Origin of the sequence: Streptococcus sp. FSL L8-0526 (assembly GCF_038007145.1) — a bacterium.
GTDB lineage: Bacteria > Bacillota > Bacilli > Lactobacillales > Streptococcaceae > Streptococcus > Streptococcus thermophilus.
Genome location: NZ_JBBOWP010000001.1, coordinates 865,071 through 1,095,756, shown reverse-complemented (window position 1 = coordinate 1,095,756; position 230,686 = coordinate 865,071). Strand labels below are relative to the sequence as shown.

Here is a 230,686-nt window from a genome sequence, read left to right as displayed (position 1 = left end):
TACGTGTTGGTTTCTTTTTAGACTCCTTACGACGCTTGCCTTGGTGAAGGCTAGGCATATTTTGAGAAATCGTTTGACGTAATTCCACAGTAGCCTTATCAACCTTATCTTTAACCTTGACCAATTCTTGTGAGGCCTTGATTGCACTCTTCGAAGGTTTGTTTTTCTTAGTTTTGGTCTTAGACACTGCCTTTACTTTACTAGTTCCAGATGCACGCATACGACGAGACATAGCCAGAAGAATTTTATTTTCTTCGTTGAGGTTGGTATGGTAGGCCATGGAAAGCACTAAGCCAACACCAATCAAGTTTGAGATGAGTGAAGATCCACCTTGAGAAATAAAAGGCAAAGGAATACCTGTCAGAGGAAGAATTCCTACTGCCGCCCCAATATTTTCAAAAATATGGAAGACAATCATCATAATAAGACCAGTAGAAATAAAGGTATAGAAGCGGTTATTAGACTTGAAAGTCACTCGCAACATGCGATAAATGAGGAAGAGATAGGTCAACAGAACAAATCCACAGCCTACTAAACCAAAGTCTTCTGCAATAACCGTGAAAATCATATCACTCTCACGAACTGGTACATTCAAATCAAGGTGATTAAAACCTTTTCCATAGATACCACCAGTACCTATCGATGTCATCCCTTGTGTCTGTTGAAAGGCGATACCATCCGCATAAGTGAAGGGGTCCAACCAAGCTGAGATACGGTTAATCTGATAAGTCTGAACCCCTAACTTGAGCAAGATTTCCTTTCCCCAATCTGTGATAAACACCATTATAAACAGAGCTATACTTGCTGCAAAGACTAGCACTACCGGTAAGATGATACGCCAGGATATTCCCGAAACCACTATTATACCCGCTAAAATAGCGAGGAAGACTAAGGCCGTTCCCATATCACCTTGAAGAACCAGTAAGCCTAAGACAGGAAGCGTGACCGCTACATATTGGACAAGTAACAACCAGTCATCTTGAAGCTCAGTTACTTCTTTTCCTTGTTTAGCCCGAACACCTATTCTCGAAAGAAAAAGGATGTAGGATATCTTCATAAATTCTGATGGTTGAAAAAGGGTGACTGATCCAATACTGACCCAGTTTTTTGCTCCTGTCGAGGCAACCAAAGAGGGTGAATAAAAAATAAGAGGCAAAACCATAAGTCCCAAGCCAAAAATATAAAGCCAGGGAGTGACCTTCCAAAGAAACTCTGTATTAAATAACATGACAACAAAAGCAAGTACTGAACCAAGAAAAATCCATAGTAATTGCTGAGACATGACATGAACGAGATTCTTTGGATAATCAAAATTTGTCGCGATAAAAATTGAGACCATACCAACCAGCAGTAAGATAAGGACTGGCAAGAGAATCGAGTAATCTATCCGACTTTCAATAGTATTTTTTGACTTAGCCATATGTACTCCAAAATAAAGATTTAGCAAGAGTTATTATACCACTTTTTCGGCCAGACAAATGAGCTGAATGTGTAAAAAGTTGTTAATTTTAACAAAAAAAGCAACCACAAAAGTGATTGACTTCTTTCATCAGTCTTAATTTGACATGTATCCTTTTCCTTAAGCATTGAAGCATACACGTTGCGCTGAAGGAATTTGGACCTAGCGATCAACAGTCCTGTCACATAGCAACCCCTATCGTTTCTGTAAAACAAAAAGGTATCTCCGACTGATTTTCGGAGATGTTTTTGTGTATTTTGAAGTTTTCGTTTTCACTGAGTTGTAACCCACACTTCTAATATCCTAATATGACACGCTAGATTACAGAGGAAGAAAACAGCTAAGCTAGAAAGCATTGAGATATTAGGAGTATTTTTCTTCATGGGATTTCTCTAGCAAAAAACTGAGGCGTCACTTCAAACTTTTATTCTTAGTCTCAATCTGTTGAGATAATCCTCAATAATCTGTTACTTCTTTTCGGTCATGAACATTGCTTTGCTTGCCTTGTCGTGCCTTAAGTACGGCTTTAACGTCTTCAGGGCTAACCCCTGTTTCAACTAGCATGACGGCTAAATGATAGAGGACGTCTGCTGTCTCGTTGGCAATTTCTGTTTTATCAGCATTCTTAGCTCCAATTACAACTTCTGTCGCTTCTTCGCCAACCTTTTTAAGAATCTTGTCTAGACCCTTGTCAAAAAGGTAATTGGTATAAGACCCTTCTTTAGGATTCTTTTTACGATCCAAGGCTTCCTTATAAAGTGTTTCTAACATAGCTACTCCTATCTATCTTGATTGTCATCATATATATCCGTAAAGAAACAGCTGTAAGCTCCTGTATGACAGGCTGCTCCTTCTTGTTCAACGGCAATAAGTAGGGTATCCCAATCACAGTCAGTCTTGATGCTTTTGACATGTTGGAAATGACCAGATGTGGCGCCCTTATGCCAAAGCTCATTTCTGGAACGACTCCAGTAATGCATTTGTTTGGTCTCAAGGGTCAACTGATAGGACACCTCATTCATATAGGCCAACATAAGCACCTGTCCTGTCTTGTAATCGGTCACAATGACTGGTACCAGTCCTCCTTGTTTGTCAAAATCAAGTTTAACCTCTGTCATTGTCTCACCTCAATTCCTGTTTTTGCCAAGACTTGTTTTGTTTCACCTATATTTACCTCACCGAAGTGGAAGATAGAGGCTGCCAGTGCACCAGTCGCTGTTGTCTTTTCAAAGACTTCTACAATGTCCTCAATATTTCCTGCACCACCAGACGCAATGATTGGGACATCGACGACTTCTGCCACACGATTAAGCATTTCCAAATCAAAACCAGACTTGGTGCCGTCCTTGTCCATACTGGTTAAGAGAATTTCTCCAGCCCCCAAGGCGACGACTTCTTGAGCCCATTGGATGAGATTCCTACCGGTATCCTTACGGCCACCTGCTACAAAAACATGCCAGCTCCCATCAGCCATCTTTTTAGCATCAATCGCAGCCACGACACACTGATTGCCAAATTTTTGGGCACAATCAGCGATTAGTTGCGGGTTAGCAAGGGCTGAGGAATTAACAGCAACCTTATCTGCACCGGCTTTGAGCATCTTGTTCATGTCTTCAACCGAACGGATACCACCACCAACTGTGAAAGGGATAAAGACCTGATTGGCAACACGTCGCACCATGTCAACCATTGTTTCACGTTTATCTGAAGTCGCTGTGATGTCCAAAAAAACAAGTTCGTCACAACCAGCCTCATAATAGGCACGGGCAGAACCAACAGGATCACCAACATCTGTTAGATTCACAAAATTAACCCCCTTGACGACACGACCATCCTTGACATCCAGACAAGGAATAATACGTTTTTTAAGCATATTAACCTCCGAAAGACTTGAGCTGGTCTAAAGTGATATTGCCGTTATAGTAGGCCTTACCAACAATGGTTCCTGCTACACCAATCTCTTGTAAGTGATTTAAGTCGGCTAGCTCTGCAACCCCACCTGAAGCGATGACTTTAGCGGTTGTGAGTTCAGATACCAAACATTTGTAGTGATCAAGATTGGGTCCTGTCAGTGTGCCATCTCGATCAACGTCTGTATAAATAAAGAGGGTTACGCCCATTTTTTCCATTTCCTTGGCCAAGGTGATGTAGTCCACATTACTGGTTTCCAACCAACCTTCTGTAGCGACAAGACCTGCCTTGGCATCTATACCCACGACAATCCTATCGGCACCAAATTCCTCCAAAGCTGCTCTAACGAAGTCAGGATCTTTGACGGCCATTGAACCGATAATGATACGGTCGATGCCAACTGCCAAATAGTCACGAATCTGCTCCAAGGTGCGGATACCGCCACCAACTTCGATGCCAAGTCCAGAAATCTTCTTGACCTCTGTAATCAAGTCACGGTTAGTGGCACGACCATCAAGAGTACCATCCAAGTCAACAAGGTGAATGAATTGGATGCCCGCATTCTTAAAAGTCTTTGCTTGCTCAATAATATCTGGATTGACGACGGTTTTTTGGTTGAAATCTCCTTTGAAGAGACGAACTGCCTGTCCATCCTTAATATCAATTGCTGGTAGAATTTGCATCTCCCCTACCATCCTTTCTAACTAAAAAATCTTTGTTCTCACGAGATTCTAGGCTTTACATAAACCCACAAACCGTTCAATAATACCTAAACCAATATCACCTGATTTTTCGGGATGGAATTGGGCACCATAAACATTGTCTTTATGGATCATGGCTGGCACCTCGATACTATAATCTGCAGTAACATCAATATATTGGATAGGTACATCCGTAAAATAACTGTGAACGAAGTAGACAGCTTGGCCATCTAAACCATCTGTCAAAGGGCTAGCTTGCTTAACAGTCAAATCATTCCATCCTATATGTGGGACAGGCCGCTCCTTATTAGCAGGAATGGCACGGCAAACACCAGGAATAAAGCCAAGACCATCTGTTTCTTCATGCTCCAGTCCTTTTTCTGTTAATATCTGCATACCTAAGCAAATTCCTAAAAGTGGAACTCCCTTTGTTACGGCCTCTTTGATTACAGCTACCAAACCTCTTCGCTCCAACTCTGCCATGGCTGTTGGATAGGCACCTACACCAGGTAAAATCAAACCATCTGCAGCTAGAATTTTCTCTTTGTCAGCAGACAATTCTGCAGGCACACCGATTTTTTCAAGGGCACGCAGAACATTTGCGGTATTCCCCGAATCATAATCAATGACGATAATCATAGAATCCCCTTTGTCGAGTTTATGCCGTGAATGTTAGGATTGACTGTGATGGCTTCACGCAAGGCACGACCTGTTGCCTTGAAAAGACTTTCTGACTTGTGGTGATTGTTTTTTCCGTGGAGAATCTTGAGATGAAGATTCATTTGAACATTAAAGGCTAAAGCTTGGAAAAACTCTTCAATCAATTCTGTGTCAAAATTACCCAATTTGGGATTATCAAAACTAGCATCAAAGACCAAGAAGCTACGTCCAGACAAATCTAAGCTTGCCATTCCGAGGGTTTCATCCATGGGTACGAAAGACGTTCCATAACGGTTGATACCTGCTTTATCACCCAAAGCCTCTTTAAGAGCTTGACCAAGTACGATACCGACATCTTCAACAGTGTGGTGACTATCAACCCAAAGGTCACCATCAGCCTTTACCACCAAAGACATACGACCGTGACGGGCAAACAAGGTCAACATATGGTCAAAAAATCCGACACCTGTTTGAATATCTACTGGTTCTTGAGCATCCAAATTGAGGCTTAACTTAATTTTGGTTTCAAAGGTATTACGTTCAATTTCTGCTTGTCTCATAACTTCTTCCTCTACTCTCTCAATTATTGTCGTTTCTGACTTCAATAGCCTTGGCGTGGGCCTGCAAGCCTTCCGCATAAGCCAAGGTTGTAATATCGTGTTTTGCCTTATTGACTGCTGCCTTGTCGTATTGCGTATATTGGATACGTTTGACAAAATCATGTACACCTAAAGCTGATGAAAAGCGGCTGGTTGCTGTCGTTGGAAGAATGTGATTAGCACCGGCATAGTAGTCACCAATTGGTTCACTCGTAAAGTGACCAAGAAAGACGGAACCAGCATTTTCCACTTTTTCTAGATAATCATAGGCCTTTTCCATAGCAATTTCCAAATGCTCTGGCGCAACCGAGTTCATGAGTTCAAACATGGCATCTGTGTCCTTAGTGATAATAATACGGCCGTTATTTTCAATGGAAGGACGAGCAATCGCTTCTCGTGGTAAAAGCTTGAGTTGACGTTCAATCTCGCTTTCAACCGCATCGGCCAAGGCTTCAGAATCTGTTACCAAAATGGCGCGTGCTCGCTTGTCGTGCTCCGCTTGAGACAAAAGATCAGCTGCTACATAGCTTGGATTAGCGCTACTATCAGCAATGACACCAATCTCTGATGGCCCTGCAATCATATCAATACCGACAATACCGTAAACCTGTTTCTTAGCAGTAGCTACGAAAATATTACCAGGACCTGTAATCTTATCCACCTTTGGAAGAGTTTCTGTCCCAAATGCCAAGGCCGCAATTCCTTGAGATCCACCGACTTGGTAAATGGTGTCCACACCAGCCAGTTTTGCAGCTACCAGGATAGCAGGAACAAAGTGTTCCTGAGGTGGTGTAATCATAATAATCTCTTTAACCCCAGCAATTTTGGCAGGGATAACATTCATAAGGACTGAGGACGGATAGGCCGCAGTTCCCCCAGGAACATAAACACCTACACGATTAATGGGACGAATCATTTGACCACGAATAACTCCCTCACTTGGTTGGTCCTCAAAACCAGCCTCCAACTGATGTTTGTGGTAAGATTCAATGTTTTCTTTAGCATTGACTAGGGCTTGATAAACCTCTGGATCAATTTCCTTAAAGGCTTTATCAATAAGATCTTGTCCAACTTCAATATCAGTCAAATCAACCTTATCGAACTTCGCTGAATAATCACGAAGGGCCTCGTCTCCACGTTCTTTAACGTCTTCGATAATAGCTTGAACCGTTCTTTCAACGTCTCTATTTTCTTTTGAAAGTTCCAATTGCTCCTGATAAAGAAGCTCAGCAATTTCTTTATTAGTTCCAGTTAATCGTTTCATTCGAACGGTACCTCCTCGTTTCCAACAAGTGATTCAATCTTACGAATGAATTGCAGGACTTCCTTATTATTTTTCAAAGAAGCCTTATTAACAATCATTCGTGCTGAAATCCGACAAATATCTTCATAAACTTTTAAACCATTGGCAACAAGAGTACTCCCTGTTTCCACAATATCGACAATGGCATCCGCCAGACCAATAACAGGGGCAATCTCAACGCTCCCTTGAATCGAAATAATCTCGACATCCTCACCCTTTTGATTAAAATAATCAGTTGCAATGGTTGGATACTTGGTAGCAATACGTTTACGTTTATGGTCATTAGGATTATAGTCTTCTGTTGAAGCCACGCAGAATTTACAAAGGCCAAAATTAAGGTCTAACATTTCCAAATAGCCTGTCGGATGTTCAACCAGAACATCCTTCCCAACAATTCCAATATCTGCGACACCGTGTCTAACATAGGTTGTCACATCTGGAGCTTTAACCAAGAGAAAACGGAAACGGTTATCAGGACTCTCGAAAATCAAATTACGTCCCTTATCAGCCATGAAAGATATATTAAAGCCAGCTTTTTCCAGCAATGTAACCGCATCTTTTTCAATACGCCCCTTGGTCAAGGCAATTGTGATTTGATTGCTAGTCATCCATGTCACCTCCAAATTCCACATCGTCATGTACTGCTTGATAAACTGAGTCGATATCAATGGCCCAACCAACCGCTGTTAACTCGGTAGCCCCAAAACGTTCAAATAGTTTATCATAGCGGCCACCTGATACAAAAGCATCCGGTACCTTGTCACCGAAGACCTTAAACATTATGCCCGTGTAGTAAGGCACTGCTGGCAATTGAGCCAAATCAAGCGTCGTCTCTGGGAGATTATCAGCTAGGCGACTGGTTAAGACTTCCAAACTATCCAAAGCTGTCAAAAAGGCTTCATTGTCGGTTAACTGTCTCGCCTCGGTCAAGACAGCAGTTGTTTCACCAAAGAGGAATGGCAACTGCTCCAAGACCTTGTCATATTGACTTGGATTTTCTTTAGTGAACTCCTTGAGACCTGTGATTGATTTATCACGGATATAGGTGGCCAACTCTGCTTCTTTTACTGCTGGAAGGTTTAATTCTTCAAAAATGAGTTGCAGGAGGCGGGCATGTGAAAATTCAAACTTGTAATTTCTGACACCTGCCACATCCAAGGCCTCTTTAGCAGATATCACAGCTTCTTCCAATGCCTGATGAACTGGAAAACCAATGATTTCCACACCAGCCTGCGTATGCTCATTGGACAAGCCACGCATCTCTTCGTTGTAGTTAAAGACCTTTCCAGAGTAGGAAAATTTAATCGGTGTATGAACTTGTGTGGAAGCAATTACGCGCCCGATTTGACTGGTAATATCAGGACGTAGGCTAATAAGATCTCCATTTTTATCAAAGAAATTATAGTTACCATTGTCCACCACATCACTGAAGACTTCAAAATGCTCTAAGGTGGGTGTCTCAATCCGAAGAAAACCCTTTGTCATCAACAAATCACAAATGCAATGCTCAATCTGATACATGGTACGGGCACGTTTGAAAAGTTTATCGTGCATTCCTAAGGCTAAGGTCGTTTTTTTCATGCTTGTAACTCCTGTATGGTCATTAATACACGCTCCATCTCATCCTGAGTTCCAATAGAAATGCGTAGTCTGTCAGAAATACGCTCCACTTTTGGAAAATAACGGACATAAATTTTCTTACTTTGGAGATAGGCAAACAATTGGCCTGCAGTCACTCCGTATGGCTTGACCAAAACAAAATTAGTTTTTGAAGGAAGGACATCAAAGCCAATCGCCTGCAATTCTTGGCTAAACCAGTCACGTGTTGCCATAATCTTAGCGCAAATGTCCTCATAATAGTCCCAAGATCTAACCGCTGCAGTCCCCAAGGCTTCAGCAATGCTATCCACATTATAGGGGTTAACCGAATTCTTAACGGCATTGATGACAGCCATTAGTTTTGGACTTCCTATGCCGTAACCGACACGCAGACCAGCAAGGGAGGCATCCTTAGAAAAGGTCCTGGTGATAAACACATTGTCATATTTTTCTAGGAGTGGTAAGGCCGTCTCCCCACCAAAGTTGATATAGGATTCGTCAATAATCACAATTACCGACTGGTTGGCCTTTACAATCTCCTCGACTTGATCTAAAGGTTTATAAATACCTGTTGGAGCGTTCGGATTAGTAAGGATAATTCCACCATTTTCGACCAAATAATCTTGAGTATCAATCTCAAATGAGGAGGTCAAAGACACTTCTCTAAAGGGGATGCGATACAAATCTGCCCATACCTTGTAAAAACCATAAGTCAAATCTGGAAATATGATTTTTTCCTCACTGTTAAAGAAAGCTAGAAAAGCCATTGATAAGATGTCGTCTGACCCATTTCCAATAATAAACTGATCGGCAGGCACACCCAATTGATCAGACAAAGCTTGACGCAAAGCCGTTTGATCCAAAGTCGAATACTTTCGTAACTGATGGGCATCAAAGGATGCTAAAGCTTGATGAACTGCTGGACTTGGTCCATAGGCATTTTCATTAGTATTCAACTTAATGATATTTTTCTCAGCAGGCTGACTACCCGCTACATAGGGTTCAATCTTTCGTAATCCTTTGATTTCCATAGTTTATCCTTTCTCTTTGACTCTAATCAAGTGTACTTCTCGCTACACACTCTAAAAAAAGTGTAACAAAAAACGTCCTCGCAAAAATAACTTTTGCAAGGACGTTGGCACGTGGTTCCACCTTGATTCGAACAGGGGTCACCCCCTCTTCCTCATGAAGTCACAAAGACTCACTTGTAACTCCTAGTCGCTAACGGAACCACCCGTCGTACACTACTGTCGTCCAGAGTTCGCATACGCTCTCAAGAATGTGTCGTCTTTGATCTCATGCGTTCTCAGCTTCCCGCATTCTCTGTAAAACGATCTGACTTTTTTCTCTCAACGATTTAATTTGAAATTATTCTACATGAAAATTAAAAGCAATGCAAGCCTTTTTTGTATATTTAATAAAAAATACATAGTCTTTTTGAGATTTCCTAAGGAGATAACGGTCGTCAGGTGATATTTCCCTGTGGATAATTTCAGCAATGCATGCAGTTTCAGCTCTTCCATCGCTAGAAAAAGTCTCCTTTTATTTATATTGCTGTCACAAAAATCAATCTCTGTTATTTTCATAAAAACCTCTTTAGTCTATTTCCTGATTCAAAATAATTTTTCCACTTATAAGGTGTATATTTATCCTAAATAAATTTTCAAAGCAAGATAAAAAGCCTGAAGTGTGTGTACTGATCCCAAAAAGTTAGACAACTAATTTATACAAAGGATTTAGTTCTGTATTGCACAGGACTAAGTCCTTTTAGTTTTACTTTAATTCGTTTGTTGTTGTAATAATCAATATAGTCTACAATAGCTTGTTCCAATTGCTCAAGTGAGTGAAACGTCTTCTCATAACCATAAAACATCTCAGACTTAAGAATGCCAAAGAAGGATCCCATCATACCATTATCTGGACTATTTCCCTTACGTGACATGGACGGTTGGATTCCTTTACCCTCTAAAAAATGATGATAGTACTGATGTTGGTATTGCTATCCCTGGTCACTATGGAGAATTGTATTTTCATAATGCTCCTCTGTGAAGGACTGGTCTAACATAGATTTCACTTGTTCTAAGTTTGGTGAAGTTGAGAGATTATAAGCGATAATTTCGCTGTTGAAACCATCTAAAACAGGCGATAAATACAATTTATGTGTGCTATTTGGAATGGCAAACTCTATCACATCTGTGTAGCACTTTTCCATTGGGTTGGCTGCTTCAAACTGCCGTTGAATAAGGGTTATCTGCTTTCTTGCCAACTTCTCTTTGGTATGAAGAATACTTTCGTTTACGACGAATTTGGGAACTTAAACCAAGGAGCTTCATCAGACGTTAGACCTTCTTCTGGTTCACTACAAAACCACGATTCCTCAATTCAAGAGTTATTCGGCGACAGCCATAATTTCCTTTATGCTCATAATAAATTTCTTGAATTTCGCCTTTAGTCTCTTTATCTTTGTCGTGCCCATCTAGTTGTTTCAACTGATAATAGTAAGTCGAGCGAGCTAAACGTGCAGTTTTAAGAAGTAAATCGAGTCGAAATCCTCCTGAAACCATTTCTCTAGCTGTTTCTGCCTTTCTCGCTGTAAGGCTTCGTCCCTTTCCTCTAACTCTTTTAACTTTTTTAGGTAGGCCACCTCGGTACGTAAGCGTTCATTCTCCTCTTGAAGTCGCTCTAGTTCTGTCATTTCTTCCCAAGTTTTCTTACGTTTACGCCCCATTTTAGGTACTCTCCCTATTCTTTTCTCAAGAAGAGTACACCCATTTTTCTTGTATTGTACTATCCAATTAGGCAACATTCCATCACTTGGAAGACAATAATCAAGACTTACACTTTTTTTGTGAACGACCTTCAAGTAGCACTTTATCAATCATTTCTCGTTTTAATTTAGGAGAATAATAACGATTCTTTCCTTTTTTGATGATGTTTATTCCATAACGGTCAATTAATTTCACCATATATTTTAGACCAGAAATGTTCACCCCAAATTGATTTGAAAGTCGTATAAAGCTTTCTCCTTGCTTTCTCAATTCATATATTTGAACTTTATCTTCATAAGTTAATTTCATAATAAAAACACCCCAAAAGTTAGATTTTTCTGTCTAACTTTTGGGGTGCAGCTCACTTAGCCAGGCTTTCATTTTAAGCCAGTTTTCTAGATCTGATAAATCCTATTAGAAGACTCAAACAAAGTAGTCCAGCTTCTACATACCAATAGGGCATATCCACACTAGTTGTACGTCCTGAAACTTCAACAATGCCTTTAACTAAACAGGCACTTGATACAACCGCGATTGCTGAATTTAATAAGAATTTCGAGGCACGATTTCTCACCCAAGACATTTCCAGTCGTCCTGTTAGCAGATAAATCATAGCCCCAGCCAATGGTTCAAAGAACATCATGCGCATAAACGTGGATGATTCACCATAAGAAAAGCGTTCATAGACAAAGGTAAAGACCAGGCTAAAAATAGTTAAACCAATATAGGTGAAAAAGTGCTCGCTAGCAGATTTTTTAGTAACCGATGTAAACAATATCGCTCACCGCCCTTTCTGAGATTTTGTTTCCGTTTGTGGTTGGCTTATCAATGACTTGACCATTAGAATACATGGTTGATGAGTCACCACTATCAAGGTTGTAACCAGTCATCACACCATAAGATTTCATCAACTCTGCCATTTCATAAAGAGTCAATCCTGACGACTCACTGGTACGACCATCAGAGACTATGACAATGTAGTGTACACTTCCATCACTTTCTTTAATAACTACGATAGCTGTACGTGGATTGTCAGCCATGTCTTGACAAACCTTTTCATTTTCTGAGACAGCTACCTTACCATTTTTAACCAGGGTTGGACCGAAGGCAAAGGTATTCACCACACCTGAATCGACCAGTTTTTGAACAGTTGTCTCGCTCTCGTTAAAGGTCTTGAAGCTACCGTCTGAGTAGACTGCAGGGTCTTCGTAGTCACTGTTTCGATCAGTATCACGATAGACTTGACCATTTTTAATAACATAGACTGACTAGTTATCCCAATAATAGTCATCATTGATGGCAAAGATAGCCATTATGTTGCTGGGCAATACATGGAGAGACGTCAGTTATATTGGTACTATAGATGTTTTGTCCAAAGCCATTTTAAGGTAGTCCGCACTTGAAATCTTGATATCAGCAACATAGTAAGTGGAATCACTAGCTTTACCCGTCGTGATTTCAATTTCCATATTGTCATCTTTATAAGTCGTATCCGTCTTAGTGACCTTACCAGTGTTGGTAGATGCTGTCGAGGAATTGCTTGAAATTAGCATAACAAGCAAATCTTAAAATCTTCTATAAATCCCATAACGGCATCTTTCCTTTAAGTTTCCCTTAAGAAAAGACAGCCTCAACCGAAGCTGTCTACTCTATATAATCATATCTTCTGTAATGTCGAATTCTCTCAAGAGCTCCTGAATCTTATCAAAGTTCAGACGGAAATGCTCCAATTTATGCCCATCAGAGCCAATAGAATACTTGCGACATCCCAAATCCTTGACAAGGGCCAAGACATAACGATAAAGAACTTCATGATGATAAAGGTACATGCTCTTTGAATTCAGCTCAAAAGCCAAATCATTAGCAATCATTTTCTTAAAAATACGTTTAAGCTGATTCTCATAAGCTTTTAGCTCATCAACAGTCACATCAAAAAGGCGGAAACCATAGTCAAAATGGGCCAGAACATCTGCGTCCACACGACCAACAGCATACTCCAACTTATCCAGATATTCTTGAATAATGTTAGCCTTGTCCATGTCAGCCACCTCATCATCAAGATAATCATTAACTCCATTATGGTGAACAGAAAGCAGTTTGAGATCATAGTCCTTACCATCCAAAAAGTCTAAAATATCGCTTTCTCTAGGCTGGTAATAACCAATCTCGATGCCTAGTTTAATACGATTGCCATACTTGAGGTTGAGTTTTTCAACCTCATGACTATAAGACTCGTAATCTGGCACATCGTCCTGTTTTGTATAGGGATTAGAAAGATCATAATGCTCAGTTGTTACAATCTCGCCATCAAAATGGGTTAAATAATCAGTAAAATTCGCATCCGAATCATAGGAATGATGGGTATGCAAATGGTTATCACGAATAAACATCATTACTCCTTATTTTTTAAATAGCTTCTCACCTGTTTATGGGCTAGCCAGGTCAATCCCATCATGATTCCCTCGTACATTATAAAGAAAATCACAAAACATTGAAGGAAATACTCTTCTGGCAAAACATTAATAATCGGGTCAAGCATTGGATTAAAAAGCCAACTACTATCTCCAGGAAAGAGAGCCTCATGAAAGAGAATGAAGAACTGATCAAATCCTAGGAAAAATCCCACTACTCCAATAAGGATTGGTAAAACAGCTAGACTCAGATAAAGTCTACGATAGAGACCAAAAGTCCCCTTCTTCACATTTCGCCAAAGAAAGCTCACAGCTGGATAAGCCAGTAGGACAACAAGGATCTGAACCAGATGAAAGAGCCACTTGACATCATGAAAATGCTTAAGACCACTCTCCGACGACGGAAAATCAGGCATGGCCAAACGGCCCACCCAAGGAAAGGTCAGATACCGCATGAGGACATTGAAGTTATGCCAAAGCTCAGTTTTGCCGATAACGACATAGTTCAAAAGATGCATCCAGTCAATATCAAAATAATAGAAGCCCCATGCTAGGTAAATCGTGACCAGAATAGACAAGGCCAGGAGCCAAATAGGAGTCAACACTGCTTCAATATTAGTTCGCATCAAAATCCCACTCCGCTAGACTAGTAAGTACATGGTCTGGTTTTACTGGTAAATCCACGACTTCTTCCGCCTTGGTGAAACCAGTCGTGACAAGAAGTGTTGGAAAGTCATTTTTAATGCCAGCTGTAATATCAGTCAAGTAATTATCACCAACCACAATAGTTTGGCTACGTTCTGTTCCAAGGATTTCAAGAGCTTTGTTCATAATAATAGCTTTAGGCTTACCAATAATGATTGGTCTCACACGCGTCGCTGCCTCAATAAGGGCCAAGAGGGAACCAGCACCTGGAAGCAGACCTCGTTCTGTTGGGATATTCAAATCTGGGTTTGTCCCAATAAACATAGCCCCTTTATGGATAGCAAGGGTTGCTTTAACCAGCATTTCATAAGTGACGTCACGGTCCAATCCCACTACCACATAATCAGGATTTTCCTCATCTACCGTATAACCCGCATCCGCAATAGCAGATTTAAGCCCAGTCTCACCAATAACATAAACTGTCTTACCACGATTCATATCATTCATGTAGTCAACTGTCGCCAGGGTTGCTGTATAAATAGTTTCAAGAGGCGTTTTCAACTCGCACTGATTACACAAAAGCTCTTGGACCATCTCTGGTGTACGCATACTGTTATTAGTCACAAAAAGATAGGGAATCTGACGCTTCTGTAATTCCTTAACAAAGGCCTCCCCTTCAGGAATACGATCCTTCCCCTTATAAACGGTTCCATCTAAATCAATCAAATAACCTTTATATGTCATCTTACTCGTCTCCTATTTCTTTCCATTGGATAATGGCCTGGGCATGAACATTACCATCAACACAAATCTGGTGTTGACTGTTCAAACTGCCTTGGTCAAACTCATAGCCAGAATAAATTTCTGAGCCATAATGGATTTCTTTAACGTACTTGAGATCAATATGGGCTGGTGTGTACTTGGTCAAAAAGTCCAAATTGAAAACGTCCAACATCCACTCTAAGTACTTACTATTATTAACGTGTCCATTCATGTCCAGGTCAAAATAGCGTACACGGTATAAGTTCTCAAGCGGATTTTCCAAAGTCTTATAGCGAGGACCTCGAAGCAACTTTTTAATCTTATCTGCTCCATAAGGTGCTACCACCTCATCTGGCACCTCCGCTACCTTACGCGTTTCATAATTCATGAGGGCAAAGGTAGTCTTAAAGAGCATGATTTGATGACCAGCCTCATCTGTGATATAAAAATTACGATAACAGAAAATCTTATTATAGGAAATGGCTTCCGTTGTAATGGTTACTTTTTCATTGTAGCGAGGCAAACGGTCAATCTCAATAGCATAGTCTGTCACAATCCAAACAAGACCGTAATTATCAAAAATATCCTTATCCGTATTACCCAGAGACTCTGACTGCATGCCAGAGACTTGCAGTGAAAAAGCCAATAAGTGTGGCAATTTCACATGATGTGTGATGTCCGTCTCATAAAACGGAATCTGATAAGGAATACTAAATTTTAATCCCATCTAATCCTCCAAGATAAAATGCTCAGCGACACTATCCCCCAGAAAGAGTCCACGTTTCGTCATACGAATAACCTCTGGATCCTTGACCAAGAGACCATCTGCCTGTAGTTTTTCCACAATGTCTCCATAAGTATCCGCAAATGACATACCAAACTTCTCTTCAAACCGTTTGATAGACACACCCGACTTTTTACGTAAACCAAGGAAAAACTCCTCCTCCATCATCTCCACCTTAGTCAGATGTTCTTCATTGAGTCTAGCATGACCATCCTCAGCTATAGCCTTTAGATAATGTTGGATCGGTCCTCGATTACGGTAACGAACACCATTCACATAACCAGAGGCCCCAGCACCAACTCCATAGTACTCATCATTATTCCAATACATGAGATTATGTCGGCTCTCCATCCCGGGTTTGGTAAAGTTAGAAATCTCGTAGTGCTCAAAACCATTTTTTTTCAACTCTTGGATAATATAGTCAAACATCTCTGCTTCCAAGTCCTCAGTGGGTAGATTAAGCTTACCCCGACGCATCTTATTCATAAAGACCGTGTGATGTTCCAATATCAAACTGTAGAGACTTAGATGTGGAATATCCAGTTCCAGTGCCTTTCTCACATTTTCCTTGACTTGATCCATGGTTTGACCAGGCAGAGCATAAATGAGGTCAATGGAAATATTATGGAAACCAGCAGACTTCAAGCTATCAATGCTTTCATAAATCTGTGCTTGATTGTGACTGCGACCAATTTGACGCAAGTGTTTGTTATCAAAAGTCTGAACCCCTAGAGATACCCGATTAACAGCAGATTTTTTGAGTACTTCAATTTTATCAACCGTCAAATCACCAGGATTGGCCTCAATGGTAAACTCCTCCAGCTTTGATAAATCCAAGTTCTTCTGAAGATGACTTAAAAGGTAGTCCAATTGCTCAGCAGAAATAGCTGTGGGTGTCCCCCCACCAATATAAAGGGTACGAAGCTCCTTGATATCTGAAAGCTCCCACTCACGAATCAAAGCCCGTAGGTAGTCATCAACGGGCTGATTTTTAATAAATACCTTGGAAAAGTCACAATAATAACAAATTTGTGTGCAAAATGGGATGTGCACATAAGCTGATGTTGGTTTTGTTTGCATGTAACTATTCTACCATTTTTTAGCAAAAATGAGACCTTGAAAAAGAAGAGTTTGACGCAAAAAAGAAGCCATCTCTCCAGATAGCATCTTTACTTCATTTTGTTAATGAAAATGGAAAAGCATTTTAGTGGCTATAATCAAAGGTTGGTCCCAAATCAGAGATAACTTGAACTGGTGTGTATGTGACATTTTCAAGAATAAAACTAGACTTAACTTGGAAACCAGACCCCCTATTCCAGTAATGTCAGAGAATAATTGCCACCTTACTAAACGTAGAAATTACCAGAAATTTGTACAGCTTTTGCAGTTATAAAACTTTGACGATAGGGTTCGTAAGCGACATTAAAATTTCCCTTTGAAGTAACGTTTCCATCAGCATCAACTGTAAAACTAATATCTGTTGCTTGAGAACTCATACCAGTCCAGGTTCCAATCAAGGATGCTGGAACAGGAGAGTCACTTTGGGTATCAGGTGTTACTTGGCCAGACTTATTTGACTCAGTAGCAACTACTACTTGTTCCTGATTGAGTATTAGTTACAGCTGTAGCTTGATTTCTTTTAAGGAGCTAGATTCAGAATCACTTGCTAGATCTTGGCCTTTTTAGCAGATTTCCTTTCAGTAGTTTTTGTCTTTGCTGATGACTTTACTACTTTAGAAGTTGAAGTTGTAGATGATGATGTGGTGCCTTTTTCTGACTTGAAGCCACATCCGATAGGAGCCCCAGAAAAAGATACAGATAACAAAAAATAACAAAACAAGTGAACAAACACGGATAACTATACTTTTTATTTTCATAAACCTTTTTCTATATGCATATTATATTAAAAAATTCAAGTGTTGTTTGTAATTTTGTAACTTTTTGTAATTATTTGTCCTTCTGTTATAAGTTAATAGGTCCTTTAAACCAAAAAAGCCTATCACTCCCACAGGAATGATAGACTCTTGACTATTATTTAAGTACTCCTTATCTGATATTAGCGAGTACCTTCTTTGTCAAGATAACCTGAATAGGGATGATCGTAGCATCTTTCAAGACAATAATGCGCTTTCTACCATTCACAACTACAAAATAGTATAAACCTTTCTCGTCGTGGTAGATATCGTTAACACTCTTAGCCTGATAACCGTGTGACTTAAGGGACTTCTGTATTTCAGCAAACTCTTTTTGCACCTTACTATTAATCTCCTCTGCCTGATTGATCCATCAGATATTCTTTTAAAGGTGTAAGAATTAAGATATCTATATCATCAGAATCTGTAGTCATTAAACCATTTTCAGAGATAGTCACTTATCCTTTTGATTCATCCTCATAATTAAATGTCTTCCATTTTCCAACAAAAAATTTTGGAACCTCTTCCTTGTGAAAAAGACATTTCTTTTTGAAATTTTTGGTGCTGGAACCGTAGCAATCAATGTCTGATAAGGTTAAATCTAGAACAAAGTTTGCCCCATCCTTCTGAATCAGATTATAGTAGCCAACCCCTGTCCGTCTTTACCAATACAACCTCTTTTGTCTGTAATTGGTATTTCTTGTCAAAATCAGCAATCGTTTTTAGTTTTGGATCACTGACGTCTTCTAAGCTTGTTTCAAACTTCTGTCTAACTTTCTGACCAATAGAGATTTCTTTGATTTCTTCTTCCCTATAGCCTAACAACGAGTTTTGACTTCTTCCCATTTAAGTCATAAACCAAACCAGTATTATTACTATTTACCCACAAACCACCCAAGTTTGTTTCTTTGGAAGAAAATAAAAAAATCCAAGACTTGTTGTTAGAACAAGAAGTAAAGCAATAGCAAGACCTATAAACGTCTTCTTTCCAAACTTTTTCTGTTTAACAAAGACAAGCTACTTTGCAGAGGGGTGATTGACCATTTGACCACTCATTTGATTTGATAAAGGCATGGCTTCTTCAGTCATAGTCTTACCGTTGTTGGTTAAAATTATCTTGTCTTCCTTCCATAACAAATTCACCATTTAAAAGGGCCTGCTGGCACTCCTGAATAGTGGCTTACGATTATTAATCACTTCAAAATATTCAATCAATTCTTTTCTATTCAACATCTCTCCTAACAATTCTTAATAGAAAAATCTATCACTAGTTTATAAGTGATAGATTTTTCTATTATTTAAGTACTTCTTGTGTCTTAGCATAGTTAGCTTCAACAGCTTCTTTTTCAGCTTTCCACCAGTCTTGGTGATCTGTGTACCACTTAATTGTTTCTTCCAAACCTGATTCGAAGTTTGTGAATTGTGGTTCCCAACCAAGTTCTTTACGCAATTTTGTTGAATCAATAGCGTAACGCAAATCGTGACCAGCACGGTCTGTCACACGGTCGTAAGCATCTTTTGGTTGACCCATTTTTTCAAGGATAAGCTCAAGAACTTCCTTGTTGTTCTTTTCACCATCAGCACCAATCAAGTAAGTTTCACCGATACGCCCTTTAGTAAGAATGGCCCAAACACCGGTTGAATGGTCATTAGTGTGAATCCAGTCACGGACGTTTTTACCTTCACCATACAGTTTTGGTTTAATTCCTGACAAGATATTGGTAATTTGACGTGGGATGAATTTTTCAATATGTTGGTATGGTCCATAGTTATTTGAGCAGTTTGAGATTGTTGCTTTAACACCAAATGAACGAACCCATGCTTTAACAATAAGGTCTGAAGCAGCCTTAGTTGATGAGTAAGGTGATGATGGGTTGTATTTCGTTTCTGCTGTGAATTTTTCTCCAGGACCTTCACCATGTCCAGGGAGATCTTCACGCAATGGAAGGTCACCATAGACTTCGTCTGTTGATACATGGTGGAAACGAATATCGTATTTACGAACAGCCTCCAAGAGTGTGTATGTACCAATGAAGTTAGTGTGGATAAATGGCGATGGGTCGTTCAATGAATTGTCATTGTGGCTTTCAGCCGCATAGTGAACGATGGCATCCGCTTTAGCAGCCAATTTGTCTACCAATTTAGCATCAGCAATATCACCAACAACTAATTCAACACGGTCACCAAGGATTTCTTCAATGTTGGCACGGTTACCAGCGTATGTGAGTTTGTCAAGGACAGTCACATGAACATCCGGATGATTATTGTAGACATAGTGTACGAAGTTTGAACCAATGAAACCTGCGCCACCAGTTACGACGATGTTTTTATATTCAGTCATTTTTTCTCCAAATAGTTTTTAATTTTGATTGTTCCTTAAATCAATTTTTTAGCTTTCCTTAGGTGAGTACGGACGTAAACGAACTTCTGCGAAGTTCCATGACTAAATCAAGATATAAAGGGCGTCTGCGGATAAAGTCAAAATAGGAAATTTAACGCTGAATCTTTCGATTCTAGGAGAACTTATCTTTTTGACACGATCCTCAGCCCATGTTCAATTAGTTTTGAGCCCTTTCGCCTTTTAATTTCCGGGTTCAGGCTAAAACAGTTCCCCAAACTGTTTTACTCTCAAAACTTCCGAACACCTGAAACAAAATAGTTCAGGTGCTTTTCTCACGGCGGGAAGCTAAGCATATAGCTCGATTCGCTCGTTTATAGCAAGGCTTAAAACTGTATAATAATTTTCTTGATTGTTTTAACAGCTATATTTTACAAATCTTCTGATTTTAGTGGTTTGACGTCTTTGAGAAATGGGTGATTTTTATCTGCTTCTGAGACTTCTGCTTCCTCCAAGTTTTCCCACTCGATATCAAGGCTTGGGTCTGCGTAGTTGACAAAGGCATATTTTGGTTTGAGTTCAAGTGCCCAGTAGTCGTTCACAAGATAGCTGTATGCAACCTTATCAGACAAAACTTGGAAACCGTTAGCAACACCACGAGGAACAAAGATTCCTTTTGAGGCATCAATAACTGTTTGGTAAGTATTCCCAAAAGTTTCGCCTTCACGAAGGTCAACCCATGCTCCAAGAACCTTTCCTTCATCTGCTACTGAGATGTATTTATCCCAAGGCTCAGCGTGCAAACCACGCAAAACATTTTTACGTGAAAAAGAAACGTTGTTTTGCAATTTTCCTTCTGTAAAGAATGATTCTGGAAAACCAAGTGGCAACATTTTTTCTTTTTGGAAGTTTTCCTTAAACCAACCTCGGTTGTCTCCATGTACTGGAATATCAAATTCAAGCAAGCCTGGAATGGCTTCACTCTTACGTACAGCTAGTTCTTTTCCAAAAAATTGTTCAGTCATTATGCTTCTCCAATCAAACGGAGCAAATATTGTCCGTATTCATTCTTCTTAAACGGTTGTGCCAATTCGAGGACCTTTTCTTTAGTTATGTAGCCCATACGATAGGCAATTTCCTCAAGGTTAGCCACTTGGACATTTTGCAAACGTTGAACCGTTTCAATGTATTGAGCAGCTTGCAGGAGGCTTTCGTGAGTGCCTGTATCCAACCAAGCAAAGCCACGCCCCATCAACTCAACAGAAAGATCTCCACGATCTAAGTAAGCCTTGTTAACATCAGTGATTTCAAACTCTCCACGAGGGCTTGGTTTGATGTTTTTAGCAATTTCCACGACATCATTATCATAAAAATAAAGGCCTGTTACAGCAAAGTTTGATTTTGGATGTTCTGGTTTTTCTTCGATTGAGATGGCATTCATATCATCATCAAACTCAACAACACCAAAACGTTCTGGGTCTTTAACTTGGTAGCCAAAGACTGTTGCGCCTTTTTCCTTAGCTTCAGCACGTTGAAGCATTGCAGAAAGACCATTGCCATGGAAAATGTTGTCCCCGAGCACAAGAGCAACACTGTCATCACCGATGAAGTCTTCGCCTATGATAAAGGCTTGAGCCAAGCCATCTGGACTTGGTTGTACAGCGTAGGAAAGGGAAATACCAAACTCTGAACCATTGCCAAGGAGTTCTTCAAAACGTGGAAGATCCTGTGATGTTGAAATGATGAGGATTTCCTTGATTCCAGCCAACATAAGCGTTGACAATGGGTAGTAAATCATTGGTTTATCGTAAATCGGCATCAGTTGTTTGGATGCAGCACGTGTCAGTGGATACAAACGTGTCCCTGAACCGCCTGCAAGAATAATACCTTTCATAGGAAGGCTCCTTTTTTTCCTTAATATATTACTATTATTTTAGCATTTTTTAGGCTCCTTGTCACGATAAATCCTATCCTCTTAAGCTTTCATTAAGAAAATCAAGGCTGTTCATTTTCTTAATCAAATGGAATAAGAATTTCGAATGAAATCCTTTTTTTGCACTATTTCTATTGAAAATAGTGATTGTCATCCTTTTCTTAAATTTTAATATGTTGAGGGGCTTTACAACTATTGATCTTTCTTCTTAACGTACTGAGTCACTGGATAATCAGTACTGTCCAAGCTACCAGAGCGATTCATAACCAAATCAACTAGATTTTTTCCAATAAGTGGGCCAGTTGTAAGACCAGAGGAGCCTAGACCTGAAGCAACGAAGACATTTTTAAGCTCTGAAACTTCTCCAAAGAAAGGAGAAAAGTCACTGGTATATGCTCTAGTTCCCACACGTTCAGAGAAGGACTTAGCAGTACTTAAGTCAGGAAAATAGATCTTAGCCTCCTCCTCCAGACCTTCTAAAACAGCTTCATCAACCGTCAAATCAAAGCCTTTATCATTTTCGTGACTGGCCCCTACTGAGATCTTTCCACCCGCAAAAGGTATGATATCTAACTCACCCTCTGGCATCAGAACAGGCAACTTACCAGTATCTAAACCCTCAAAGAAGTAATCTCGTAATTGACCCTTTTGGGGTTGAACATCCACTTCAAAACCAAGGGGTTCAAGCGTTTGACCTAGCCAGGCACCACAAGCAAGAATGACTTTATCAAAAGTTTGAGCATTAATCTCATAAGTCTCATTATCAAGAGAAGAGAGTGTAACTAGCCCCTCTAGCTTCTCAAAACCAGAGGCCTCAATCAAAGTAGCTGTCAGTTCTGCCCCTTCAACTCTGGCTCCACCAGAAGCATAGAGACAACGGTCAAATCCAGTGAATTTAGGGAGTTTATCGGCATTTTTTATAGAGAGTTCACCAATAATAGGTGACACTTCTAACCTAGTTTTAGCATACTGATACAAACCGTCCAATTTACCATCGTCTTTCCTGAGAAGGACCACACCAGACTGATCATAAAAACTCGTGTCATAACCATCATTTTCAAGATTTGAAGTTAACTCTTGGTAAAAATCAGCTCCCAAACGAGCCATGCGATACCAAGCTTTATTTCGGCGTTTAGAAAACCAGGGGCTGATGATCCCCGCAGCTGCCTTGGTTGCTTGTCCAGGACCATGGTCAAAAACAGTAACCTCTATGTCTTTTTCTTTTGATAAGTAATAGGCAGCCGTTGAACCGACAATACCTGCTCCAACAATTGCAATTTTCATCTCTAACTCCATCTATTTGAAAAGAGCTGAGACCTATATATACAGGAACAGCTCATCATTAATCATTTATCCCAAGGCCACATCCATAACCATCATGACTACAAAACCAACCATAAGTCCCAAAGTTGCCATGTCAGTATTACCATTTGTCTGTGATTCAGGAATCAATTCCTCTGTTACCACAAAAATCATGGCACCTGCTGCAAAGGCCAAGGCATAAGGAATAATAGCCATCATCCACATAACAAGAGCAGCTCCCATGATAGCTCCGATAGGCTCCACGATAGCTGACATAGAACCCACATAGAAAGCCTTGATTCGAGATTTAGCATCTGCTCTAATAGGAATAGAAAGGGCTGCACCTTCAGGAACATTTTACAAACCAATCCCGATAGCTAGACCAATAGCTCCCATAAGACCAGCGAGTGTCATATTACCACCTGCCAAGGCACCAAAGGTAACCCCGACTGCCAATCCTTCTGGAAAGTTATGAATGGTAATAGCCAAAAAAGTAGGGCAGTTTTTGATAATTTTTTTCTTACGAGGCTGAATTCCTTCCGCTTTTGAAATATCATTTTCCAAATGCAAGTGAGGGACGACAGCATCAATCAAACGAAGGGCAACACCACCAAGTAAGAATCCAGCTGCTGCGGGAAACCATGACAATTTACCATATCCATTTTGACTAGCATAAGCCAAAGAAGGAGCCAGTAGCGGACCAAAAAGAGGCTGCAATCATGAACACCAACCGCAAAGCCCATCATGATGTCTTGCAATTTACGGCTAATATTCTTGAAGAAGAAAACTATGGCTGAGCCAACAATAGTACATCCTCAGGTAAAGAGACCGGCAAGAAAAGCTAAGAAAACAACATTTTGATGTAAAAACCAAGTCATAAACAAATCCACCTACAAATGATCAAAAGGATTTGTTGACGACTGACTTTCAAGTATCGTCACATGCCAATCATGCTCACGTTTCCAGACCTCAAGTTTCTCAGCAATCTTTGAGATAAAGAGGGCTTCGATATGATGACCGGGGTCAATAGCCAAGAGGCCGTTAGTAATCATCTCTTGACCTGTATGGTAATAAATATCTCCCGTGATAAAAACCTGTGCTCCCTTTTTCAGAGCATCCTTGTAAAATCCTTGACCACTACCACCGCAAATAGCCACACGGTTAACAAGAGGATTGTAATGATTATAACGAACCAGTCGAACACTATCTAAACCAAAAGCAGACTTGACTTTAAGAGCAAGATCTTCAATGGTCTGTGGCACAATATCACCCACTCTACCGATTCCTTGATTTTCAGCAGTCTCTGTTAAATAAGTGGTATCCTTAATGTCAAGTAACTCGCAGAACCAATCATTAAGGCCTTCATCAACGACATCAATATTGGTATGGCTGATATAGACAGCAATGTCGTGCTTAACTAGGTCAAGCAAAATATCACGGTCCGGTGACGACACCAAATCCTTTACAGGACGGAAAATAGGTGCATGCTTAGCAATGATAAGATCCACACCTTTTTCAATGACTTCAGCTACTGTATTCTCGCGAACATCCAAAGTAACCATGACCTTCTGAATCTCCTTATCCAGACTGCCAATTTGTAAGCCAACCACATCACCTTCCATGGAAAGTTCCGGTGGACAAAAGCCTTCATAAGACTTGATAAGATCACTAGCTAACATGGTCCAAAACCTCCTTAATGGTTTGAATTTTTTCTTCAAGAACTGCACGGTCATCCTGATTGGCAAGAGGAATAGACCCCAAGGCAATCTCTAATTTATTAATTTCACGTTGCCATTTGAGCTGGAAAACCTGAGACTGCTCTTTCATAAGATGAGGGCCAAAGCGAATCTCCCTCTCTGAAAGGTTCATTTGACCAGCTTCTGCCACTATGATTTCGTAATATTTGCCATTTTCAGTCATAATGGCTTCTGTAACAATAGTAAAACCATTTTCCATCAACCAGATACGGAGATCATCTTCCCGATTATTTGGTTGCAAAATCAGACGGTCTACGTCCTTAAGTTTGTCCTTTCCAGCATCAAGAATATCCGCAATAAGACGTCCCCCCATACCACAAATCGTGATAGTTGTAACGGCATCAGAAGGCTCAAAGGCAGCTAAGCCATTCGCCAAACGCACATCGATTTTATCATTGAAACCAGAAGCTGAGACATTTGCGAGAGCAGATTCATAAGGACCCTTTACCACTTCGCCAGCAATGGCTGAAGTAATCAAGCCCTTTTCAAGTAGATAAATTGGAAGATAGGCATGATCACTTCCTACATCCAAAAGTTTTGCGCCTTTAGGAACGTAGGTTGCTACGTCCTTGAGGCGTTGAGATAATTGTACGTACATGTTTCATCTTTCTATTTTTTAAGTCTCTTCAATTATATCAAAAAAGGAGGTTGGTAAGAAACGCTTTTAACACATTTCCTAACAACTTCCTTTTTGTTTATACTTTTTCGTCTGTAAAGACGAAGAATTTTGAAATAATATAGTTCAACACAATGACAAGGACCTGAGCAAATAGGCTCTCGATACCATTTACCCATGCCTGACTATGGCCAACGAATTGACCAATAATCTCTGGATAAGTATCTACCAAGAGGTAGGCTAATGCCAAATCCAAGACCAAGGTCAAAAGGCGGGCTCCTACGAACCTAACAAAGCGCGTGGCCACACCTGTCGTTTCCTGATTAAAGACAAAGATGTCATTTGTAAAAAAGGCAAAGATAATGGCAATAGCATTGGCCAGGACAGCCGATAGGGCCCCTTGTTTGGTCAACTGAAAAATCAAGGTACGACTAACCATGTAAACCAAAGTTGCCAAAACCCCAAAGAAGAGATATTTGAAAACTTCGGTAGCCATAAAGCCTCTGAGTTTGGCTAGCATACTTAGTCCAAACCAATTTCTGCACGAACAACATCGGCAATAGTATCGACATAGTAGTTCACTTCATCATCTGTTGGTGCTTCTGCCATAACACGAAGGAGAGGCTCTGTACCACTTGGACGAACCAAGATACGTCCATTACCAGCCATCTCAGCTTCCATTTTTTCAATGATAGCGGCAATTGCAGGAACGTCCATAGCTTTATCTTTCATGCTATTTTCCACACGGATATTAACTAATTTTTGAGGGTAAATGGTTACTTCTGCTGCCAATTCAGACAAGCTCTTACCTGTTTCAACCATTACTTTAGTCAATTGGATAGCTGTCAATTGACCATCACCAGTTGTATTGTAATCCATGATAATAACGTGACCAGACTGTTCGCCACCAAGATTATAACCGTTTTTACGCATTTCTTCAACAACGTAACGGTCACCAACAGCAGTCACAGCCTTGTTAATACCTTCACGGTCGAGAGCCTTGTGGAAACCAAGGTTTGACATAACTGTTGTAACAATGGTGTTTTTAGCTAACTCACCTTTTTGAGACAAGTATTTACCAATGATATACATCACCTTGTCACCATCGACAATATCGCCATTTTCATCAACGGCAATGAGACGGTCACTGTCACCATCAAAGGCAAGACCGATTGCTGAACCAGATTCTCTAACTAAGGCCTGCAATTGCTCTGGATGTGTAGAACCTACACCAGCATTGATATTAAGGCCATCAGGTTGATCACCAATAACAGCGATTTCTGCATTCAAGTCAAGGAAAATATTACGAGCAGATACCGCAGCCGCACCATTAGCAGCATCCAAGGCAACCTTCATACCACCGAGGTCAAGACCAGTAGTCACCAAGAATTTTTCGTATTTACGAAGACCTTCTGGATAATCGACAAGCGTTCCAAGTCCTTCAGCTGATGGGCGTGGCAGAGTATCTTCTGCGGCATCTAGAAGAGCTTCAATTTCCGCTTCACGTGCATCATCTAATTTAAAGCCATCTCCACCAAAGAACTTGATTCCATTATCAAGTGCTGGATTGTGACTAGCTGAAATCATTACACCAGCACTAGCATTTTCTGTACGTACCAAGTATGATACACCTGGTGTCGCAAGTACCCCAAGTTTATAGACTTCGATACCTACTGAGAGAAGTCCCGCTACCAAAGCAGATTCTAACATCTCACCAGAAATACGTGTATCACGAGCCACAAAAACTTTAGGACGGCCAGTTTCATGTTGACTAAGCACATAACCACCAAAACGACCTAATTTATAAGCCAATTCAGGCGTAAGCTCAACGTTTGCTTCTCCACGAACACCATCTGTTCCAAAATATTTACCCATAAATTTACTATTAGTGCCTTTGCACTAAATCCTCCTTAAACTTTGATGCCATTTAGCAAGAGTCAATCTAATCTAGTGAACCTATCTAGATAATCTAACTGTATAAGATTGCACCAATATGTTCAACCCTTGTTTTAAAATATTATTAATTGGTTACATTATTATGAGACTATTTCTCTCAATCCAATCTATTATATCTGAATTTGATGAAAATGTAACTCCCTCACTTTTGCGTGACTTTCAAGTTAACCTTCACAGTACTTGGCTGCACTGTGACACCTTCTGCTTTAAGCTCTAAGGTTTTCGATGTATCCTTAGTTACTTGGCTAATGTCTACAGGGACTGTGATGCTGTTAATTTTATCCATGTCTTCTTGACTACCAACAATGGTCACATGACCACGATCAAAACTATAACTGATACTAGACACATTGCTAGCCTTATCACCAGTCAACTCTAGCTTAACTGGAACTGATTTACTCAATTTTCTCAAACTAATTTTGGCATGAACCTTAGCTGGGGAAATTGAACTAGCTAAAATCGTCCCATTAGACGAAACTGCTTGAAGAACCAAGTTACCATCATAATCATCAAACAAGTTGTCATCGCCTTCCAAGACTGCTTGAACGTGATCAATTTGATTGATGATATCCTCACTTGAGGTCACCTCTACCTTGGTTTCATCCAAGCTAACCTTTTTCACTTCATAGCCATTAGCCAACTTATCCGGTGTGATATTTGCAACTACATCAAATGTCTTACTAGCTTTTTTACCTATGGTTGCTGTCAAGATCGATGGTGATACTTGGGCAGACATTCCATCCGGTAAATTCTTAACCTGAATAGGAACATGACTTGTCCCTGGGCCAAGATTTGATAAATCTGCAACCAACTTAAAATGACGTGTGTCACTTTTTGTTTCAGTTGTCAAGGCTAATTGTGTCGTCGCTGTCAGATAGACCTCAGCATCATAGGAATGGCCACTGATAAAGTACTTATCACTATCGTATTTGATATCCACAGGTACCGACTCAACGGTTTGCGTGAAAGTATTGGATGCAATTGAGCTATTATTTTTATTTTGCGCATTCCCCGACCATGCTGTGAAAAAGAGTGTGACAGCAAAGAAGAGAGCAACTACCATCTGCCACAAGCGATCATTTGTGAAAAATCTTACTAGACGCTTCATTTTTTACCACCTCCCATCCAACGTTGAAAGAATAACTGACGTGGTTCCTGCTCTTTCAACAAGATAAGACTTAACTCTTGTTCAAATTCTTGAACTGAGAGACCGTGCAAAAAATTGCCCTTGTACGCAATGGAAATCGCACCTGTTTCCTCAGAGACAACAAAGGTAAGTGCATCTGTTTGTTCCGAAAGACCAATAGCAGCCCTGTGTCTTGTCCCAAATTCTTTGGAAATCTTATTAGACTCTGATAATGGCAGATAAGAACAAGCTGTTGTAACTTTATTATCTCTTATGATTACTGCACCATCATGAAGCGGCGTATTTGGTATGAAGATATTTATTAAAAGTTCCCCAGTCACCACTGCATCTAGCGGAATCCCTGTCGCAATCTGTTCTTGTAAAGTCTGAGTTTGTTCAATAGACACCAAGGCTCCAATCTTACGCGGGCTCATATACTTGACGGCCTTGACAAATGCCTGAACCAATTTCTCATCTGAACTGATCTCTTTATTTTGCAAAAAATGCTGAGGTGTCCGTCCAAATGTCTCAAGTGCCGAACGAAGCTCTGGCGCAAAAATAACGACTGCTGCAATAGCACCATAATTGATGACTTGATTCATCAAATAAGAAATCGTCGTGAATCCAATAAAATCAGAGATAATCTTTACGAAAATAAATAAGACTACCCCTTGGACTAGGGTCATGATTTTTGTTCCTCTCAGAGCCCTAATAAACCGATAAATTAAAAAAGCAACAATCAATATGTCCAAACTATTGATAAGAACCCTCAGCGGACTATCAAAAAGTGACCGCCAAAAATCAAAGTCAATGGACGAAAGTAATCCCATACTTATCACACTTTCTTTTAATTTTTTAACAGTTTCTATTATAACATGAATTCAAACTATTTTGAGGCTACGATCACTACTTTTTATGATAAAATAAAACCATGACTATAAAAACTACTATGGGTATCTTGGCAGGTAAAGCTAGTCACTTTGTTCTCTCAAAATTGGGACGTGGCTCAACCCTCCCAGGAAAAATCGCCCTTAAATTTGATAAAAATATTTTAGACACACTAGCTAAAGATTATGAAATCGTCGTTGTCACTGGTACCAATGGTAAAACTCTGACAACCGCTTTGACAGTTGGTATTCTAAAAGAAGCTTACGGTGAAATTGTAACTAACCCTAGTGGAGCCAACATGATCACTGGGATTACTTCCACCTTTCTAACTGCTAAAAGAGCTAAATCTGGTAGGAAAATCGCTGTCTTGGAGATTGATGAAGCCAGCCTTCCAAAAATCACTGAGTATATCACTCCAAGTCTTTTTGTCTTCACAAATATTTTCCGTGACCAAATGGACCGTTACGGTGAAATTTACACCACTTATCAGATGATTTTAGATGGTACTGCTAAGGCGCCAGCGGCAACTATTTTGGCTAACGGGGACAGTCCTCTTTTTAATTCTAAAGAGCTAGTCAATCCCGTGCGTTTCTACGGTTTTGATACTGAAAAACATGCGCCAGAGCTTACACACTATAATACTGAAGGAATTGTGTGTCCTAAGTGCGAGAGTATTCTTCAGTATCGCCTTAATACTTACGCTAACTTGGGTGACTATATGTGCCTTAACTGTGACTTCCACCGTCCAGAATTAGATTATAAGCTAACGCAGCTGACAAAAATCACCAACACCACTTCTGAATTTATCATTGACGGTCAAGATTACAAGATTAACGTTGGGGGGCTCTACAACATCTATAATGCCCTTGCTGCCGTTTCTGTCGCTGAATTCTTCGGCGTTGCGCCAGAGCAAATCAAAGCTGGTTTTGATAAGAGTCGTGCTGTCTTTGGACGCCAAGAAACCTTTAAAATTGGTGATAAATCATGTACTCTCGTACTGATTAAGAATCCAGTTGGAGCTAGCCAAGCTCTGGATATGATTAAACTTGCAGACTATCCATTTAGCTTGTCAGTCCTTCTTAATGCCAACTATGCTGATGGTATTGACACCAGCTGGATTTGGGATGCCAACTTCGAAAGCATTCTCGATATGGATATTCCTGAAATTAATGCTGGTGGTGTCCGTCACTCTGAACTTGCCCGTCGTCTGCGTGTAACTGGCTATCCAGAGGACAAAATTACACAAGCAGAAAAACTCGAAGATATTATGACCCTAATTGAAAAGCAAGACTGCGACCATGCCTATATCTTAGCGACCTATACTGCCATGCTTGAATTCCGTGATATTCTGGCCCAACGTCATGCTGTCAGAAAGGGGATGAACTAATGACTTACACTTCTCTCAAATCGCCAGAAAATCGTGACTACACCTATATCCTAAATGTTGCCCACCTTTACGGTAATCTTCTCAATACTTATGGTGACAATGGTAATGTCCTTATGATGAAATACGTGGGGGAAAAGCTTGGCGCTAAGATGACCTTCGATATCGTTTCAGTTGGTGACGACTTCGACAAGGAGCTCTACGACATAGTCTTCTTTGGAGGTGGTCAAGACTACGAACAATCCATCGTTGCCAAAGATCTCCCGTCAAAACGTGACGCTATTGATCAATACATTCAAGATAACAAAGTCATCTTAGCGATTTGTGGTGGTTTCCAACTTCTCGGACAATATTACACCCAAGCCAATGGTGTCCGCATTGATGGTATCGGTGTTATGGGCCACTATACCCTTAATCAGGAAAATAACCGCTACATCGGTGACATCAAGATTCATAACGAAGAATTCAATGAAACCTATTATGGTTTTGAAAATCACCAAGGTCGCACCTTCCTTTCCGATGATCAAAAACCACTTGGTAAAGTGGTCTACGGTAATGGTAACAACAAGGAAGATGGTACTGAAGGTGTCCACTATAAAAACGTTTATGGTAGCTACTTCCATGGTCCGATTCTTTCTCGTAATGCTAACCTTGCTTACCGCTTGGTAACAACTGCCCTTCGTAACAAATATGGTCAGGATATTCAATTACCAAGTTATGATGACATACTCTCAAGCGAGATAGCTGAAGAGTATGCAGATACTAAATCAAAAGCTGAATTCGAGAAATAATTCTTTTAAACAAAATAAATCAAAAGCTGAATTCGAGAAATAATTCTTTTAAACAAAAAAAATCAAAAGCTGAATTCGAGAAATAATTCTTTTAAACAAAAAAAGTGAACCCTGGAGGGTCACTTTTTTTGTCGTATTTACTTCCAAAGACGTCTTTTCTTCATTTTATCTTCAATTTTACGATTATCAATCCTGAAAATAGCAATCATATCAAACAAGAGCCAGGTTCTTTTTGGATAGACAATGTATTTTGGAGACCAAATTGGAGAGAATTTTTCTTTGTAACGGTGCAGTCCACTAAAAGAGTAAAAACGCTGAGCAAAAACATAAACTAAATTGGCAACCTTTTCCTCTATAAAACTATCTTCTTCAGTACCTACGTTAGCTAGGGGAGCCATCCCCATATCAAAGTATTGCTTACCTTCTGCTTTGAAGTATTGGAAGAGTTTGACAAAAAGGTAGTCCATGATGCCTTCAGGAGCCTTTTTAAAGTCATAACGCATAAGATCAATGGTTGCCACCCGTTTATTTTGGGTTGGCATGATATTAGCGAAGGCCACAATTTCTCCTTCTTTACTCTCAACGATAGCAATCGGTGCTTGTTGTAAATAGGCTTCATCAAAAAAACCAAGAGAGAAACCTTTCTCCTTACGACCGTTAAGCCATATATCTGAGACTGCCTTCATTTCCTGCATTTGAGTCTCCGAAAATGGAGGATTAAGTAATTTAAACCGGAAGCCTGCTTTTTCCACACGATTGGTTGATTTACGGAACTTCTTACCATGCTTACCATCAACAGAAAATGTCGTCAAATCAACCATGGCATTTTCTCCAAATTTCATGAAGTCAAAGCCATAATCATGAAGCATAAGGGTCACTCTCTCATTCGCCTCATAAAATAAAGCCTGTAAATTCCAATCAGATAAGTTTTTCAAGAAAGCTTCCCAAGCCGGACGATAATATTTTTCATTACCAATAGGATTGCCCATAATCACACACTTGTTACTGGTTTGTGCAAATTGAAAAACTACCTGATCTTGTCCATCGACACGATACCAAAAGAGGCGTTTATCATGTAAATAAGCTAGAGCACTTTCTGATGCCCCCCTATATTTCTCAAGAAGTGCTGTAAAACGCTCATTATCCATGCTTTGACCAAAATGCTTACGAGGTGCCAAGATTCTCAGTACAAGCCAAACAATGGTTGCAATGATCACCGATGCCAGTAAAATATCAAACCAAATATGAACAAAATGTCCAAGAATATCTTGGTTCCTAGGTGGTAACAACTGAGACCAAAAACCACTACCACCCAAAACAAGGAGAACCAAAATAGTAAAGGCTAAAAAAAGGAAATCCTTGGTTTTGTCTTCCCAGCTATAAACAAAATAGTGATGATTCAATCTTTTCCTTATAAGTAACATAAGTATCGTAGAAAGCACAATCATGAAAGATATGGTCCAGGAAGTACCATTGAGATTGACGTAAATCAAAGTCAAGACGAAGGTAAGCAAGGATACAATAAAAGCTCCCTTAACGCGTCGCCTGATGAGGCGAGCCATGAAAACAAAGAGGGTTCCAAATAAAATACTTGGAAACTGCCAGATCAACTGTTCCTGAATAGGATCGAAATGGTTAATAAAGTAAACATTTGCCAAGCTTTCTGGGATTAGGGCAGATAAAATCAAGAAGATCCCTAAAAAACGTAACAAATAAACAAGGATAAGATGGAAACTTCCACCAAATACTCGTGAAGGGATATTGAAGTATTTATCATTGATGTGACCTCCCATGTGTTTGAAAAAAAAGACAACACCTAATAAAAATGGAATGATATAGTAGGTTAGACGAAAGAGCAATAGTAGACTGACCGCAAGAGCATTGCTGACACCCATAGACGTTAGACCACTAATCACAATCAAATCAAAACTACCAATCCCACCTGGAATCATGGAAGAGATACCAATGATAACCGCTAGAAAATATAGGGGAATCAGATTATAAAGAGGAACATGTAGACCCATTAAATAAGCCACACTCAGAAAACTCACAAGAGCTGTGAGCCATTCAGCAGTCGATGCTAAAAGAAGGCTTAGTCTCGTTTTCAAAGGGACTTGCCCAAAATAAGGCAATTTTTCGCGGCTTGAGACAAAGAAAATAAAAGGTAGGTATAAAAAGCTTCCTAGTAAAAGTAACCAATATTTTCTCAAGTCAGGACTTAGAGGGAAAAACCAAAAGGTAGCAAACACCAAGCCACTTAGGAGCGACAAGCCCGACATGAAGTAAGGCAATAAACGTGATAGTGCCTTAACACTAGACTTTTCATGCCCATCTTCAGAATAAAAGGAATACCTCAATCCCACGTCAACTAAACCGGCAAAACCAGCCAAGTTATTAATGGTATTGACAGCCCAACTCGTTTCGAGTATATAGGATTTGGAATAATCCGTCTCTAGCTCCTTATTCAAGATAAGGTCATAAAAGAGCATGGGTAACACAGCAACTAAGCCTATCACTACCATTAAAGCAAGATGCCAAATTGATAGACCTGATAAAGCTAACTCCAGCGATTCTAAAGTGATCGTTCGTTTTAAACGAATCAACTCTACAACAACAAGAACCGCAATAGAAATAAAGAAGACAGATTTAATGGCAGTTTTTAAAGGTTGAAGTCTCTCTATAAGTCGCTTCATGCCATCACCTCTTTTCGACTAATTCTAACTAACTCACGGATCATTTGATTAAAAACCTTGTATTTTTGTTGGGCTAAACGGTGTCCTTGTCGACGCACGACATAGAGCTTATGAATTGGAAAGAGGTCCGAAATCTCCCTTAAATGACTAATACTAATGACATCTCTTTGTCCCATAACTACCCAAACAGGATAGGATGCCTGATGTAGTCGTTCCCTATCCAGCGGTAAATCATGTAGCATGAGCTCCGTTACCTGAGCCAAGATGTCCATTTTAGATGAAAATGGTGATAAGGCTTTTAGGCAATAATACTGTATATAAACCAGACATCTTGAACGTCTGGTCAACCCTTTAAAAGTCATATTCCCCGCACTAAGCAAGAGCCCTGCAATCCGGCCAGGAAAGTAACTGGCATAAACCATAGCTAGATTAGCCCCATCACTGTGACCAACAAACAGAGCCTTTTTGATATTTAAAAATTGCAAAATCTCCTCCAAATCGGCAGCCATCTGTTCAAAGGTCATCTTAGCACTCTGACGACTGGATCTGCCCTGATTACGACTATCAATGAAAATTAAACGATAGTCTCGATATAGAATTTCTTGCTTACCAAAGTAGTTTCCTGATGAATTATTGCCATGCAAGAAGACAATTGGAAAGCCTTTACCGAGGTCACGATAATAGATGATTTGACCATCTTTCACTTTGAATTCCATAATATTACCTACCTTTTCACTAACGTATTCTTATACGATGATTAGTCTTATAAGGCATTGCATTGGGTCCGATACCATAAAACAAAGTGCTCAGACCATCTCATTCCATTATAACACTTCTATTTAGCAAAACTCAGAATATTAGTACATTTTCTGCAAAAAAGAAAAAGCCTTTTCAGACTTCTCCTATTATTAATAGGTTTTTAGGGCAATGAGTTTGTTATGGTTTCCTCATCTTTTGGTTATCACGGACAAGCTTAGATACCATAAATGAAGATAAAATCAAACCAACACATCCCATAATATAAATGCCCCTTAACCATTAACGGCTCTTTAATAGTATAGAGGCTTACCAACATCAAGATTACAAAGAAGGCAAATGATCCCCTTGTCATCATCTTGAAAAGATCTCGTATTACGATACACTTTGTTCATAAATCTAGTCTCCTTTTATATACTAAGACTAGTATGACAACAATGAAATCCTTTTACAAATTAAAATACGAAAAGGTTTCCATGTTTGTTTAACTTTCCAACTGTTCCGAAAGATCACTCCACTCTTCCATCAGAGCCACTTGATTGACTGATAAGTCGTCTAGTTCTTTCTGCAAGTCAGACAATTCCACCACATCATTGGTTTCAAGCATGGCAATAGAGATTTTTCCCAAGCGTTCTTCGACGGTTTCTAATTCATTTTCGATTTGCTCAATTCGTCGTCTCAGTTTACGGATCTCTTTTTGACTAGCTTTTTGAGCTTGATAATTACTAGCACCCGCTGAAGCTACTTGGGTTTCCTCTGGATCTTGATTTTCTTCCGCTTCAAGTCGTGCTAATTCTTCAATCTCCGCCTTCTTCTCAAGATAGTAATCGTAATCTCCAAGATAAATAGTTGCTCCATCCTCAGAGATTTCCATCACTTTTGTTGCCACACGGTTGATAAAGTAACGATCGTGGCTGACAAAGAGAAGTGTTCCATCAAAGTCAATAAGAGCATTTTCCAATACTTCCTTACTATCAATATCCAAGTGGTTGGTTGGCTCATCCAGAATTAGAAAGTTATTATTTTCCATTGATAATTTGGCTAGGAGCAGACGAGCTTTCTCACCACCAGAAAGCATGGAAACTGACTTTTTGACATCATCACCTGAGAAGAGGAAAGCTCCCAGACGGTTACGAATCTTAACTTCAGGAGTTGTCGGAAAATCATTCCACAACTCATCAAGTACAGTGTTTGATGGTGTCAAGGTTGATTGTGTTTGGTCATAATAACCCACTTCAACATTCGCACCGTAGGTTGATGATCCCTTGATAAATGGCAATTTACCTACTACCGACTTAATAAAGGTCGTTTTCCCGATTCCATTTGGACCCACAATGGCAATAGCATCCATTTTTTTAACATCCAGAGAAATAGGCTCCGAGAGAATCTCATCACCGTAACCAATAGCAGCATTCCTAACTGTCAAGACCACATTCCCAGATACCTTGTCCACATGAAAAGTCATATTAGCAGACTTCTGGCCTTCTTTTGGCTTATCCAGGCGTTCAATTTTCTCCAGCTGTTTGCGACGGGCCTGAGCACGTTTCGTGGTAGAGGCACGAACAATATTACGATTAACAAAGTCCTCCAGCTTAGCAATTTCCTTTTGTTGCTTTTCGAAATTCTTGGCTTCGGTGGCCAACTTCTCAGCTTTTAAGTCCATGAATTTTGAATAGTTCCCGACATAACGATCTAAACTATGTTTGGTCAAATCTAGGGTTACTGTCGCCACCTTATCCAAGAAATAACGGTCATGACTGACAATGATTAGAGCTCCCTGATAATTGACTAAGTAATTCTCCAACCAAGTGATAGTCTCAATATCTAAGTGGTTCGTCGGTTCGTCCAGTACCAAAAGCTCAGGCTTTTCTAGAAGAATTTTAGCCAAGGCCAAACGGGTATTTTGGCCGCCAGAGAGATCTGAAATAGGCATCCCCCACATGCTTTCATTAAACTTAAAAGCATTGAGAATAGCTCTGATGTCAGATTCATAAGTAAAACCACCGCGCTGTCTGAAATCCTCGGAAAGTCTATCATAGTCTGTCATTAGCTTGTTCAAGTCTTCCCCAGTTAACTCAGCCATCTTCATTTCCATGTCACGCAGACGTTTTTCATCTGCACGTAGGTCTGAAAAGACATTCAACATTTCCTCATAGATGGTATTACTAGACTCAAAATGGCTGTCCTGAGCTAAGTAAGAAAGGTTCAAATCACGTTTTGTGTTGATTTCACCACTTGTCGGTGCTTCCTCTCCAACCAAAATTTTCAACAAGGTTGATTTTCCAGCACCGTTGCGCCCAACCAAAGCAATACGATCACGTTCATCCACCTGAATATTAATATTATCAAAGAGCACATCTCCTGAGAAAGAGCGCTCAATTTTATTTCCTTGTAAAATAATCATAACGCTTTAATTATACCAAAAAAGCCAAGCTCCTGCTTAGGCTTTCTGACTTTCTTCTAAAATGCTAGCTACCTTAGTATTAATCAAATCGATAGCAACAGTATTTGTAACACCTTCAGGAATCACCACATCCGCATAGCGTTTGGTTGGCTCAATAAACTGATGATACATAGGTTTGACTACACTGATATACTGCTCGATAATACTATCTAAACTACGACCACGTTCTTCCATATCACGCTTAATACGGCGGATAATACGGATGTCATCATCAGTATCTACAAAGAGCTTGATATCCATCAAATCACGCAAACGTTTATCTTCAAGTACCAAAATCCCTTCAACGATAAAAACATCCTGAGGTTCCTGACGATAGGTCTTGTTACTACGAGTGTGTTGCGTGTAATCATAAATCGGAATATCTACTGGACGCCCAGCAATCAGCTCATTGATATGCTCAATCATAAGATCTGTATCAAAGGCAAAAGGATGGTCATAGTTAGTTGATACACGCTCTTCAAAAGTCAAATGTGACTGATCCTTATAATAAGAATCATGCTCAATCATGGCAATTTTCTCATCTGGAAAATTGGATAGAATGGCACGAGAAACACTGGTCTTACCACCACCAGAGCCACCCGTAACCCCAATAATAATCGGTTTTTTAGGCATGGTAAATTCCTATCTAATATAGTCTTTCATATCTATTCTACACTAATTCATGATATAATAAAAGCAAATCCGTATAGAAAATGAGACTTTTATATTTATGTTTAAAAACTTTCCTGAACAATGGCAAAACCTCCTTAAAGAAAAAGGAATCTCGACAGAAACTGCCATACAAAAAGAACTATTTACACCAATTACTAAAGGGGAGAATATCTTAGGTATCAGTCCAACTGGGACAGGTAAGACCCTAGCCTACCTTTTCCCACTTCTTCTCTCTCTTAAGCCCAAAAAAGCTCAGCAACTGCTTATCCTAGCACCTAACTCTGAACTTGCTGGACAAATTTTTGATGTAACCAAACAATGGGCTGAACCTCTAGAAATCACTGCCCAACTCTTCCTTTCTGGCTCTAGTCAAAAACGACAAATTGAACGTCTGAAAAAAGGACCAGAGATTCTTATTGGAACTCCAGGTCGTGTCTTTGAATTGATTAAACTCAAAAAAATCAAAATGATGAACGTCAATACCATTGTTCTCGATGAATTTGACGAGCTTCTCAGTGATAGTCAATATCACTTCGTAACAAAAATCAGCCACCATGTCCCTCGTAACCACCAAATGATTTACATTTCAGCAACCAACAAAATTGATAGTCAAGATCTTGTCGAAAGTACTATCGTTTATGACCTATCTAATCAGGAACTAGACACCATCAAACATTATTACATCAGCATTGATAAACGTAATCGTGTCGAACTTCTTCGTAAGTTCTCCAATATTCCTGATTTCCGTGGTCTTGTCTTTTTCAATAGCCTTTCTGATCTTGGTGCTACTGAAGAACGTCTCCAATTTAACGGAGCTTCAGCTGTATCACTAGCTAGTGACATTAACGTCAAATTCCGTAAGGTTATTCTAGAAAAATTTAAAAATCACGAGATTTCACTCTTATTAGGGACTGATCTCTTAGCACGAGGTATTGATATTGAAAACCTTGAAGTAGTCATCAACTTTGATATTCCTCGAGACCGTGAAGCCTATACTCACCGTTCAGGACGTACTGGCCGTATGGGAAATGAAGGTAGGGTGATTAGCTTAGTATCACATCCAGAAGATCTCAAAAAGCTTAAAAAATTCGCTAAAGTTTCAGAGATAGTTCTTAAAAATCAAGAAATTCACGAAAAATAAAATATGTTAAAAGCACTTCAGTTGATTCTGAAGTGCTTTTAACATATACAAATTAATCTTTTTTACCAAAGTCCTCAATCATTTGTTCCATTTCCTCACGACTTGGTGTTTTCAACATATAGAGGAAGTCAACTTGCAACTCTGCAAAGGTAGCTAGCATGATTTTCTTATCTTTGAGTTATTTACGATACTTGTCGAAAAGTTCTTCCTATGAATAAGCATAATGAGAACTTGCACGACGTGAAGTCACCAAACAATAAAGTGGTTCAAAGTGAGATCCGGGGAATGGATCACCAGCAACGATATCTGCATAGCCCTTGTACAAATCGATAGAGTGTGTATAGTTATATACATCAATCGTGAAACCACCTGCTAGACGATTGTTGTACTCAATAGCAATATAATCATCACCATCACGGAAAATTTCAATATGGAAGAAACGTTCCTTCATACCAAATTCTTTGACAATGGCTTCACCATACTTATGCAATTTAGGATCCATTTCCTTAAGAACATAGTAAAAATTATCCATCTTGTAAATCATCAAGTCAAGTGGAGTGTGAGCATAATCAAAGGTAGTTGAAAATACGATATTACCATCTCTATCAACCAAACCATCGAAAGTACATATTTCACTTGAATTTACTTTTTCAAAGAAATAAACGATTTCACGGTCCCAATCAGCTTTGAAGTGATTGATATCATCTTCTGTTTCGAGTTTTAAGGTTGCAGCTGCACTAACCCCATTAACCGGCTTAGCAATCATTGGAAGACCGATTTCTTTTACGGCTTTATCCACATCTTCATCAGTTGCAATAACAGCACCAGGTACAACTGGCACTCCAGCTTTTGGAAAAGTTTCATCATTTCAGACTTGAATTTGGTCTTCTAAAGATCTTCTGGCTTAGCACCAAAAACATTAAACTGTTCATGAAGAGCTTCATCCAATTCCAACCAGTATTCATTATGGGATTCGATACGATCTATTGATCCATGCTTATATAAGAGAAAAGCTACCGCACGTTTCACTTCTTCCAAGTTTTCCAAATTTTCCACACGGAAATACTCAGTCAAAGCATCTTTCAAAGGTTGATCCAACTGTTCATATGGATTTTGACCAATACTAAGAACTGTGATTCCCTTATTAGCAAGTTCGACTGTAAACAGTTGGAAGTTTTGTGGATAGTATGGTGAAATAACAAGATAATTCATTATTGCTTCCTCTTTGATAGTTATTTAGATAGCTTAGATACGATATTATAGGTTCATGTTATCAAGGAAACAAGGCATTTGTTTGCACCACCATCCCAATCGTAAGCAACATCGTGGCTCCACTCAGAGAACCAAGCTGGAATATTCTTTTGTTCAAAATCTTTCTTAAGTTTGTAATAAGAAGGAAGACCATATTGTTCCCAGGCACCAAGACCTGTACACACAACAATTTCAGCTTGACGATAACGATCAATAAACCAACCATCATTTTGGTTCCAAATATAATCTGATGGTGAATTTTGGTAAATAGCCTCATCTCCTCCAAACTCTCCAACAAAAAACCAGCATCATAAACACCACTAAGTGCTACTACTTTATTGAAAATATCAGGGCGTTGCAAAAAGAAATTAAGAGCATGGTAATCTCCCATTGATCAACCTGTTGTCATCATCGGATCGAACCAACCACTCTTATGTTAGATAAATGGAATGACCTCTTCGATAACATAACGTTCATAAGCATGATGCATTTCAGCACGATCGTGTGGATTTTTCCAATTGCAAAGCCAACTTTCACTATCTACACTTGAAAGTGTAAAGAATTGTACACGTCCTTCTTCAATAAAACGTGCACAAGCATCAATCATACCAAAGTCATAGTATTCGTTACGGCTACCACCTGATGAAGCAAAAACCATGACAGGGATAACCAGCGTGCCCATAACGATGAACATACATTTCACGATTAAGATGACCACTCCAGTGGCTAAGATGTTCGGTATTCATATTTTAATTCATTTCCTTTATTACAATTTAAATAGTTATGGCAAGTATGACTATTCCTAGTTTTCAGTGAAAAAGCGAAGACAGTCAGGTAGATTCTCGGCCCAGGCCCCCTCATTATGTTCAGCTCCAGATTGAATGTGAATCTTGATATTCTCCAAATCAACCCCACGATCAATCAAATCATGATAAAATCATAGAGACGAATCAATATAAGCCTGCTTAAAATTACCAGCCATCAGAGTTTTGTCTATATCATCGGCTTCTTCTGTCCCTACATAGATATAGACACGTTGATTAGCATTTAGATCTTGACGGGATATATATCAATCAAAGGCCTCCTGATGCAACCAGTTGGCTGAAGAAAATACCCCTCTAAACAGCCAATTTGATTCTTGTAATCAAGTCCCATAAACTGAGTGATATTACCACCAAGAGAAGATCCAATCATAGCAGTATGTTGTCGGTCTGGAAGTGTGCGGTATTCCTTATCAATAAAGGGTTTTACCACATCCATAATGAACTCGGCATACTCTACGCCCTTACCGCCAAACTGCACACCTGGGATATTCGATTCTTGATACTCCATGCAGAATCCTCGTTCATACGAGCAGGACCATCATTATCAATGGCTACAACAATCATACGAGAAATATCAGGGTTACGCTTGAATGTTGGAATAATCTTCCAAGAATAGCCAGAAAATGACTCCTTACTATAAAGAACATTCTGACCATCATGAAAATACACGACAGGGTAGGATCTATCTCTATCTGTTTCATAGTTTTTAGGCAGAAGAACACGCACACGACGAAGTTTACCAGTGTAAGGCACTTCTAACTCATGTATCTTCATCACCAAATAAAAATAAGATTTATTTATTATCAGAAAATTCACTCTATTCAAAATTTAATTCTATTATACCAGATTCTTACAGAAAAAGAGCCTTATAACTAAGGCCCTCTTTACTTTTTATAATTATTGACTGGCTTAACACTTAGTAGTTTGAAATATCAAATACTGTTGATTTCACACGAGTCATAGCTTCGATAGAGTACTTCACACCCTGAGTTCCGGCACCAGATCCTTTAACACCAAGGAATGGGAAGTTATCTGTACCACGTTGTGTTTTGTTGTTGATGTGAACTGTACCAACTTCAAGTTGCTCAGCAATTGCGAATGCACGTGGGTAATCTTGTGTGAAGACAGCACCTTGAAGTCCAAATTCAGATTCGTTAGAAATCTTGATTGCTTCTTCAACTGAAGATACACGGATGAATGGCAACACTGGACCAAATGGCTCTTCCCAAGCAAGACGCATGTCAGTAGTTACATGGTCAAAGACAGCTGGGTAAATAAGGTTTCCTTCACGTTTCAATTCAGTTTTAGCAATAGCACCTTGCTCAACTGCGTCATCAATTAAACCTTGAACAAAGTCAGCAGCTTTCGTATCGATAAGTGGTGTAACACTTGCACTTTCTTCAGGCATACCAACAGTGATATTACCGACCAAAGCTATTACTTTTTCTACCAATTCATCTGCAACACTATCCATTACAAGAACACGTTTGATAGCTGTACAACGTTGTCCTGAATAGTCAAAGGCACCAGCCACAATGTTTTTAGCAGTCAAGTCAAGATCAGCATCTTCAAGAACGATAGCAGCATCTTTACCACCAAGTTCAAGCATTATTGGACGCATTGCTGCCAAACGACCGATATTTTCACCCACTGGAGTCGAACCTGTAAAGTTGATAAAGTCAACTGCTTTGTGTTCAACGATGTAGTCACCAATAACTGAACCACGTCCTGTGATAGAGTTCAAGACACCAGCAGGGATACCAGCTTCAACAAACGCTTCTACCAAAAGAAGCCCTGAGATAGAACCTTGTGTTGGTGGTTTGAAGGCAACAACGTTACCAGCGATCAAGGCAGGGGCAATTTTAGAACCAGCCAAGTTTACTGGGTAGTTAAATGGTGAGATAGCAAGGACAAGACCTACTGGTTCCCGACGAACAACAGCAATTTTTTTCTTGCTACCAGCATCAAAAGCACCACCTTCAAGTACTTCACCTTCCAAACGCAAGCCTTCTTCAGCTGCATAGTGAATAATTTCAGCAGTACGAACAACTTCACCAATTGCAGATTTCAAACCTTTTGAAATTTCTTTAGAAAGAACTTGTCCGATTTTTTCTGCATCACGTTCCAAGATATCAGCTGCTTTATGAAGATAAGCTGCTCGTTCAGCATATGAAAGTTCACGCCATGCTGGCAGTGCTGCTTTAGCTGCTGCGTAGACTTCATCTACTTCAGCTTGGCTCATAGCTGGAACAGACCCAAGTTCCTCACCGTTTGCAGGTGCGTAAATAGTAATGAAATTTTCAGATGTTTTCCACTCACCATTGACATAGTTTTTGTATTGTTTAGCCAAGATAGTAACTCCTTTTATCTATTATAAAATCTATTCTATCACTTTTTTAGCAATATTCCAACATTTAAATGAGGAGTATTCAGAAAATTTTGACAAAAAAATACTAAAAATTATTAACCTAGGTTAGACGTATTTTACTCCTAACCAAAGGACGAGTTAAATCCTTTCTCTCTGCTTAGATATAAAAAAAGTGAAAGCTCAAGCCTCCACTTTTTTGATTAATCTACGTTAACATATTTTTTTGAAAGTTCAAGAACTTCTTCCATTGTTGAACATTCAGTAAGTGCACGGTTAGCGTATTCTTCCATTTTAGCTGTGTCAAGTTTCTTCATTAAGCTACGTGTACGAAGTATTGATGTAGCTGACATTGAGAACTCATCCAAGCCCATTCCGACAAGGAGTGGAACAGCAGTTTGATCACCGGCCATTTCACCACACATACCAGCCCATTTACCTTCAGCGTGAGCTGCCTTAATAACGTTGTTAATCAAGCGAAGGATTGATGGGTTATATGGTTGGTAAAGGTATGAAACTTGTTCGTTCATACGGTCAGCAGCCATTGTGTATTGGATAAGGTCGTTTGTACCAATTGAGAAGAAATCAACTTCTTTAGCAAATTGGTCAGCAAGTATTGCTGCAGCTGGGATTTCAATCATGATACCTACTTCGATGTCGTCTGCAACGGCAACACCTTCAGCAACCAATTTAGCTTTTTCTTCTTCAAGAATACTTTTAGCAGTACGGAACTCAGTCAACAAAGCAACCATTGGGAACATGATACGCAATTTACCGTGAACAGATGCACGAAGCAAGGCACGTAATTGAGTACGGAACATTTGGTTACCAGTTTCAGAGATAGAAATACGTAATGCACGGTAACCCAAGAATGGATTCATTTCTTTAGGAAGGTCAAAGTAAGGAAGTTCCTTATCCCCACCGATATCCATTGTACGAACAACAACAGGTTTACCGTTCATACCTTCAAGAACCGCTTTGTATGCTTCATATTGGTCTTCTTCGGTTGGGAAATCTTGAGAATCCATATACAAGAATTCTGTACGATAAAGACCAACTGCTTCTGCACCATTATCGTTAGCAGCTTCAACGTCTTTGGGTGTACCGATATTTGCTGCTAACTCGAAGTGTTTTCCATCAGCAGTAACTGTTGGAGCATCTTTAAGTTGAGCCCATTCTGCCTTTTGTTTAGCGTAAGCTTCACCAGCTGCTTTAAACTCAGCAATTTGTTCTTCAGTTGGATTAATAACAACTTCACCGGTAATACCTGAAACCGCTAAAATGTCGCCATCTTTAACAAGTTCAGTTATGTTGTTTGTTCCAAGGACTGCTGGGATTTCAAGTGTACGAGCCATAATTGCAGAGTGACTAGTACGTCCACCGATATCAGTAACAAAGGCTTTTACAAATTTTTTATTCAACTGAGCTGTATCAGATGGAGTCAAGTCATGAGCGACAACGATTGATTCTTCATTGATTGTTGCTGGGTTTGGCAATTTCTTACCAAGCAAGTGTGCAAGCACACGTTTAGTAACGTCACGAATATCTGCTGCACGTTCTTGCATGTACGGGTTATCATCCATACCTTCAAAGATCGCGATAAACATGTTAGTTACTTCTGTCAAAGCAGCTTCGGCATTAACTTGTTTAGCACGGATAGTTTCTTTGATTTGACCAGTCATTTCTGGATCAGCAAGAACCATCAAATGAGCATCAAAAACGGCTGCTGCTTCTTCACCAAGGTTTTCAACTGCTTTTTCACGGATAACAGAAAGCTCGTCTTGCGATGCCGCTAGAGCAGCATCTAGACGAGCCTCTTCTGCACTTGTATCTTCAACTGTAACAGTTTCAAATGACAAGTCTGGTTGAACAAGTAGATATGCCTTAGCAACTGCAACACCATCAGATGCCGCGATTCCTTTAAGCACTTTTGTCATATTTTTATGCCAATCCTTCTTTTGTCATTGTTTCTGCGATTGCTGCAATTGCATCATCAGCGTCAGGACCTTCTGCAGTAATAGTTACGTCAGCACCCTGACCAACACCAAGACTCATAACACCCATGATAGATTTAAGGTTAACTTTTTTACCTTTGTATTCAAGAGTGATATCTGAAGCAAATTTACTTGCTGTTTGAACAAGCAAAGTAGCTGGTCGTGCGTGAATACCAGTTTCTGCAACAATGTGGAAATTTTTAGAAGCCATAATGGACTCTCCTTCTTAATTTGGAATATTTGAGTTATCAATGATAACCCTTACAGTCTAGAATTATAACATAGCTGTTTGATTTTATCAAGGTTAAAACGCACTTTGTAAAAGTTTTTCATAAGCTAATCTCTCATTTAATTTCCTATTTTCATTTTTCAAACCATAATCAAACACCAGTCTTTACCTATTCACAATATTTTCAGAAAATTTCTTTCATATTGTTTTCAATCACTAATTTTCGTTTTTGAGCAAAAACAATCATATAATTGAGAGGATTTGATTGCTGAAACCACTGGTTGAATAGGCTCGTTTTCCAAAGGCTAGGTCAGCTGTAAAAATTCCTGATTTAAAGTTTTTTTCAATAGAACTTATAATGAGTTCAGCTGCTTCAGACCAACCGATATATTCTAAAAGCATACAGCCAGATAAGAGAATAGAGCAAGGATTAGCCCTATCTTGATCCGCAATATCTGGAGCCGTTCCATGAGTAGCTTCAAAGATAGCATGGCCTGTTTGATAGTTAATATTAGCTCCAGGGGAGATTCCGATACCACCAACCTGAGCAGCTAGAGCATCACTTGCATAATCACCATTCAAGTTGGTTAATGCAACAACATCAAATTTTTCGGGATTCAAAAGAATCTGTTGTAGAAAATTATCAGCGATTATATCATTAACTTCTAGACGGCCAGCAAGCATTTCTTCCTTATATTCTTCCTCAGCCACTTCATAGCCCCATTTACGAAAGCCACCTTCTGTGAATTTTTGAATATTCCCTTTATGCACCAATGTCACTTTCTTTAGATTGTTCTTAAGAGCGTAGTCAATAGCTGAACGAATCAATCGTTTACTTCCTTCTATTGAAATTGGCTTAATTCCAATACTACTTGACTTGGGAAAGCGAATTTTATCGACATTCATTTCTGTTTGAAAAAAAGTAATAACGCGCTCTACATCGACCGTTCCTGCTTCCCATTCAATTCCTGCATAAATATCCTCAGTATTCTCACGGAAAATAGTAATGTCTGTTTTTTCTGGTTCCTTAAGTGGACTTGCTACTCCTTCGAAATACCGAACTGGTCGAACACAAGCGTAGAGATCAAGTTCTTGACGTAAAGCTACATTTAAAGAGCGAATTCCTCCTCCGACAGGTGTTTCAAGTGGCCCCTTAATAGCTACCAGGCTTTCTCGAATAGCCTCTAAAGTTTCTTGCGGCAGCCACTCACCTGTTTTATCAAAAGCCTTTTTACCTGCCAAAAACTCTTGCCACTCAATACGACGCTGTCCTCCATAGGCTACTTCTACCGCTTTATCAAAAATTGCTTGAGCATTCTTCCAAATATCACGTCCAACACCATCTCCTTCAATAAAAGGAATAATCGGATTATCAGTAACTTTGAGCTTGCCATTAGTCATAAGGATTCTTTCTGCCATATATTTTTTTCCTCCCTAACGTTTTTCTAAAGCAATATAAGTCATATTTTCTTGTCCAATATACTGTGAACGTGGACGAATCAATTTGTTATTTTTTTGTTGCTCGTGAATATGTGCAATCCAACCGGCAACTCGACTCATAGCAAAGATGAGTGTAAAGATATCGCTGTCAATTCCTAGAGTATGATATACAGTGGCTGAATAGAAGTCCACATTAGGAATCAACCCTTTCTTATCTCTCATGAACTCTTCAATTTCTTGAGACTTATTAAAGAATTCTTCATTCTCTGTACCCTCTGTCAACTTCTTGGCCATATCTCTTAAGAAAATCTCACGAGGATCTTTCTTCTTGTAAACACGGTGCCCAAATCCCATGATTTTTTCTTTAGAATCAAGTTTTTCCTGCAAGTATGCATTGACATCACCAGATTCACGAACTTCTTTTAGCATATCAAAGACACGTTCATTAGCCCCACCGTGAAGTGGACCTTTCAGGGCACCAATAGCTGTCGTAATACAAGAATAGATATCTGTTAGGGTTGAAGCACAAACTCGCGCCGCAAATGTTGAGGCATTCAATTCATGGTCAGCATGAAGAATTAAAGCCTTATTCATAGCTTCGATTTCAATTTCAGAAGGTTCAGCACCATTCAACATGTAAAGAAAATTCGCTGCAAATCCTAAATCCTTCCGTGGTTTAAGAGGCATTTTACCAGTACGTAAACGTGCAAAAGTCGTGATGATAGTTGGCAATTTAGCCATTAATTCGATGCTTTGCTGATAAACAGCTTCCATGGATCTTTCCTCAGCATCCACATTATATACACCAAGTAGGGAAACTGTTGAACGAAGAACACTCATCGGGTGTAAATGGGGGCGAGATTGGATGAGAATACATTGTTCTACAGCATCTGAAATATCATAGTTCTTACGTAACTCGGCCTCAAAATACTTGAGTTCCATTTGCGTTGGAAGATGACCATTCCACAGCAGATAAATTACTTCCTCAAAAGACGCCTTATTATTCATAAACTCGGAAATATCATATCCTGCATAGGATAAATGGTCATCAATAATAGATGAAATCCTAGTATTACAGGCAATCATATCCTTAAGTCCATTAATTTCAACTGTTGTCATTTTAGGCTCCCTTTAATTTTTTTCTTACAACCATTGGCAAGATACCACCATTTTTATAGTAGCGAATATCAGCATCTGCATCAAAACGAACCAGTACTTTGAAAGTTTTGGTTTGTTCAGGTGTTGAAGCTGTAACAGTAATAACATCATGAACACCTGGATTTTCTGAAAGATCAAAGCTAAAAATCTCATGTCCTGTCAATCCAAGAGTTCCAGCATTTTCTCCTTCCATAAATTGTACCGGCAAAATTCCCATCATGACTAGATTTGAACGGTGAATACGCTCAAAACTCTCAGCAAGTACTACTTTCACACCAAGGAGATTTGCCCCTTTAGCTGCCCAGTCACGACTTGAGCCCATACCATAATCCTTACCAGCAATTACAAGTGTATCTCGATTAGCTTCTTTATATTTCATAGCAGCATCATATATAGGTAGAATGTCACCTTCATATTTAGTATATCCACCAATTTTTCCTTCTGCCAACTCATTTTTGATACGAATATTAGCAAAAGTTCCTCGCATCATGACTTCATGATTTCCACGACGACTGCCATAAGAATTAAATTCTTGATAATCTACACCATTTCCAGACAAATAGCGTGCTGCTGGACTGTTTCTAGCAATATTACCTGCTGGAGAAATATGGTCTGTTGTAACCGTATCTCCAAATTTAGCCAATACCTTTAAATTATTCAATGGTTTAATGGTCAAATCATCTCCTAAAGCATCAAAGTAAGGTGGATTTTGAATATAGGTAGACTTCTCATTCCATTTATAATTTTGGCTCTGTTCAGTAGGAATGGCATTCCACTTCTCACTGTCAGAGAAGACACTAGCATATTTGTCTCGAAAAAGTTGACGGGTTACGTATTTATCAACATAAGCTTCAATTTCATCACGTGATGGCATAATATCTTCTAGATAGACAGCTTGCCCATTGTCGTCAAAACCTAAAGGCTCCCTTGTCAAATCAATATTAGTGTTACCAGCCAAAGCGTAGGCAACAACCAATGGTGGGCTAGCTAAGAAATTTGCTTTTACGAGAGGATTAATACGCCCTTCAAAGTTACGATTTCCTGACAGAACGGCACTCGCTAGTAAGTCCTTGTCTACAATAGCTTTAGCTACCTCAGGACGTAGATCTCCCGAGTTACCAATACACGTCGTACAACCGTAACCTACCAAATTGAAGCCAAGCTTGTCTAAGTAGCTTTGCAAGCCTGAAGCTTTAAGATAACCAGTAACAACTTTAGAACCTGGTGCCAAAGATGTCTTCACCGTTGGAGATACCTTTAACCCTTTCTCAACTGCTTTTTTAGCTAAAAGACCAGCCGCCATAAGAACGTAAGGATTTGAGGTATTGGTACATGATGTGATCGCTGCAATGGCCACATGTCCCGTTTGAATTGTTTCAGAATGATCCTCAAATTCAACTTTTGCCGTTTTTTCTAACTCTTTCTTATCCAATCCAAAGCCACGCACACCTGCTTCTCGTACCACTGCATCCTGAAATTCTTGCTTAGCATCGGATAAGAGAATCAAATCCTGAGGACGTTTAGGACCCGAGATAGAAGGTTTAATGGTTGACAAATCAATTTCAACAACCTTGGTATACTTGGCTTCTTTACTTGGGTCATAAAACAGATGATTGGCTTTTGTGTAGGCTTCAGTGACCTGGATATGTTCCTCATCACGATTAGTTAAACGCATGTAGTTAAGAGTTTCGTCATCAATAGGGAAATAACCACAAGTTGCCCCATACTCTGGTGCCATATTAGCGATTGTAGCACGATCAGCTAGAGATAGGCTCTTTAAGCCAGAACCAAAATACTCTACAAATTTACCAACAACATTTTCAGAACGAAGTACTTGAGTAATCTTGAGAGCCAAGTCTGTTGCCGTAGCAATTTTAGGAAGTTCACCTGTTAAATGTACACCAATAACCTCTGGAATTGGGAAATAGGAAGCTTCACCTAGCATAGCTGCTTCAGCTTCGATTCCTCCGACACCCCAACCCAGAACACCAATACCATTAATCATCGTTGTGTGACTATCTGTACCAAACATAGAGTCAGGATATAGTAGCCCATCTTTTTCAATAATAACATCACTTAGAAATTCAATATTAACCTGATGGATAATACCTGTAGCTGGTGGAACCGCACGGTAATTTTCAAAAGACTGTTCGGCCCATTTAAGAAATTCGTAGCGCTCATTGTTACGTTTAAATTCTAGATTGATATTATCTTCAAGCGCTGTGTCACATCCATATGAATCGACTTGAACAGAGTGATCAATGACTAAATCTACTGGAATCTCTGGATTAATAAGTTCTGCTTTACCACCATTAGCCACTATAGCATCCCGCATTGAGGCCAAGTCAACGACAACAGGAACCCCTGTGAAATCTTGTAAAATGACGCGACTTGGTTTAAATGGTACTTCAGAAATTGTTGGAAAATTCGGAAATTTCATCAGATCAGAAATGTGAGATTCCTTAACGTCAATGCCATCTTTTTTTCGGAGGAGACTTTCAAGTAGTATTCGAATGCTATAAGGTAGTTCTTCGACCTTAACATCATAGGATTTTGCTACTTTTTCGAGATCATAAAAAGAGAATATCTTACCATTTACAGTTAGATTTGAACAGTATTCTTGCATACTTGAACCTCCATTAGTTAAAAATTTCCTTTATTCTACACTGTTTTTGTTAAAAAAACAAATAAAATTGGCAATCTGGTGTGATGTTTTATTACATCTTCAGTCAGTTGTTGGAATTTTATCCATTTCCATAAATAAATTCTATTTAATTTAAGAAACTTAAAAAGCCTTCAAAACACAATATATAGGGTTGTGTTTCAATACTAAACACAAAATATTGTATTTCCTTAAGTAATTTAGCTTGATTTTTCCCAATATTTTGGGTATCCTATTAAAGTCGAAAAAGTGACACCTAGTCACTGAAAATCTTTTAAAAAGGAGTATTTGCAATGGCAAAGATTACATTGTTTTCAAAAAACGACTGCATGCAATGCAAAATGACAAAAAAATTCTTGGAAAAGGAAGGTGCTGATTTCGAAGAAATCAACATCGATGAACAACCAGAAAAAATTGATTACGTCAAAAGTCTAGGTTTTACCGCTGCTCCAGTCATTGAAGCAGGTGATATCGTCTTTTCAGGTTTTCAACCGGCTAAACTTAAAGAAATCCTTTAATTATCAAATTTATTATCAAATTTTTATATAGAAAGGAACTTGTTTGCTTAGTTTAATATGTTAACTTTAACCTTTAAACTAGGCCTGGTATCTGTATTATGTCTTTAAAAAATCTTGGCGATGTTTCTTACTTCCGCCTCAACAACGAAATTAACCGTCCCGTAAACGGTCAGATTCCTTTGGATAAGGATAAAGAAGCGCTTCGTGCCTTTTTCCTTGAAAATGTTAAGCCAAATTCAATGGCATTCAACAGCATCACAGATAAAATTAATTATTTGATTGAAAACGACTATATTGAGTCTGAATTCATCAGTAAATATGAACCTGCTTTCATCGAAAAATTGTCTGCAGAAATTCATGCTCAAAAATTCCGCTTCCAATCTTTCATGGCAGCCTACAAGTTCTACCAACAGTATGCTCTCAAAACAAACGATGGCGAGACATACCTTGAAAGTTTTGAAGATCGTGTTCTTTTTAATGCTCTTTACTTTGCTGACGGTGATGAAAACCTGGCTAGTGACCTTGCTAACGAAATGATTCACCAACGTTATCAACCTGCTACTCCTTCATTTTTAAATGCTGGACGTAGTCGTCGTGGAGAACTCGTTTCATGTTTCCTTATCCAAGTAACGGACGACATGAATTCCATCGGTCGTTCTATTAACTCAGCTCTCCAATTATCACGTATTGGTGGAGGGGTTGGTATTAGCCTCTCTAACCTACGTGAAGCTGGTGCTCCTATCAAGGGATATGCTGGTGCTGCTTCTGGAGTTGTCCCAGTTATGAAGCTTTTTGAAGACAGCTTCTCTTACTCAAACCAACTCGGTCAACGTCAAGGTGCTGGTGTTGTTTATCTGGATGTTTTCCACCCAGATATCCTTGCCTTCCTTTCAACTAAGAAAGAGAACGCTGATGAAAAGGTACGTGTTAAGACATTGTCACTAGGTGTTACAGTACCAGATAAATTCTACGAGTTAGCACGTAATAATGAGGATATGTATCTCTTCAGCCCCTACTCTATCGAAAAAGAATACGGTAAACCATATAACTACATTGATATTACAGCTATGTATGATGAATTGGTTGCCAATCCTAATATCACCAAAACTAAGATTAATGCGCGTGAGTTAGAAACTGAAATTTCTAAACTCCAACAAGAATCTGGTTACCCATATATCATCAACGTTGATACAGCTAACAGACATAACCCAATTGATGGTAAAATTGTTATGTCCAACCTCTGTTCTGAGATTCTCCAAGTTCAAACACCAAGTGAACTTAACGATTCTCAAGAATTTGTTAAACTCGGTACAGATATCTCATGTAACCTTGGATCTACTAATATCATGAACATGATGACTTCACCTGACTTTGGTCGTTCCATTAAGGCTATGACACGTGCGCTTACCTTTGTTACAGACAACTCAAGTATCGATGCCGTTCCATCAATAAAAAATGGGAACCAACAAGCTCATACCTTCGGTTTAGGAGCTATGGGGCTTCACTCTTACCTTGCTAAACACCATATCGAGTATGGTAGCCCAGAATCTGTTGAATTCACTAATATCTACTTCATGCTTATGAACTACTGGACTTTAGTTGAGTCTAACAATATCGCCCGTGAACGTCAAGAAACCTTTGTCGGCTTTGAGAATTCAAAATATGCTGACGGTTCTTACTTTGATAAATACGTTACAGGGCAATACGTTCCTAAATCTGACCGTGTTAAAGAACTTTTCGAAGGCCACTTCATCCCACAAGCCAAGGATTGGGAGGAACTACGTGAACTCGTTAAAAAAGATGGTCTCTACCATCAAAACCGTTTGGCTGTTGCGCCAAATGGCTCAATCTCTTACATTAACGACTGTTCTGCTTCTATTCATCCAATCACACAACGTATTGAAGAACGTCAAGAGAAGAAAATCGGAAAAATTTACTATCCAGCCAACGGTCTTTCAACAGACACTATTCCTTTCTACACTTCAGCCTACGACATGGACATGCGTAAAGTTATCGACGTTTATGCCGCTGCGACTGAACACGTTGATCAAGGTTTGTCATTAACCCTATTTTTGCGTAGTGAGTTGCCTAAAGAAATTTACGAATGGAAAACAGAAAATAAACTAACAACTCGTGATCTTTCTATCCTTCGCAACTACGCCTTTAACAAAGGAATCAAGTCAATCTACTACATCCGTACTTACACAGATGACGGCGAAGAGGTTGGCTCTAACCAGTGTGAAAGCTGTGTCATCTAAGATAGTGATTTGAGGCTAACAACTTCACTACTCTTATTTATAAAATGCATAAAAAGGTCGGTTAGCCGACTTTTTTAATAGATAAACTCAAAAAACTATATCATGATTTTTAATTATGATAAAATAGAAATGATATCAATAAAGAAAGAGGTTTCTAATGGAAACTTACTATAAAGCCATTAACTGGAATGAAATCGAAGATGTAATTGATAAATCTACCTGGGAAAAATTAACTGAACAATTTTGGTTAGATACTCGAATTCCCCTTTCAAATGACCTTGATGACTGGCGTAAACTTTCAGCTGAAGAAAAAGATTTAGTTGGAAAAGTTTTCGGCGGCTTGACCTTGCTAGATACCATGCAATCTCAAACGGGTGTTGAAGCCATTCGAGCAGACGTTCGTACACCTCATGAAGAAGCTGTCTTGAACAACATTCAGTTTATGGAATCTGTTCACGCAAAATCTTACTCTTCTATTTTCTCAACTTTGAATACTAAATCAGAAATTGAGGAAATTTTTGAGTGGACAAACAGTAACAAGTACTTGCAAACTAAAGCAAAAATCATTAATGATATCTATGAAAACGGAACGGCACTTCAGAAAAAAGTTGCTTCAACTTATCTTGAAACCTTCCTTTTCTATTCAGGCTTCTTCACTCCACTCTATTATCTTGGTAATAATAAGCTAGCTAACGTCGCTGAAATTATCAAACTCATTATCCGTGACGAATCTGTTCACGGTACCTATATTGGCTATAAGTTCCAACTAGGATTCAACGAATTATCTGAAAAAGAGCAAGAGAGTTTCCGTGAATGGATGTATGATCTCCTCTATCAATTATATGAAAATGAAGAACTCTACACTAAATCTCTTTATGACGGTGTTGGATGGACCGAAGAAGTAATGACCTTCCTTCGCTATAACGCCAACAAAGCATTGATGAATTTAGGACAAGATCCTCTTTTCCCAGATTCTGCTAACGATGTTAATCCAATCGTTATGAATGGTATTTCTACAGGAACGTCAAACCACGATTTCTTCTCTCAAGTCGGTAATGGTTACCTTCTAGGTACTGTTGAAGCTATGCAAGATGATGATTATAACTACGGACTAAAATAAAAACTAGGCTAGCTTTAATGGCTCTATAATTTCTGTAGTGGGTAAAACCACTGTAGAGATTATAGAGCTTTTTGAATGCAGACAAAAAGTCCCATAAAAACTATAATGAAAAGTAACCAAACCATCATTAGGAAGAACTCATGAAATCTATTAAGAATACCACAGGATTAATCGAAATTAAAGATCCTAACATCATTACTCTTGTTTTTGAAATTGATACTCATATCGAGGTTCAAGCAAAACTAGAACTCCAACACTACTACGTCTGAAGAAACGTCGCTTCCAGTGTAAAGATTGTAGAAAAGTCACGGTTGCTGAGACATTAATCGTTGAGAAAAACTGCCAAACCTCAAATCTAGTCCGTCAAAAGGTCTCACAACTCCTAACTGAGAAGATGTCACTAACGGATATTGCCAGAAGACTTCGTGTGTCGACATCTACTGTCTATCGTAAGCTTGATCAGTTTTCTTTCAAGGAACATTTTGATAAACTCCAAAGGGTTATGTTCTGTGATTAGTTTGGGTTCAAGAAAGGGGAATTACTTTTGTCGCTCAGAACTATGAGACTAACAAATCTTTAATATATTCTCAGACTCAGAGCTCAATCTGATATTAGCTAACGCTCAACATATTAAGAATGTACCTGGTCGAAAAACAGACATGAAAGATGCCGAATGGATTGCACAGCTCGGACGTTGTGGACTTATTGAGCAATCTTATATTCCTAACCCTGAAGTAATGCAGTTACGTTTACTCACTGGTAGGTTACGTTCTTACAAACAACGTCAAACTCAAATAAAGAATAAGATTTATAACCTCTTACAACGTACTAATATCAAACTAACCAGCTATCTTTCCGTTATCTTCTCTAAGACAGGACAATCTCTTTTAATGCTCTTTATCAATGGGGAACTCATTGATTATGACAATGTGACAGCTTGTATTCACAAGCATGTCAAAACAAGTCCGAAGAATTTAATGGAGGCCATGAATGGGAAGTTGTCTCTGGAGGATCGATTTCTCTTGGACCAAAGCCTAGAAAGAATATCAATTTTATCAAAAACTCATGAATAAATTAACGAGTGAAATAATAGCTTATATCAAAAAGGAGTTTCCCTGAAGAAAATAGATTACTTCAAACGATTCCTGGTGTGAGTGAAACTTGTGCAGCCACTATTTTAGCTGAGATTGGACCAGATGTGAAGGCTTTTCAATCGGATGCAGACTTAGCTTCTTGGGCTGGGCTCTGCCCAGGATCTTATGAAAGTGCTGACATTAAAAAATCCTCACACGTCATACAAGGAAATTGATATATCAAGGCAGGCTTTGACCATGTCGGTATTGATTGAGTCTCACTCTAAAGATAATGCGTTTTTATCTTTTTATATCAAAATTTCCCAAAGAGGAAGTAAGATGAAAGTCGTCATTGCTTGTGCACATAAGCTGCTGCATATCATTTACAAAATTCTCGCAACACATCAAGAATATGACAAAGAAAAAGTGCTAGAACTGAGGCAACAGTTCTAACTCTAAACTAAAAAAATTTCAATTACCGTATAGCACACGAAGTGATTTTTGCACTTTTTACTGTCTTTTTCAAATCATGACTCCCCCCGTTAGACAGGAGGTCATGATTTGTCTCACACCTAACGGAAAGAGACGGACTGAAAGTCACATAATAAAAAGAAAGGACGAAATTTGTCCTTTCTCGATCTTAGCTTTTCTTCATCACACTACAGTTGACAAAGAGCCAAAAAATAAGAAAAGCCATCCAAATGGACAGCTCTTTCACTACCTAGAAAGTCCAGTAAAGAAATTTACGATAGCTTGCCAGATTTGTGCGAAAATATTTTTGCTATTCTCAAGTGTTTGGTTAGCATCAAAGTTTAAGTTGATGCCAGAGAAAGTATTACCCGCTTTTGAAATGATAGAAGCTTTAAGTGAACTCAGACTTGACTTGAAGCTAGCACTATCAATGATTGATGACTTAGATAAATTTAAAGCAAAGTTCACCAAAAGATTGATTTGTGTATCAGAAAGATTCAGGTTGTAGTTATTGATGGTTCGCTGAACAATCGTTTTAGCTTGATCATCAGTCAACTTATTTCCTTTATCAGCAACTGCCGTCTTGATATCAGTCATGGCTACATTAAGCTTATCCGCATCATAGTTACTCTTACCAGAATTCTCATCATTGATTTGGGAAAGGGTTTTAAGCTCCTCCTGAGCAAGCTCTTTGCTTTCATCTGAGACTTTTGCTCCATTCTGCTCCAGAGAATAATAAATACCAGCCAAGGCACTTTCCCCAGTTACTGGAATAGGTGCTGCTACTGTAATCTTAGCATGTTCAATACCAAGTGTCGTTGCAGCATTACGATACATATCTGGAGTGATTTTTGTGATATTTTGTGGTGTCACAATTTCTACACTCAAGGTTTCCTTAGCACCTAGTTTAGCAATCTTAACTGAAGAATATAACTGAAGACTAGAATCATCTGCAACATTCATGATATTTGCATAGTCCGTAGTCGTTAATATCTTAACATTGGTATCCTTGCTACTATCATAACTTAGCAAGTTCAGGGTCTGATTACGCTCTTCCTCTGACAAAGAATAACCCATAACATAGTCAGGTTGAACGTAAGATTCATCAATAACCTTTTGGACATCTGACGATGTGGCTGCTTGAGCAGCTGAGGCAAAGGTTGTCACCAAAGTTAGGAAAGCCATCCCAGCAACGAAAAGCTTTTTCAATTTCATGTATGTTTCCTTTCGAAAATAGAATAGTATCCATAATCTCCTAAAAGATGACCGAGTGCGAGCTCAGCCGTGAATTCATTATACCATGACTTAAAAAAATAGGGTCAAAAAAACTACTCATGTAATTCCAAAGGGAGCCCGTCTGGATCAGCAAAGAAAGTCATCTTTTCCCCAGTAAAACTGTCCTTGCGAATAGGTTGGCATGAAATACCTTTTTGTTCCAAAGACTCGACAACCTCTTCAATATTAGCCACTTTAAAAGCTAAATGACGTAGTCCACACGCCTCAGGATAAGACAGACGCTTTGGTGGCTCCACATAGGCTAGATCACTAGTCTTATTTCCAAAGATTTCCAGTTCTATATCACCACAACGTAGATCTAATTTATAATCGTTACGTTCCGGACGGTGATTTTCACGTATGATTTCAAAACCTAATTTATTAACATAAAAATCTCGAGATAAATCATAATCAGAAACAATGATAGCGACATGATGTATTGTTTTCAAAAACATTTTTTTCCTCCATAGAAAAAGACCTTACGGCCTTCTCTTAACTTTGAAATTGATTGTATGACTTATTGAAGGCTTCAAGAATATCTGAACTTGCCTTGTCAAAGTCTACCTGCGATTCTAAGTTCCCTTTGACAATTGTACGCTGAGTTGCTTCAGCATCTGTACAAGTTACCAAAGTCACTTCAGATTTACCAGGAGTGTCATCAACCACTGCTACTTCAGTTGGTTGGACAATTTTTACCTCACTGATAACATAGGTGTAGATCTTATTTTTATCCGTAAGATAAATCTTCATGCCATTTTTTGCTCTGTCTAATGGTGAGAAGAGCATATCAGAAGCCCCAGCGATACCGAAAATATGGTGACTAGCCAATGAATAATTATTTTCTCCACCCATGACTTGATTTTCCTTCATAGTTCCAGCACCATAGGTAAGCTCTGTATTACCAAGTCCTTTGAAAATAGGGAGATTAATACCAACCTCAGGGATAGCAATTCCACCAACAACTGGAAGTTTTTGAGAACCCATCTGGGCTTGCAAGACTGACTCTGTACTAACAGATTTAACCGTATCAAAGTCATAACTTGCCTTAGCTTCCTTGTTTTTCTTTATGGTCTTTTTAGAGACCTTACTTACTTGATATTTATTAGTATTCCAAGCAATTATAGTGTTTCGAATTGATTTATTAAAAATTAAAGCTAAACCAACAACCAAGAGAACAACAATCAAGATCCAACGAAGGACCTCAAGCCATTTACGATGCTTTTTAGGAGTCTTATTTTTGTTATCTTTTCTCATTAGTTATCACCACTTTATTGATCTTCAGTAACTTGATCAATTTCTTCAGGTTCAACCAAAGCAAAGGTGACAATACGAGCAGTATCATCTAAACGCATGACCTTAACCCCTTGAGTTGCACGACCAGTTTGAGAGATATTAGCAACTGCAGTACGGATAACAACACCCGTATCAGTTATGACTATAATATCCTCATCACCAGAAACTGTTACAATGCCTGCAAGGTTACCATTTTTATCTGTGATATTAGCTGTCTTAATACCTTTACCACCACGCCCCTTAGTTGGGTATTCAGTAGCTGAAGTACGCTTACCGTAACCTTTTTCCGTGATAATCAAGACTTCTTGATCTTCAGTAATAGCTGCTGCACCAACTACTTGGTCACCGTCACGAAGGGTTATCCCTTTAACACCAGCAGCCATACGACTCATACTGCGAATAGTATCCTCTTTGAAACGCACACTGTAACCAAATTTAGTACCAATAATAATTTCTTCATTACCAGTAGTCAAGAAGACATTGATAAGTTCATCACCTTCTCTAAGTTTCAAGGCAATCAAACCATTTTGACGGATATTTTTGAATTCTGCTTCTTTAGTTCGTTTCACTAAACCTTGGCGAGTTACAAAGACAAGGTGATTGTTATCTGATGCTTCGTCGCTCTTAGCATTAATCACTGTTTGAATTGTCTCACCTTCATCCAACTTCAAGAGATTAACAATTGGTAATCCCTTAGCTGTACGGCCATACTCAGGAATTTCGTAACCCTTGAGGCGGTATACACGCCCTTTGTTGGTCATAAAGTAAAGGTAATCATGAGTGCTTGTTGAAACGATATCACGAACAAAGTCGTCATCGTTCACACCTGTCCCTTGAACTCCACGACCTCCACGTTTCTGAGAACGGAATTCGTCTTGAGCCAAACGTTTGATATATCCCTTGTTAGAAAGAGTGATAACGACATCTTCTTCTTCGATTAGGTCTTCATCTTCAAGTGAAACAACTTCGCCGACCATCAGCTCTGTACGACGGGCGTCCGCGAATTTACGCTTACTTTCATCCAACTCTTCCTTGATGATAGCATTAACACGTTCTGGTTTTGCCAAAATATCAGCCAAATCAGCAATCAAGGCAAGGAGATCATTGTATTCATTTTGAATCTTATCACGTTCCAAACCGGTCAAACGACGCAAACGCATATCAAGGATGGCTTGGCTTTGACGTTCAGTGAGTTCAAAGCGAGCCATCAACTCGGCTTGAGCCTCAGCATCAGTTTGACTGTTACGAATAATCGTAATCACTTCATCCAGATGATCAAGTGCAATTAATAAGCCTTCTAAAATGTGGGCACGTGCTTCAGCCTTATCCTTATCAAACTGTGTACGACGGACCACAACCTCTTGTTGGTGAGCAATATAGTCAGCCAAAATTTGACGCAAGGAAAGGATTTTGGGCACACCCTTTTCAATGGCCAACATATTGAAGCTGAAGTTTATCTGAAGTTGAGTTAATTTGAACAAATTGTTCAAGATTACATTGGCAGATGCATCACGACGCACTTCGATGACAAAACGTACCCCCTCACGAGAAGACTCGTCACGAACTGCTGTAATCCCCTCAATACGTTTTTCCTGAGCCAAACGAACGATGTGTTCATGGACCTTAGTCTTATTGACCATATAAGGAAACTCAGTAACTACAATGCGCTCACGACCTGATTTGGTCGTTTCAATTTCGGTACGCGAACGAAGAACAATAGAGCCTTTACCAGTTTCGTAAGCACGGTGAATACCAGATTTTCCCATGACCAAACCACCAGTTGGAAAGTCTGGACCAGGAAGAACTTCCATCAGTTCACGGGTTGTGACTTCAGGATTGTCCATCATCAATTTAACAGCATCTATAGTTTCAGCCAAATTGTGTGGTGGAATGTTGGTCGCCATACCAACCGCAATACCTGTAGCACCATTAACAAGAAGATTTGGAATACGGGATGGAAGAACAATTGGCTCACGTTCAGAACCATCGTAGTTACCTTGAAAATCTACGGTATTCTTATTGAGATCACGGAGCATCTCCAGGGCGATTTTAGACATACGAGCCTCAGTGTAACGTTGAGCGGCTGCGCCATCACCATCCATAGAACCAAAGTTTCCGTGGCCGTCAACCAACATGTAACGGTAACTCCACCATTGAGCCATACGAACCATGGCTTCATAGATAGATGAGTCACCGTGTGGGTGATATTTACCCATAACATCTCCGGTAATACGGGCAGATTTTTTATGAGACTTATCAGGTGTCACCCCAAGCTCATTCATTCCATAAAGAATACGACGTTGTACCGGTTTTAAACCGTCACGAACATCTGGGAGTGCACGAGATACGATAACACTCATGGCATAATCGATAAAACTCGTTTTCATCTCAGACGTCAAATTAACGTCAATTAAATTATTATTTTGCACTCTAAAAATGCCTCTTTTCTTTCAATCAAATTATTCCGAATTCTCATAAAAGAATGGAAAATTTCTATAATATTATACCATAAAAAGCTTTATATTTCAGTTGTATAAAACGCTTTCACTCAATAATTCCTTATTATTTCGTGACATTCATCACTTAAAATGGTAGAATAAGCAATGTATGGGGTAACCCAATAAAAAATTAAGGAGATGTTTAGACTATGACTGCAACTAAACAACACAAAAAAGTCATCCTTGTTGGTGACGGTGCCGTAGGTTCATCTTACGCTTTCGCACTTGTAAACCAAGGTATCGCTCAAGAACTAGGTATCATCGAAATTCCACAATTATTTGAAAAAGCCGTTGGTGATGCGCTTGACCTTAGCCACGCACTTCCTTTCACTTCACCTAAAAAAATCTATGCAGCTAAATATGAAGACTGTGCGGATGCTGACCTAGTAGTTATCACTGCTGGTGCTCCTCAAAAACCAGGTGAAACTCGTCTTGATCTTGTTGGTAAAAATCTTGCAATCAACAAATCAATCGTTACTCAAGTTGTTGAGTCAGGATTCAACGGTATTTTCCTTGTAGCTGCTAACCCAGTAGACGTATTGACTTACTCTACATGGAAATTCTCAGGATTCCCTAAAGAACGTGTTATCGGTTCAGGTACTTCACTTGACTCAGCTCGTTTCCGTCAAGCACTTGCTGAAAAACTTAATGTCGATGCTCGTTCAGTTCACGCTTACATCATGGGTGAACACGGCGACTCAGAGTTTGCGGTTTGGTCACACGCTAACATCGCCGGTGTAAACCTTGAAGAGTTCCTTAAAAACGAAGAAAACGTTCAAGAAGCTGAATTAGTTGAATTGTTTGAAGGTGTTCGTGATGCAGCTTACACAATTATCAACAAAAAAGGTGCTACATACTACGGTATCGCAGTAGCCCTTGCTCGTATCACTAAAGCTATCCTTGACGATGAAAATGCAGTACTTCCATTGTCTGTATTCCAAGAAGGTCAATATGGTGTAAACAACATCTTTATCGGTCAACCTGCTATCGTAGGCGCACACGGTATCGTACGTCCAGTAAACATCCCATTGAACGATGCTGAACAACAAAAGATGAAAGCTTCTGCCGATGAATTGAAAGCTGTCATTGATGAAGCATGGAAAAACCCTGAATTCCAAGAAGCTTCAAAAAACTAATCTTACTTTAGTTAAATAAAAGCCTCCAGTTGGAGGTTTTTTAGTATTTTAAAAAGAAAAACAGCTAATTCATATGAATTAGCTGTTTAATATTATTCAGCGGAGATAGCTGCTTTAGCAATATAGCTAAGTGGTTGGTTAAAGTGTGGCAAGAAGAACAAATCAAGCAGTTTTAGACGGTCAATTGTTACTTCTTCTTGAATTGCCAATGAGAACATGTGGATTCCCATTGAGATATCCATGAGTGAAACCATTTGAGCACCCAAAACTTTACGAGTATCTTTATCATAAACAATCTTGATAGTTACATATTCATTTTCATCCTTCATGAAGGGAGGTTTTTGAAGATCTGTTGATTCGACTACTGCTGGATTGAAACCAAAGCGTTTTGCTTTCTCTTCAGTCAGACCAGTAGAAACCATGTTCAAACCATAGATAGAGATACCATTTGATCCTTGAACACCGTTTGATTCAACATCACCACCACCGGCATTGTGTCCAGCGACGATACCTGAACGAATAGCATTTGAAGCTAAGGCAATGTAGTTGACATCGTCAAGAGAATTGTCATAAACCGTAGCACAATCACCAACGGCGTAAACATCTTTAACTGATGTTTCTTGTTTCTTATTAACAAGGTAAGCACCATTTCGGAATGTTTCCAATTTACCAGCTCCAAGGGCTGTATTAGGACGGAAACCAACAGCAAGAACAACCATATCTACATCGTACGCATTTTTATCTGTTACTATGCGTTCTACCTTAGTTTCACCTTCTACTGCTTTAACAGTTTCGCCAAAGGCCAATTGGATACCATGGTCTTCCATATTTTTAGCCATACGGTCTGTAATATCACGGTCATAGTATCCAGCCAAACATGTGTCAACAACATCAATAAGGATAACTTCTTTACCACGACGTTGGAAGGCTTCAGCCAATTCAACACCAATGTAACCTGCACCAACGACTGCTACACGTTTGATGTCTTGTGACTTATCGTTCAACTTATCAATAACTTCTTGAGCGTTTTGGAAAAGTTTAACGAATTGAAGGTTTTCAAGAGTCGCTTCGAAAGTACGGCTACCTTCTTTAATCTCAGCACCATCGATTGGAGGTAAGATTGGTTGTGAACCAGTAGCTAAAATCAATTTGTCATATGATTCAACATGTTTTTTACCATCAACAAGAGCTGTAACAGTTTTACCGTCAAAGTCAATAGACTCAACTGGTGAGTTTATATAAACTTTTGCACCCTTGCTTTCAAGTCCTTCTTTGTTGGCATAGAAAAGGCCATCAGGACCTGAGATTTGATTACCAATCCAAAGAGCCATACCACAACCCAAGAATGAAATGTTAGAGTTTTGATCGAAAACAACTACTTCATTTTGGTCTCCGTAATTATCAAGAATAGTATTAATACTATAAGTACCAGCATGGTTAGCACCAACAACTACGATTTTTGACATAAATTTATCCAACTTTCTTTTGATAATAATTTACTATACCATTTTACCACAATTAGAAAACGGTTACACATTTTATGCTCAAACTTTGTTACTTTTTGAACAAAATAAGATATTTTGATTTAAAATCGTCATTCTATTAGCTCAATACATATTAACTAGTGTGCCATGTTAAATATTCTTATCACTGACTGACCCTAGAGTCTCTATCATTAAGCTATTATCAAATCATAATGACTACTACTTGGCTCTTTGCCCACTCAAAAATAGAGTGAGTGATACTCCAACTCATTGAGAAGATGTCAACACTCTTTTTTATTATACTAACTCATTAAAATCCCAAACATCTGTCCAACCTTCATAAAATTCAGGTTCGTGACACACCATTAGGACACTACCTTTAAAGGCCTGAAGGGCACGCTTCAATTCGTCCTTTGCATCAACATCCAAGTGATTGGTTGGCTCGTCCAGAACAAGAACATTATTTTCACGATTCATAAGGAGACAGAAACGAACTTTTGCCTGCTCTCCTCCTGACAAGACCTGAATTTGACTTTCAATATGTTTAGAAGTTAAACCACATTTAGCTAGGGCTGCACGAACCTCAGCTTGATTTAGAGCTGGGAAAGCATCCCAAACCGCTTCAAGTGGGGTCTGACGTGAACCTTCTGCTTCTTGCTCAAAATAACCTAGGTCAATAAAATCACCTGTTTCAACTTCTCCTTCAAGAGGTTGAATAATCCCAAGTAAACTTTTCAGCAAAGTGGTCTTACCAATACCATTGGCACCGACGATAGCTACCTTTTGATTACGTTCGAAAGTGAGATTCAAAGGCGACTTAGTCAAAGGACTGTCGTATCCAATTACGAGATCCTTAGTTTGGAATATAAAACGTCCAGGCGTACGGCTTTCCTTGAAATGGAATTCAGGTTTTGGTTTTTCTGCTTGCAACTCGATAATTTCCATCTTATCTAATTTTTTCTGGCGAGACATGGCCATATTTCGAGTAGCAACACGAGCTTTATTGCGGTTAACAAAATCTTGAAGATCGGCAATTTCCTTTTGCTGACGTTCATAGGCAGCTCCTAATTGTGCTTTTTTCATAGCATAGACAGATTGGAAATTATCATAATCACCTGCATAGCGAACCAAATCTTGATTTTCAACATGGTAGACAATATTAATAACATCGTTTAAGAATGGAATATCATGTGAAATGAGAACAAAAGCTTTCTCATACTCTTGGAGATAGCGCTTTAGCCAGGCGATGTGTTCAGCATCCAAATAGTTGGTTGGCTCATCAAGGAGCAAGATATCGGGTTTTTCAAGCAATAACTTAGCTAAGAGAATTTTGGTACGTTGACCGCCTGAAAGATCCGTCACATCGGTATCCATACCAAAATCCATGACACCCAAGGCACGAGCAACCTCATCTATCTTGGCATCAAGAGTATAGAAATCACGAGTTTCCAACCGATCCTGAAGCTCACCTACTTCTTCCATCAAAGCATCAACATCGGCACCTTCTTCTGCCATAGACATATAAATCTCGTTGATACGTTCCTCAGTTTTAAAAAGATCATCGAAAGCCGTACGAAGGACATCGCGTACGGTCATACCCTTTTCAAGGACAGCGTGCTGATCTAAATAACCCGCTGTCACATACTTAGACCACTCTACCTTACCTTCATCTGGCTGCAATCTCCCAGTAACGATAGACATAAAGGTTGACTTTCCTTCACCGTTAGCACCGACAAGACCGATATGCTCACCTTTGAGCAAACGGAATGAGACATTTTCAAAAATGGCACGGTCCCCAAATCCGTGACTAAGATTTTTGACTTCTAAAATAGACATAACATATCTGGGCTAAAACAGTCTTTAGCCCTTTCCTTTCTTGACATTAACTTAATTATTTTACCATTTTTTAGTGTAAATTTGGGCCTTTGCTTATGTAAAATCGAAAAGAAAAAGCAGTACCCGCCTGCTCAATCTTTAGTCTTTTTTCAAAATGCGTTTGAAGATAGGATATAAAAGAGGAACCGCAATGATTGTAACAACTGATGTTCCAAAAGTTCCACCAATCTTGACCACTGAAGCTAGCATGGCAGCTTTTAAGGAGAGAGACGCAACGATGGTATTAATAATCGTATACTTAAGGAAATTCAAAATAATTTTGGTCACTGCAGCTATCACTCCAACGATAATGACGTTAGCTATTTTATCATTTGATTTTAGGAGCTTTTCAAAAACAAGATAGAGCACCAAACAGACAATCAAAGATTCTAAAATAGTAATCCAAACCTCAGCAGCATAGCCATTAAAAATATCAAATAACCCTAATGCTACCGTTGCAACTAACGCACCTTTTCTAGCACCAAAAATTAAGACAGCAATTACAACCAAGGCATTTCCCAAATGGACAAATTGTGGTCCAAAAGGAATACGAATAAACTGTACACTAACAATAATCAAGGTTGCATACAAACTCAATTCAACTAATTCACGAGTATTATCATTTTTCATTTTTCTCCTCCAATAGCTCATTAATTCCATTAAATAAATAATCGATATAGGGCTCATAACAAAGACCATATTTTAAAGGGCGACCACTTGAAAGTGTAAACAATAGGACTTTATTCAGGAAATCCAAAGCCAAATCACAAACCTTAATAAAATCAAGGTTATGAAAATATCCGGCTGATAAAATGGCCGTCAGTAAGTCCCCGCTCCCATAAAAATGTGATTGATACCGTTTCCTCATTCGATAAATTACTTGATTGGTCTCCTTATTGAAATAAGCCAATCCGATCTTTTCAGTCTCAAATGAAATACCTGTTAAAATAACTTTTCGAGGTCCAAGCCTGCTCAAATTTCTCAGAAGATTCTCAATAGTAGCCATATCATAGGAACCTTCCTCAAGATAAGGAGAACCCGTCAATAAGGCAGCTTCTGTCAGATTGGGAATTATGACATCAGCCTGTTGACAGAAATCCTTCATAGCTTCTACATAGTCTCTATCAAAACCTTGATAGAGACGGCCATTATCACCCATAATGGGATCAACAAAAATGGGAATCTTTTTTTCGTAAGACAATTGACTGACAAGGCCTAGTTCTTCTTCTGACTTGAAATAACCACTAACTAAGCCATCCACTCTAAAATCCAATCGCTTCCACTGCTCACAAAAACCTTGCATATCAACTGTAAGGTCTCGTACATAGATATTGTCAAACTCACCAGTATGAGAAGACAAAAGAACCGTTGGTAAGGGAAGAACTTCAGTCTGACAAGCTGACATGATAGGAAGACTACTGGTCAAAGCAACCTTCCCCAAACCAACGAGATCATTGGCAACAATCACTGTGGTCATTTATTTTCCTTCCCAAACTTTTTCAAACTGTTTAATAAATCCTGTATGAAAGTAAATATAGTAGGCGAAAGCTGAACCAAGAATTGCGGCAACTAGATCAAAAGGAATTTTCATCATAGCATAGGATGGTGTGCCATAGATAAAGGCTCTTCCAAAACCATAACCAAGTAGGTTGATAATTGCCCCAAGCAAGAGACCTAAAACAGCCCTAGGTTTACTCAATTTTCCTAATCGCCCACCTACAACAAGTGAGATAGCAAGAACTTGAAGGCTGTGTGTTGCTAGTGTTACCCACATAGGAAGAGGATAAAAAAGAAAATCTCCAATAAATGAGCCCACCCCAGCAATTATGACTGCTTCCATAGGTGGAAATATCAAACCAACCAAGAAAATGATAAGACCGTTAAAATAGAAGTGACCTCCTGGAACAGGAATTGACAAGAGACTTGAACTCAAAATGACAACAAGTGCCATGAAAAATGCAGAGAGGGTTAAACGTTTTGCTGACATATCTAAAACTCCTTAGAAATAAATATAGTACAAGTTTATGAAAATTCTGACGATTAAACAAGTAGAAATTTCTCTATCTGACCGGGTACAGATGTGAGGCTATAAAAAATCACCACACATCCATGTGGCGATAAAGCTTATTGAGATTTATTATCAAAGTATTTGACAGGTGCATTTTCAAGATTTTTCAATGAAATATGAGCAGTCGCATCTGCTTCTGTACCATAGTCTGAGAATTCAATTATCAAGTCATGATCAAAATCAGACACGGCATAGTCAACAACAATTTCCTTAACTTCCTTAGGGCCAATCTTTGTCTTATTAGCAATCTTGTCTCTGTCATCGTCTTTAGAGAAGACCATTGTCGCAACCTTTAATTTTTCTTTCTCCTGTTTAACATCGAGAACCACCTTCATCAAAAGAGTGTAGGCATTCATGGTTTCTTAACTTGTGTTGCTAAGTTTATAGTGAACACGAATAGCTTTTTGACCTTCAGGGGATTCGATTTTAGTGGCAGAAAGAACTTGTACGCTAGCATCTTGTACCACAAATTGCATTTTGTTTTTATCGTATGTCCAAGTAGGCTCTTTATTCGGTTTACAGGCTGACAAACTAATAATGGTTAAGCAAGCAAGAGCGATAAGTCCTAAGACTTTCTTAAATGTCATTATTACAATCTCCTTAAACTTGTTTAAAATAGGAATTTAGTATTTCCTAATAACCTTTTTATTATGTCGAAATCTAATAATATTGTCAAATGTCTCCAGACATCTTGCTCTCAGAGAATAAATAGGGTAGAATAAAAAAATCTGTAAGGGGGTAATTATGAGCATCTATCAAGAAATTGTTAAGACTATCGCAAAAGATATCCAAAATGGTAATTTGGAGAAAGGAAGTAAATTACCATCTATTCGTCAGATTAGTCAGACTTATGGTTGCAGTAAAGATACTGCTCAAAGAGCGCTCTTGGAACTTAAGTATCAAAACTATATTTATGCCGTCCCCAAAAGTGGCTATTATGTTCTAGAGGGCCCCTCTAAATCCAATGATACGGTTCTACTCAACCTTAATGACTATAATCAATTAGCTTACGAGGATTTTCGTCTTTGCTTAGATGAAAGTTTGGCAGACCACCAAGACTACCTCTTCAACTATTATCATGAGCAAGCTGGACTAAAAGAACTGGTTGAAGCATTAAAAAATCGCCTTGCATCTAACGACATTTATGTCAATTCAAATCAAATTGTCATTACTTCAGGAAGCCAACAGGCTCTCTATATCCTATCACAGATGGATTTCGGTAATGGTGCTCACAAAATTCTTTTGGAACAACCTACGTACCACCGTATGAACCATTTAGTCAAGCGTCAAAATCTATCCTATGAAACTATCAATCGCAATCTTGAAGGTATTGACTTTAATCTATTAGAGGAGCACTTTAAGACTGGTCAGATTAAGTTTTTCTATACCATTAGTCGTTACTCAAATCCTCTTGGATTGAGCTACACTGCTAGTGAAAAAGAAAAGATGGCTCAACTTGCCAAACAGTATAATGTCTATATCGTCGAGGACGATTATATGGGTGACTTTAGCGATAGTAAAAATCTACCAATTCACTACTACGATACCCAAAATCAGACTATCTATATCAAATCTTTTTCCATGGCACTTTTTCCAGGTTTACGACTAGGTAGCCTCGTCTTACCACCAAACCTTAAGACTACCTTTTTGTCCCACAAAGGACTTATTGACTATGATACCAACCTCATCATGCAAAAAGCACTTTCAATTTATCTTGATAATGGTATGTTCAAAAAAAATATTAAAAAACTTAAAGACCTTTTTCAACAAAATATGGCTAAAAGTCAGGAAACTATCGCGAAAGCTAAGGTTTCCATTCCCTATCAGATTTCTCCTAGACACATTACCTGGAAGCTTCCAAAAGGGGTCTCATTAGAGAATTTCAAAGCTCAGAAACAGATTCACTTTTTAGAAACATCCTTTATAAGACCAACTTCTGAGAGTTATATGCAAATAGGACATGGAAAAGAACTGAAGTCTTTTTTAAAACTTTTGAAAATGATAGACTAAAAACTCAAACATACAAAAAAGTCATCAAAGCAATGGCTTTTTATTATTTAGTCTGTTCAAAGCGTAGGTGTACGATTACTTTGTCACCATAACCGTTACGCTCCAAATCTCGTTGTAAACGGTATGAAATATAATGCTCAGCGATATTGATGAAACCAGCTTCCATAAGACGATTTTCAACCAATGATTGAATCATGTTAATGGTTGGACGTTCCACTTGAGCATCTTGTAGATCAAGTGCTACTTTTTTAGTGACTTGAGCAATGTTTTGTCGCCAAGAATCATCAAGAACATACACAGTCTGTGCTGCTTTTAAGATAGCTTGGTAGATTTTATCAGGATCAAATTCAGCAACTTGGCCATTACGTTTAATAATTTGCATGGTTAGCCTCTTTTCAAGTTTTTTCTTTCATTATGCAGAGAATTTACATAATTGTCAAGTGCCATGTACTGAAAGAGCTATTCGGACTGCTTATTCCAAGAATTTAGAAATGTAAAGTGGTTTGCCATGTTTATCAAAGGATAGAGTTGAGGAATAGGACATTGACTGATTATGTCGAATATGATTAGCAATTCTCTTGTCACCGTTTATCAGATGCATGTCATAAATCTGTCCGTCAGAATCAATAAAGACAGCATCAATTCTAGTACTACTCGATTTTGACCCAAGATAACGAATATCTATTTTGTCCACTTAACTATAAATAGTTTTAAGTCCTCTATAATCTTTGTAAACAGTGACGGTAGCCAAAACATTCCCACCCAAAACATAGGTCATTCCGAAAACAAAGAGATAAACTATTGGTAGAACTAGTAAAGATAATTTACTTTTTCGAAATGTTTCTTTATGCCAATTACATATATACTGAGGTACATGGTTAAAAACCTCTTAATATATTGATGAACGAGTAACCTATAGACTAGTATTAAAAATACCAGTTGACCCAAAGGATAAGCAAAACTGGGTAAGGCATCAATAAGTGTATTGACTTTATCAGATTCAAAGGTGTAATGTCCCCAAATCCCATCAAAAAACTCTAAAAACAAGTTATCTCCTTTTAGCCTTATATCTACTATCTTAAAAATCCATCTTATCAGATGGATTTTTAACTATTAACGTACTTCTGCTTCGACCTTTTCAGTGAGAGCTTTGGTAATTTTTTCCATGTATTTGGCAACTTCTTCGTCTGTGAGGTTGTCATTTGGATTTTGGAAGGTGAGGCTATAGGCCATTGATTTCATACCAGCACCAAGTTTTTCACCTGCATAAACGTCAAAGAGTTTAACAGCAATCAAGCGTTTCACTCCTGCTGAATAGATGGCATCAAGAACTTCTTGATGAGTGATGTCTGCCTTAAGAAGAAGGGCGATATCACGTGATACTGCAGGGAATTTTGTGATTTCAACAAATGGTTGAGCTGGTTTCAAGGCGTCTTCGACAGCACTAAGATTAATTTCAGCCACATAAGTTTCTGGAATACCGTAGTTTTTAGCTGTTTGTGGGTGAACTTGACCAAGGAATCCAATAGTTTGACCATCAAGCACAATAGCAGCAGTACGACCTGGGTGCATGCTTGCTAGGTCTTTTGTCGCTACATAGTCAACCGAAACTTCAAGTTTATTGAAGAGAGCCTCAATGATACCTTTAGCATAGAAGAAATCAACTGGCGTTGCTTTGGTTTGGAAATCTTTTTCCGCTACAAGACCAGAAATTGCGAAGGCAAAGGTATTGATTTCGTTTGGTAACTCTTCTTTCGGATTACCATTTTGCTCAAAGACCTTACCAATTTCGTAGATAGCTACGTTGCTATTCTTACGGTTGACATTGTAAGCAACGGTATCAAGCATACCAGAAACCAAGTTTTGACGGAGGACTGAGCGATCAACAGTCATTGGCCACATTAACTCAGTCAAGTTACTTGGTGTCGCAGCAAATTCTACGGCTTTTTCAGGTGTTGTCAAAGTGTATGAAATAATCTCAGTCAATCCAGCACCTTCAGCAATGGTGCAAACCTTACGGCGAAGTGTTTGTGTTTTAGTCAATTCACCGGATGTTCCTGCTGCCTCTGGAAGTGTAGTAGGTAATTTCTCATAGCCATAGATACGTGCAATTTCCTCTACCAAGTCTGCTTGGATACTGATATCCCAACGACGACGTGGTACAGATACAGTGAATCTATCAGCATCACCTGTCAAACCGAAACCAAGTTTTGCAAACACATCTTCAATATCCGCAAAAGTCAGTTCTGTACCTAGACGGACATTCACATAGTCAAGACTTGTAGAAACTTGGACTGGTTCTGTGTCGACTGAACCTGCTTGAACACGGCCTGCAAGGACAGATCCATTTGCCAATTCTTGCAACATTGCTGCTGCAAAATCAAGAGCTTCAAGGACAGTCTCGTTATTAACACCTTTTTCAAAGCGTGATGACGATTCTGAACGAAGGTTAAGACGGCTACTTGTCTTACGAACAGATTTTCCATCAAAAACAGCAGCTTCGAGGACAACATTTTTAGAGTTGTTATCAATTTCAGTTGATGCACCACCCATGACACCACCAAGAGCAACAGGTTTGTCAGCAACTGTAATAACAATATCTTCAGCAGTCAATTCACGCTCTTCACCATCAAGGGTAACCAGTTTTTCACCCTCGCGTGCATCACGGGCAACAATGTGTGATTCTTCAAACTTATCCAAATCGAAGGCATGCATTGGTTGTCCAAAGTATAGAAGAACATAGTTTGTCACATCTACTACGTTGTTAATTGGACGAATACCAGCATTCATGAGAAGGTTTTGTAGCCATTGTGGACTTGGTTGAACCGTGACATTCTCAACCACTCGACTAGCATAAGTAGTCACTTTATCACTTTCGATAGCTACTGAAATTTTATCAGAAGCTGGTTTGCTGTCTTCAGTAACTGTTTTTTCTGGGAAATGAACGGATTTACCATAGATTGCAGCAACTTCATGAGCCACACCACGCATAGAAAGGGCATCAGCACGGTTAGGTGTGATTGACAATTCGATAATTTCGTCATCAAGGTCTAGATATGGGAAAATGCTATCTCCAGGAACAGCATCTTCTGGCAAAATTTGGATACCATCTGCAAATTCTTTAGGAATAACGCTATCTGGAAGACCAAGTTCAGCCAAAGAACAGATCATACCAAGAGATTCCATACCACGAATCTTACCTTTTTTGATCTTGTAATTATCTGCAATTCGGGCACCAGGAATGGCAACAATTACCTTGATTCCAGCAGTGATATTTGGAGCGCCACATACAATTTGACGTGGACCTTCAGCATCTCCTGTATCTACTTGACACAAGTGCAAGTGTGTTTCAGGCACATCTTCACATGACAAGACATGACCAACAACCAATTTTGACAAGCCCTCAGCAGGTGTCTTAACACCTTCTACTTCAATACCTGTCGTCGACATTTTTTCAGCAAGTTCGGCCGTGGTAACATCCACATCAACCAACTCTTTTAACCATTTATAACTAACTAGCATAATAATGATATTAAGACCGTGTCCTTGCTCTGCAAGGACCAAAGTCACAAGATTTTAGGAAGTCGCCTGAAATCCTGATTTCAGTAGCGACTTATCTAAATCTCGAACTTTGAGGTCGTATTCAAATCCTTTCTGTAAAACTATCAGTTCAACTGATAAATGTAAGAAGAACTTCAACCACTCTTAAGACGGGTTCAAATCCTTTCTGTAATTTAGGAATATCTGTATTTGATATATGAGGAAGACAAATTTATGCGTTTTATCGTCTTCTTAAAACCTCTCTATCAACTTCATTTAGGTTTATAGTTTCAATTTTAACAACCAATCGCGATCCACTTTACCATCACCGACAAGAAAATCGTGTTCTGCGAATTTTTCAAAGCCATATTTATCGTAAAAAATCTGTGCCTTGAAATTCCTTTCCCAAACACCTAACCAAGCCTAATCGCAACCCAGGTCACGAGCTTCTTGCAAAGCAAACTCAAACAATTGCTTATCCAAGCCCATGCCTTGAAAGGCCTGACTGATATAAATACGCTGGATTTCAAAGGCATTGTCTAGGTACTGCTCTGTTTGGGCAGATCCGACATTAGTTTTTAGAAAACCTGCCTTTACATCATCAACTATAATGAAAAAGTAACGCGATTCTTCATGAGTAATTTCATCGAGCAGAACTTCTTCAGACAGTGCTGTGTCAAAGTAAGCTTGCAACTGGGACTCTGTATTATCATGAGCAAATGTCTCCCTAAAAGTATCTTCCGAGATAACTTTTAATTCTTCAACTTCTTCGGGAAGAACCTTTCGAATAACAATCGTCATGACAACCTCCTAAACCTTATTTAAACTGTTCTGAGAATCGAACGTCTCCTTGGTAGAAACCACGAATATCGTTTATTCCATAACGGAGCATGGCAATACGTTCTTGACCAAGACCGAAAGCGAAACCTGAGTATTCTTCAGAATCAACCCCTGACATCTCAAGTACTTGTGGGTGAACCATACCAGCACCGAGGATCTCAATCCAACCTGTCTTCTTGCATACATTACATCCTTTACCACCACACTTGAAACATGATACATCAACTTCAACTGAAGGCTCTGTGAATGGGAAATATGAAGGGCGCAAACGGATTTGACGCTCTGCACCAAACATTTTTTGAATAATCATTTCAAGTGTTCCTTTAAGATCACCCATTGAAATGTTCTTACCAACAACCAAACCTTCGATTTGGTGGAACTGGTGACTGTGAGTCGCATCATCTGTGTCACGACGGAAAACACGTCCTGGTGAGATCATCTTAAGAGGACCTTTAGAAAAATCATGTTTATCAAGTGTACGAGCTTGGACAGGACTTGTATGAGTGCGAAGCAAGATTTCTTCGGTAATGTAGAAAGTATCTTGCATGTCACGTGCTGGGTGATCCTTAGGCAAATTCATACGTTCAAAGTTATAGTAGTCTGTTTCAACTTCAAAACCATCAACAATTTGGAAGCCCATCCCCAAGAAAATATCTTCGATTTCTTCAGCTGTTTGGCTAAGAATATGACGGTTACCAAGGTTTACTTGGCGACCTGGAAGGGTTACGTCAAGACTTTCAGAGTCAAGTTGGGCTTGAATTTTAGCTGCTTCAACAACTTTAGCTGCTTCGTCAAAAGCTTCAGTCAAAACGTCACGAACTTCGTTGACCATTTTACCAACTGTAGGGCGTTCTTCACTAGGAAGGTCTTTAAGTCCCTTCAAAAGTTCCGTCAAAGAACCTTTTTTACCTAAAACTGCAACACGCAATTCTTGTAATTCCTTAGAGTGTTCACCACGCATTTCAGCCAATTTAGCCTGCGTTGAGGTTTTCAACTCTTGTAATTGTGTTTGTAAATCCATGATATTCCTTTCTGATATGACAATTTCGAATCGCAAACAAAAAAACACACGCCAAAACTCCAACCCGGAGCGTTGACACGCGGTACCATCCGTTTTTTATCTGGTTTCCCAGACCTTGATTCGTCAGCCGTTTTCATGAGTGAATTCGCCAAACTTCCCTCGAGGAGGCTTCCAGTCCATGACCCCCAATCCCTGTCAATTTCCATAAGGTTACTAGTCTCTACGACTTCTATTTAATTACCACCATTCTATCAAAAATTAGTTGTGCTTTCAAGTGCCTACAGTTACGTCAATTCAATAAGTTTTTTTGGAAACTATTCTTTTTGGAGAAATCATTCAGGTAATGCTCAATGCCCGTATCAGACAAGCCTAGTCTCAAACTGAAAAAGATGAGTGGTAAAATAAACAAAGAAAAAACTTCTTAGAATTGTAATATTTCAATCGAAAAAGACCAGCTGACCGCTTTCTCATAGTGGCAAAAATCCTGATCATAGCCACTGTTAGAGCATTTTACGCAATCGATTGCGTTTTTTTGAAAGTGGTAACCCTATTTTTTTCTGAAAGTCATTTCAAATTTTTTGAAACTATAAAAAAGATAGTGATAAAGCTATCAACTATCTTTCATGAAATTATAATCTATTTATTTTTAGTCAAAATCGAGGTCTTTTAGTTTAACTGAAACAATTTTTGAGACACCAGATTCCTGCATTGTAACCCCATAAATAGAGTCTGCTGCTGACATGGTTCCCTTACGGTGGGTAACTACGATAAATTGACTAGACTTGTCAAAGCGATTGAGGTAGTCAGCGAAGCGTTTAACATTGGCTTCATCCAAAGCCGCTTCTACTTCGTCTAGGACAACAAAAGGTATAGTCTTAACACGAATGATGGCAAAGAGAAGAGCCAAAGCTGACAAGGCCTTCTCACCACCTGACATAAGGTTAAGCGATTGAATTTTCTTACCTGGTGGCTGAACAGAAATTTCTACACCGGCCTCTAGGAAATTGTCTGAGGTAAAAATCAAATCTGCTGATCCGCCACCAAACATCTGGGTAAAGGTCTGTTTAAAGCTTTCACGGATAGCCTCGAAGGTTGCTTTAAAGCGAGATTTCACCTCACCATCCAAATCATTGATGGTATTCAGAAGCAGACCCTTAGCTTCAAGTAAATCATCCTTTTGACCATTCAAGAAATCGAGACGTTGCTTAACTTCTTCAAATTGGGCAATAGCCTCTACATTGACAGGGCCCAGAGCCTTAATCGAACGCTCAAGACTTTGAAGATTCTGGCGAGTTTGCTCAACATTCTCAAGAGGGGTAACCTGACCTTTGGCTGCTTCAAGCGTCATCTGGTAATCTTCAGCCAACTGAGTCGCAAACTTACGAAGCGACTGACTAATTTGACTTTCACGCTCTTCCAATCGAGTCTGTTGGCGAATCAAATTTTCATTGCGGTTCCCCACTTTAGCCAAACGCTCCTCCAAGTCCTCCAACTGACCTTCGTAGTCTTGCACTTGAATCTTGGCACGAACAAGTGCTTGTTCCAAATCGTCTTTACGTTGAACAGCTTCTTTATGCTGTGCTTGTAACTGCGGCAGACGATCAGTTTGATCCTCATCTACTTGGTTATTGAGGAGAGCCTTGAGACTGTCAGATTCCTTCGTTAATTCAGACAAGTCTGCTTGAAGACGATTACTTTCTGTCTTAGCAAAACGTAATTCCGCTTGCAAGTCGCGCTCCTTCAACTGGAGTTCAGATTGTCCGTCTAAGAGAGCTTGTTTTTGTTGGCCAAGGGCATCCTTATCTTCCTTAATTGCTTCGATACGGTCATTGATGGCCTCACGCTTAGATGCAATTTGCGCTAACTCTGCCTTAAGTTGCTCAGACTTAGTTTGAAGATTTGCCCCTTTAGATCCCTGAGAACCCTGCTTGAAACTATCTACCAAGACTTGATTTTTCTCTACATCTGATAAGGCTTGCTGATACTCCAAGCCCAGCCTTTGCTCCTGCAGACGAGCATTTTCACCATCAACTTTGAGATCTTCTATCGCTTTCTGTAAAGCCTTACGCTTTGTCTTAAGGGCTTCAACCTTAGCCTCACTATCACTTAATTGAGCTTTAATTTGGCTAATTTCAGTAGTTAATGCATCTAGTTCGGGCTTAATAAAGAGACTATTATTTTGCTTATTGGCACCACCGGCAAAGGCTCCACCAGGGCGGATTTCAGAGCCATCAAGAGTAACCATACGCACTTGAAAACGAACAGATCGAGCGGCCTTATTGGCATTGTCGATGGTATTAAAGATTGCCGTTACACCTAAGAGGTTTTGAAAAATATTAGCCAAACGTTCCTCGTAAGTGACCAAATCGGAAGCCATACCAATGAAACCAGGTGCATTGGCAAGAATTTGAGCAAATTGTCCATTCAGTTGACGTGGTTTGATGGTTGTCAATGGTAAGAAAGTCGCACGACCCTGACGATTACGTTTCAAGTAATCAATCAAACGCTTAGCTGCTGCTTCATCCTCAACAATGATGTTTTGCCCACTAGCTCCCATTGCAATTTCAAGAGCCGTCTGATAGCGCGTATCAAAGGTCAAGTGTTCACTAACAGCGCCAATAATTCCCTGAATGGATTGGGCATTTTGAAGAACGGACTTAACCCCTGCATAGAAATTACTATGATTTTTTTGAATAGACTCTAGACTTTGACGGCGAGCTTCTTTACTCTTAAGGTGATCCATGAGGTCAAACATCTTCGTTTGAGCTTCTTGATAGTCCTTATCGATGACTTGATAAGACTGATCCTTCTCTTTGTAGCTATCCAAGAGATTTTGAAGACTCGCTTGAGCTGCTTGATAAGCCTTTTGAGCTTCGCTAGCTACTTCCTGAGCAGAGAGCAAATCAGCTTGAGCCTGTTTATATTCTTCAGCCTGTGCCTCAAGTGCTTGTGTCTGACTTTCCATGTCGTGGGTGACCTGAGTTAGACTGTTGGAAACCTTAGCTTCCTCCTGCATAAGACTGACATAGTCTTCTCGCAAACGTTCAATAAGCGTATCTGGATCATCAGAAAATTGCCCCAGATCTTTTTGAATGGCAGTCAGCTCCAGAGCAATAGTATTCAATTCAGCATTCAATTTAACTTGACGTTGGTTAACCTTATCAAGCGAAGCCTGTGCTTCTGCTTTCAAACTCTCCAGCTCACTGAGACGAGATGCTGTCTCTTCTTTTTTCTCGGAACGCTGCTGACTTTCCATGGTATAGAGATCAATTTGACGCTCAAAGTCACTAATAAGTCGTGTGACATCCACTAAGGTTTGTTGGTCAGAAGAAATTTGTTCTGAAATTTGGTGACGTTTTTGCTTGAGTTCTTGGTTCTCCGTCTCTAAACGATGACGTTCCTCATAATAGCTGGTTAATTTATCCTTGACCTCTGCCAAATCTTCTTGTGTTTGGCTTAAGTCAGATTTTCCAACTTCAATATCATGCACTAAAAGGTTAAGCAGAGTCTGTCTACGCTCTCCATCGAGTTCTAAGTAGCATTTTGCTGTCGCCGCTTGCTTTTCAAGTGGTTTAATCTGACCATCTAGCTCATAGATGATATCTTCCAACCGATCAAGATTATCCTGAGTTTGATTAAGCTTGCTTTCGGTTTTTTTCTTACGTATCTTATATTTAAGAATACCTGCAGCTTCCTCGAAAATAGCACGGCGTTCCTCAGGTTTGGCATTAAAAATAGTCTCAACACGACCTTGAGAAATAATAGAAAAAGAATCACGCCCGAGACCAGTATCCATGAAGAGGTCATGAATATCACGCAGACGAACCTTCCTACCATTGATCAAGTAGTCATTGTCACCATTTCGATAAATATGACGTTCCACACGAATGGTTTCACCAACACCTGCGATAAAGCCGTCACTGTTATCAAGAGTGACCGCTACTTCCGCGTAGTTAAGAGCTTTACGGACCTCTGTACCAGCGAAAATAACATCTGGCATCTTGCCCCCACGCAAACTCTTTGCAGAGGATTCGCCCAGTGCCCAACGCAGGCTCTCTGTAATATTTGATTTTCCCGATCCATTTGGACCTACAACGGCTGTTACTCCCTTGTCAAATACGACCTTCGTCTTATCCGCAAAGGACTTAAAGCCCTGCATTTCAATTGATTTCAAATACATGCTTAATTACCTAGTTGTTCAAGGGCAGACTTCGCTGCTGCCTGTTCAGCTAATTTCTTTGATTTTCCAAGACCAGTGCTGAGTTCCTTACCATCAACAGCTACCTGCACAGTAAATTCCTTAGCATGAGCAGGTCCAGACTCATCGATAACAGTATAAGTAATATCAACCTTACCATTGACCTGGAGACGCTCTTGAAGCGCCGTCTTATAGTCTATTACTCGGTCAAAGTTCCCCTTTTCAACCTGAGGAATCATGACCTGATTCAAAAATTTCTCAACAGCAGGCAAACCTTGATCCAGATAGAGAGCTCCAAGGAAGGCTTCCCAGAGATCACCGAGAATGGTGGCACGCTCACGACCACCAGATTTTTCTTCACCTTTACCAAGACGAATATACTGATCGAAACCGCAAATCTTTGTAAATCCGGCTAAGCTCTCTTCACGAACGATAGTACTACGCATCTTAGACATTTCCCCCTCCGGTTTGTTAGGGTAACGATTGTAAAGGTAAACAGAAATGACTAATTGCAGAGCTGCGTCTCCTAAAAATTCCAAACGTTCATTATGTGAAATGTTTAGGAGGCGGTGCTCATTGGCATATGAGGTATGTGTAAATGCAGTTTCTAAAAGGTCCTTTTGGCTAAAAACAATACCAAAGTCCTTTTCAAGTTTTTGTTCAAGTTGATTCATAAAACGTCCTTTCTTTTTAAACACACTAACTATAATTATATCAAAAAAAGCAGATTTTCATGATGGAAAACTGCTTTTAGTAGCTATTATCTGCGGATTTAGTGAGAGGTAACCAATTGCACTAAAAAAAGCTAAGCAATGCTCAACTTCAATTTCTTAATAATCTGGACGAACAACACCTGTAACGGTTTCACGTGTTGCTTCGACATCTTCTTCAAGGACAACCTTGATGATACGTTTAGCTTCTTCTGAAGTACATGCAACCAATGGCAAACGAAGTGGTCCAACTTCCAAACCAAGATGGTTGAGAACAGCCTTGACAGGTGCAGGACTTGGTACTGAGAAGAGAGCGTTAACTTTAGGAATGAATTTACGTTGGATAGCTGCTGCCGTCTTGAGGTCACTATTTTCAATAGCTTTAAGCATGGCATGCATCTCATCACCATTTGTATGAGAGGCTACTGAGATAACACCATTAGCTCCAAGGTTCATTGCATGGAAGGCATCTCCATCTTCACCAGTATAAACTAAGAAATCTTCAGGTTTGTGTTCAATAAGGTAGGCCATGTTGGCAAGACTGGTACATTCTTTAACACCAATGATATTTGGATGTTCAGCCAAACGAAGCATGGTATCTGGAGTCATCTCAACAACTACACGACCAGGAATGTTGTAGATGATAATTGGCAAATCAGAAGCATCTGCAATAGCTTTGAAATGTTGGTACATACCTTCTTGTGATGGCTTGTTGTAGTAAGGCACGATAGCAAGACCTGCTGCGAAACCACCAAATTTAGCAACTTCTTTAGCAAACTCGATAGAGTCACGCGTATCGTTGGTACCGACACCAGCAATCAGTGGCACACGACCATTGACAATCTTTTGAACAGCCGCAAAGAGTTCCAACTCCTCATCATGAGTAAGCGTTGGGCTTTCAGCAGTTGTTCCTGCCAAAAGAAGAGCTTCCGTATGGTGAGCCAATAGATGCTCAATCAAGTCTGGAAGAGCATCATAGTTGATAGATCCATCCTCATGGAAAGGTGTAATTAGGGCTGTGATCAGTTTGACTTCTCTTAATTGATCAATTGACATATTATTCTCCTTCGACCGTTTTCTAATCCTTTCCATTTTACCATAATTTTGACCAGACAGACAGATAAGTTGACAATTTTCTGAAAACTTGATGTCACATTGTTTCCAATTTTTGGTGATTTACACAAAAAAAAGAGAGATATGTCTCCCTGTTTCATTGCAATCAGCTTTAAGTTAGTATTAACATACAACACTAAAACCTTACTAGTCCCTAAGCCATGGTGCAGTGGTTAATTGGAAACATTTATGTTTCCAACATTCGTACTTCCTAATCAACTGTTCGGGAGAGAAACTACGAAATCAAACTCTTCGAGTTACTGATTTCTGTTTCGCTCCCTATTTCAATTCAAATTTTAATTCTGATGTTGGGCGTACAAGTCCACGTTCGTGTAGAGTTTCTGCAATTTGGACTGAGTTCCAAGCAGCACCTTTGAGGAGGTTATCTGAAACAACCCACATGTGTATACCTTTTTCAGCATCCAAGTCTTTACGGATACGTCCGACAAAGGTATCACGTGATCCAACAGCATTAACGGCTTGTGGGTAGACTTGGTTTACAACGTCATCTTCAAGGACCGCACCTGGAAATGCTGCAATAGCGGCTTTCACCTCATCAATTGGTGCCACTTCTTTTGTTTCAATGTAGACAGACTCTGAGTGAGCTGACAAGACTGGAATACGCACACATGTTGCTGATACGGCAATACTATCGTCTTCCATGATTTTCTTAGTTTCGTTTGTCATCTTCATTTCTTCGTAAGTATAGTCATTTTCAGTGAAGACATCGATTTGAGCCAAGGCGTTAAAGGCGATTGGGTAATGCTTCTTATCGCCACCACATGGCAAGATTTCAGCTTTGACATCACGTGGATTACGGCCATCACTCAAAACTTCTTTCAACTCACGTTGTGTTTCAAGAATAGCTCCCATACCAGCACCTGAAACAGCTTGATAAGTTGATACAATAATACGGTCCAAGCCCCATTTTTGGCGAACTGGTTCGAGGGCAACCATCATTTGAATAGTTGAACAGTTAGGGCAGGCGATAATACCGTTGTGGGTATCTAGCGCGTGTGCATTGACCTCAGGTACAACCAATGGTACATCTGGATTTTGGCGGAAGAATGATGTGTTATCAACAACTACTGCACCTGCTTTGACTGCATATGGCGCATATTTAGCTGAGGTAGATCCACCAGCTGAGAAGAGTGCAATATCAACACCTTCAAAAGCGTCCTCTGTTGTTTCTTCGATGGTCACATCTTGACCTTTAAATTGCAAGACTTTCCCTGCAGAACGTGCAGACGCAAGGTAACGAATCCTATCGATTGGAAGTGTTGATTCTTCCAACATTTTGATCATTTGAGCACCAACGGCACCTGTAGCACCAACAACAGCAACTGTGTATCCCATAGTAAAACCTCTTTTGGAATTTTCTATCAATTTAGTTTAATGAAACTATTATACTACGTTTAAGCCCAGTTGAAAAGGGTTAAAAGATCAAGAATAACAGAAAAATCCCCTACCAAATGGTAAGGGATAAGAGGCATCTTTCGATGAGAGTAGCAGGTTCACACAACTACCCAAGGTCCGCTCCTGCGTTACAATTTAATGTTGACCTCCTCAGCGCAAAAGGCTCTAAAGAGCCGATCGACTCATCGCATACTCCTATTCTAACATAATAGGTAACAGAGTCAAGCGGTTGAGTTCTACAAATACTTTCTTGCTTCCCTAATACTAAGAGATGCCATTTGACTAGCATGGTGATCAATAAAATCACGGACCCAATCAGGATTTACCTTTGAGTAATTGCGCAAGCTCCAACCGATAGCCTTGTTAATGAAAAACTCAGTCTGTCCATAGTTATTACAAATAACCTCAGCTAAAAGGTCTGTATCTGTCAATTCTTTACGTATAAACTGGTGGTCAATGGCAATACGTCTCAACCAAAAATCCTCATCCAGACTCCATTGGCGCATGAAGTCCTTGGTTTCTGGATAGTGAAAAGTAATCTCCCCGATAATACGGTCTAATTGATCTATACCATCCCACCATGATTTGGTTTGAGCTAATTCCTTTAGCTTTGGAAAATCTTCAGGTCTAAACTTCTTCTTTTTGTCCAGATAATCCATAGCAATATATTGAAACTCACGGTAGGGGTGCTGCCAACACTCTTCTACAAAAGTCCAATCAATTGGATCCTTAATGAAAGGCTTAAAAAACTCTCTTTCAATCTTTCTGAGAACTGTTTTTTTGAACGCCAAGAAACCTGAATTTATTTTTCATATAGGCTTCCATATGTGGTACTTTAGCTGAGTCAGCTTGGTCTTCTAACAGTTTTAAAAGGATTTTTACCCATTTAGAAGGTTTCTGAGGCAATAAGTCGGGCACTTGTTGTTTGGGACGTATAGGCTCCTTTACTACAAAGAAATTGGTTCACAGTTTAGAGCTTTTTCTACAGTTTCTCAAATATTAATATCGATCTATCATTGTCAGATTGCATAATTAATTTGTCAACTTTGACTAGACATTTCTAGACTTCTACCGTATTTTTCTGACAGGGCCATCTATGGTCTTTTGCATCCAGACGATATCATGCCATTGTTCAAACTTGTAACCAACTTTTGGAAAATGAGCCACTTGGATATAACCGCGTTTTTCATGCATGGCAATACTAGCCTCGTTTGGAACAGCAATACAGGCTAAGAATCGCAAAAAGCCTCGTTTTTCAAGTTCCTCTTCGAGAGCACCATAGAGCTGGCTCCCCAAACCCCGACCACGCGCATCTTCATTCAGGTAGATAGACAATTCTGTCGTCCAATCATAGGCTGTTCGAGCATAGTAGGTTGAGGCATAAGCATAACCGAGAACTTGTCCATCCTCTTCTGCTACTAGATAGGGGTATCTTTCAATAGTATTGCTGATGCGTTTTTCAAACTCTTGAACACTAGGAACCTCATATTCAAAGGTAATCGCCGTCTTCTCAACATAGGGTGCATATATGGCCTGAATAGCTTGTGCATCAGCCAAGTTGGCTGGACGAATGGTTATCATCAATTTCTCCTTCAACTTCATTATCTTTATTTTAAACGGCTCTATAATTTCTGTAGTGGGTAAAACCACTGTAGAAATTATAGAGCTTTTTAAGTATACACAAAAAGTCCCATAAGAACTATAATGAAAAGCGACTAAACCATCATTAGGAACAACTTATGAGACTTATTAAGAATACCACAGAATTAATCGGAATTAAAGACCCTAACATCATTATTTCTCTTGTTTTTGAAACGGATACTCATATCGAGGTTCAAGCAAAACTGGATTATCGTGTATACGAAACTTCTTTTTGAAGTATCCATTGAAAGTACGCCAAAAGGTAAGTTTTATCACGATGGACATGCCAGGAGCTTATATGCCACTGGCTCGCAAACTCTTTCCTAACGCCAAAATCGTTCTTGATTGATTTCACATTATCCAGCACCTTGGACGTGCCTTTTTAAGGATAAGAATTGCCATTATGAACCAGTTCGATAAGAAGTCACTACCTTATCGAACCTTGACAAATCACTGGCGACTTTTTCAAAAGAACAGTACTAAGCTATCTCTCAACTTCTTCTATTCAAAGACCTTCAGACAAACTTTAGTACCACATGAAATCATTGAGAAGACATTGGTCTTTTCAGAAGAGCTCGCTAATTATCACAACCTCTATCAACCTTTGCTTTTTCACTTTCAGGAAAAAAGAGTAGATGAGTTTTTTGAGCTCATTCAAGAAAACTTAAACGTCGTCAATCATTACTTTCAAACTGTCCTTAGGACTTTTCTTAGACACAAACAATACATCCAATACATCAAGAATGCACTAGAAACAGACTATTCAAACATAAAACTCGAAGCGACTAACAAGATGATTAAAGACATCAAACGGTTGGGATTTGGTTTTAGAAACTTCATCAACTTTAAGAAACGTGTCTTCATCACTCTTAATATACAAAAAGAGAGAACCTATCCGGTCCTCTCTAGATGTTAGCTTTTTGTCACCCACTACAGTTGACAAAGAGCCTTTTAAACTTAAAAAAAGGGCTCAACCCTCTTCTTACAAAAATTGACATTACATCAATGGCGCAACTAGTCTGGCCAATAAACCTAGGGTCTTTTGATAGAATGGAAGATTTTTAACATCAGTCATGCTGACTCGGTGACACTGGTCTTTTGTTGCTTGGAAATCTTCCTCAATATCAAGAACCGAAGAAGTCCTATAGAGATAAGTCGCACACTCAAAATGATGATATAGACTTCGGTAATCTAAATTAATCGTTCCTACAACAGCCCTACTATTATCACTTACAAAGACCTTAGCATGAATAAATCCAGGGGTGTACTCATAGATTTTAACGCCAGAGGCCAGCAGTGTTGGGTAGTAGGTCTTAGCTAGGTAGTAAGCTGACTTTTTATCAGGAATGCCAGGCATGATGATAATAACGTCTACCCCACGCTCAGCCGCAAATTTCAATGCATGTAATAACTCACCATCTAAAATAAGATAAGGTGTCATGATATGAACAAAATCACGGGCATGGTTAAGAATATCAATATAGACATTCTTACCAACTTTATCCTTGTCCAATGGAATATCTCCATAAGGAACAACAAAGCCAAGAGTGTCAAAGCCCTCATGTTCAACCATATACGGTGTCACATCTAGCAGTTCATGAGAGTAGGTCCACATCTGCAGAAATAGGACTATGAAAGTATCAACCGCTGGCCCCTCCAGCATAAGGGCAGTATCTTTCCAATAACCAAAACGCTCAATCTTGTTAATATACTCGTCAGCTAAATTAACCCCACCTGTGAAAGCAACCTTACCATCAATCAGCAAGATTTTTCTATGGTCACGGTAATTATAATAGGTCGACAAGAAAGGCATCACTGATGCAAAAACACGAGTCTGAATGCCTATACTTTGCAAACGTTTCTTATAGTCGAAACTTAAGGTTGAGAATTCATTCATGCCATCATACAGTACTCGAACTTCCACCCCTTCTTGAACCTTCTGTTTCAAGATTGCTAGGATTTCACCCCACATCTCACCTTCACCAATGATGAAATATTCCAAGAAAATATACTTCTCTGCTTTAAGAAGCTGTTTCTTCATTTCTTCAAACTTGTCTTCACCACTTGGGAAATAGGTCGTCTTCGTGTGACGATAAACTGGAAAAGAACCATTCACATTTTCAAGATATTGGACCAAGTTATAGTTGCTCGTGTGACTCTGCTTAAGCTCTTCGAGGGCCTGATTATCCTGTTTCAGAATACCAGAACTGCGGTCAATATTGCTCTGAATAGCACGCTTCATCCCTGTGTAACCTATATCAAGTTTCGTATAAGCCAAGAGCAAAGCTCCGATAATTGGAAAAGGCAATACAATCAGGAGCCAAGTGTTGACAGCTGTTGGTTCCATATCACTTTGGAAGAGATAGATAATGGCCAGAATACAAAGGACTACTTCTGTTACTTGCAGGTGTATCCTATATTGATACAACCAGAAGTAAGACATGGCCACAACAACAAGCTGCAGTATAATGATTAAGAAGATAATCGTAGCACGACTAAATATTCCACGAAGAAAGCCTCGACGACTCTTATCATAAAGACGTTCAATTTTAGCTTCGTTTTTGATAGCATGACTCCTTTCCCTTTTTAAATAATCTTATTATAACAAAAAATGACTAAATTAATTTAAATTTTCTTTAATGACTATCTTGGCTCAATTTATCTAATAAAGCTTGAGCTACTTTTTGAGGAATTCCAAGAGCCTGGATGTCTTCGACACTGGCTTGTTGGATAGCTATCATTGATTTGAAGTTTTTGAGGAGTTTTTGTTTGCGTTTAGGTCCCAACCCCTCCACGCCATCAAGTTTGGAACTGAAACTATTCTTACTACGGACTTGTCGATGGAAGGTGATGGCAAAGCGGTGTACTTCATCCTGAATACGGTGAAGGAGGAAAAACTCCTCGGATTGACGTGGCAAATCAATGACTCGCAAGGGATCTCCAAAGAGCAATTCATTGGTTTGGTGCTTGTCATTTTTCTGAAGACCTGCAACCGGGATAGATAGATTCAGCTCATTACGAAGCACGTCCTTAGCGACATTGACCTGACCTTGACCACCATCCATGATAATGAGGTCTGGTGGGGTTAAACCATCTCGTTTGACACGACTATAGCGACGACGAATGACCTCACGCATACTGGCATAATCGTCAGGGCCTTCAACAGTCTTAATCTTATATTTTCGGTACTCTTTTTTATTAGGTTTGCCATTTTCAAAGACAATCATGGCAGAGACAGGGCTTGTTCCCATGATGTTAGAGTTATCGAAAGACTCGATACGGACCGGTGTCGGAATCCCCATGAGTTTTCCTAGATTTTCAATAGCACCTTGAGTCTTAGCTAAGTCTTTTTCGAGGAGATCAAATTTTTGGGTCAAACTGACACGAGCATTTTTCGTCGCCAGATTAACCAACTGCTTTTTCTCGCCTCTTTTCGGTTTAAAAACCTTGACTTCATCTCCGACCAGAGCTTCGACAGACTCTTGATCAATGTCTCCAGGAATAAAAATTTCCCTAGGCTTAAGATGACGACTATCCAGGTAAAATTGACCCATATAGGTCAGAAAATCTTCCTCAGCATCATTATAGTAAGGGAACATATTGACATCACGCTGGATGAGTTTCCCTTGGCGGACAAAGAAAACCTGAACACACATCCAGCCCTTGTCCACGTAGTAGCCGAAAATATCGCGGTCCAGCATATCTTGACGGATAACCCTTTGTTTGGTCCTTAGCGTCGACACTGCCTCAATCAGATCTCGATATTCTGCCGCCCGCTCAAACTCCATCTGATCAGACATGTCCTTCATTTTAGCCTTGAGCTGGTTAACAATTTTATCATCATGACCGTTTAGGAAATTCTTGACATCCTCAACCAAACCTTGCCAATAGGCTTCGGTGGTGTGACAGATGGTGTGGGCCTTACATTGACCAATATGGTAATAGAAACAGACCTTGTTGGCAGGATTTTTACATTTCTTAAAGGGAAAAATACGGTCCAAAAGCTTCTTGATTTCGTTGGCTGCACCAGCATCTGGGTAGGGACCAAAATAAAGACCGCCATCTTTCTTAACTTGGCGAGTAATCAAGAGTCTTGGATAGAGTCCCTTAGTAATCTTGATAAATGGATAAGACTTGTCATCCTTGAGGCGAATGTTAAATTTAGGCATATTCTCTTGGATGAGGTTAATTTCCAAAAGCAAGGCCTCGATATTAGACTCGGTAACAATAAATTCAAAGTCTGCAATCTCAGATACCAGAAGCTCCGTCTTGGTATCATGGCTTCCTCGAAAATAGCTACGCACACGATTTTTTAAATTTTTAGCCTTACCGACATAAATAATATTTCCGAATTTGTCCTTATGAAGATAACATCCCGGGTTGTTTGGGAGCAATTCCAACTTATGTTTAATCAAATCGTTCATGCTCTCATTGTAACAAAAAAAGAGCTGAAAAGCTCTTCGAAATCATGGCTATCATAGTTCTACTTAGATAAAATTTTCAGGATTTCCTCATAGTTTTTGACTTGATAGGTTGAAACAGCTGGAGTCTCATTGACTAGGTTCCTTGAATTGAACCAGACACTATCAATGCCTGCATTATTACCACCTTGGATATCAGCAGTTAGACTATCACCAATTATGAGAGCTGAGCTCGAATGAAAATCATGGACCTGATTTGTAATTTTAACAAAAAAGTCTGTAGACGGTTTGTGGCACCCACCTCATCAGAGATGAAAACATAGTCGAAGAAAGGTAAGATACTTGAAGCCTGCAGGCGGCAACGTTGGATAAAACCAACTCCATTAGTTGCTGCATAAATCTTATGGCCACGATCTTTGGCATCCGCTAAAAAAGCATAAGCTTGAGGAAATTTCTGACCCTGTTGACTTAAAAAATGTTGGTAACGGTCAGCTAAGTGACTGCCATCTACTTCTTTTCCAAAGTGCTCAAAGAGACGTGAAAAGCGCGTACGAAGTAATTCAGGCTTTGCAAGTAAACCATGGGTGAGATCTTCCCCACATGGCACGATTCATGGGAATATAGTGAGTGGTCTTTATAAACCTGAATCTCTTGGGAAACCGCACCAGCCTCTTCTAGTAGGAAAGTTAAGGCCAAATCTTCAGCACAGTCAAAATCTAGGAGAGTGTGGTCGAGATTGAAAAGTAGGAATTTGTATGGCAAGAGTAACATCCTTTCAGAATTCATTCTGACTTGATTATACCACAATCGTTGACAGTCAGCTGACTAACCATTGAGACAACAACGTGGTTACCTACCTTCCACCTCATTATCAATGAGAATATTGATATCAAAGGTGACTTTTTGTAAAATAGTTAACGTAAATTAGTTAAGAGGTTAACAAAAATGAATAAAATTGATTCCATAACCTTTATTGCACTAGGTGCCACCTTAATCATAGCTCTATCACCGTTTCAGATTACTTTAGGACCAATTCCTATCACACTTCAAATATTGGTAATAGGCCTAATTGCTACACTATATCGCCCTAAAGAAGCAACTCTTTCCGTTTTACTTTATATTTTATTAGGGCAATTGGTCTGCCAGTTTTCTCTGGTGGAAATGGTGGTCTTCACGCCTTTATTGGACTAACTGGTGGAATTTTACTTTTCTTACCACTAAGAGCATTAGTCACATCACTTATCGCAAATCGTAAGAAAAGCCTAATACAAATTTTCATCGCAAACTTTTTAGGTGAAGTGGTCCTTTTTATCGTAGGTGCCATCGGCTTTATAGTATTTACTCACTCTCCTATCCTAACTACTCTAAAACTGGTAGTCCTACCATTTGTACTACCAGATCTCATCAAAATTACCCTAACAACGCTATTTAGTCTCTTGTTACTAAAAGCACTTCAATCTCAGTCTTATTTCAAACTTGAAAAATAGCTAAAAATACCACTCAGTCTGACGGTGTTTCGTAAAGAAATGATTCAGATTGGGTGGTTTTTTCTTGTCTATTTTTGCTCATTTTTCTTTAGTTAATCAGTCCAAAAATTTTATACATTGCTACTACTAAGTAATTGTTGAAGAAGTCTTAACATGTCAACAAACGAATAAATAAAGATGTATTTATTGAAATTACTAACGTTAATAAGCTAAAACACCAATAGTGTTAAATATCTAAACAGAATATTCCTTTTGGAACAACTCTTCAACAAGATAAATTATTAAGTTTGTTAATAAGCTTAGACCTACAGTTAAGATAATTCCCCATAAAAGTTTTGTAAGATTCATCGTACGTAGCCCATCAAAGAGTATGACTCCGAGACCGCCTGCATTAATCATTGCTCCAATTGTGGCGATTGCAATAATGGCAGTTGAAGCCAATCTTAAACCAGCGAAAAATGACTTTTGAGCTAACGGAAATTGAACCTTTAACAAAATCTGCCACTTAGTCATCCCCATAGCCTTTGCAGCTTCAATAACATGTTTATCAACTTGTGATAGTCCTGACAAAAAAGTTCGAACTAAAATATATTGAGCATAAATAACTAAGACAATGATAGCTGTTGTTTGACCTAATCCCGTAATAGGTATCAAGAGAGCAAATAAAGCAAATGAAGGAATGGCATACATTAAAGAAAAAAGATAAATAGTAATATGACTAAATTCTTTATAAAAGTTAAGAAATATTGTAACAAAAATTGCTAATACAATTGCAGTAACTATCGCAATAAAACTTATCTCAATATGTTCTAGTAAAGCACTAAGAAATTCATCATAAGAATTTCTAAAAAAATCAAACATATTCCTACCCCCATAAGCTTTCTTGGTTTTTGGCTGTATCAAGTAGTCGCTTAACAAAATCATTTGCAGGTTTCTTTAAAATGGCTTCTGGTGTATCAAATTGCGCAATTTTTCCTTCGTCCATAATCATAACTCGAGTTCCCAATTTAAATGCTTCGTAAATATCATGAGTGATAAAAACAAAGGTTTTATTTGGATAAGTTTTATGAATCGTCAACAGTTCTTCTTGTAATTCACTTCTTGTAATGGCATCGATAGCCCCAAAAGGTTCGTCAAAAAGCGTCACACTAGGATCTGCAGCCAAAGCTCGTGCTACTCCAACACGTTGCTGCTGACCACCAGATAATTCATTAGGATATCTCTTAGCATATTGATCATAAGGTAGCTTGATTAATGATAATAACTCTGACACACGCGCCTTTATTGTTTTTTTGTCCCAATTAAGTAATTTTGGAACAATAGCGATATTTTCTTCAACTGTCTGATGAGGAAAAAGTCCAATCTGTTGAACAACATAACCTATACGACGTCGTAACGTAATTTCATCTAGCTGATCAATTTGGCTACCATCAAATATTACAGCTCCTGAGCTGGGTTCTATAAGACGATTTATCATTTTTAAAGTAGTCGTTTTTCCAGATCCAGATGTACCTAAGATGGTAATAAATTCTCCTGTTTTTATCGAAAAATTAAGATTATCAATAACAGTCTTATCACCGTAACGCTTTGTCACATGATCAAATTTTATTATTTCTGTCATACATTTTCTCTCTATTTGATTGTTTTATAAAAATCTTGTGCTACTTTTTGATAGTTTTGACCCTCTACATCTACTTTAGCGTTAAGTTTAGTCACAGTCGCTGTATCCAATTTTTTAGAAATTTTGTTCAACGTACTTTCTATTTTCGGATTAGACTTCAACACATCATCTCGAACTATAGGAGCCAAATTATAAGGGGGCCAAAAATGTTTGTCGTCTTTTAAAAGAAGATATTTATTTGTATTAATCAATTGACCTTCAGTTGTATATGCCGGAGTGACATCAGCTTCTTTATTGTCTAAAACGGTGTATTTTAAGCTATTGTCATAAACCTTGGAAGACTTCCATGAAAAATCTCCATAGATTTTGGCTAATCCAGGAAGACCGTCCTCTCTCTGATCAAATTCACCTTGAGAAGCAAAATTCAACTCAGAGGCATGTTTTTGTAAGTCTGAAATTGTCTTAATTCCCAGCTGATTTGCAATATCCGTTCGAATGACTAACCCTTGACCATCATTTGCTGAAGCATATTTCAACCAAGTTACCTTGAACTTTTTCTCATAGTCTTTTTTGACGGTTTCATATACTTTTTGAGAGTCTGTTTCCATCGGTTCTTTTAAGATTGAGAGTAAGCCAGTTCCCGTATATTCTGGATACAAATCAATCTCTTTATTTATCAATGAACGATGAATCAAAGAACTAGAAATGTTAGAAACTCTCTGAACTTTATAACCATTATCTTCTAAAGCTAAGGCATAAATTTCAGCTACAACTAGATTTTCAGTAAAATCTTTAGATCCTATTCGTATTGTGGCATTCGTCTTAGAACTATTTACATTATGGGAATGTTTTCCTACAAAAACAAAACCCGTCACAACACCAATAATAATAGCTAGTAAAATTCCTAAAAATAATTTTTTACGCTTCATATTTTATAACTCCTTTTCTTGTGTTTTTCAATAGGCAAACGACTGATTAGTAAGTCAAAAAGAATCATACTTATAAACGATAATAAAGCGACCGACCCACCACCAATTATCAGAAGATCATAGCGATAAAGACCCAAACCTGTAAAAATGATTGTACCAAGTCCACCTGCACCAATATAAGTCGCAAGAGTGGCACTAGCAATTACTTCAATTAAAGCGAGTTTAATTCCATTTAAGATATGTTGACTTGCTAAGGGAAACCCCAGTTTATATAATGTTTGCCACTTTGTCATTCCAAGTCCAGTAGCTGTCTCAATTAATATCTGTGGAACCTCATTAAACCCCACAATAGTGTTTAATAAAATAGGAGGAACTGCTAATACAACCAGAGCAATAATTGCAGGTAACCGGCCTACACCAATAAAAGGAATAAGAATAAACAATAGACCTAAACTAGGAATAACTCTCAAACCCTGAGTACAAAAACTAGCAACCTGTTTTAATTTAGGGTTTGAGAAGCTAAGATAACCCAAAGGTAAACCAATTACTAAAGCAATCATCAAAGCCTCTCCACTTAACGCTACATGATCTCCAAGTATTTTGACATAATCCTTACAATGTTCTATAAAATACTGTTGTATTTGTTGAATGATCACCCTAATCTCCTTTTCATTACTGTATTCCCGTCTTTATCTACTAAGCTGAGACGTAATCTTTAGTAAATAAAGTTCGTATACAAATTTTTCCTATATCTTTTGAAATACCTCTAATAACCTGATAAAGCATATGATGGTCTTGTAAAGTACCGTATCGTTCAAAGATTATTTGGAATACTTCATGAGTTAATAAACCTAAAGGTCTTTCCTCTGGAAAACGTATAGATATGGCTTGAGTAGCATAAAGTAACTCAATAGCCAAAATTTCGTGAAGTTTGTTTACAATTCCATCTAGTTCTTGAAGAATTAAAGGTAGGTTGGTTTGCCTATCTTCCATTTCTCCTGCCAAAGGATAGGAAATATTTGATAAAGTTTGACAAGCATGATGAATCTCAACATCTAAGGTAGCAGCCGTCTTTTGCAAAGCTTGTAATCCGAAATATTGGTGCTCATCGGCAATTAAAAAACGACTCAAACCTGTAAAATCCGGATTACCTAGTTTAATCATACGTTGAATTGAAGCATTAGAAACATGACTCAAAGCAACGTTCAACATTTCAATCGCCAAACTAACATTTAATGTTTCAAAATGTGGTGTTGACAAAATACGTTGATTGTCAATATCAACCATTGGATTGTCATCAGATGACTCTAATTCAAGTAACAGTTGCTCCTCAACATACGATAAACTATCATAAGCGGCACCATGAATCAGTGTGGCATTTCTAAAGCTGAGAGGATCTTGAACCGTTTTTGTTTTATTATTTAATAAATAACTGTCCCTCAAGGCAGATTGAAAATGCTGACTACTTATGTTTTGACCATTGTGATGTTTCGCCTTAACCACCAAATCATCCAAAGGTGTTATATTTCCACCTAAAGCTTCTAAAGATAAACTACAGGCCAGATCAAACCAATACAAAAGATTTTTAATTTTTGGAATCAATAAAGATAATCGTGAAAACGAAACAGCATTTGAGCTAATTACCGCTAATCCATCTTTAGCATAAAAACGAATAGGTTTAAGATGAAGTCGCTTAAAAACTTCTCTAGCCTCATAGCGATTACCTTCATAATCAACAAGTCCTTCTCCCATTAATCCCAAACCTATATAAGATAAAATACCAATATCACCCTCACCAACAGAACCAAAGCCGTTTACAACTGGAGTAACTCCTAAATTCAAAAAATCAACTAAACGTTCTGGAATGGCAACCTGGATACCTGCGTATCCTTTAAGCATATTGTTAAGATGTATCAACATTGCTGCTCTAACATTATCAATAGATAGTTCTGGTTCAATTCCAACACAGTGGGCATAGATTAACTGACGATTAAATTCCTCAATTTTATCTTTCGGGATTTTTCTATCCTTATTTTTACCAACACCAGTATTAAGACCATAAATCTGTTGCTGACTATCAAGAACCTGTAATACGACCTTCCTCGAAGCTTTGAGACGATGATAAGCTTCAGGAGCTATTGTCACTTTTTCCCCCTTAACTACACGTTCAATTGATTCAACGGTCAATCCGTATCCTGTTAATTCCATACCTTATCACCTAAATCGTAACTTATTTGAAAGCATGTCTATACAAGTCTATACCTAAAACATTCTCTACTTCGGGGTAGACACTAGGATCCTTCACACCAGTACTTAACGGAAAATGTTTATGTGAAATTTTGAAAACAACAACTTCTTCGTCAATACTAATCTCGTCAGTACTCAAGGCCTTGGCATCTTTTGCCCTAAATAAAGTAATAACATCAGGATAAGTAGCAACACGTCCTAGTGCTTGACTATCTACAGCCATAAATTCATTTTGAACATGGAGCGTTACATTATCCGATTCAGTTTTTATTTTTACCTTACCAACATCAAAAGCTTCATCGGTGTAAGTCATATCCTTGGCAATAACCTTACCTTTAGCTAAAATTTCTCCATGAGTATGCTTAACAATAGCATCAATAATCGATGAACCATCTTCATTTTGATGTTCTAGTATGCAATATCCCAATTCAATAGCCTTAGATAAGCCTCCAATAACAGCATTCTGTTTGATATAAGATACTGTGAGAGGATGACGGGCAGCAGCAATGAAACCGCCTGATAAATCCGAAGCTATTCGAAGAATTTTCGAAGTGTAAGCTGCCGTTCCTTGCACGGATAACTCAATATGGCGACCTGTTTCACGACGTCCACCTGACACAGCTTGAATAGTTTCATAAGTCGTATCATTAGCTACACCCATATTTCCCATTTTTCCAGTAGGATGGGCTCTGATATCACCAGTAGCGTCAACAACAGCTAATCCCAATGCTGATGCTGATAGCCAACCGTTTGTCGAACTGGATTTTCCATTCTGAGGTGTTAATATACCTTTGATTTTTTCAGGATGGGGATGTTTCTCAAGGAGTAATTCTACCGCACGAATATAATCTTTTCCCAACATCTGCCAATCTGTTGTCCCAGCCGGTGCTCCAATTGCTGTTTGAGTGATAATCAAATCATCCTCTTCAAACTCATCAATAGTTTTTAAGACTACTGGAGATAATGCAACTGCTGCCTCTCCCATTTCAAGTCCGTGCTCATAAAAGCCACCGCCACCACTCGCATAAACGGAACCTCCAATACAAGCAGCTAACACATCGTTCTTAGTCAAATATTTTATCGTCATTTAAAACTTCACTCCTTTATAAATGAACACGTCTAATACGTTTTTGCTCAATCTCGTCTAGAGATGCTTCATAGCCAGCATCCGCATAGCGAAGAACACCTAAGCTAGTGTCATTGGTAATTGATAACTGGAGACGTTCAGAAGCTTCATGTGTCCCATCAGCTACAACAGTAATACCAGCACTCTGCATATAACCGGTGTATCCTCCTCCACCTGAATGGATAGCGACCAAATCTGCTTTAGACGATGCCGCTAACATGGCATTTAACAGTGGCCAGTCTGCAATGGCATCAGAACCATCTTTTAAATTCTCAGTCATAATATTAGGATGTGCCATAGCTCCAGCATCCAAATGATCACGTGTAAAGGCAACTGGTGCTGATAGAACACCTTCTGCTACTAAATCATTAACAGCTAAAGCTAATTGAGTTCTTTCCTCATGGCCTAACCATCCGATACGAGCAGGTAATCCTTGAAAAGGAACATACTTACGTGCTAATTTGATCCAATCTGTGATAATGGTATTATCTGAAAAGTGCTCTAAAAGATAATCATCAATAATGTGAATGTCCTTTGGATTCCCTGACAAGGCTATCCAACGAAAAGGACCTATGGCTCTTTCAAATAGAGGTCTTAAGAAAGCTTCTGTAAAAATAGGAATATCGAAGGCATTCTCAACTCCGAACCTTTTTGCCTGTGTACGAATATTATTCCCATTATCAAAAACTTTAGCACCTTTATTTTGGAAAGAAAGAATTGCTCTGACTTCTTTAGCAATTGAAGCACCAGCATCAGATTCTAGTTTCTTTGGATTTGACTGACGAACTCGTATCACTTCTTCTAAAGAGTAATTTTCTGGAACATAGCCATAAAGAAGATCATGAGCTGCTGTCTGATCACTCACAATATCAGGAACGATTCCTCGATCTAAAATATCTTGATAGACTGTTGCTGCATTTCCGATAACTGCAATAGAAACATTTTCACCTTTTCTTTTAGCATCATCTATCCACGACAATGCTTGATCTAAACTATCAGTCTTTTTATCAACATAACCAATTGATAAACGCTTATCAATATTGTCTTCATTAACATCGACAACAATAATATTTGCACCCGCCATTTTAGCTGCCAGAGGTTGAGAACCACCCATTCCACCCATACCAGCAGTAAGAATTAATCTCCCTGACAAATCATCGCTGAAATAAAGACGACTAATAGACTTAAAGATTTCATATGTTCCCTGTATGACGCCTTGTGAACCAATATACTGCCAATCTCCTGCAGTCAATCCACCCCAAGCAATTAAGTTTTTATCATACAAATCATAAAAATTTTCCGAAGTCGCCCACTTTCCAACTAAATTAGAATTAGCCATTATAACCAAGGGAGCATCTGGATGTGTTTTTAAAATGCCTATAGGTTTCCCAGATTGTATAATTAAGGATTCATCTTCCTCAATCGTTTTTAAACTTTCGACAATAGCTTCATACGACGACCAATCTCTTGCTGCTTTGCCTAGAGCACCATAAACGATAAGATTATCAGGATCTTCAGCATTTTCCAAAACATTTTCCAAGAGCCTAAGAAGCGCTTCTTGACGCCATCCCTTAGTTCTTAGTTGATTTCCTCTTTGTGCTTTTATCGTCATCCCTGTACTTCCTTTTCTTTAAATATGTTTTTTTATGTTATCACCAAACAATTGTCTTGCATAAGCTATTTTTTTTATGGCGCATCATAAATAAAAGTTATGACCGATTGTAAAAGTTTCAAATTATTCATGATTTATATTTCTCAATTGAAAACAAAAATACCTCAATAATTGGAAAAAAAGTCCAATCATTGAGGTACGATTTATTATCTTAGTCCTAGTATAAAATTAATATGATTTTTCTGCCTTAGTTGAAATTGCTATAGCCTTCTTCTACCCAAAAAAGGACGACCCGCAGGCCGCCCTCTCTGATTTATGAAAAATAAGTATTGCTTACTTAATAGAACATTATTATATCTATTGAACCTTAAAGAAACCTTAAAATAAGTTATTTTTTTTATGGTTTCAATAGATTTTTACTTAAACAGCGAATCTCTCTAATTCATGGTATACTGAAAATATAAGATTAATCAAACGAGGCGTGTTATGAAAAATTTAAAATTTCAATCCGTTTTTGACATCATCAGTCCTGTCATGGTAGGGCCTTCCTCAAGCCATACTGCAGGAGCTGTTCGTATCGGAAAAATTGTTTCGGCAATCTTTGGTGATGCACCCACTGAAGTAGAATTTCAACTTTTTAATTCCTTTGCAAAAACCTATCGAGGTCATGGGACAGATGTGGCTCTTGTGGCTGGTATTTTAGGTATGGAAACTGATGATCCTGATATTCCGCATGCGCTTGATATTGCACACGAAAAAGGTATTAAGGTCTACTGGAAGATTAACAAAGACAGCAATGTACCGCATCCTAACACCACTCGTATTACACTAAAAAATACTTCACTCTTACTAATTAATCTAATTTCAATTTTTAATTTAATCATAATGATAGAAAATTTACCTACTTCTCCTCATCCCAACCAGTCTTTTTCTTTGGCAATGCGGACAGCTTCTGTTCTGTTGCCTGCATCGAGTTTGGTCAGGATGGCTGTCATGTAATTTCGAACTGTTCCATTTGAGAGGAAGAGGCTTTCTGCGATTTCTTGGTTAGTTGAACCTTCGGCAACCATGACCAAGACTTCTTGTTCACGTTGGCTAAGTGGATTATTGTCAAAGGCGACACCTTCAACTAGCTCTGGCGAGTACTCCTTTTGACCTGCTAGGACGGTATGGATGGTCGCCATAAGGTCACTGATGGAACGCTCTTTGAGCACATAAGCATCCACCTGGGCTGCAAGGGCTCGTTTAAAATAGCCTTTACGTTTGAAGGTGGTCACAATAACGACCTTCGTTTCTCTTTGGTTGGCACGGATCCACTCTAGGACATCAAGACCTGTCTTAACTGGCATTTCAATGTCTAAAATTGCTACGTCGACCTCTTCTTTTTTCAAGAGAGCAATGGCTTCTTGACCATCACTGGCCGCATGGACATCTTCGACATCGTCTTCCAACATGAGGAGTTGGCAGAGGGCATCCCTCAACATTGACTGGTCTTCGGCGACTAATAATTTCATGCTTTTCCTCCCTCTTTCAAATGCACACGAATCATGGTTGGATGCGATTGAGACAGAATTTCCAAGTCTCCATCTACCAAACTGAGGCGCTCTCTGATACTGTGTAGTTCTTGTCCAGTGACTTCCTCAAAGCCACAACCATCATCCTCAAACTCAAGGATAATACCTTGATCACGTCTTAGACGAATCTGACAGCTATCAGCCTGGCTATGTTTGATGACATTATTGGCCAGTTCACGAAGCACCATGGACAAGGTAGACTGACTAACTGGTGACAGGCTGTCTAAGTCAAGGCTACTATCCACGGTCAGGACGATATCAGATAGGTCAAAGAGTCGCTCAAGTTCCAGTAACTCCTCTGCCACCGTTCGGTACTTAAGCTTATTGACAATCTCACGCACCTCATACATGGAGTCACGACTTATCTGATTCAATTCTTCCAGATTCTTTCTAGCAGCTTCATACTGCTCCTTGTCCATCTGTTTTAGAGCCAACTCGGTTTTGAGACTCATCATGGCAAAGGTGTGTCCCAAGGTATCGTGCAAGTCACGACCAATACGATTACGTTCATTTTCAGCTGATAGGATATTGATGGTACGGTTGGCTTCTTCCATCTTTCTCTCCTGACGCATACGGTTTTGAAAATAGTACATTCCCAAAGAAAAGAGGGGAATAACCATAGACAGCAGGTGGGTACTCAAATCGTCTGTCAATAGGAAGGATGATGACGTCAAAATCAAGAGTGTCGCTAGAAAGGATAAGAAGCGATAAGATGATATGCTATCCTCAAAGCGCCAAACGAGAAGATTGACGTTGAAAAAAATAAACCACATCATCCCCCCCTGGAAGGTCAGGGTCATAAAGATAATGTAAGCTAGAGTGTAAAACCACAGAAAGGGAATCCACTTACTATAAGCTTTTTTCAAATACACCATCAGGAGATAAGCGATGGTAAACAGTCCAGTCAAAACTATGGTCCAAACTGGAAAATACCCACCAAAGACTCCCAATACTGGAAAGACAAGGAAAATCAGACTAACAAAATAAGCGAAATCATTTTTCTGGTAAGTTCTAAACATGGTCACTTTCTCTGTAAGATTTAATAAAAAGGGCTAAGCCTGTAGCTATTGTAGCATAGACCAGGATAAAAATGAGTGATTTCCATGAAAATTCCCCTTTTTTCGCAAAATTGACTACCAACTGATTAATATGATAGATGGGTGTCCACTCCGAAATGTGCTGAACCCATTTTGGAAACATGGTAACTGGCATCCAAGAACCACCGATAATAGCAAGTCCAAGAAAGACGATATTTCCGACAATAGCCATGATTTGTTGAGACTTAATTTGGGCTAGGAGCAAGCCAAAGGATAGGAAGACTAGGCTTGACAAGAGTAAAAGAGCCCCTGAACCAAGCCAATGTGATAATGGCATCTTAACATCACGCACAAAAGCTCCTACACAGAAAGTTACGATGATAGCAACCATAAAGTTCATAAGAACTCGGAAGATTTTAGAGAGGTAGTAGGCCTGAATACTGATTTTTGAATGTTCGATATAGGTTAGCCAATGCTCCGTTTGATCCTCTCTAAGCATGTAGGGAAAGGTAAAGAAACCAAAGCTGGACATAGAGAATCCTGTCATGGTCAGCATATAGGACAAAATAAAGGCTTTTTGTGACTCTGGGTCAGGACTCATTTCCATACCTGAATACAAGAGGAAAAATCCGACGGGCATTCCGATAGACATGATAAAGACGGGCCAACTGCGCCATGTTTTTATCCATTCGATTTTAAGTAGTGCTTTCATGACTTGTCCTCCCTTGTGCTATCAAATAAGCTATCTAAAAGTGTTTTGTTTTGAATTTCAATGTCAGAAATGCGACAGCCGTGAGCTTGTAAACTACTCCATACACTTTCAATATCTTTAGTCATAAAGGTTACAACATCACGTTTTTCAGTTACTTCATAAATTGCTGCCAGTTTATCAAGACTTGGTGCAAAGCGACTTGCTAAAGTGACTTGTTTTTCCTTTTCTTCGCTACGCATGGCATGTGGCGTAGTATCCCTGATGAGTTTCCCCTGATGAAGGACCAAAATACGGTCAGCTGTGTGCTCGACTTCTTCGATATAGTGTGACGAATAGAGGATGGTCACACCTGACTTTTTCAGATCATTGATGATTTCCCAGAAACGTTGGCGTGTCGTAGTGTCCATCCCTGCTGTCGGCTCATCTAAAAAGAGAATGTCAGGCTTGCCAATTAGACAGAGGACAAAGGCAAGAAGACGTTTTTGTCCCCCTGAGAGTTTGTTCGCAAACTGCTGATACTGGTCGTCTTTGAATTGTAAAAGTGCTTGAATCTCTACTTTAGATAACCCATTTTCAGAAATATCTTGGAAAAAAGTAAGCAGTTCCTTGACTTTTAATTGAGAGGGAATGGTATTTTCTTGAAGGAGAACAGCAATTTGATCTTGTGCTTTACCCTTTTTACCCTTGATAAAGACTTGACTGCTACTGGCTTTCTTATCACCAAGAATGCAGGACATTAAGGTCGTTTTACCAGCACCATTTGGCCCAATTAAAGCAAGACAGTCGCCATGTCCCACCTCAAAGCTAATATGGTCTAAAATCGTTTTTCCCTTAATCTTTTTGACAAGATTTGTGACTTGAAGGATTGCTTCACTCATTTGTGTGATTTCCTTTCTTTTGAAAAAAAGCTAAAAAAACATAACAATCTGCAACAGACACACCCATAACACTATAGAGAATATCACTGCTGCCATGAAATAGGACATAAGCAAAGAGGATGGTCCAAGTTGTTGCTAGGAGCATGATGCTCAGTATTTTCAATAGTTTCATGCTGGGCCTCCTAGTTTTTCAAATCATTTATGACTAGATCGATAAAACTTTTAGCCATCGATATGAGAATGTAGGCTGAGATAGATAAGCCAATAATCATGCCAAGATTTGAGAAAATAGCTTCAAAGTTGCCTTTTTCAAAGATATCAGTAAACATGCTAAGTCCAGCAAAAACAGTTGCGATAACAGCGTAGATAAGGTAAGATGTTTTGATTTTCATGAGATGACCTCTTTCGTTTTTATTATTTCTGAGTTATGACTAAAGTATATCTTTTTGGTCACTCTCTTTTTAGCACCAAATGTCATGACATGATATGACATTTGTCATGTGACGTAAAAAAAGCCAACCTAAGGTCAGCTTTTCATTTATCTTAATGACTCTTTTTTGAATGGTTCTTCCACCATGATGAAAGGATAGAACCTGAGATATTGTGCCAAATGCTAAAGATAGTTGATGGGATGGCTACTTGTGGCACGAAATACTTCATAGCAAGCGTTGCTCCCAAACTTGAGTCTTGCATACCCACTTCGAAGGTAATGGCTTTTTGTTGAGGTTCTTCCAAACCAAGGAGTTTTGAAAATCCAAAACCAAGGACATAACCACAAAGATTGTGGAGCATGACAACCGGAATGACAAGAGCTGTCGCTGCTGTGAAAATATTGGCATGGTTGGCAGAAACCACTGCCCCAACAATCAAGAGGATGGCAACCTGTGAAATCAAAGGCATAATCTTAATGATGGCATCGATTTTCTTACCAAAAATAGAGTGGATAACCACACCCAAGATGATAGGAACAACAACGATACGCAAGGTACTAAGGAAAAGGTTCTGTGCAGGCACACTGACATACTGATCAGCCAAAAAGGACAAGAGCATTGGAATCATGAGTGGTGCCAAAAGGGTTGAAAGGGTTTCGATAGAAACATCTAAGGCGACATCCCCACCTGAAAGAAAGGCCATGACACTAGATGAAGTTCCGCTCGGACAAGACCCAACTAGGATAACACCTGCTGCTGTTGCACCCTTAAGATGGAAAATTATACAAAGCAACCAAGCCAAACCAGGCATGATGACATAGTGGGCAACAGTCCCAAGGATAACAGGAATTGGACGCTTAGCAATACGCTTGAAATCCTCAGTGGTCAAGGTAAGCCCCATACCAAAGAGAATCAAACCAAGCAAGTAGGCCGTATTGGGAATGACCCAACTACTTGTTGCTGGAAAGGCGTAGTTAAAGACAGCCCAGAGAATAACAGCTGCAGTAAACCATTTGCTGAGCCATTTACTAAAAGATACAAGTGAATCCATAGTGTAACCTTCTTTCTATTTTCATGATATAGTATAGCACTTTCATTTTGAATTTCAAGATATGTTTGGAATTTTCTGAAATTTATTTCAAAAAGAATAAACCCTCGCACTTGAATGGCGAGAGCTTAGAGATTTCTATAAACTTTAAACCTTATCTTTCGACTTCTCTTCAAACTGCTGAGCCCGTTCTTCTCCCCACCACAGTGGTAACAATTCCCCCAGAGTGATGGTTTGACGTGTTTCGTAGTCAACCATAAACTCTAAGTTACGATTGTCAGGATGGAGCTCCATTAAAAATTCTCGACAGGCTCCACAAGGCATACCAGACGGTCCACCGTGAGGTGGCTGGTCTCGAAAGGCAATAATACGCTTAACTTTGGTCTGACTAGTCTCTTGATACATATTAAAAAGGGCAGCTCTTTCGGCACATAGATGGAAAACACCACACGTCCCTTCCATACAAAAGCCTGTGAAAATTTGTCCATCTTCAGCCTCCACCGCAGCCACTACGTGCTTAGCATAGACAAAGTCTGATACTTCCTGTGGCTGATACAAAGCTTGAGCTTGTTCATACATTTTCTGCCAAATATCCATTATTTCTCCTTTAACCTCGATCACTTTCTCTTTGCGACTTGATAAAGAGTGCGAGCCCTGTTGCTACTACAGTATAAGCCAAAATAAACAAGACTATTTCCATGAAAATTCCCCATTGATAGCAAAATTAACAACCAACTCATTGATACGATAGACAGGCGTCCACTCAGAAATGCTCTGAACCCACTTTGGAAACATGGAAATAGGCATCCATGAACCTCCCACAATAGCCAAGCCAAGGTAGGTGATATTTGCAACCACAGACATGATTTGTTGGGATTTAATCTGAGCGATAAGCAAGCCAAAGGCCAAAAAGACCAAGCTTGATAGAAGTAAGAGGGCACCTGAACCTAGCCAACCTGATAAAGGCAACTCAACATCTCGAACAAAAGCTCCCACACAAAAAGTCACAATGATAGCCACCATAAAATTCAGCAAAACACGAAAGATCTTAGATAGATCTTAGATAGATAATAAGCCGAAATGCTGATTTTAGAATGCTCGATATAGGTCAACCAGTGCTCCGTTTGGTCCTCTTGCAACATATAAGGAAAGGTAAATAAACCAAAGCTAGACATGGAAAAGCCAGTCATGGTCAACATATAAGACAGCAAAAAATCTTTTTGAGCCTCAGGATTAGGTGTTGAGACAATACTTGAAAAAAGGAGGAAAAAGCCAACAGGCATTCCGATTCCCATGATAAAGACTGGCCAGCTTCGCCACGTTTTTATCCATTCTATTTTTAGTAATGCTTTCATGCCTTGTCCTCCCTTGTTGAATCAAATAGGCTATCCAAGAGTGTTTTATTTTGGATTTCAATATCAGAAATTCCACAGCCCGCTTCTTCAAGACTTTGCCATACCTTTCCGATATCTTTGGTCATGAAGCTAATGACATCTCTCTTCTCAGTAATCTCATAGATGTCTGGCAGTCCGTGAACAATGCTAACAAAACTACTTGGCAGAGTGACCTGCTTCTCTTTCTCTTCGTGTCGCATAGCGTATGGCGTAGTATCTCTGATAAGTTTCCCTTGATGGAGGACTAAGATACGGTCAGCTGTGTGTTCCACTTCTTCGATATAGTGGGGGAATAGAGGATAGTTGTTCCAGCTTTTTTCAAGTCATTGACAATCTCCCAGAAACGCTGACGAGTTGAGGTATCCATACCCGCTGTTGGTTCATCCAAAAAGAGGATTTTAGGTTTATCAATCAAACAAAGGACAAAAGCCAGAAGACGTCTTTGCCCACCTGAGAGTTTGTCCGCAAACTGCTGGTACTGGTCTTCCTTAAATTGCAGGAGTTTCTGAACCTCTTGATTGGTCAAGGGATTATCAGAAATAGATTGGAAGAAGACTATCAGCTCTTCCACTTTCAAACTATTTGGAATGGTATTTTCCTGAAGGAGAACCGCAATTTTATTTTTGGCCTTACCTGCCTTACCATCAATGAGGACCTGACCACTGCTCGGCTTTTTATCGCCAAGAATACAAGACATCAAGACAGTCTTACCCGCCCCCATTAGGTCCAATCAAGGCGACACAATCTCCCTGATTTATCTCAAAACTAATATCCTCTAAAATGGTCTTTCCCTTGATGCGTTTTCCAAGGGATGTGACTTGAATAACCGTTTCACTCATACCTGTGATTTCCTTTCTTTTGTATAGGAACCATGCTAATTGACAATAGAGCTGATATCATTGGACTCCCTTAATACTCCACTTCCAACTCCGTACAGAAGAGACTTCCGCTCAGATGAAGTCTCGTTTCAACTTGCTCTAAATCAGATTCAAAACGATCCACCTTTACAGATGATAGGGGATGTGAGATTCCAGTGGTGTCCATGACACAAGCATGAGGAAGTCGAATATGAACTTCACCAAACTTAGCATCAAGATGAACTGCTACCTGACTTGATGCAAAGCTGGCTTGACTCAAATCCAGCCACAGCTCACCGAAAGCCATATTCATATCAACCGTTTTGACTTCTTGAGAATAGATGCGATACCTATCCTCAGCCATATATGTCTTAACAGAAATATGTGGTCCTTCTTGGTCGTTCTTATTGACCTTATAGTCTTTAGTGAGACCCTTCTTTTGCCTATTGCCATAGAGCAACTCTAAAGCCAAACCTATTAGAAAGATACCGCTAAAGAGATTCCACTGTGCAAAATCGAGGTCTAACAAGTCATGAACATAGGGTGATAAGAAGGCCAAACCAAGAAAAATAAGGAGAGGTCGCCTATTCAAGATACCAAAACAAAAGAATGCCACGAAGAAGACCAGATTATAATTGACCATGATCCAAAAATCTGGAATAAAGGCACTAGCGATAAAACAAGATGCTAGTAAAAACAACAAGAAGGACCGAAGATTAAATCGTTCCATAAGAAAACTCCTTTCTAAAGAAATGATTGCAATTTTCCAATTATTTTCACTATCAGTATAGCACTATTTGTAAACGTATTCAATTTTATATTAAAAGGATTTGCAAGAAAAAAAGAGCTTTCGCTCTTTCATCATTTTCAATGTTTGACAGTTATTTGTCCAAAGGATACTGAGCCTGTTAGAGAAACTGTAGTGCTTGATAACTCTCGCTCTCCTAGACTATCGTAGCCTTTCACTCCTGCTAGGCTTGTATGAAGCCCATGTGTATCCACTTGCCAATCCTTGGGCACTCGAATGATAACCTGAGAAAAATTTGCCTGAACCACAATCTGAGGTCGGTCCGTCATAAACTGAGCCTGACGCAAATCCAAGGTCAAACGCCCAAAATCAGCATTGGCATAGACAGTTTCAAGATTCTGAGAAGTCACCACTTGCACAGACTCTGAAAAAAGAGTCTTAGCAAAAATTTCTCGCTCATGTTCTTTAGACACCTTGTAAGAGAATTTTTTCTTATAACTTGGCTTGCTCAAACGGTCCACTGCAATCCCCAAGATAAGAATCCCTACAAAGAGAGTCCATTCCGAATAGTCCAAGCGAAAAAGGTCATGTATGTAGGTTGATAGAAAGGCCATCCCCAAGAAAAAGAGAAATTTTCCCTTAGATTGCCAGCTCAAAAGCACAAAAAGCAAGGCTAAAATCAACTTATAATTAAAAGCCAAATACAAATCTGGAATAAAAGCTGTTGCGATAAAATAGGCTGCAATGATAAGTAAGGTAATAACACCTGAATTAAAGCGTTTCATAACAAGTCCTCCCTAAATCCTGTCCTTGAGTTTTTCCACAAAAAGGTAGGCTGCTGGACAGAAAAGCGTATTTTTTATAGTCAGATGATTGATCTGATAGATTTTCTTACGATCCGTGTGAGGAAAGGCTGCACAAGCCTTAGGACGGACATCATAAATATCACAGAGATTATCAGGCCCTAAAAAAGGACAAGGCATAGACTTGAAGACCTTGTCGCCATCCTCATCTACCTGCAGGTACATCTCTTCGAAGGCAGGTAATTTCATTCGAAAATGCTTGGCAATGCGAGTAATGTCCTGCTCTGTGAAGTCGGGACCAAGCGTCTTACAACAATTAGCACACTGGGTACAATCAATCTCCTGAAAGACTTCATTGTGCACCTCCTGAACAATCTTATCTAAATTTTTAGGAGCCTTCTTCTTAAGTTGTGCTAGAAACTTACGGTGCTCCCCCTGCTTTTGACGTGCCAATTCCTCATAACGTTTGACATCAATAGTCTGTGACATGTGTTTTCTCCGATGATTTATAATTCTTTCATCTATTATAGCATAAAAGAAATAGAGCCTAGCTTGAACTAGACTCTATGTCAGTTACATTGATACGATTCTACGATAAGAACGCGACGTTAGGACGAAAACCAAGACATAAGCTAAGAAGAAAACGCCACAAACAATAATTGTAACCACTAACATAAGATCTGGATTGAGAACTCCAATGATACGCACAATCAAACTGATCATATGATAAGCAAAGGCCAAGTGAATAAAGGCAAAAATCAAAGGGAGGAAGAAGACGGTAAGAACTTGCTTACGAATGGTTTGCTTGACTTGAAGGTCGTCCAACCCAATCTTTTGAAGAATAACAAAGCGCTCACGATCCTCATAACCTTCAGAAATCTGTTTATAGTAAATCACGAGAACTGTGCCAAGCATAAAGATAATGGATAAGAAAATACCGATAAATAAGGTTCCGCCAACAAAGCCATTTAGCATCCCTTCTACATCATATCGGCTATTAGCAGTGAGGTTAGGCCCAGGGACACCAGTAGTTTGTCCAGCTAACTGTTGCATTTCTTTATCCGTGAGTTTGTCTAACAAATCTGAATTTTTCTTGGCTTCATGTGTAGGGTCTTTGACGTTAACACCAACATAAGTAGATTGAGTTGTTGCTGTTCCTTTGATACTTTCTTTAAAAATATCCATATCAGGAACGACAAGGTAGCTATAATCAGAAACTATGGTTGTAAAGATATTAGGTACTTTACCTTTAATAAAGTCATTAAGGCTTTCCTGAATCTGGTAGTTTTGACCATTAATAGAGACACTCTTTTGATCTTTCAATATTTTATTTTTAGTAAATAAGCTAACTTGATTTGAAGTCAGATTGAGGTCTTTACCTGTTAATTGCTTATAAGTTGCTTGTGAGAAGACAAGAAAAACTGACTTTGGTAGAACTTTTCTTTCATTCTCAGAAAAGATGGTTAGCTTGTTTTTTTCTTGTTCTTTGATACCAAAGTAGAGGTAAGTTACTTCCGTTTTTCTATTGACCTGATTTCCCGACTGTGATAAGAAATCATCCATAACCTTTTGTGTACTTGTTACATCTACATTCGTTCCGGTAACTGTGTAATCATGTGGAGCAGCACTCGCCAGATAGTCTTTTTTTCCAGCATAGATACTTGCAGCTCCTACAAGTGTCACCAAAACCATACTTGAGAGGATAGCAATAGTCGCCAGCCCAACTGCATTTTTCTTCATCCGAAAGACAAGGTTGGAAATGGAAATCATATTATTAGGCTTGTAATAGTAGCTTTTCTTCTTTTTCAAGAGTTGCAGAACTACTGTTGTCCCAGCGTTGAAGAGAAGATAAGTCCCTAAAATGACCAGTAAAACAGCTAGGAAAAAACTGATAATAGCCGTTACTGGATTCTGAACAGAGAGAGCAAGATAGTAACCATATCCCATAGTCCCAAGTCCTAAAAGGGTTTGAATAACTAGGAAACGTCCTTTTTTCTCACCCTTAAGGCCATCTTTAGTTAATTGTAAAGGATTAAGCCGTAGTAATCGGAAACCATTTACCAAAACCAACAAACTAAAAATACAAGCAAAGATGACAAGAACAATAGGGATCGTCCTTACTTGAAAGGTCGAAACCAAACCAGTACCTTCACCGATAATCCTTTGAAGAAAAGCATAAATGAGTTTATCGAATAGCGCCCCTACACCTATACCTAGAAGCAAAGTCACAAAACCCATAATCATCGTTTCTTTTAAAATCATACTAAAGAGGTGACGCTTCTCCAAGCCTAGCACACTATAGAGACCAAGCTCCTTTGAACGATTTTTCATGACAAAGCTGTTGGCATAAAGAACAATAATCCCAGAGGATAGGGCGACAATTCCAAGTCCCAACCCCAAAACCATCTTGATAGCATCTGCCCCAGTTAAGTCATCCAGATGCGAATTAAGCGTTAAAGATGTAAAAATATAGGTAATAGCAATAACCAGAATAGTTGCCAATGTATACGGATAATAAAGCTTACGATTTTTTATGAGATTGGACAAAGCCAGTCTATTGGTTAGACGAAACATATTAGTTCACCTCACTTGCCATTACTGTAAGTGTATCGGAAATTTCTTGGAACATTTGATGTTCAGACTTATCCCCTTTGAAGATTTGATTATAAAGAATACCATCCTTGATAAACAAAACACGCTGCGCTCGACTGGCGGCCGATGTTGAGTGAGTTACCATAAGAATGGTCTGACCGCTGGCATTAATAGTATCAAAGACATCCAAGAGTGCCGCTGAAGATTTGGAATCCAAGGCGCCTGTTGGCTCATCTGCTAAGAGGATTTCTGGTTTAGTGATGATCGCACGCGCAACTGCAACCCTTTGTTTTTGGCCACCTGAAATTTCATAAGGGTACTTCTCTAGCAAAGAGTGAATTCCCAGTTGACGACTGATAGCTTCAACTTGTGTCATCATTTGCTTAACTGAGCATCGAGAAAGGACCAAAGGTAGCAAGATATTATCTTTAACAGATAGGGTATCTAAAAGATTGAAATCCTGGAAAACAAATCCTAATCTTTCACGACGGAAACTGGAAGCATCCTTATTTTTAATTCTTGCTGTGTCCATACCATTCAGATAGACACGCCCTGCTGTTGGTTTATCAAGCATGGCAAGGATATTAAGCAAGGTTGATTTTCCTGACCCGGACTCACCCATGATTGCAACATAGTCACCTTTATCAACCGTAAAATGGATATCTTTAAGGGCTTCAACTTGATTTCCTTTGAAACGCGTTTTATAAATTTTTTTAACATGTTGAACATCTAGTAATGTCATAATAAGCTCCTTTATTTTATAGATTTAGAAGAGATTCTAGGAACCTCTTACTTAACTTCTGATACCATTTTATAGAAAAAGCAAGGTCTCAACCATAACCCTTGCTTTCATTTCTAGCCTTATTTCTTACACTTTTGTAAGTTATTAATCAATAGCCAACTTCTGCTTTTGAAAATGAATGGAAACTGTGGTTCCTTGACCTACTTGGGAGCTAATACTAATATCATGTCCAAGCTGATCAGCTATTTTCTTTGAAAGATAGAGACCCAGTCCAGACGACTGCTGAGTCAAGCGGCCATTGTAACCTGAAAAACCACGCTCAAAAACCCGTAAAATATCACTATCCTTGATACCAATCCCAGAATCTTTAAGATAAAGCGTATTATCTTTAAAGTAAATGTCAATGCCACCACTCTTTGTGTACTTCAAACTATTTGACAAGACCTGCTCAATGATGACTAAGAGCCATTTTTCATCTGAAATAACCTTAACATCCAGGTCATCTAGGTTAATAGTCAACCCTTTTTGAATAAAGAAAAGACTATGCTTTCGAATAACTTCTTTAACCAAGGGGTCTAATGCAACCTGCCTCAACTGCAAATCATCATGAAAGTTTTCCAAACGTAAATACTGCAAGACCAGATTTGTGTAGGCATCAATCTTGAAGACCTCTTGCTCCAAGAGAGCCCTCGTTTTACTATCTGTAACATCCCCTAACAATAATTGACTGGCTGCTATTGGCGTCTTGATTTGATGCACCCAAAGGGTATAGTAGTCCATCAAATCTGTATAGCGCTTGCGCTCCTCCTCAGTCTGAACCATTTGACTCTCCTTAGCATTTTCCAAGGCCTGAGCTAGATAAAACTCTAAAGGACTTGATGGTGTCATTTTCTCATAGAGATAGGCTAAGTTATAAGACTGATAAGAGCTAACCAAGTCCCAAATAACTATGATGATAGCCACAAATGTCAGTATGGTCAAGGCATAATGAAGAATATCTGCTGCCTCTTCAAATAAAAAAGCAAACAAAACCAAGATGATTCCATTAAAAATAAGCAAAAGATAGAAAGGTAGACGAGACCTAATCTGATATGTGATAAATTGACGCTTATCCATCATGACGCAACCCGTAACCGACACCTTTCTTGGTTTCAATAAAGTCCTTCAAACCAACTGCCTCTAACTTCTTACGTAAACGTGCCACATTTACAGAGAGAGTGTTATCATCAATAAAGAAGTCACTATTCCAAAGCTCCTTCATGAGGTCTTCACGACTAACGATATTACCAGAACGCTCAAAGAGAACTTGTAAAATCTGAAATTCATTCTTAGTCAAAGAAACGACTTCTCCCTGATAAACCAGATCCATGGCCTTAAGGTTCAGAATCACACCCATATATTCCAAAAGACTCTGATCCTTTCCAAACTCATAAGATCGGCGCAAAAGCCCTTGAATTTTTGCCAAGAGAACATTTTGGTCAAAGGGTTTAGTCACAAAGTCGTCCCCACCCATATTGATTGCCATAACGATATCCATGGCCTGATCTCTGGAAGACAAGAACATAATAGGCACCTTGGAGACCTTCCGAATTTCCTGACACCAATGATAACCATTAAATAGAGGTAAACCAATGTCCATAAGAACCAAGTGGGGCTCTACTTTTACAAAAATAGATAATACTTCCATGAAATCTTCAACAAGAACAACTTCGTACTCCCACTGTTCTAGTATTTTCTTGACTTGTTGACGGATAACCTCGTCGTCCTCAACTAATAAAATCTTATGCATAACTCAACCTCTTTCATTTCTCACTATTATAACAAAAATGACATAAGAATCGCCCTTTCTCAGCAAATCTTACAATAATGTTAGATTGAATTTTGCAACTTTTTAAAGAGTGCATTTTTATGGAAAAATTATTTTAGTCTTCAAAGAAAATATAGTATTATAATAGTGTTGATGTTGGTTTATCATCAACCTTCGAAAGCTTCATCAAACAATGAGAACATTACTTATTTATGTCACGAATGGGCGTGACGTTTCTACAAGGTGCCGTAACACCTAACAATAAGTAAGCTAATTTAGTCATAGAAAGATTTCACTGTCTTTTTATGATTTTAAAGGCTTGCTTGGCAAGCCTTTTTCTGTTATTCGATTGGTTTGATCTTTGTCAGAGTCTCAATAGAATATGAGAAAAATCAAAATACACTTTATTTTTTATAGGAGGTAATATGAAATTACTGGAAGACCGCATTCTCAATGATGGGAATGTCCTTGGGGAGAACATCCTCAAAGTTGACTCTTTTTAACTCACCAAGTTGACTTTGAGCTCATGCGTGAAATTGGAAAGGTATTTGCTAAAAAGTTCAAGGATACTGGCATCACCAAGGTGGTGACTATCGAAGCATCTGGTATTGCACCAGCCCTCTATGCTGCTGAGGCCTTGGATGTCCCTATGATTTTTGCTAAAAAGGCTAAAAATATCACCATGAATGAGGGTATCCTCACTGCTGAGGTTTACTCTTTCACTAAACAGGTGACTAGTACTGTCTCTATCGCAAGCAAGTTTCTCACTCCTAAAGATAAGGTTCTCATCATTGATGATTTCCTAGCTAACGGCCAAGCTGCCAAAGGCTTGATTCAAATCATTGAAGAGGCTGGCGCACACGTCGAAGCTGTCGGAATCGTTATCGAGAAATCCTTCCAAGATGGTCGTGCTCTTTTGGAAGAAGCCAGCTACCCAGTTGTTTCACTTGCTCGTTTGGAGCGTTTCGAAAATGGTCAGGTCGTATTTAAGGAGGCAGACATCTAATGCAAAATAAAGAGAAACACTCACAAGTGGCAATCTTAGGACTGCAACACTTACTCGCCATATACTCAGGCTCAATCTGGTTCCAATCATGATTGCTGGAGCTTTGGGCTACTCAGCTCATCAATTAACCTACTTGATTTCAACTGACATCTTCATGTGTGGTGTGGCAACTTTCCTCCAACTTCAACTCAATAAACACTTCGGTATTGGTCTTCCAGTTGTGCTTGGAGTTGCCTTCCAATCAGTGGCTCCACTCATTATGATTGGTAAGAGTCATGGTAGCGGTGCCATGTTTGGTGCCCTTATCATTTCAGGGATTTATGTTATCTTTGTTTCTGGTGTCTTTTCAAAATTTGCCAACCTCTTCCCTTCCATCGTTACGGGATCGGTCATCACAACTATTGGTTTGACCCTTATCCCTGTCGCTATCGGAAATATGGGGAACAACGTTGACAAACCTACTGGTCAAAGCCTCTTCCTTGCAGCTATCACGATTCTTATCATCCTTTTGGTTAATATTTTTACCAAAGGATTTATCAAATCAATCTCAATCTTAATTGATTTGGTTATAGGTACTGTTATCGCAGCAAGCATGGGCTTAGTTGACTTCTCACCGGTAGCTGCGGCACCTGTTGTCCATGTGCCAACACCATTCTACTTCGGAATGCCTAAATTTGAGTTGTCATCAATCATCATGATGTGTATCATCGCTACTGTGTCAATGGTTTAATCAACCGCGGTTTACTTGGCGCGCTTTCTGACATTACCAAAGACCCAATTGATAGCACTCGCCTCCGTAACGGCTACCGAGCTGAGGGTATGGCCGTTCTCCTTGGTGGAATCTTCAATACCTTCCCATATTCCCATACACAGGTTTCTCTCAAAACGTTGGTCTTGTGAAGTTGTCAGGCATTAAGAAACGCTTGCCAATCTACTATACAGCTGGCTTCCTTGTTCTTCTCGGACTCCTTCCTAAGTTTGGTGCCTTGGCTCAAATCATCCCAAGCCCAGTACTTGGTGGTGCTATGCTAGTCATGTTCGGTTTTGTTTCTATTCAAGGGATGCAAATCTTGGCACGTGTTGATTTTGCTAACAACGAACACAACTTCTTGATTGCTGCGGTATCAATCGCTGCAGGGGTTGGTCTTAACAATAGCAACCTCTGCAACAGTTTACCAACAGCTTTCCAAATGTTCTTCTCAAACGGTATCGTGGTCGCAAGCTTACTTGCCATCGTCCTCAATGCCATTTTGAACCATAATAAAAAAGAAAAATAACACAAGAACACCTGAGTCGCTTGACTTAGGTGTTTTATCATGCAATAAAACATATTGAATCCAAGTCATATCTATAGTACAATAAAAATATAAATGTTTGAAAAATTAATTTAGAAAGGAGAATAGAATGCACGAAACACATTCTCTCCGTGAGCGATTTCTTGTTTTCTTCAAGATTTTTGTGCCCATACTAATCTATCAGTTCGCCAACTTCTCGGCAGCCTTTGTGGACACTACCATGACTGGTCAATACGATGCCCTACACTTGGCGGGTGTAGCCATGGCAACGAGTTTATGGAGTCCTTTTTTTACCTTCATAACAGGTATCGTCTCTGCCCTGGTTCCGATTATCGGGCACCATCTAGGGGCAGGTCGCAAGGATCGAGTAGCTCCAGATTTCTATCAATTTCTCTATATGGCTTTAGGTCTATCACTGATCCTCTTTGCCCTCGTTTTTCTGGGGGCACCCTTAGTTCTGGGACACTTAGGTTTGGAACCTGTGGTCAGAAAGGTGGCCCTTGGTTACCTACGCTTTTTGAGCCTTGGAATTATTCCCCTTCTGCTCTTTAGCGTGGTTCGCTCCTTCCTTGATGCGCTTGGCCTCACGCGCCTTTCCATGTACCTCATGCTTTTGCTTCTACCACTAAATGGTTTCTTCAATTTTCTTCTCATCTATGGCATCGCTGGTCTACCAGAGTTGGGGGGAGCCGGAGCAGGTCTGGGAACTTCATTGGCTTACTGGGCCCTTTTCCTTATTTCTATCGCAGTTATCAGAAAGCATAAGAAGGTTAAACCCTACCAGATTGAAAAAATCCAACCCCTTGATAAGACGGCTCTGCTTGATGCACTGAAACTAGGTCTCCCCATTGGTGGAACGGTCTTTGCGGAGGTCTCCATCTTCTCAGGCGTCGGTCTAATTATGGCCAAGTATCCATCCCTTGTCATTGCCAGTCATCAGGCGGCCATGAATTTCTCAAGCCTCACGTATGCCTTCCCTCTCAGTGTTTCCAGTGCAATGGCTATCATTATTTCTTACGAATTTGGAGCTAAACGCATGGATGCGGTTAAGAGCTATAGCAAACTAGGACGTCTAACTGCCTTAGTTTTTGCTGGCTTTACCTTGTTCTTTCTCTATTTCTTAAGATATGATTTAGCTGAACTCTATGGACATGAACCTGAGTTTTTGAGAATGACAGCCGTTTTCATGACCTATAGCCTCTTCTTTCAAGTATCGGATGCCTTTGCGGCTCCACTTCAAGGAATTCTGCGTGGCTATAAGGACACCAAGGTCCCTTTCTATCTCGGTGTCTTGTCCTACTGGGGCTTGACCTTTCCTGTTGGTTACCTTCTTGAAAAAGTTGCTGGACTGGGGCCATATAGTTACTGGATTGGCCTGATTGCCAGTCTTATCGTCAGTGGTCTTTGTTACCAATGGCGCCTAAATAGAATCGTCAAACGCTACGAATCACATCATTAATATACCTTAAACAGTCTAGTTAGACTGCTTTTTCTCTGCTCAAAACTTGATAATAAAGAAAAAGCCTCCTTCATATTAAAAACAAATAAACTGTTGTCAATGTACAGAAAGTTTCTTTTATGAGTGATTAGTTATATTCAGATTTTCCTGCTTATTGCCAAACTGGATCCATTAATGAAAGCATAGATGTTTAATATTGAAAAAGGTCAATTTTTGTCCTGAATGGTTAGGTGATATTTTATGTTAGTTTTAAAAGGTTTACCTTAATTCCTTTTACATGCAAAAGAGGTTGGTAGCAAGGGACTCCAACCTCTTTAGTTATGACATGATTCTGCTAAAAACATCTCTTAAAACTCGTGACTAGTCAATCTACTTGGTCAAGTAAGTAGGCATAGCCTTCTTTTTCCATATCAACTTTAGGCACAAATCGCATTGCTACACCATTGATACAGTAGCGTAAACCCCCCTTGTCACTTGGCCCATCTGGAAAGACATGCCCAAGATGAGAATCTCCTACACGACTACGAACCTCAATACGATCCATATTGTGAGAATGGTCTTCTTTGTAGTTAGCAACCTCGGGACTAATAGGACGAGAGAAACTTGGCCAGCCACAGGCTGAATCAAACTTGTCCCTAGATGAAAAGAGGGGCTCACCGGTCACTACATCAACATAAATCCCTGGTTCAAAATGATTCCAAAGTGGGCTTGTAAAGGCTCGTTCTGTTCTATTTTCTTGGGTCACAGCATAGGCTTCTGGACTCAGACTTACTTTAAGTTCCTCCTGACTTGGCTTGTGATAAGAACTTGAATCAATAACAGGGTTAACGGCTTGATTAACATTAATATGGCAATAGCCATTAGGATTCTTCTTGAGATAGTCCTGATGGTATTCCTCAGCAGGAATAAAGTGCTGAAGTGGCAACAACTCAACCGCCAAAGGCTGACCGTATTGCTCAGACATTTCTTGGAAAATTTTATCGATGATTGGCAGGTCATTTACATCAGTATAGTAAACACCCGTACGGTACTGGGTTCCCACATCATTCCCCTGTTTGTTTTTGCTTAGAGGATTGATGATACGGAAAAAATGTAGCAGAATCTCTCGCAATGTCACCTTGCCAGCATCATAGGTCACCTGAACAGTCTCAGCATGTCCCGTCTGACTGATGAGCTCATAACGAGTCGTCTCACTACTACCATTAGCATAACCCGAAACCGCATCTAACACACCAGGCACACGAGAGAAGTACTCTTCCACACCCCAGAAACAGCCACCAGCAAGATAGATCACATGATTATTTGGATTTGACATTTTTAGCACTCCCTTCACTAGATACTTGCATCTCCACACTTTAAGTGTAACACTTTTTGGGAGATTTCGCACTTATGGTGACTTGGAGAGAAAAAAATCCCATCACAATTGTGATAAGATTCATTTTTATTCCATTTTATTCCATTTCGAAGCTTTCGCTCTTAATCTTATCTGGTAAAACAAGAGAGAGGAGGATGAACAAGATAGCTGGAATCAACCATGGCAGTGATGCTCCCGATAATGGAAGGAAGTTAATGATGGCATTAAGTCCTGCAAGTTTGAACTGACTGCCAATTACACTAAGCAAAGCGATAAGTGTCACTACAGTAACTGTAATTTGCATACCAGGTTTAGACAAGGCTACAAACTTATTAGCAATCACAATCATAACAATTGTGATTGTAATTGGGTAAAGAATCAAAAGTACTGGTACTGAGAAAGCAATGATATTATTAAGTCCCAAATTGGCAATCGCAAATCCAATAAGAGTAAAGACAATAGCATAGGTTTTGTATGATACTTGTGGGAAGGCCTTATTAAAGAACTCACCGGTCGCCACAATCAAGCCCGCTGTTGTCGTAAAGCACGTCACTGTTACCATAACTGCTAGGAAAATCTGTGAAATCGGACCAAAGATAGCCTGTGTTGCACTCGATAGAACTGCTGCTCCAAGGTTAGCACCTTCTCCTAAAGTTGATGTATCAAGTGGGAAATGGTTACCCAAGAATGCTAGACCTAAGTATAAACCTGAGAACATCAATCCAACCAGAAGACCTACAATCCAAATGGTTGAGATGTACTCTTTTTTAGATTTAAAGCCTAATTGATTGAGGGTTACTACTGCCACCACACTAAAGGCTACCGAAGCCAAGGCATCTAAAGTATTGTACCCTTCCAAGAAACCATTACCAAAAGCTGAGGTTTTATAAGCTTCTGTTGCAGTATGTGTGCTATGACCGCCATATTTAAAGGCACCAACTACAATCAAAATAACGATTAATAGGGCAAAAATAGGAGTCAGGATTCGACCGATACTATCTAAAATCTTAGAAGGATTCATTGCAATCCATAAAGCCAAGGCAAAATAAACAGCTGTGAAGGCAAGTAACCATAGACTAATATGACTATTACCAAGCATTGGTTCAATACCAATTGAAAAAGCTGTTGCTGCTGTCCTTGGGATGGCAAAGAATGGTCCAATAGACAAGTAAAGCACCGACAAGTATAGCAAGGCAAACTTAGGTGAGATTTTTTGAGAAATCTCATGAATATATCCCTTCGGATTTAGAGCCCCAATAATAAGTGTTAGAATTGCAATTCCGACACCAGATAGAACAAAACCGGCAATAGCTGGCCAGAAATGACCTCCAGATTCAAAGCCTAGCTGAGGTGGGAAAGTTAGGTTTCCCGCTCCGAAGAACATACCAAACAGTAAAAGGGCTGTAAGGCCTCCTTTTTTTAACATAAGTTACTCCAATCTAAAACAAAACATGACGTTTCAAAAGGAAACGGCTTGTTCATTAATACTTTTAGTTAACTTAATTAGTATGACATGATTAATTTGGAATTTCAAGCTATTGAAACTTATCCACAAAGGTTTTTAAAATTTCAAATATTCTGTCTGATTGTATGAAAAAACTAGACAAGATTCCTATCTCGTCTCGTTTAACGACTTAAATTATGGGTGACTAACAATTAGCTCAAGATTTCCCTCGATTTCCCAAGCTTGAACATCGCTTGGTAGAATGAAATGACCTCCTTTGGCAATGTCGTAATCTTGCCCGTCTACGTTAAGGCTTCCTTGACCATCAAGCACACTAAACAAACTGTAATCAGCAGTCTTTTCAAAATCAGCCTTACCTGAAATTTCCCATTTGTAAACAGCAAAGAAATCACTTGCCACTAAGAGCGTTGATTTGAGATCATCTACTTCTGTTGTAACTAGGCGACTGTTGGCAGGTTCTCCAATAGTAAGCACGTCGATAGATTTTTCTAGATGGAGCTCACGCAAATTGCCTTGGTCATCCTTACGGTCAAAATCATAAACACGATAAAGTCGTATCACTAGATTGTTGCGTTTCAAGAACCATGATACCTGCACCAATAGCATGCATGGTACCACTTGGTACATAGAAGAAATCTCCTGCTTTAACTGGAACCTTGGTCAAGAAATTTTCCCAATCCTTACTTTCAATTTGCTGGCGCAATTCTTCTTTTGATTTAGCATTGTGACCATAAATGATTTCTGCACCTGGTTCAGCGGCAATGATATACCAACACTCTATTTTACCAAGCTCACCTTCATGTTCAAGTCCATAAGCATCATCTGGGTGGACCTGAACTGAAAGCCAATCATTGGCATCCAAAATCTTCGTCAAAAATGGGATATGACAACATTTCAGATATCTTCATCGCTGAATATGATAAAGGAAACATTAATGTCGTGACTTATTAGACAAATCACTTGCATTACGGTCTAATATTTTCTACAATGGTCTCATCATAAAAAAGGAGGTACTATCATGGGTATCGAAGATAAATTGAATCAAGCTAAAGGAGCTCTTAAAGAGGGTGCTGGTAAACTGACTGGCGATAAAAAGACTGAAATCGAAGGTGCGGTTGAAAAAGTTGTAGCAAAAGCAAAAGACGGTATCAAATATGTTAAAGAAGGCGTTGATGATGCGGTTGAAGTCCTTAAAAATAGCTTTAAAAAATAAGACAAAAAAGAAGTTTTCAAGCCATTTGGCAAGAGAACTTCTTTTTTATTTTTTTCTAAACTGAAATTACTTACGAGAACGCTTGCTTCCTTTAAGTGCAAATGATGTTTCATAAGTACAGCTCCTAATGCACCTAATCCCAAGCTACTCACATCACCAGTATCTGGTAAAGTTGATTTATTTACTTGGCTACTTTGTGAACTTTTAGCAGACTGTTTAGCCTTAGAGCTTTTATTTTATTTTTGAACAAGATTAGTTTGTACAACTGAGCTAGCCAAAATTAAGCTAGCGACTAGGACTGCCCCAACTTTTTCCCGTTTTGATGATTTCTTAATGGCATAACGTTCTTGTGTTTGTTTGGTATGTTTGTATGTCATCTATTAAACCTTCTACTTACTTTTGCGATGACTCTATTAAACACGAGAAAACTAAGACAAGGCCTAAATAAACGTTAATCTTTACTTAAAGTAAAAAAGTGCCCAAAATATTGAGAACTTTCAATCTCTAGGATAGACCAGTCTAAATTTTTCCAAAACAATTTGGCTTTCCTAACTAAAATTCAATTCGGCCTCATGCAACCATTTGCTAAAGAGGTCATCATGAATCTTTTGCCAGTAAGCTAGGCTTCAATCTCCTTCACCTTCTTTGTATGGTCAACGCTAACTTGTTTAAAAGGAAGAACCACAATTTTAGTTGTTTCAATAATACAAACGGCATTTTAATTGGGCAATGGGGCCTAGCTAACTGCAAACAAGTCGAAAGGTGAGCTAATTACTGTCTTTTGTCCCATCAAAACCAGATTGTGAGCTAGTCTGTCTCTACTTCAAATATCAAAAATGGTAGGCCAAAAGGGCTCTACCATTCTCATCTTAATACTTAGAATGTTTGTAACCGTAAAAGGCATAAATAGCCGAACCAATTAGCACTGCTATGCCAAAGGCTGACCAGGTTTGCCAACTGTACTGACTCATAAATGAGAGACAGACGATGATGGAAAGGATTGGTAAGACAGGAACAAATGGGACCTTGAACTCATCCTTCTGTGGCAAGCCCTTGTCTTTACGAAGAATGATAAGAGCAATAGCCAAGAGGACCAAATAAGCCAAAGTCGAAATATTAACCAAGGATGCCATATTAGCCAAAGAAAAGATGCCTGATGAGATGGCAGAAAGGATTCCAGTCAAAAGTGTCGCATAATGTGGAACCTTATGGGTCTTTGAAACCTTTTGAAAAGTTTGTGGAAGAAATCCATCACGCGCCAAGCTATAAACCATGCGACTAAGGGCATAGGCCATGGAAATACATACGGTAATTAAGGTCATAATGGCAACTACCGATACATAATTGGCTGCCCAAGACACACCAATATAACGAAGGGCATAAGCTACGGCATCGTCGACATTTAACTTGGTATAGTGGACAACTCCCGTCAAGACTAATGAAACCACTGCATAAAGTGAAGCGACGATAATCAAAGCGAGAACTATACCTCGAGGAACATTCTTTTGTGGTTCCTTAATCTCATCTACTGTCATAGAAATGGATTCAAATCCAAGAAAACCAAAGAACATGAGAGAAGCACCTGCCATAATCCCCGTCTTCCCACCATAAATTTGGCCGAAGCCAAATGGTGCAAAGTTAGCCCAGTTGTCCGGATTCAGATGGAAAAGACCAACTAGGATGAAAACCGCCAAGGCAGAGAACTTAAGCACTACTAGGAGTGAGTTCAAACGAAGGACTTGTTTGGAATCCATGAGGAGAAGAGCCGTCACAAGCACCAAAACCAAGACTGGCAATAGGTCAATATAGGTCCCCTGACTCGGATTAAAAGGGCCACTGATAGCCTTGGGGAGCTGTAGACCAAAGCTTGCCAAGAGCCCCTTGAGGTAGGCTCCCCAACCAGAGGCAACACTAGACACGGCGTTCATGAAAACGATCATTGTAAGCCATCCGCCCATCCAAGCAGGGTACTCACCCCAAGAAGCATAGAGATAACCATAAACACCACCAGCGGATGGATAGCGTGAGGCAAACTCAGCAAAGAAAATCGCCGACATACCCACACAAACGGCTGAAATCAAAACCGAAATAATCAGGGCTGGACCTGCCAAGGTTGATGCCGCGGTACCAGTAATCGTAAAGATTCCTGTCCCAACCATGGCACCGATTCCCAGAAGGACTACATCCCTAAGGGTCAGATGCCGTTTCATCTCGGTTTGAGACAAACCAACATCCTTTTTACGAAAAATACTCATTTTTATACTCCATTTTCTGAGAAATACCGCACTATTATACCATACTGCAAGACAAAAATAGAGCTATTTCTGTGTTTTTATACCTCTATTAATAAAAAACATATCAAGATTAAGATTTCGTAAAAAGTATTTTCTAACGTGTGCCCTATATCTATCAAAAACCGACTGCTCAAAACTTTGCTTTAGTTGTCCATTATTCTGCAGTTTTAGTAAATTAGGATCATTTAAATTAGAAAACACTATGGAAAGGTTACCAATTGCGTTTGATTTTTCTAATGAAAGATGTTAGAAAGGTGGCATTAAAAGGAAAAGGGTAACTTTTATGGAAAATAGAGTTCAATTTAAACTTCATAAAGTGAAGATACAATGGGTTACCATTGCCGTGTCTGGTTTGGCATTTTGTGCCTCTTTGATTGGAGTTAGTGTCTCTGCCGACGAGCAGGCAACAAATCCATTAAGCTCAGCTAACACAGCTGAGAGCGTCAGCCAAAATCCAGATCTTGTCGTCACAGAAACAACTGTAGCTACGACAAAAGCTAATCAAGTCGCAACCAATCATACAACTGATTCAACTGCTACTGTTACAGCTGATAAGCAGCCTGTCCATAAAGAAGACCAAGCAAGTAGCACTTACAATTTGGCTAGCATCGAAACAAGAACTGCTACTTCAAATTCAGAAGTAGCTAGCTCAGCTACTGACGTAAACAGTCAAGTACCAGAATCTGTTGAAACTGCTGTCGTTTCTGGTGGTCATTTCAAGAGCGATGCTGATGGCAACTGGTACTATCTCAAAGACGGGAAAAATCTGACTGGTGCTCAAAACGTTGACCATTTCGACCTTTATTTCCACGAGAATGGCAAGTAGGCCAAGGGGGAAATTGTCACTGAAAATGGACAATTTTTCTACTATGACCAGGACAATGGACGTAAGGTAACAAATACTTCTATCAACATCGATGGTCAAACCTATAATGCAGATGCCCAAGGACGTTTAACACCTGTTCTTCCTGAAACTAACAAACGCAACCAGTTTATCGAAGATAATAACCACAACTGGTATTACCTTGGAAAAGATGGCAAACCCGTCACTGGTGCTCAGAACATTGATGGCATTAACCTCTACTTCCACGAAGATGGTAGACAAGCTAAAAACGAAATCATCACTATTGATGGTGATAGCTACTATTTCGATAAAGACAATGGGCGTCGTGTAACAGGTCGACAAGCTCTTGACAACGTCAACCATAAATACTTTGGTTTTTACTACTTCGACAAAGATGGCAAGATGGTCAAAGATGACTTCGTCACCGAGAATGGCGATCTTTACTACTTTGATGCTACTGGCAATCAACCTAATTTTGTCTTTGTTTCAGATAAAGCTGGTCATTGGTATTACATGAGGTACTTCAAGGCAACTAAAGGTTTCTCAGCCCCATTTGGTTTTGATGCCGAATTCCTAGACCGTAGCCCGTAGCCAATCCGGACTATAAGACATGCGTGCATAACCTGAACGGCCAACAGTATTACTTTGATACTAAGACTGGTATCATGGTAACCAATCGCTATGTTTCTGACGATCAGGGGAATTGGTATTACTTTGGCAAAGATGGTAGAGCGCTTCACGGTTTTCAAACAGTGGACGGTAACCTTCATTACTTCAATGATAGTGGCCAACAAGTCAAAGGTGACTTTCTTTACTACAATAACGATATTTACTATTTCGATAAGGATAATGGAAATCCAGTAACTAACCAATTCGTTAATAGAGATGATGCTTGGTACTATTTCGAAGCTGATGGTAAAGAGCCGTCTCTGGTTTCCAAACCATTAACGGACAGAACCTATGTTTCCACGAATATGGCGTTCAAGCCAAGGGACAATTGGTTACTGTTGACGGCAAAACCTACTACTTCGATCCAAATACAGGTGACAAGTGGGTTAATCGTTCACTTACCTTAAACGGTACGGTCTATAACTTTGACAATAATGGTGTGGTAACCACTAAAGCTGACCAAACCACACATCAAAACCAATTTGTTAAGGGTACCGATCAAGAATGGTACTACTACGATGCTAACGGCAAAAAGGTCACTGGTTTCCAAACCATTAACAAGGACCTCTACTACTTTAACAATAAAGGCGCCAACAAGTTCGAGGAGGTATTTTCAACCTAGGTGAAAACTACTACGTCGCCAACAAAGATACTGGTGCTACCCTTCGTAATGCCTTTTATCACGATACATCAACTGGCCCTTATGGCAACTTCTCTGAAAACATCTATTACGCTGGCAATGACGGTGCCTTCAAGACAGGCTGGTTAGAAGTCAACGGTAACCGATACTACGCTAGCGACTATTCTGATGACGATACCCCCAAAGGAAACCTTTACACAGGAGTCATCAGCTCATAACTCTTTAGTCCAGATGGGAAACTCTTGACAAACGGTCTCTAGCCTGAATTCAAGCGTACTGGTGAAAATGCTTATGAGCTTGAGGGTGTCTATGTCACAGATACTAACGGTAATATCAAAGAAGGTCCTTATCAGTATGATGGTAAGGTTATTGGGTCTAAATATAGTAGCATCCGCCAATCACAATGGTCAACTTTTGATGAATGGAACATTCTTAATGGACACCTCTACCACTTCGACTCAATGCCAATGACCTTCACAGCCCCAAATGGCCAAAAAGTGACCACAAACGTTGCCATTACAACAACTAACAAAGCCCTTACCTATCGAGGTGTGACCTTTAATTTTGATGCCAAGGGTATTGATGCGACAAAAGAAAAAGCCATCCACTTTGACCAATTGCAAACGGATCCTAGCGGTACAAGTTATCTCTATAAAAATGGTCAAAAAGTCACTGGTTTGAAGACCTTTGATGGCGTCAGTTACTATTTCTATGAAGATGGTCGTCAAGCCAAAGGAACAGAGGCTACAATTAACGGTAAAACTTACCAATTTGACCAATTGACTGGTATCATGACACGCAACGCCTTTTCAAAATCATACAATTATGAAGGCTCTCCACGCTATCCATACTACCCAACACGCTACTATGGCAACGACGGAGCTGCTCTTACCGATTGGCAAACCATCGACGGCAAAGACTACTACTTCCTAGCTAGTGGCAACCTTGAAACAGGACGTTTTGTCATAGGATACAGAGCCTACAATGCTGATGACAATGGCGTAGTTACTGACCGCAAGGGTGAACCTGCCTATCGCAATCGTATTCTCTACGATAAGGGTGACAACTATTACTACAATGACAAAAGTGAGAAAGTTACCGGCTTCCAAGAATTTGACGGAAAAGTCCTCTACTTCGACGCTGAAGGCAAACAAGTCCTCGGACGCTTTGTCACAGTTGATAACTACACCTATTATTTCGACCCTAAAACAGGGGAAAGATACACTAACCGCTCTGTCCTCATCGATGGTAAAATCTATACATTCGATAAAGATGGACATGTGGTGTCTTAAGATGAGATGAAACCAAAATGATAGGCTAGGAGGACTCTAGTATTGTACTGACCCCAAAAAGTTAGACAACTAATTTATCCAAAGGATTTAGTTCTGTATTGCACAGGACCAAGTTCTTTTAATTTTACCTTAATGTGTTTGTTGTTGTAATAATCAATATAGTCTACAATAGCTTGTTCCAATTGCTCAAGTGAGTGAAACATCTTCTCGTAACCATAAAACATCTCAGACTTGAGAATGCCAAAGAAAGACTCCATCATACCATTGTCTGGACTATTTCCCTTACGTGACATGGACGGTTGGATCCCTTTATCCTCTAAAAATTGATGATAATACTGATGTTGGTATTGCCAACCTTGGTCGCTATGGGGAATTGTATTTTCATAATATCCTATGTTATAATCACAATATATCAAGGAGGAATTAAAGAACATGAATAAGAAATTACATGCTATTATTGGGTCTTAGTGCTGCAATTTTAGCACTTGGGCTATCATCTTCTGCACTTGCAGATGAACAATAATTGCCAGTAAGTCTTCCCGCTAAAGAGGCTCTTGATAACACTTCTTTTGAAAACCTAGTTGTTGAAAACATCCCTGCTTCAGCCGTTGATGTTAATCTAGCAAACGAATCCGCAAACACAGTTACTACTGCTAATCCTGCCACTGAAGTTAACTCAGCGACCACTGCTGTCCTTAATGAGGAAGTAACTGCACCTGCACCAGCAATTGAAAATGCAACCCCTGTAAATCTTGAAGAATCAAGTCCAGTTGTATACACACCAACAGTTGATGAGCGTGTGTCAGAAGTTCGTATTCATCATATCCGTCGAACAACCGAAGCAAGTTACTCACAATTCAGCTTTCAAACAGATGTGCTTTACGCAACGATTTAAACTCCTGCTTTCACTGAATACGACAAAGCTTTTGCGCCAGCAACCGTTACCGATGAAAATGGAAAAACATGGTATTTTGCTAAATACGATGACATGGTGCTTAACAACAAGAGTAATTACGGTGCTCCAAAAAAAGGAATTGTTTCAAGTCCCATTATTGATGTCACCTACTTCTATGATGATGTTAGCCTTGCCGCCAACTGTCGCGCAACAGGCCCGTTTTGTCGATGATAAGGGACAGGAAATTGCTCCAACAAAAGTCAACATGGTTAGACGAGATATTGATTTAGCTTACTATGCCTATTTCCCGACTGCACCTAAAACAATTCAGGTGAATGGTAAAACATATGAGCTACAATTAATCGATGACCAAGAAATTAAGTCACACAAATTTAGTATCTCAAATACTGTGACAATCACGTATATTTACAAGGAAGTAACTGAAGGTACAGCTGAAAAACCTGTTACACCAACTACTCCAGTTATACCAACAAATAATAAAAAATTTCGTCTTCCTAAAGGCAATAACGGTGTAAAAACGCGTATTCCTGTTAACTACAAACACCAAACAAATTCTTCAAACCAAGGAACTGCAAAATTACGTCTCCCTAAAGGGAATAATGGTGTCAAAACACGTGTACCAGCTAAAAAGAACACTCCTATCCTTGCAGTAGATTACCTATAAGTAATAAATAAACAAAGACAAACTAAACTCGTCTTTGTTTTTTTCATTCCTAATCAACACAGTAGTTTTTTAAATCATATATTCCAAGTCGTAACTAGCATCAGAAAGAATACGTGCCAAAAATTGTTGGGTGCGTTTTTCTTTTGGTCTGTAAAAAATGTCCTTTGGACTCCCCTCTTCAATGACATGGCCACCATCCATAAAGACAACATGATTAGCTACATCTCGTGCAAAGCCCATCTCATGAGTAACGACTACCATTGTTGTTCCTTCATTAGCAAGTTGTTTCATAACGTCGAGAACATCCCCGACTAACTCTGGATCAAGTGCAGATGTTGGTTCATCCAACAAGATAACTTCTGGTTTAACTGCAATTGCTCTGGCTAAGCCAATACGTTGTTGTTGACCACCTGAAAGTTGTGAAGGATAGTAATCTTTAAACTCCAAAAGACCAACTTTCTTAAGTGCCTCTTTAGCAATTTGTTGTGCTTCACCTTTTGGAACTTTTCTAGCAATCACTAAACCTTCTAAGATGTTCTCAATGGCAGTCTTATTGGCAAATAAATTGTAATGTTGGAATACAAAAGCCGTTTTCTTTCGTATATCCAAAATCTCTTTTTTCGACAATTTGTCCAAAGAGTAATCCTTACCAGCAATTGTTAATTGCCCTCCATCTGCATTTTCCAAATGATTAAGGCAACGTAAGAAAGTTGTTTTTCCTGAACCAGATGGTCCCAATATAACAACTACATCTCCCTGTTTCACTTGTAGATTAACATCAACAAGAACCTGACGATCTCCAAATGTTTTTGATATATGTTTAGCTTCTAGCATAGTGACTCCCTCTACGTAAATTGCAATTTTCTTTCTCCAAAATTAAAGAGAACTTGAATGATACCACAAATGATTAAATATAAAATGAAGATGACAAAATAAGATTCAAAATATTGATATCCATATGCTGCTTCAACTCGTGCAATTGCTGTTATATCCTTAATCGTCATAACAAAAACAAGTGAGGTACCTTTTACAATATTAATAACTAAGTTACACAAATTTGGCAGAGCAGCTTTAAGCGCTTGTGGAAAAACTATTCTCAAATAGGCTTGTCTTGTTGTTAAACCTATGGCTTGTGCAGCTTCTAGCTGCCCCTTATCAACAGTTAGCAATGCTGAACGAATGATTTCAGATAAGCTTCCTGTTGTCATCAAGCTATAGATAATAAAAGCATAGTAGAGCGGATTAACCTTGAAGATATCTACATGACTTCCAATTCCTTTAAAAAACTGGTTTAGTAAACTGGGGAATAAACTATAAAAAAATAAAATTAACAAAATGGGTGGCGTTGCTCGGATAAAGGCAAGATAAATAACTGAAAATGTTTTGACACCTCTAACCTGATAAATTTGACCTAACGCTAAGAAAAGAGCAGGTAGAAAACTCAATAGAATAGCCACAACCATGATTCCAAGTGTTACTGGGACCCCATGTAAAGCTTTGATAAAGGTATCAATAATAAAAGTTGAATTCATTTTTTACCTCGCTTTGATACTCAATTTTTTCTCTATCATTCTAGAAATTAGAGATATTATTAATGCTATTCCCCAATATACAAGGGCAACAGCTGTGTATGTCTCCAAAGAATAATTTCCTAAATGACGACTAATCAAAAGGTTTCCCTTCCCCATGACATCAATAAATCCAATCGTATAAGCCAATGCTGAATCACGCATTAGGTTAAGCATAGCTGTTGTAATATTAGGTAAAGCAATCCTAAATGCTTGAGGAGCAATAATTCTTACAAAAGTTTGTTCAGAAGTAAGTCCAATACTAAGCCCAGCTTCTAATTGTCCTTTAGGAATTGCTTGATAAGCTGCTTTAAACACTTCTGATATCATTGCTGAAAATAGGAGAACCATGGTCACAAGAACAAATATCAATTTAGACCAATCGTTTATATCTAACCCTAACCACCAATTGAGAAATTCAGGAACTCCATAGAATACCAAGAACAACAATACAATAGGTGGAGTACAACGTAAGATAAAAACATAACCCTTAGCCAGATTTTCAAGAACTTTATTCTTAGAAAGACTTGCCCATGTTATCAAACCTCCTAATAACGACCCTAGTATAGTCGTTAACAAGAGAACTAACAATGTCATTGGTAAGCCCTTTATGATTTCGGGAATTGCTCCAATCACTTTTGAAATGTCGTAATTGACCATATTTTCTCCTAACTAAACTCGTTCAGAAGCTTATCAAAGTAGCCCACTGTTTATACATCACAATCTAATTATTTATCAACAAATGAAAAAACATCTTCGCCAAAGTATTTTTTAGATAACTTTTCAAGCGTACCGTCTTCTTTTAGTTCCTTGATAGCCTTAGTATATTCTTTTGAAAACTCTTCATTCTTACTATCACGATGGAAGAGTGGGTAAGTCGGAATACCTTTATATGGGAACCAAGTTAACTTATCCGCATATTTATGATAAGCACCATCCTTATCAGTCACAGCTTTTTCAAAAGACAATTTAATATCAAAATAAGCATCATAACGATTTTCCAAGACCCATGCATAGGCATCTGAAACTTGGAAAGATTCTGCAGATGTCAACTCAATTGGCTGATCTTTATGTTTATCGTTATACTCCTTGATAACATTCCACTGTGCATTTTGTGGTGAGATAGGTACCAATTTCCCCTTTTGTTTGGCAAAATCTGAGATATTTTTATATTTATCTTTATCTTCCTTACGAATGGTAAATCCAATAATACTTGCTCCAATTGGATCTTTTGGTATGATGAACTTTTTAGCTCGTTCATCTGTGTACCAAGCACCCTTAGTACCAATATCATATTTACCTGACTCCAGACCGATTAAGAGGTCATCATCACTTGTTCCTGTATATTCAAATTTATACTGAGGAAGCTTTTTATCAATTTCCTTTAATACAGCTACCTCATAGCCATCAGAGTTACCATCTTTATCCACAAAATCATAAGGAACATAGTTCTGATTATGGGCAACTTTTAGTGTTGTCACCTTTCCAGAGTCTGATTTTCCCTTTTTATCTCCTGTTAAACTACGTCCAATAACTGTAGCTCCAATAAGTGCTACAACAACAGCTCCACCAATAATCCATGTCTTTTTACTCATATTAATCTCTCCTATTTCTTATAAAATTGCTGCTTCACGAACCCATGCAATACGCTCGAGGCTAATATCACTAGGAATCGTACAATCAGCCCCTATGATTAACCCATGAGTTCCTGTATCAGCAATAATCTCTTTAACCTTTTCTTGAATGACCTCTTTACTTCCATTGTATAAAAGACCATCTTTACCATTTTCAAAACCTCCAAGAACTGTCCGGCCACCAAAAATATTACGACCTTCTGCCAAACTAATTCCTTCAGAAACAACCGCCCAATTAACTACCTGAGCAGGATAATCTTTAAAAAGTTCAATGTTGTTACGGGCCCCTTCATAACCACAAATATGTAGAATATTATGTCCTTTAGCTTCGTTAGCTGCTTCTAAAACCTTTAATTCACTTGGAGCAATGATTTCCTTATAAATCTCAGCGCTAACACGATTATCTTGAATACTTTGAACACTTAGGTAAATACCATCAGCACCTGCTTCTTCAATCACCCTCTGACTAAGACTTGCAATGTCTTCGCCAATAACATCTAAAACATGATTAAACGCCTTACGGTTCTCCACCATGTAATCTGCGATAAGATCATCCCCACCTGAAACTCTTCCAACTAACCATTTAAAATAAGTAACAGGAGCGAAAATATTGTAAATTGCAACAATATCTTCAGGAAAATCGGCAATCAGACTTTTTACAAGTTCAACTTGTGCAGAAATCCAAGGATGTTTTGCACCTAAAGGTTCAAGCCTTTGCAAATCACTGATTGATTTAAAATCTTTAAAAGCTGGTTGTGGGTAGGCAAAGAAACCATCACTCATCAATTTAACAAAATCAGGTTTGACTTCTGCAATAAAATTTTTATGACCAGCTTTGTTCTTATCAATAATTCCTGGATTTTCAAAACCATGTAACCACTCGTCTTCAGTTGTAAAATGATGCCAAAATCCTACTGGAACACGATCAACACTCTCTCCACGAAATGCTTTCAAAACTAACTCTCTTTTTTCTGACATAAGATTCTCCTTTTCTTTTATCCTAATATCAACAGCTTAATGAACATACCTAAAATTCTATAAACTCCTATTATCATCGCTGTTTCAAAAGTGAATGACATAATCCTATCAGAGAATAACAAATCAGTAAAATAAAAAAATTTTATCCTCTGCCATAAATTTAATTTATGATTAAAGTATCAAACTCCCAATCAAGCCAGTAGTTATCTATTATCAAGCTATCTATCACTATAAAGTATTATCCCTGTTGGTTATAAGTAATTCTTAACGCCAAGATAAATAATTTCTATCACAAACATCATTTAATCTCTGGTCTTCTTGAAAAATCACTTATCTGACTAACTTTGCTATAATAGTCTCAAACAAAGCAAAGGAGACTTTTTATGACTAACTTATACGATTTTACAGTTTCAGACCAAGCTGACCAACCTGTGTCTCTCCAGGACTATAAGGGAAAGGTAGTTCTAATTGTCAACACAGCAACAGGCTGTGGTTTGACGCCACAGTATCAGGGCTTACAGAAACTCTATGACAAATACAAAGACCAAGGATTCGAGATTCTTGATTTTCCTTGTAATCAGTTTATGGGTCAGGCTCCAGGTAGTGCTGAAGAAATAAACACCTTTTGCACCCTCAACTACCATACAACCTTCCCTCGTTTTGCCAAAATCAGGGTCAATGGTAAGGAAGCTGAGCCACTTTTTGATTGGCTTAAGAAAGAAAAATCCGGACCACTTGGGGCTAGAATTGAGTGGAACTTTGCTAAGTTTTTGATTAACCGTGAAGGACAAGTCGTCGAACGCTTTTCTTCCAAAACTGATCCACTAAAAATGGAAGAGACTATCACGTTTCTTCTCAATAACTAAAAACAAAAAACGAGAGTAAAACTAGAACGACAATCACTGACTGTCGCCGGTTCTGCTCTCGTTTTCTGTGTTAAGAAAAAAAGTATAGAAAGAAAATTCTCTTTATTTTAGAACAAAGCTGTCAATGCTGTAATCAATCCAAAGATGATACCTGGCGCATTTGCATCAGCCAGGGGAAGGTCACGTTCTTTTTTAAAGAGACCATAGTAAACCGAAAGACTACAGTTGACAGCTGCTACCAAAGGTTGAATAAAGTTTCCTTCATGACCAGACAGATTGTCCATGATTTGTGGCACGTAAGATACGTACATCATTACTGACATGAAGGTCGCTACCCAACATAGGGTTTTCATTTGTTTATCAGACATGTTGATTCTCCTCCTTCATAAAAAAATTCACTTTGTCCTTTAGACCTGTTATATTATCCTCGAGACATGTTTCAATCTTTTAAAATTAAAACAGTGTCCATCTCACGCTATCATAGCAAAGAATGCAAGGATTCTGGGACAATGTTAATAAGCGGAAGTCATAAAAATGTCCCATCATGAGAAAAGAAGCGAAATAGCCAAGGAGCGCTCCAGCTCCAAAACTGAGTCCAAAAGCCCAAAATCGTTTAGCCAACTGGCCATTGCTATACCCCAAAGCCTTTAAAATTCCTAATTATTCCTTGTGGTCATCGACAAATTGTTTGATATAAAAACACATGAGTAGGATTGACGTTAAGGACAAGACAACCCCACTGAACCATGACCACCATCCAAGATAGCGAAACCTGGGCATCATAGTAGGTCTGAATCATCGTATTGGTTTTAGAAATCTCCAACTGCTCGATATCCAGGTAAAAATTCAAGAAGAGATTGGCCACAGAGACCGCACAAGCCCCAATAATACTGACGACAACTAATTTTCGAATATCTTTTACTGAAAACATGGCTTACCATCCAATCTCATAGGTAGTCTGAGGCTGATCGTTGGTCACCACTTCGGTAATCTTGCCACTATTGACGCGAATGATGGTTCTTGCCATATCCGTAATATTTTGGTTGTGCGTCACCATGATTAAGGTAAAAGCCCAGCTTTTCCTTCAACTTCCAGATATAGTCAAGAATCTTGCGCCCTGTTTCTTCATCGAGAGCTCCCGTTGGCTCATCTAAGAAAAGAATCTCTGGCTTTTTGGCCAAGGCCCGAGCTATAGACTCTCTCTGATGTTCCCCACCAGACAATTCACTTAGATACTTGTCCAGCTTATCGCCAAGACCCAAATCCTCAATGATCTGCAAAAAATCGTGATTGTTTGCCAGGTCAGCTCCCATCTTTACATTTTGTCTAACCGTTAGATTAGGCAATAAATAATACTGCTGGAAAATAAAGGAAATCTTCTCACGTCTGAAGGCTGTCAATTGAGCATCCGTGAGTTGTGATAAATCCTGTCCTTGAATGAGAATATGCCCCTCATCTACCTTGTCTAATCCGGATAATACGTTTAAGAGGGTTGACTTTCCTGATCCAGAAGGGTCTAGGATAACCACATCATCCTGGTCTTGAATCTGCAAATCAATTACTTTTAAAACCTTGGTTTGACCATAGCTTTTGTGAACATTTTCTAGTTGAATCATTTCTTTCCTACCATTTCTTTGATGAGAGATTGACAAACTTCTGTCATTAATCAAATCACTTCTTCCATGCTGAACTGATAAATACCAGAAGCAACCAAAGAGGTCATCCCATGTGAGTAGACAAATAGATGCTGGTACAAGCGACTAGCTTCCTCTAACGTCAACGGATAATCTGCGATAATCGAATCCAGAACCAATTGGTAACTATGATCCTTCATGGGAAGAAAATCTTGAAAGCGACGAATCGGATCCTTGCTAGGATTTTGGAAAAGCAATTGAAAGAGTTGGGGCTCTTTTGAGGCGAACAGGATATAAGCAACCCCGACATATCGAAACGGCTTCTCATCTTCTAAGGACTTGCGTATATACTCCACCACGACCATCTCCGCAGCAATAATAACCTCTGCTTGTAACTCAGACATATTAGCAAATTGCCCAAAAATGACTCTTGGTGTAGCTCCCAGTTTCTCTAATGCCCCAGCCGTCAAACTAGCCATGCCCTTCTCTCTCACCAATTGTAAAGCCGTCCCAATCATAGTCTCTTTACTAAATTTAACCTTTGGTGGCATAAGACTCCTTTCACGCAACAGTTGTTACGCAACATTTGTTACCTAACAAATACCATAACAAAGAAAGACTTGCCAAGAAAAATCTGCAAAGCATAAAACAAAAAACCAGCTCACCGATACAAGTGACGTCTGGTCTACTAATAAATATTCTAAGGTAAATCATTACCTGCAGACAGGTAGATTTGGTACCATTCCTTGCGGGTCAAGGTGACTTCTGCTGCTTTCCCCACTTCAAGGACATGCTGGGGCTTGGTTGTTCCGATGACAGCCTGCATCTTACCTGGATAGCGGAGGACCCAAGCAAGGGCGATAGCTGTCGGAGTGACCTGGTATTTCTTCGCCAAGTCATTAAGGACATGATTAAGGGCTGCAAACTCTTCATTTCCGACAAAATTCCCCTCGAAATAGCCATGCTGGAGGACGGACCAAGCCTGAATCACTGTGTTATTTAAGCGACAATACTCAAAGACACTGCCATCTCGCACGGCTGCTTTAGGACCTTCCATATTAACATGAAAACCAGCCTCAAAGCTCGGTGTAAAGGCCGGCACTCAACTGCAACTGGTTGACTTTTAGGTGCTGTTTGACAGCCGTTTTGAGCAATTCCATCATCATAGGATTTTGATTGGACACTCCAAAATGACGAACCTTTCCTACTTGCTCCAAGTGGTCAAAAGCTGCCGCCACTTCTTCAGGCTCCATGAGGGCATCCGGTCGGTGAAGGAGGAGACTATCTAATCGTTCAATCTGCAGACGCTCAAGGATGCCATCAACGGAGTCCAAAATATAGTCCTTGGAAAAATCAAAATAGGTAAAGCTATCCTTGCGAATACCACACTTGGACTGAATCCACATCTGATTTCGAAGATCCGGACGGCGCTTGAGAACCTTCCCCAGCAGAACCTCACACTGGCCATCACCATAGATGTCCGCTAGGTCAAAAGTGTTAATGCCAATCGACAAGGCTGTATCCACCTAGACCTCCACCTCATCTTCACTCATATGACTAATCCGCATCATCCTAAGAACAATGGTTGATAAACGCTCATTTTCAGCAAACTCAATATACTTCATGTCCGCCTCCTTTTCTATAGTTCTATTGTAGTGAAAAGGGTTTCAAATCTCAAGTTATAGCTTTCATTTATAATTAATCTACTAACTGGTATTAGGATACAAAAAAATAACAAGATTTCTCAATCCTGCTACTTTTTTGTCTTATCATTTTGATAATGTTCAGTCATAGTACAGCCAATTGTCAAGCTAACTGCCTGAGTTAAAGTGATTATTTATCGCCAAAAACTTTGAAACGACCTTCTGTTTGGATGTCTTTGTCTCCTGCTGCTGCTACGATTTGACCAAATGGTGCTTGAGCACGGAGTTTCCAGTTAGCTGGAATGTCATATTTTTCAGCTAATTGTTCATCAACAAGTGGATTGTAGTGTTGTACGTTCATACCGATATTCTTCTCAGCCAAAGCCAACCATGTCGCATAAAGGGCGATTCCATGACCTTGCTCTGACCAAATTGGGAAGTTTTCAGCGTAAAGTGGGAATTGCTCTTGAAGGCCTTTCACTACATCTTGATCTTCATAGAAGAGGATTGTTCCCTTAGCTTGAGCAAAACCTGCCAAACGTTCTTTTGTTGCCTCAAAAGCTTCTGCTGGCGTTACTTTTTCAAGCTCTGAATAAGCGATTTCATTCCAGAAAGCATCTGATTCTTCATCCAGCAAGATCACCACACGTGATGTTTGTGAGTTGAAGGCTGTTGGTGTGTTAAGGACAGCTCCTTGAATGGTTTCAATCAATTCTTGGTTAGAGAGCTCAAGGTCTTTTCCCAAAGCATAGATTGAACGGCGTTTTATTTGTAAGTCTGTAAAGTAGGTCATAGGTATTCCCTCTTCCTTTATCATAAATGTTAATTGTTAAAATTGTTAAGCTACTTTGTAATAACTTTGATTACAATAACCATTATAGCCGTTAAAAATGTAACGTCAATAGTTACGACTCAAAAAATCACTAGTTATTAATATTTCTTTCTTACGCGTGTCAAAATACCATCCTTATCCTAAACTGTTAACTCATTAGAAGATGACCATTTGACCTTGCCTCCACGATTGTTAGTACGCTCTGCTATGCCAACCAAGTCGTCCTTGTTTGCCAATTCAATGACGTGGTAAGCAAGACCAGGCATATCTTTGTCACGTTTGGACAAGTTTTTTCCGCCCCACTCGTTGACAGCAAGGTGATGGTGGTAATCACCTGAAGCAATCCAACTAGCGCTTGGAATGGTAAACTTATCCGCTAGCTCTAAAACATCCTGATAGAAAGTGCTTGCTAGCTGACTATCTTTGACTGATAAATGAATATGCCCCATGCGAGTATCCTTAGCTATCACAAAAGGCTCAACCTTCAGTCCCATATCGTAAATTTCTTGAGCTGATAACTCTTCTGTGACATCAACGATGCGATCATCCTCACGAATATCCCATTCAGCAACCGGCTTGTCTCTATAAAGCTCAATACCATTGCCTTCAAGGTCTTCCAAATAAAGGGCTTCACTATAACCATGGTCAGCTGCACCGACAAATGGATAATCCAGATCAGCAATATGTTTGAAAACATCTGCTAAATCTTCGCAAGACGGTAACAAAATCGCCATATGGTAGATACCATAACTGGACTTGACCGCTTCCTCACGATTGGTCTGAATCAGATGGACCAAGGGTTTGTTTCCAGCTCCTAAAACAACTTCCCTTTCCGTTTTGGTTAGGATTCCAAGTCCAATAATCTGTGTATAAAAGGCCGTCTGACCAGCTAAGTCCTTTACATTGAGTACCACCTCTGCTAAATAAATCTTACTATTGTAGTCATATGTCATATGATTTTCTCCTGTGTTGTAATCATTTATATGACATTATTATACTTGGTTTCATTGTAATGTCAATTATTACAACCTAGAATCAAAAAAGAAACCGAATAATTTTCGATTTCTTATCATTTAAGATCTAAAAATCAAGCTCCAGTTTCTTTCCAGTTAGCCTTAGCATCCTTTAAAATACCAGCTAAAGTTTTCTTTTCGAGTTCTTTTTCCATTGCCATTTGAACATCTTCTAGGCTCTGATCCAAAATACCATGAATATTACGTCCTACTGGACACGCTGGATTAGGACTGTCATGAAAACTAAAGAGTTGCCCACTTGGACCGATGCTATCCACCGCACGATAAACCTGTAAAAGGTTAATCTCCTCTGGTGCCATGGCTAATGTCGCTCCTCCACTTCCCCTTTGAACAAAAATCAAGTCTGCTTTCTTCAGTTGTGATAAGGTTTTGCGGATAATAACTGGATTGACACCCACACTACTCGCCATTAAATCACTGGTTAGCTTAGTTTCATTTCCCTTATTTTGTGCTATGAGGGTCAAAATATGGACAGCAATGGTAAAGCGACTTGGAATTTGCATATCAAGAACCTCTCGTTAATCTTTTTCTTTTCAATCAATTATAACAAAACCAGCGTTGTAAAACAAGGAGTTACAACAACTGAAAGAGTTCCTCTTACACTAAAAAAATAGAGCCATCATAAACTCTATCCTTTTGTATTTGAAAATAAGTAACTAGACTAATAATACATAGTATTATAGTCTATTGAGGCTCTAACTTGGTCTTTTGCTTCTTGCGAAGACCTTGTCCTTCGATATGTTGTTTGATCAGGTCCACTACTTCATCATTGGTTGGTAAATCCGAGTGTTGGGCATCTTCACCTGTAACAGTGATTTCAGTATAACTTTTTGCCTGATTCTGATAGATATATTTCCCAGCGGACACACTAGCATCAGGAACCAGCTCGTCCGAATCATAGGTAATGGTTCCCGTTACCGAATAGACATGCAGGGTAGACGGAATATTCTCTTTAGCAGCTATAAAGTCTGCTAGCATGACCGATTTATTTTTAATATTGGTTTCAGTGAAATTATAGGGCGTTCCGATAGTCACCAAAGAATTTATCTTGACATCGTAGTCGCTAAGATAATTTTCAATAAAAGCCGTATAAATCAAGCCACCATTTGAATGTGCCAACCCTTTAAAATTATTGAAATTGTATTTATTCTGCAAGGCTTCAAAGGCCTGATTCATCATCTTGGCTTGTTTCTTAATATTGCTATAGCCATCGTTATTATTTTCAAATCCGATAACAATAATAGGTTCATTGTCATTTTTTCTGATATTACCCTCAAAGGTAATACGCCCATTGTTCCAAACCTTAACCTTGAGGAGGCTATGCTTGGTACCACGACGGTCTTGATTAAGCTTACGGACTAGGCCATCAAATCTATTTTCCGTAGCGGAGCTCCCTGGAATCATGATAATGGGAGACAATTTTGAATTATAGAAAATCTCTATTTCCTTGGCATTTTTCCTAGTCCAACTATAGGATGGGACGGCTAGACCAATGAGAAAGAGAGCAACAAGGATAAAGACCAACTTAGTTTTTTTATTTAGTTTCAAGGCTTTCTCCTTCCTCTTTTAGACCGTGTTGTACCTTATTAGACAGACGCACAAATGGAATAAAGATAAGAATGTCAACTCCTAAACAGAGGATACTAATAGCTAGAGCTCGTAAGCTACCCCCAGTTCCGATAAAGGCGTAAAGAAGACTTGGTGTGCCATCTGGAACTGGATAAACCGCAGCTGGCATAAGATGGATAGCCAAGGACACCGCAGCAATACCCATATTTACCATAGGTGCCAGTAGGAAAGGAACCAAATAAACTAAATTTAACAAGACTGGTATCCCCACCATAAATGGAGCCCCATAGTTAAAGAGACTAGGAAAGACACTTAGAAGACTCACCTTCTTATCCTTATAACTGGTTGATGCTAAAAGCAGAGCCACCAAGAGGGCTAGCCCTGAGCCAATACCAGCAACCATACCATAACTATGATAAAGGTTTGTTAGCGTATAAAGGTGGGGAAACCCAGTCGTCGTATGATGAGAAACAGCATATCTCAGATTTTCCAAGGCAAAACTATCCTCGGCAATGGAATTTAGGGTAAAAATCTGATTATTCCCAATCCAAGCAGAAAAAGTGTTCAAAAATCCCATCATAAAGGTTGACAACAGATGATTATCAGTTACAGTAAAGGTAGAAGTAAACTGCCTAATCGTTTGAAAAACATTAGCTTGATCTCCAATAACAAGAAGAATGTTAAGCCCAATAGCTAAAATGAGTGATAAAAAAATGGGACGAACAGTCTTTGGTTGATAAATATAGTCCTTGTCCACAATCTGATCATCACTAGCTCTTGAAAAGCGAAAAATCTGGCCAACCAGATACCCCACAAATATAGCCAAAATAATGTTGATTGAATCCGGTAAATTGATACGAGCCAAGACACCATCGTCTAGCGGTGACAGCAACAGCTCCTGCGATCCTATAATCAAGCTAACCAAAAGGGATGTCACACCAGCTATACCAGTACTTCTACCATAGTGACCAGCTGTGTATTTTCCTGCAAAATAGGTTGATAAGGGCCCTGCTAAGCCACCAAGAAAGTTGGAAAGATTAATGAGCACCTGCCCAGTTATCTTAAAGGTCGGTAACCAGTCAGAAACTGAAAACAGCTGATTGATATAGCCCATCTCCGAAAAAACAGATAGTGAAATCACCCGAATAATTCCTGAAAACAGAAAAAATGGAAAGAGCGACACCAAGGTCTTTTGAGTAATCTGGACAAAGCCACGCTCACGAAACCAGAGAAACCTCAGGATCAAATAGTTTATCATGAAAGACTCCTAGAAATTGGCAAAACTAAACTTTAAATGCAACGTTTTCTTACATTATAGCACAAAGAAAGAGGCCTAACCTTAATCCTGGGTTACACCAACTTCTCAATCTTACTTAAAATACTTTGTTATCTTTTAATACAAAAAAAATAAGTCTCCACTTTTGAGACTCATGGCCGATTATTTATTAAGCAAAAGTAGTCACATCAGAGGCGTCCAAACGAACAGACTCAAAGCCTTCTTCATCAGCTTTACCAAGGGCAATAATCAAAATAGGCACATGTCGGTCTTCATCAAGACCAAACGCTTTGGCAAGACCGTCTTTTTTATAGCCACCGATGGCATTTGTATCATATCCATAAGAGCGAGCAACGAGCATTAACTGCATAGCAGCAAGGCTAGAGTCGATATGGACAATTTCATTCATCACTTCGAAAGGAGCATTTTCATACATTGGTACAATGCTTGATAGTTGTTTCTCCTTGACCTCTTCAGGCATTTTTCCTTGGGTAACGGCCTTCCCATAGATTTCTTCTGCTCTCTCTTGGCTCTTCAAATTGGCAAAAATGAGAACCATGGCTGAGGATGTTTCATTTTGTACACCATTGTAGCTGACAAAAGGTTTCAATTTATCTTTACCTTCTTCGCTATCAACGACAACAAAGCGCCAAGGTTGCATGTTCACTGATGATGGTGCCGTAACGGTTTTATCCAAGATTTCCAACATTTCTTCACGTGGAATCTTGACAGAGGTATCAAACTTACGAATGGAACGACGGTTATATACAATATCTGAAAAATCATTACTTACTATAGGCATCTTATGTCTCCCTTTTATCATTAGACAATATTGATATAACCAAGATTATAACACAAGACTATTTTTATCAAAAACAATTACTACAAAAATGCCTAAAGATTGGTTTTCTTGAGTCCCAGACGCTTCACTTCAGATGAATAGTAAACCATGATGGTAAAGAGGCTGAGTGTGATTAGCCAGATTGACTTAATATAAATGAAGCGCATGAGAAGAGATGATATAACAGCACCAAGCACAAAACTGCCTACGACAAAGCCATAATTGACCGCCTGGCGACGATATTCTTTCTGATACTTGCTACCCTGAATAACATAATAAAGTGCCGTCAGCATCCTTCGATAATTTCCTGAAGTCATAAAAATCATAAAGGGGTGATTTTCAATCTGACTACCGGTAAAAGTCTTCATCATGACACCCACAGAAAATGCAATAATCAGAAGCTCTATTAGAGCATTTGGCCTTAAGAATGGTAAAATAGCAGTCATCACAAAAAGAGGAAGTAGACCATGAACACGCCAGTAAGCATTCTTACGATGGTCTTTAAACCACATTCCAAAAAGAAAACCTATGGAAAAGAATAGAGAAACATCGCAATATGTTATGGTACATGCTACTACTACGCCAGTCAGCAACTAACAAGAGAATATTCCCCGTCTGAGTGGCAACCAAACTATGGTAATACATATGACAAAAAACATTCCAAAGCTCCCCCCAAAAAAACTGAGCAAATTGGCCATCATACGTGTATTCTGAGGCAAAAGATTTCGAGACGCCATTACGTAACTCCCATCTATAAATAAAAAAATGATAGTTTTATTATAGCAAATCTAAAGAAACACACTAAAAAGCAACCCTGACGAGTTGCTTTTTCTATTAAAAATTAACTGTGTCAGGATCAACCTGAGTTTTGATTCCTTGAATCTTATCCAAGACTGCCATGTCTTCCTCTGACAAATTAAAGTCAAAGATATCCAAGTTGGCTTCAATATTTTTTGGTGTCACTGACTTAGGTAGTGGCAAGAAACCTTTTTGAAGGCTCCAACGTAGGGCAACTTGAGCAACAGATTTTCCATTACGTTCAGCTACTGCTTCAACATCTTCATTCCCAAAAATACTACCAGTACCTAGTGGGCTATATGCTTCAAGAAGAATGTCACGCTCTCGGCAATAGGCAACCAAATCTTCTTGGGTACAACCTGGAGCCAAGAGAATTTGATTGACATGTGGCATAATTTCAGCTGTTTCAAAAAGAGCTTCTAGATGATGTTGCATAAAGTTAGACACACCGATAGCACGTATCTTACCTTCTCTGTAGGCTTCTTCCATTGCCTTCCAAGCCCCTGCATTGCCAGCCTTCCAAGCATCATTCTCACGAAGTGCCTTTGGATTTGGCCAGTGGATGAGAAAAAGATCCAAATAATCTACACCTAATCTTTCGAGAGATTCGTCGATAGAGGCCTTAGCCAAATCGTAATCGTGCTTGTCATTCCAGAGTTTAGTCGTTAGGAAAAGATCCTCACGCGCCACATCACTATCAGCAATCGCCTTACCTACAGAAACCTCGTTACCGTAGATTTGTGCTGTATCAATATGTGTGTAACCAACCTTAAGTGCGAAACTAACGCTATTGTAGGCTACTTCCCCTTCTGGAATCTGCCAAGTCCCAAAACCAATTTTAGGAATAGCAACCCCATTTGAAAGTGTATATGTTTCCATCCTGTTCTCCTTTTCAAGTTGTAATAGAATTATCTTAAAAGATATCAGATAAAAATGCAAAGATTTACTATGAACTATAGGAAAAACTCCAAATTGTAGTTTTCTACCAGGTGGTGCTCCTATTCCTTATGATTAATCTCTATCGTCATAACCTTTTGGATGGCTTGAATGCCATGCCCAGGCACTTTCGATGATTTTTTCGATATTGTCAAATTGTGGTTTCCAACCTAGGACTGTACGAGCCTTTTCAGAGGATGCAATCAATGTATCTGGATCACCAGGACGACGACCTGCTTTCTCAGCTGGAATTTCTTTACCAGTAACCTTACGAGCTGCTTCAAGGATTTGAAGATTTGAGAATCCTGTTGAAGAGCCTAAGTTGAAGGCTGTTGACTCATTGCCCTTACGGAGATACTCCACTGCTAAGAGGTGGGCATCCGCTAAGTCGAATGGATGTACATAGTCACGAACATTGGTACCATCTGGAGTATTGTAGTCATCTCCAAAAATCATGATTTTCTCACGAACACCTTGAGCCACTTGGAGAATAATTGGCAAGAGGTGGGTTTCAGGACCATGATCCTCACCAATCGAACCATCAGGTTTGGCACCCGCCACATTAAAGTAACGAAGAGGAACATACTTGATGCCGTAGGCTTGGTCTGACCACTTCATGATAGTTTCCATCATAAGCTTACTTTCACCGTTCTGATAGTTCTATTTTACGTTTTTCTAGAATTTATGCAAGCGTTTTCTTTATTTGTTTAAAACATTTCAATTATGAAATTAAATATTCTAAAGTGATTGTTATCTAGAAATCTAACTGCTGAGATGAGAACTCAAATTAAATCAGGAATCACATTATAATCGTGTGGACTCTTTTGATTCCATTCAATGACTAAATTTAAGAAGTCATCTTTGGTTAATGACTTGTCAATATTTAAAATTGTAGAGAAAAGTAACATTTCTTTTCCTTTCAGAATCTAATATTAAACCATCTAAAATGGTAATTCTTCATCTAAAATATCTTCATTCAACATTTGCACTTTTGGAAATTTTTTCTCATAGAAATCAATTAAAAATAGTCCAACGGTCGCACATGCATTAACTACAAAATAGGCATATAAGGGTTCTGAAATCAAGTATTTTTCAGAATCCTGACCATGAAAAAGAGTATTATCACTCCTTAAATCCTCTATTGCTTTTGCAACTGTTACGAATGAGGATGAAATAGATTTCATTTGGTTTGGTAATTCAGGGCTATCTGGATTAAGTTGAAATACTTTTAATATTTCTTGAACTAACTTCTTACTATTAGCATTAGAAACAGATATATGAGCAAATCGGCTATCTGATAAAATCTCTTTAATAATACTTTCTAAAACTGAATTTGCATTCCCAACGGCATCAGCTGGATTTTTCTCAATGTTCTGAAATGCTTTTTCAAAACTAGTTGAAGCATTTTTATAGTCATCCTTTAATTTATTTCGAAAAGTTGGTATAGATGGTATAAAGTCAGGAGTTTCAATCCCCAGATCAATAGCCATTTTGATTAACACTTCAGGTTCATTTTGAGCAATATTTCCTAACGTATCAAATAATTGAATCTTGTCGTTCACGTAAACAATATCAAAGTTTGCATTTCCAAAATTATCATATAAAGTTTGGTTTAATTTCACATATTGCTCAACCTTTTTGTAGCTACTATATTTTGACCAAATCGTTTTATCTAATCTCTCAATTAACTCCATACGATAAACGGCAGAAATATCCATCCTTACTCCATTTCTTTAACTTTCTCTTCGATGAAAGCAATTTCTTCATCACTCAACCCATACTTTTTATACAATTGATAATCTATCTCAGATATAGATTTTGACCAATCAATGTCTGAATTATCCGAAAAATTCTGAAGTGGAACATAATTCCATTTTTCAGCCGGGTTGTGCTGAGTAATTTTTAAGATACCAAGTAAAGTCCTTGCAAACTTAGTCTTTATATACTTAATGCATGCTTCTGCCTCTGACTTAGCATCAAAAGAACCTATGGATAGGAAGGTCTGAGTATGTCCTGTAAAAGGGGCACCAATTATAGGTGATGACAATGCCTCTCCTAAGATTCCACTACCATTAGACTTAGGCAAAATAACTTTATAATTTTTAAAGTTAAAAGGACCATTTATATATCTCCTGTCAACCCATTTATAAACTCTATCATTATTTTCTCGTCCAATAATTCTAACAAAGTCTCCTACCTGACTGTCATTGTTATTAATAAAAACATCAGGCAATTTCTCAAAAATATTCGTTGTAACATCAAATTCATGTCCATTGCTCAAACGACCTTTTGCAGTTGGAACATCTTTATGCATTTTTTCAGTCAGTCTATAACTGTCTGACGAGTAAATTATTTTACTAAGACTTTCAAAGTCAGGTTTCATTACAACTTTCTGAAGTATTTGATTTAATTTTTCATGAGCAGTAAATACCTCTATAGCACCAAAATATTTCTTACAGTCATGATAAGTTATTACTATACCACCTTTTATATCTGTATTAGGAAATACTTGCGAAGAATCTTGTTCATAGTAAACTACTTTCAAATGCTCATCTGCTAACATTTTTCTATTCCATGCTTTAGGTGTTTTGCCTGCATTAAATAAGAAACGAGCAGGTGTAATAAGAATAGATTTATCTGCTATCTCATAAGATAAATCCATGAAATAATTATAAATTGGACGATCACTAGTTCCCTTTAAAGACTCTTGATACGGTGGATTCCCAATCACAACATCAAATTTCACTTTATCAAAGGCCTCCTCTACTTGTTTTTTCCCTTCTTCTATACTTGATTTCAATATATCTGAGAAGTTTTCGATATAGGCTACATTAGTCTTATATTTCTTATAGCCTTTTAAAGTTCTTTCTGTAATGGTCTTAGCCATTGGTGTTTTTGCAATGGCATAGATATTATTTTCTAATATTCCACGATAGACACTTTCGGCATCAAATCGATTATCATCATTATTTTGCACATATTGATAATAGATACTCATTGCAGCATGTAAAGGATAAAGCCCTGTCTTAGCATTGATATCAATGATTTTAGTCTCTGGATGGTAGACACTATCTGTAACATCAGTATCTACCCAATGGAGATTTGGTGTAGCACCATCTGTCATTGACTCAAAATTATCATCATAGAGATTAAGTCCACCAATACCTTTTGCAATTTGCATATTAACCACGCGCCATGGTGTCAAAACAGTCTCCTTATCTGGGTTTTTAAAGCTACCAAATAAAGTTGCGACTTCTTCTGCACGTTCAATAAAATCAAGACTATCAAAAGATTTAGCTCGTTGACGAATGATTCGACCTGCTTCAATAAAGACCTCTGCATCATAATATTTGGTTATTTCTTTAAACATGCCTTTAGTGAATCCAGAAGGCATAAATTCTTTCCAAGATTCATCATCGACTTCCTTGATAAAGTCTTCGATAGTGATATCTTTACTTAAATCAACACCCATTCCGTAGATCATCATTGGAATACGGATAGAAACCCCACGTAAGATAGAAATCATCGTTTTTTGTTGTTTGCGAGCCTCTTTGAGTTTCTCCATTGCTTCTTTTTCCTCTTGACTGCGCTCATGAGGCCTCTTTTTCTTAGCTTTTTCTGCCTGGTCATATTCTTCATCAGTCAAATCACTAACGTTTATTGTCACTTTGGTAGGCGTTTTTTGTTTTTGCGTCTTACCAACGATAGCATTTAGTTTATTGAAAAGTTCTGCATCATCAGAAGTTAGTGTTAAGAGATTATCATTGTAGAGACTATCATCTTCAAAACCTGAACGTACTGCTTTGTCAGCATATACTTTTTTGATTTGAGTCAACATACGGTCAACATTAAATGGTTCCATGCCATTATCACTTTTACCTAAGATAGGCAGAAAGTTAAGCAAGTTTGCCATAGCCTGTTTTTGCTGATGGGTATTTTTCTTTCCAACACCAGAGTTTATTTGGGCTGTCTCAGCCATTACTGTTAAAGCACGATCTGGAGCAAAATCAAAAATATAACAACGTTTCTTCATCCCAAGTTTTTCATGAGAGAACGGCGTTTGAGCACGAAATGCAGCTTGCAAGTAATTCGTTGAGCTACTTGTATTTGAAAGGAACATCACCGCTGTCCATTCAGGGACATTAACACCTGTTGTCAACCTACGGACAGTTAAAGTGATTGTTTTTGTTTGTGAAGGATCATCCGTAATCGCTTGACGTACCTTTGAAAGATCATCTCCTGAAGTATCTAAGATATTATCACTCTTATCGTTTCGTACTACATTAACAATCTTATAGTCCAGCCCAAACACTGGGTGTTCTTTTAATAGCTTTTCAAAAGCATTGGCTTCTCTAACTCCCGGCATGATCCAAAGAGTATGACGGAGTTCATCACGATATTCTCTTGTTGAAAATGGATAATTAGTTTCACTATCAGGGTTAGTGATATTATCCAAAAAACGTCGGACATCTGCTTTATAAACTAATTCACCCTTATCATCTACTCTGAAAAATTCGCGGAAATTGAAGGACTTATTTTCATCGGTAAATTTTTCCTTATGTTTCATCTCAAAAGTATACATTAGTACCTCTGGAAGTTGCTCATAAGGGTTAGGTTGTTCAGGATTTTCCAAATCCCATTTCAGTTTAGCTTGTTGCTCCATCACATAGTCCCAAGTGTAGACTTGTTCAGGTTCGAACTGATCAAGCAGATTAAATGGTGTACCAGACAATTCTAGAATCTTGGTATGACCGTCTTTTACCAAAGATTTCATGACAGTATCACTAAGTTCAGTCTGTGTTCCCTCATGTGCTTCATCGATGATGACTAAATCCCAGTCTATATCCGAAAACAAAGGGAGATTGGCTTGAGCGCCATTATAACGTAAATACTGAATAGATGTGAAATAAATAAATGGTTTATCACCAGATTTTAGGGTAGTTAGTTTCTCTCCTTTATCAACTGATCTATACAAATACCCCGCTTCTGCCATTTCCATTTTTTTGTAGTCTTCAAACCATGAATCACGGACTACTGGTCTATGTGTCATGATTAAAACACGTTGAAAGCCTTCTTGTTTAATAAGCTCCAATGAGGTTAAAGTTTTACCAAAACGCATTTTGGCATTCCAAAGCATACGGTTTTTTTTCTTATAAGTCTTTTGTGTCTGTTTAACCGCAGCATCCTGTTCAGGACGTAGTGTAATTTTAACTTTTTCGGCTTTGTATGCAGCTTGAGTTTCACTGATAAATGATCGCCCATCTTTGACTGCTTTAATAGCTTCCTTAGCTGTCTCTAAATCAGTTTCAAACCACTCATTTCCTTCTAAATGCTTTGGATGACTAATACCTGAACGTCTCAAGACTTCATGAACTTCATGGTCATGGAACCACGATTTTGTTGATTTTTTATATGCTAGTTCAACCCATCCAAGCTCAAAAGGAAGGCCAGAAGTTGTCATATATTGTTTAATACGCTTAGGTGCAACACTACGTAAAAAATCACTATTAGGTGTCCAGTCTGCTTCAATATCGTCTGAGGCTACTGTACCTTCTCCGATTTTTTGAGCCCCTTCAAAAGCAGCAAATTTCCCACTTTCATTATTCACAGTCTGTACATAAATAAACTTACGTTCTGCAGTTGTATAACGCTCTTGAGCTTTAGGTTCTAAGAAATTCTCATACAAAGAGACCTTAATTTGATCATCAACATACTCAGTAACAAACCAAACTAAAATCATATAAACTTGCTTCAATGATTTTAATGCATTCTCTTTTGTTGCATCTTTAGGATTTAGTTTATGAGCTGAGCTATTTCCATGCTCTTTAATCTCAAAAAATGCATCTACGATGTCTTTGTTATTAATATGATGTTTGATGATTTGTAATTTATCATGAAGAGTAGAATGTGACGGTAATTCAATGAATGCACGATCAGCAAATAAAACTGCTGTATTTTCTGCAACCTTTCGAACTTTAGTCAACACACCCTCATAGTCCTTTTGAGTGTAGTTGTTTTCCGCCATATTAGCAGTTGAAAAAAGTTCTGCTGTATCTAAGTCTACTTTTAAAAAAATCAAAATTTGATGCCATAATTCCTTATTCTCCTAATGTAAACACCTTCTGAATGGCTACTTGCCCTATTTTACCAATGTTCAAATCTTCATCGAACTCTTCAAAGAGGCTTAATTGTCCCTCAGCCACTCTTTCCTCACCATCAATATTTTCACCAAAAAGTTCGGCAAAAGCAAATCGCTTTTCTTCAACAAGACTCGGGTGTCCTTTTACTCGCTTCCACTCGCTAAACATAATAAGTTCATTTGAATCAGGGTGACGCTTTGTCAAAGTATTTCCTCTTACAACATTCTTTTTGATTAGATAATGAGCAGATTTATAGATATCAGTCTTACTACTCAATCTCACGCCAAAAGAGTCTTCATACCAATCCAAATAATGTAAAAACATTCGAGAGCGAGCCACTTCAAGGTTATCTTCTAGAAACTCGATACCATATATTGAAGATAAGGCAAATAGGGACTTTGTTTTCCAATTCCTTTTATCATAATTTTTAGTCACAGCTGAAAGTTTTCTCTCTAGAATAGCTTCCAGAAAATTCCCATCCCCAGCAGACGGCTCTAGGAAGGTTTTATAGATATCCTCAGTTGCTTCCTTAATTCCTGGGGTATCTAACATTTTTTGTACCATCCACGACGGTGTAAATACCTCTCCATGTTTCTGTACCCTTTGTTTTGACTTAATTATTTTTTCATTCACTTAAAATCTCCCTTTAAAACGTTGCAATTACCATAATTATAGCATTTTCAGTATTTAATCGAAAACGGTAACTACATTATTGCTAAACAGTAAAAATGGTCGCCAACAGTTAGTTGGCAAGCATTTTTACTTTATGAAATTAAATATTCTAAAGCGATTGTTATCTAGAAATCTAACTGCTGAGATGAGAACCCAAATTAAATAATAACTCTAAAGGACTATCATAAAAAATACGTTTCATGATTGACTTTCACCTCTTTTTCTCCAATAAATCGTCCTTCGCTAATAGCATTTACCTTCGGCATTTGATATAATTTTTCTCAGAGGTATTTTTATTTATGAAGAAACAAGCTTTTAGTTCTGAACAGTATTTAAATCTACAACGCGACCATATTTTAGAGCGTATTAACCAGTTTGACGGTAAGCTCTACTTGGAGTTTGGTGGAAAGATGTTGGAAGATTTCCACGCTGCCCGTGTCCTTCCTGGTTATGAACCTGACAATAAAATCAAGCTCCTTCAAGAGCTTAAAGAGCAAGTCGAAGTGGTTATCGCCATCAATGCTAACAATATTGAGCACTCTAAGGCTCGTGGTGACCTTGGAATTTCTTACGATCAAGAGGTCCTTCGTCTGATTGATAAATTCAACGAGCTCAATATCTATGTAGGTTCTGTTGTTATTACGCAGTATTCAGGTCAACCTGCGGCTGACGCCTTCCATAACCAACTGGAAAAAAATGGCATCACGTCTTACATCCACTACCCTATCAAGGGCTATCCAACGGATATCAACCATATCATTTCTCCTGAAGGTATGGGAAAAAACGACTATATCAAGACTAGCCGTAACCTGATTGTCGTTACCGCACCTGGTCCTGGTTCTGGTAAATTAGCAACATGTTTGTCTAACATGTACCACGACCAAATCAATGGTATCAAATCAGGTTATGCAAAATTTGAAACCTTCCCAGTTTGGAATTTGCCGCTTTATCACCCAGTCAACTTAGCCTATGAAGCTGCTACTGCCGACCTTGATGATGTCAATATGATTGATCCCTTCCACTTGAAAACGTATGAAAAAACGACCGTAAACTACAACCGTGACATTGAGATTTTCCCAGTCCTTAAACGTATGCTTGAACGTATTCTTGGTGAGTCACCTTACGCTTCACCTACAGATATGGGTGTGAACATGGTTGGTTTTGCCATTACAGATGATCAGGCAGCAAAAGAAGCTTCAAAACAAGAAATCATCCGTCGCTACTATCAAACCGTGCTTGATTTCAAAAATGAACGTGTCCCTGAGTCTGCTGTCAAGAAGATTGAGTTGCTCATGAATGATCTTGGTATTACTCCTGAAGATCGCCAAGTGGTCGTTGCAGCGCGTGCTAAGGCTGAAGAAACAGGTGGTCCTGCCCTTGCGCTTGAGTTGCCGAATGGTCAAATCGTCACCGGTAAAAATTCGGAACTCTTTGGTCCAACAGCTGCAGCTTTGATTAATGCTATCAAGACTTCTGCAGGTATTGATAAGGATACTAAACTTATCGAGCCTGAGGTAGTTAAACCTATCCAAGGTCTGAAAATTGACCATCTGGGTAGTCGAAATCCTCAGCTACATTCCAACGAAATCCTCATCGCCTTGGCCATTACTGCTGCCAACAATGCGGATGCGGCGCGTGCCATGGAGGAACTTAGTAACCTCAAGGGGTCTGAAGCTCACTCAACTATAATCCTTACTGATGAAGATAAAAATGTTCTTCGTAAGCTTGGTATCAATGTCACATTCGATCCTTACTATCAATACGACAAATTGTACCGTAAGTGATAACTGACTATAAACATCAAAGACCTCAGTTTTAATAACTAGGGTCTTTTAAAAATGACTTTAGCTTGATAAAGAAAAAAGGGAAACTCTATCGAGTTCCCTTTTTGATAACTAATTTTTCGTCTCAACCCGTTCCTAATAAAAAGGGGTGGCCTAGCATTATTATGAAAAAATGAGTTAAAGGTATCAAACAGAGGGCTAAGCCACTCCCGATTCTAATCAGCCTACGATTTCTAACTTGAGAAAAGGTAAGCTAAAAAGCAAAACTATAGTAGATAGAACAGCAACAAGTGGTAGGTAACAACCTCCAAAAAGGTAGAGAAGCAATAGAGCTATCGCTATCAAATGATTTAGAAAATTGCTAGTAACCCGAACGGTTTGTCCATCCTCCACAGTAATAGTATTGGACTTGTAACCCAATTTACCAACACTCAATCGAGCTTTTGATGATGGTAGGGAAACAGTCACTGCTTCCACACCAGAAACCGCCCCGACAAGACTAGTGTCTACTCGAATGGGACTCTTTCTAGCCACCTTACTAGCTTCTATTGTAATACTAGCCACTAAGCATCTCCTTTTCCTACCTTCTACTTATAGTATACACTTTTTCGAAAAGCTTTCACAAGATAATCGACTATTAAATCAAGGTTCCTTTACAATTTTGTGCCTCTTCAAAAAGTATTGGATATCTTGATTACTATATCACTATCCACTTTTCCTTCAAAAAATCAATTATTTTTGACAGGAAATCCGTTCTAAGATATAATGTAACAACGTCGTTTACAACTAGTTGGTAATAATGTAAATATAGAAAAAAGGTTACATGAAATCATATAAAGGAATTCTCCTACTCACCGTAAGCATTGTTCTTACGGTCTACGTCTGGTTAGCAACCGCCATGACAAACTTCATCACTCCCGGTCTAGCTTTAACAACCTTATCATGGACTTTTATGTTGGCAACACGATCACGACTTTTAGAAAAACTCTTTAACGGAATTGAGAGAATGTACGCTATCCACAAATTTCTTGCCATCTTATCAGTTATTCTCCTTGTCTTCCACAACATCGGTATGGGGAGTCTATAGGGGTCCCGTCTAGCTGGTCAGCTAGGAAACCTTGACATTCATACTTTCTTGGCCATTGTAGTTCTGGCCTTTCTTGGTAAAAGTCTCAAATACGAGACTTGGCGTTGGCTTCATCGGTTGGTTTACTTAGCCTATATTTTTGGTCTCTCCCATGTCTATTTGATTATAGTTTTTTAATTTCATTTTCAATCTCTTGGTCTTCCCATCTTATAGCCCAAACCCCAAACAGTTTTGATAGCAGGAGTATTTGAATTTGTATACTTGGTCAACTCTTGCCTCAAAGCATGGATATGAACATTGAGTGTATTGCTATCATCCACATATTCCTCTTGCCATACTTTCTCATAAAGTTCCGTCTTTGAAAAGGCTCTCTCAGGATTGCTAGCCAATATCCATAGAAGTTCAAAGGATTTCACTGTCAATTCCAAAGATTGGTCCCCTATGTGAACCTCATGAGTCACATGGTAGATTACTAAGTCACCAAGATCGATCCGCTCTGTCTCACTTCAACGGCTAAGGCGACGTAAGATATTATTCACTCTTAAAACCAATTCGCGCAGGCTAAACGGTTTGTCTATGAAATCATATCCCCCCAAACTTAATCCATAAATCTTATCCTGCTCGCTTGTTTTAGCAGTTGTAAAGAGAAAGGGTTGATTAGGAACAATATATTGAACCTCACTGATAAAATCATAACCGTTCATATTGGGCATCATGATATCTGTGATGATGAGGTCAATAGATTTTTTTCTGAAAAGTTCTAATCCCTCCTTGCAATCATGAGCAACTAAAACATCGTATCCTGCCTGTAAAAAATAGCGGTTTTGAATATCTATCTCATCATCAACCAGCAAAATTGTCTTTTTCATCTGACGCTCCTTTGATAAAAATAGTGTTATACATGATCAGTATAACACTATTTATTCTAATATTTAAATGATTTGAATCTTAATCTTCTCGTTTGGTTGTCAAACCTAAAAGTCCAACAAGACCTGCCAAGGCTAGACCAAACATACCAAGGCCAGCTGTAGCCGTTTGAGCTTTCCCAGTATTTGGTAGTATAGGTTGCCCATCATTTTTCTTAGTCCTAGCCATGGAATTATCTGTGGAATCAGCCATTCTCATCTCTGAAACATGGGCTTCTTTCGTCATATATTTAATTTTGTTCATTGAGTCTGACGTAGAAGAAGACATAGATATCTGATCTCCTTGAGGAGTTCTGGACATCATTTCTGATCCATGAAGTCGAATCGTTACTTGATGAGTAGCAACTAGATTGCTCAAGTCTGGTTTGCTATCTTTAGAACCATACACTTTGACAGTAGCTTGGTAAGTGTGAGTGCCATTGGCACGAAGTTGGTCTAGAAGGGCTTGTCCTTCTTTGCCTGTCGTGTTACCATTCAAATCTACTTCTTAGAAATATTGGCCTTTAGCCAATCCTTTGGGGGTGTGATTGTATCTTTAGGTAAGTGGGGTTGGAATAAATATAAAACACATAAGGAACTAAAGGTAGAAGAAAAAAACGAAATAGAAACTATTAAGGAAACAAGTTCAAAGGATTATGCTGAAAATCCATTGAATGAAGCAGATAAAGATGATGAAATTGTCGATGTTATCATTGATGAAGATGGTTCAATCATTACATCGGTAGTAGCATGATAATTATTTGCCTCGTCGATCATATCTTGCACATAAACACCCAATAGTGTGTTGTAACCATTTTCATCAATATTGCTATGAAATTCAGGATTTACCCCCATGTCTTGTGATGAATCGGGAACTCCAGAATCTTGTTGTTGCGTAGGTGTTGTTGGGGCACTTCCAGCTACCGTTTTGGTGTAACTCTGAGCTGATTCACTAACAGTTGCTTGAGTAGAGCTTGAACTAGATGATGATGGTTTCGTAAAGGATGAGGTTTCCATTTTTGAGGTGTTTTTACTTGTGCTATCATCTTTAATCTCAATTAACTTCTCATATATTTTTTGCGTCAAAGCATTTTGTTGTGATGCCGTTAATGATGCTGCGACACGAATAACAACCGTTCCGTAAACATAGTGTGAACCAGGGTTGATGACAGTTGGAAGGCCATCGAAAGCACTTAAATAGTCATTTCTTTTTTTGGCATCTTCTGCAGTTTTATAGACTTCAACACACCCACCTGCATCCGTACCTTTTGCTACTAAATCAGCACCAGCAACTGGATTAGTCACTTCGTTGTCAGCGAAATAAACTGCTGCTGTATAACTTCCTTGCTTATTTAAGTCTTGGTTTGGATCATTATTTTCTGTGGCTGACTGAACATCAGTAATCGTAACAATTTCCTTAAGACGACTTTCCACAAATGTATTGGAAGGATTTGTAATTTGTTTTAACTGCTTTACACTCGTTGAATACTTCTGATTTTTATCTTTAAGTTCTTTTATCTCTGTTGTGTAGTTGATTGGTTTTTTTAGTGATTTAACTTGTTTATTGATGTCGCTTGTTTTCTTTTTGATTTTAGGAATTACTTGTTTCTTCTTTTCAACAGTTGAGACTTCGTTTTTTAACTTAACCGTCAGATTTTCGTCTAAAGGTTTATCTTTACTACTAAGTAGTTTCTTAGACGCTTTTATTGTTTCCTCTAAGCTACGGTTTTCTTTTTCAATTTTGGCTATCACTTCATTAGATGACTGTACCGCTCTTTGATGTGGTGAAATTGCAAGTACATAGTACCCTATACCAAAACAGAGTAGTACGATAAGAGAAATTACGGCACTTTTCTTTGTATTAATTCTTTTCATAAAAGAAGATTCTTTCATAGTCTATATATTTATATAATTTTCCGAAAATTCTATCTTTTTTTGATTGCGATTCACTATTTTTTGTGTATAATTATAACATATAGTAGGAAATTTATGAAAAACATTGAAGATAGTATTACCACTGCCCCTAGAACAGGGGTACTTGCAGATTTTTTTGAAAAAACTGCATTAGGCGAGTTGGGAGAGCCAAACAATACTTATTTAAGTGATATTAATTTATTTAAAAATGACGAAAAAATATTATCTTTTTATTTAAATCATAGAAAATTACAAGGACAATTTGACAAGCATTTCTACTCAAGTATTCCCTTTATATTAGAAGAAGAATGTCGCGTTGGCTCAGCATTAAAAGATTACTTAGAAAAAAGAGATGGTACATAGTATTTATATGTTCTCGGAGCCGCTGAAGGAACAATGGCTAGAACAATTGGAAATTTGAGCAATGGTAAGATAAAAACTTTATCTTGTAGCCCAACAAAAGCTAATCAGGATAATTTTTTTAGATATGGTAAGCCACTACATTCCAAATTTATCCTATCCCCTTACAATAAAATAACCAACTCAAATATCAGAGAATTATTTCCTAATTTCAATGGTTTTGACGTCATAATAGAAGATACAACATTTCAGATGTACAAGTCCAGATAGAGCTAAACAAATAAAATTTACAAAAGAAAAGCTGAAAAAAGATGGTATATTTGGTTTTATTGAGAAATTTTCCAATAAAGATATTACGGAATTTCTAAAACGAGAACATATCAAAGACTCACTTTTTAAAAATAGATTTTTCTCACAAAAAGACATTCAATTGAAAAAAAACAATGTATTAACAGATATGAATAATGGTCTTGTTACAATTGACACATTTAAAAACATTTTAGCTGACTTCTTTAAATATGCTGTTATAAACTGGAATTCTGGAAATTTCTATACAGTCTACGCATCTAATAGCAAAAATAATCTTTTAAGCTTTTTATCTAATATGACACCAGCATTAACCCCTAATTAGTTTGTACATACCGATCTTCCAGTTGCATTGCTGAACTTAAATAAAAACGAAATAAAATACAGAGTAATAAAGGAAAAATAATATGTCACTATCTACTTGGATATCATACACTATCGCTTGCATTCTACTTATTTCCCCTCCTGGACCAACAGTAACTTATCTTATAACTACTAGTATGACTCATGGGAAAAAAACTGCTTATGAAATTGTTTGGGGAAGTTTCTGGGGAGGACTTGTTTGTCTAATCCTCTCCTTTATTGGGATTGGAGCTATACTTAAAACTTCAGAAACCTTGTATGCAATTTTACGTCTACTTGGGATCGCTTATCTTATTTATTTAGGAATCAAAAGTTTTCTTGATGCTAATAAGGTAAAAGATAAAACTGAAAAAATGGTACCTCCTGAAAAAGGAGAAGCCTTTAAAAATGGATTTTTATTGATATTTTTAAATCCTAAAAACATTATTTTCTTTGCTTCGTTTTTACCTCAATTCATTAATCACAACTCTCCGTTTTTATTACAAACTACAATATTAAGTTTGACCTATCTAATTATTGGTTTAATCAACGATTATTTATATAGTTTTTTTGCTTCAAATATTGGAAACGTACTTGGAAAACATTCTGAAAAGTGGATTGCCTACATCGGTGGTGTAGCTATGATACTATCAGCTATAATCGTTGTATTTCAAAATTTTTAGTAAAATTTCAAAGGAATTATCTTAGGAATTAAGAAATTCTCCGAATTATTCATAAATCACTTTTCTACTTCATTAACTTTACTCTAATACCTAAAACTCAACCTCAAATAAATATGACAGGAAAAATTATTTTTAACACATAAACAAAAAACACTCTAAAAATGGCTCTATAATTTCTGTAGTGGGTGAAACCACTGTAGAGATTATAGAGCTTTTTGAGTGTACACAAAAAGTCCCATAAGAACTATAATGAAAAGCGACGAAACTACCATTCGGAAGAACTTATGAGACTTATTAAGAATACCACAGAATTAATCGGAATCAAAGACCAAAATATCGTTATTTCACTTGTTTTTGAAACTGACACTCATATCGAGATTCAAGCAAAACTCGATTACCCTGCACCATCATGTCCTCATTAACACATCCACCTGCATCCGTACCTTTTGCTACTAAATCAGCACCAGCAACTGGGTTAGTCACTTCGTTGTCAGCGAAATAAACTGCTGCTGTATAACTTTCCTTGAAGGAAAACGACTTCTGCTTGATAATAAATAAAATTCTTCTGATTCGCTTCTTCAATGAGTCCTACTTTTCTCAAGGTTAACATTTGATTTATACTATCATCAAATTCGGAAAGAAATGCTATCTTGGTGAGCATACCTATATCCTTTTTTGAAAAAGATTCTACACTCTTCATAGACTACTGTCAAGACTATTTCGAAAGAAGTCTAGATAGAAGCACGAACTTGTCCGATAGCCAGTGAACCGTCCTGTTTAAAGTACATCCACTGGTCATCACCTACTTGGAGGTAGCGACCGTTAGCGAGAATACCTGATTCTGGCTCATAGTAATATTTAATGCCATTTTTTCGATACTTTCCCCCTTAGATTGGCTACCATCTTCCTTGAAGTAATAGAGGTAACCATCAATGCATTGACATCCAGGGTGACAAGCCTACTGAAAAAAGAGACATAGAACTGAGGTTCCCACCCATCATGGCACTAGAGAAACCCAAGGAACCCATGGATCCCCCAAAGATATTTGCATTTTTCAAATCCACAAATGGTAGAACCAAGCGATTTCCTAAACAATAAATAAAGAGGAAAAAGATGGTCCATAACACACATTTGGTGATTATCGATTGACTATTTTTTTTACTGTTACTCCTATTTCCTGCCCTATAGACAGGCTGATGTTATGTCGTTAGAAATGAGACATAAACTAAATTGCAGCCCACTTATCCAAATAATGGATTACAGACTCTTCTTACGCATCTGGCGAATGGTCTCAGCCATCTCCTTCCAACGATCTCTTGAGTAGGTTTGCTGATTATGTTTGGTTGACTTGAGGTCCTCAAATCCTAAGATTGGTTTGTTTTCAAACCTAAAGGCATCAAGAATTTCCACTACTTTTCTACCTGGATTGATATCTAGAAGCAAGTCACTAGTACGGACCAATTCCAAATCTAGCCCATTTAAGCCCGCAATGGCTGAGTAAACCGTCACATTTGGATAGGTAATCAATTGGGCTAGTTTATCCGTCACATGCTGGCGAGAGGCAATTTTAAACTGCACCTTAGGAAGAGCCGAGATAAGATCCGTCAAATGAGGGATTTCTGAAATGTTGGTGTAGACCAAACAAGTAAATGGACGGCCCTTAGGATAAATCATGTCCTCTGAAAGTGGCAATAAAGCGGCATTTTCGGCAACCCCTGACCAATCCATTTGAGCATAGAACCACCAGACCTCACGGTAAGCTTGGCAAGCCAAAGGTAACCAGGGCTTACGGTGTGAAGTATAGTGTAAAACCTTAGGATAGTCTTGACCATTTGGCAAATGGTAACCAGATAGACTAGACTTGGTCACAGCATAGTTGTTGTCAAAAGACAACGTCAACCAGTTGTTACAAAAAACCATATTAAGAATTGACTGCTCCGCAAATGGTACCTTATCATGCCATTCGCTAGTCATGTCAATTAAGTGACGTCTCATGTTGTACTGCTTCCAATAAGCCGTATCAATCACCATGAAGCCTGCATCAAACATTGCCTGACGATCCTGACCTTGAACAGCATAGTCACGTACAGCAGCCAAAGGACGGCCTTGCAAATCAAGGGTAAAGAGGTCTTCCAGAGAACCGGTAACCACCATGTCACTGTCCAAATAAAGAGCTCGTTCCTCAGACACAAAGTCCGCCACAAAATAGCGAAGATAGCTTGCATAGTTGCTATTAGTCTTGAATTGCTTGATATGACTACTATCCACACGACAGTTAATCACTTCACTACCAAAGGCAGCCAAATGACGGTTTAGTCCTCTAAACCACTCTTGAGAGAAATCATCGTTAATCAAGTAAAAACGAATGTTACGATGATGGAAAACGATGGATTTGATAGTCGTAAGCACTTGGTCAACATAAGTATAGTTAGCCGCAAGAACAATAGCACGCTTTTTAGTCTCATAACGTTGAGGAGCTAAACTCAAGACCTGGAATTTCTCCTGAATGGAGCGGTAGGCATCAGAATCCCTGAGACCTTGCTCCTCCACATTTTTCAAGCAAGCCTTTAGCATCTGACGGTAGGTGACCATGTATTTCTCCAAAGGGAAACCATGACTAGCAACAATAGCCAAGCGTTCTTCCATGGCATAAACCAAGGTCATCATCCAGTCTTGCATCCAAGTCGCTGATGGCATCTCTGGACTCTCACGATATACATAAAGTCCCTTGTTGAGATAAACCGTACGCTCACTCATGAGATAGGCTTTAAGGTTGAAAAAGCCATCTTCTCCTGCATGTTCTTTTGGGAAAATCAAGTCATTAAACAAGGAACGTTTGTAGAGTTTCCCAGTGGCTGAGATCAGAGCAATATTGATGTTATTGGTTTCTTCAAAGAGTCCATCAATAATCTGAGCGGGTGAATAGACCCGTTCGTAATAATCTTCATCCTTGATATAACAATAAAAGAGATCTTCCGATTCCTTATAGACACTATAATTAGCTACTGCAATATCTGCCTTGTGTGCTTGAAGCGCCTTATAAAGCTCCTCCAGATAGGTTGGCTCTACCCAATCCTCAGCATCCACATAGGTGACGTAAGTTCCCTTAGCCTGACGAATACCAATATGGCGAGCATCTGAAAGCCCTCCATTATCTTTTTTAAAATAGAGGATGCGAGAATCCTTAGCGGCATATCTACGGCAAATGGCATCACTGTTGTCTGTTGATCCATAATTGATAAGGATGATTTCAAGATTTTGATAGGTCTGACTCAAGACACTGTCTAGACAGGTCTGGAGTTGATTTTCTACATTGTAAACGGGAATAATTACGGAAATTTTTTCTGTCATTTTTTATTTCCTATTTTTTCTAGCTAGTACATTTTTTATTTTCCTGTCTCAAACTTTCATAAGATAGCAAGGAACAGTCTAAGAATCTGATAAGTATTTTACGGTCACAAGATATAAGGGCCGGAAACACATTCTATACACTTTTTCCTTGATTTTATCGAGACCTAACCATGTTAAATTATAACATAGTATCACTTAGTTTTCTAATAGATTAGCTTTTTTATGAGAGTTTTTTTCAAACTAATTTCCTTTTATTTTCAGAAAAAAACTGATAGTTAGGAAGATTGAAATAAGTGGATAGAAAAAGAGATAGCTCAGATGTGAAACTATCTCTTTCTTCCTAAACTTATATTTTCAAATTCCAAAATCGAATAAATTTAACCATATTTCAAATCAAAAAATACAGTCTTTCTTATACTGCTAAAGCGATACAAAATAGACCTGCTATTCTGGTATAGTAAATTTGTAACACTCCTACCTAATAAGTTAAACTATTCATTAGAATAGGAGACGTAACATGAAACACCATCCAGACGAAACACGACAAAAAATTGTTCTACTGCACATTCAAGACGGATTGACCTGATATAATTAAGTTGTAACACCTGTGTATAGTTTGGTAAAATACATACATAATCCAAGGAGATGTTACAATGACAAACAATCGTTACGAGCCTGAGCTCAAACAAAAGGTTCTTCGCCTCTATCTGGAAGAGGGACGAACCAAGAAAAGCCTGACCGAAGAATATAATCTTGGACAAGGCACGCTGACATACTGGTTACAGCAATACCGCAAAGAATGCGATAACAGCCCAACAAAACGGGAAGAATCTGATTCATACGAAGTTGCAAAAAAGCTACGCAAAGAAATTGAAGAACTCAAAAAGGAAAATGATTTTTTAAAAAAAGCGGCAGCATTCTTTGCGAAGGAAATCGATTAGCTCAGTACCAGTTCATCCAGAAATATCAACAGACATTTGGGGTCAGATGGCTTCTTAGAAGAATGAACATCTGTCCAAATGCTTACTATAATTATCTTAAAAACAAAAAACATGCTTATCGTCAGGAAAAGGCAGAGATTCAACGTAAAATTGTTGAAATCTACCACCGCGAAAATGGAGTTCCTGGATACCGAATGATGAACGATTATCTTAAGGGTATCGGAAGCATTCGTTCAGATCTAACAATACATCATTTTATGAATGAATTGGGCTTACGTTCCATCACACGTCGAAAGAAACCAAACTATGTAAAAGGAACTGCCAATAAAATCTTTCCAAACCTTCTGAATAGGGAATTTGATGTAAAAGAACCCAATAAAATATGGTGTACTGATTTTACATATTTAACTCGTCCAGATGGAACAATGCGTTACAATTGCACGATTATAGACCTTTGCGGTCGTGAAGTGGTTGCATCATTAAACAGCAGTCATATCGATACTGAATTGGCAAAGGAAACCTTGAAAATCGCACTAGAACGTCGAAAACCAGCAAAAGGAATTATCCTGCATTCTGATCAAGGGCGTCAATTTACTGCAAAAGAATTCAATAAATTTTGTGATAAAAACTATGTCCAACAAAGTATGAGCAAAGCAGGCTGTCCATATGACAATGCCGTTATGGAAAGATTCTACAATACGCTCAAACACGAATTCTATTATCTCTACATGTTTGATTCAAATGACATTCTTGACCAAAAGCTCTATGAATTCGTTTATGGGAAATATAATCACGTAAGACCACATCGTGCAAACGGTGGACTTACACCTTATGCTGCACGATGTCGTGCAGCGTAAGAAATTTTATACACTAGTGTTACAAAAATGCTTGACTAGGTCAAAGGTAATATAAAGGATATTGATACTAATACTTGAAGAGATATATACAATAAAAGCAAACCTACTTTCATTCAAACAGGGAGCCTATATATCTGCTATAGCAGCTTCTCTAGAAGGGGGTACTGCTTTTATAACAGGAATCATTAAAAAAAGCGCTTAGGGAAAGCTATTAGTGAGTTTACAAAAGATGATTGGCTTGATATCTCTAAAGATAGTGGAATTGGAACTATAAAAGGAAGTACTCGAGGTGTTACCATCTATGCCCTAACAAATTACACAGCCACTCCTGCAGCAGTAGCAAGTTCATTGTGCACTGCTTCGTTTGGTATCGCTGAAGAAGCATACAAATTCCGTAAAAACTTAATCACAAAAGAAGAATTTTTACTAAATTCGCAAATCTTATGTATTGAAGTATCAGTTAGTGCATTATCCTCAATGCTAGGACATGCTATAATTCCAATACCTATTTTAGGAGCGGTTATCGGAAATACTATAGGAACTTTCCTATATGAAATCTCTAAAGATAATCTCACAATGAAAGAAAAATTACTAATAGAAGATTACTTAAAGGAGATACAAGAATGTGGCTATTTTTTAGAGAATGAATTTGAATTACATAACCATCAACTTCAGAGAGAAATCAAGGCTTACTATAAACTTTTAGAAAAGGCATTTTCTTCTGACTATAGCATCGCTTTTCAAGGATCTATAGAGTTAGCAGTAAGTTGTAGTATTAAGGAGGTGGAAATCCTAAAAAATGAGGAAGAGATTGATAATTACTTCACCTAACTAGAAGATTAAAGACTTAGCAAGACATTAGGTAGCTTCATATAACTTGATTAACTTTTGACATAACATCTTCAAATATGATAACAAAAATCCGTCCCCACTTTTTCACGAAGAGGACGGATTAAATATGTTATATGAGTCATCACCTTTTAAAAGTTCTACATAAGTTAGTTGTTGACGCAACTAACTTTTTTCCATTCTGATTAGAACATCTTAGGTATGAACTGCAACTGCGATTATCTGATAAAGAGTATCATATAAACCGTTTCCATCTACCCTTTATCCACAATCTTAATACGGCTACTGCCATCATGCGACTTGATGATAGCTAGTTGTTGGGCGATGCCTTCTTTCATGTCATCCACATGACTGATGACACCGACCATGCGGTTTTCACCGATTTGTTCCAGAACAGAAATGGCCTTGGTCAGGGCTTCCTTATCCAGTGAGCCAAACCCTTCATCGATGAAGAGAGCTTCAACAACGGCACCCTTGCTGGTATTTTGGACAACTTCTGAGAGGGATAGGGCAATGGCCAGTGCGGCGATAAAGGTTTCTCCTCCAGACAAGGATTTGACGGAACGCTCGCTACCTGTCAACTGGTCATAGACGTTAATGTCCAAACCAAAGTGATCACGCGCCCTGCGTCCTTCTTCCCTCAGAACAAAGGAATAGCGATTATCCGTTAAAAGACCGATGTAGTTGGCATTGGCATAATCCAAAATTTGTTGGAAATACTGACGGATAACATAGACTTCAAGATTGAGTCGCCCAGTTAGAGCTGTATTTTCTCCCTTAACCACCTTGACCAAATCACTGAGCTCTTGGTGGGCCTTGAAGGCCTCTTGGTTGCTGTCTTGAAGGGTTTTAGCCGCTTTGTAGGTAGCCGTCGCATCCTTAATCCCCTTCTCCATGACAGAAACCTGAGCGAGCTGCTTATCATAGCTTTCCTGACAATTCTGTACTGCTTGCGCTAGACTATTGAGATCTGGTTGTTCTTGATTTTGGAGAAGCTCTTGTCCCTTACGAATCTGCGCCTGTAATTCTTGTTTGAGCGTTTCATAGGTCGTTAATTTGGCCTGAAGCATAGGAATAGCTTGATTATTTACCTCAACAAGCCATAGTTCGACCTGCTCTAAGTCATTGGCGAGGGCTCCTTCAGCCTTGAGACTTTGCTCTAATTCAGCAGATAATCGCTTAACATCTTGATTTGCCTTATCTTTAGACTTAGTTATACTCTCAATCTGCCCCTTGATTCCTTTAATGTCGGCATAAAGTTGGTTATAGGCCTCGCTATTTTCCTTGACTTGCTTATTATAGAGGTTCAGCTCCTGATGAGCAAGGGAAATCCGTTCTTGATATACCTCAACAGACTCAAGTTCTGGATGAGCTTCCTGCAATTCCTCTAGGCGTTCTTGAGCTTGGTCAAGCACTGCCTTGGCCTCTTGATAGGTTTTAGCCAAATCTGTCGCTTTTTCTTGAGCCTTACCTAGCTCATCTTGATATCGGATATAATCTGTCTCTTCCTTATCATAACGTTTTTGTAACTCTTGATAATACTGCTCAACCTTCAGGAGTAGGGCTTGCCCACGGTCAGTTTCATAGTCTACCGAAAAATCAAAATCAAACCGTCCCTTAACGTGCTCTTCTAATTCTTGATAGTGCTTTTCAAGAGTTACCTTGACTTTAGCCACTTGGTCAAGCAAATCCTGACGTTTAGATGCAACTTCACTCAAGGTAGCCTGACGATTTGATAAAATAGCGACTTGCTTTTCTTTTTGAGCTTGAAGCTTCTCTACCTGATCCATGAGATTTTTCAAGGCCACTTCATCAGCCTGTGCTCCACCAACATTAGGGTGTTCCAGAGCACCACAGACCATACAAGGCTGCCCCTCCTCTAACTCTGCCTGTAGTTGGACAATCATGAGTTGACGGCGTGAAGCCAAAGTCCTTCTTAACTCCTCTTCCAATTCTTTGAGAATTTCTTGAGCTTCATCAATATCAAAAGATAACGTTTGATGACGTTTTTCGGTCTTTGTCAACTCCTTATTCAAGTCCTCTATTTCTTTCAGGTCCTGAGCCAGTTGATTCTCCACACTGTAGCCCACAATCTGGAGGAGTTTTTCAGCCTCATGTAAACTATCTAAACTAAGACGATTAGCCTCCAAGTCATACAAGGACTTGTTAAGCATCTCAATCTCTTTCCTAACCTGCTGATAGGTTTTTTTCAACTGCTTGTAGTTAGTCGTTGAACGTTTGATTTTCTCCTGTTCTTGGGCAAGACTCTGGGCATAAATAATATCCTCTTTCCAAGTTTCAAGCTCCTCTTCTTTTTGAAGAAAATCCTTAGATTGAACTGCGAGTTCCTCTTTTTTAGCCTTAACATCCTCAAACGCCTGTTGCTTTTCACTTAAGGCTTCTTGAGCAATTTCAAGGTCCTGCTCTAATTGCATCAACTGTTTCCGATACTGCTTCAAGGTCCGAATGGTTTCCTGCAGACCTTGAGCGAACTGTAATTCCTCCAGATGCACTTTTGCCTCGGCCTGTCCTTGAGCCCCCTCCTCAATTTCCAGACGGTAACGCTCCTTGGCTTGCTCCAATTCTTGAAAAATCTTTGCCAAATCTTGGGCAGTTTGCAAGCTCTTCTGCAGTTTTGCCAAATCTTCATGGGCAGCCTTCAAGATGCTTTTTTGCTCCGTAAGCCTTTCTTGACGCTGAGACAAAAACTCTTCAAGACGTGTCAATTTTTCAGAGGCTGGCGTTGACGCCAAGACAGCTAATTCTTCCTCAGACCAAACCTGACTGGCAAAGTGACTATCTAGCTGAGCCTGACGCTTATCCATATTCTTATTGCTCTGACGAAGACGCTCTTCCAAGCTCTTTTGAAAACGGTCAAAGATACCTGTCCCAAAGATTTTCTTTAAAATTTGAGTCTTAGTCTTGGAATCTTCCTTCAAGAAACGGCTAAAATCATTTTGCGGTAAGAGGATAATCTGTTTGAATTGCTCGGCATTTAGCCCCAAAATCTGCTCAATCTGGTCACTAACTTCCTTGATTTTATCCCCAAGCTTTTCAATTTCTTGACCACCAATCTTATCCACAATGACTAGAGAAGCCGTCGCTTTTTGAATGGTCGTACCACCGCCTCTCTTGGCCCTCTCTTGCTGAAGAACTCGCTCAATGCGATAAAGATGGTTCCCTTGTTGGAAATAGAAAGTCACCTTGGTCAAATCATCCTCTGGACCAGCAAAGGTTGACCGCATCTCTTCAACATTACGATCACCACTGGCCGTGGCAAACAAGGCCACTGTCATAGCGTCAAAGAGCGTACTCTTACCAGCTCCCGTGTCCCCGCAAATTAAAAAGAGGGGAGCATGGTCAAACTGAGTGAAATTAATAACTTCCTTACGATATGGTCCAAAATTGGTCAATTCTAACTGGACTGGTTTCATTGTCGACTCCTCTCAATCTCCTCAAAAACACTTTCCACAAGGGCAGTCTGTCTCTCTGATAAGACATCGCCCCCAGTTACTGTCTGGTAAAAATCAAATACGATTTCCTGGGGCGACTGCAATTCCAAATCTTTTAAGTGCTGATCAACGGTCAAGTTTTCTTCCCTAACATCACCCAGACGACTGAAAGTAATTTCTACAATGTCTGTCCCATAAACCTCTTCCAGTCGGGCACGCACATTGATACCCTCTAATTCCTTACGACTAGACAGTTGAATATCAAAGGCGAACCAAGCTTTTTGACAAGGTTGATTCTTATAAAATTTAGGTGACATCAAGGTTTCAAAAGATTCCTGTAAAACCACAATCGGACGTTTAACCTCTAGAGTATGGAAGGTCTGAGACATATCACCAGACGCATCCAATTCAAGAATATAGACACCCTTTTTTTCCTTACGCTTGGCTTCTTTGACATTAAAGGCGACTGGACTTCCTGAATATTGCACGCGCTTGGCAGGACTGGCAAAACGCGTATGGATATGCCCTAAGGCAACATAATCGAAAGACTTGAAAAGGTCACTGGTCACATTGGTAAGACCACCTACCGTATTGCTAGTTTCAGACAACATCAGTTCTCGAAGACTTTGACCATCGCTATCATCCTTCTTAGAAACCGCAAAATGCGTCACCAAGATATGTGCCTTGTTAGGATCAAAAGCTTTTTCCATATCCTTAATAATGTAGTTCAAGGCATCACCAATCCCCTGAATTTTCTTTTCCTCATCATCCTTATAGTAAATACGGGCATCAATAGGGTCGATAAAGGGAAGCAGGAAAATCTGGCAATCCTCCAACTCAATAGGCTCAAAAGCCTCCTCCAAACGTGTACTTAAATGAAGGCCCTGATGTTGAAAGAAGTCACGCCCAAAATGTAAACGTTCAGCCCCATCGTGATTACCACTAATCGCATAGACAGGAATCTGCTCCTCCAGTACCAAGCGGGCCAAGGTCTTATTAAAAAGCTTAATCGCATCCACAGGGGGCACCGCACGGTCATAGAGGTCCCCAGAAATGATAACCCCATCCACTTTTTCGCTAATAGCCAAATCCACAATTTGTTGAAAAGCCCACTCCTGCTCCTCCAACAAAGACCAGCCATTGAGGGTTCGTCCTACATGCCAATCTGACGTATGTAAAAACTTCATGACAACCTCCTCATTCATTTTGTCTTACTTCTATTGTACCTTATCAAGCTAAATACTGCTTAAAAGTTTCACAGGCTTTGATAGTTTTCCCGTTTTTTAGCTGTAAAGATCAAAAAATCTCTCCCAAGCTATCCTGTACTGACCCCAAAAAGTTAGACAATTTATGTAAGCAAAGGATTTAGCTCTGTATTGCACAGGATTGAGTCCTTTTAGTTTTACCTTAATGCATTTGTTGTTGTAGTAATCAATATAGTCTAGATTACCCTGCCTCAATTGGTTAAGTAATTTAAATACCTCTAACCAAGAAAATCAATATTATCTATTCTTTTAATTGACTTTTATAGATTCTAAGCATTATCATATAGGTTGGTACTAGTGCACATCTTGTATTTTAGGCAATAATATTTACTCATTTTTCGTTATTGTCAGTACCGATCCTTTTTAAATTTTTCACTACGAAAACCTAAAAATAATCCGAACCCTAAGGGCTCCTGACTTTACTTTATTCTAGGCCTTTTTTATCCGTAGCTTGTTAGCTGACTTGGAACTAGGCATGTAGTATTTACTATTTCCCTACTTGAGATTTTTTATAAGTCACATGCATTATTCCATCTGAACGAATGGTATGATTTTTATTTCTTTTAGAGAAACACCGGTAATAGTTAATTCCTATCTTAAATCACTTGAAATATATTTATAATGTGTTGGAGTGCTAATCAGTACCGCTTGTAGATTTTTGGAAGATACTAACACACTAATGATTTAATCCCCTTTAAAACATGAAAAGAGAAGCCTCCAAAGCTTCTCTTTTATAATTATCAAATAATGTACAACTAGATTCTTAATAACTACCTAATTTAGTGGTTCAATCATGAAGCTTAATTGATAGCTATCTGCTGAGCTAAGCAAGAATTCGTCATGAACTGGAGCACCCCATGAGTCGTCACCACCTACACCCATTTGAGCAGCAAGAACTTTAATCCATGTAGCATCAGATTCTTGCAACTCATATTGGTGACGAGCATTTTCAATTTGTTCAGTACTGTTACGCAAAGCACTGAATTCGAATGCTTTATTAAGTGCGGTGAATTTAAGACCATTATGGTTATCATCAGATACTGTGAATTCACGAGTACCATAGTGATTACCAGATTCTTGTGGCATTAGATATGGAGCAAATGTCTTTTCAACAGATGTTTCATATCGACCAAGATAGGCACCAGGAAGTTTATCACGGTAGCTTTCTTCTGCACCGTATCCATAATAGCTAAGGTTTGTAAATTGTGAACCGATAGCAAATTCTAGACCAAATTCAGGGAAGTTTGGCAAACCTGCTTTACCATCATAGTTTGCAGTAACAAAGATTCGACCCTTGTAGTCAACTTGATAAGTTACCTTAACTTCGACATCAGACAAGCCTGGCAATTCATGAACATAAGTCACTTTAACAGAATCGTCTTCGATTTGAATTTGAGTATCTGTAACTTTACTATAGTTTCCAGCAACCTTCCAGCCTGCCATTTCGAATGGATATCCAGCACCACGATCGTTGTCAGTGTAAGCACGAGTGAAGCTAAGTTTAGGACCTTTCTCAATGAATTCAACACCATTATACTTAGCAGATACTAAAGTATTTTGTGCACGTGAAAGCAAGATTGAGAAGTTTTGTCCTTGAATACCGATGTTGAAGTCGCCTTCAACAACATTCAAAGGTGCTTTAACTGGTGTTTCGGTGCTAATCTTTTCAGCAACATATTGACCACGAACAATTTCATGACCTTTAGGAGCCCATTTAGTTGCTTCCCTCAGAACACAAGCAACTTCGTAAATTTGTTCAGAATTTGAAGCCTCGACTACAAAGTTAACTGGGAATGTTGCTTCTTCACCTGGTTTAACATCAAAGTGATATTCACTTTCGCTAACTTTTCTACCATCTTCGTAAACTCTAGCTAGGAAAGTATAAGCAGAAAGATCTTCGAAGAGATTATCATTCTTGATAGTTACTGATTTTTCATCAACAGCAATCTTAATATTAGAGTAAAGATGTTTAACTGTTTGAAGTTTTGGAGTTAGGGTACGATCTGCAAAGACAATACCATTTCCACAAAATTCGTAGTCAGAAGGTCTATCATGCCAGTCACCACCATATGATAGGAATTCGCTACCATTTGGAAGTGTTTTGTAAATAGCTTGGTCAATGAAGTCCCAAATAAATCCACCTTGGTATTCTGGATATTTCTCTAAGTCAGTGTAGAGTTCCAATCCACCACCAGAGTTACCCATCATGTGCATGTATTCACATGAAATATAAGGTTTTTGAGGATTGTTAGTTAGGTTACCTGAAGCAAAGTGTTTATCACTAACGCTTGAAAGATCAACTAGTTTACCAGTTGTGAGGTATTCTTCAATATCAGCTGGTTTCGCATACATACGACTTTCGATGTCTGTAATGTAATCAAATTCACGACACCATGTAACACCTTCATAGTGAACTGGACGAGTATTGTCAACACTACGGAAGTAATCAGCCATGTCAGCAATATCTTTACCAGCATATGATTCATTACCACAAGACCAAATGATAACACTAGCATGGTTCTTATCGCGTTGGAACATGTTATTGGCACGATCCAAACAAGCAGGCAACCATTCTGGTTCACTAGCTGGGATATTCCATGAAGGTTCGCATAGACCAAGTTTTTGCCATGTACCGTGTGTTTCAAGGTTGGCTTCATCGATAACATAAAGTCCATATTCATCACACAATTCATACCAACGTGTTTGGTTAGGATAGTGTGAAGTACGAACAGCATTGATGTTATGTTGTTTCATCACTTTGATATCCCAAAGCATATCTTCTTCAGTGATACAACGTCCTGTTCTAGCGTTAAATTCGTGTCTGTTAACCCCTTTAAAGACAATTCTCTTACCATTCAAAAGCATAAGTTTATCTTTAATTTCAAAGCGTCTAAATCCAACTTTAACTGGAACGACTTCAACAACTTGGTCATCATCCAAAACATGAAGGATCAAATCGTAAAGTTTAGGACTTTCAGCACTCCAAGGTTTGATTTTAAGATTTTCAAGACTTACAGATAGTTCACCGTCACCATTAACAGATGCATCACCTTCTGTAATGATGCCTTCATAATCTGAAAGAACATATTTAATCTTCTTGTCTTCATAATCACCAACAGTCTTCAAATCAATATCTAATTGACCTGATTTTGTTTGGTAATCATAATCTCCCTTAACAAAGAGATCTTGAACGTGAACTTTTGGAATAGCATACAAGTAAACATCTCTAAAAATACCGTAAAGTCTCCAGAAGTCTTGGTCTTCCAACCAGCTTGCTGTAGAGTAACGATAAACAGCTACCGCCAACTTGTTATCACCTTCAACAAGGTAATCACTAATTTCAAATTCACTAGGTGTAAATGAATCTTCACTGTAGCCTACAAAGTTACCATTGACCCATACAAAGATGGAAGTAGCAACCCCTTGGAATGAGATAAATACTTTTTTATCTTTTAATGCATCATTCAAGGTAAAATGTTTAACGTATGATGCAACAGCATTTGATTCTTGAGGAACTTGAGGTGGACGAAGGAATTCTTTACCATCCCAAGGATATTGGGTATTCACATATTGTGGAGAACCAAAACCTTGAAGCTCTAAATGACCTGGTACATTGATGAAATTCAAATCAGTTTCATCAAATTCTGTTTTATAAAAGTCTTTTAAAACCTGATTTGTATTCTGAGCATAGTGAATTTTCCATTTTCCATTAAGAGATTGTCTTAACTTCATCTCCCCTTCAGAAAATTCTTCAAGAGATTCAAAATACTTATGATCTGAGTGAGCATCAACAGTATTAACGCTAACAATCTTTGGATCGTTTAAATAAGTTTGAATTTTTTCAGTCATGTTCATAGATTATTCTCCTTTTTTGAAGGTAATAACTTCAGACAAGGCTTCTACCTTTTCTCCAACTTCTTGTTCAAGATGGAAAGCACTGAATTTTTCTGAATTAGTTACAGTGACAAGTACTGTGTCATCAAGACCATTTTTCTCAATAATCGGTGACCAGAACTCAAGAAGTTTTTGTCCAACTTCAACACGATCACCTTGTTCTACGTAACTAATGAATCCTTCACCTTTAAGTTTAACTGTTCCAATACCAACGTGTATGAGAACAACGACACCATCATCACTTTCAATACCAATCGCATGACGAGTAGGAAAAATTTGACGAATGGTACCACTAATTGGTGCATAGACAACTCCATCAGTAGGTTTAATGGCGAAACCTTTACCCATGCTACCTGAAGCAAAGCGTTCATCATTAACACTTGAGAGATCAACCAAATAACCAGTTATAGGGGTTACAAGAGATACGACGTTAGATTTAACTTCATTTTCAGAAGTTGCTACGCTAAAGCGATGTTCCAATTCTTCAACAATTTTAGCGTGACGTGCTTCAGTCAAAGTGATTTTACGAGCAATAATGAAGGCTCCGATGAGAATTGCTGCTGCTGGGAAACCAAACATGCTAAGCTTAAAGATAGACTGTTGATGTGTTGTAATTGTTGATGCTGAGGCACCTGTTGTCATACCGGCAGCTACGGCAATTGTAGAAACAAGCCAGTTTGACATCGCACCACTAAGTTTATCAACAAGTGGACGAACTGACAAAGTAAGTGATTCATCACGGTGTCCCAATTTCCATTGACCATATTCTACTGAGTCAGAGATAATCATGAGGATAACAAGGAACACAAGAGGTTGTGGAATAAAGAAGAGTTCAGCAGCAGTCAAGATCATTGGAAGTGATGTTCCTGCAATACTAAAGATTCCGATACCACCGAGCATTACTGCAATACAGCCATAGAACAAACGTTTACGGTTGAATTTACCAGCTAGGCTAGGGAAGAGTGAAACTGAAACCAAACCAATAACTGTATTCAATCCGTAAAGGATTGAGTATTTCCCTGAATCACCAAGGATAAATGTGAAGTAATAAAGTTGAAGAGCATTAAGTGTATTAACACCAAGACCATAGAACCAATATGCGAGAGACAACCACATCAATTGGTCGTTTTTACCAAGAACTTTAAAGACTTGTTTAAAGCTAGTTTTTTCTTTGTTATCACGAAGTTTTGACTCAACTTCACGTGTACCAATACCAACAGCAATTGATGTAATCACACCAATGAGAGCAACGATAAATGCAAACCAGAACCATCCAGATTTATCTCCAGAGCCACTATTGTTCGTCATAGAGAAGAACAAAACGATTGGCATGATGGCAACACCTACAATATTGGCACCAATCGTAGAACCAATACGGGCAAAAGTTGCCATTTTTTCACGTTCGTGACTATCAAGAGACAAGGCAGGAATCATTGACCAGAAACCGATATCTTTAATCGAGTAGAAGACATCCATTACAAGGTAGATAATTCCAAAAAGTACAAGGTACAAGAAAGGATTTGTTTTATTCAAACCACCTAAATCGGTGAAGAGAAGCAACAAGGTGATAGAACTGATGATACCACCACCAACTACCCATGGTTTGAATTTACCATACTTAGTATTAGTGTTATCAATCATATTACCGATCAATGGATCGATAAATACTTCCAAGATACGCAAAGCAGCGATAATGTTAGTAATTAATAGTACGTAGTGACTATCTTGCTTTGGATCACCTGTGTTAAACAAGTGAGTTGTCACAAACATGATAAAGTATGTTGACATGGTTGCATAGAAGACGTCGTTACCGAAAGCACCAGCTGCGTAGGATAAACGAGACTTCATCTGACCTTTAGATTTTTCCATTTCGGAAACCTCCTATTATTTGAATGCGTTTACATTATATAAAAATTGGTTTATACAGTCAATAATTTCAGTGTTTTTTACTAAACTTTTACTAATACATGGTTATCTTGATGAATTAAAGTATTGGAAGCCAATTTCATAGTTTACACTATGGCCTTTATTTAAGATAATATCTCCAAAACCTTTGTGATTAACGGCATCTGGAAGGGTTTGAGCTTCCAGAGCAATAGCTTCACGCCCTTTTGCCATTTTGCCTTTATCTCTTGCAAAGTAAATATTATCTTCGATATCATCCATCGTAAAAATGACTAAACCATTTCTGTTTGAGTAGATTTCAATACCATCTCCGCTTTCTTTGTCATGCAAAATAGCTACTTCTTTCACATGATCACAAGTTCCCCCTTCAACTACAAAGGCATCATCAAAACCATTATTTGCTTCAATTCGAGGTAGCAAGTCAGTTGTCTTTCTAAAATCATAATTCGTTTCATCTACATTAATTTTTTGTCCTGTTGGAATTGACTCATAATCCAACTCTAAACGATAGTCTGAATAGATTTGTAACTCATGACTTGATAAATCCTGTTTGTCGCTAAGATTAAAGTAAACATGGTTTGTCGGATTAAAGACTGTTGACTCTGTAACATCGAAGGCTTCAAAGAGTATTGTTAAGCGGTTATTATTGTCAAGTCTATAACTAATAGAGACTGTAACATCACCAGGAAAGCCATCTACACTTGAATAAAGTCTTCTAATAAATTTTGTCTCAACATATTCATCATTCAGGTTTGTGACATAGTTCCAATTTTGAACCTGCATTCCTTTTGGACCGCCATGTAAGCAGTTTTCTCCCTCATTCTTAGGAAGGCTATAAAGAACCATATTATGAGTATACGAAGCTTTCCCAATTCTTCCAGCAACCCTACCAATGGACTGGCAGGCACATAAATTATTCTTATAGTAATCCTCGAAATCACTGAAACCAAGTACTATATTTTTAAGAGCACCAGTTTCCGTTGGAACCAAAAACTCCTGAAGTGTAGCACCTGTTGTGAGTGTGGAAATGACAACACCATTATTATTTTCCATTGAAATTTTACTGACATCGCCTGAATCAACTTTTCCAATAATTTCGCAGCTTATTTTCATATTATTTCCTCAAAAAAACAAAGAAGTACAACAATTATATATACTCTTTATTTTTGTTTATTATTTTAATTATCCTCGATCATCGTACCCTTTTGGATGGCTAGAATGCCATGCCCAAGCACTTGCGATGATTTTTTCGATGTTATCAAATTGTGGTTTCCATCCAAGAACTGTACGTGCTTTTTCAGATGAAGCAATCAATATATCAGGATCACCAGGACGACGATCAACTTTTTCAGCTGGAATCTCTTTACCAGTTACCTTACGAGCTGCTTCAAGAATTTGAAGGTTTGAAAAACCTGTTGATGAACCTAAGTTAAAGGCTGTAGATTCATTACCTTTACGAAGATATTCAACAGCAAGGAGGTGAGCGTCCGCCAAGTCGAATGGATGCACATAGTCACGAACGTTAGTCCCGTCTGGAGTATTGTAGTCATCCCCAAAGATCATGATTTTTTCACGAACACCTTGAGCTACTTGAAGAATAATCGGTAGAAGGTGAGTTTCTGGACTGTGGTCCTCACCAATCGAACCATCAGGTTTGGCACCCGCCACATTAAAGTAACGAAGAGGGACATACTTGATGCCGTAAGCTTGGTCTGACCACTTCATAATGGTTTCCATCATCAACTTACTTTCACCATATGGGTTGATAGGATTTTGTGGTGTTGTTTCAAGAATTGGAATTTCTTCTGGAATTCCGTAAGTTGCTGCTGTTGATGAGAAGACAATGTATCTAACACCGCATTCGTTCATAACCTCAAGCAATTTAACCATTCCAGCTGTGTTGTTATCAAAATATTTGAGTGGTTTTTCCATTGATTCACCAACCAAAGAATAGGCCGCAAAGTGAATAACAGCATCAACATCAGGGTTTTCTTTGAAGACCTTTCTCATAAAATCCTGATCAGAAAGATCGCCTTGATAGAAAATAGCATCTGGATGTACGGCAGCACGGTGACCTGTTACCAAACTATCTACTACTACTACTTTTTCTTGACCTTTTTCAACTAAGCGATCAACCATGTGAGAACCGATATAACCAGCTCCACCTAATACTAAAATTGCCATTTCTTATCTCCTTTCTTCAGAAAAAACAATTAATCAGCTAAATTTACAAAATCTACAAATGCTTTAAACTGATCCAAGCCTTCACTATTAGTCTTATAAACACCTGCATCTTCTAGTACACGAGCAAAGATATCTGCAACAGATTGTCGAACAACTTCTGTCACTTCCTCAGCCGTAATATTTGGATTTTGAGCTTTGAGTTCATCTGCCCATTCTTGGTGAATTGGAGCAACTTGGTTACCTTGACCTAATAGATAATCTTCAACATCTTTAAGTTCTGTTTTCAAACGAGGTGGAAGAATGGCCAATCCCATAACTTCAATCAAACCGATGTTTTCTTTCTTAATATGTTGAACATCTTTATGTGGGTGGTAGATACCGTCTGGATGTTCTTCAGAAGTTTGATTGTCACGAAGAACCAAATCCAATTCAAATTTGCCGTCTTTTCTACGAGCAATTGGGGTAATGGTGTGGTGAGGTTGTCCATCAGACTCAGCCAAGACACCAGCTTTTTCGTCTGAATAACCACGCCAGCAATTTAAAATTTTGGTTGCAAGAGCAATAAGTCTTTCCTTATCTTCACTTCTTAAACGAAGAACTGACATAGGCCAATTAACAATACCAGTTTCAACATCAGAGTATCCATCAAAGCTAACTTTTTCTTTAATGCCTGCTACTTCCATTGGGAAGGTGTGGCGACCACCTTGATAGTGTTCGTGTGTAAGAATTGAACCACCTACAATTGGAAGATCGGCATTTGAACCTGCAAAGTAACCAGGAAATGCTTCAACAATTGATAGGAGACGACCAAACGTCAATGGACTGATGTGCATTGGTTCGTGCTTACCATAAAAGAAAATAGAATGTTCATTAAAGTAAGCATATGGTGAATATTGGAAGCCCCACTCCTTGTCTTCCATTTGGAAACGAATAACACGGTGATTACTACGTGCTGGGTGATTGATGCGACCTAGATAACCTTCATTTTCCATACAAAGTTGGCATTTTGGATAATCAGAAGCTACCGCATTTTTAGCTGCAGCGATGGCTTTTGGATCTTTTTCAGGTTTTGAAAGGTTAATCGTAATTTCCAAGTCACCGTACTTTGTTGGAGACTTATAGGCGATATTTTGAGCAATTGCCTTTACCTTAACATAATCATTGCGCTTACTGAGAGCATAAAAATCAGCGATAGCTTGTTCTGGATTAGATTTATAGGTATCCCAAAAGTTACGATTTACAACACTAGGACTTGGTGTAATCAGGTCCATGAGTTGAGCACCGATGATATCTTGTTCTTCATTAAGTTCACCTACAGAACCAGCTTTAACACCTGCTTGAAGCAACTGGTCTTTAAGGTCAATCAATTCAGAGCTATCTGTTTCAACATCAGCAACTCCTTCTCCAACCAAAGCAAAAACTTTGTTTGTCAAATAGATACGGTCCAATTCCTCATAATCACTATTTTCAATAACCTGAGTTACAAAAGTGTTTACTAAATTTTCAGCCATAATCTCTACTTCTTTCTCATTAATCAAGTACTCGTGCACCGCCAGCTACTTCAGCGATATAGAAGCTTGGTGCATAACCAACGACTTCTTCATAACGTTGACCAACTGCTTTTTTGAAATCTTCAACTTTATCTTTGTTTACAAGTGCGATGGCACATCCACCAAATCCCGCTCCTGTCATACGAGCTCCAAGAACACCTTCTTGTTCCCATGCTGTGTGTGCCAAAGTATCAAGTTCAAGACCTGTAACTTCGTAATCATGTTCCAATGATACGTGAGAAGCATTCATAAGACGACCAAAGCCTTCCAAATCTCCTGCTTCAAGAGCTTTACGGGCTTGAAGTGTACGTTGATTTTCAAGAACTGCATGGCGTGCACGTTTGATACGATTTTCATCTTTAATCAAGTAGCTGTATGCATCGAATGTCCAGAGGTCCAATTCACCAAGTGTTTGGATATCAAGTGTTTCTTGGAGTTCAGATACTGCTGTTTCACATTCAGCACGACGTTCATTGTATTTAGAATCAGCCAATTCACGACGTTTGTTAGTGTTCATGATAACAACAACATTGTCTTTAAGGTCAAGGGGTATCAAGTCATACTTTAGAGTATTTGTGTCCAAGTAAATCGCACATTGATCAGCTCCCATACCAATAGCGAATTGGTCCATGATACCAGAGTTAACGCCGATAAAGTCATTTTCAGTTTGCTTACCGATTTTAACCAAGTCAAGGCGTTCCAATTTAAGGTCATAAAGTTTTTCAGCAATAACACCAATCAACAATTCCAAAGATGATGATGATGACAAGCCTGATCCATTTGGAATGTTACCATAAATGTAAATATCCATACCTGAATCAATCGTATGCCCAGCTTCTTGCAAGAAATGAAGAACACCTTTTGGATAGTTTGTCCAGTTGTGTTCTTTTTCAAAACGAAGATTTTCAAGTGGCACTTCGATGATTCCCTTCTCTTCAAAGTTAGCTGAGAAGAAACGCAAAACTTTGTCATCACGTTTGCGGGCCGCTCCGTAAGTACCTAGGGTAATAGCTACCGGAAGGACGTTACCTCCATTGTAGTCCGTATGCTCACCAATCAAATTAATACGACCTGGAGAAAAGAAAGTATGGTCTGCTTCTAAACCAAAAACTTCTTTAAACTTTTCTCTCAATTGTTCTGCTTTCATTTATGTTTCCTCGTTAAACTTATTTTTTATAGTTATAGTGTAACCCCTTTCACATGGAAAATCAATATTTTTACTATTTTTTTAGTAAAATATAGGTAAAAAATAAAAGTTATGTTATACTGAAATATGAGGAGGATACTATGGCTACATTAGCAGATATCGCAAAATTAGCAGGTGTATCTATTTCAACTGTTTCACGTGTTCTTAATAAAGATGAAACTCTTTCCGTAACAGAGGATACTAGACATCGGATATTAACTATCGCTGATGAAATCGGATATACTAAATACAAAACAATTAATAATTCAAAAAAAGAAAAGTATCAAGTGGCAATTATTCAATGGGTTAGTGAAGAACACGAGTTAGATGACATCTACTATTATAATATTAGACTTGGTATTGAAATAAGAGCCTATGAACTAGACTACGAGATGCTTCACTTTTTCAACGACATTCCTTCAAGTCTAGGAGAGGAGGTCGTTGGTGTACTATGTATCGGAAAATTTAGTCGTGAACAAATTGCGAAACTAGAAAGACTAAAAAAGACTCTGGTCTTTGTTGATAGTGATACTCTTAATCAAGGACATCCATGTGTTACTACTGATTTTGAAAACTCCGTACAATCGGCACTCTGTTATCTTAAAGAACAAGGTTGTAATAATATAGGCCTACTCATTGGGCAAGAAAAAACAACAGATGCAACTGAAATCATCTCTGATCCTCGTTTACGTTCTTATCGGAACTACTGTATGGAAAAGGGAATCTATGACCCTCTTTTTATTCTGACTGGTGACTTCACTGTCCAATCTGGCTATGAACTTCTTGATTCTAAGATTAAGAGTGGAGCTACTTTACCTGATGCTTACTTTGCGGCTAGTGATAGTCTAGCTATTGGTGCACTCAGAGCACTTCAGGAAAATGGTATCAAGGTCCCTGACGACATTCAAATTATCTCTTTTAACGATACAACTCTAGCTAAACAAGTATATCCTCCACTTTCTAGTGTCACTGTCTATACAGAAGAAATGGGACGAACAGCTATGGATATTCTCAATAAACAATTATTAGCACCTCGAAAAATACCAACACTTACTAAACTAGGAACAAACTTAACATTAAGAAACAGTACAAAATAGGTAAATCATATCTTCACTATTTTCTACGGTTTTGAGATCATAATTACAATATTCAGATAAATGATACCTTTTACTCCAATGTCTAGTTTTTTAGAGATAACGATTTGAACCATAAACCTGAATAGGAAAATAACATACATAAATTGATTTAAACTAGAGATTTTCATAGAATAACAAATACTAAGGAAAATACTATACCTGCTCAATCTCTTTTTAAAGCACTTTAAAAGACAGTACTAACTTAAACAACAATAATCCGTCTTACTTCATCAAGAGTGAGATGGATTATTTTTTCACCATTAAAAAGTTTGAAAAGCGGCTCAATTATCTACTCACCCCAAATAGATTGAATCCCATAGTCAAACTAAGGAAATTCTCTATTTTTGAACTAAAGTTCAGTGTAAAAAGCGTACGCAAAACCACCACCTTACTGTACTGACCCCAAAAAATTAGACAATCAATTTAAGTAAAGGATTTAGTTCAGTATTGCACAGGACTGAGTCCTTTTAGTTTTACCTTAATGCATTTGTTGTTGTAATAATTAATATAGTCTACAATAGCTTATTACAATTTCTCAAGTATCTATAACGTCTTCTCATAACCATAAAATATCTCAGACTTAAGAATTTCAAAGAAGGATTCCATCATGCCATTGTCTGGACGATTCCCCTTACTTGTCATGGACAGTTGGACTCCTTTCTCTTCTAAAAATCGATGATAATACTGATGTTGATATTGCCATCCCTGGTCACTATGGAGAAAGATTATAAGCAATAAGTTCACTATTGAAACCATTTAAAACGAGTAATAAATAGAGTTTTTGGCTGCTTGTTGGAATGGCACAAATCTGTATAGCGCTTTTCCATTGTTTTAGATGCTTCGAACTGGCGTTGAATGAGATTCTCTGCTTTCTTGCCAACCTATCCCTGATATGAAGAATACTTGCGTCTACGACGAATTAGAGCGGTTAGACCAAGAACTCTCATCAGACGTTAGACCTTCTTATGGTTAACTACGAAACCACGATTCCTTAATTCATATATTTGAATTTTATCTTCATAACTCAATTTCATAATAAAAGCACCCCAAAAGTTAGATCTTCTCTGTCTAACTTTTTGGGGTGCAATTCATTTTCGCCAAAGGGAATTCTTTCATCTATTATTTGAAAATAGAACTTGTGAAACTATCTGTCTCTTGTAGGAGTTTCTTATAGACAGCTTCTTTGAGTTTCGTCGTATGACTTGTTGACACAGATTTATTCCCCTTATTTTCTGTTTTAATAGTTGCAGCATCTTTTGCTACTGCAGCTTTAAACAAGGCTAATAAACCATCATAAGAGCTTATTGTTGTACCGTCAATTGCAACTGTCGTCAAACCATGTGATGATTTGTCTTTCACTTCTTTGAAATAGGCCTTCTTGAAGTCTTCTAGTAAGTTGAACTGACCATCAGAAATCTTGCTAATGATAAAGTCGTCTCCAAGGGTGTCCTTACTAGCCGCTTTTGCTTCTTGTTTATACTTGTTAGTTGCATAACCTAGGAAGCCTTTTTCATAGCCATAGTAACCCCAGAGTCTGAAGGTGTTATGCTTGAAGGACATAGCTCCTGGAGATCCCTCACTGGTATTACCACCATAAATAGCAGACATCATAGGGACATTGACATAGGCAGAAGAGAAATCATCTGGTTTATAGACACCATTCCCAGGACCACGATTGGTCATAAAGTTATTATCTACAAGGTCATCAACAGAAGTCAAGTTAATAGCCTTTTCACTATCACTTAGAGAACGAACCTGGTCGTATTGATTTTTACTGTTACCTCGTAACTGTTTATCTACCTTCTTGAACCATGCGTTATTGAGGTCCTGATTTCCTTGACTGAGGACTGCTTCCCCTTCAAGTGAGTCAAGAAGCATGAGGGTATCGTTGTAACCCTTCATGTAACGGTCGATGGCTTCACGTGAGTTCAACTTGTTTGGATTAGTGTTGTACCATTGATTACCGTCGTTTTCTCTTTCGAAGGCCATGTTCAGTCCTAAGGCACCGTATCCACCTTGATGCCCCTGAGTAGCTGGTGATTGAAGAAGACCTTGGGCATAAGCTTCAACGTCTGTTCCTTCACGACGATCATAATCTCCAAAGTAGGCAATATGGTCATTGAGGTGGGTAGTTTCATGCGTGAGGGCCGAAGCACCATACTCACTAATCATGTTAGACATGACGTAAGTAACCTTGGCACGATTATCATATGGATTTTCATAGATAGCAGCATAGGCACCAGCCATGGCTCCATTGTCTCCATAGTACACACCAACTGGACCATAGATTTCACGAATTGGCGCATAGACTTCCGTACTGTTCTTGAATTGGCCGTAACGCTCTGGCCAACCTGGCCAACCATGACCCTAGACATAGAAACCTTCCCAGACAGGATTGACAATATCTTTGAACAACCTGTTTTTAACTTTGTCTGTAGCCAATCTATGCCAGAAATCAAGGTAGTTTGATTTGACGTTGGGCAGCTAAATCAATCTCAGATTTCAATTTTTCAAGAGTCGTATTGTACTTGTTATCTGTTCCATAAGACATGGTGTAATAGGTTGAAATCAAGAACATCTCTGTCTTATCAAGATTCAATAATGGTAGAATCATTTTTCTGTGTAGACCACGTGTTAAGTTATCTTAAGCACGATACTTGTGCTCGCCAACACCTTCATTTTGAGACGCCTTTTCTACAACGTAGACCTTATCCTTAGTGGCATCGATAAACCAATCATTCATATTGTCGATAGTCGTAAAAAGTTTTCGATTGTAGTTGAGGAAGTCGTTTAAATCCCCAGATTTAGTATATTTCGCTAGAACTTCACCGAAAGAATCATATGTTCTTGAGCCACTGATATTATTTTCCTTAGAGCCAATTTCAATTAATATGATGTAATTTTAACAATATCTGTTATACTATCTTTAGTTAAGTTTCTTCACTTATGGAGATAGAAGGTTTCATATTTGAGAACAGAATAGAATCATTCGATACAGGCTAGATTAGTTTCTACTGAATATGCTTTTTTTGACCATAACAAAACACTCCTGTTTCTAGTTTACCAGAATTCAACAAGAGTGTTTTCTTGTGTCTCATTTTATAGGTGCAGTGCCTTCAATCGCTGGCCTATCTGGTGGCCAAAAAGGAAAACTACTCCTACTGCACATCGTCATAGAAAGCCCTCAACTCTTGATCTTAGATGAACCAACCAGAAATTTTTCACCCACCTCACAACCCCAAGTCCGACAGCTCTTCGAGAACTATCCAGGTGCACTTCTTACAGTATTACATGATGTCAACTACCTCAGACAAGTTTGTCAAAAAATATATCGCCTGGACGCACACGGTTTAGAAGAAGTTGAGATTTAAGAGATCAAATCTATCGTTTTTACAAGAGAAAACTCAAAAGAAACCTTTTACATATTAATCAATTTCAAGACCGCCAGTATAAAGTCGGTAGTAGATACCACCTTGTTTCATAAGGGTATCATGGTCACCACGTTCAATGATACGTCCATGATCCATAACCATGATAACGTCAGAGTTAACGATGGTTGAAAGACGGTGGGCGATAACGAAGACCGTACGTCCTTCCATAAGCCGGTCCATCCCCTCTTGTACCATTTTTTCAGTACGAGAGTCAATCGAAGATGTTGCTTCATCAAGGATGAGAACCGGTGCATTGGCAAGGGCAGCACGCGCAATGGCAATCAGCTGACGTTGTCCATTAGACAAGCCTGCCCCATCATCTGTAAGAACAGTATCGTAACCATTGTCCAAATGTTGCACAAAAGAATCCACGTTAGCAATACGAGCAGCTTCAAGAATTTCCTCGCGAGTCGCATCCGCACGGCCGTAGGCAATATTTTCAGCGATAGTCCTTGTGAAGAGATGCGTATCTTGAAGTACGATACCAAGTGATCGACGAAGAGAATCTTTTTTAATCAGTTTCACATCGATGCCATCATAAGTAATCACACCAGATTGGATGTCGTAGAAACGATTAATCAAGTTGGTAATTGTCGTCTTACCTGCACCTGTCGCACCGACAAAGGCAACCTTTTCCCCCTTGTCTGCATGGAGATTAATGTCATGAAGGATTTGTTTCTTACCATCGTAAGAGAAGTCAACATCTTGGAAGACTATATTTCCGACCAATTCGATCAATTTATAGTTGCCATTTGGACGGGGGTGTTTCCAAGCCCAAAGATTGGTATTCTTGTCTGTCATAACCATTTGACCATCTACCAATTCGTAGTTGACCAAAGTGACCTTACCTTGGTCAACTTCTTCTGCTTCATCCAAAAGGTCAAAGATACGGTCTGCACCAGCAAGCGCCATAAGAACAAAGTTAAGTTGTTGAGACACCTGAGTAATAGGACCATTGAAAGAACGATTCAATTGTAGGAAGGCCATGAGACCACCGATAGTCAAACTACCGACACCATTTAGAGCAAATACCCCACCAACCAAGGCAGTCAAAACAAAGGAAACATTTCCTAAGTTCCCAAGAATGGGCATGAGAACATTGGTATAGCGATTGGCCAAGTATGATGATTCGAAGAGCTGTTCATTAATCTTATCAAAGTCAGCCATACTTTCTTCTTCATGAACAAAAGCCTTGACTACCTTTTGACCAGACATCATTTCTTCGATAAAACCATTCTCAATCCCTAGATTCTTTTGTTGTTCACCGAAGTATCGACCAGATTTAGCTGATATATTTTTGATGACCATAAACATGATACCTACCATGATTAGAACCACGATAAAGAGGAGGGGACTGACCGTAAGCATGGTCACCGTCACACCAATAATGGTAATGGTCGTTTGTAGCAACTGTGGAATAGATTGTTCGACAGCCTGACGAAGAGCATCAATGTCGTTGGTATAGATCGACATGATATCCCCATGTTGGTGAGTGTCAAAATAGCGAACCGGAAGCTTTTGCATGTGAGCAAAGAGCTGATTACGAAGGGAACGTAGGGAATCTTGCGAAATCGTTGCCATGAGGAGAGAAGCCACATAGTTGGCAACCACACCGATAAGGCAGAAGACAGCCACTGAAGTCAAGAAACGTAACAGTGGCCCAAAGTCATGGCTACCAGATTTGAGCATGGGTTGAACGTAAACGTCAACCAAAGACTGAATTGAAGCCGTTAAATTGACCGTTGCCAAAGAAGACACAACAATGAGGACAAAGGAGATACTAAGTGAAAGCTTGTAGTCTTGCCACAAAAAGCGTAGCAGTCGTGCTAGTGAGCCCCAGCTGGCTTTTTTATTATTCTGCATCTGCTACCCCTTTTCCTTGTGTTTGCATCTTGTAAATGTCACGATAGATGGCATTATTAGCCAACAAGTCATCATGAGTACCAATAGCATCGATATAGCCATCATTCATAACAATGATACGGTCCGCATCTTGGATAGATGAAATCCGTTGACTGATGATGATTTTAGTCGTGTTCTTAAGACTTGAAGCAATACCTTGACGGATCAAACTATCTGTCTTGGTATCGACTGCCGATGTCGAATCATCCAGAATCAGGATTTTCGGATTCATGAGGAGGGCACGTGCGATACAAAGACGTTGACGTTGTCCCCCTGAGACATTGGCCCCACCACGTTCAATCTTAGTGTCATAGCCATCCTTAAACTCTTGAATAAATTCATCGGCTTGGGCAATCTTACAAGCTTCAATGATTTCTTCATCAGTCGCTTGTTTGTTGCCCCAACGCATATTTTCCTTAATGGTGCCTGAAAAAAGGATATTGGTTTGAAGAACCAATGCAACTTGCTTACGTAAGCTATCCAAATCGTAGTCCTTAACATTGTGGCCAGCAACCTTCACTTGACCAGCTTCCACATCGTAAAAACGAGGAATCAGCTGAACCAAACTAGATTTTCCTGAACCCGTTCCACCAAGGATTCCGACAACCTCACCAGACTTAATATCAAGCGTAATATCTTTGAGGACAGGGGTCTTGTCACCATTTTTATCCGTATATGAGAAGTCCACATGGTCAAAGCTGATTGAACCATCTGTAACTTCTGTCAAACCATTTTCAGGTGAAACGATGGTTGCTTCAGTGCTAAGAACTTCATCAATACGTTCTACAGAAGCCATAGAAATAGACAACATGACAAAAATCATCATGAACATCATGAGTGAGATAAGGATAGTCATGGTGTAACTGAACATGGAGGACAATTCACCTATAGATAGGTTGCCAACAACGATAAGGTGGGCCCCAAGCCAAAAAATCATAAGGAAAGAGGCATACATTGACAACATCATGGCTGGGTTAGACATGACAACCACACGAATAGCACGCATAAACATTTGATAAATGCGACGTGAAGCCTTTTTGAATTTGTCAGTCTCTTCCTGCTCCTTAACATAGGATTTCACCACACGAATATTGGTGATATTTTCCTTGATGCTGTTGTTGAGATTATCATAAGCCTCAAACACTTGAGTAAAGAGGGGGTGTGCGATTTTGGTAATAATGGCCAAAACCACACCAAGGAAGAGTGTTACGCCAACGAAAATCCAAGCCATCTGAGCATTAATAAGGAAACTAGCAGTAATGGCGAAAATCAGGTTGAGTGGTGCACGCACACAGATTCGGATAATCATTTGATAAGAGTTCTGAATGTTGGTAACATCAGTCATCATACGCGTTACCAGACCACCAGCTGAGAACTTATCAAGGTTTTCAAAAGAGAAAGTTTGAACCTTCTTGAAAATGGCCTGACGTAGATTCTTAGCAAACCCAGCAGAAGCAACGGCCGCATAGCGAGCCGACTGCATACCACAGAATAAGGATAGAAAGGCGCAAACCAACATAAGACCACCATAGAACCAAATGTTAGACATGTTGGATTGTTGGACACCTTTGTCCAAAAGATTAGCCATGACAAAGGGAATAGAAATCTCGAACATGACTTCTAGCGCCACAAAGAGGGACGCTAGAAGTGAGGGTTTCTTGTATTCCTTTATCTGGGCGATAAGAGTTTGAAACATAATTATCTCCGTTTTAGTTGTTTTTCTTTTATTTTTTGATATTATTCTTAAGTGGCTTCGGACGCTAGCAGCTTCCGTCGAAATCTCATAGCTAAGTTTTGATCCTCAGTCTCAAAACTTCCGTGTTATAGAAGTCTTTTGACTTCTATAACTACTACCACGGTGAAAAATATCGCCTACTCTGTGCAGAGCGTGTTTCATTCAGTGATAGATAAAGCGAGTTCTCCAAGTCATCACAGTGAAAGTATCGCTGGGCGAACAGGGTGACTTATGAGATTATTACTTTGTTCTCAAGAACAGGGTGACTTATGAGATTATTACTTTGTTCTCAACAAGACCTAGACTATTGGTTAACTACTGCCACTATGAAAAAAATGTCTGCTCTATTCAAAGGAAACATTTAAAATATCCAGCTAAATGCTCATATTTTATCTATAAAAGAACGGTTATACCCTTTTGAAGGCATACAAAAGTCCCTGAGGGCATTACCCTAGGGATTCTTTCGTTCTCATATATACTTCACTAGTATAGGCTAATTTGATTTAAATTGCAAGTAAAATTTTATGTAACTGAGAATTGTTCTAATTTCCGAATATTTTGATTGAAATCTGTTCATTTTTCACAAACTCATTCAAAATATTCGGAAATTCCTCTTAACCGTAGCAGAAATTTGTTTTCTGTTCCTATTTATAATAGACTATCACTAACATTAGATGAAAAGGTGATTCTATGACATTAAACCAACTGCTTCAAAAACTGGAAGCTACCAGCCCTATTCTCCAAGCTAATTTTGGAATCGAGCGCGAGAGTCTACGTGTCGATAGGCAAGGACAACTGGTGCATACACCTCACCCATCCTGTCTAGGAGCTCGTAGTTTCCACCCCTATATTCAGACTGATTTTTGCGAGTTTCAGATGGAACTCATCACACCAGTTGCCAAATCTACTACTGAGGCTCGCCGATTTCTGGGAGCTATTACTGATGTAGCTGGCCGCTCTATTGCTACAGACGAGGTTCTCTGGCCTTTGTCCATGCCACCTCGTCTAAAGGCAGAGGAGATTCAAGTTGCTCAACTGGAAAATGACTTCGAACGCCATTATCGTAACTATTTGGCTGAAAAATACGGAACTAAACTACAAGCTATCTCAGGTATCCACTATAATATGGAACTGGGTAAAGATTTAGTTGAGGCCTTGTTCCAAGAAAGTGATCAGACCGATATGATTGCCTTCAAAAACGCCCTCTATCTTAAGCTGGCTCAGAACTACTTGCGCTACCGTTGGGTGATTACCTATCTCTTTGGGGCCTCACCCATCGCCGAACAAGGTTTCTTTGACCAGGAAGTTCCAGAACCTGTGCGTTCCTTCCGTAACAGTGACCACGGCTATGTCAATAAGGAAGAGATTCAAGTATCCTTTGCAAGTCTAGAAGATTATGTCTCAGCCATTGAAACCTATATCGAACAAGGAGATTTGATTGCAGAGAAAGAATTTTACTCAGCTGTTCGTTTCCGTGGACAAAAGGTTAATTGTTCCTTCCTTGACAAGGGAATCACCTACCTAGAGTTCCGTAATTTCGACCTTAACCCTTTTGAGCGTATCGGTATTAGTCAGACTACTATGGACACTGTGCACTTACTCATTTTAGCCTTCCTTTGGCTTGATAGCCCTGAAAATGTCGACCAAGCTCTTGCACAAGGCCACGCGCTAAATGAGAAAATTGCCCTCTCTCATCCTCTAGAACCTCTACCTTCGGAGGCTAAAACTCAGGACATTGTAACTGCCCTAGACCAACTGGTGCAACACTTTGGACTTGGTGACTATCATCAAGATCTGGTTAAACAAGTTAAGGCAGCCTTTGCGGATCCAAATCAAACGCTCTCTGCCCAGCTCTTACCCTATATCAAAGACAAATCTCTAGCCGAATTTGCTTTAAACAAGGCTCTTGCCTATCATGATTACGACTGGACTGCCCACTATGCTCTCAAGGGCTATGAAGAGATGGAACTCTCCACCCAGATGTTGCTCTTTGATGCCATCCAAAAGGGGATTCACTTTGAAATATTGGATGAGCAAGATCAATTCCTAAAACTTTGGCACCAAGACCATGTTGAATACGTCAAAAACGGTAACATGACCTCAAAAGACAACTACGTGGTTCCCCTTGCTATGGCTAATAAGACCGTAACCAAGAAGATTCTAGCAGATGCTGGCTTTCCAGTTCCTTCAGGAGACGAATTTACCAGTCTTGAGGAAGGACTTGCCTACTACCCTCTTATCAAGGATAAGCAAATTGTTGTCAAACCCAAGTCAACTAACTTTGGTCTGGGAATTTCCATTTTCCAAGAACCTGCCAGTCTTGACAACTATCAAAAAGCCCTTGAAATTGCTTTCGCAGAAGATACCTCTGTCCTTGTTGAAGAATTTATTCCAGGAACCGAATACCGTTTCTTCATCTTGGATGGGCGTTGTGAGGCTGTGCTTCTGCGTGTCGCTGCCAATGTTATTGGTGATGGCAAACACACCATTCGTGAACTAGTCGCTCAGAAAAATGCTAATCCATTGCGTGGCCGTGATCACCGGTCACCTCTGGAAATCATTGAGCTAGGAGACATCGAACAACTAATGTTAGCTCAACAGGGTTATACACCTGATGATATTCTCCCAGAAGGAAAAAAGGTCAATCTGCGTCGTAATTCCAACATCTCTACAGGTGGTGACTCTATTGATGTCACTGAGACCATGGATTCCTCTTACCAAGAATTAGCCGCAGCCATGGCAACTAGCATGGGCGCCTGGGCTTGCGGGGTTGATCTGATAATTCCAGATGAAACTCAAATTGCCACCAAGGAAAATCCTCATTGCACCTGCATTGAGCTCAACTTTAACCCTTCGATGTATATGCACACCTACTGTGCTGAGGGTCCTGGCCAAGCTATCACTACTAAAATCCTAGATAAACTTTTTCCAGAAATAGTGGCTGGTCAAACTTAATAGCTGTAACTTTAGGAACCTAAAAGCACCTTTATTATGGCTCTATAATTTCTGTAGTGGGTAAAACCACTGTAGAGATTATAGAGCTTTTTGAATGTAGACAATATGACTTTCAAAAACCTTCTAAAAACCCTCTTCTCGAACAAGCGGGAATGCCGACACTACTACGTCTTAAAAAGCGTCGCTTCCAGTGTAAAAATTGTAGGAGAATCACGGTGGCTAAGACATCAATCGTTGAGAAAAATTGCCAAATCTCAAATCTAGTCCGTCAAAAGGTCTCACAACTCCTAACTGAGAAGATGTCACTAACGGATATTGCCAGAAGACTTCGTGTGTCGACATCCACTGTCTATCGTAAGCTTGATCAGTTTTCTTTCAAGGAACATTTTGATAAACTCCCAAGGGTTATGTCCTGGGATGAGTTTGGTTTCAAGAAAGGTGAACTCGCTTTTGTTGAAACCAAACTCATAACTATCCTTGATAATCACCGTCAAACTACTATACGAAACTACTTTTTGAAGTATCCATTGGAAATCCGACAACAGGTACAATTTATCACGATGGATATGTCTGGAGCTTATATTCCACTGGCTCGCAAACTCTTTCCTAACACCAAAATCGTTCCTGATCGATTTCACATTATCCAGCACCTTGAACGTGCCTTTTTAAAGACAAGAATTGCCATTATGAACCAGTTTAATAAGAATTCACTACCTTATTGAGATTTAAAAAATCACTGGCGACTTTTTCAAAAGGACAGTCGTAAGCTATCTCTCAACTCCTTCTATTCAAAGACCTTCAGACAAACTTTAGTACCACATGAAATCATTGAGAAGACATTGGTCTTTTCAGAAGAGATCGCTAATGCCTACAAACTTTATCAGCTTTTACTTTTTCACTATCAGGAAAAAAGAGTAGATGAGTTTTTTGAGCTCATTCAAGAAAACTTAAACGTCGTCAATCATTACTTTCAAACTGTCTTTAGGACTTTTCTTAGACACAAGAAATCCATCAAGAATGTGCTAGAAACAGACTATTCAAACGCAAAACTCGAAGCGACTAACAAGTTGATTAAAGACATCAAACGGTTGGGCTTTGGTTTTAGAAACTTCATCAACTTTAAGAAACGTGTCTTCATCACTCTGAACATACAAAAAGAGAAAACCTATCCGGTCCTCTCTAGATGTTAGCTTTTCGTAACCCACTACAGTTGACAAGGAGCCGAAAATTTGCGCCGAAACAGTTATCTCACATCCTTTTATTATATTTAAAACATGTGTAAATGGTGGGTAGTACTTTTCCCATCATCACTCTTGAGTCATCAAAACCTTACGTGGCTTAGTGCCTTCAGCAGGTCCAATCACTCTGGCTTCTTCTAGTTCTTCCATCAAGCGAGTAGCACGGTTAAATCCGACCGACAGACGACGCTGAAGCATGGAAGCGCTAGCTTTTTGTGTTTCCAATACCAATGCTTTCGCTTCTTCGAAGAGAGGATCTCCTTCCAAGCTACCACTATTAGTGGATGAACCACTACCAAAATCATTCTCTGAAACTTCACCAGGATCAAAGCTCTCGTCATAGTTAGCTGAAGCCTGCCCCTTAATAAAGGTCACAATACGTTCCACGTCATCATCTGAAATGAAGGACCCTTGCAAACGAACAGGATGATTCTCATCAATCGGTTTGAAAAGCATATCCCCGCGTCCAAGTAGTTTTTCTGCCCCATTTTCATCTAAAATGGTACGACTATCTGTTCCAGAAGACACAGCAAAGGCCACACGAGATGGCACATTGGCCTTAATCAAGCCAGAGATAACATCAACTGATGGACGTTGGGTTGCAAGAATCATGTGAATTCCAGCCGCGCGTGCCTTTTGTCCCAGACGGATGATGGCATCTTCCACTTCCTTACTGGCCACCATCATCAAGTCAGCCAACTCATCAACGATAATCACAATCAAAGGCAAGGGAATCTGTTTCTCTTGCGACTTGGCATTCCAGTCCTCAACCTTGGAATTATAGCCTGCGATGTTACGCACGCCAAACTTACTAAAAAGTTCGTAACGATTTTCCATCTCATCAACTACTTTTTGAAGAGCCTTGGCGGCCTTACGTGGATTGGTCACCACAGGAATAAGGAGATGAGGAATATCGTTGTAAACAGAAAGTTCAACCATCTTAGGATCGATCATGAGGAACTTAACCTGGTCTGGGCGAGCCTTCATCAGAATACTAGAGATGATTCCATTAACCGCAACAGATTTACCAGAACCAGTTGATCCAGCCACTAACAAGTGAGGCATACGACCTAGGTCAAAGCTACGAGCCGAACCATCAACCGCCTTACCAAGAGGAACTTCCAAGAGCTTATTAGGATCCGTCTTAGACTGTTCCCAAAGTTCACGGAAAGAAACTGTTGCTATCTCGGAATTAGGCACTTCGATACCAACCAAAGATTTTCCAGGTATAGGTGCCTCAATACGGACATCTTTTGCAGCAAGAGCCAGAGCCAAGTCATCTGCTAAATTAGAGATACGATTGACTCGGACCCCAACAGCAGGCTTGACCTCATACTTGGTTACAGACGGTCCAATCTCAGCCCGCTCAATCTTGACATCAATGTTGAAACTTTTGAAAGTATCTTCTAAGATTCGAATATTCTTACGAACAATGTTTTTCTCTTTAGACTGACTCTTTGGTTTATCAGGTGCAAAGAGATCTATATCAGGAAGTTTATACTGTAGGAGTTCCTTCGGTGTAAAATCAACCTCAACAGGAGCATCATCTCCCTCAACCACCATAGATGGTGGGAATTCTTCGGTTGGCAATTCCTCCGGATAGGGAATATAACTATCTTGGAAATCCTCACGATCCCCTGGAGGCGGATTATCATAATAATCCTCAGAGGCATAATCACTGATTTCAGGTTCAAAAATCTCGGCTTCTTGTGGTAACTCTTCTGCAGCATCGTCCAAGATTTCACCCGTCTCCTCGTCGACAATCAAATCGGCCAGACGCTCTTTCTCGGCACGTTCTTGCGCTTCACGCTCTTTCTGAGCCTGACGTTTCGCCTTCTTCTCCAGACGTTTGGCCGTTCGTTCCAAATGCTTCTCGGCACCTCTCTGCCAGATGCCTTTTGCATAATCCATGATATCTAAAACATCCCAAGGACTAAAAATGAAAGCACCCAATAGAATAATTAAGCCCCCAATCAAGAAGCTACCAATATTTGAAAAGAGGAAGGAAATAGGCTTGTACAAGAGTGCACCCAACATACCACCACCCGCAAAACGAGCCACCTGAACACTCACCAAATCCCCAAAAAGCAAATCCTTAGTCCCCGGAAAAATATCCAGCCCATCCATGCGTTCTAGACTAAAGAGAAAGGCATGAAACTCGAGTAGAAGACCTGCAAAGACCATCCAAAATCCAGTCACGTAGTTACTATGTTTCCGTAACCATTTAAAACCAAAGAGATAGATATAGATGGCAAAAATCAAGGGATAAGCCATACTCCCCACGAACACTCGAAAGAGATTATATAGCGTAATCCCAAAGAAACCTAATCGAAAAACTGGGAAAATTAAGACAAAGGCAAAAAAGAAGGTCCATAGCATTCGCTTAATCGCCTTCTGTCTGTCTAATTCTGCTTTTGTGAGACGCTTCTTACCACTCTTAGAAGCCGCCCCTTTTTTCATTTTTTTCGTTGTAGCCATAAATGTATTATACCATGTTTTTAGACACGAAAAAAGAGAGACGAGTCTCTCTTAAGATTGAAGACAAGGTCATCTTTTGAGACTTTCCTAAGGTAATAGTAGAAAATCTCCTTGTTCGCCCACTTCGAGTGACTTATCTCTTCTTTTTTTAATTATTCTTCAATTAATGATGTTGAGTGAACCGGACGATTCTTACCGTCTGGTTCAATATATTGAATAGCTTGGTTGATAGCAATAGGAGCTTCACCCATGCCAACCGCAATCAAATCAATCTTACCATCATATTCTGCCGCACCACCAATAGCATAGACACCTTCTTGTGAAGTTTCAAACTGAGCATTAACAGTAATACTAGAACGTTTGTAGTCGACATTCCAGTTACGAAGGTTCTTATTATTAGTAGAGAAACCAAAGCTAACAATGAGGGCATCGATTGGCAATTCTACAACTTCATCCGACTTCACTCTCTGAACAGTCAAGCTTTGAGCATGACCATTTTCACCCTTAATTTTGAGGGGGACATAAGGTGTCATCACATTAACTGATGATTGATAAAGAAGCTCCACACTATGCTCATGGGCACGAAAGGCATCACGACGGTGAATCAAGGTCACACTCTCAGCAATACCATCCAAGTGATTGGCCCAGTCAACAGCTGAATCACCGCCACCAGCAATCACAACCTTCTTGCCAGCAAATTGGTCCAGACTATGCACATTATATAACAAGTTATTGTTCGCAAAATCTTCTTCATTGTCCACACCTAAAGGACGTGGAGCAAAAGCACCATTTCCACAAGCAATGACGATAGCCTTGGACAAGTGTTGACCCTTGCTAGTAGCGATTGTGAAGATACCATCTGTTTTTTCAAAAGTTTGAACTTCCTCTTTTAAGTGAATGCTGACACGATCTTCAAAACGCTTAAGCTGGATCAAGAGATTTTTTGTCAATTCGGCACCTGTCGTCTGAGGAAAGGCTGGGATATCATAGATTTTCTTTTCTGGGTAGAGAATGGCAGGCTGACCACCAAGCTCTGACAAACTCTCGATAATATTTACAGTCATACCACGTAGGCCGGCATAAAAGGCGGCCCAAAGGCCGACTGGTCCACCACCGATAATAGTAATATCGTATATCTTTTCTTCTGACATTTTATTTTCCTTCTGATTTTATCTCTTCTAAAATCTGACGTTCTTCGTCTGTAAAGTCATAGTTTTCCAAGAGGTCAGGTCTACGCTTCAAAGTCTTTCGCAAGCTCTGCTCCATACGCCAACGTCGAATATTAACATGATGACCCGACAAGAGTACGTCCGGCACCTTCATGCCACGAAATTCAGCTGGGCGAGTATACTGTGGGAACTCCAAAAGACCTGATGAGAAACTATCATCCTTGTGACTCGCTTCCTTTCCTAAAACCTCAGGAATCAAGCGGACAGTGGCATCTACAATAGTCATAGCGACTAGCTCTCCACCAGTCAAGACAAAGTCTCCTAGTGATATTTCGTCAGTTACTAAAGTTTTGATACGCTCATCATAGCCCTCATAATGGCCACAGATAAAAACTAATTCCTCTTCTTGCGCCAATTCCTCAGCATAGGTCTGATTGAAGGTACGACCTGCAGGATCTAGGAGAATAACGCGAGGCTTAGTCACATTTAATTTATCAAAGGTATCAAAAATTGGCTGAGCACGTAACAACATGCCTTGTCCACCACCATAGGGTTCATCATCTACATGACGTGCCTTCTCCGCATTGTCACGGAAATTGTGATAGTTGATTTCTAGGATGCCCTTGTCCTTTGCCTTACCAACAATGGAGTGTTCCAAAGGAGCAAACATATCTGGAAATAGAGTCAAGATATCAATCTTCATCGTCTAATCCTTCCATGAGCTCAACCTCAATACGACCCGCTGCAACGTCAACATCAAGAACCACTGGTGGAATATATGGCAAGAGCAGGTCTTTTTTCCCTTTACGTTTCACTACCCAAACATCATTAGCACCCGGTTGGAGAATCTCTTTAACCTGACCGATTAGCGTATTACCCTCATAGACATCAAGACCAATGATTTCATGATAGTAAAATTCACCATCATCAAGATCTGTTAGATTTTCCTCAGCAATCTTTAGGCTACAGCCCTTATACTTTTCTACATCATTGATATGGTAAAGACCTTTAAACTTAACGATATCAAAGTTCTTATGCTTACGGTGACTCGCAACCTCAACATCCATGATGTAATTATCTTTGTCATCAAAAAGAGCTAGTACACTCTTCTTCTTAAAACGTTCGTCCGCAAAATCTGTTACAGACAAAACACGAAGTTCACCCTGCAATCCCTGTGTATTTACAATCTTTCCAACGTTATAATATGTCATTTAACTTCCTTATTATTATTTCTTATTAAAATCGAACTATGAGTCAACGAATTATCAAGTAGCCCATGATGGCTATCTCAAAACGTGCATTTTAAACCAGGTTAGATTCTTATTATTCTTCATTTCAAAGCGATATAAAATGTCTGGCTTAGACCATTCAACCCCTCTATTTTATCAAAAAGGACACAAAAAAACCAGCTTTCTCCAGCTGGTGCTTATAGTCCGTACGGGATTCGAACCCGTGTTACCGCCGTGAAAAGGCGGTGTCTTAACCCCTTGACCAACGGACCATAATCTGTATCTCTACCCTCAGATAGAACTGGGGTAGCTGGATTCGAACCAACGCATGAGGGAGTCAAAGTCCCTTGCCTTACCGCTTGGCTATACCCCAAAATACTCTTATTATTTTACAGAAAAATCAGGAGTCTGTCAATACCTTTCTTAACTTTTTTCAAAAAAACAATCGGCATAACCGATTGCTAGGAGTTAGGAGATTTCATCATATAAGTGACCTTAGATGATGATTCGAGGTTTAAGCAACCTCATATGAAAAAAGAAAAGTTTTAGGACAGATTAATTATATATGTTGCTAGAAATAAAGTCAAACACGTTGACTCTTAAAATAAGAGATAATTTGCACAGCCATAATTAACCTTTTCCAACTCCTAAAATAGATTTATTCATCATCCTGTGAAACCAGATGATGTCTAAAGGCATAAACTACAGCCTGAGTACGGTCATCAACATTTAATTTCCCAAGGATATTAGACACATGAGTCTTGACGGTTTTTAAAGAAATAAAAAGTTCGTTAGCAATGGTTTGATTGTCATAGCCTTTAGCTAGGAGGGCTAAGATATCACGTTCGCGCGCAGTCAAGTCATCATGTAAGTCCGGGTGACTATCGTGGTATTTAATCTTATTGTCTACCTCAGTTTCGATAGCTTCCTCTCCACGGTAAACCTTACGGATACTATTTAGAATCTCTGCTGCACTGCTCGTTTTAAGCATATAGCCTTTGGCGCCAGCTTCAATGACTGGATAAATTTTTTCATTGTCCAAATAGCTGGTCAAAACTAGAATCTTAGCTTCGGGCCATTCTTTGAGCAATTCCAAAGTCGCCTGAACACCATCTAGCTCAGGCATAACAAGGTCCATAACAACGACATCTGGTCGTAGCTCCAGGGCAAGATCGACACCCTCACGGCCGTTTCCTGCCTCTCCAACCACTTCTATATCTCCTTGGAGATTCAAGAAACTCTTAAGTCCTAAACGAACCATTTCATGGTCATCTACCAAAATCACATTAATCTTATTCGACATTGTCTTCTCCTCTTAATATTGGCACACGAACATCAATAGACGTCCCTTTACCTTTAGCTGATAGGAACTGCACAGTCCCCGCCATTTCATCAACACGCTCTTGGATATTTTTTAGCCCATAACTCATCTCGTCAGTCGAGGCATTCAAATCAAAACCAACACCATTATCTAGCATTTTTAACTGAATTTCCTGACTATTTTGATAGAGGTAGACCTCTATTTGGCTGGCCTTGGCGTGCTTAAGGGTATTAGAGATAAACTCTTGGGCAATCCTAAAGAGATTATCTTCAATACGCTTAGGCACTTTCTTAACCATATCCTTGTAGACAACACGAATATTGGATTTATCAGTTAATTCTTTAAGAATCATCTGCAAGCCTTCCTGCAAAGTCTTGTTCTCAAGTTCTGTCGGACGAAGGTGCAAAAGCAAGACACGCATATCATTTTGAGCATCAGTCAGCAAGGCCTCGACTGCCTGAATCTGATGATGTAAGTCTTCCTTACTTAGCTGGTCCACCATCTGAGAAACACCAGATAGAATCATACTAGCCGCAAAAAGCTCCTGGCTAACGGTATCGTGAAGATCTCGAGCAATGCGATCTCGCTCTTTCTTAATAATATCACGACTTTTCAAAGCCTGAGCATTTTCCGTTTTTTGCAGATCCTTGGTCAATTTACGCATTTTATGAGATAGACGCATCATATTCTTGTCCAACTCACTATCTCCCTGACGTTTGACAGGTTGGTTATTGATAATACGATGCAAGTCTTGATTGACCGAACGCATACTATTATCATTTGCAATGGCCCAAAGAATATACAGCAAAATGAGCAAACTCAGAACCACAAAAAACATGTTAAAAAGGAAGTGAAATACCTGAGAGATACTACCGAAAACCAATGAAAAGTTGAGGTTAAAGCTATCCATAACCACAAGGGTAACCCCAATTAAAACAACAACTGAATAAGTTAGGATTAAAAATAGGTACTGTTTCTTCATTTACGACGTACCTCCACTGGTCCAGCTCCCACATTGAGAATCAATTTAAGCGTTCGATGGGCATGCTCATACTCTGCCCCCTGCAAGGTCAAGCTTTCGTAACGGAGGTCGTATTCATCTTCATCAAAGAAGGTCACAGAGCTATAGATAGCTGATATATTCAACTTAACGGAAATATCAATTGGTACCAAGATTGTCGTTGGTCCATAAAGTTTCTGTAAAATGACGACATTTTCTCGACCTGAAACGATAACCTGGGTCAAATCAATCACATCTGTCCCAAAGAAACGGATAATATTAATATCATCAAAGTCATAGCGATCACTGACAGGTTCCATACGAGTTCCAATCCACTGATTTCGCACAGCCTGTAGATTCAAGTCATCTTCCTTAAATTGAATGAGAGCATAGCGATTCTTTTTCTTGACCTGTGAAAAATGGTTAATCATGACATAGGCCACACCCACTAAGATAGCAAGAACCACATAGATATTCCACATGGAAACCAAAAAAAGTGAAATCAAGCAGATTGTCAAGACAAAGTCGCTCTTGGACTCCTTGTTAAAAAAGCGAACGGCCAACAAGGTCAAAACCAGTATGAAAATAAAACGGATAATATCATTATTAAAGATGGTGATTAAGCCTAGAGTTAAAAGAAGAGCCTCCACCACTAAGAAAAAATTAAATTTGGTCATAAGGACCTCTCAAATAAAAGTATACAGTGTTCATTCTATCAAATTTTGGACTAATTGACAAAGAGGACTAGTTCGAGAGATTACTGGCTATACGAGATAGCGACAAAAAAGTACCCCCATCATAGGAAGCACAATCTTTAATCTACAGAAAACCTAGTTGTCGTTCTTATTCATTTTCCTACTCATAGCAAGCACCGTACTTCTGATTTCCTCAAGAATGACACGTTGTTCAGCCAACTCCTTCTCAAGCTCAGCTATTTTTCGTTCAGTTTAGCGACCTGAACGCACAAAAATATTATTAAGAGAGCTGTCAACAACCCCAGAGTAGCAATTCCACTAAACATGAGCACAATAGCAACTGCCTTACCTACGAGGTTTTTAGGGACAATGTCCCATAACCTACTGTGGTAACTGTTGCCACAGATCACCAAATATCATCTATAAAATTATGATGCTCCACACGGGCGATAATACTGCTACTGATAAGGATGATAATACTATTAGCCGAAAACAAAAAGTGAAAACCATTTCTACGATTAATACGATTTGAATTATGCTTAAACTTACTACTTAGACCAATTCAACGTGAGATTTTCTCCAAACGATCAAAGCGTTCCAGCCTTGAAAAACAAAGGAAGGTGAATATTTCATTTTAAGGAATGATGGTCAACAAGTCCAACACATGCGTTTTAACAAAAATCCGCTTCCGAAGTGCCAAGGAAAAACGAATAGTATAATCTAAAGCAAATTTAAGGGTAATGGTCTGATTAACAAATAGAAAAGAATGTCTCCCAATAGTAAACAACCCAACCAAATCAAAAAATTACTCTCCCTATGAAAAGAAGGGCTAGAACCGTCATGACAATATCGTAGCTAATAATATACCTTTTTCAGTTTTCTACGGTTTCTCATTACGCCTCTCCTCTATGTGACGCGTTCATTATAAAAGAATCTGCCATCCCTGACAAGCAGCCACTTTAAAATCCCCAAGCAATTGAATCAAAAAGAGAGTCAGAAAGCCTCTCTTTTTCTTATATCTAAAATTTTCAAACTCATTATTGCTCTGTGTGAGTAGCTTCTGTAGCTGTTTCGGTACTAGAAGCTGTACTACTTTCAGAACTAGAACTTGTAGATGACGGCGATTGTGTCGTACTTGCTGAGCTTGACTGTTGAATACTTGAACTCTCAGTTACGACTGAAACATAGAGAATCACTGTGCCATCAACAGCAGTACCAACTTGAGGATCTTGATAAAGGACCCCTGTATTACTAGGTACCTTACTCTTATCCAACTTAACACCAGTATTATAGTCACGATACTCAATACTACTACTTGAAATGTTTTTACGATTCAAGGTTTGGACTGCTGTCGAGACAGTTAAACCAGTCACATCAGGCATAGTTATGGTCTTAGGAGTTGCCACACGAAACTTGATTTTTGCCTTACTATCTTTAGGATTGAAGGACTTGTTTCTCTCCGGACTTTGAGATAGGATTTCGCCTTCTTTAGCATTATCGTCTTCGATATATTGAATATCAATCTGATCCTCGGAAACCCCATAATTTGAGGTCAAATCCTCAATGGCATCCTTATAATTTTTCCCTGTGTAATTTTTCAGAGTGAAACCTTTGCTACCAGAAGAAACATAGACATCAATGCTTGTTCCCTCTTTACGCGTTGTCCCAGCTGTAGGGTCGGTCTTGATAACTTTGCCCTTATCGACTGAATCATTTTCGACTTCTTTAACATCACCAACCTTAAAGCCTGCACTTTCAAGTTCCGTCTGAGCTGTTGACAATTCTTGACCTACAACATTTGGTACTTGGACATTGTCAGGATTGGTAAAAACAAGATAGGCAAAGACGATAATTCCTATAAAGACGAAGCCTAGGAAAACCTTGAGTAGAGTTGAAAAGAGCTTTTTCTTCTTTTTAGATAGAGAAGCTTTTTCCCTCGGTTGTTTGCTTGGAGCCGGTTTAGGCTCTGATGGTTTAGGAGAAATCTTTTTCTCCGGACCTACTGATGGAACTGAATCAACCTTTGGCAGGGTCTTAGTATCCGTCATGTCATCAAAAACTACCTTAGAATCACGACTATGACTAGGATACAAACTAGTTACTAGGTCGCGACTCATTTCCAAAGTGCTGTTGTAACGATTTTCAAGCTTTTTAGCAGTTGCTCTAATAACAACATTTTCTAAAGCTTGAGGAACGTTACGATTCTCAGCCAAAATCGATGGCAGGGGCTTTTGGAAATGTTGAAGTGCAATGGTTACTGCACTATCGCCATCAAAAGGGATATGCCCTGTCAACATTTCAAAGAGCATAATCCCCATAGCATAGATATCACTTTGGATAGTGGCTTTAGAACCACGTGCCTGTTCTGGTGACAAATAATGGACTGACCCCAACATTGAGTTAGTTTGTGTCAGGCTGGTTTCAGCAAATGCTACTGCGATACCAAAGTCTGTAACCTTAGCTCTACCATCCTTAGTTAATAGAACGTTCTGTGGCTTAAGGTCACGGTGAATAATACCCTTTTGGTGGGCAAGAGTCATGGCGGAAAGGACTTCCCCCATAATATGCACAACATCTTGGTTAGACAATGGTGCATGGTCTTGAATGAATTTCTTCAAGTCCGAACCATCCACATACTCCATCACCAAGAACTGCTGACCGTCTTCTTCACCAATATCTCTAATCGCAACGATATTCGGATGACTAAGCTCAGCCATGGCACGCGCTTCACGCTGGAAACGCGCCACAGCAACCTGATCAGTTTGATAATTGGTACGTAGCACCTTAATAGCTACATTTTCATTATCCAGAATCAGGTCGTTAGCCAGATAAACATCCGCCATACCACCACGTCCGATAGATTTAAGGATTCGATAACGTCCAGCAAATAATTTGCCAACTTGGATCATTATCCTTCCTCACTTTCTACTTCGATGAGAGCAACTGTAATATTATCATGACCACCGGCCTCATTGGCAGCAGCAACTAAACGACTGGTTTTTTCGTCGACAAAACCAGGACTGTTAACAATATGAAGAATCTGTTCAATTGAAATCATATTAGTCAATCCATCTGAATTGGCCAAAATATAATCTCCCGGTTCCAATTGTTGAACACCAAGATCTACTTCAACTGGAGCAGCTTGCCCTATAGATTGCGTAATAATATTACGTTGTGGGTGAACCGCCGCTTCTTCTTCTGTCAACTGACCAGCCTTGATAAGAGCATTGACCAAGGAGTGATCGCTCGTTAATTGCTTATACTCACCATTACGGATAAGGGCAATACGTGAATCCCCAACATGAGCGAAAATCACAGCATTATCAACTAAGGCAAGAACCTCGATAGTCGTTCCCATTCCTTTATATTCTTCATTTTGACCAAGCTCATAGATTTTACGATTTTCTTCATCGATGGCAGCAATCATCCAATCACGAATTTGGCTCAACTCACGAAGATCAGTGTTAATCCAGTCACGACCAAGGTCAGTTACTGACATCTCACTGGCAATATTTCCAGCACGGTGTCCGCCCATTCCATCTGCAACAATGACAAGTGTAACACCAGCCTTGTTGACAAATTTATTAACAAAATCTTGATTGTTTGACCGTTTTTGGCCAATATCCGTTAATAATGATATTTCCATAATTTTCTTTCTGACTTGCGTCAGTGTTTCCTCCTCTGTAACCCTAGACCTTCTTACGCATCTGAGCGATAAAAAAACCATCAGTTAGATACTGTTCGGGGGTGATAGCCAAATAGCCATTGACCACGATGTCCTTGCATGAATGATCCAAGGCAACTTGCTCAAAATCAGGATGGCTCTCAAGAAAGGCCTGAATTACCTCTTGATTTTCTTCTGCTATGATGGTGCAAGTACTGTAGGTTATTATACCACCTTTTCGTAGGGTTTGACAAACACTGGATAATATATCCAATTGCACAGACTTGAGGGATTTAAAGTCTTGGAGATCCTTATTGTATTTTATGTCTGGTTTTCGACGAATGAGACCGATCCCTGAGCAAGGAGCATCCACTAGAATCTTGTCAAAACTAGCAGTCGGAAAGGCTTGATGCACCTGACGAGCATCTAGTTTCTGAGTTTTAACCTTATCAGCCAGACCAAGTCGTTGTGCATTTTCTTTAATAAGAGCAAGCTTATGATCATAAAGATCAAGAGCCGTCACATGTCCACTCGTCAAGTATGATGCCATATGGACAGTCTTACCTCCGGGTGCCGCACAAGCATCCAGGATTTCTTCCTTACCTTGAATTGCTAAAGTTGGTGCAACTAGCTGACTAGTCTCATCCTGAATAGTCAATAACCCCTCTTTAAAATAATCAGTCCCAGCAAAATAACCCGAAGACTTAACAAGCCCAACTGGTGACAAATCTGAACACTCAGCTCCAGTGGCCTCCGCAATTTCTTCCATACGGGACACATCCGTCACACGGACACTGGCCTTGTTTCTCACAAAGAGACTTTGGAAAATAGCAAGGGCTCGCTCTTCCCCATACTGCTCAATAAGCTTTTTCACCAACCATACAGGTAGGGAATATTGAACAGAATAGCGTTTATTGACACGTTTAATATTGCTTGGATCTGGCAATGGCTGGCTAGATAGTTTGCGAAGAACTGCATTCACCAGCTTCTCAGCTCCTTTTTTATTGCCACGATTTTTGGCAATAGAAACGGCATCGTTAACCACCGCATGGGATGGAATCTTATCCAAGTAGGCCAACTGATAAAGACTCAAAAGCAATAGGTCATAGACCCAAGCTTCAAGTTTATCTCGATCCTCAATGACATGGGCTAAGATCCATTCCAAAGTGATCTTACGGGCAACAGTTCCATAAACAATTTCCGTTACCAGGGCCTTGTCCTTATCTGTTAGATATGAATTGCTCAGACGTGCATTGAGGGCAATATTTGAGTAAGCCCCTTCTTGAAAGACTTCTTCTAAAACTTCAAGTGCCTGTCCACGGGCTGTTTTTTTCCAATCATTGGCCAAAGACATCACCTACTTCAAGATTGCGACCGACTCCATTAAGGAAATCAGCAATAGCCATACGAGGTTTACCTTCAGGCTGAACACTCTTAAGCGAAATAGCCCCCTGACCAGTCGCAACGACTAAACTCTTCTTAGTTTTTTCGATAATATGACCAGCCTGTCCTTGTCCTTCTACTAAGTCTCCCTCATAAATTTTGAAACGTTTGCCATTAAGCAGAGTGTGTGCCACAGGCCATGGATACATACCTCGGATTTGATTGAAAATGTCACGACTCGACTTATTCCAATCAAGGCGCTCCTCTTCTGGGCTAATATTTGGTGAAAACGTTACCTGACTGGCATCTTGAGGAACAGGTTTGATTTCTCCTGCAATATAGGCAGGCAAGGTTTTAAGCAAGAGGTCACGACCCAAAACTGCCAATTTTTCAAACATAGTACCGACATTATCTTGGTCCAGAATTGGCAAGGCCTTTTGGCTGATCATGTCACCAGCGTCCATTTCCTTGACCATTTCCATAATGGTCACACCAGCTTCTGCATCACCATTGATGATGGCATAATGGATAGGTGCACCACCACGATATTTTGGCAAGAGCGATGCGTGAACATTAACCGCAAAGTCCATGCTATCAAGCAATTTGCTTGGCAAAAATTGACCATAAGCCGCAGTAACAATACCATCAGCTCCAAGTGATATGAGTTGGGCCATTTCTTCAGAGCCTGATAATTTTTCAGGCTGATAGATTGGCAACTCATGCGCCAAGGCTAATTCCTTAACTGGTGTCATGCGAATTTCTTTTTTGCGGCCGACAGCACGATCTGGCTGTGTGACAACAGCGACAATGTCATAACGCTTATCTGTCAAAAGTCCTTCCAGCACTGTCGCTGAAAAGGCCGGCGTTCCCATAAATACTATTTTTGTCATATTCTTCCTTTTCTAAATTAGGTAAAATTATGAGGCTCATGATCGATAATCAAACGTAGATCCTTATTTTCAGGTTCCTGAGTCATATCAAGGATCCTATTAAGCGTCTCTTCCAAGCTATCCTCAAAACGATATTTGATAATAATCTGATAATGATAAAGGTTATGTGTTCGGGCAATAGGTTTTGGTGTTGGTCCCAAGAAAGTCACCTTGTCCGACAAATGTTCTCTTAAACAAGCCATGACATCATAGCTCTTACGGACTACAAACTCTTCATCCTTGTGGGAAAGAGTGATCCCTACCGTATAAAAATATGGCGGGTAGGCCAACTGACGGCGAATCCCCATCTCATAGGCATAGAATCCCTCATAATCCTGTTGCTGAGCAAAACGAATGGCATAATGACTAGGGTTGTAGGTCTGAATAATAACCTCCCCTTCCTTGTCGGCACGACCTGCACGACCAGCCACCTGAGTCAACAGCTGGAAAGTGCGCTCAGCAGAACGAAAATCTGGCAAATTTAGCGACGTATCCGCATTTAAGACCCCTACCAAGGTAACATTGGGAAAATCCAAGCCCTTGGCAATCATTTGGGTGCCTAGCAGAATATCAGCCTTGCCACTCCCAAAAGTCTCTAAAAGTTTCTCGTGAGCGCCTTTTTTACGTGTAGTATCAACATCCATACGAATCACTCTGGCTTCTGGCAAAAGTTCCGTCAATTGATCATAAGCCTTCTGTGTCCCAGTCCCATAATAGCGAATCTGACGACTCTGGCAATTAGGACAGACATTAGGAATAGCTTTTTGAAAATCACAGTAGTGACAATTCATGGTCTTGGTATCCATATGCAAAGTCAGTGAAATATCACAGTTCGGACAGTCATCCACATAGCCACAGTCACGACACATGACAAATGAAGAATACCCACGACGATTCAACATCAAAACGACTTGTTCCTTACGTGCCAATCGCTCTCGGATTTTCTCCAAGAGAGGCGGCGTAAAATCACTCGCCTCTTGTCTACCGACAAAGTCCTTAAAGTCCACCACTTCAACCTGCGGAATTTTAGCACTAGGATTGGCCCTCTTTGTCAATTCAAAAAAATGATAGACCCCTTTCTGAGCCCTCGCTCGCGACTCAATAGAAGGCGTGGCTGAACCAAGTACAAGAATAGCGCCATGGCTTTTGGACCTAAGCAAGGCCACATCTCTAGCATGATAGCGAGGATTGGATTCCTGCTTATAGGTCGCCTCGTGCTCCTCATCGATAATGATTGCTCCAATATTGTCCAAGGGAGCAAAGATAGCAGAACGTGCTCCTACAACGACCTTTGCTTGACCAGACCTAACCTTACGCCACTCGTCAAATTTTTCACCATCTGACAAGCCTGAATGCATGATTGCTACCAAGTCGCCAAAACGGGAGATGAAACGATTGGTCATTTGTGGCGTCAGAGAAATTTCTGGAACCAAGACAATAGCAGTTTTTCCCATAGCCAAGGTTCTCTCAATAAGATGCAGGTAAACCTCAGTCTTACCTGACCCCGTCACTCCTTCCAACAAGAACGGCTTCCCGCCATGACCAATCTGACGTGTCATTACTTCAACAGCATGTGCTTGCTGAGCATTAAGCTCTAGAAAATCTGTCTTCTCTACCTTTTCAAAGTAGCTATCAGCACGATTGACCTCAACTTCAGTGATGGCTAGAGCTCCAGCCCCAATGAAAAACTTCACCACATCTGGAGAAAAAAGTTTATGCAGGTCTATCAACTTTCCAGGCTCATTCTTTTCTAACAAGAAGTCCCGCAACTCCAGCCGTTTCTTGGCTCGTTGTGAAATATCCAAAGTCTCTAAAATGCCTCTTTGAACACTATAATGTTTCTCCGTTTTTATATTTTGTTTATCCTTAGCAATGTAATCAACCGTTACGCGACCAGATCCCACCAAACGCGGAATGGCTTTACCTTGTTCTTTCGACAATTGAGAGAAGAGAATATGGTCTCGCCCCTGAAGAAAAATGTCCTTTTCCTCTTCGCTCAGTTTATCAGTTGCCATGATAACTTTGTCATACTGTGAATTAAGGAGACCCGGAAGCATAGACTTCAAGATGGAAATCTTATAGGAAAAAACCGTGTGTCGCATTTGGTCAGCCAAATCCAGCTGATCCTGATTAAGGACTGGTTCATAATCCAAAAGTTCCGCAATTGGCTTCAAGTCTGGCAGATTTCTTACATTTTCTTGCTCTCCAAAGCCAATAACAAACCCTTGCAAGAGACGATTTCCTTTACCAAAAGGCACATGAATCCTCATACCGATGGTAATTTGCCCCTGCATGGATTCGGGTACAAGGTAACTATAAGGCCTGTCCGTCTGCATCAGAGGAACATCTACAATTACTTGTGCAACTAAAACCATATATCTCCTCTCTTCACCTTTGGTCCAGCGATTTCCTAAACTCCAGAAATCCTGAGCTAGTGATATGCATCATAAAGAAGGAAGCTGAGACACTATGCCTCAGCTCCTCTTATCCTCGTAAACCAAAGCAAGACTTTGATTTTAGATTTTTTCGCCTTCTTCTTTTTCTTTAGCGATTTGTTCTTTGATTTTACGTTCTTCTTCCTCAGCAGCAAGACGCGCTTGGAGAACTTTCAAACGTGCCAATTTACGTTTAGCTTCTGGATTTGGGTGGATAATGACATTACCAGATTCAATTTCTTCAAGGGCTTGAAGCGTATATTTTACAGACGTAAATTCTTGAGTAGGTTCAGCACCAGCTGCCAATTCACGGGCACGTTTTGCTTGCAAAATAACTAATGAATATCTTGAAGGCACTTTATCCAAAAGTTTATCAATAGAGGGTTTCAACATCATAATTCTATACCTATTTCTAATTTATTTATCTGATAATCTCTTATCTGAAATTATATTACGATAGTGGCCAATCACACGTTCAACTCGGAAGTGTTCCGCTTCAATAACACGCTTTACACGCTCGGCAGCCAAAGACACCTCGTCATTGACAATGGTATAATCGTATTCGCTCATGAGAGCAATCTCTTCACGCGCACGTTCAATACGTTGAGCAATAACTTCTTCAGAGTCTGTCCCACGGCCAACTAAACGTTCTTCAAGTTCGTTCAAATCTGGTGGTGTCAAAAAGATAAAGACAGCATCTGGAACCTTTTTCTTAACCTGTAGGGCTCCTTGAACCTCGATCTCAAGGAAAACATCAATTCCCTTATCCAAGGTTTCATTGACATAGGCCAAAGGTGTTCCGTAGTAGTTGCCTACATACTCAGCATATTCCAGCATTTGACCATTACGAATAAGCTCTTCGAATTCCTCACGCGAACGAAAGAAATAATCCTTCCCATCAACCTCACCAGGACGTTGAGCACGTGTGGTCATTGATACTGAGTATGCAAATTTGTGGTCAGGTTTTGAAAAGATCTCCTGACGAACAGTTCCTTTTCCGACACCAGAAGGCCCTGAAAAAACAATTAAAAGTCCACGTTCAGACATGTCTTCTCCTTAAACTAAGATTAAAATTCTTATTATGACTCACCTTAAAAAGAGAAGTAAATCATCTCTTTTTAAGGGTTGTTCAGTGATTAAGTTACAGCTCACTTTTCAAAGCAGTCTTATTCTCTTACCATTCTATCAATAAAAGCGACTTTTTTCAAGGTGAGGACACTATTTAAAAGAGTGAATACCTTTTCCCAGTACTCACTCTTTTTAAATATCTTTTTAAACCAGTCCAGTCAAGAGACTTTGCATGAATTCTTCTGAATGGAACTCGCCAATATCATCAATCTTCTCACCGAAACCAATCAACTTAACTGGGATATCCAACTCTTGGCGAATGGCTAGAATCACACCACCCTTGGCACTACCATCCAACTTGGTTAAAACAAGACCCGTAAGAGGTGTGATTTTTGAAAATTCCTTAGCCTGATTAAGTGCATTTTGACCTGTTGAAGCATCCAAAGCCAAGAGGGTTTCATGGGGTGCTTCTGGCACCACACGCTTGATAATACGGCCAATTTTTTCAAGCTCTGCCATAAGGTTGTCTTTGTTTTGTAAACGACCCGCAGTATCAATCATAAGAACATCAACACCTTCAGCAAGAGCCTTCTCCATACCATCAAAAACCACGGAAGCAGGGTCGGCCTTTTCAGCACCAATCACTACAGGCACATCAACACGACGTCCCCACTCGACCAATTGAGCAACAGCTCCCGCACGGAAAGTATCAGCAGCAACTAGCATGACATTTTTGCCTTCTTGTTTGTATTTATTTGCCAACTTACCAATAGAAGTCGTTTTACCAACCCCATTAACACCAACAAAAAGTATAACTGTCAAACCATCTTGGAAATTAATCTGCTCCTCGTAAACATCGTCCTTCTCGTAGATATCCACAAGTTTTTCAATAATCAAGCGTTGCAAATCCTCAGTCTTTTTGACATTCTCAAGTCGAGCTTCATAGCGCAAGTCTTCCGTTAATTGCGTCGCAACATTGACCCCAACGTCAGAGAGAATCAGCATTTCTTCCAATTGTTCGAAAAACTCTTCATCAACACGACGGAAATTAGCGAAGAATTCATTCAAGCGAGCAGCAAAACCAGTACGCGTCTTCTTAAGCGTACGATTATACTTTTCTTGCTCAGTTTCAGTCTTGGAATCAGGTAATTCTGTAGCTGTTTCTTCAACCTTACGGGTTTGGACCGCTTCAAAAGTAACTGTCTCACCTTTTTCCGCAGCTGCAGCTACTTGAGCCTTCTTAGCATAGTAATCAGCCATGACATCCGCAAAGTGGCTATCCACAGTTGCTTGACGATCGACTGATTCTGAAGCTATTTCTGACTCGCTTGAGGGCTGATTATCCACAGAAAGTTCTTCAGTAAGTGCCTCTTCACTTTCATCTGTCACAACAGATTCTGTGGATAAATCTTTTTCTACTTGAGTATCAGTCTTGCTAAACGGTTCTGCTTGATTTCCAGTTGTTAATTCACTTGATGACAAATCTTGATTAGCAATAGAATCCGTTTCTGAAATCACCTCTGTAAGTTCTTTATTAGCAAGAGTTTCCTGTGACTCGGTTTTCTCTTGTCCAAATAATCGATCAAATAGACCCATCTGGTTCTCCTTATTACTCTAGAATGTATTTATGGATGGCCTCAGCCACTCCAGATTCTTCATTTGTTTTTGTCGTTACAGCCTTAGCAACAGCCTTAGCCTGAGGAACACCATTCGCCATAGCGACACCCAGACCAGCCCACTCTAGCATGGACATATCATTCTCTTCATCTCCCATAGCCATGACTTGACTTCTGTCAAGAGCGAGATAATCAGTCAAGAGTCTCAAACCCACAGCTTTATGAACACCCTTTGGCATAACCTCTAGGATAATTTCACGAGACTTAAAGACCTCAAACGCTTGGTATAGATGGTCGGGTAGTTTTTCAATTTGGGAATCCAAAAAGGCTTCCTCACAAACCGTAACTACCTTATTATAGACGATATCTTGCGGAATGTCATCAATGCTATTCACATCAACAAAAGTCAAAGTAGGATTAGCCTGACGATAGAGCGAATGATTCCCTTTACTAGGCACTCCATAGACAATGCCATCACTAAGAACATCCATAGGGAGCCCTAGAGGTTCAAAAACAGCATAAATATGCTTTAAATCATCTCTGGTCATCTCTTTCTTGATTAAAATATCGCCGTTATTACGCTGAACCAAGCCACCATTGAAGGTTACGCTGTAGTGCTTGTCGTCTAACAAACCCAAGTCTCCCAAGACATGATTAATAGCTGGAAGGGGACGACCGGTCGTGATAACCACGTGAATTCCCTTAGCTTCTGCCGCCTTAAGAGCAGCTCTATTTTCAGCAGTCACTTGCTTATCCTTGGTAAATAGCGTCCCATCCAAATCCAAGGCCAACAATTTAATCTCAGCCATCTGAACCTACCAATCCTTCCATGTAGTCAAAGACTGCACCATCTTTATGGTGACCAATCACCTCATCTACCACTTCCTTAATCTCATCACGCGCATTTTCCGTAGCAACCGCACATCCTGCAAATGTCAGCATCTCCATATCATTGAGATTATCACCAAATGCAACGACATCTGAAGCCTGACGCCCCAACTCTTGACAAAGATGGTAAAGCCCAAATCCCTTGTCTACGCCTTTAAGGATAATATCCATAGAATCAAAGCCAGTAGTTACAGCTGTCATATCCTCAAAAATCGTATTGAGATAGTCACCACGTTCCATGATGGTATCCCCTTGAAACTTAGCAGTAACCTTGAAAATATCATCTGTGACCCCTTCAAGGTTTGTTGCCATGACATTTTCATAGTAGCGTTCCATGACCTTAAGATAGGCTGGATCTGCATCTTCTGGCGCATAGGCTCCTCGACGTCCTGACAAAAGAATTCCCTCACAAGTTGGTAAAGCTAAGGTCGTATCTACAATTTCCAAATATTCTTTAGGTTCTAGCTTAGACTCAAACAAGACTTCACCCTTGTACTGAACCAAGGCCCCATTTTCCGCAATAATAGCAATGCGGTCCACAAATCCGTCAAAGAGTTCTTCCAAAGCTAAGAGAGCTCGACCAGAAGCTACTGTAAAGACGTAATTTTTAGCTTCACAAGCATCCAAAAGCTTATCTAAACGCACCTTATCATAGGAACCAAGGTTATCCAAAAAAGTACCATCCATATCTGTCGCTAAAATATTCAAAATAAACTCCCCTCAGGTCGAATATACTTGCCCCTATTGTACCAAAAATAAGGATATAAGTTAGGGAAAAGCTAAAGAAATTAGAGAAATATGGATTATTACTTGCAAAATTACTTTTTTAGTTGTATCATTGATTTGGTACAAAAATAATACTTTTATATCTCTTAGAAAGGAACCTCTTATGGCTTGGACATTTGATGAAAAATCACCAATTTATCTCCAAATCGCCTATCGTGTGAAACTGAAGATTGCTTCCAAAGAATTAAGTATGGGACAACAACTTTTACCCGTGAGAGAGTTTGCTCAGGAAGCCGGTGTCAATCCCAACACTGTACAAAGAGCCTTCCAAGAACTTGAAAAAGAGGGGTTGGTTTATTCTGCCCGTACGTCTGGTCGCTTCGTTACTGAAGATGAGAAACTCATTGATCAAAAACGACACGAGATTGCTCAAACTCTCATGAAAAACTTTGTCACTGAAATGACAGCCATTGGTTTTAGCTCACCTGAAATCAAGACTATCATCACTGACTATATCGAACAAACAGGAAAGGACTTATAGACCGATGCCTGATATTGTAACTCTAACAAATCTCACCAAGACCTATAACGGTATTCCAGCCCTTAGAGATGTGACCATTTCCATCCCATCAGGAAAAATTGTTGGCCTTTTAGGTCCGAACGGTAGTGGTAAAACAACCCTAATCAAAATTTTAAATGGTCTCCTTCAACCGACTTCTGGTTTAGTGACCATTAATGGATTTCATCCGTCACCTATCACTAAGGCACAAGTAGCTTATTTGCCTGACATTACCTATTTAGATGAAAGTAAGACAATCCAGTACTACTTGAATTTCTTCCAAGATTTTTACGCTGACTTCCGCTATCCTCTTGCCTTGCAGCTCTTGGAGGATCTAAAGCTCCAACCTGATTTGCGACTTAAATACCTTTCAAAAGGTAACAAAGAAAAAGTTCAGTTGATTTTAGTTATGAGTCGTAAGGCTAAACTCTATCTCCTTGATGAACCTATTGGTGGTGTCGATCCTGCATCACGTGACTATATCCTAAAAACTATTATCAACCAATACTCTGAAGATGCTTCTGTTATTATTTCAACCCATTTGATTGCAGACATTGAATCTGTCTTAGATGAAGTTGTCTTCTTAAAATACGGTCAGATCGAACTTCAAGGTGATACAGATAATATCCGTCAAGCCCATGGCAAGTCTATTGACAAACTCTTCAGAGAGATGTTCCACAATTAGGAGGTATGAGCATGTTTTGGAAATTAGTTAAATATGAATTACAATCAGTCCGTAAGTGGTATCTTGGCATCTATGGGATTGCCATCCTACTGTCCATACCTTTGGGTTTAATGCTTCAAAAACTAACGGTCACCTTTGAACACGTCCACAAGGAACCAAGCTTACTGTTTATGGCTTTCTTTACACTGATTGTGTTTGCCACCATTGTTGTTTGGGGAACCATCTATATCGCAACCATTGTTCTCATTATCAAACGCTTTGCGACTAGTATCTTTGGACGAGAAGGCTACCTAACCAATACACTCCCAGTTTCTGCCCACCAATTAATCTTGTCTAAACTTTTGGCAGCTTTTATTTTAGATACGATTTCATCTCTCGTTGTACTCGCTTCAATTGGCATTGTAGCCGTTTTCAACATTGATATGAAAGATATCCTCCTAACTACCAGCTACTTCGGTCAAATCTTAAAAGAAATGGGGGCCCTCTACCTCTTCATCCCTTCTACAATTTTAGGAAAAATTAGCGGTATCCTATTCTATTACCTCTGTATTAGTATTGGAAACCTCTTCAACACCAACAAAGTTCGTATGGGATTTGTCGCCTATTTCGCCATTCAAGCCATCCTATTCTTTATTGTTTTCTTCTTTGGAATCGGTGCATCCTTGACCGGAAATGCAACAAATACTGTAATTAATAACTCGTCATATATCTTTAGTCTAGTCCAGTCTCTCATTCTCATCGCAGCAAGTTACTTTGGTACCTACTATATCATGACAAATCGTTTGAATTTGGACTAAAGAAAAATCGTGTTCCTTTTGGAACACGATTTTTTTGCATTGAAAAGACTTACTAACTTTGTTCTTTATGATAAGTCTCAATTTCTGTCTTGTTACCCCAAACGAAGTGACCTGGACGTACTTCCACCATTTCTGGTTTATCAACCGAATAGTCGTGTTGGTTTGGATCATAAACCTTCAAGACTTTCTTACGTTCCAATATTGGATCTGGAATAGGAACAGCAGACAAGAGTGACTTGGTGTAAGGATGGATAGGATTGTTGTAGAGCTCTTCTGTCTCAGCAACTTCCACGATTGTCCCCTTATTGTCCCCTTATAGATAACAGCGATACGGTCAGAAATGAAACGGACCACTGCCAAATCGTGAGCGATAAAGAGATAGGTTAACCCCAACTCTTTTTGGGATTTCTTAAGCAAATTCAAAACTTGGGCACGAACTGACACGTCAAGGACTGAGATTGGTTCATCAGCGATAACCAAATCAGGCTGCATGACCAAAGAACTCGCAATCCCGATACGTTGACGTTGTCCCCCAGAAAATTCGTGAATAATGCCACCACGTGGGCCAACACTAATTTCTTTGATGACTTGGTAAGTATCTTCCATAGCATCACGAGTGTGAACGATAAATGGTAAATTGTGCTCTTTTGATAATTGGATTTGACGTTTAAAGACCTCTATTTGAACTTCTTTTGGATCTCCCATCCAATAATAATCCAGTCCAATCTCACTATGACCAATCACTTTTGGATGCTATAGGTTGGCGACAATCATATCCTCAACCTCTTGATTATAAGAGCCAGCTTCAGTTGGGTGCCAACCGATTGTGGCGTAAATTTCTGGGTATTCTTCAGCTAATTCAATAGCTCGTTTAATGGTTGGTGCATCAAAACCGACGACGTTGTGTCGAGTAACGCCCATTTCTTTAGCGAGGGCTAATTCTTCTGCTTCACGACCAGCAAAATCATCAGCGTTAAGATGCGCGTATGTGTGTCGAAAATTTCCATGCTTTTTTATAACACACACCACAAAAGACACCAAAGCAAGTGTTAGGAAAATGGGGGGAAGTTCCCCTTATTTTCCTTAAAATCTCTCACCCTTGGTCGTTCTGTGGATAATGACTATTTTAAAAACATTTTAAGTTTTTAACAGGTGGATAACTTTATCATAAAAAATAAAAACTTATTTAACCAAATCATCAAACTCTGAACGTTATTATTCACTCTTTTTATATTGTTCGTATTTATTTAAAATAAATACTATTTTACTTATTTTAAAAAATAAGATATAATAATATCCTATCGTTTATAATAATTAATTGGTTTAATATTCGTAAAAAGGAGAAAATATGTCAGCCAAAAATCGTTACCTCATCGCAAGCTGCGGTGTTATCTTGCATTTAATGTTGGGATCTACTTATGCTTGGAGTGTTTATCGTAATCCTATTATCGCTGAAACTGGCTGGAATCAATCGTCAATTGCTTTTGCCTTCTCACTTGCGATTTTCTGTCTTGGCATGTCTGCTGCCTTTATGGGACAAGTTGTTGATAAACTTGGTCCTAGGGTGACTGGAACCATCTCAGCTATCTTGTACGCATCTGGAAATATTTTAACCGGTGTTGCACTTGCTAATCATAGTCTTTTACTACTTTATCTAGGCTATGGTGTTCTTGGCGGTATCGGGCTTGGTACGGGCTATGTCACACCCGTATCAATGATTATCAAGTGGTTTCCTGATAAACGTGGGCTGGCAACTGGGCTAGCTATCATGGGATTTGGATTTGCCTCTCTTTTAACCAGTCCAATTGCGTATTTCTTAATCACCAAATATGATGTTATCAACACCTTTTACCTGTTAGGTGTGGCTTATTTTCTGGTTATGCTTATCGTCTCACAATTTCTCAAATTTCCATCCTACAGTGAACAGGATACTAACGACAGTCATAAGCAATTAAACCAAGGTATTGGAGCTAAAAAAGCCTTAAAAACGGTTGAATTTTACCTGCTCTGGCTAATTCTCTTCATCAACACTTCTTGTGGGCTTGCCTTAATCTCTGTTGTCTCACCTATGGCACAAGATGTAGCTGGCATGACTGCTAACCAAGCTGCCATTATCGTCGGGCTTATGGGGATTTTCAATGGCTTTGGAAGATTGCTCTGGGCTAGCTTGTCAGACTATATTGGTCGTCCGCTGACCTGCACTATTTTATTTGTTGTTAATATCCTCATGACTATATCGCTCATGTTCCTTCACGCGCCAGCATTATTCACCATTGCCATGGCTGTGCTCATGACTTGCTACGGAGCTGGCTTCTCACTCATTCCACCGTATCTTAGCGATATTTTCGGTGCTAAAGAGCTAGCAACCATGCACGGTTATATTTTAACAGCTTGGGGAATGGCTGCGCTAGCAGGTCCAATGTTGCTTGCTGTCATATACTCAGCAACCAAATCATACACAAGCACTCTTGTCGTCTTCATCCTACTTTATCTATTTGCGCTAGCTATTACACTTTGTCTAAAATCACAAAAAGAAAATAAATATTTGTCATAAAAATAACCCCCCTACAATGTACTGACCCCAAAAAGTTAGACAACTAATTTATCCAAAGGATTTAGTTCTGTATTGCACAGGACTAAGTCCTTTTAATTTCACCTTAATGCGTTTGTTGTTGTAATAATCAATATAGTCTACAATAGCTTGTTCTAATTGCTCAAGTGAGTGAAACGTCTTCTCATAACCATAAAACATCTCAGTCTTAAGAATGCTAAAGAAAGACTCCATCATACCTTTGTCTGGAATATTTTCCCTTACGCGACATGGACGGTTGGATCCCTTTATCCTCTAAAAATTGATGTTAATACTGATGTTGGTATTGCCAACCTTGGTCACTAAGGTTATCTGCTTTCTTGCCAACTTCTCCTAGGTATGAAGAATACTTGCGTTTACGACGGAATTTGGGAACTTAAACCAAGGAGCTTCATCAGACGTTAGACCTTCTTCTGGTTCACTACAAAACCACGATTCCTCAATTCAAGAGTTATTCGGCGATAGCCATAATTTCCTTTATGTTCATAATAAATTTCTTGAATTTCCACTTTGATAGATTGATTTTTATCTACTTGATTCAGTTGCTTTAAGTGGTAATAATAGGTTGAACGAGCAAGTTTGATAATCTTTAGAAGAATCCCTAAAGCAGACTCTGTTACCAATCCTTGAACAATTTCTGTTTTTCTTCTTGCTCCTTTTCGTCCCTAAATCGGAGTTCTCTCAACTTTTTTAGAATTGCATTCTCGGCTCTCAGGTACTCATTTTCTGCTTGGAGTCGCTCTAGTTCTGTCATTTCTTCCCAAGTTTTCTTACGTTTACGCCCCATTTTAGGTACTCTCCCTCTTCTTTTCTCAAGAAGAGTATACCCATTTTTGTATTGTGCTATCCAATTAGGCAACATTCCACCACTTGGAAGACAATAATCAAGACTTACACTTTTTTGTGAACGACCTTCAAGTAGAACTTTATCAATCATTTCTTGTTTTTATTCTGGTGAATCGTAACGATTCTTTCCCTTTTTGATGATGTTTATTCCATAACGGTCAATTAATTTCACCATATATTTTAGACCAGAAATGTTCACCCCAAATTGATTTGAAAGTCGTATAAAGCTTTCTCCTTGCTTTCTCAATTCATATATTTGAACTTTATCTTCATAAGTTAATTTCATAATAAAAACACCCCAAAAGTTAGATTTTTCTGTCTAATTTTTGGGGTGCAGTTCACTTAGCCAGACTTTCTTTTATTATTGCTTTTAATTATTAATAGCTTGAGCAGCTGTGATAATAGCTAAGTTGTAAATATCTTCAGCACTAGCACCACGAGAAAGATCGTTTACTGGTTTATTAAGACCTTGTAAGATTGGTCCGATAGCCTCAAACATTCCCAAACGTTGGGCAATCTTATAACCAATATTACCAGCCTGTAAACATGGGAAGACAAAGACGTTAGCTTGTCCTGCTACGTCACTGTCTGGTGCCTTAATAGCTGCTGTTGCTGGAACAAAGGCTGCATCAAACTGCAACTCACCATCAATAGCCAAGTCAGGACGCATTTCTTTAGCAATATTTGTTGCTTTAACAACCCTGTCAACTTTTGGTGATTTAGCGGAACCTTTTGTTGAGAAGCTAAGCATTGCCACTTTAGGATCAATACCAAAAACTTTAGCTGTTTCTGCAGTATTAATTGCAATCTCTGCTAATTCTTGAGAATTTGGTTCAATATTGATAGCACAGTCGGCAAACATCAAGCGATGATTGGTATCTTCACGGTTCATAAGGAAGACACCTGATGTAAGAGAAATACCAGGTTTTGTTTTGATAATTTGAAGAGCAGGACGAACGGTTCCGCTGTTGAGTGAATCGCGCCTGAAACCATTCCATCTGCTAAACCAAGTTTAACTAGCATAACACCAAAATAGTTGACATCACGAAGCAACTTGTCTGCATCTTCAATTGTCGCTTTTCCTTTACGGACTTCAACAAATTTTTCCTTCATTTCCTCGAAGCCTTCATAGGTTTCAGGATTAATAATAGTATAGTTAAAGTCTACAAAACCAAGATCGTTCAAGATTTTGTGAACCTCTGTTGGGTCTCCCAAAATAATAGGATCAACTAATTCTTCAAATTTCAAACGGACAGCTGCACGAACCACACGGTCATCATTACCCTCAGGGAAAACAATCCTAACACCTTTCCCTGAAATATATTCACGGAGTTCACCAAATAGACTACGCATAAAAATTCCTCAATCAATCTTTTTTAGTTTTCAAGTCCATGATAACGGTTTCAAAATCAGCTGTCAAGGAAGACTCATGGACCATTTCTTTTTTGGTGAAAGGATCAACGAATGCAAGTCGGTGGCAATGCAAGGCCTGGCGCTCAATACCATAGTCTAGAGAACCACCATAAAGGTCATCTCCTAAAAGGGGGAGTCCCAAATGGGCAAAGTGGACACGAATCTGGTGGGTACGCCCAGTATGCAAATTGATATCAACCAATTTAACCCTACCATAATCACCTACCAAACGATAACTAGTGTGGGCATATTTCCCCGATTTATGGACTCGACGTGTGATAATGGAATCCATATCACGCGCAATCGGTGCAATGATTTCACCCTGCTGCTCAAGATTGGTCTCACCTTCAACCAAGGCATAATAATGTTTTTTTATAGACTTCTGTTGTAACTGTTTATCCATACGAGCATGGGCGTAACCATGCTTGGCAAACAGCATGAGACCAGATGTATCCTTATCCAAACGTGTTACGATATGGACACGCTGGTTGGGATAATTATTGCTGACAAAGTGATGTTTGACAAAGTTAGCCATGGTATTATCATGGTTAACACTTGGAATACTAGCATAGCCATAGGGTTTATTAATCACCAAGAAGTTATCATCCTCATAGACTATATCCAAGTCAAAAGGAATTGGCTTCAAGGTTTCATGTGGGGCCTCATCAGGGATTTCTATGGCAACCACGTCTCCCTCATGGACAGGATAAGTCGCAAACTGCTCCTCACCATTGACCCAGATGTGACCTCCCTCAAACTTAATTTTGGCTAGAAGTCCTTTTGAAATATCGTGCTCCTTCAAAAAGGTTTTAACTCGACATGAACGTCCTACAGTAAATTCATATCTCATTCTTCTATGTCTCCAATAAAGGATTCACGGACACGTTCCCAAAAACTTGTGTGACTAGCACTAGCAACAAAAGAAATCTTACGTTGATCAATCGAAAATTCTACCTTTTTCACATTCCGGTTGGTATAGGTCTTATTATCAACCGACAGAGTGTAGCTCCCCATTCGAGTAGGATAGACAGTAATCTTCTCATGTTTTGGCACAATAATTGGACTACCTAAGGTACGGTAAACACGATTATTAAGACTAGCAATTTCTGTCAACTGCAAAGCCTCAATAGTGGGATGAAGTACCGCACCACCCAAAGATTTATTGTAGGCGGTTGAGCCCGTAGGCGTCGATACAGATACCCCATCTCCACGGAAGCTCTCAAACAGTACATCATTCAGGCAAATATCTGCCGCCATAGTCTTCTCGTTACGCTTAATCGCTGCTTCATTGAGAGCAATAGATGTGAAAGAACGACCATCAGCCAAGGTTAATGTGACGTTTAAAAGAGGGTAGGAAATCTTAGCTCCATTATCCTTACGTAGGGTTTCAATTAATTGATCCACTTCACTATCCAAGTAATCTGTATAAAAACCTAGATGCCCCGTGTGAATCCCTACAAAACGGACACTAGAAAGCTCTTTTTCATACATGTGGAAAGATGATAGCAACATGCCATCGCCACCAATAGAGATAATCACATCAGGATTTTTCTTAGTCAAATAAAAATCGGGATCATCTCGAAAGGTATTAAAAAGTTTTGAGGCAACACGCCTGCTTTGGGGTTTGCCATTAGCAATAATAGCTACCTTCATCTTATCAGAAAAGGTCTTCATCTGTGTCATCACTATTTCCTACACTATCTTTCAAAGTTCTGTTGATTGGATCAAAGAGCAACTGAGCATCTCGAATATCATCACGTATTTTACGCATCTCTTCGTCAAGCTCATAAGCCATACGGGCCGTATTTTCCAAGCGAAGTTTAATCTCCTCTGGAAAATTTCCCTGATACTTATAGTTAAGGGAATGTTCAATGATGGCCCAAAAGTTCATAGCCAAAGTCCTAATCTGAATCTCGACCAGAATTTCCTTACGACCATCAATGGTATCAACAGGATAAGACACGATAACATGGTAAGAGCGGTAACCCGAATTCTTACGGTTCCTAATATAGTCACGCTCTGAGACTATGGTCATATCACTACGACGACGAAGCAAGGACAAAACTTCATCCACATCATCGACAAACTGAACCATTACTCGGAGTCCTGCAATATCTTCCATATCCTTTGCTAAATTCTCAACAGAGAGACCACGCAAGGCAATTTTCTCTTCAATGGCAGCCACTGACTTCACACGTCCCGTCACAAACTCAATGGGCGAGTGACGATTTTGCTTACGAAATTGTTTACGAATACCCCGGAGCTTAATTTTAAGCTCACCCACGGCCTGAATATAGGGGTCTAAAAATTGTTCCCAATCCATGGTCAAGATATGACTCCTCCTTGTCAAAAGCTTTAGATTTTTATAAAATAAATACAATCTGTTATATTATACCACATTTAAAAGAACAAGGGAGGACACACATGAACCATTTAGAGATAGAGTACAAGACTCTGCTCACCAAAGACGAGTATAATCGTTTAGCAGTGCTTTTCTCCCATGTAACACCTGTTACGCAAACCAATTACTACATTGATACACCCCAAGGTGACATGAGGAATAAAAAGTTGTCTTTACGTATCAGAACCCTTCCCACTCATGGTGAGCTGACCTTGAAAATTCCTGAAAAGGTCGGAAATATGGAATACAATGTCACCATGGACTGTTCAGAGGCTAAGGCTATGACCAAGTCTCTTGACTTCCCTGATTGCCAAATCAAGTCCATTCTTCTGGAACGTGGTGTTAAGTTAGAGGATCTAACCATCCTAGGACATTTAACCACAACCCGTCGTGAATACCAGACCAATATTGGTCTCATGGCACTTGATGTCAATGTCTATGCTGATAAGAAAGACTATGAGCTTGAGTTGGAAGTTTCAGATGCCAAGAGAGGTAAAGACGACTTTTATGCCTTTCTTAAGGAAAATAATATTAACTTTAAGTATGCCAAGAGTAAGGTTGCACGTTTTATAGCAACCCTAAAGCGAGATAAAGACTAGTTGGTGAAATGTGAGTTTATAGAAATTCTGCTAGTCTTTTTTGATCCGTTCTGAGGCGGACCTTCCACCGTCAAAACGTCTATAAAAACCATTTACTTCATTTTAAGACAAGGATTAACCCTTGTCTTTTTTATATATGCAAAAACAATTTGGTACTTGTGGCAACTTCCACAATCGCTCTCTTCTGTCTAAAAACGCATACAAAAATGATTCAGTGATTTATGGTTCGTCAATTTTCATCAATATCGCTTTCTGAAGGCTGAAATTTCTATTTTTTTTTGTTAAAATAGAAGCATCTGTAGTTTTATTACAATAGCCCTAATTGGGCTTCGCATCTTATTTTTTTAAAGGAGTCACCATCGTCATGGTACATCAAAAAGCAAACCCAAAATTGAAATTGTTCTCGCTCAGCTCAAATCCAGAAATTGCTGAAAAAATTGCTGAGAATACCGGATTGCCACTTGGAAAAGTATCTTCACGTCAATTTTCTGACGGTGAAATCATGATTAACATTGAAGAATCTGTTCGTGGAGACGATATTTACATCATCCAATCTACTAGCAACCCTGTTAACGACCACCTTTGGGAATTGCTCATCATGATTGATGCCTGCAAACGTGCCAGCGCTAACTCTGTCAATGTAGTTATGCCTTATTTTGGTTATGCACGTCAAGACCGTATCGCTGCTTCACGTGAACCAATCACTGCTAAATTGATTGCCAATATGTTGGTTAAAGCTGGTGTCAACCGTGTCTTGACGCTTGACCTTCACGCTGTCCAAGTTCAAGGCTTTTTTGACATCCCCGTGGATAATCTCTTTACTATCCCTCTTTTTGCTGAATACTACAACGAAAAAGGGTTGACTGGTGCAGACGTTGTCGTTGTTAGCCCTAAAAATTCTGGTGTTAAACGTGCTCGTAGCTTGGCTGAATATCTTGATGCTCCAATCGCTATTATTGATTATGCTCAAGATGATACAGGACGTGAAGAAGGCTACATAATCGGTGAGGTTGAAGGTAAAACTGCGATCTTGGTTGATGATATCCTTAATACGGGTAAAACTTTTGCCGAAGCGGCTAAAATCCTAGAACGTGGTGGGGTTAATGACATCTATGCAGTAGCTAGTCATGGGCTCTTTGCTGGTGGTGCCGGTGAAGTCCTCAAAGTTTCTCCAATCAAAGAAATCTTGGTTACAGATTCAGTTGCAACTAAAGAAAATGTTCCTACAAGTGTTAAGTACCTTTCAGCAAGTGAGCTTATCGCTAATGCTATTACCCGTATCTTTGAACGTCAACCACTTAGCCCACTTTTTGCATATACTGCCAACGAGGACTAATTTATGGTTTATTTGGATAATGCAGCAACTACTCCTTTGAATACAGCTGCTATCTCAGCGATGACACATGTCATGACTGAAACCTTTGGAAATCCATCCAGCCTACATGCTTATGGTCGTCAGGCTTCTAAGGAACTCCGTGAGGCTCGTGAAGAAATGGCCAGGCAATTTCAAGTTCCTGCTCGAAAACTCATTTTCACCTCTGGTGGGACTGAGGGTAACAATACAGCTATAAAAGGTTATGCCCTTGCCAATCAAGCTAGTGGAAAACATTTGATTACGACTGCTATCGAACATCATTCCGTCCTTCACACCATGGCCTACCTGGAAGAGCGTTTTGGTTTTGAGGTTACTTATATCCAGCCGGTCAATCAGGTCATTACAGCCCAACAGATTGCTGAGGCCTTACGTGACGATACTATTCTGGTTTCTGTCATGTATGCCAATAATGAAACTGGTCAGTTACTTCCTATTAAGGAAATTGGTGACCTGCTCACCAACCACCAGGCTGCTTTCCACGTGGATGCTGTTCAGATTGCAGGAAAACTTCCAATTCACCCAGAAGAACTCGGTGTCGATTTTCTCTCAATCAGTGCTCATAAATTTCATGGACCTAAAGGTGTCGGCCTGCTCTATCATAATGATTTGCACTTTGACAACCTACTCCACGGTGGTGAACAAGAGGAAAAGCGTCGTGCCAGCACTGAAAATCTTGTCGGTATTGCAGGCATGACCGCAGCTTACAAACAAGCTAGTAAGAACTACCAAGACAATTACAAGCATGTTGAAACAATCCGTCAGGTGTTCCTTAATTCTCTCACTGTTCCTTACGAGATTAACAGTGTAGGACCCAGTCTACCTCATATTATCAACATTAGTTTTTCTGGCAAGGAAAATGGATCTCTCTTAACCCTGTTAGACTTGGCTGGATTTGCTGTCTCAACTGGATCTGCTTGTACTGCAGGAACTGTTGACCCAAGCCATGTCATCCAATCCCTATATGGCAAGGATTCTGACAAGCTTAAAACAGCTATCCGCGTTAGTTTATCAGAAGAAAACACTGCTGAAGAACTTCAAGCCCTAGCAGAAAAACTTAATCAAATCATAGGAGACTAAGATGGCATTTGAAAAAAGCATTCATTTGGCTGACTGTAAATACCGTTATACCATCAGCTCTAATGTCAAAAAATTCACCCTTCGTGATGCAACTTTTGTACAAAATAAAATCGGAAACTACGAGTTACACCGTCTACTCGAAAAAGTGCCTAACTCAGGTGAAGGTTTCCCACTAAAGATCACTATTAACAAAGATTTGACAGGTTTCAAATTGTCAATCACAGACAAATCTGGCCTTCGTAACATTAATATCTTTAACAATGAAGACCACCATATCTTACAAGAAAAATTCTACTTCTTGATGCAGAGTTTGGTAGACCGTCAAGTTTTTGAGCAAGAAGAGGTCTAAACCATTTTTAGATATATAAATAACCTATCCTAGTGATAGGTTATTTATATCGCATCATTTATACTATTTTGTTGTAATCTTCACAAACTTTTCCTAAAATAATATAAGTGAATCATATTAATTCAAGAAGGGAAATGCGATCAATGACATTTGAGAAAAACATTCCAAACGCTACTGCTAAACGTCTCTCTCTCTATTATCGAATTTTCAAACGATTTCATCGTGAAAATATCGACAAAGCAAGTTCCAAACAAATTGCTGAAGCAATTGGAATTGATCCTGCTACAGTGCGTCGTGACTTCTCCTATTTTGGTGAGTTAGGTCGTCGTGGTTTTGGTTATAACGTTAGTAAGCTGATGACATTTTTCGCAGAACTCCTTAATGATAATGCAACAACTAAGGTGGTCCTTGTAGGAGTAGGAAATATCGGACGTGCTCTTCTTCACTACCGTTTTCAAGAACGTAACCGCATGCAGCTGGTTATGGCTTTTGATACAGACGATAACGAACTGGTAGGAAGCCAGACTGAAGACAATATTCCTATCTATGGTATCTCTCAAATCAAGGACAAGATTGCCCAGGAAGATATCAAAACGGCCATCCTGACAGTGCCATCAGTCAAGGCACAGGAGGTGGCTGAGCTTTTGGTTGATGCTGGAATCGAAGGCATCCTCTGCTTCTCCCCAGTCAACCTCAACCTTCCACGCCATGTGGTTCTCCAATACGTAGACCTGACTAGTGAACTACAAACCCTACTCTATTTCATGAAAGAAGAAGAAAAAGCAAGGAGAAACAATGACTAAACCAATCATAGGTATCACAACTAATATGAGACCTAATCCAGACCATGAAGATATGAACTGGTCTTATGCCCCATCTGGTTTTGTGGAAGGAGTTCAAAAAGCTGGTGGTCTAGCAATCCTTCTACCAGTATCTGATCCTTCGGAGGCTAAAACCTATATCTCCATGATTGACAAGCTTATCCTCATCGGCGGTCAAAACGTTGACCCTAAATTCTACAACGAAGAAAATCATGCCTGTGAGGATGACTTTTTCCTCGAACGTGATCTCTTCGAGATGGCTCTAATTGAAGAAGCTACCAAACAAAAGAAACCGATTTTTTCAATCTGTCGTGGAACACAACTCATGAATGTTGCCCTTGGTGGTAGTCTCCATCAGGATATTGAAGGGCACTGGCAGGATAAGCCTTCCGAATACCTTTACCACGAAATTATTATCAACAAAAACAGTAAGTTAGCGGAGATTTACGGCCTAGAAACCTCTATCAACTCTTTCCACCATCAGAGTATTAAACACTTGGCCCCTGACCTCCGTGTTATTGCACGTGACCCTGAGGATAATACTGTCGAAGCTGTTGAATCAAACACACCAGATCTTCGCTACCTTGGTGTTCAGTGGCATCCAGAACATCTCCTAAACAAACGTAAAGAAGACCTCAAACTCTTTGAATACGTTGTAAACGAACTTTAAAAGCAACTGATACTGCACTCAGTTGCTTTTCTTGTGTCTTTATAGACTCTACTTAAAGTTCAAAATCCTCCCTCTCCTCACGAAAGGAATAATAAGTTGATTTTCCAACAATCAGATGGTCAAGAAGACAAATTCCCAAGTCGTCACAGGACCTCTTAATCTTTTGAGTAAAATCAATATCATTGCGACTAGGATAGGCTTCCCCCGAAGGATGATTGTGGACCACAATCAAGGAAGTTGCCATCAGATGACAAGCATAATGTAAAATCTCACGCGGCTCGGCAATCGAACGGCGAACCCCACCGATAAAGACCGTCTTTTGCTGAATAATACGATTCTGCGTATCAAGGTAGATGGCCACCAAATGCTCCTGAGGCTTGTCACCAATATCTAACATCATGCGACGCGCCACCTGCTGACTAGACATAATCTGCTCAGAACGAGCTAACTCAGCCTTCTCAATACGCTTAGCCAACTCCACCATAGCCTTCAGCTCAATGGATCTCACACGCCCAATACCAGAAATCTCCTGAAGCTCATTCAGAGACAAGCGAGACAAATCCGCCAAACTCGTCATTCCTTTTAAAATACGGTTGGCCATAGATAGGACCGACTCAGACCTCGTCCCCGTTCGCAGCACTATCGCCAACAGTTCCTGGTCAGACAAGACCTCTGCACCCTTTTGTAAGAGACGCTCACGAGGCAAAAGCTCCGACTTCTCATCTACAATACTATACATAAGAAAAAAACCTCCTACTTACTTATTCGTAAGTGGGAGGGGGAAGTTATACAGCTGAGGATTTTTTAAAGCCCAATTTTTTTAACAAAGATTTCCGGTATGCTGAAAACTTTTCCGCTAGAGAAATAGGTTCTTCTACCTGCGACATTTCAATAAGATGGAGCTTATAACGTTCTGCAAAAGATATTTTTTCGGAAGAAATAATGCGATAATCAATTCCTACATCCCAAGCTTTTCGATAGAAAAGATAAGGGAGAGTATTCTCGTCAGAGTTATAGAAAATGTGCTTATCCTTTAGAATAATTTTTTCCAAAAAATCTTTTGACAACCACATAGATCCTTGAAAAACATGAAGTGAATTTTTGATTGTTTTTTGACATTCGTTATCTAGTTTAGCTGCCTGATTTTGATTTAAAGTACCAATTGCATCCGTCCAATAGAGCTCCTTAGACAAATCAGCAAACACAAGGCCAACCTCTGGAAAATGTGCAAAGATTGATAACACCGTCTCTTCATCTAATAACATATCTATTAGAGCAAGTCTTGTAGCTTCATCAACAAGATTACCCTCATTTCCAAAGTCTGCTGTGTGAAAATGCCCAATAAAGTCGTACTCGCTAAGCTGAGATGCCAAGGAAACCAAGGCATGATAATGATTATCAAACTGTTGTGAGACTATCTGAAATCTATCTTTATCAAAACTATTTAATAAATTATCTTCAACCTCATTTTTATCTAAATGGTCAGATAGGGTGAAATAATAGAAAGCAGAAAACTTACTATCAAAGAATACTTTCAGCCTCTCAAGATCACTAATGTGCACATGGATAGCCATATGATACTCATGCTTGCTAAATCTTTTAAAAGACGGTTCGATGATTTTCTCATCTAAAATCACTAAACTGTCAGGGGAATGATAGCTGTTAAGATGAGACTTGATTAGTGCTACCGGATATGTTGATAGGTTAGCAAGATAATCTAAAAGTAGTCTTCCTTTTTTTTCATTATCAGTAAAAGCTTTGAGTTTAATAAATGGTACCTTATGATCAAGAGTACTTATTGGTCTGTAATAAGAAAAATCAGGGTGAATTAGATCTCCTACCTCTTCAGCAACGGTATTAAAGACAGCATCATAACGGTAACCAGCCTCAAGAAGGACACTAGTAACCTTAGTTTCATAATTATCAATAACATCTTGAACATAGGTAAAAGTTTTTATAGAGGTCCAAAATTTCTGAAAGGCTTCTGAAGCAACAACATGCTTCTTGAAAGACATAAAATAACTTTGTAGATGTTCATCGAAATATTTGGTCTTTCTAAAATTCGTCATTCCCCAAAAGTCAACATTCGGACGCTCTTCAAATCCTTCAACGATGTCAGATATATCCCAAAGAGGACCAAAGCAAGTATCATTCATGAGAGTAACGGAATCAAAATCTGTTAAATCTTCAAATCCAACATGAGCCATACCATCTCTCCAGGCTGCAAAATCAAAGCCTAGATTCTCTCTCTGGATAACCTCATCCACACCAGTCTCTTTGAGGGTTGATGTTGCAGACTTCGTTAGTTGACTATTTGAAATCACAATAAGTTTAGAAAAAAGTGGTCGAAGTTGCTCCAATTGGTAGAGCACATGACCACTTAATTCGTCGTACTTATTATAATGAACATACAATAAGAGACGTTTCATTTATTCTTGAATCTCCCATTTTCCATTTCTCTGAACCATACCAGTTGCAGAATCTTTAGCAGACTTATCATCATCCTCAATATCATTTCGATTTAAGAGAATAATTGGTGAGTTATCTGAATCAGCAAAAGCTATCATCTGATCATCCTTATCTCTGACAGAAACCTGAAGCTTAAGCTTGATATTATTAAGATGGGTAAGACTACATTTGTAAGTGAGTGTTTTTCTTCCAGAACCACTCGTCTTATTGTCCATAGAATTATCATTGTAGATCCAGATACCACGGTCAATATCTGTCAATGAAAATGCAATATAGGTCTCAATTTCCTCATTGACATCATATGAAATCTCAAATGAAATATCTTGATCAGGACTGATAATATTATCATTCAAGAGTTTTACTTGAAGATTAGTAATCTTAGGATTCTCAACAACAACGTCGTCATTCGAAACTTTTTGACCAGCAGCATTATCAAAGCTATATTGGTTAGCAACTTCATCTGGGTCACCGACAACCTTGACTAAACCATGTTCAATCAAAACTGCTTTATTACAATACTTTTTAACTGCTGACATGTCATGGGTAACCAAGATAGTTGTCTTTCCAGATTGCTTACGTTCCATGAAATAATCATTACATTTACGTTGAAAGGCCTCGTCACCTACGGCTAAGACTTCATCCAAGATAAGAATATCACCTTGGGCCTTGATAGCTACTGAGAAGGCTAGACGAACCTGCATACCACTTGAGTAATTCTTCAACTTTTGATTCATGAAATCATGAAGTTCAGCAAAGTCTACAATGTCATCATACATGGCATCCACTTCTTCCGTTGAAAAGCCAAGCATAGCACCATTCATATAGACATTCTCACGACCAGTCAATTCGGGGTTAAACCCAACCCCAAGTTCAATGAAAGATACTAACTTACCATTAATAGTAACTTTACCTTTCTCCGGAACGTAAATTCCAGAAATAATTTTTAGAAGCGTTGACTTACCAGAACCATTACGTCCAACAATTCCATAGAAATCACCCTTTTCAACTTCAAAAGAAATATCTTTTAAGACATGTTGTTCAGTATACCCTTTAATTCCTTTAAAACGATTGACTAGAGTCGTTCTCAAACTCTGACTCGCCTCAGTTGGTAATTTAAAATACTTACTTACATGATCTACTTTTACAGCAATATTATTTGACATTATAGAATCTCCGCAAATCGTTTAGCATTTCGATTAAAGACAAGGAAACCAATGATAAAAATTACTACAGGAATCGCATAAGGAACAAAGGCAATCAATTTATTGTTGATAATATCCCATCCTCTTGGATTAACTGGGTCAATGATAAAATGACGCATATCCTGTAAAATCTGAGCAATAGGATTAAGCATCATAATCTTAGCAACAAACTCTTGATTTCTTTGAAGAAGATAAGTGATTGAGTAGATAATTGGACTTGCATACATACCTGCTTGAAGTACTACTTCCCAAACTGGACCAATATCACGATATTTAACAAAGAGTGCTGATAAAATAAAAGCAACTCCCATTGCCATCAATAGTACTTCAATGAAAAGAGGAATGATAACCAAGGTATTAAACCCAATAGGAACATGATTAATCAAAGCGAATACGAAGACAACAACAAGATTAATCAAAAAGTTAATCGCAGCTCCTAGTACAGATGAGATAACAATTGTTTGTTTTGGAAAGTTAAGTTTACGTAAGAGATCCCCTCGTGAAACAATGGAAAGCATCCCCATATTGGTAGCCTCTGTAAAGAAGCCCCAAAAAATCATAGCCAAAAGCAATCCTACTGCATAGTGTGGTGTCCCATCATCAAATCTCAAGAAACGAACAAAGACAAGG

180 protein-coding genes, 2 tRNA genes, 43 pseudogenes and 1 riboswitch (1 of these 226 running past the window's edge) are annotated in these 230,686 nt (G+C 39.1%); of the genes and pseudogenes, 52 read left to right on the top strand and 173 right to left on the bottom strand.

Annotated features, from left to right (window positions below):
- Window positions 1–250: 250 nt before the first annotated feature.
- The 21 genes and pseudogenes from NSQ85_RS05750 to NSQ85_RS05645 all read right to left on the bottom strand — a co-directional run.
- Window positions 251–1,420: pseudogene (locus tag NSQ85_RS05750) on the bottom strand (FtsW/RodA/SpoVE family cell cycle protein); the annotation flags it as partial.
- A gap of 495 nt (window positions 1,421–1,915) precedes the next feature.
- Window positions 1,916–2,230, bottom strand: coding sequence for a phosphoribosyl-ATP diphosphatase (gene hisE / locus NSQ85_RS05745; protein WP_014608418.1), 315 nt, complete (start codon window positions 2,228–2,230; stop codon window positions 1,916–1,918).
- Between the two features lie 8 nt (window positions 2,231–2,238).
- A complete protein-coding gene (hisI, locus tag NSQ85_RS05740) occupies window positions 2,239–2,577 on the bottom strand; it encodes a phosphoribosyl-AMP cyclohydrolase (RefSeq protein ID WP_011681264.1) in 339 nt (112 codons plus the stop codon).
- Entirely contained in the window at window positions 2,574–3,332 is a 759-nt protein-coding gene (gene hisF / locus NSQ85_RS05735; protein ID WP_179973801.1) for an imidazole glycerol phosphate synthase subunit HisF, read from the bottom strand. Before hisF ends, hisI begins: the two co-directional genes overlap by 4 nt.
- A gap of 1 nt (window position 3,333) precedes the next feature.
- Window positions 3,334–4,053 (bottom strand): 1-(5-phosphoribosyl)-5-[(5-phosphoribosylamino)methylideneamino]imidazole-4-carboxamide isomerase, encoded by a 720-nt coding sequence (gene hisA, locus NSQ85_RS05730; RefSeq protein ID WP_011681266.1) that lies wholly within the window; start codon window positions 4,051–4,053, stop codon window positions 3,334–3,336.
- 48 nt (window positions 4,054–4,101) lie between these two features.
- Window positions 4,102–4,710, bottom strand: a complete 609-nt coding sequence (hisH, locus tag NSQ85_RS05725) for an imidazole glycerol phosphate synthase subunit HisH (RefSeq protein ID WP_024009945.1) — start codon at window positions 4,708–4,710, stop codon at window positions 4,102–4,104.
- Window positions 4,707–5,291 carry an imidazoleglycerol-phosphate dehydratase HisB gene (gene hisB / locus NSQ85_RS05720; RefSeq protein ID WP_340781327.1) on the bottom strand — a complete coding sequence of 195 codons (585 nt, stop codon included), beginning with the start codon at window positions 5,289–5,291 and terminating at the stop codon, window positions 4,707–4,709. Before hisB ends, hisH begins: the two co-directional genes overlap by 4 nt.
- A 19-nt stretch (window positions 5,292–5,310) precedes the next feature.
- On the bottom strand, window positions 5,311–6,594 hold the full coding sequence (hisD, locus tag NSQ85_RS05715) for a histidinol dehydrogenase (RefSeq protein ID WP_179973803.1): 1,284 nt from the start codon (window positions 6,592–6,594) through the stop codon (window positions 5,311–5,313).
- On the bottom strand, window positions 6,591–7,241 hold the full coding sequence (hisG, locus tag NSQ85_RS05710) for an ATP phosphoribosyltransferase (RefSeq protein WP_179973804.1): 651 nt from the start codon (window positions 7,239–7,241) through the stop codon (window positions 6,591–6,593). Before hisG ends, hisD begins: the two co-directional genes overlap by 4 nt.
- Complete coding sequence (locus NSQ85_RS05705; protein ID WP_232979654.1) at window positions 7,234–8,214, bottom strand: ATP phosphoribosyltransferase regulatory subunit; 981 nt, start codon at window positions 8,212–8,214, stop codon at window positions 7,234–7,236. The genes hisG and NSQ85_RS05705 overlap by 8 nt, the downstream gene beginning before the upstream one ends.
- Window positions 8,211–9,263: a histidinol-phosphate transaminase gene (gene hisC, locus NSQ85_RS05700; protein WP_179973806.1), complete on the bottom strand. Its 1,053-nt coding sequence runs from the start codon at window positions 9,261–9,263 to the stop codon at window positions 8,211–8,213. The genes NSQ85_RS05705 and hisC overlap by 4 nt, the downstream gene beginning before the upstream one ends.
- 342 nt (window positions 9,264–9,605) lie before the next feature.
- Complete coding sequence (locus tag NSQ85_RS05695) at window positions 9,606–9,818, bottom strand: hypothetical protein (protein ID WP_179971872.1); 213 nt, start codon at window positions 9,816–9,818, stop codon at window positions 9,606–9,608.
- A gap of 137 nt (window positions 9,819–9,955) precedes the next feature.
- Window positions 9,956–11,309, bottom strand: a pseudogene (locus NSQ85_RS05690) (IS3 family transposase).
- Between the two features lie 73 nt (window positions 11,310–11,382).
- Window positions 11,383–11,775, bottom strand: a complete 393-nt coding sequence (locus NSQ85_RS05685; protein WP_179971998.1) for a hypothetical protein — start codon at window positions 11,773–11,775, stop codon at window positions 11,383–11,385.
- Window positions 11,756–12,553, bottom strand: a pseudogene (locus tag NSQ85_RS10710) (phosphodiester glycosidase family protein). The gene NSQ85_RS05685 and the pseudogene NSQ85_RS10710 overlap by 20 nt, the downstream one beginning before the upstream one ends.
- A gap of 96 nt (window positions 12,554–12,649) precedes the next feature.
- A complete protein-coding gene (locus tag NSQ85_RS05670; protein WP_179973013.1) occupies window positions 12,650–13,384 on the bottom strand; it encodes a PHP domain-containing protein in 735 nt (244 codons plus the stop codon).
- 8 nt (window positions 13,385–13,392) lie between these two features.
- Window positions 13,393–14,037, bottom strand: coding sequence for a TIGR01906 family membrane protein (locus NSQ85_RS05665; RefSeq protein WP_179974532.1), 645 nt, complete (start codon window positions 14,035–14,037; stop codon window positions 13,393–13,395).
- On the bottom strand, window positions 14,027–14,800 hold the full coding sequence (locus tag NSQ85_RS05660; protein WP_179971999.1) for a TIGR01457 family HAD-type hydrolase: 774 nt from the start codon (window positions 14,798–14,800) through the stop codon (window positions 14,027–14,029). Before NSQ85_RS05660 ends, NSQ85_RS05665 begins: the two co-directional genes overlap by 11 nt.
- A gap of 1 nt (window position 14,801) precedes the next feature.
- Window positions 14,802–15,545, bottom strand: a complete 744-nt coding sequence (locus NSQ85_RS05655) for an acyl-ACP thioesterase domain-containing protein (RefSeq protein WP_179972000.1) — start codon at window positions 15,543–15,545, stop codon at window positions 14,802–14,804.
- Window positions 15,546–16,682, bottom strand: coding sequence for a radical SAM family heme chaperone HemW (gene hemW, locus NSQ85_RS05650; protein ID WP_179973807.1), 1,137 nt, complete (start codon window positions 16,680–16,682; stop codon window positions 15,546–15,548).
- Window positions 16,683–16,948: 266 nt separating this feature from the next.
- Window positions 16,949–17,098 (bottom strand): hypothetical protein, encoded by a 150-nt coding sequence (locus NSQ85_RS05645; RefSeq protein WP_179973324.1) that lies wholly within the window; start codon window positions 17,096–17,098, stop codon window positions 16,949–16,951.
- A 177-nt stretch (window positions 17,099–17,275) separates the two neighbouring features.
- On the opposite strand from NSQ85_RS05645, the gene NSQ85_RS05640 reads away from it, so the two are divergent.
- The gene (locus NSQ85_RS05640) at window positions 17,276–17,434 is read left to right on the top strand and encodes a hypothetical protein (protein WP_232086273.1); all 159 of its coding nucleotides are present in this window, start codon (window positions 17,276–17,278) and stop codon (window positions 17,432–17,434) included.
- Window positions 17,435–17,648: 214 nt separating this feature from the next.
- Here the strand turns inward: NSQ85_RS05640 and NSQ85_RS05635 are convergent, their stop codons facing one another.
- The 14 genes and pseudogenes from NSQ85_RS05635 to cdaA all read right to left on the bottom strand — a co-directional run bounded on the left by NSQ85_RS05635 (window position 17,649) and on the right by cdaA (window position 29,373).
- On the bottom strand, window positions 17,649–17,855 hold the full coding sequence (locus tag NSQ85_RS05635) for a hypothetical protein (protein ID WP_232086272.1): 207 nt from the start codon (window positions 17,853–17,855) through the stop codon (window positions 17,649–17,651).
- A gap of 296 nt (window positions 17,856–18,151) precedes the next feature.
- Window positions 18,152–18,340: a hypothetical protein gene (locus tag NSQ85_RS05630; RefSeq protein WP_231102073.1), complete on the bottom strand. Its 189-nt coding sequence runs from the start codon at window positions 18,338–18,340 to the stop codon at window positions 18,152–18,154.
- Between the two features lie 192 nt (window positions 18,341–18,532).
- Complete coding sequence (locus NSQ85_RS05625) at window positions 18,533–18,661, bottom strand: hypothetical protein (protein WP_255408451.1); 129 nt, start codon at window positions 18,659–18,661, stop codon at window positions 18,533–18,535.
- 148 nt (window positions 18,662–18,809) lie between these two features.
- Window positions 18,810–19,856 (bottom strand): dTDP-glucose 4,6-dehydratase, encoded by a 1,047-nt coding sequence (gene rfbB / locus NSQ85_RS05620; protein ID WP_179973808.1) that lies wholly within the window; start codon window positions 19,854–19,856, stop codon window positions 18,810–18,812.
- A gap of 428 nt (window positions 19,857–20,284) precedes the next feature.
- Entirely contained in the window at window positions 20,285–20,878 is a 594-nt protein-coding gene (locus NSQ85_RS05615) for a dTDP-4-dehydrorhamnose 3,5-epimerase family protein (protein WP_011226149.1), read from the bottom strand.
- Window positions 20,878–21,747, bottom strand: a complete 870-nt coding sequence (gene rfbA / locus NSQ85_RS05610; RefSeq protein WP_179973809.1) for a glucose-1-phosphate thymidylyltransferase RfbA — start codon at window positions 21,745–21,747, stop codon at window positions 20,878–20,880. The genes NSQ85_RS05615 and rfbA overlap by 1 nt, the downstream gene beginning before the upstream one ends.
- Before the next feature lie 231 nt (window positions 21,748–21,978).
- On the bottom strand, window positions 21,979–23,070 hold the full coding sequence (locus NSQ85_RS05605; protein WP_340781321.1) for an NAD(P)/FAD-dependent oxidoreductase: 1,092 nt from the start codon (window positions 23,068–23,070) through the stop codon (window positions 21,979–21,981).
- Between the two features lie 66 nt (window positions 23,071–23,136).
- A pseudogene (locus NSQ85_RS05600) lies at window positions 23,137–23,966 on the bottom strand (ZIP family metal transporter).
- 12 nt (window positions 23,967–23,978) lie between these two features.
- Window positions 23,979–24,767 (bottom strand): Nif3-like dinuclear metal center hexameric protein, encoded by a 789-nt coding sequence (locus NSQ85_RS05595; protein ID WP_179973811.1) that lies wholly within the window; start codon window positions 24,765–24,767, stop codon window positions 23,979–23,981.
- Complete coding sequence (locus NSQ85_RS05590) at window positions 24,757–25,443, bottom strand: tRNA (adenine(22)-N(1))-methyltransferase (RefSeq protein WP_179973812.1); 687 nt, start codon at window positions 25,441–25,443, stop codon at window positions 24,757–24,759. The genes NSQ85_RS05595 and NSQ85_RS05590 overlap by 11 nt, the downstream gene beginning before the upstream one ends.
- Before the next feature lie 97 nt (window positions 25,444–25,540).
- A complete protein-coding gene (locus tag NSQ85_RS05585) occupies window positions 25,541–25,981 on the bottom strand; it encodes a GtrA family protein (RefSeq protein WP_340781320.1) in 441 nt (146 codons plus the stop codon).
- A gap of 2 nt (window positions 25,982–25,983) precedes the next feature.
- Window positions 25,984–27,336 (bottom strand): phosphoglucosamine mutase, encoded by a 1,353-nt coding sequence (gene glmM, locus NSQ85_RS05580; protein ID WP_179973814.1) that lies wholly within the window; start codon window positions 27,334–27,336, stop codon window positions 25,984–25,986.
- Window positions 27,337–27,559: 223 nt separating this feature from the next.
- On the bottom strand, window positions 27,560–28,525 hold the full coding sequence (locus tag NSQ85_RS05575) for a CdaR family protein (RefSeq protein WP_179973815.1): 966 nt from the start codon (window positions 28,523–28,525) through the stop codon (window positions 27,560–27,562).
- The gene (cdaA, locus tag NSQ85_RS05570; protein WP_179973816.1) at window positions 28,522–29,373 is read right to left on the bottom strand and encodes a diadenylate cyclase CdaA; all 852 of its coding nucleotides are present in this window, start codon (window positions 29,371–29,373) and stop codon (window positions 28,522–28,524) included. The genes NSQ85_RS05575 and cdaA overlap by 4 nt, the downstream gene beginning before the upstream one ends.
- 101 nt (window positions 29,374–29,474) lie before the next feature.
- On the opposite strand from cdaA, the gene murT reads away from it, so the two are divergent.
- Both murT and gatD read left to right on the top strand, forming a co-directional pair.
- Window positions 29,475–30,818, top strand: coding sequence for a lipid II isoglutaminyl synthase subunit MurT (gene murT / locus NSQ85_RS05565; RefSeq protein WP_179973817.1), 1,344 nt, complete (start codon window positions 29,475–29,477; stop codon window positions 30,816–30,818).
- Window positions 30,818–31,606 (top strand): lipid II isoglutaminyl synthase subunit GatD, encoded by a 789-nt coding sequence (gatD, locus tag NSQ85_RS05560; protein WP_179973818.1) that lies wholly within the window; start codon window positions 30,818–30,820, stop codon window positions 31,604–31,606. The genes murT and gatD overlap by 1 nt, the downstream gene beginning before the upstream one ends.
- A gap of 137 nt (window positions 31,607–31,743) precedes the next feature.
- Here the strand turns inward: gatD and mprF are convergent, their stop codons facing one another.
- The 4 genes from mprF to udk form a co-directional block, all read right to left on the bottom strand.
- Window positions 31,744–34,299, bottom strand: coding sequence for a bifunctional lysylphosphatidylglycerol flippase/synthetase MprF (gene mprF, locus NSQ85_RS05555; RefSeq protein ID WP_179973819.1), 2,556 nt, complete (start codon window positions 34,297–34,299; stop codon window positions 31,744–31,746).
- Window positions 34,296–35,015, bottom strand: coding sequence for an alpha/beta fold hydrolase (locus tag NSQ85_RS05550; protein ID WP_179973820.1), 720 nt, complete (start codon window positions 35,013–35,015; stop codon window positions 34,296–34,298). The genes mprF and NSQ85_RS05550 overlap by 4 nt, the downstream gene beginning before the upstream one ends.
- A 524-nt stretch (window positions 35,016–35,539) precedes the next feature.
- On the bottom strand, window positions 35,540–37,459 hold the full coding sequence (locus tag NSQ85_RS05540) for an ABC-F family ATP-binding cassette domain-containing protein (protein ID WP_179973821.1): 1,920 nt from the start codon (window positions 37,457–37,459) through the stop codon (window positions 35,540–35,542).
- A 36-nt stretch (window positions 37,460–37,495) separates the two neighbouring features.
- Window positions 37,496–38,131: a uridine kinase gene (gene udk, locus NSQ85_RS05535; protein ID WP_179972013.1), complete on the bottom strand. Its 636-nt coding sequence runs from the start codon at window positions 38,129–38,131 to the stop codon at window positions 37,496–37,498.
- Between the two features lie 97 nt (window positions 38,132–38,228).
- Between udk and NSQ85_RS05530 the strand changes: the two genes are divergently transcribed.
- The gene (locus tag NSQ85_RS05530; RefSeq protein ID WP_179973822.1) at window positions 38,229–39,311 is read left to right on the top strand and encodes a DEAD/DEAH box helicase; all 1,083 of its coding nucleotides are present in this window, start codon (window positions 38,229–38,231) and stop codon (window positions 39,309–39,311) included.
- Window positions 39,312–39,363: 52 nt separating this feature from the next.
- Here the strand turns inward: NSQ85_RS05530 and NSQ85_RS05525 are convergent.
- The 9 genes and pseudogenes from NSQ85_RS05525 to acnA all read right to left on the bottom strand — a co-directional run bounded on the left by NSQ85_RS05525 (window position 39,364) and on the right by acnA (window position 51,198).
- Window positions 39,364–40,523: pseudogene (locus tag NSQ85_RS05525) on the bottom strand (ATP-grasp domain-containing protein).
- Between the two features lie 45 nt (window positions 40,524–40,568).
- Window positions 40,569–41,308, bottom strand: a pseudogene (locus NSQ85_RS05520) (esterase family protein).
- Window positions 41,309–41,364: 56 nt separating this feature from the next.
- A pseudogene (locus tag NSQ85_RS05515) lies at window positions 41,365–42,187 on the bottom strand (alpha/beta hydrolase).
- A gap of 115 nt (window positions 42,188–42,302) precedes the next feature.
- Entirely contained in the window at window positions 42,303–43,736 is a 1,434-nt protein-coding gene (locus NSQ85_RS05510; protein ID WP_179973823.1) for an NADP-dependent glyceraldehyde-3-phosphate dehydrogenase, read from the bottom strand.
- 218 nt (window positions 43,737–43,954) lie between these two features.
- On the bottom strand, window positions 43,955–45,688 hold the full coding sequence (gene ptsP, locus NSQ85_RS05505) for a phosphoenolpyruvate--protein phosphotransferase (protein ID WP_179973824.1): 1,734 nt from the start codon (window positions 45,686–45,688) through the stop codon (window positions 43,955–43,957).
- A 4-nt stretch (window positions 45,689–45,692) separates the two neighbouring features.
- Complete coding sequence (locus NSQ85_RS05500) at window positions 45,693–45,956, bottom strand: phosphocarrier protein HPr (RefSeq protein ID WP_179973825.1); 264 nt, start codon at window positions 45,954–45,956, stop codon at window positions 45,693–45,695.
- Between the two features lie 261 nt (window positions 45,957–46,217).
- On the bottom strand, window positions 46,218–47,393 hold the full coding sequence (icd, locus tag NSQ85_RS05495) for an NADP-dependent isocitrate dehydrogenase (protein ID WP_179973826.1): 1,176 nt from the start codon (window positions 47,391–47,393) through the stop codon (window positions 46,218–46,220).
- Between the two features lie 15 nt (window positions 47,394–47,408).
- On the bottom strand, window positions 47,409–48,533 hold the full coding sequence (locus NSQ85_RS05490; RefSeq protein WP_011681299.1) for a citrate synthase: 1,125 nt from the start codon (window positions 48,531–48,533) through the stop codon (window positions 47,409–47,411).
- A gap of 1 nt (window position 48,534) precedes the next feature.
- A complete protein-coding gene (gene acnA / locus NSQ85_RS05485; RefSeq protein WP_340781315.1) occupies window positions 48,535–51,198 on the bottom strand; it encodes an aconitate hydratase AcnA in 2,664 nt (887 codons plus the stop codon).
- 329 nt (window positions 51,199–51,527) lie between these two features.
- Between acnA and nrdH the strand changes: the two genes are divergently transcribed.
- The 7 genes and pseudogenes from nrdH (at window position 51,528) to NSQ85_RS05455 (ending at window position 56,656) form a co-directional block, all read left to right on the top strand.
- Window positions 51,528–51,752: a glutaredoxin-like protein NrdH gene (gene nrdH, locus NSQ85_RS05480; RefSeq protein ID WP_024009957.1), complete on the top strand. Its 225-nt coding sequence runs from the start codon at window positions 51,528–51,530 to the stop codon at window positions 51,750–51,752.
- A gap of 98 nt (window positions 51,753–51,850) precedes the next feature.
- Window positions 51,851–54,010 (top strand): class 1b ribonucleoside-diphosphate reductase subunit alpha, encoded by a 2,160-nt coding sequence (gene nrdE / locus NSQ85_RS05475; RefSeq protein WP_179973828.1) that lies wholly within the window; start codon window positions 51,851–51,853, stop codon window positions 54,008–54,010.
- Window positions 54,011–54,167: 157 nt separating this feature from the next.
- A complete protein-coding gene (gene nrdF / locus NSQ85_RS05470) occupies window positions 54,168–55,130 on the top strand; it encodes a class 1b ribonucleoside-diphosphate reductase subunit beta (RefSeq protein WP_179973829.1) in 963 nt (320 codons plus the stop codon).
- A 140-nt stretch (window positions 55,131–55,270) separates the two neighbouring features.
- Window positions 55,271–55,736, top strand: a pseudogene (locus tag NSQ85_RS05465) (helix-turn-helix domain-containing protein); the annotation flags it as partial.
- Window positions 55,703–56,203, top strand: a complete 501-nt coding sequence (locus NSQ85_RS05460) for an IS110 family transposase (RefSeq protein WP_340781547.1) — start codon at window positions 55,703–55,705, stop codon at window positions 56,201–56,203. The pseudogene NSQ85_RS05465 and the gene NSQ85_RS05460, both read left to right, overlap by 34 nt.
- 77 nt (window positions 56,204–56,280) lie before the next feature.
- Window positions 56,281–56,439 (top strand): transposase, encoded by a 159-nt coding sequence (locus NSQ85_RS10705; RefSeq protein WP_179973830.1) that lies wholly within the window; start codon window positions 56,281–56,283, stop codon window positions 56,437–56,439.
- Window positions 56,390–56,656 carry a hypothetical protein gene (locus NSQ85_RS05455; RefSeq protein WP_179973731.1) on the top strand — a complete coding sequence of 89 codons (267 nt, stop codon included), beginning with the start codon at window positions 56,390–56,392 and terminating at the stop codon, window positions 56,654–56,656. Before NSQ85_RS10705 ends, NSQ85_RS05455 begins: the two co-directional genes overlap by 50 nt.
- A gap of 264 nt (window positions 56,657–56,920) precedes the next feature.
- Here NSQ85_RS05455 and NSQ85_RS05450 read toward each other — a convergent pair whose 3' ends face one another.
- The 4 genes from NSQ85_RS05450 to gyrA all read right to left on the bottom strand — a co-directional run bounded on the left by NSQ85_RS05450 (window position 56,921) and on the right by gyrA (window position 61,671).
- Window positions 56,921–57,889, bottom strand: coding sequence for a DUF1002 domain-containing protein (locus tag NSQ85_RS05450; protein ID WP_179973831.1), 969 nt, complete (start codon window positions 57,887–57,889; stop codon window positions 56,921–56,923).
- Window positions 57,890–58,002: 113 nt separating this feature from the next.
- The gene (gene gloA2, locus NSQ85_RS05445) at window positions 58,003–58,404 is read right to left on the bottom strand and encodes an SMU1112c/YaeR family gloxylase I-like metalloprotein (protein WP_041827731.1); all 402 of its coding nucleotides are present in this window, start codon (window positions 58,402–58,404) and stop codon (window positions 58,003–58,005) included.
- A 37-nt stretch (window positions 58,405–58,441) separates the two neighbouring features.
- On the bottom strand, window positions 58,442–59,203 hold the full coding sequence (locus tag NSQ85_RS05440; protein WP_011681303.1) for a class A sortase: 762 nt from the start codon (window positions 59,201–59,203) through the stop codon (window positions 58,442–58,444).
- Between the two features lie 14 nt (window positions 59,204–59,217).
- Window positions 59,218–61,671, bottom strand: a complete 2,454-nt coding sequence (gyrA, locus tag NSQ85_RS05435) for a DNA gyrase subunit A (RefSeq protein ID WP_179973832.1) — start codon at window positions 61,669–61,671, stop codon at window positions 59,218–59,220.
- Window positions 61,672–61,889: 218 nt separating this feature from the next.
- Here gyrA and NSQ85_RS05430 point away from each other — a divergent pair, with 218 nt between their 5' ends.
- Window positions 61,890–62,876 carry an L-lactate dehydrogenase gene (locus NSQ85_RS05430; protein WP_084828912.1) on the top strand — a complete coding sequence of 329 codons (987 nt, stop codon included), beginning with the start codon at window positions 61,890–61,892 and terminating at the stop codon, window positions 62,874–62,876.
- Window positions 62,877–62,968: 92 nt separating this feature from the next.
- Here the strand turns inward: NSQ85_RS05430 and nox are convergent, their stop codons facing one another.
- The 6 genes and pseudogenes from nox to NSQ85_RS05400 all read right to left on the bottom strand — a co-directional run bounded on the left by nox (window position 62,969) and on the right by NSQ85_RS05400 (window position 68,890).
- Window positions 62,969–64,342 carry a H2O-forming NADH oxidase gene (nox, locus tag NSQ85_RS05425; protein ID WP_179973833.1) on the bottom strand — a complete coding sequence of 458 codons (1,374 nt, stop codon included), beginning with the start codon at window positions 64,340–64,342 and terminating at the stop codon, window positions 62,969–62,971.
- Between the two features lie 315 nt (window positions 64,343–64,657).
- Window positions 64,658–66,196 (bottom strand): ABC-F family ATP-binding cassette domain-containing protein, encoded by a 1,539-nt coding sequence (locus NSQ85_RS05420; RefSeq protein ID WP_340781314.1) that lies wholly within the window; start codon window positions 66,194–66,196, stop codon window positions 64,658–64,660.
- A 138-nt stretch (window positions 66,197–66,334) separates the two neighbouring features.
- A complete protein-coding gene (locus tag NSQ85_RS05415) occupies window positions 66,335–66,865 on the bottom strand; it encodes an ECF transporter S component (RefSeq protein ID WP_179973835.1) in 531 nt (176 codons plus the stop codon).
- Window positions 66,855–67,712, bottom strand: coding sequence for a pyridoxamine kinase (locus NSQ85_RS05410; protein ID WP_179973836.1), 858 nt, complete (start codon window positions 67,710–67,712; stop codon window positions 66,855–66,857). The genes NSQ85_RS05415 and NSQ85_RS05410 overlap by 11 nt, the downstream gene beginning before the upstream one ends.
- Window positions 67,713–68,222, bottom strand: coding sequence for an ECF transporter S component (locus tag NSQ85_RS05405; RefSeq protein WP_179972027.1), 510 nt, complete (start codon window positions 68,220–68,222; stop codon window positions 67,713–67,715).
- Window positions 68,223–68,359: 137 nt separating this feature from the next.
- Window positions 68,360–68,890: pseudogene (locus tag NSQ85_RS05400) on the bottom strand (DUF5067 domain-containing protein).
- Between the two features lie 157 nt (window positions 68,891–69,047).
- Here NSQ85_RS05400 and NSQ85_RS05395 point away from each other — a divergent pair.
- Window positions 69,048–70,313, top strand: a complete 1,266-nt coding sequence (locus NSQ85_RS05395) for an aminotransferase-like domain-containing protein (protein WP_179973837.1) — start codon at window positions 69,048–69,050, stop codon at window positions 70,311–70,313.
- Between the two features lie 43 nt (window positions 70,314–70,356).
- On the opposite strand, the gene NSQ85_RS05390 is transcribed toward NSQ85_RS05395, so the two are convergent.
- The 10 genes and pseudogenes from NSQ85_RS05390 to NSQ85_RS05345 form a co-directional block, all read right to left on the bottom strand.
- Window positions 70,357–70,695 carry an ATP cone domain-containing protein gene (locus NSQ85_RS05390; protein ID WP_179973311.1) on the bottom strand — a complete coding sequence of 113 codons (339 nt, stop codon included), beginning with the start codon at window positions 70,693–70,695 and terminating at the stop codon, window positions 70,357–70,359.
- 731 nt (window positions 70,696–71,426) lie between these two features.
- A complete protein-coding gene (gene pheT, locus NSQ85_RS05385; protein WP_340781546.1) occupies window positions 71,427–73,877 on the bottom strand; it encodes a phenylalanine--tRNA ligase subunit beta in 2,451 nt (816 codons plus the stop codon).
- Between the two features lie 258 nt (window positions 73,878–74,135).
- Window positions 74,136–74,654 (bottom strand): annotated as a pseudogene (locus NSQ85_RS05380) (GNAT family N-acetyltransferase).
- Between the two features lie 16 nt (window positions 74,655–74,670).
- Window positions 74,671–75,714: a phenylalanine--tRNA ligase subunit alpha gene (gene pheS, locus NSQ85_RS05375; RefSeq protein WP_340781309.1), complete on the bottom strand. Its 1,044-nt coding sequence runs from the start codon at window positions 75,712–75,714 to the stop codon at window positions 74,671–74,673.
- A gap of 646 nt (window positions 75,715–76,360) precedes the next feature.
- The gene (gene smc, locus NSQ85_RS05370; protein ID WP_179973839.1) at window positions 76,361–79,894 is read right to left on the bottom strand and encodes a chromosome segregation protein SMC; all 3,534 of its coding nucleotides are present in this window, start codon (window positions 79,892–79,894) and stop codon (window positions 76,361–76,363) included.
- Between the two features lie 2 nt (window positions 79,895–79,896).
- Complete coding sequence (gene rnc / locus NSQ85_RS05365; RefSeq protein WP_179973840.1) at window positions 79,897–80,586, bottom strand: ribonuclease III; 690 nt, start codon at window positions 80,584–80,586, stop codon at window positions 79,897–79,899.
- A gap of 156 nt (window positions 80,587–80,742) precedes the next feature.
- Window positions 80,743–81,678: a 4-hydroxy-tetrahydrodipicolinate synthase gene (gene dapA / locus NSQ85_RS05360; RefSeq protein ID WP_179973841.1), complete on the bottom strand. Its 936-nt coding sequence runs from the start codon at window positions 81,676–81,678 to the stop codon at window positions 80,743–80,745.
- 336 nt (window positions 81,679–82,014) lie between these two features.
- Window positions 82,015–83,091 (bottom strand): aspartate-semialdehyde dehydrogenase, encoded by a 1,077-nt coding sequence (locus NSQ85_RS05355; protein ID WP_179973842.1) that lies wholly within the window; start codon window positions 83,089–83,091, stop codon window positions 82,015–82,017.
- 296 nt (window positions 83,092–83,387) lie between these two features.
- Window positions 83,388–84,057 (bottom strand): annotated as a pseudogene (locus tag NSQ85_RS05350) (DNA alkylation repair protein).
- Between the two features lie 162 nt (window positions 84,058–84,219).
- Window positions 84,220–84,732 carry a GNAT family N-acetyltransferase gene (locus tag NSQ85_RS05345; RefSeq protein WP_002951148.1) on the bottom strand — a complete coding sequence of 171 codons (513 nt, stop codon included), beginning with the start codon at window positions 84,730–84,732 and terminating at the stop codon, window positions 84,220–84,222.
- A 158-nt stretch (window positions 84,733–84,890) separates the two neighbouring features.
- On the opposite strand from NSQ85_RS05345, the gene NSQ85_RS10700 reads away from it, so the two are divergent.
- Both NSQ85_RS10700 and NSQ85_RS05340 read left to right on the top strand, forming a co-directional pair.
- Complete coding sequence (locus tag NSQ85_RS10700) at window positions 84,891–85,028, top strand: hypothetical protein (protein WP_415669294.1); 138 nt, start codon at window positions 84,891–84,893, stop codon at window positions 85,026–85,028.
- Window positions 85,010–85,701 (top strand): annotated as a pseudogene (locus NSQ85_RS05340) (transposase); the annotation flags it as partial. The gene NSQ85_RS10700 and the pseudogene NSQ85_RS05340, both read left to right, overlap by 19 nt.
- 88 nt (window positions 85,702–85,789) lie before the next feature.
- Here NSQ85_RS05340 and cls read toward each other — a convergent pair.
- The 3 genes and pseudogenes from cls to NSQ85_RS05325 form a co-directional block, all read right to left on the bottom strand.
- Window positions 85,790–87,340: a cardiolipin synthase gene (gene cls / locus NSQ85_RS05335; RefSeq protein ID WP_179974534.1), complete on the bottom strand. Its 1,551-nt coding sequence runs from the start codon at window positions 87,338–87,340 to the stop codon at window positions 85,790–85,792.
- Window positions 87,341–87,428: 88 nt separating this feature from the next.
- Window positions 87,429–89,216: an excinuclease ABC subunit UvrC gene (gene uvrC, locus NSQ85_RS05330; RefSeq protein WP_179973843.1), complete on the bottom strand. Its 1,788-nt coding sequence runs from the start codon at window positions 89,214–89,216 to the stop codon at window positions 87,429–87,431.
- A 59-nt stretch (window positions 89,217–89,275) separates the two neighbouring features.
- Window positions 89,276–89,975, bottom strand: a pseudogene (locus tag NSQ85_RS05325) (YjjG family noncanonical pyrimidine nucleotidase).
- A 183-nt stretch (window positions 89,976–90,158) separates the two neighbouring features.
- On the opposite strand from NSQ85_RS05325, the pseudogene NSQ85_RS05315 reads away from it, so the two are divergent.
- Window positions 90,159–90,700, top strand: a pseudogene (locus NSQ85_RS05315) (biotin transporter BioY).
- A 234-nt stretch (window positions 90,701–90,934) separates the two neighbouring features.
- On the opposite strand, the gene NSQ85_RS05310 reads toward NSQ85_RS05315, so the two are convergent.
- From NSQ85_RS05310 to NSQ85_RS05280, 7 genes are read right to left on the bottom strand one after another with little or no spacing between them, the layout of a single operon-like run.
- Entirely contained in the window at window positions 90,935–91,561 is a 627-nt protein-coding gene (locus NSQ85_RS05310) for an ABC transporter permease (protein WP_179973844.1), read from the bottom strand.
- A 4-nt stretch (window positions 91,562–91,565) separates the two neighbouring features.
- The gene (locus NSQ85_RS05305) at window positions 91,566–92,321 is read right to left on the bottom strand and encodes an ABC transporter ATP-binding protein (RefSeq protein ID WP_179973845.1); all 756 of its coding nucleotides are present in this window, start codon (window positions 92,319–92,321) and stop codon (window positions 91,566–91,568) included.
- An 11-nt stretch (window positions 92,322–92,332) separates the two neighbouring features.
- Entirely contained in the window at window positions 92,333–93,250 is a 918-nt protein-coding gene (locus NSQ85_RS05300; RefSeq protein WP_179973846.1) for a glycine betaine ABC transporter substrate-binding protein, read from the bottom strand.
- Window positions 93,247–93,903, bottom strand: a complete 657-nt coding sequence (locus tag NSQ85_RS05295; protein WP_445330297.1) for an ABC transporter permease — start codon at window positions 93,901–93,903, stop codon at window positions 93,247–93,249. The genes NSQ85_RS05300 and NSQ85_RS05295 overlap by 4 nt, the downstream gene beginning before the upstream one ends.
- Before the next feature lie 43 nt (window positions 93,904–93,946).
- Window positions 93,947–95,458: an aromatic amino acid ammonia-lyase gene (locus NSQ85_RS05290; protein ID WP_014727591.1), complete on the bottom strand. Its 1,512-nt coding sequence runs from the start codon at window positions 95,456–95,458 to the stop codon at window positions 93,947–93,949.
- A gap of 22 nt (window positions 95,459–95,480) precedes the next feature.
- Window positions 95,481–96,584, bottom strand: a complete 1,104-nt coding sequence (locus NSQ85_RS05285) for a DUF917 domain-containing protein (protein WP_014608470.1) — start codon at window positions 96,582–96,584, stop codon at window positions 95,481–95,483.
- Window positions 96,585–96,600: 16 nt separating this feature from the next.
- The gene (locus NSQ85_RS05280) at window positions 96,601–98,235 is read right to left on the bottom strand and encodes a urocanate hydratase (RefSeq protein WP_014608471.1); all 1,635 of its coding nucleotides are present in this window, start codon (window positions 98,233–98,235) and stop codon (window positions 96,601–96,603) included.
- A gap of 486 nt (window positions 98,236–98,721) precedes the next feature.
- Between NSQ85_RS05280 and NSQ85_RS05275 the strand changes: the two are divergent.
- Window positions 98,722–99,073 (top strand): annotated as a pseudogene (locus NSQ85_RS05275) (serine dehydratase beta chain); the annotation flags it as partial.
- A gap of 73 nt (window positions 99,074–99,146) precedes the next feature.
- Here the strand turns inward: NSQ85_RS05275 and NSQ85_RS05270 are convergent.
- The 17 genes and pseudogenes from NSQ85_RS05270 to NSQ85_RS05190 all read right to left on the bottom strand — a co-directional run bounded on the left by NSQ85_RS05270 (window position 99,147) and on the right by NSQ85_RS05190 (window position 112,840).
- Window positions 99,147–99,749 carry a response regulator transcription factor gene (locus NSQ85_RS05270; protein ID WP_084830715.1) on the bottom strand — a complete coding sequence of 201 codons (603 nt, stop codon included), beginning with the start codon at window positions 99,747–99,749 and terminating at the stop codon, window positions 99,147–99,149.
- The gene (locus NSQ85_RS05265; RefSeq protein ID WP_084828925.1) at window positions 99,746–100,828 is read right to left on the bottom strand and encodes a sensor histidine kinase; all 1,083 of its coding nucleotides are present in this window, start codon (window positions 100,826–100,828) and stop codon (window positions 99,746–99,748) included. The genes NSQ85_RS05270 and NSQ85_RS05265 overlap by 4 nt, the downstream gene beginning before the upstream one ends.
- Entirely contained in the window at window positions 100,821–101,558 is a 738-nt protein-coding gene (locus NSQ85_RS05260; protein ID WP_014621744.1) for an ABC transporter permease, read from the bottom strand. Before NSQ85_RS05260 ends, NSQ85_RS05265 begins: the two co-directional genes overlap by 8 nt.
- Entirely contained in the window at window positions 101,555–102,436 is an 882-nt protein-coding gene (locus tag NSQ85_RS05255) for an ABC transporter ATP-binding protein (protein WP_179973847.1), read from the bottom strand. Before NSQ85_RS05255 ends, NSQ85_RS05260 begins: the two co-directional genes overlap by 4 nt.
- Window positions 102,429–102,608 (bottom strand): hypothetical protein, encoded by a 180-nt coding sequence (locus tag NSQ85_RS05250; RefSeq protein WP_179970924.1) that lies wholly within the window; start codon window positions 102,606–102,608, stop codon window positions 102,429–102,431. The genes NSQ85_RS05255 and NSQ85_RS05250 overlap by 8 nt, the downstream gene beginning before the upstream one ends.
- 10 nt (window positions 102,609–102,618) lie before the next feature.
- Window positions 102,619–102,828 (bottom strand): hypothetical protein, encoded by a 210-nt coding sequence (locus NSQ85_RS05245; RefSeq protein ID WP_084830720.1) that lies wholly within the window; start codon window positions 102,826–102,828, stop codon window positions 102,619–102,621.
- Between the two features lie 151 nt (window positions 102,829–102,979).
- Window positions 102,980–103,918, bottom strand: a complete 939-nt coding sequence (locus tag NSQ85_RS05240; RefSeq protein ID WP_179973848.1) for a bile acid:sodium symporter family protein — start codon at window positions 103,916–103,918, stop codon at window positions 102,980–102,982.
- 144 nt (window positions 103,919–104,062) lie between these two features.
- Window positions 104,063–104,512, bottom strand: coding sequence for a cytidine deaminase family protein (locus NSQ85_RS05235; RefSeq protein WP_179970925.1), 450 nt, complete (start codon window positions 104,510–104,512; stop codon window positions 104,063–104,065).
- Window positions 104,513–104,522: 10 nt separating this feature from the next.
- Window positions 104,523–105,270 (bottom strand): annotated as a pseudogene (locus NSQ85_RS05230) (ABC transporter permease).
- Window positions 105,267–106,148, bottom strand: a pseudogene (locus NSQ85_RS05225) (ABC transporter ATP-binding protein). The pseudogenes NSQ85_RS05230 and NSQ85_RS05225 overlap by 4 nt, the downstream one beginning before the upstream one ends.
- A gap of 70 nt (window positions 106,149–106,218) precedes the next feature.
- A complete protein-coding gene (locus tag NSQ85_RS05220) occupies window positions 106,219–106,896 on the bottom strand; it encodes a hypothetical protein (protein WP_134973312.1) in 678 nt (225 codons plus the stop codon).
- 137 nt (window positions 106,897–107,033) lie between these two features.
- Window positions 107,034–107,699, bottom strand: a complete 666-nt coding sequence (locus NSQ85_RS05215) for a hypothetical protein (protein ID WP_011681344.1) — start codon at window positions 107,697–107,699, stop codon at window positions 107,034–107,036.
- Between the two features lie 12 nt (window positions 107,700–107,711).
- Entirely contained in the window at window positions 107,712–108,206 is a 495-nt protein-coding gene (locus tag NSQ85_RS05210) for a YkgJ family cysteine cluster protein (protein WP_014621752.1), read from the bottom strand.
- Window positions 108,207–108,290: 84 nt separating this feature from the next.
- The gene (locus tag NSQ85_RS05205; protein WP_024704286.1) at window positions 108,291–110,291 is read right to left on the bottom strand and encodes an ABC transporter permease; all 2,001 of its coding nucleotides are present in this window, start codon (window positions 110,289–110,291) and stop codon (window positions 108,291–108,293) included.
- 1 nt (window position 110,292) lies between these two features.
- Window positions 110,293–111,051: an ABC transporter ATP-binding protein gene (locus NSQ85_RS05200; protein ID WP_014608483.1), complete on the bottom strand. Its 759-nt coding sequence runs from the start codon at window positions 111,049–111,051 to the stop codon at window positions 110,293–110,295.
- 144 nt (window positions 111,052–111,195) lie between these two features.
- Complete coding sequence (locus tag NSQ85_RS05195; RefSeq protein ID WP_024009971.1) at window positions 111,196–112,170, bottom strand: sensor histidine kinase; 975 nt, start codon at window positions 112,168–112,170, stop codon at window positions 111,196–111,198.
- Window positions 112,160–112,840, bottom strand: coding sequence for a response regulator transcription factor (locus tag NSQ85_RS05190; protein WP_340781305.1), 681 nt, complete (start codon window positions 112,838–112,840; stop codon window positions 112,160–112,162). Before NSQ85_RS05190 ends, NSQ85_RS05195 begins: the two co-directional genes overlap by 11 nt.
- 204 nt (window positions 112,841–113,044) lie before the next feature.
- A riboswitch (purine riboswitch) is annotated at window positions 113,045–113,140 on the top strand.
- Window positions 113,141–113,283: 143 nt separating this feature from the next.
- Between NSQ85_RS05190 and NSQ85_RS05185 the strand changes: the two are divergent.
- The 3 genes and pseudogenes from NSQ85_RS05185 to NSQ85_RS05175 all read left to right on the top strand — a co-directional run bounded on the left by NSQ85_RS05185 (window position 113,284) and on the right by NSQ85_RS05175 (window position 116,618).
- Window positions 113,284–113,864: pseudogene (locus NSQ85_RS05185) on the top strand (xanthine phosphoribosyltransferase).
- Window positions 113,864–115,141: pseudogene (locus NSQ85_RS05180) on the top strand (nucleobase:cation symporter-2 family protein). Before NSQ85_RS05185 ends, NSQ85_RS05180 begins: the two co-directional pseudogenes overlap by 1 nt.
- A 127-nt stretch (window positions 115,142–115,268) precedes the next feature.
- The gene (locus NSQ85_RS05175; RefSeq protein ID WP_179973849.1) at window positions 115,269–116,618 is read left to right on the top strand and encodes an MATE family efflux transporter; all 1,350 of its coding nucleotides are present in this window, start codon (window positions 115,269–115,271) and stop codon (window positions 116,616–116,618) included.
- A 364-nt stretch (window positions 116,619–116,982) separates the two neighbouring features.
- Here NSQ85_RS05175 and msrB read toward each other — a convergent pair whose 3' ends face one another.
- The 3 genes and pseudogenes from msrB to manA all read right to left on the bottom strand — a co-directional run.
- On the bottom strand, window positions 116,983–117,933 hold the full coding sequence (gene msrB / locus NSQ85_RS05170; RefSeq protein WP_179973850.1) for a peptide-methionine (R)-S-oxide reductase MsrB: 951 nt from the start codon (window positions 117,931–117,933) through the stop codon (window positions 116,983–116,985).
- Window positions 117,934–118,069: 136 nt separating this feature from the next.
- Window positions 118,070–119,398 (bottom strand): branched-chain amino acid transport system II carrier protein, encoded by a 1,329-nt coding sequence (brnQ, locus tag NSQ85_RS05165; protein WP_179973851.1) that lies wholly within the window; start codon window positions 119,396–119,398, stop codon window positions 118,070–118,072.
- 213 nt (window positions 119,399–119,611) lie between these two features.
- Window positions 119,612–120,317: pseudogene (gene manA, locus NSQ85_RS05160) on the bottom strand (mannose-6-phosphate isomerase, class I); the annotation flags it as partial.
- Here manA and NSQ85_RS05155 point away from each other — a divergent pair.
- Window positions 120,311–120,388, top strand: a pseudogene (locus NSQ85_RS05155) (DUF421 domain-containing protein); the annotation flags it as partial. The pseudogenes manA and NSQ85_RS05155 sit on opposite strands and share 7 nt — an antisense overlap.
- Window positions 120,389–120,455: 67 nt before the next feature.
- Entirely contained in the window at window positions 120,456–120,650 is a 195-nt protein-coding gene (locus tag NSQ85_RS05150; protein ID WP_002951308.1) for a CsbD family protein, read from the top strand.
- Between the two features lie 236 nt (window positions 120,651–120,886).
- Here the strand turns inward: NSQ85_RS05150 and NSQ85_RS05145 are convergent, their stop codons facing one another.
- Both NSQ85_RS05145 and NSQ85_RS05140 read right to left on the bottom strand, forming a co-directional pair.
- Complete coding sequence (locus NSQ85_RS05145; RefSeq protein ID WP_265578801.1) at window positions 120,887–121,027, bottom strand: hypothetical protein; 141 nt, start codon at window positions 121,025–121,027, stop codon at window positions 120,887–120,889.
- Window positions 121,028–121,519: 492 nt separating this feature from the next.
- Window positions 121,520–122,905, bottom strand: a complete 1,386-nt coding sequence (locus NSQ85_RS05140) for an amino acid permease (RefSeq protein WP_002951311.1) — start codon at window positions 122,903–122,905, stop codon at window positions 121,520–121,522.
- A 322-nt stretch (window positions 122,906–123,227) separates the two neighbouring features.
- On the opposite strand from NSQ85_RS05140, the gene NSQ85_RS05135 reads away from it, so the two are divergent.
- The 6 genes and pseudogenes from NSQ85_RS05135 to NSQ85_RS05110 all read left to right on the top strand — a co-directional run bounded on the left by NSQ85_RS05135 (window position 123,228) and on the right by NSQ85_RS05110 (window position 126,389).
- Window positions 123,228–123,770: a hypothetical protein gene (locus NSQ85_RS05135; RefSeq protein WP_223899664.1), complete on the top strand. Its 543-nt coding sequence runs from the start codon at window positions 123,228–123,230 to the stop codon at window positions 123,768–123,770.
- Between the two features lie 12 nt (window positions 123,771–123,782).
- Entirely contained in the window at window positions 123,783–124,379 is a 597-nt protein-coding gene (locus NSQ85_RS05130) for a hypothetical protein (RefSeq protein ID WP_322745648.1), read from the top strand.
- A gap of 74 nt (window positions 124,380–124,453) precedes the next feature.
- Window positions 124,454–124,684: pseudogene (locus NSQ85_RS05125) on the top strand (hypothetical protein); the annotation flags it as partial.
- 47 nt (window positions 124,685–124,731) lie between these two features.
- Window positions 124,732–124,791 (top strand): annotated as a pseudogene (locus NSQ85_RS05120) (hypothetical protein); the annotation flags it as partial.
- Between the two features lie 105 nt (window positions 124,792–124,896).
- Window positions 124,897–125,079, top strand: coding sequence for a hypothetical protein (locus NSQ85_RS05115; RefSeq protein ID WP_223899663.1), 183 nt, complete (start codon window positions 124,897–124,899; stop codon window positions 125,077–125,079).
- A gap of 485 nt (window positions 125,080–125,564) precedes the next feature.
- The gene (locus NSQ85_RS05110) at window positions 125,565–126,389 is read left to right on the top strand and encodes a hypothetical protein (protein WP_340781299.1); all 825 of its coding nucleotides are present in this window, start codon (window positions 125,565–125,567) and stop codon (window positions 126,387–126,389) included.
- Between the two features lie 74 nt (window positions 126,390–126,463).
- Here the strand turns inward: NSQ85_RS05110 and NSQ85_RS05105 are convergent.
- Window positions 126,464–126,778: pseudogene (locus tag NSQ85_RS05105) on the bottom strand (IS3 family transposase); the annotation flags it as partial.
- Between the two features lie 134 nt (window positions 126,779–126,912).
- Between NSQ85_RS05105 and NSQ85_RS05100 the strand changes: the two are divergent.
- Both NSQ85_RS05100 and NSQ85_RS05095 read left to right on the top strand, forming a co-directional pair.
- On the top strand, window positions 126,913–127,284 hold the full coding sequence (locus tag NSQ85_RS05100; RefSeq protein ID WP_134973317.1) for a hypothetical protein: 372 nt from the start codon (window positions 126,913–126,915) through the stop codon (window positions 127,282–127,284).
- A gap of 121 nt (window positions 127,285–127,405) precedes the next feature.
- Window positions 127,406–127,969, top strand: a complete 564-nt coding sequence (locus NSQ85_RS05095; protein ID WP_232087316.1) for a hypothetical protein — start codon at window positions 127,406–127,408, stop codon at window positions 127,967–127,969.
- Window positions 127,970–128,038: 69 nt separating this feature from the next.
- Here the strand turns inward: NSQ85_RS05095 and NSQ85_RS05090 are convergent, their stop codons facing one another.
- The 5 genes from NSQ85_RS05090 to NSQ85_RS05070 form a co-directional block, all read right to left on the bottom strand.
- Entirely contained in the window at window positions 128,039–128,803 is a 765-nt protein-coding gene (locus tag NSQ85_RS05090; protein WP_084828932.1) for an amino acid ABC transporter ATP-binding protein, read from the bottom strand.
- An 11-nt stretch (window positions 128,804–128,814) separates the two neighbouring features.
- Window positions 128,815–129,501 carry an amino acid ABC transporter permease gene (locus NSQ85_RS05085; protein ID WP_084828933.1) on the bottom strand — a complete coding sequence of 229 codons (687 nt, stop codon included), beginning with the start codon at window positions 129,499–129,501 and terminating at the stop codon, window positions 128,815–128,817.
- A 3-nt stretch (window positions 129,502–129,504) separates the two neighbouring features.
- Complete coding sequence (locus NSQ85_RS05080) at window positions 129,505–130,197, bottom strand: amino acid ABC transporter permease (RefSeq protein WP_084829722.1); 693 nt, start codon at window positions 130,195–130,197, stop codon at window positions 129,505–129,507.
- Window positions 130,198–130,265: 68 nt separating this feature from the next.
- On the bottom strand, window positions 130,266–131,132 hold the full coding sequence (locus NSQ85_RS05075) for a transporter substrate-binding domain-containing protein (protein WP_084828935.1): 867 nt from the start codon (window positions 131,130–131,132) through the stop codon (window positions 130,266–130,268).
- An 18-nt stretch (window positions 131,133–131,150) separates the two neighbouring features.
- Entirely contained in the window at window positions 131,151–132,149 is a 999-nt protein-coding gene (locus NSQ85_RS05070) for a uroporphyrinogen decarboxylase family protein (RefSeq protein WP_084828936.1), read from the bottom strand.
- A 383-nt stretch (window positions 132,150–132,532) separates the two neighbouring features.
- Here NSQ85_RS05070 and NSQ85_RS05065 point away from each other — a divergent pair, with 383 nt between their 5' ends.
- Window positions 132,533–133,015 carry a glutathione peroxidase gene (locus NSQ85_RS05065; RefSeq protein ID WP_084828937.1) on the top strand — a complete coding sequence of 161 codons (483 nt, stop codon included), beginning with the start codon at window positions 132,533–132,535 and terminating at the stop codon, window positions 133,013–133,015.
- Window positions 133,016–133,122: 107 nt separating this feature from the next.
- On the opposite strand, the gene NSQ85_RS05060 is transcribed toward NSQ85_RS05065, so the two are convergent.
- The 18 genes and pseudogenes from NSQ85_RS05060 to NSQ85_RS04975 form a co-directional block, all read right to left on the bottom strand.
- Window positions 133,123–133,383 (bottom strand): hypothetical protein, encoded by a 261-nt coding sequence (locus tag NSQ85_RS05060; protein WP_340781298.1) that lies wholly within the window; start codon window positions 133,381–133,383, stop codon window positions 133,123–133,125.
- Window positions 133,384–133,534: 151 nt separating this feature from the next.
- Window positions 133,535–133,946, bottom strand: a pseudogene (locus NSQ85_RS05055) (FtsX-like permease family protein); the annotation flags it as partial.
- Between the two features lie 3 nt (window positions 133,947–133,949).
- Window positions 133,950–134,631: pseudogene (locus NSQ85_RS05050) on the bottom strand (ABC transporter ATP-binding protein).
- A 50-nt stretch (window positions 134,632–134,681) separates the two neighbouring features.
- Entirely contained in the window at window positions 134,682–135,200 is a 519-nt protein-coding gene (locus NSQ85_RS05045) for a WHG domain-containing protein (protein ID WP_084828939.1), read from the bottom strand.
- A gap of 149 nt (window positions 135,201–135,349) precedes the next feature.
- Window positions 135,350–136,175, bottom strand: a pseudogene (locus tag NSQ85_RS05040) (aldo/keto reductase).
- Window positions 136,176–136,274 carry a glutamyl-tRNA amidotransferase gene (locus NSQ85_RS05035; protein ID WP_223899660.1) on the bottom strand — a complete coding sequence of 33 codons (99 nt, stop codon included), beginning with the start codon at window positions 136,272–136,274 and terminating at the stop codon, window positions 136,176–136,178.
- A 208-nt stretch (window positions 136,275–136,482) separates the two neighbouring features.
- Complete coding sequence (locus NSQ85_RS05030) at window positions 136,483–137,085, bottom strand: nitroreductase family protein (protein ID WP_064355605.1); 603 nt, start codon at window positions 137,083–137,085, stop codon at window positions 136,483–136,485.
- Window positions 137,086–137,264: 179 nt separating this feature from the next.
- Window positions 137,265–138,077 carry a VOC family protein gene (locus NSQ85_RS05025; protein WP_179973852.1) on the bottom strand — a complete coding sequence of 271 codons (813 nt, stop codon included), beginning with the start codon at window positions 138,075–138,077 and terminating at the stop codon, window positions 137,265–137,267.
- Window positions 138,078–138,211: 134 nt separating this feature from the next.
- A complete protein-coding gene (locus NSQ85_RS05020; protein WP_179972046.1) occupies window positions 138,212–138,661 on the bottom strand; it encodes an Rrf2 family transcriptional regulator in 450 nt (149 codons plus the stop codon).
- A 181-nt stretch (window positions 138,662–138,842) separates the two neighbouring features.
- Window positions 138,843–139,706: an alpha/beta hydrolase gene (locus tag NSQ85_RS05015; protein WP_179973853.1), complete on the bottom strand. Its 864-nt coding sequence runs from the start codon at window positions 139,704–139,706 to the stop codon at window positions 138,843–138,845.
- Window positions 139,693–140,985, bottom strand: a complete 1,293-nt coding sequence (locus tag NSQ85_RS05010; protein ID WP_179972048.1) for a PTS transporter subunit EIIC — start codon at window positions 140,983–140,985, stop codon at window positions 139,693–139,695. The genes NSQ85_RS05015 and NSQ85_RS05010 overlap by 14 nt, the downstream gene beginning before the upstream one ends.
- Before the next feature lie 187 nt (window positions 140,986–141,172).
- Window positions 141,173–141,805 carry a nitroreductase family protein gene (locus NSQ85_RS05005; protein WP_179972049.1) on the bottom strand — a complete coding sequence of 211 codons (633 nt, stop codon included), beginning with the start codon at window positions 141,803–141,805 and terminating at the stop codon, window positions 141,173–141,175.
- A 92-nt stretch (window positions 141,806–141,897) separates the two neighbouring features.
- A pseudogene (locus tag NSQ85_RS05000) lies at window positions 141,898–142,581 on the bottom strand (DUF1275 family protein).
- Between the two features lie 97 nt (window positions 142,582–142,678).
- The gene (locus NSQ85_RS04995) at window positions 142,679–143,521 is read right to left on the bottom strand and encodes an aldo/keto reductase (protein WP_111679650.1); all 843 of its coding nucleotides are present in this window, start codon (window positions 143,519–143,521) and stop codon (window positions 142,679–142,681) included.
- Window positions 143,522–143,653: 132 nt separating this feature from the next.
- Window positions 143,654–144,226: pseudogene (locus tag NSQ85_RS04990) on the bottom strand (NAD-dependent epimerase/dehydratase family protein); the annotation flags it as partial.
- A 293-nt stretch (window positions 144,227–144,519) separates the two neighbouring features.
- Window positions 144,520–145,296 carry an abortive infection family protein gene (locus NSQ85_RS04985; RefSeq protein WP_100273162.1) on the bottom strand — a complete coding sequence of 259 codons (777 nt, stop codon included), beginning with the start codon at window positions 145,294–145,296 and terminating at the stop codon, window positions 144,520–144,522.
- Window positions 145,297–145,298: 2 nt separating this feature from the next.
- A pseudogene (locus NSQ85_RS04980) lies at window positions 145,299–149,670 on the bottom strand (Eco57I restriction-modification methylase domain-containing protein).
- Window positions 149,671–149,676: 6 nt separating this feature from the next.
- Window positions 149,677–150,351 (bottom strand): hypothetical protein, encoded by a 675-nt coding sequence (locus tag NSQ85_RS04975; protein WP_011681365.1) that lies wholly within the window; start codon window positions 150,349–150,351, stop codon window positions 149,677–149,679.
- Between the two features lie 338 nt (window positions 150,352–150,689).
- Between NSQ85_RS04975 and NSQ85_RS04970 the strand changes: the two genes are divergently transcribed.
- Complete coding sequence (locus NSQ85_RS04970) at window positions 150,690–152,174, top strand: DUF1846 domain-containing protein (RefSeq protein WP_179972051.1); 1,485 nt, start codon at window positions 150,690–150,692, stop codon at window positions 152,172–152,174.
- 219 nt (window positions 152,175–152,393) lie between these two features.
- Here NSQ85_RS04970 and NSQ85_RS04965 read toward each other — a convergent pair whose 3' ends face one another.
- Window positions 152,394–152,738, bottom strand: a complete 345-nt coding sequence (locus NSQ85_RS04965) for a hypothetical protein (protein WP_179973856.1) — start codon at window positions 152,736–152,738, stop codon at window positions 152,394–152,396.
- 259 nt (window positions 152,739–152,997) lie between these two features.
- Between NSQ85_RS04965 and NSQ85_RS04960 the strand changes: the two genes are divergently transcribed.
- Window positions 152,998–153,261 (top strand): hypothetical protein, encoded by a 264-nt coding sequence (locus NSQ85_RS04960; protein ID WP_134973329.1) that lies wholly within the window; start codon window positions 152,998–153,000, stop codon window positions 153,259–153,261.
- Window positions 153,262–153,446: 185 nt separating this feature from the next.
- On the opposite strand, the pseudogene NSQ85_RS04955 reads toward NSQ85_RS04960, so the two are convergent.
- The 3 genes and pseudogenes from NSQ85_RS04955 to NSQ85_RS04945 all read right to left on the bottom strand — a co-directional run bounded on the left by NSQ85_RS04955 (window position 153,447) and on the right by NSQ85_RS04945 (window position 155,918).
- Window positions 153,447–154,130 (bottom strand): annotated as a pseudogene (locus NSQ85_RS04955) (response regulator transcription factor).
- Window positions 154,131–154,209: 79 nt separating this feature from the next.
- A pseudogene (locus NSQ85_RS04950) lies at window positions 154,210–154,704 on the bottom strand (SSURE domain-containing protein); the annotation flags it as partial.
- A gap of 116 nt (window positions 154,705–154,820) precedes the next feature.
- Window positions 154,821–155,918: a hypothetical protein gene (locus NSQ85_RS04945; RefSeq protein ID WP_179974537.1), complete on the bottom strand. Its 1,098-nt coding sequence runs from the start codon at window positions 155,916–155,918 to the stop codon at window positions 154,821–154,823.
- A 237-nt stretch (window positions 155,919–156,155) separates the two neighbouring features.
- Here NSQ85_RS04945 and NSQ85_RS04940 point away from each other — a divergent pair, with 237 nt between their 5' ends.
- From NSQ85_RS04940 to NSQ85_RS04930, 3 genes and pseudogenes are all read left to right on the top strand, one after another.
- Complete coding sequence (locus tag NSQ85_RS04940; RefSeq protein WP_100273167.1) at window positions 156,156–156,443, top strand: hypothetical protein; 288 nt, start codon at window positions 156,156–156,158, stop codon at window positions 156,441–156,443.
- 710 nt (window positions 156,444–157,153) lie between these two features.
- Window positions 157,154–157,771: a LysE family translocator gene (locus NSQ85_RS04935; RefSeq protein WP_179973857.1), complete on the top strand. Its 618-nt coding sequence runs from the start codon at window positions 157,154–157,156 to the stop codon at window positions 157,769–157,771.
- Between the two features lie 284 nt (window positions 157,772–158,055).
- Window positions 158,056–158,190 (top strand): annotated as a pseudogene (locus tag NSQ85_RS04930) (ISL3 family transposase); the annotation flags it as partial.
- Between the two features lie 519 nt (window positions 158,191–158,709).
- On the opposite strand, the pseudogene NSQ85_RS04925 reads toward NSQ85_RS04930, so the two are convergent.
- Window positions 158,710–158,913: pseudogene (locus NSQ85_RS04925) on the bottom strand (accessory Sec system protein translocase subunit SecY2); the annotation flags it as partial.
- Between the two features lie 115 nt (window positions 158,914–159,028).
- Window positions 159,029–161,122 carry a glycosyltransferase gene (locus tag NSQ85_RS04920; RefSeq protein ID WP_179973858.1) on the bottom strand — a complete coding sequence of 698 codons (2,094 nt, stop codon included), beginning with the start codon at window positions 161,120–161,122 and terminating at the stop codon, window positions 159,029–159,031.
- Between the two features lie 653 nt (window positions 161,123–161,775).
- On the opposite strand from NSQ85_RS04920, the gene NSQ85_RS04915 reads away from it, so the two are divergent.
- Together NSQ85_RS04915 and NSQ85_RS04910 are read left to right on the top strand one after the other, a co-directional pair.
- Window positions 161,776–162,920, top strand: a protein-coding gene (locus tag NSQ85_RS04915; RefSeq protein ID WP_179970608.1) for an IS3 family transposase whose coding sequence is annotated in 2 segments (ribosomal slippage) — window positions 161,776–162,037 and window positions 162,037–162,920 — 1,146 coding nt in all. Because the reading frame shifts where the segments join, the coding sequence is not laid out codon by codon here.
- Window positions 162,921–163,268: 348 nt separating this feature from the next.
- A complete protein-coding gene (locus NSQ85_RS04910; protein WP_232086263.1) occupies window positions 163,269–163,751 on the top strand; it encodes a hypothetical protein in 483 nt (160 codons plus the stop codon).
- 272 nt (window positions 163,752–164,023) lie between these two features.
- On the opposite strand, the gene NSQ85_RS04905 is transcribed toward NSQ85_RS04910, so the two are convergent.
- The 9 genes and pseudogenes from NSQ85_RS04905 to NSQ85_RS04865 form a co-directional block, all read right to left on the bottom strand.
- Window positions 164,024–167,203, bottom strand: coding sequence for an SMC family ATPase (locus NSQ85_RS04905; protein WP_340781293.1), 3,180 nt, complete (start codon window positions 167,201–167,203; stop codon window positions 164,024–164,026).
- Window positions 167,200–168,408, bottom strand: a complete 1,209-nt coding sequence (locus NSQ85_RS04900; RefSeq protein WP_179973860.1) for a metallophosphoesterase family protein — start codon at window positions 168,406–168,408, stop codon at window positions 167,200–167,202. Before NSQ85_RS04900 ends, NSQ85_RS04905 begins: the two co-directional genes overlap by 4 nt.
- 171 nt (window positions 168,409–168,579) lie before the next feature.
- Window positions 168,580–168,699, bottom strand: a pseudogene (locus NSQ85_RS04895) (IS3 family transposase); the annotation flags it as partial.
- A 561-nt stretch (window positions 168,700–169,260) separates the two neighbouring features.
- Window positions 169,261–172,341, bottom strand: coding sequence for a glycoside hydrolase family 2 TIM barrel-domain containing protein (locus tag NSQ85_RS04890; RefSeq protein WP_179973861.1), 3,081 nt, complete (start codon window positions 172,339–172,341; stop codon window positions 169,261–169,263).
- 3 nt (window positions 172,342–172,344) lie between these two features.
- Entirely contained in the window at window positions 172,345–174,249 is a 1,905-nt protein-coding gene (locus NSQ85_RS04885) for a PTS sugar transporter subunit IIA (RefSeq protein WP_179973862.1), read from the bottom strand.
- A 102-nt stretch (window positions 174,250–174,351) separates the two neighbouring features.
- Window positions 174,352–175,398: a galactose-1-epimerase gene (gene galM / locus NSQ85_RS04880; RefSeq protein ID WP_179972063.1), complete on the bottom strand. Its 1,047-nt coding sequence runs from the start codon at window positions 175,396–175,398 to the stop codon at window positions 174,352–174,354.
- A 69-nt stretch (window positions 175,399–175,467) separates the two neighbouring features.
- Window positions 175,468–176,469: a UDP-glucose 4-epimerase GalE gene (gene galE, locus NSQ85_RS04875; protein ID WP_179972064.1), complete on the bottom strand. Its 1,002-nt coding sequence runs from the start codon at window positions 176,467–176,469 to the stop codon at window positions 175,468–175,470.
- Between the two features lie 29 nt (window positions 176,470–176,498).
- Complete coding sequence (galT, locus tag NSQ85_RS04870; RefSeq protein WP_179972065.1) at window positions 176,499–177,980, bottom strand: UDP-glucose--hexose-1-phosphate uridylyltransferase; 1,482 nt, start codon at window positions 177,978–177,980, stop codon at window positions 176,499–176,501.
- A gap of 19 nt (window positions 177,981–177,999) precedes the next feature.
- Window positions 178,000–179,166: a galactokinase gene (locus NSQ85_RS04865; protein WP_340781287.1), complete on the bottom strand. Its 1,167-nt coding sequence runs from the start codon at window positions 179,164–179,166 to the stop codon at window positions 178,000–178,002.
- A 140-nt stretch (window positions 179,167–179,306) separates the two neighbouring features.
- Between NSQ85_RS04865 and NSQ85_RS04860 the strand changes: the two genes are divergently transcribed.
- Window positions 179,307–180,302, top strand: coding sequence for a LacI family DNA-binding transcriptional regulator (locus tag NSQ85_RS04860; protein WP_340781285.1), 996 nt, complete (start codon window positions 179,307–179,309; stop codon window positions 180,300–180,302).
- A gap of 480 nt (window positions 180,303–180,782) precedes the next feature.
- Here NSQ85_RS04860 and NSQ85_RS04855 read toward each other — a convergent pair.
- Window positions 180,783–181,339: pseudogene (locus NSQ85_RS04855) on the bottom strand (IS3 family transposase); the annotation flags it as partial.
- A 121-nt stretch (window positions 181,340–181,460) separates the two neighbouring features.
- Window positions 181,461–183,231, bottom strand: a pseudogene (locus NSQ85_RS04850) (ZmpA/ZmpB/ZmpC family metallo-endopeptidase); the annotation flags it as partial.
- Between the two features lie 229 nt (window positions 183,232–183,460).
- Between NSQ85_RS04850 and NSQ85_RS04845 the strand changes: the two are divergent.
- Window positions 183,461–183,712, top strand: a pseudogene (locus NSQ85_RS04845) (ATP-binding cassette domain-containing protein); the annotation flags it as partial.
- Window positions 183,713–183,766: 54 nt separating this feature from the next.
- On the opposite strand, the gene NSQ85_RS04840 reads toward NSQ85_RS04845, so the two are convergent.
- Both NSQ85_RS04840 and NSQ85_RS04835 read right to left on the bottom strand, forming a co-directional pair.
- Entirely contained in the window at window positions 183,767–185,635 is a 1,869-nt protein-coding gene (locus NSQ85_RS04840; protein ID WP_340781283.1) for an ABC transporter ATP-binding protein, read from the bottom strand.
- Window positions 185,625–187,370: an ABC transporter ATP-binding protein gene (locus NSQ85_RS04835; RefSeq protein ID WP_179972070.1), complete on the bottom strand. Its 1,746-nt coding sequence runs from the start codon at window positions 187,368–187,370 to the stop codon at window positions 185,625–185,627. The genes NSQ85_RS04840 and NSQ85_RS04835 overlap by 11 nt, the downstream gene beginning before the upstream one ends.
- A gap of 729 nt (window positions 187,371–188,099) precedes the next feature.
- On the opposite strand from NSQ85_RS04835, the gene gshAB reads away from it, so the two are divergent.
- Both gshAB and NSQ85_RS04825 read left to right on the top strand, forming a co-directional pair.
- Window positions 188,100–190,364, top strand: coding sequence for a bifunctional glutamate--cysteine ligase GshA/glutathione synthetase GshB (gene gshAB, locus NSQ85_RS04830; protein ID WP_179973866.1), 2,265 nt, complete (start codon window positions 188,100–188,102; stop codon window positions 190,362–190,364).
- A gap of 101 nt (window positions 190,365–190,465) precedes the next feature.
- Window positions 190,466–191,547 (top strand): annotated as a pseudogene (locus tag NSQ85_RS04825) (ISL3 family transposase); the annotation flags it as partial.
- 124 nt (window positions 191,548–191,671) lie between these two features.
- On the opposite strand, the gene NSQ85_RS04820 reads toward NSQ85_RS04825, so the two are convergent.
- The 19 genes from NSQ85_RS04820 to NSQ85_RS04730 form a co-directional block, all read right to left on the bottom strand.
- Complete coding sequence (locus tag NSQ85_RS04820) at window positions 191,672–194,080, bottom strand: DNA translocase FtsK (RefSeq protein WP_179973867.1); 2,409 nt, start codon at window positions 194,078–194,080, stop codon at window positions 191,672–191,674.
- A gap of 152 nt (window positions 194,081–194,232) precedes the next feature.
- On the bottom strand, window positions 194,233–195,231 hold the full coding sequence (locus NSQ85_RS04815) for an NAD(P)/FAD-dependent oxidoreductase (protein WP_179972073.1): 999 nt from the start codon (window positions 195,229–195,231) through the stop codon (window positions 194,233–194,235).
- 1 nt (window position 195,232) lies between these two features.
- On the bottom strand, window positions 195,233–195,952 hold the full coding sequence (gene trmD, locus NSQ85_RS04810) for a tRNA (guanosine(37)-N1)-methyltransferase TrmD (protein ID WP_179973868.1): 720 nt from the start codon (window positions 195,950–195,952) through the stop codon (window positions 195,233–195,235).
- Complete coding sequence (gene rimM, locus NSQ85_RS04805) at window positions 195,942–196,460, bottom strand: ribosome maturation factor RimM (protein ID WP_011226286.1); 519 nt, start codon at window positions 196,458–196,460, stop codon at window positions 195,942–195,944. The genes trmD and rimM overlap by 11 nt, the downstream gene beginning before the upstream one ends.
- A gap of 218 nt (window positions 196,461–196,678) precedes the next feature.
- Window positions 196,679–196,750, bottom strand: a tRNA-Glu gene (locus tag NSQ85_RS04800).
- Between the two features lie 29 nt (window positions 196,751–196,779).
- Window positions 196,780–196,851 (bottom strand) — tRNA-Gln (locus NSQ85_RS04795).
- Window positions 196,852–197,136: 285 nt separating this feature from the next.
- Complete coding sequence (locus NSQ85_RS04790; RefSeq protein WP_022496266.1) at window positions 197,137–197,781, bottom strand: response regulator transcription factor; 645 nt, start codon at window positions 197,779–197,781, stop codon at window positions 197,137–197,139.
- The gene (locus tag NSQ85_RS04785) at window positions 197,771–198,781 is read right to left on the bottom strand and encodes a sensor histidine kinase (RefSeq protein ID WP_179973869.1); all 1,011 of its coding nucleotides are present in this window, start codon (window positions 198,779–198,781) and stop codon (window positions 197,771–197,773) included. The genes NSQ85_RS04790 and NSQ85_RS04785 overlap by 11 nt, the downstream gene beginning before the upstream one ends.
- Entirely contained in the window at window positions 198,778–199,476 is a 699-nt protein-coding gene (gene liaF / locus NSQ85_RS04780) for a cell wall-active antibiotics response protein LiaF (RefSeq protein ID WP_179972075.1), read from the bottom strand. Before liaF ends, NSQ85_RS04785 begins: the two co-directional genes overlap by 4 nt.
- 1,055 nt (window positions 199,477–200,531) lie before the next feature.
- The gene (pknB, locus tag NSQ85_RS04775) at window positions 200,532–202,403 is read right to left on the bottom strand and encodes a Stk1 family PASTA domain-containing Ser/Thr kinase (RefSeq protein ID WP_179973870.1); all 1,872 of its coding nucleotides are present in this window, start codon (window positions 202,401–202,403) and stop codon (window positions 200,532–200,534) included.
- Entirely contained in the window at window positions 202,403–203,140 is a 738-nt protein-coding gene (locus NSQ85_RS04770; RefSeq protein WP_179972077.1) for a Stp1/IreP family PP2C-type Ser/Thr phosphatase, read from the bottom strand. The genes pknB and NSQ85_RS04770 overlap by 1 nt, the downstream gene beginning before the upstream one ends.
- 43 nt (window positions 203,141–203,183) lie before the next feature.
- On the bottom strand, window positions 203,184–204,506 hold the full coding sequence (gene rsmB, locus NSQ85_RS04765; protein ID WP_179972078.1) for a 16S rRNA (cytosine(967)-C(5))-methyltransferase RsmB: 1,323 nt from the start codon (window positions 204,504–204,506) through the stop codon (window positions 203,184–203,186).
- Window positions 204,496–205,431, bottom strand: coding sequence for a methionyl-tRNA formyltransferase (gene fmt / locus NSQ85_RS04760; protein WP_179973871.1), 936 nt, complete (start codon window positions 205,429–205,431; stop codon window positions 204,496–204,498). Before fmt ends, rsmB begins: the two co-directional genes overlap by 11 nt.
- Window positions 205,432–205,448: 17 nt before the next feature.
- Window positions 205,449–207,845: a primosomal protein N' gene (locus NSQ85_RS04755; RefSeq protein ID WP_180482518.1), complete on the bottom strand. Its 2,397-nt coding sequence runs from the start codon at window positions 207,843–207,845 to the stop codon at window positions 205,449–205,451.
- A gap of 141 nt (window positions 207,846–207,986) precedes the next feature.
- The gene (gene rpoZ, locus NSQ85_RS04750) at window positions 207,987–208,301 is read right to left on the bottom strand and encodes a DNA-directed RNA polymerase subunit omega (RefSeq protein WP_179973873.1); all 315 of its coding nucleotides are present in this window, start codon (window positions 208,299–208,301) and stop codon (window positions 207,987–207,989) included.
- Window positions 208,302–208,322: 21 nt separating this feature from the next.
- Window positions 208,323–208,952: a guanylate kinase gene (gene gmk, locus NSQ85_RS04745; RefSeq protein ID WP_179973874.1), complete on the bottom strand. Its 630-nt coding sequence runs from the start codon at window positions 208,950–208,952 to the stop codon at window positions 208,323–208,325.
- Between the two features lie 225 nt (window positions 208,953–209,177).
- Window positions 209,178–210,569, bottom strand: a complete 1,392-nt coding sequence (ftsY, locus tag NSQ85_RS04740) for a signal recognition particle-docking protein FtsY (protein ID WP_340781272.1) — start codon at window positions 210,567–210,569, stop codon at window positions 209,178–209,180.
- A gap of 13 nt (window positions 210,570–210,582) precedes the next feature.
- Window positions 210,583–211,398, bottom strand: a complete 816-nt coding sequence (locus NSQ85_RS04735; protein ID WP_179973876.1) for a Cof-type HAD-IIB family hydrolase — start codon at window positions 211,396–211,398, stop codon at window positions 210,583–210,585.
- Window positions 211,391–212,185 (bottom strand): HAD-IIB family hydrolase, encoded by a 795-nt coding sequence (locus NSQ85_RS04730; RefSeq protein WP_179972085.1) that lies wholly within the window; start codon window positions 212,183–212,185, stop codon window positions 211,391–211,393. Before NSQ85_RS04730 ends, NSQ85_RS04735 begins: the two co-directional genes overlap by 8 nt.
- A 181-nt stretch (window positions 212,186–212,366) precedes the next feature.
- Between NSQ85_RS04730 and NSQ85_RS04725 the strand changes: the two genes are divergently transcribed.
- From NSQ85_RS04725 to NSQ85_RS04715, 3 genes are read left to right on the top strand one after another with little or no spacing between them, the layout of a single operon-like run.
- A complete protein-coding gene (locus tag NSQ85_RS04725; RefSeq protein WP_011226300.1) occupies window positions 212,367–212,744 on the top strand; it encodes a GntR family transcriptional regulator in 378 nt (125 codons plus the stop codon).
- A gap of 4 nt (window positions 212,745–212,748) precedes the next feature.
- A complete protein-coding gene (locus tag NSQ85_RS04720) occupies window positions 212,749–213,447 on the top strand; it encodes an ABC transporter ATP-binding protein (protein WP_340781268.1) in 699 nt (232 codons plus the stop codon).
- An 11-nt stretch (window positions 213,448–213,458) separates the two neighbouring features.
- Window positions 213,459–214,244, top strand: coding sequence for an ABC transporter permease (locus NSQ85_RS04715; protein WP_340781267.1), 786 nt, complete (start codon window positions 213,459–213,461; stop codon window positions 214,242–214,244).
- Window positions 214,245–214,296: 52 nt separating this feature from the next.
- Here the strand turns inward: NSQ85_RS04715 and NSQ85_RS04710 are convergent.
- Window positions 214,297–214,793 (bottom strand): annotated as a pseudogene (locus NSQ85_RS04710) (ABC transporter ATP-binding protein); the annotation flags it as partial.
- Window positions 214,776–215,251: pseudogene (locus NSQ85_RS04705) on the bottom strand (TatD family hydrolase); the annotation flags it as partial. The pseudogenes NSQ85_RS04710 and NSQ85_RS04705, both read right to left, overlap by 18 nt.
- A 341-nt stretch (window positions 215,252–215,592) precedes the next feature.
- Between NSQ85_RS04705 and NSQ85_RS04700 the strand changes: the two are divergent.
- Entirely contained in the window at window positions 215,593–216,798 is a 1,206-nt protein-coding gene (locus NSQ85_RS04700) for an L-lactate MFS transporter (RefSeq protein ID WP_340781265.1), read from the top strand.
- Window positions 216,799–216,846: 48 nt separating this feature from the next.
- Here the strand turns inward: NSQ85_RS04700 and NSQ85_RS04695 are convergent.
- From NSQ85_RS04695 to NSQ85_RS04675, 5 genes and pseudogenes are all read right to left on the bottom strand, one after another.
- A pseudogene (locus NSQ85_RS04695) lies at window positions 216,847–217,966 on the bottom strand (IS3 family transposase).
- Window positions 217,967–218,050: 84 nt separating this feature from the next.
- Window positions 218,051–219,039 (bottom strand): annotated as a pseudogene (pta, locus tag NSQ85_RS04690) (phosphate acetyltransferase).
- 7 nt (window positions 219,040–219,046) lie between these two features.
- Complete coding sequence (locus NSQ85_RS04685) at window positions 219,047–219,943, bottom strand: RluA family pseudouridine synthase (protein ID WP_179973885.1); 897 nt, start codon at window positions 219,941–219,943, stop codon at window positions 219,047–219,049.
- Window positions 219,940–220,776 (bottom strand): NAD kinase, encoded by an 837-nt coding sequence (locus NSQ85_RS04680; RefSeq protein WP_179973886.1) that lies wholly within the window; start codon window positions 220,774–220,776, stop codon window positions 219,940–219,942. Before NSQ85_RS04680 ends, NSQ85_RS04685 begins: the two co-directional genes overlap by 4 nt.
- Entirely contained in the window at window positions 220,751–221,422 is a 672-nt protein-coding gene (locus tag NSQ85_RS04675) for a GTP pyrophosphokinase (RefSeq protein WP_179973887.1), read from the bottom strand. The genes NSQ85_RS04680 and NSQ85_RS04675 overlap by 26 nt, the downstream gene beginning before the upstream one ends.
- 95 nt (window positions 221,423–221,517) lie before the next feature.
- Here NSQ85_RS04675 and NSQ85_RS04670 point away from each other — a divergent pair, with 95 nt between their 5' ends.
- From NSQ85_RS04670 to NSQ85_RS04645, 6 genes are all read left to right on the top strand, one after another.
- On the top strand, window positions 221,518–222,093 hold the full coding sequence (locus NSQ85_RS04670; RefSeq protein ID WP_179973888.1) for a CYTH domain-containing protein: 576 nt from the start codon (window positions 221,518–221,520) through the stop codon (window positions 222,091–222,093).
- A 364-nt stretch (window positions 222,094–222,457) separates the two neighbouring features.
- Window positions 222,458–223,429, top strand: a complete 972-nt coding sequence (locus NSQ85_RS04665; protein WP_084828986.1) for a ribose-phosphate diphosphokinase — start codon at window positions 222,458–222,460, stop codon at window positions 223,427–223,429.
- Window positions 223,430–223,432: 3 nt separating this feature from the next.
- On the top strand, window positions 223,433–224,545 hold the full coding sequence (locus NSQ85_RS04660; protein WP_180482507.1) for a cysteine desulfurase family protein: 1,113 nt from the start codon (window positions 223,433–223,435) through the stop codon (window positions 224,543–224,545).
- Window position 224,546: 1 nt separating this feature from the next.
- On the top strand, window positions 224,547–224,894 hold the full coding sequence (locus tag NSQ85_RS04655) for a DUF1831 domain-containing protein (RefSeq protein ID WP_340781263.1): 348 nt from the start codon (window positions 224,547–224,549) through the stop codon (window positions 224,892–224,894).
- Window positions 224,895–225,037: 143 nt separating this feature from the next.
- A complete protein-coding gene (locus tag NSQ85_RS04650) occupies window positions 225,038–225,697 on the top strand; it encodes a redox-sensing transcriptional repressor Rex (protein WP_084828989.1) in 660 nt (219 codons plus the stop codon).
- On the top strand, window positions 225,690–226,385 hold the full coding sequence (locus NSQ85_RS04645) for a gamma-glutamyl-gamma-aminobutyrate hydrolase family protein (RefSeq protein ID WP_340781262.1): 696 nt from the start codon (window positions 225,690–225,692) through the stop codon (window positions 226,383–226,385). Before NSQ85_RS04650 ends, NSQ85_RS04645 begins: the two co-directional genes overlap by 8 nt.
- A gap of 52 nt (window positions 226,386–226,437) precedes the next feature.
- On the opposite strand, the gene radC is transcribed toward NSQ85_RS04645, so the two are convergent.
- The 4 genes in view from radC to NSQ85_RS04625 are tightly spaced (at most 46 nt apart) and all read right to left on the bottom strand, a layout consistent with a single transcriptional unit that may run on beyond the window.
- On the bottom strand, window positions 226,438–227,124 hold the full coding sequence (gene radC / locus NSQ85_RS04640) for a RadC family protein (RefSeq protein WP_340781261.1): 687 nt from the start codon (window positions 227,122–227,124) through the stop codon (window positions 226,438–226,440).
- Between the two features lie 46 nt (window positions 227,125–227,170).
- A complete protein-coding gene (locus NSQ85_RS04635) occupies window positions 227,171–228,814 on the bottom strand; it encodes a rhamnan synthesis F family protein (RefSeq protein WP_179972097.1) in 1,644 nt (547 codons plus the stop codon).
- A complete protein-coding gene (locus tag NSQ85_RS04630; protein WP_179972098.1) occupies window positions 228,815–230,017 on the bottom strand; it encodes an ABC transporter ATP-binding protein in 1,203 nt (400 codons plus the stop codon). It abuts the gene before it with no gap.
- Window positions 230,017–230,686, bottom strand: the 3' portion of a protein-coding gene (locus tag NSQ85_RS04625) for an ABC transporter permease (protein ID WP_049554133.1). 137 nt of this gene lie beyond the right edge of the window; the window shows 670 of its 807 coding nt (coding positions 138–807); its start codon lies off the right edge, out of view — the gene reads right to left on this strand; its stop codon occupies window positions 230,017–230,019. Before NSQ85_RS04625 ends, NSQ85_RS04630 begins: the two co-directional genes overlap by 1 nt.

Bases quoted from the DNA above. Each gene is read 5' to 3' on its own strand.
- hisE (WP_014608418.1), bottom strand. From the start codon at position 2,230: ATGTTAGAAACACTTTATAAGGAAGCCTTGGATCGTAAAAAGAATCCT.
- hisI (WP_011681264.1), bottom strand. From the start codon at position 2,577: ATGACAGAGGTTAAACTTGATTTTGACAAACAAGGAGGACTGGTACCA.
- hisF (WP_179973801.1), bottom strand. From the start codon at position 3,332: ATGCTTAAAAAACGTATTATTCCTTGTCTGGATGTCAAGGATGGTCGT.
- hisA (WP_011681266.1), bottom strand. From the start codon at position 4,053: ATGCAAATTCTACCAGCAATTGATATTAAGGATGGACAGGCAGTTCGT.
- hisH (WP_024009945.1), bottom strand. From the start codon at position 4,710: ATGATTATCGTCATTGATTATGATTCGGGGAATACCGCAAATGTTCTG.
- hisB (WP_340781327.1), bottom strand. From the start codon at position 5,291: ATGAGACAAGCAGAAATTGAACGTAATACCTTTGAAACCAAAATTAAG.
- hisD (WP_179973803.1), bottom strand. From the start codon at position 6,594: ATGAAACGATTAACTGGAACTAATAAAGAAATTGCTGAGCTTCTTTAT.
- hisG (WP_179973804.1), bottom strand. From the start codon at position 7,241: ATGACTAGCAATCAAATCACAATTGCCTTGACCAAGGGGCGTATTGAA.
- NSQ85_RS05705 (WP_232979654.1), bottom strand. From the start codon at position 8,214: ATGAAAAAAACGACCTTAGCCTTAGGAATGCACGATAAACTTTTCAAA.
- hisC (WP_179973806.1), bottom strand. From the start codon at position 9,263: ATGGAAATCAAAGGATTACGAAAGATTGAACCCTATGTAGCGGGTAGT.
- NSQ85_RS05695 (WP_179971872.1), bottom strand. From the start codon at position 9,818: ATGAAAATAACAGAGATTGATTTTTGTGACAGCAATATAAATAAAAGG.
- NSQ85_RS05665 (WP_179974532.1), bottom strand. From the start codon at position 14,037: ATGCGAACTAATATTGAAGCAGTGTTGACTCCTATTTGGCTCCTGGCC.
- NSQ85_RS05660 (WP_179971999.1), bottom strand. From the start codon at position 14,800: ATGACATATAAAGGTTATTTGATTGATTTAGATGGAACCGTTTATAAG.
- NSQ85_RS05655 (WP_179972000.1), bottom strand. From the start codon at position 15,545: ATGGGATTAAAATTTAGTATTCCTTATCAGATTCCGTTTTATGAGACG.
- hemW (WP_179973807.1), bottom strand. From the start codon at position 16,682: ATGCAAACAAAACCAACATCAGCTTATGTGCACATCCCATTTTGCACA.
- NSQ85_RS05645 (WP_179973324.1), bottom strand. From the start codon at position 17,098: ATGAGTTCTCAAGCAACAGATATTAGTTTTACAGTTGATGCTGATGGA.
- NSQ85_RS05625 (WP_255408451.1), bottom strand. From the start codon at position 18,661: ATGGTGAATTTGTTATGGAAGGAAGACAAGATAATTTTAACCAACAAC.
- rfbB (WP_179973808.1), bottom strand. From the start codon at position 19,856: ATGACTGAATATAAAAACATCGTCGTAACTGGTGGCGCAGGTTTCATT.
- NSQ85_RS05615 (WP_011226149.1), bottom strand. From the start codon at position 20,878: ATGACTGAACAATTTTTTGGAAAAGAACTAGCTGTACGTAAGAGTGAA.
- rfbA (WP_179973809.1), bottom strand. From the start codon at position 21,747: ATGAAAGGTATTATTCTTGCAGGCGGTTCAGGGACACGTTTGTATCCA.
- NSQ85_RS05605 (WP_340781321.1), bottom strand. From the start codon at position 23,070: ATGAAAATTGCAATTGTTGGAGCAGGTATTGTCGGTTCAACGGCTGCC.
- NSQ85_RS05595 (WP_179973811.1), bottom strand. From the start codon at position 24,767: ATGTTAGCTAGTGATCTTATCAAGTCTTATGAAGGCTTTTGTCCACCG.
- NSQ85_RS05590 (WP_179973812.1), bottom strand. From the start codon at position 25,443: ATGTACGTACAATTATCTCAACGCCTCAAGGACGTAGCAACCTACGTT.
- NSQ85_RS05585 (WP_340781320.1), bottom strand. From the start codon at position 25,981: ATGCTAGCCAAACTCAGAGGCTTTATGGCTACCGAAGTTTTCAAATAT.
- glmM (WP_179973814.1), bottom strand. From the start codon at position 27,336: ATGGGTAAATATTTTGGAACAGATGGTGTTCGTGGAGAAGCAAACGTT.
- NSQ85_RS05575 (WP_179973815.1), bottom strand. From the start codon at position 28,525: ATGAAGCGTCTAGTAAGATTTTTCACAAATGATCGCTTGTGGCAGATG.
- cdaA (WP_179973816.1), bottom strand. From the start codon at position 29,373: ATGGGATTACTTTCGTCCATTGACTTTGATTTTTGGCGGTCACTTTTT.
- murT (WP_179973817.1), top strand. From the start codon at position 29,475: ATGACTATAAAAACTACTATGGGTATCTTGGCAGGTAAAGCTAGTCAC.
- gatD (WP_179973818.1), top strand. From the start codon at position 30,818: ATGACTTACACTTCTCTCAAATCGCCAGAAAATCGTGACTACACCTAT.
- mprF (WP_179973819.1), bottom strand. From the start codon at position 34,299: ATGAAGCGACTTATAGAGAGACTTCAACCTTTAAAAACTGCCATTAAA.
- NSQ85_RS05550 (WP_179973820.1), bottom strand. From the start codon at position 35,015: ATGGAATTCAAAGTGAAAGATGGTCAAATCATCTATTATCGTGACCTC.
- NSQ85_RS05540 (WP_179973821.1), bottom strand. From the start codon at position 37,459: ATGATTATTTTACAAGGAAATAAAATTGAGCGCTCTTTCTCAGGAGAT.
- udk (WP_179972013.1), bottom strand. From the start codon at position 38,131: ATGCCTAAAAAACCGATTATTATTGGGGTTACGGGTGGCTCTGGTGGT.
- NSQ85_RS05530 (WP_179973822.1), top strand. From the start codon at position 38,229: ATGTTTAAAAACTTTCCTGAACAATGGCAAAACCTCCTTAAAGAAAAA.
- ptsP (WP_179973824.1), bottom strand. From the start codon at position 45,688: ATGACAAAAGTGCTTAAAGGAATCGCGGCATCTGATGGTGTTGCAGTT.
- NSQ85_RS05500 (WP_179973825.1), bottom strand. From the start codon at position 45,956: ATGGCTTCTAAAAATTTCCACATTGTTGCAGAAACTGGTATTCACGCA.
- icd (WP_179973826.1), bottom strand. From the start codon at position 47,393: ATGGCAGAAAGAATCCTTATGACTAATGGCAAGCTCAAAGTTACTGAT.
- NSQ85_RS05490 (WP_011681299.1), bottom strand. From the start codon at position 48,533: ATGACAACAGTTGAAATTAATGGACTTAAGGATATGATTGCCTGTAAT.
- acnA (WP_340781315.1), bottom strand. From the start codon at position 51,198: ATGCAAGAATACTGTTCAAATCTAACTGTAAATGGTAAGATATTCTCT.
- nrdH (WP_024009957.1), top strand. From the start codon at position 51,528: ATGGCAAAGATTACATTGTTTTCAAAAAACGACTGCATGCAATGCAAA.
- nrdE (WP_179973828.1), top strand. From the start codon at position 51,851: ATGTCTTTAAAAAATCTTGGCGATGTTTCTTACTTCCGCCTCAACAAC.
- nrdF (WP_179973829.1), top strand. From the start codon at position 54,168: ATGGAAACTTACTATAAAGCCATTAACTGGAATGAAATCGAAGATGTA.
- NSQ85_RS05455 (WP_179973731.1), top strand. From the start codon at position 56,390: ATGAAAGTGCTGACATTAAAAAATCCTCACACGTCATACAAGGAAATT.
- NSQ85_RS05450 (WP_179973831.1), bottom strand. From the start codon at position 57,889: ATGAAATTGAAAAAGCTTTTCGTTGCTGGGATGGCTTTCCTAACTTTG.
- gloA2 (WP_041827731.1), bottom strand. From the start codon at position 58,404: ATGTTTTTGAAAACAATACATCATGTCGCTATCATTGTTTCTGATTAT.
- NSQ85_RS05440 (WP_011681303.1), bottom strand. From the start codon at position 59,203: ATGAGAAAAGATAACAAAAATAAGACTCCTAAAAAGCATCGTAAATGG.
- NSQ85_RS05430 (WP_084828912.1), top strand. From the start codon at position 61,890: ATGACTGCAACTAAACAACACAAAAAAGTCATCCTTGTTGGTGACGGT.
- nox (WP_179973833.1), bottom strand. From the start codon at position 64,342: ATGTCAAAAATCGTAGTTGTTGGTGCTAACCATGCTGGTACTTATAGT.
- NSQ85_RS05420 (WP_340781314.1), bottom strand. From the start codon at position 66,196: ATGTCTATTTTAGAAGTCAAAAATCTTAGTCACGGATTTGGGGACCGT.
- NSQ85_RS05415 (WP_179973835.1), bottom strand. From the start codon at position 66,865: ATGAAAAATGATAATACTCGTGAATTAGTTGAATTGAGTTTGTATGCA.
- NSQ85_RS05410 (WP_179973836.1), bottom strand. From the start codon at position 67,712: ATGACCACAGTGATTGTTGCCAATGATCTCGTTGGTTTGGGGAAGGTT.
- NSQ85_RS05405 (WP_179972027.1), bottom strand. From the start codon at position 68,222: ATGTCAGCAAAACGTTTAACCCTCTCTGCATTTTTCATGGCACTTGTT.
- NSQ85_RS05395 (WP_179973837.1), top strand. From the start codon at position 69,048: ATGAGCATCTATCAAGAAATTGTTAAGACTATCGCAAAAGATATCCAA.
- NSQ85_RS05390 (WP_179973311.1), bottom strand. From the start codon at position 70,695: ATGCAAATTATTAAACGTAATGGCCAAGTTGCTGAATTTGATCCTGAT.
- pheS (WP_340781309.1), bottom strand. From the start codon at position 75,714: ATGGATTTACAAACACAATTACAAGAGTTGAAAACCTCAACGCAGGCT.
- smc (WP_179973839.1), bottom strand. From the start codon at position 79,894: ATGTATTTGAAATCAATTGAAATGCAGGGCTTTAAGTCCTTTGCGGAT.
- rnc (WP_179973840.1), bottom strand. From the start codon at position 80,586: ATGAATCAACTTGAACAAAAACTTGAAAAGGACTTTGGTATTGTTTTT.
- dapA (WP_179973841.1), bottom strand. From the start codon at position 81,678: ATGTCAATTGATCAATTAAGAGAAGTCAAACTGATCACAGCCCTAATT.
- NSQ85_RS05355 (WP_179973842.1), bottom strand. From the start codon at position 83,091: ATGGGATACACAGTTGCTGTTGTTGGTGCTACAGGTGCCGTTGGTGCT.
- NSQ85_RS05345 (WP_002951148.1), bottom strand. From the start codon at position 84,732: ATGATAACCATTCGTCCAGCCAACTTGGCTGATGCACAAGCTATTCAG.
- NSQ85_RS10700 (WP_415669294.1), top strand. From the start codon at position 84,891: ATGAGACTTATTAAGAATACCACAGAATTAATCGGAATTAAAGACCCT.
- uvrC (WP_179973843.1), bottom strand. From the start codon at position 89,216: ATGAACGATTTGATTAAACATAAGTTGGAATTGCTCCCAAACAACCCG.
- NSQ85_RS05310 (WP_179973844.1), bottom strand. From the start codon at position 91,561: ATGTTTGATTTTTTTAGAAATTCTTATGATGAATTTCTTAGTGCTTTA.
- NSQ85_RS05305 (WP_179973845.1), bottom strand. From the start codon at position 92,321: ATGACAGAAATAATAAAATTTGATCATGTGACAAAGCGTTACGGTGAT.
- NSQ85_RS05300 (WP_179973846.1), bottom strand. From the start codon at position 93,250: ATGAAGCGTAAAAAATTATTTTTAGGAATTTTACTAGCTATTATTATT.
- NSQ85_RS05290 (WP_014727591.1), bottom strand. From the start codon at position 95,458: ATGGAATTAACAGGATACGGATTGACCGTTGAATCAATTGAACGTGTA.
- NSQ85_RS05285 (WP_014608470.1), bottom strand. From the start codon at position 96,584: ATGACGATAAAATATTTGACTAAGAACGATGTGTTAGCTGCTTGTATT.
- NSQ85_RS05280 (WP_014608471.1), bottom strand. From the start codon at position 98,235: ATGACGATAAAAGCACAAAGAGGAAATCAACTAAGAACTAAGGGATGG.
- NSQ85_RS05270 (WP_084830715.1), bottom strand. From the start codon at position 99,749: ATGAAATTATTAGTCGCCGAAGACCAGTCAATGTTGAGGGATGCCCTC.
- NSQ85_RS05265 (WP_084828925.1), bottom strand. From the start codon at position 100,828: ATGTTTAGAACTTACCAGAAAAATGATTTCGCTTATTTTGTTAGTCTG.
- NSQ85_RS05260 (WP_014621744.1), bottom strand. From the start codon at position 101,558: ATGAAAGCACTACTTAAAATCGAATGGATAAAAACATGGCGCAGTTGG.
- NSQ85_RS05255 (WP_179973847.1), bottom strand. From the start codon at position 102,436: ATGAGTGAAGCAATCCTTCAAGTCACAAATCTTGTCAAAAAGATTAAG.
- NSQ85_RS05250 (WP_179970924.1), bottom strand. From the start codon at position 102,608: ATGAAACTATTGAAAATACTGAGCATCATGCTCCTAGCAACAACTTGG.
- NSQ85_RS05245 (WP_084830720.1), bottom strand. From the start codon at position 102,828: ATGAAAATCAAAACATCTTACCTTATCTACGCTGTTATCGCAACTGTT.
- NSQ85_RS05240 (WP_179973848.1), bottom strand. From the start codon at position 103,918: ATGGATTCACTTGTATCTTTTAGTAAATGGCTCAGCAAATGGTTTACT.
- NSQ85_RS05235 (WP_179970925.1), bottom strand. From the start codon at position 104,512: ATGGATATTTGGCAGAAAATGTATGAACAAGCTCAAGCTTTGTATCAG.
- NSQ85_RS05220 (WP_134973312.1), bottom strand. From the start codon at position 106,896: ATGGAACGATTTAATCTTCGGTCCTTCTTGTTGTTTTTACTAGCATCT.
- NSQ85_RS05215 (WP_011681344.1), bottom strand. From the start codon at position 107,699: ATGAAACGCTTTAATTCAGGTGTTATTACCTTACTTATCATTGCAGCC.
- NSQ85_RS05210 (WP_014621752.1), bottom strand. From the start codon at position 108,206: ATGTCACAGACTATTGATGTCAAACGTTATGAGGAATTGGCACGTCAA.
- NSQ85_RS05205 (WP_024704286.1), bottom strand. From the start codon at position 110,291: ATGTTTCGTCTAACCAATAGACTGGCTTTGTCCAATCTCATAAAAAAT.
- NSQ85_RS05200 (WP_014608483.1), bottom strand. From the start codon at position 111,051: ATGACATTACTAGATGTTCAACATGTTAAAAAAATTTATAAAACGCGT.
- NSQ85_RS05195 (WP_024009971.1), bottom strand. From the start codon at position 112,170: ATGATGGATAAGCGTCAATTTATCACATATCAGATTAGGTCTCGTCTA.
- NSQ85_RS05190 (WP_340781305.1), bottom strand. From the start codon at position 112,840: ATGCATAAGATTTTATTAGTTGAGGACGACGAGGTTATCCGTCAACAA.
- NSQ85_RS05175 (WP_179973849.1), top strand. From the start codon at position 115,269: ATGCACGAAACACATTCTCTCCGTGAGCGATTTCTTGTTTTCTTCAAG.
- msrB (WP_179973850.1), bottom strand. From the start codon at position 117,933: ATGTCAAATCCAAATAATCATGTGATCTATCTTGCTGGTGGCTGTTTC.
- brnQ (WP_179973851.1), bottom strand. From the start codon at position 119,398: ATGTTAAAAAAAGGAGGCCTTACAGCCCTTTTACTGTTTGGTATGTTC.
- NSQ85_RS05150 (WP_002951308.1), top strand. From the start codon at position 120,456: ATGGGTATCGAAGATAAATTGAATCAAGCTAAAGGAGCTCTTAAAGAG.
- NSQ85_RS05145 (WP_265578801.1), bottom strand. From the start codon at position 121,027: ATGACATACAAACATACCAAACAAACACAAGAACGTTATGCCATTAAG.
- NSQ85_RS05140 (WP_002951311.1), bottom strand. From the start codon at position 122,905: ATGAGTATTTTTCGTAAAAAGGATGTTGGTTTGTCTCAAACCGAGATG.
- NSQ85_RS05135 (WP_223899664.1), top strand. From the start codon at position 123,228: ATGGAAAATAGAGTTCAATTTAAACTTCATAAAGTGAAGATACAATGG.
- NSQ85_RS05110 (WP_340781299.1), top strand. From the start codon at position 125,565: ATGACCTTCACAGCCCCAAATGGCCAAAAAGTGACCACAAACGTTGCC.
- NSQ85_RS05090 (WP_084828932.1), bottom strand. From the start codon at position 128,803: ATGCTAGAAGCTAAACATATATCAAAAACATTTGGAGATCGTCAGGTT.
- NSQ85_RS05085 (WP_084828933.1), bottom strand. From the start codon at position 129,501: ATGAATTCAACTTTTATTATTGATACCTTTATCAAAGCTTTACATGGG.
- NSQ85_RS05080 (WP_084829722.1), bottom strand. From the start codon at position 130,197: ATGGTCAATTACGACATTTCAAAAGTGATTGGAGCAATTCCCGAAATC.
- NSQ85_RS05075 (WP_084828935.1), bottom strand. From the start codon at position 131,132: ATGAGTAAAAAGACATGGATTATTGGTGGAGCTGTTGTTGTAGCACTT.
- NSQ85_RS05070 (WP_084828936.1), bottom strand. From the start codon at position 132,149: ATGTCAGAAAAAAGAGAGTTAGTTTTGAAAGCATTTCGTGGAGAGAGT.
- NSQ85_RS05065 (WP_084828937.1), top strand. From the start codon at position 132,533: ATGACTAACTTATACGATTTTACAGTTTCAGACCAAGCTGACCAACCT.
- NSQ85_RS05060 (WP_340781298.1), bottom strand. From the start codon at position 133,383: ATGTCTGATAAACAAATGAAAACCCTATGTTGGGTAGCGACCTTCATG.
- NSQ85_RS05045 (WP_084828939.1), bottom strand. From the start codon at position 135,200: ATGCCACCAAAGGTTAAATTTAGTAAAGAGACTATGATTGGGACGGCT.
- NSQ85_RS05035 (WP_223899660.1), bottom strand. From the start codon at position 136,274: ATGAAGTATATTGAGTTTGCTGAAAATGAGCGTTTATCAACCATTGTT.
- NSQ85_RS05030 (WP_064355605.1), bottom strand. From the start codon at position 137,085: ATGACCTACTTTACAGACTTACAAATAAAACGCCGTTCAATCTATGCT.
- NSQ85_RS05025 (WP_179973852.1), bottom strand. From the start codon at position 138,077: ATGACATATGACTACAATAGTAAGATTTATTTAGCAGAGGTGGTACTC.
- NSQ85_RS05020 (WP_179972046.1), bottom strand. From the start codon at position 138,661: ATGCAAATTCCAAGTCGCTTTACCATTGCTGTCCATATTTTGACCCTC.
- NSQ85_RS05010 (WP_179972048.1), bottom strand. From the start codon at position 140,985: ATGATAAACTATTTGATCCTGAGGTTTCTCTGGTTTCGTGAGCGTGGC.
- NSQ85_RS05005 (WP_179972049.1), bottom strand. From the start codon at position 141,805: ATGCCTATAGTAAGTAATGATTTTTCAGATATTGTATATAACCGTCGT.
- NSQ85_RS04995 (WP_111679650.1), bottom strand. From the start codon at position 143,521: ATGGAAACATATACACTTTCAAATGGGGTTGCTATTCCTAAAATTGGT.
- NSQ85_RS04985 (WP_100273162.1), bottom strand. From the start codon at position 145,296: ATGGATATTTCTGCCGTTTATCGTATGGAGTTAATTGAGAGATTAGAT.
- NSQ85_RS04970 (WP_179972051.1), top strand. From the start codon at position 150,690: ATGAAGAAACAAGCTTTTAGTTCTGAACAGTATTTAAATCTACAACGC.
- NSQ85_RS04960 (WP_134973329.1), top strand. From the start codon at position 152,998: ATGAAATCATATAAAGGAATTCTCCTACTCACCGTAAGCATTGTTCTT.
- NSQ85_RS04940 (WP_100273167.1), top strand. From the start codon at position 156,156: ATGAAAAACATTGAAGATAGTATTACCACTGCCCCTAGAACAGGGGTA.
- NSQ85_RS04935 (WP_179973857.1), top strand. From the start codon at position 157,154: ATGTCACTATCTACTTGGATATCATACACTATCGCTTGCATTCTACTT.
- NSQ85_RS04920 (WP_179973858.1), bottom strand. From the start codon at position 161,122: ATGACAGAAAAAATTTCCGTAATTATTCCCGTTTACAATGTAGAAAAT.
- NSQ85_RS04905 (WP_340781293.1), bottom strand. From the start codon at position 167,203: ATGAAACCAGTCCAGTTAGAATTGACCAATTTTGGACCATATCGTAAG.
- NSQ85_RS04900 (WP_179973860.1), bottom strand. From the start codon at position 168,408: ATGAAGTTTTTACATACGTCAGATTGGCATGTAGGACGAACCCTCAAT.
- NSQ85_RS04890 (WP_179973861.1), bottom strand. From the start codon at position 172,341: ATGAACATGACTGAAAAAATTCAAACTTATTTAAACGATCCAAAGATT.
- NSQ85_RS04885 (WP_179973862.1), bottom strand. From the start codon at position 174,249: ATGGAAAAATCTAAAGGTCAGATGAAGTCTCGTTTATCCTACGCAGCT.
- galM (WP_179972063.1), bottom strand. From the start codon at position 175,398: ATGAAAATAAGCTGCGAAATTATTGGAAAAGTTGATTCAGGCGATGTC.
- galE (WP_179972064.1), bottom strand. From the start codon at position 176,469: ATGGCAATTTTAGTATTAGGTGGAGCTGGTTATATCGGTTCTCACATG.
- galT (WP_179972065.1), bottom strand. From the start codon at position 177,980: ATGGCTGAAAATTTAGTAAACACTTTTGTAACTCAGGTTATTGAAAAT.
- NSQ85_RS04865 (WP_340781287.1), bottom strand. From the start codon at position 179,166: ATGAAAGCAGAACAATTGAGAGAAAAGTTTAAAGAAGTTTTTGGTTTA.
- NSQ85_RS04860 (WP_340781285.1), top strand. From the start codon at position 179,307: ATGGCTACATTAGCAGATATCGCAAAATTAGCAGGTGTATCTATTTCA.
- NSQ85_RS04840 (WP_340781283.1), bottom strand. From the start codon at position 185,635: ATGCAGAATAATAAAAAAGCCAGCTGGGGCTCACTAGCACGACTGCTA.
- NSQ85_RS04835 (WP_179972070.1), bottom strand. From the start codon at position 187,370: ATGTTTCAAACTCTTATCGCCCAGATAAAGGAATACAAGAAACCCTCA.
- gshAB (WP_179973866.1), top strand. From the start codon at position 188,100: ATGACATTAAACCAACTGCTTCAAAAACTGGAAGCTACCAGCCCTATT.
- NSQ85_RS04820 (WP_179973867.1), bottom strand. From the start codon at position 194,080: ATGGCTACAACGAAAAAAATGAAAAAAGGGGCGGCTTCTAAGAGTGGT.
- NSQ85_RS04815 (WP_179972073.1), bottom strand. From the start codon at position 195,231: ATGTCAGAAGAAAAGATATACGATATTACTATTATCGGTGGTGGACCA.
- trmD (WP_179973868.1), bottom strand. From the start codon at position 195,952: ATGAAGATTGATATCTTGACTCTATTTCCAGATATGTTTGCTCCTTTG.
- rimM (WP_011226286.1), bottom strand. From the start codon at position 196,460: ATGACATATTATAACGTTGGAAAGATTGTAAATACACAGGGATTGCAG.
- NSQ85_RS04790 (WP_022496266.1), bottom strand. From the start codon at position 197,781: ATGTCGAATAAGATTAATGTGATTTTGGTAGATGACCATGAAATGGTT.
- NSQ85_RS04785 (WP_179973869.1), bottom strand. From the start codon at position 198,781: ATGAAGAAACAGTACCTATTTTTAATCCTAACTTATTCAGTTGTTGTT.
- liaF (WP_179972075.1), bottom strand. From the start codon at position 199,476: ATGACCAAATTTAATTTTTTCTTAGTGGTGGAGGCTCTTCTTTTAACT.
- pknB (WP_179973870.1), bottom strand. From the start codon at position 202,403: ATGATCCAAGTTGGCAAATTATTTGCTGGACGTTATCGAATCCTTAAA.
- NSQ85_RS04770 (WP_179972077.1), bottom strand. From the start codon at position 203,140: ATGGAAATATCATTATTAACGGATATTGGCCAAAAACGGTCAAACAAT.
- fmt (WP_179973871.1), bottom strand. From the start codon at position 205,431: ATGACAAAAATAGTATTTATGGGAACGCCGGCCTTTTCAGCGACAGTG.
- NSQ85_RS04755 (WP_180482518.1), bottom strand. From the start codon at position 207,845: ATGGTTTTAGTTGCACAAGTAATTGTAGATGTTCCTCTGATGCAGACG.
- rpoZ (WP_179973873.1), bottom strand. From the start codon at position 208,301: ATGATGTTGAAACCCTCTATTGATAAACTTTTGGATAAAGTGCCTTCA.
- gmk (WP_179973874.1), bottom strand. From the start codon at position 208,952: ATGTCTGAACGTGGACTTTTAATTGTTTTTTCAGGGCCTTCTGGTGTC.
- ftsY (WP_340781272.1), bottom strand. From the start codon at position 210,569: ATGGGTCTATTTGATCGATTATTTGGACAAGAGAAAACCGAGTCACAG.
- NSQ85_RS04735 (WP_179973876.1), bottom strand. From the start codon at position 211,398: ATGGCTGAGATTAAATTGTTGGCCTTGGATTTGGATGGGACGCTATTT.
- NSQ85_RS04725 (WP_011226300.1), top strand. From the start codon at position 212,367: ATGGCTTGGACATTTGATGAAAAATCACCAATTTATCTCCAAATCGCC.
- NSQ85_RS04720 (WP_340781268.1), top strand. From the start codon at position 212,749: ATGCCTGATATTGTAACTCTAACAAATCTCACCAAGACCTATAACGGT.
- NSQ85_RS04715 (WP_340781267.1), top strand. From the start codon at position 213,459: ATGTTTTGGAAATTAGTTAAATATGAATTACAATCAGTCCGTAAGTGG.
- NSQ85_RS04700 (WP_340781265.1), top strand. From the start codon at position 215,593: ATGTCAGCCAAAAATCGTTACCTCATCGCAAGCTGCGGTGTTATCTTG.
- NSQ85_RS04685 (WP_179973885.1), bottom strand. From the start codon at position 219,943: ATGAGATATGAATTTACTGTAGGACGTTCATGTCGAGTTAAAACCTTT.
- NSQ85_RS04680 (WP_179973886.1), bottom strand. From the start codon at position 220,776: ATGACACAGATGAAGACCTTTTCTGATAAGATGAAGGTAGCTATTATT.
- NSQ85_RS04670 (WP_179973888.1), top strand. From the start codon at position 221,518: ATGAACCATTTAGAGATAGAGTACAAGACTCTGCTCACCAAAGACGAG.
- NSQ85_RS04665 (WP_084828986.1), top strand. From the start codon at position 222,458: ATGGTACATCAAAAAGCAAACCCAAAATTGAAATTGTTCTCGCTCAGC.
- NSQ85_RS04660 (WP_180482507.1), top strand. From the start codon at position 223,433: ATGGTTTATTTGGATAATGCAGCAACTACTCCTTTGAATACAGCTGCT.
- NSQ85_RS04655 (WP_340781263.1), top strand. From the start codon at position 224,547: ATGGCATTTGAAAAAAGCATTCATTTGGCTGACTGTAAATACCGTTAT.
- NSQ85_RS04650 (WP_084828989.1), top strand. From the start codon at position 225,038: ATGACATTTGAGAAAAACATTCCAAACGCTACTGCTAAACGTCTCTCT.
- NSQ85_RS04645 (WP_340781262.1), top strand. From the start codon at position 225,690: ATGACTAAACCAATCATAGGTATCACAACTAATATGAGACCTAATCCA.
- radC (WP_340781261.1), bottom strand. From the start codon at position 227,124: ATGTATAGTATTGTAGATGAGAAGTCGGAGCTTTTGCCTCGTGAGCGT.
- NSQ85_RS04635 (WP_179972097.1), bottom strand. From the start codon at position 228,814: ATGAAACGTCTCTTATTGTATGTTCATTATAATAAGTACGACGAATTA.
- NSQ85_RS04630 (WP_179972098.1), bottom strand. From the start codon at position 230,017: ATGTCAAATAATATTGCTGTAAAAGTAGATCATGTAAGTAAGTATTTT.